At 43.0% G+C, this 200,586-nt stretch carries 185 protein-coding genes, 9 tRNA genes and 5 pseudogenes (1 of these 199 cut by a window edge); 74 read left to right on the forward strand and 125 right to left on the reverse strand.

The features are described 5' to 3' along the window. A protein-coding gene (locus tag CWO13_RS08760) for a bifunctional acetate--CoA ligase family protein/GNAT family N-acetyltransferase (RefSeq protein ID WP_108082807.1) crosses the window boundary here: on the reverse strand, positions 1–1,321 show its start. Its footprint begins 1,361 nt before the window's first position; 1,321 of the gene's 2,682 nt are visible here — the first part of the coding sequence; its start codon is at positions 1,319–1,321; its stop codon lies off the left edge, out of view. 216 nt (positions 1,322–1,537) lie between these two features. Between CWO13_RS08760 and CWO13_RS08765 the strand changes: the two genes are divergently transcribed. Both CWO13_RS08765 and CWO13_RS08770 read left to right on the forward strand, forming a co-directional pair. Further along, positions 1,538–2,101 carry an SPOR domain-containing protein gene (locus tag CWO13_RS08765; RefSeq protein WP_004730988.1) on the forward strand — a complete coding sequence of 188 codons (564 nt, stop codon included), beginning with the start codon at positions 1,538–1,540 and terminating at the stop codon, positions 2,099–2,101. 179 nt (positions 2,102–2,280) lie between these two features. Further along, positions 2,281–3,276, forward strand: a complete 996-nt coding sequence (locus CWO13_RS08770) for a D-alanine--D-alanine ligase (RefSeq protein WP_108082808.1) — start codon at positions 2,281–2,283, stop codon at positions 3,274–3,276. A 157-nt stretch (positions 3,277–3,433) separates the two neighbouring features. Here the strand turns inward: CWO13_RS08770 and CWO13_RS08775 are convergent, their stop codons facing one another. Then, positions 3,434–4,402 carry a tyrosine-type recombinase/integrase gene (locus tag CWO13_RS08775; protein ID WP_108082809.1) on the reverse strand — a complete coding sequence of 323 codons (969 nt, stop codon included), beginning with the start codon at positions 4,400–4,402 and terminating at the stop codon, positions 3,434–3,436. A 100-nt stretch (positions 4,403–4,502) separates the two neighbouring features. On the opposite strand from CWO13_RS08775, the gene CWO13_RS08780 reads away from it, so the two are divergent. The 3 genes from CWO13_RS08780 to CWO13_RS08790 all read left to right on the forward strand — a co-directional run bounded on the left by CWO13_RS08780 (position 4,503) and on the right by CWO13_RS08790 (position 6,011). Then, positions 4,503–4,871, forward strand: coding sequence for a DUF3319 domain-containing protein (locus CWO13_RS08780; protein ID WP_048660165.1), 369 nt, complete (start codon positions 4,503–4,505; stop codon positions 4,869–4,871). A gap of 3 nt (positions 4,872–4,874) precedes the next feature. Next, positions 4,875–5,186 carry a stress response translation initiation inhibitor YciH gene (yciH, locus tag CWO13_RS08785; protein ID WP_008221404.1) on the forward strand — a complete coding sequence of 104 codons (312 nt, stop codon included), beginning with the start codon at positions 4,875–4,877 and terminating at the stop codon, positions 5,184–5,186. Between the two features lie 465 nt (positions 5,187–5,651). Beyond that, the gene (locus tag CWO13_RS08790; protein WP_258186374.1) at positions 5,652–6,011 is read left to right on the forward strand and encodes a phage protein; all 360 of its coding nucleotides are present in this window, start codon (positions 5,652–5,654) and stop codon (positions 6,009–6,011) included. An 8-nt stretch (positions 6,012–6,019) separates the two neighbouring features. Here the strand turns inward: CWO13_RS08790 and CWO13_RS08795 are convergent, their stop codons facing one another. Continuing rightward, positions 6,020–6,346: a hypothetical protein gene (locus CWO13_RS08795; RefSeq protein ID WP_258186375.1), complete on the reverse strand. Its 327-nt coding sequence runs from the start codon at positions 6,344–6,346 to the stop codon at positions 6,020–6,022. 545 nt (positions 6,347–6,891) lie between these two features. Here CWO13_RS08795 and CWO13_RS08800 point away from each other — a divergent pair. Further along, positions 6,892–8,160 (forward strand): GGDEF domain-containing protein, encoded by a 1,269-nt coding sequence (locus tag CWO13_RS08800; RefSeq protein ID WP_375111963.1) that lies wholly within the window; start codon positions 6,892–6,894, stop codon positions 8,158–8,160. 776 nt (positions 8,161–8,936) lie between these two features. Here CWO13_RS08800 and CWO13_RS08805 read toward each other — a convergent pair. Genes CWO13_RS08805 through vxrA form a run of 5 tightly spaced genes read right to left on the reverse strand, consistent with a single transcriptional unit; the run spans position 8,937 to position 13,323 of the window. Next, positions 8,937–9,089, reverse strand: coding sequence for a YoaH family protein (locus CWO13_RS08805; protein ID WP_004731009.1), 153 nt, complete (start codon positions 9,087–9,089; stop codon positions 8,937–8,939). A gap of 41 nt (positions 9,090–9,130) precedes the next feature. After that, entirely contained in the window at positions 9,131–10,279 is a 1,149-nt protein-coding gene (locus CWO13_RS08810) for a conjugal transfer protein TraF (protein ID WP_108082811.1), read from the reverse strand. Between the two features lie 50 nt (positions 10,280–10,329). Then, complete coding sequence (locus tag CWO13_RS08815) at positions 10,330–11,217, reverse strand: DUF2861 family protein (protein ID WP_107899131.1); 888 nt, start codon at positions 11,215–11,217, stop codon at positions 10,330–10,332. Beyond that, entirely contained in the window at positions 11,217–11,876 is a 660-nt protein-coding gene (gene vxrB / locus CWO13_RS08820) for a response regulator transcription factor VxrB (RefSeq protein WP_009845363.1), read from the reverse strand. The genes CWO13_RS08815 and vxrB overlap by 1 nt, the downstream gene beginning before the upstream one ends. Continuing rightward, the gene (vxrA, locus tag CWO13_RS08825) at positions 11,851–13,323 is read right to left on the reverse strand and encodes a sensor histidine kinase VxrA (protein WP_048660161.1); all 1,473 of its coding nucleotides are present in this window, start codon (positions 13,321–13,323) and stop codon (positions 11,851–11,853) included. Before vxrA ends, vxrB begins: the two co-directional genes overlap by 26 nt. 382 nt (positions 13,324–13,705) lie before the next feature. Between vxrA and CWO13_RS08830 the strand changes: the two genes are divergently transcribed. From CWO13_RS08830 to CWO13_RS08840, 3 genes are all read left to right on the forward strand, one after another. Then, positions 13,706–15,346: a recombinase family protein gene (locus tag CWO13_RS08830; RefSeq protein WP_181359912.1), complete on the forward strand. Its 1,641-nt coding sequence runs from the start codon at positions 13,706–13,708 to the stop codon at positions 15,344–15,346. Further along, the gene (locus CWO13_RS08835) at positions 15,309–15,782 is read left to right on the forward strand and encodes a recombinase family protein (RefSeq protein ID WP_219910244.1); all 474 of its coding nucleotides are present in this window, start codon (positions 15,309–15,311) and stop codon (positions 15,780–15,782) included. The genes CWO13_RS08830 and CWO13_RS08835 overlap by 38 nt, the downstream gene beginning before the upstream one ends. 167 nt (positions 15,783–15,949) lie before the next feature. Continuing rightward, complete coding sequence (locus CWO13_RS08840; RefSeq protein ID WP_108082814.1) at positions 15,950–16,291, forward strand: hypothetical protein; 342 nt, start codon at positions 15,950–15,952, stop codon at positions 16,289–16,291. Positions 16,292–16,345: 54 nt separating this feature from the next. Here CWO13_RS08840 and CWO13_RS08845 read toward each other — a convergent pair whose 3' ends face one another. The 12 genes from CWO13_RS08845 to CWO13_RS08890 form a co-directional block, all read right to left on the reverse strand. Next, positions 16,346–16,906 carry a hypothetical protein gene (locus CWO13_RS08845; protein ID WP_108082815.1) on the reverse strand — a complete coding sequence of 187 codons (561 nt, stop codon included), beginning with the start codon at positions 16,904–16,906 and terminating at the stop codon, positions 16,346–16,348. Positions 16,907–16,957: 51 nt separating this feature from the next. Then, positions 16,958–17,485 (reverse strand): hypothetical protein, encoded by a 528-nt coding sequence (locus CWO13_RS08850; RefSeq protein ID WP_219910245.1) that lies wholly within the window; start codon positions 17,483–17,485, stop codon positions 16,958–16,960. A 6-nt stretch (positions 17,486–17,491) separates the two neighbouring features. Then, positions 17,492–18,595 carry a hypothetical protein gene (locus CWO13_RS08855; RefSeq protein WP_108082816.1) on the reverse strand — a complete coding sequence of 368 codons (1,104 nt, stop codon included), beginning with the start codon at positions 18,593–18,595 and terminating at the stop codon, positions 17,492–17,494. A 139-nt stretch (positions 18,596–18,734) separates the two neighbouring features. Next, positions 18,735–19,790 (reverse strand): hypothetical protein, encoded by a 1,056-nt coding sequence (locus tag CWO13_RS08860; protein WP_108082817.1) that lies wholly within the window; start codon positions 19,788–19,790, stop codon positions 18,735–18,737. Between the two features lie 287 nt (positions 19,791–20,077). After that, positions 20,078–22,807: a DEAD/DEAH box helicase family protein gene (locus CWO13_RS08865; RefSeq protein WP_108082818.1), complete on the reverse strand. Its 2,730-nt coding sequence runs from the start codon at positions 22,805–22,807 to the stop codon at positions 20,078–20,080. A 5-nt stretch (positions 22,808–22,812) separates the two neighbouring features. After that, positions 22,813–23,904, reverse strand: a complete 1,092-nt coding sequence (locus tag CWO13_RS08870) for a hypothetical protein (protein ID WP_108082819.1) — start codon at positions 23,902–23,904, stop codon at positions 22,813–22,815. Positions 23,905–23,958: 54 nt separating this feature from the next. Next, positions 23,959–24,123: a hypothetical protein gene (locus CWO13_RS23435; protein WP_181359913.1), complete on the reverse strand. Its 165-nt coding sequence runs from the start codon at positions 24,121–24,123 to the stop codon at positions 23,959–23,961. 243 nt (positions 24,124–24,366) lie between these two features. Then, positions 24,367–24,519 (reverse strand): hypothetical protein, encoded by a 153-nt coding sequence (locus tag CWO13_RS23440; RefSeq protein ID WP_181359914.1) that lies wholly within the window; start codon positions 24,517–24,519, stop codon positions 24,367–24,369. 320 nt (positions 24,520–24,839) lie between these two features. After that, complete coding sequence (gene pntB, locus CWO13_RS08875; RefSeq protein WP_108082820.1) at positions 24,840–26,237, reverse strand: Re/Si-specific NAD(P)(+) transhydrogenase subunit beta; 1,398 nt, start codon at positions 26,235–26,237, stop codon at positions 24,840–24,842. 10 nt (positions 26,238–26,247) lie between these two features. Further along, the gene (pntA, locus tag CWO13_RS08880; protein ID WP_048662800.1) at positions 26,248–27,795 is read right to left on the reverse strand and encodes a Re/Si-specific NAD(P)(+) transhydrogenase subunit alpha; all 1,548 of its coding nucleotides are present in this window, start codon (positions 27,793–27,795) and stop codon (positions 26,248–26,250) included. Between the two features lie 300 nt (positions 27,796–28,095). Then, complete coding sequence (locus tag CWO13_RS08885) at positions 28,096–28,377, reverse strand: HlyU family transcriptional regulator (RefSeq protein ID WP_004731023.1); 282 nt, start codon at positions 28,375–28,377, stop codon at positions 28,096–28,098. Positions 28,378–28,416: 39 nt separating this feature from the next. Then, positions 28,417–28,785: a late competence development ComFB family protein gene (locus tag CWO13_RS08890; RefSeq protein WP_048660158.1), complete on the reverse strand. Its 369-nt coding sequence runs from the start codon at positions 28,783–28,785 to the stop codon at positions 28,417–28,419. Positions 28,786–29,124: 339 nt separating this feature from the next. Between CWO13_RS08890 and CWO13_RS08895 the strand changes: the two genes are divergently transcribed. Further along, a complete protein-coding gene (locus CWO13_RS08895) occupies positions 29,125–30,366 on the forward strand; it encodes a GGDEF domain-containing protein (RefSeq protein ID WP_102480862.1) in 1,242 nt (413 codons plus the stop codon). 32 nt (positions 30,367–30,398) lie between these two features. Here the strand turns inward: CWO13_RS08895 and CWO13_RS08900 are convergent, their stop codons facing one another. Further along, positions 30,399–31,409, reverse strand: a complete 1,011-nt coding sequence (locus CWO13_RS08900) for a Solitary outer membrane autotransporter beta-barrel domain (protein ID WP_102433177.1) — start codon at positions 31,407–31,409, stop codon at positions 30,399–30,401. 78 nt (positions 31,410–31,487) lie between these two features. After that, on the reverse strand, positions 31,488–32,459 hold the full coding sequence (locus CWO13_RS08905) for a diguanylate cyclase (RefSeq protein WP_170960779.1): 972 nt from the start codon (positions 32,457–32,459) through the stop codon (positions 31,488–31,490). Positions 32,460–32,590: 131 nt separating this feature from the next. On the opposite strand from CWO13_RS08905, the gene CWO13_RS08910 reads away from it, so the two are divergent. After that, a complete protein-coding gene (locus CWO13_RS08910) occupies positions 32,591–33,028 on the forward strand; it encodes a DUF3069 domain-containing protein (RefSeq protein ID WP_004731036.1) in 438 nt (145 codons plus the stop codon). Positions 33,029–33,304: 276 nt separating this feature from the next. Here CWO13_RS08910 and modC read toward each other — a convergent pair whose 3' ends face one another. Genes modC through CWO13_RS08930 form a run of 4 tightly spaced genes read right to left on the reverse strand, consistent with a single transcriptional unit; the run spans position 33,305 to position 37,348 of the window. Continuing rightward, on the reverse strand, positions 33,305–34,411 hold the full coding sequence (gene modC, locus CWO13_RS08915; RefSeq protein WP_102433175.1) for a molybdenum ABC transporter ATP-binding protein ModC: 1,107 nt from the start codon (positions 34,409–34,411) through the stop codon (positions 33,305–33,307). Then, on the reverse strand, positions 34,408–35,106 hold the full coding sequence (modB, locus tag CWO13_RS08920; RefSeq protein ID WP_065677054.1) for a molybdate ABC transporter permease subunit: 699 nt from the start codon (positions 35,104–35,106) through the stop codon (positions 34,408–34,410). Before modB ends, modC begins: the two co-directional genes overlap by 4 nt. Next, on the reverse strand, positions 35,107–35,865 hold the full coding sequence (modA, locus tag CWO13_RS08925) for a molybdate ABC transporter substrate-binding protein (RefSeq protein WP_102433174.1): 759 nt from the start codon (positions 35,863–35,865) through the stop codon (positions 35,107–35,109). A 13-nt stretch (positions 35,866–35,878) separates the two neighbouring features. After that, positions 35,879–37,348, reverse strand: coding sequence for a cobyric acid synthase (locus CWO13_RS08930; protein WP_108082821.1), 1,470 nt, complete (start codon positions 37,346–37,348; stop codon positions 35,879–35,881). 270 nt (positions 37,349–37,618) lie between these two features. Between CWO13_RS08930 and CWO13_RS08935 the strand changes: the two genes are divergently transcribed. Continuing rightward, positions 37,619–37,999, forward strand: a complete 381-nt coding sequence (locus CWO13_RS08935; protein ID WP_102433172.1) for a YgiW/YdeI family stress tolerance OB fold protein — start codon at positions 37,619–37,621, stop codon at positions 37,997–37,999. 98 nt (positions 38,000–38,097) lie between these two features. Then, the gene (locus CWO13_RS08940) at positions 38,098–38,622 is read left to right on the forward strand and encodes a hypothetical protein (RefSeq protein ID WP_048608275.1); all 525 of its coding nucleotides are present in this window, start codon (positions 38,098–38,100) and stop codon (positions 38,620–38,622) included. 166 nt (positions 38,623–38,788) lie between these two features. Here the strand turns inward: CWO13_RS08940 and CWO13_RS08945 are convergent, their stop codons facing one another. The 4 genes from CWO13_RS08945 to CWO13_RS08960 all read right to left on the reverse strand — a co-directional run bounded on the left by CWO13_RS08945 (position 38,789) and on the right by CWO13_RS08960 (position 43,657). Further along, a complete protein-coding gene (locus CWO13_RS08945; RefSeq protein ID WP_082153932.1) occupies positions 38,789–40,396 on the reverse strand; it encodes an ABC-F family ATPase in 1,608 nt (535 codons plus the stop codon). Positions 40,397–40,720: 324 nt separating this feature from the next. After that, positions 40,721–41,407 (reverse strand): putative ATP-dependent zinc protease, encoded by a 687-nt coding sequence (locus CWO13_RS08950; protein WP_102433171.1) that lies wholly within the window; start codon positions 41,405–41,407, stop codon positions 40,721–40,723. Positions 41,408–41,418: 11 nt separating this feature from the next. After that, positions 41,419–42,603: an amino acid aminotransferase gene (locus CWO13_RS08955; RefSeq protein WP_102433170.1), complete on the reverse strand. Its 1,185-nt coding sequence runs from the start codon at positions 42,601–42,603 to the stop codon at positions 41,419–41,421. Between the two features lie 217 nt (positions 42,604–42,820). Continuing rightward, positions 42,821–43,657, reverse strand: coding sequence for an AraC family transcriptional regulator (locus CWO13_RS08960; protein ID WP_102433169.1), 837 nt, complete (start codon positions 43,655–43,657; stop codon positions 42,821–42,823). A gap of 132 nt (positions 43,658–43,789) precedes the next feature. On the opposite strand from CWO13_RS08960, the gene CWO13_RS08965 reads away from it, so the two are divergent. Continuing rightward, a complete protein-coding gene (locus tag CWO13_RS08965) occupies positions 43,790–45,175 on the forward strand; it encodes an MATE family efflux transporter (RefSeq protein WP_102433168.1) in 1,386 nt (461 codons plus the stop codon). Positions 45,176–45,286: 111 nt separating this feature from the next. Here CWO13_RS08965 and nrdG read toward each other — a convergent pair whose 3' ends face one another. Together nrdG and nrdD are read right to left on the reverse strand one after the other, a co-directional pair. Then, positions 45,287–45,757, reverse strand: coding sequence for an anaerobic ribonucleoside-triphosphate reductase-activating protein (gene nrdG / locus CWO13_RS08970; protein WP_048662811.1), 471 nt, complete (start codon positions 45,755–45,757; stop codon positions 45,287–45,289). A gap of 155 nt (positions 45,758–45,912) precedes the next feature. Beyond that, the gene (nrdD, locus tag CWO13_RS08975) at positions 45,913–48,033 is read right to left on the reverse strand and encodes an anaerobic ribonucleoside-triphosphate reductase (protein WP_017109601.1); all 2,121 of its coding nucleotides are present in this window, start codon (positions 48,031–48,033) and stop codon (positions 45,913–45,915) included. Between the two features lie 303 nt (positions 48,034–48,336). On the opposite strand from nrdD, the gene CWO13_RS08980 reads away from it, so the two are divergent. Continuing rightward, complete coding sequence (locus CWO13_RS08980; protein ID WP_102433167.1) at positions 48,337–49,212, forward strand: endonuclease/exonuclease/phosphatase family protein; 876 nt, start codon at positions 48,337–48,339, stop codon at positions 49,210–49,212. Positions 49,213–49,301: 89 nt separating this feature from the next. Here CWO13_RS08980 and CWO13_RS08985 read toward each other — a convergent pair whose 3' ends face one another. From CWO13_RS08985 to CWO13_RS09005, 5 genes are all read right to left on the reverse strand, one after another. Further along, positions 49,302–49,733 (reverse strand): YeeE/YedE family protein, encoded by a 432-nt coding sequence (locus CWO13_RS08985; RefSeq protein ID WP_065677065.1) that lies wholly within the window; start codon positions 49,731–49,733, stop codon positions 49,302–49,304. After that, a complete protein-coding gene (locus tag CWO13_RS08990) occupies positions 49,733–50,194 on the reverse strand; it encodes a YeeE/YedE family protein (RefSeq protein ID WP_065677066.1) in 462 nt (153 codons plus the stop codon). Before CWO13_RS08990 ends, CWO13_RS08985 begins: the two co-directional genes overlap by 1 nt. A 202-nt stretch (positions 50,195–50,396) precedes the next feature. Then, positions 50,397–51,629: a glycosyltransferase gene (locus CWO13_RS08995; RefSeq protein WP_048662816.1), complete on the reverse strand. Its 1,233-nt coding sequence runs from the start codon at positions 51,627–51,629 to the stop codon at positions 50,397–50,399. Positions 51,630–51,728: 99 nt separating this feature from the next. Further along, a complete protein-coding gene (locus CWO13_RS09000; protein WP_108082857.1) occupies positions 51,729–52,193 on the reverse strand; it encodes a GNAT family N-acetyltransferase in 465 nt (154 codons plus the stop codon). 22 nt (positions 52,194–52,215) lie between these two features. After that, entirely contained in the window at positions 52,216–53,313 is a 1,098-nt protein-coding gene (locus tag CWO13_RS09005; RefSeq protein WP_017097618.1) for a ketoacyl-ACP synthase III, read from the reverse strand. Positions 53,314–53,435: 122 nt separating this feature from the next. Here CWO13_RS09005 and trxC point away from each other — a divergent pair, with 122 nt between their 5' ends. Then, the gene (trxC, locus tag CWO13_RS09010; protein WP_048660138.1) at positions 53,436–53,870 is read left to right on the forward strand and encodes a thioredoxin TrxC; all 435 of its coding nucleotides are present in this window, start codon (positions 53,436–53,438) and stop codon (positions 53,868–53,870) included. Between the two features lie 109 nt (positions 53,871–53,979). Here trxC and CWO13_RS09015 read toward each other — a convergent pair whose 3' ends face one another. Next, the gene (locus tag CWO13_RS09015; RefSeq protein ID WP_107899116.1) at positions 53,980–55,647 is read right to left on the reverse strand and encodes a GMC family oxidoreductase; all 1,668 of its coding nucleotides are present in this window, start codon (positions 55,645–55,647) and stop codon (positions 53,980–53,982) included. After that, positions 55,640–57,226: a long-chain-fatty-acid--CoA ligase gene (locus tag CWO13_RS09020; protein ID WP_102433163.1), complete on the reverse strand. Its 1,587-nt coding sequence runs from the start codon at positions 57,224–57,226 to the stop codon at positions 55,640–55,642. The genes CWO13_RS09015 and CWO13_RS09020 overlap by 8 nt, the downstream gene beginning before the upstream one ends. Positions 57,227–57,615: 389 nt before the next feature. Between CWO13_RS09020 and CWO13_RS09025 the strand changes: the two genes are divergently transcribed. Both CWO13_RS09025 and CWO13_RS09030 read left to right on the forward strand, forming a co-directional pair. Further along, positions 57,616–58,641 carry an AraC family transcriptional regulator gene (locus CWO13_RS09025; RefSeq protein WP_102433162.1) on the forward strand — a complete coding sequence of 342 codons (1,026 nt, stop codon included), beginning with the start codon at positions 57,616–57,618 and terminating at the stop codon, positions 58,639–58,641. A gap of 270 nt (positions 58,642–58,911) precedes the next feature. Beyond that, positions 58,912–60,063 (forward strand): MFS transporter, encoded by a 1,152-nt coding sequence (locus CWO13_RS09030; RefSeq protein ID WP_102433161.1) that lies wholly within the window; start codon positions 58,912–58,914, stop codon positions 60,061–60,063. Between the two features lie 119 nt (positions 60,064–60,182). Here the strand turns inward: CWO13_RS09030 and CWO13_RS09035 are convergent, their stop codons facing one another. From CWO13_RS09035 to CWO13_RS09045, 3 genes are all read right to left on the reverse strand, one after another. Further along, entirely contained in the window at positions 60,183–60,518 is a 336-nt protein-coding gene (locus CWO13_RS09035) for a winged helix-turn-helix domain-containing protein (RefSeq protein WP_065677073.1), read from the reverse strand. 176 nt (positions 60,519–60,694) lie between these two features. Then, a complete protein-coding gene (locus tag CWO13_RS09040; RefSeq protein ID WP_108082822.1) occupies positions 60,695–61,024 on the reverse strand; it encodes a winged helix-turn-helix domain-containing protein in 330 nt (109 codons plus the stop codon). Between the two features lie 148 nt (positions 61,025–61,172). Then, positions 61,173–62,066, reverse strand: coding sequence for a helix-turn-helix domain-containing protein (locus CWO13_RS09045; RefSeq protein WP_048660132.1), 894 nt, complete (start codon positions 62,064–62,066; stop codon positions 61,173–61,175). A 50-nt stretch (positions 62,067–62,116) separates the two neighbouring features. On the opposite strand from CWO13_RS09045, the gene CWO13_RS09050 reads away from it, so the two are divergent. Continuing rightward, positions 62,117–63,514 carry an MATE family efflux transporter gene (locus CWO13_RS09050; protein WP_102433476.1) on the forward strand — a complete coding sequence of 466 codons (1,398 nt, stop codon included), beginning with the start codon at positions 62,117–62,119 and terminating at the stop codon, positions 63,512–63,514. Positions 63,515–63,623: 109 nt separating this feature from the next. On the opposite strand, the gene CWO13_RS09055 is transcribed toward CWO13_RS09050, so the two are convergent. Both CWO13_RS09055 and CWO13_RS09060 read right to left on the reverse strand, forming a co-directional pair. After that, positions 63,624–64,019 (reverse strand): nitrous oxide-stimulated promoter family protein, encoded by a 396-nt coding sequence (locus tag CWO13_RS09055; RefSeq protein WP_017060975.1) that lies wholly within the window; start codon positions 64,017–64,019, stop codon positions 63,624–63,626. A 3-nt stretch (positions 64,020–64,022) separates the two neighbouring features. Then, entirely contained in the window at positions 64,023–64,538 is a 516-nt protein-coding gene (locus CWO13_RS09060) for a GNAT family N-acetyltransferase (RefSeq protein WP_048660129.1), read from the reverse strand. Positions 64,539–64,635: 97 nt separating this feature from the next. Here CWO13_RS09060 and CWO13_RS09065 point away from each other — a divergent pair, with 97 nt between their 5' ends. Continuing rightward, positions 64,636–64,827 carry a DUF2986 domain-containing protein gene (locus tag CWO13_RS09065; RefSeq protein ID WP_108082823.1) on the forward strand — a complete coding sequence of 64 codons (192 nt, stop codon included), beginning with the start codon at positions 64,636–64,638 and terminating at the stop codon, positions 64,825–64,827. A 131-nt stretch (positions 64,828–64,958) separates the two neighbouring features. Here the strand turns inward: CWO13_RS09065 and CWO13_RS09070 are convergent, their stop codons facing one another. The 9 genes from CWO13_RS09070 to CWO13_RS09110 form a co-directional block, all read right to left on the reverse strand. Next, positions 64,959–65,882 carry an ABC transporter substrate-binding protein gene (locus tag CWO13_RS09070; protein WP_102433474.1) on the reverse strand — a complete coding sequence of 308 codons (924 nt, stop codon included), beginning with the start codon at positions 65,880–65,882 and terminating at the stop codon, positions 64,959–64,961. Between the two features lie 2 nt (positions 65,883–65,884). Beyond that, positions 65,885–66,760 carry a metal ABC transporter permease gene (locus tag CWO13_RS09075; protein WP_108082824.1) on the reverse strand — a complete coding sequence of 292 codons (876 nt, stop codon included), beginning with the start codon at positions 66,758–66,760 and terminating at the stop codon, positions 65,885–65,887. Next, complete coding sequence (locus tag CWO13_RS09080) at positions 66,760–67,494, reverse strand: metal ABC transporter ATP-binding protein (protein ID WP_102433472.1); 735 nt, start codon at positions 67,492–67,494, stop codon at positions 66,760–66,762. The genes CWO13_RS09075 and CWO13_RS09080 overlap by 1 nt, the downstream gene beginning before the upstream one ends. After that, a complete protein-coding gene (locus CWO13_RS09085; protein WP_102433471.1) occupies positions 67,494–68,429 on the reverse strand; it encodes a metal ABC transporter solute-binding protein, Zn/Mn family in 936 nt (311 codons plus the stop codon). Before CWO13_RS09085 ends, CWO13_RS09080 begins: the two co-directional genes overlap by 1 nt. A 16-nt stretch (positions 68,430–68,445) precedes the next feature. Beyond that, positions 68,446–69,024: a DUF6162 family protein gene (locus CWO13_RS09090; protein WP_102433470.1), complete on the reverse strand. Its 579-nt coding sequence runs from the start codon at positions 69,022–69,024 to the stop codon at positions 68,446–68,448. Next, positions 69,021–69,356: a hypothetical protein gene (locus CWO13_RS09095; protein WP_108082825.1), complete on the reverse strand. Its 336-nt coding sequence runs from the start codon at positions 69,354–69,356 to the stop codon at positions 69,021–69,023. Before CWO13_RS09095 ends, CWO13_RS09090 begins: the two co-directional genes overlap by 4 nt. Before the next feature lie 116 nt (positions 69,357–69,472). Further along, on the reverse strand, positions 69,473–70,309 hold the full coding sequence (locus CWO13_RS09100; protein ID WP_108082826.1) for a DUF4198 domain-containing protein: 837 nt from the start codon (positions 70,307–70,309) through the stop codon (positions 69,473–69,475). A 119-nt stretch (positions 70,310–70,428) separates the two neighbouring features. Further along, complete coding sequence (locus CWO13_RS09105) at positions 70,429–70,947, reverse strand: DUF2271 domain-containing protein (protein ID WP_108082827.1); 519 nt, start codon at positions 70,945–70,947, stop codon at positions 70,429–70,431. A gap of 71 nt (positions 70,948–71,018) precedes the next feature. Continuing rightward, entirely contained in the window at positions 71,019–71,648 is a 630-nt protein-coding gene (locus CWO13_RS09110) for a PepSY-associated TM helix domain-containing protein (protein WP_057622184.1), read from the reverse strand. A 344-nt stretch (positions 71,649–71,992) separates the two neighbouring features. Here CWO13_RS09110 and CWO13_RS09115 point away from each other — a divergent pair, with 344 nt between their 5' ends. After that, a complete protein-coding gene (locus CWO13_RS09115) occupies positions 71,993–72,313 on the forward strand; it encodes a hypothetical protein (protein ID WP_057622183.1) in 321 nt (106 codons plus the stop codon). Positions 72,314–72,432: 119 nt separating this feature from the next. On the opposite strand, the gene CWO13_RS09120 is transcribed toward CWO13_RS09115, so the two are convergent. From CWO13_RS09120 to CWO13_RS09150, 7 genes are all read right to left on the reverse strand, one after another. Then, positions 72,433–73,611 (reverse strand): tetratricopeptide repeat protein, encoded by a 1,179-nt coding sequence (locus CWO13_RS09120; RefSeq protein ID WP_108020575.1) that lies wholly within the window; start codon positions 73,609–73,611, stop codon positions 72,433–72,435. After that, the gene (locus tag CWO13_RS09125; RefSeq protein ID WP_108082828.1) at positions 73,608–74,228 is read right to left on the reverse strand and encodes an energy transducer TonB; all 621 of its coding nucleotides are present in this window, start codon (positions 74,226–74,228) and stop codon (positions 73,608–73,610) included. Before CWO13_RS09125 ends, CWO13_RS09120 begins: the two co-directional genes overlap by 4 nt. Before the next feature lie 19 nt (positions 74,229–74,247). Continuing rightward, the gene (locus tag CWO13_RS09130; protein WP_004731145.1) at positions 74,248–74,652 is read right to left on the reverse strand and encodes an ExbD/TolR family protein; all 405 of its coding nucleotides are present in this window, start codon (positions 74,650–74,652) and stop codon (positions 74,248–74,250) included. Continuing rightward, positions 74,649–75,209, reverse strand: a complete 561-nt coding sequence (locus CWO13_RS09135; protein ID WP_108082829.1) for a MotA/TolQ/ExbB proton channel family protein — start codon at positions 75,207–75,209, stop codon at positions 74,649–74,651. The genes CWO13_RS09130 and CWO13_RS09135 overlap by 4 nt, the downstream gene beginning before the upstream one ends. Continuing rightward, complete coding sequence (locus tag CWO13_RS09140) at positions 75,209–76,585, reverse strand: MotA/TolQ/ExbB proton channel family protein (protein ID WP_108082830.1); 1,377 nt, start codon at positions 76,583–76,585, stop codon at positions 75,209–75,211. Before CWO13_RS09140 ends, CWO13_RS09135 begins: the two co-directional genes overlap by 1 nt. Continuing rightward, positions 76,585–77,352, reverse strand: coding sequence for a DUF3450 domain-containing protein (locus CWO13_RS09145; RefSeq protein ID WP_102433463.1), 768 nt, complete (start codon positions 77,350–77,352; stop codon positions 76,585–76,587). The genes CWO13_RS09140 and CWO13_RS09145 overlap by 1 nt, the downstream gene beginning before the upstream one ends. A 179-nt stretch (positions 77,353–77,531) precedes the next feature. Further along, positions 77,532–79,649, reverse strand: coding sequence for a TonB-dependent siderophore receptor (locus CWO13_RS09150; RefSeq protein WP_108082831.1), 2,118 nt, complete (start codon positions 79,647–79,649; stop codon positions 77,532–77,534). A 555-nt stretch (positions 79,650–80,204) separates the two neighbouring features. Between CWO13_RS09150 and CWO13_RS09155 the strand changes: the two genes are divergently transcribed. Further along, a complete protein-coding gene (locus tag CWO13_RS09155) occupies positions 80,205–81,509 on the forward strand; it encodes a dicarboxylate/amino acid:cation symporter (RefSeq protein ID WP_048660112.1) in 1,305 nt (434 codons plus the stop codon). 185 nt (positions 81,510–81,694) lie between these two features. Here the strand turns inward: CWO13_RS09155 and CWO13_RS09160 are convergent, their stop codons facing one another. The 3 genes from CWO13_RS09160 to CWO13_RS09170 all read right to left on the reverse strand — a co-directional run bounded on the left by CWO13_RS09160 (position 81,695) and on the right by CWO13_RS09170 (position 84,296). Beyond that, positions 81,695–83,080, reverse strand: a complete 1,386-nt coding sequence (locus CWO13_RS09160) for a sensor histidine kinase (RefSeq protein ID WP_107899107.1) — start codon at positions 83,078–83,080, stop codon at positions 81,695–81,697. Next, entirely contained in the window at positions 83,077–83,742 is a 666-nt protein-coding gene (locus tag CWO13_RS09165; protein WP_048660110.1) for a response regulator transcription factor, read from the reverse strand. The genes CWO13_RS09160 and CWO13_RS09165 overlap by 4 nt, the downstream gene beginning before the upstream one ends. Before the next feature lie 80 nt (positions 83,743–83,822). Further along, positions 83,823–84,296, reverse strand: coding sequence for a LabA-like NYN domain-containing protein (locus CWO13_RS09170; RefSeq protein ID WP_004731130.1), 474 nt, complete (start codon positions 84,294–84,296; stop codon positions 83,823–83,825). Between the two features lie 249 nt (positions 84,297–84,545). Here CWO13_RS09170 and CWO13_RS09175 point away from each other — a divergent pair, with 249 nt between their 5' ends. Next, a complete protein-coding gene (locus CWO13_RS09175; RefSeq protein WP_102433459.1) occupies positions 84,546–85,097 on the forward strand; it encodes a DUF4174 domain-containing protein in 552 nt (183 codons plus the stop codon). A gap of 51 nt (positions 85,098–85,148) precedes the next feature. Here the strand turns inward: CWO13_RS09175 and cobA are convergent, their stop codons facing one another. The 9 genes from cobA to CWO13_RS09220 all read right to left on the reverse strand — a co-directional run bounded on the left by cobA (position 85,149) and on the right by CWO13_RS09220 (position 91,322). Beyond that, entirely contained in the window at positions 85,149–85,925 is a 777-nt protein-coding gene (gene cobA / locus CWO13_RS09180; protein ID WP_102433458.1) for a uroporphyrinogen-III C-methyltransferase, read from the reverse strand. 277 nt (positions 85,926–86,202) lie between these two features. Beyond that, on the reverse strand, positions 86,203–87,018 hold the full coding sequence (locus CWO13_RS09185; protein WP_108082832.1) for a formate/nitrite transporter family protein: 816 nt from the start codon (positions 87,016–87,018) through the stop codon (positions 86,203–86,205). Positions 87,019–87,135: 117 nt separating this feature from the next. Continuing rightward, complete coding sequence (gene nirD / locus CWO13_RS09190) at positions 87,136–87,459, reverse strand: nitrite reductase small subunit NirD (protein WP_108082833.1); 324 nt, start codon at positions 87,457–87,459, stop codon at positions 87,136–87,138. 14 nt (positions 87,460–87,473) lie between these two features. Then, a complete protein-coding gene (gene nirB, locus CWO13_RS09195; protein ID WP_108082834.1) occupies positions 87,474–90,047 on the reverse strand; it encodes a nitrite reductase large subunit NirB in 2,574 nt (857 codons plus the stop codon). A 620-nt stretch (positions 90,048–90,667) separates the two neighbouring features. Beyond that, positions 90,668–90,741: transfer RNA gene (locus CWO13_RS09200), tRNA-Cys, on the reverse strand. A 66-nt stretch (positions 90,742–90,807) separates the two neighbouring features. After that, positions 90,808–90,894, reverse strand: a tRNA-Leu gene (locus CWO13_RS09205). A gap of 79 nt (positions 90,895–90,973) precedes the next feature. After that, positions 90,974–91,049 (reverse strand) — tRNA-Gly (locus CWO13_RS09210). Between the two features lie 45 nt (positions 91,050–91,094). After that, positions 91,095–91,168, reverse strand: a tRNA-Cys gene (locus CWO13_RS09215). 67 nt (positions 91,169–91,235) lie between these two features. Beyond that, positions 91,236–91,322, reverse strand: a tRNA-Leu gene (locus CWO13_RS09220). 348 nt (positions 91,323–91,670) lie between these two features. On the opposite strand from CWO13_RS09220, the gene CWO13_RS09225 reads away from it, so the two are divergent. Beyond that, positions 91,671–92,459 carry a lipase family protein gene (locus CWO13_RS09225; RefSeq protein WP_102433455.1) on the forward strand — a complete coding sequence of 263 codons (789 nt, stop codon included), beginning with the start codon at positions 91,671–91,673 and terminating at the stop codon, positions 92,457–92,459. A 75-nt stretch (positions 92,460–92,534) separates the two neighbouring features. Here CWO13_RS09225 and CWO13_RS09230 read toward each other — a convergent pair. The 6 genes from CWO13_RS09230 to CWO13_RS09255 form a co-directional block, all read right to left on the reverse strand. After that, positions 92,535–92,608 (reverse strand) — tRNA-Cys (locus CWO13_RS09230). A 66-nt stretch (positions 92,609–92,674) separates the two neighbouring features. Then, a tRNA-Leu gene (locus CWO13_RS09235) sits at positions 92,675–92,761 on the reverse strand. Between the two features lie 80 nt (positions 92,762–92,841). After that, positions 92,842–92,917, reverse strand: a tRNA-Gly gene (locus tag CWO13_RS09240). Positions 92,918–92,962: 45 nt separating this feature from the next. Next, a tRNA-Cys gene (locus CWO13_RS09245) sits at positions 92,963–93,036 on the reverse strand. A gap of 199 nt (positions 93,037–93,235) precedes the next feature. Next, positions 93,236–94,681, reverse strand: a complete 1,446-nt coding sequence (gene viaA / locus CWO13_RS09250) for an ATPase RavA stimulator ViaA (protein WP_108020874.1) — start codon at positions 94,679–94,681, stop codon at positions 93,236–93,238. Between the two features lie 11 nt (positions 94,682–94,692). Continuing rightward, complete coding sequence (locus CWO13_RS09255) at positions 94,693–96,348, reverse strand: ATPase RavA domain-containing protein (protein WP_050634205.1); 1,656 nt, start codon at positions 96,346–96,348, stop codon at positions 94,693–94,695. A 288-nt stretch (positions 96,349–96,636) separates the two neighbouring features. Here CWO13_RS09255 and CWO13_RS09260 point away from each other — a divergent pair, with 288 nt between their 5' ends. From CWO13_RS09260 to CWO13_RS09315, 12 genes are all read left to right on the forward strand, one after another. Further along, positions 96,637–97,152: an NUDIX hydrolase gene (locus CWO13_RS09260; RefSeq protein ID WP_102431564.1), complete on the forward strand. Its 516-nt coding sequence runs from the start codon at positions 96,637–96,639 to the stop codon at positions 97,150–97,152. Between the two features lie 17 nt (positions 97,153–97,169). Next, positions 97,170–98,174 (forward strand): low-specificity L-threonine aldolase, encoded by a 1,005-nt coding sequence (ltaE, locus tag CWO13_RS09265; protein ID WP_102431565.1) that lies wholly within the window; start codon positions 97,170–97,172, stop codon positions 98,172–98,174. 767 nt (positions 98,175–98,941) lie between these two features. Continuing rightward, positions 98,942–99,466: a hypothetical protein gene (locus tag CWO13_RS09270; RefSeq protein WP_230682276.1), complete on the forward strand. Its 525-nt coding sequence runs from the start codon at positions 98,942–98,944 to the stop codon at positions 99,464–99,466. Positions 99,467–99,543: 77 nt separating this feature from the next. Continuing rightward, positions 99,544–100,041 (forward strand): hypothetical protein, encoded by a 498-nt coding sequence (locus tag CWO13_RS09275; protein WP_017080976.1) that lies wholly within the window; start codon positions 99,544–99,546, stop codon positions 100,039–100,041. Between the two features lie 89 nt (positions 100,042–100,130). After that, entirely contained in the window at positions 100,131–100,856 is a 726-nt protein-coding gene (locus CWO13_RS09280; RefSeq protein ID WP_048668843.1) for a molecular chaperone, read from the forward strand. A 2-nt stretch (positions 100,857–100,858) separates the two neighbouring features. Beyond that, positions 100,859–101,545, forward strand: coding sequence for a fimbria/pilus periplasmic chaperone (locus CWO13_RS09285; RefSeq protein ID WP_102431746.1), 687 nt, complete (start codon positions 100,859–100,861; stop codon positions 101,543–101,545). Then, positions 101,529–104,021, forward strand: coding sequence for a fimbria/pilus outer membrane usher protein (locus CWO13_RS09290; protein ID WP_258186376.1), 2,493 nt, complete (start codon positions 101,529–101,531; stop codon positions 104,019–104,021). Before CWO13_RS09285 ends, CWO13_RS09290 begins: the two co-directional genes overlap by 17 nt. Next, positions 104,011–104,892 carry a hypothetical protein gene (locus CWO13_RS09295; RefSeq protein WP_102431745.1) on the forward strand — a complete coding sequence of 294 codons (882 nt, stop codon included), beginning with the start codon at positions 104,011–104,013 and terminating at the stop codon, positions 104,890–104,892. The genes CWO13_RS09290 and CWO13_RS09295 overlap by 11 nt, the downstream gene beginning before the upstream one ends. A 95-nt stretch (positions 104,893–104,987) precedes the next feature. Next, the gene (locus CWO13_RS09300) at positions 104,988–105,677 is read left to right on the forward strand and encodes a helix-turn-helix domain-containing protein (protein WP_102460936.1); all 690 of its coding nucleotides are present in this window, start codon (positions 104,988–104,990) and stop codon (positions 105,675–105,677) included. 336 nt (positions 105,678–106,013) lie between these two features. Further along, entirely contained in the window at positions 106,014–106,328 is a 315-nt protein-coding gene (locus CWO13_RS09305) for a c-type cytochrome (RefSeq protein ID WP_102431388.1), read from the forward strand. Positions 106,329–106,494: 166 nt separating this feature from the next. Then, positions 106,495–107,430 carry a ribosome biogenesis GTPase YlqF gene (ylqF, locus tag CWO13_RS09310; protein WP_029405588.1) on the forward strand — a complete coding sequence of 312 codons (936 nt, stop codon included), beginning with the start codon at positions 106,495–106,497 and terminating at the stop codon, positions 107,428–107,430. A gap of 284 nt (positions 107,431–107,714) precedes the next feature. Further along, positions 107,715–108,740 (forward strand): GGDEF domain-containing protein, encoded by a 1,026-nt coding sequence (locus CWO13_RS09315; RefSeq protein ID WP_048660411.1) that lies wholly within the window; start codon positions 107,715–107,717, stop codon positions 108,738–108,740. Between the two features lie 157 nt (positions 108,741–108,897). On the opposite strand, the gene CWO13_RS09320 is transcribed toward CWO13_RS09315, so the two are convergent. Further along, positions 108,898–109,443 carry a GNAT family N-acetyltransferase gene (locus CWO13_RS09320; protein WP_055318731.1) on the reverse strand — a complete coding sequence of 182 codons (546 nt, stop codon included), beginning with the start codon at positions 109,441–109,443 and terminating at the stop codon, positions 108,898–108,900. Between the two features lie 166 nt (positions 109,444–109,609). Between CWO13_RS09320 and CWO13_RS09325 the strand changes: the two genes are divergently transcribed. The 5 genes from CWO13_RS09325 (at position 109,610) to CWO13_RS09345 (ending at position 115,012) form a co-directional block, all read left to right on the forward strand. Next, a complete protein-coding gene (locus CWO13_RS09325) occupies positions 109,610–110,752 on the forward strand; it encodes an acyl-CoA desaturase (protein ID WP_048660095.1) in 1,143 nt (380 codons plus the stop codon). A gap of 279 nt (positions 110,753–111,031) precedes the next feature. Next, entirely contained in the window at positions 111,032–112,402 is a 1,371-nt protein-coding gene (locus CWO13_RS09330) for an endonuclease/exonuclease/phosphatase family protein (protein ID WP_108082835.1), read from the forward strand. A gap of 192 nt (positions 112,403–112,594) precedes the next feature. Beyond that, entirely contained in the window at positions 112,595–112,885 is a 291-nt protein-coding gene (locus tag CWO13_RS09335) for a putative quinol monooxygenase (protein ID WP_065584768.1), read from the forward strand. Between the two features lie 274 nt (positions 112,886–113,159). Next, entirely contained in the window at positions 113,160–114,056 is an 897-nt protein-coding gene (locus CWO13_RS09340; protein ID WP_102479739.1) for a hypothetical protein, read from the forward strand. Between the two features lie 191 nt (positions 114,057–114,247). After that, complete coding sequence (locus tag CWO13_RS09345) at positions 114,248–115,012, forward strand: DUF481 domain-containing protein (protein WP_108082836.1); 765 nt, start codon at positions 114,248–114,250, stop codon at positions 115,010–115,012. Positions 115,013–115,109: 97 nt separating this feature from the next. Here the strand turns inward: CWO13_RS09345 and CWO13_RS09350 are convergent, their stop codons facing one another. The 4 genes from CWO13_RS09350 to CWO13_RS09365 form a co-directional block, all read right to left on the reverse strand. Further along, positions 115,110–118,187, reverse strand: a complete 3,078-nt coding sequence (locus CWO13_RS09350) for an efflux RND transporter permease subunit (RefSeq protein ID WP_108082837.1) — start codon at positions 118,185–118,187, stop codon at positions 115,110–115,112. After that, positions 118,174–119,496: an efflux RND transporter periplasmic adaptor subunit gene (locus CWO13_RS09355; protein ID WP_102431382.1), complete on the reverse strand. Its 1,323-nt coding sequence runs from the start codon at positions 119,494–119,496 to the stop codon at positions 118,174–118,176. Before CWO13_RS09355 ends, CWO13_RS09350 begins: the two co-directional genes overlap by 14 nt. Positions 119,497–119,689: 193 nt before the next feature. Next, positions 119,690–120,883, reverse strand: a complete 1,194-nt coding sequence (locus CWO13_RS09360) for an outer membrane protein transport protein (protein WP_108082838.1) — start codon at positions 120,881–120,883, stop codon at positions 119,690–119,692. Continuing rightward, a complete protein-coding gene (locus CWO13_RS09365) occupies positions 120,873–123,131 on the reverse strand; it encodes a lipase (RefSeq protein ID WP_108082839.1) in 2,259 nt (752 codons plus the stop codon). The genes CWO13_RS09360 and CWO13_RS09365 overlap by 11 nt, the downstream gene beginning before the upstream one ends. A 357-nt stretch (positions 123,132–123,488) precedes the next feature. Here CWO13_RS09365 and CWO13_RS09370 point away from each other — a divergent pair, with 357 nt between their 5' ends. From CWO13_RS09370 to dcuC, 3 genes are all read left to right on the forward strand, one after another. Continuing rightward, positions 123,489–124,193: a winged helix-turn-helix domain-containing protein gene (locus CWO13_RS09370; protein ID WP_108082840.1), complete on the forward strand. Its 705-nt coding sequence runs from the start codon at positions 123,489–123,491 to the stop codon at positions 124,191–124,193. Then, positions 124,186–124,692 (forward strand): hypothetical protein, encoded by a 507-nt coding sequence (locus CWO13_RS09375; RefSeq protein ID WP_048660080.1) that lies wholly within the window; start codon positions 124,186–124,188, stop codon positions 124,690–124,692. Before CWO13_RS09370 ends, CWO13_RS09375 begins: the two co-directional genes overlap by 8 nt. Positions 124,693–125,131: 439 nt before the next feature. Beyond that, positions 125,132–126,499 (forward strand): anaerobic C4-dicarboxylate transporter DcuC, encoded by a 1,368-nt coding sequence (gene dcuC / locus CWO13_RS09380; protein ID WP_009845449.1) that lies wholly within the window; start codon positions 125,132–125,134, stop codon positions 126,497–126,499. A 193-nt stretch (positions 126,500–126,692) separates the two neighbouring features. Here dcuC and CWO13_RS09385 read toward each other — a convergent pair whose 3' ends face one another. Both CWO13_RS09385 and narQ read right to left on the reverse strand, forming a co-directional pair. Beyond that, the gene (locus CWO13_RS09385; RefSeq protein ID WP_008219279.1) at positions 126,693–127,325 is read right to left on the reverse strand and encodes a response regulator; all 633 of its coding nucleotides are present in this window, start codon (positions 127,323–127,325) and stop codon (positions 126,693–126,695) included. Further along, the gene (narQ, locus tag CWO13_RS09390) at positions 127,312–129,042 is read right to left on the reverse strand and encodes a nitrate/nitrite two-component system sensor histidine kinase NarQ (RefSeq protein ID WP_102478768.1); all 1,731 of its coding nucleotides are present in this window, start codon (positions 129,040–129,042) and stop codon (positions 127,312–127,314) included. The genes CWO13_RS09385 and narQ overlap by 14 nt, the downstream gene beginning before the upstream one ends. A 253-nt stretch (positions 129,043–129,295) precedes the next feature. Between narQ and napF the strand changes: the two genes are divergently transcribed. The 6 genes from napF to CWO13_RS09420 all read left to right on the forward strand — a co-directional run bounded on the left by napF (position 129,296) and on the right by CWO13_RS09420 (position 133,936). Then, entirely contained in the window at positions 129,296–129,775 is a 480-nt protein-coding gene (gene napF / locus CWO13_RS09395) for a ferredoxin-type protein NapF (protein ID WP_102478767.1), read from the forward strand. Between the two features lie 23 nt (positions 129,776–129,798). Continuing rightward, positions 129,799–130,104 (forward strand): chaperone NapD, encoded by a 306-nt coding sequence (locus CWO13_RS09400; protein ID WP_019824440.1) that lies wholly within the window; start codon positions 129,799–129,801, stop codon positions 130,102–130,104. After that, positions 130,101–132,590 carry a periplasmic nitrate reductase subunit alpha gene (napA, locus tag CWO13_RS09405; protein ID WP_108082841.1) on the forward strand — a complete coding sequence of 830 codons (2,490 nt, stop codon included), beginning with the start codon at positions 130,101–130,103 and terminating at the stop codon, positions 132,588–132,590. The genes CWO13_RS09400 and napA overlap by 4 nt, the downstream gene beginning before the upstream one ends. Positions 132,591–132,714: 124 nt before the next feature. Next, on the forward strand, positions 132,715–133,176 hold the full coding sequence (locus CWO13_RS09410) for a nitrate reductase cytochrome c-type subunit (protein WP_017062614.1): 462 nt from the start codon (positions 132,715–132,717) through the stop codon (positions 133,174–133,176). A 29-nt stretch (positions 133,177–133,205) separates the two neighbouring features. After that, positions 133,206–133,787: a NapC/NirT family cytochrome c gene (locus tag CWO13_RS09415; protein ID WP_009845456.1), complete on the forward strand. Its 582-nt coding sequence runs from the start codon at positions 133,206–133,208 to the stop codon at positions 133,785–133,787. 11 nt (positions 133,788–133,798) lie between these two features. Then, positions 133,799–133,936, forward strand: coding sequence for a TIGR02808 family protein (locus CWO13_RS09420; protein WP_010430103.1), 138 nt, complete (start codon positions 133,799–133,801; stop codon positions 133,934–133,936). 175 nt (positions 133,937–134,111) lie between these two features. Here CWO13_RS09420 and phaC read toward each other — a convergent pair whose 3' ends face one another. The 5 genes from phaC to CWO13_RS09445 all read right to left on the reverse strand — a co-directional run bounded on the left by phaC (position 134,112) and on the right by CWO13_RS09445 (position 139,682). Next, positions 134,112–135,938: a class I poly(R)-hydroxyalkanoic acid synthase gene (gene phaC / locus CWO13_RS09425; protein WP_108082842.1), complete on the reverse strand. Its 1,827-nt coding sequence runs from the start codon at positions 135,936–135,938 to the stop codon at positions 134,112–134,114. A gap of 75 nt (positions 135,939–136,013) precedes the next feature. Further along, a complete protein-coding gene (locus CWO13_RS09430) occupies positions 136,014–136,361 on the reverse strand; it encodes a phasin family protein (protein WP_048660075.1) in 348 nt (115 codons plus the stop codon). Between the two features lie 132 nt (positions 136,362–136,493). Then, on the reverse strand, positions 136,494–137,705 hold the full coding sequence (locus CWO13_RS09435; RefSeq protein ID WP_102431374.1) for an acetyl-CoA C-acetyltransferase: 1,212 nt from the start codon (positions 137,703–137,705) through the stop codon (positions 136,494–136,496). Positions 137,706–137,730: 25 nt separating this feature from the next. Beyond that, on the reverse strand, positions 137,731–138,471 hold the full coding sequence (locus tag CWO13_RS09440; protein ID WP_048613548.1) for an SDR family oxidoreductase: 741 nt from the start codon (positions 138,469–138,471) through the stop codon (positions 137,731–137,733). Positions 138,472–139,001: 530 nt separating this feature from the next. Beyond that, positions 139,002–139,682, reverse strand: coding sequence for an SH3 domain-containing protein (locus tag CWO13_RS09445; protein WP_108082843.1), 681 nt, complete (start codon positions 139,680–139,682; stop codon positions 139,002–139,004). Positions 139,683–139,778: 96 nt separating this feature from the next. On the opposite strand from CWO13_RS09445, the gene CWO13_RS09450 reads away from it, so the two are divergent. Further along, a complete protein-coding gene (locus CWO13_RS09450) occupies positions 139,779–140,354 on the forward strand; it encodes a hypothetical protein (protein WP_102431708.1) in 576 nt (191 codons plus the stop codon). Between the two features lie 268 nt (positions 140,355–140,622). Further along, positions 140,623–140,865 carry a hypothetical protein gene (locus CWO13_RS09455; protein WP_017062621.1) on the forward strand — a complete coding sequence of 81 codons (243 nt, stop codon included), beginning with the start codon at positions 140,623–140,625 and terminating at the stop codon, positions 140,863–140,865. 168 nt (positions 140,866–141,033) lie between these two features. Here the strand turns inward: CWO13_RS09455 and CWO13_RS09460 are convergent, their stop codons facing one another. Continuing rightward, positions 141,034–141,492 (reverse strand): Lrp/AsnC family transcriptional regulator, encoded by a 459-nt coding sequence (locus tag CWO13_RS09460; RefSeq protein ID WP_102431709.1) that lies wholly within the window; start codon positions 141,490–141,492, stop codon positions 141,034–141,036. A gap of 149 nt (positions 141,493–141,641) precedes the next feature. Here CWO13_RS09460 and CWO13_RS09465 point away from each other — a divergent pair, with 149 nt between their 5' ends. Together CWO13_RS09465 and CWO13_RS09470 are read left to right on the forward strand one after the other, a co-directional pair. Continuing rightward, the gene (locus CWO13_RS09465; RefSeq protein WP_048666318.1) at positions 141,642–142,571 is read left to right on the forward strand and encodes a DMT family transporter; all 930 of its coding nucleotides are present in this window, start codon (positions 141,642–141,644) and stop codon (positions 142,569–142,571) included. 146 nt (positions 142,572–142,717) lie between these two features. Beyond that, positions 142,718–143,182, forward strand: a complete 465-nt coding sequence (locus CWO13_RS09470) for an exoribonuclease R (RefSeq protein WP_102431710.1) — start codon at positions 142,718–142,720, stop codon at positions 143,180–143,182. Positions 143,183–143,231: 49 nt separating this feature from the next. Here the strand turns inward: CWO13_RS09470 and CWO13_RS09475 are convergent, their stop codons facing one another. The 5 genes from CWO13_RS09475 to CWO13_RS09495 all read right to left on the reverse strand — a co-directional run bounded on the left by CWO13_RS09475 (position 143,232) and on the right by CWO13_RS09495 (position 147,562). Continuing rightward, a complete protein-coding gene (locus CWO13_RS09475) occupies positions 143,232–144,605 on the reverse strand; it encodes a sensor histidine kinase (protein WP_102431711.1) in 1,374 nt (457 codons plus the stop codon). Between the two features lie 45 nt (positions 144,606–144,650). Continuing rightward, positions 144,651–145,382, reverse strand: a complete 732-nt coding sequence (locus CWO13_RS09480; RefSeq protein WP_102431712.1) for a response regulator transcription factor — start codon at positions 145,380–145,382, stop codon at positions 144,651–144,653. A gap of 81 nt (positions 145,383–145,463) precedes the next feature. Next, positions 145,464–146,144 (reverse strand): spondin domain-containing protein, encoded by a 681-nt coding sequence (locus tag CWO13_RS09485; RefSeq protein ID WP_102431713.1) that lies wholly within the window; start codon positions 146,142–146,144, stop codon positions 145,464–145,466. Between the two features lie 9 nt (positions 146,145–146,153). Next, complete coding sequence (locus CWO13_RS09490; protein WP_102431714.1) at positions 146,154–146,837, reverse strand: spondin domain-containing protein; 684 nt, start codon at positions 146,835–146,837, stop codon at positions 146,154–146,156. Between the two features lie 383 nt (positions 146,838–147,220). Further along, entirely contained in the window at positions 147,221–147,562 is a 342-nt protein-coding gene (locus CWO13_RS09495) for a YggL family protein (RefSeq protein WP_108082844.1), read from the reverse strand. Positions 147,563–148,082: 520 nt separating this feature from the next. Between CWO13_RS09495 and CWO13_RS09505 the strand changes: the two genes are divergently transcribed. Next, positions 148,083–150,110, forward strand: a complete 2,028-nt coding sequence (locus CWO13_RS09505) for a PhoX family protein (RefSeq protein WP_108082845.1) — start codon at positions 148,083–148,085, stop codon at positions 150,108–150,110. Between the two features lie 177 nt (positions 150,111–150,287). Here CWO13_RS09505 and CWO13_RS09510 read toward each other — a convergent pair whose 3' ends face one another. The 3 genes from CWO13_RS09510 to CWO13_RS09520 all read right to left on the reverse strand — a co-directional run bounded on the left by CWO13_RS09510 (position 150,288) and on the right by CWO13_RS09520 (position 153,497). Next, entirely contained in the window at positions 150,288–150,908 is a 621-nt protein-coding gene (locus CWO13_RS09510; RefSeq protein WP_048662612.1) for a LysE family translocator, read from the reverse strand. A gap of 136 nt (positions 150,909–151,044) precedes the next feature. After that, the gene (locus tag CWO13_RS09515; RefSeq protein WP_019821956.1) at positions 151,045–152,331 is read right to left on the reverse strand and encodes a DEAD/DEAH box helicase; all 1,287 of its coding nucleotides are present in this window, start codon (positions 152,329–152,331) and stop codon (positions 151,045–151,047) included. A gap of 182 nt (positions 152,332–152,513) precedes the next feature. Further along, positions 152,514–153,497 carry a CobW family GTP-binding protein gene (locus tag CWO13_RS09520; protein ID WP_048660059.1) on the reverse strand — a complete coding sequence of 328 codons (984 nt, stop codon included), beginning with the start codon at positions 153,495–153,497 and terminating at the stop codon, positions 152,514–152,516. Positions 153,498–154,107: 610 nt separating this feature from the next. Between CWO13_RS09520 and clcA the strand changes: the two genes are divergently transcribed. Together clcA and CWO13_RS09530 are read left to right on the forward strand one after the other, a co-directional pair. After that, a complete protein-coding gene (clcA, locus tag CWO13_RS09525) occupies positions 154,108–155,514 on the forward strand; it encodes a H(+)/Cl(-) exchange transporter ClcA (RefSeq protein WP_048660058.1) in 1,407 nt (468 codons plus the stop codon). A gap of 206 nt (positions 155,515–155,720) precedes the next feature. Further along, positions 155,721–156,701: a TDT family transporter gene (locus CWO13_RS09530; protein ID WP_170960777.1), complete on the forward strand. Its 981-nt coding sequence runs from the start codon at positions 155,721–155,723 to the stop codon at positions 156,699–156,701. Between the two features lie 137 nt (positions 156,702–156,838). Here the strand turns inward: CWO13_RS09530 and hmpA are convergent, their stop codons facing one another. Beyond that, a complete protein-coding gene (gene hmpA, locus CWO13_RS09535) occupies positions 156,839–158,035 on the reverse strand; it encodes an NO-inducible flavohemoprotein (RefSeq protein WP_108082846.1) in 1,197 nt (398 codons plus the stop codon). 368 nt (positions 158,036–158,403) lie between these two features. Between hmpA and norR the strand changes: the two genes are divergently transcribed. Both norR and CWO13_RS09545 read left to right on the forward strand, forming a co-directional pair. Further along, complete coding sequence (gene norR, locus CWO13_RS09540; protein ID WP_048660055.1) at positions 158,404–159,996, forward strand: nitric oxide reductase transcriptional regulator NorR; 1,593 nt, start codon at positions 158,404–158,406, stop codon at positions 159,994–159,996. An 89-nt stretch (positions 159,997–160,085) separates the two neighbouring features. After that, positions 160,086–160,445, forward strand: a complete 360-nt coding sequence (locus CWO13_RS09545) for a glutaredoxin family protein (RefSeq protein ID WP_017062638.1) — start codon at positions 160,086–160,088, stop codon at positions 160,443–160,445. Between the two features lie 109 nt (positions 160,446–160,554). Here the strand turns inward: CWO13_RS09545 and CWO13_RS09550 are convergent, their stop codons facing one another. Next, positions 160,555–161,190 carry an OmpA family protein gene (locus CWO13_RS09550; RefSeq protein WP_108082847.1) on the reverse strand — a complete coding sequence of 212 codons (636 nt, stop codon included), beginning with the start codon at positions 161,188–161,190 and terminating at the stop codon, positions 160,555–160,557. Positions 161,191–161,459: 269 nt separating this feature from the next. Between CWO13_RS09550 and CWO13_RS09560 the strand changes: the two genes are divergently transcribed. From CWO13_RS09560 to CWO13_RS09585, 6 genes are all read left to right on the forward strand, one after another. Further along, positions 161,460–162,086, forward strand: a complete 627-nt coding sequence (locus CWO13_RS09560; protein WP_019821972.1) for a thioredoxin domain-containing protein — start codon at positions 161,460–161,462, stop codon at positions 162,084–162,086. Between the two features lie 76 nt (positions 162,087–162,162). Further along, positions 162,163–162,636: an FKBP-type peptidyl-prolyl cis-trans isomerase gene (locus CWO13_RS09565; protein WP_019821974.1), complete on the forward strand. Its 474-nt coding sequence runs from the start codon at positions 162,163–162,165 to the stop codon at positions 162,634–162,636. A gap of 187 nt (positions 162,637–162,823) precedes the next feature. After that, positions 162,824–163,414, forward strand: a complete 591-nt coding sequence (locus CWO13_RS09570) for a TetR/AcrR family transcriptional regulator (RefSeq protein WP_048662606.1) — start codon at positions 162,824–162,826, stop codon at positions 163,412–163,414. A 143-nt stretch (positions 163,415–163,557) separates the two neighbouring features. Beyond that, positions 163,558–164,589, forward strand: a complete 1,032-nt coding sequence (locus CWO13_RS09575; RefSeq protein WP_102433486.1) for an NADP-dependent oxidoreductase — start codon at positions 163,558–163,560, stop codon at positions 164,587–164,589. Positions 164,590–164,623: 34 nt separating this feature from the next. Further along, the gene (locus tag CWO13_RS09580) at positions 164,624–165,244 is read left to right on the forward strand and encodes a glutathione S-transferase family protein (protein ID WP_102433485.1); all 621 of its coding nucleotides are present in this window, start codon (positions 164,624–164,626) and stop codon (positions 165,242–165,244) included. A gap of 152 nt (positions 165,245–165,396) precedes the next feature. After that, complete coding sequence (locus tag CWO13_RS09585) at positions 165,397–167,079, forward strand: RluA family pseudouridine synthase (RefSeq protein ID WP_102433484.1); 1,683 nt, start codon at positions 165,397–165,399, stop codon at positions 167,077–167,079. 165 nt (positions 167,080–167,244) lie between these two features. Here the strand turns inward: CWO13_RS09585 and CWO13_RS09590 are convergent, their stop codons facing one another. From CWO13_RS09590 to CWO13_RS09600, 3 genes are all read right to left on the reverse strand, one after another. Next, positions 167,245–167,538 carry a YkgJ family cysteine cluster protein gene (locus CWO13_RS09590; protein WP_080967419.1) on the reverse strand — a complete coding sequence of 98 codons (294 nt, stop codon included), beginning with the start codon at positions 167,536–167,538 and terminating at the stop codon, positions 167,245–167,247. 174 nt (positions 167,539–167,712) lie between these two features. Then, complete coding sequence (locus tag CWO13_RS09595) at positions 167,713–168,897, reverse strand: D-alanyl-D-alanine carboxypeptidase family protein (RefSeq protein ID WP_048606313.1); 1,185 nt, start codon at positions 168,895–168,897, stop codon at positions 167,713–167,715. A 178-nt stretch (positions 168,898–169,075) separates the two neighbouring features. Continuing rightward, positions 169,076–169,663: a DUF4136 domain-containing protein gene (locus CWO13_RS09600; RefSeq protein ID WP_048662602.1), complete on the reverse strand. Its 588-nt coding sequence runs from the start codon at positions 169,661–169,663 to the stop codon at positions 169,076–169,078. Between the two features lie 268 nt (positions 169,664–169,931). Between CWO13_RS09600 and CWO13_RS09605 the strand changes: the two genes are divergently transcribed. Next, positions 169,932–170,186, forward strand: coding sequence for a YgjV family protein (locus CWO13_RS09605; RefSeq protein WP_017068159.1), 255 nt, complete (start codon positions 169,932–169,934; stop codon positions 170,184–170,186). A gap of 133 nt (positions 170,187–170,319) precedes the next feature. Here CWO13_RS09605 and CWO13_RS09610 read toward each other — a convergent pair whose 3' ends face one another. Then, positions 170,320–171,783 (reverse strand): sensor domain-containing diguanylate cyclase, encoded by a 1,464-nt coding sequence (locus CWO13_RS09610; RefSeq protein ID WP_102478536.1) that lies wholly within the window; start codon positions 171,781–171,783, stop codon positions 170,320–170,322. Between the two features lie 275 nt (positions 171,784–172,058). Next, the gene (locus CWO13_RS09615; protein WP_108082848.1) at positions 172,059–175,226 is read right to left on the reverse strand and encodes a chitinase C-terminal domain-containing protein; all 3,168 of its coding nucleotides are present in this window, start codon (positions 175,224–175,226) and stop codon (positions 172,059–172,061) included. A 451-nt stretch (positions 175,227–175,677) separates the two neighbouring features. Between CWO13_RS09615 and CWO13_RS09625 the strand changes: the two genes are divergently transcribed. After that, complete coding sequence (locus CWO13_RS09625; RefSeq protein WP_029405430.1) at positions 175,678–177,264, forward strand: BCCT family transporter; 1,587 nt, start codon at positions 175,678–175,680, stop codon at positions 177,262–177,264. Positions 177,265–177,392: 128 nt separating this feature from the next. Here the strand turns inward: CWO13_RS09625 and CWO13_RS09630 are convergent, their stop codons facing one another. Together CWO13_RS09630 and CWO13_RS09635 are read right to left on the reverse strand one after the other, a co-directional pair. Then, complete coding sequence (locus tag CWO13_RS09630) at positions 177,393–177,755, reverse strand: RidA family protein (protein ID WP_048660042.1); 363 nt, start codon at positions 177,753–177,755, stop codon at positions 177,393–177,395. Between the two features lie 112 nt (positions 177,756–177,867). Next, complete coding sequence (locus CWO13_RS09635) at positions 177,868–178,632, reverse strand: PhzF family phenazine biosynthesis protein (protein WP_170960780.1); 765 nt, start codon at positions 178,630–178,632, stop codon at positions 177,868–177,870. A gap of 196 nt (positions 178,633–178,828) precedes the next feature. Here CWO13_RS09635 and CWO13_RS09640 point away from each other — a divergent pair, with 196 nt between their 5' ends. Next, positions 178,829–179,275: a DUF417 family protein gene (locus CWO13_RS09640; RefSeq protein WP_004731440.1), complete on the forward strand. Its 447-nt coding sequence runs from the start codon at positions 178,829–178,831 to the stop codon at positions 179,273–179,275. Positions 179,276–179,439: 164 nt separating this feature from the next. Here the strand turns inward: CWO13_RS09640 and CWO13_RS09645 are convergent, their stop codons facing one another. From CWO13_RS09645 to CWO13_RS09690, 11 genes are all read right to left on the reverse strand, one after another. Continuing rightward, positions 179,440–180,192 (reverse strand): alpha/beta hydrolase, encoded by a 753-nt coding sequence (locus tag CWO13_RS09645; RefSeq protein ID WP_107898953.1) that lies wholly within the window; start codon positions 180,190–180,192, stop codon positions 179,440–179,442. Between the two features lie 258 nt (positions 180,193–180,450). Further along, on the reverse strand, positions 180,451–180,969 hold the full coding sequence (locus tag CWO13_RS09650; RefSeq protein WP_107898952.1) for a GNAT family N-acetyltransferase: 519 nt from the start codon (positions 180,967–180,969) through the stop codon (positions 180,451–180,453). A gap of 70 nt (positions 180,970–181,039) precedes the next feature. After that, the gene (locus CWO13_RS09655; protein WP_107898951.1) at positions 181,040–181,504 is read right to left on the reverse strand and encodes an acyltransferase; all 465 of its coding nucleotides are present in this window, start codon (positions 181,502–181,504) and stop codon (positions 181,040–181,042) included. A 113-nt stretch (positions 181,505–181,617) separates the two neighbouring features. Then, positions 181,618–181,767 carry a hypothetical protein gene (locus tag CWO13_RS23445; RefSeq protein ID WP_165886753.1) on the reverse strand — a complete coding sequence of 50 codons (150 nt, stop codon included), beginning with the start codon at positions 181,765–181,767 and terminating at the stop codon, positions 181,618–181,620. A 93-nt stretch (positions 181,768–181,860) separates the two neighbouring features. Next, the gene (locus CWO13_RS09660; protein ID WP_048660037.1) at positions 181,861–182,217 is read right to left on the reverse strand and encodes a hypothetical protein; all 357 of its coding nucleotides are present in this window, start codon (positions 182,215–182,217) and stop codon (positions 181,861–181,863) included. A 56-nt stretch (positions 182,218–182,273) separates the two neighbouring features. Next, positions 182,274–182,927, reverse strand: a complete 654-nt coding sequence (locus CWO13_RS09665; RefSeq protein ID WP_017085588.1) for a DJ-1/PfpI family protein — start codon at positions 182,925–182,927, stop codon at positions 182,274–182,276. A 115-nt stretch (positions 182,928–183,042) separates the two neighbouring features. Continuing rightward, positions 183,043–183,507 carry a GNAT family N-acetyltransferase gene (locus CWO13_RS09670; protein ID WP_048660035.1) on the reverse strand — a complete coding sequence of 155 codons (465 nt, stop codon included), beginning with the start codon at positions 183,505–183,507 and terminating at the stop codon, positions 183,043–183,045. Between the two features lie 19 nt (positions 183,508–183,526). Further along, positions 183,527–183,877, reverse strand: a complete 351-nt coding sequence (locus CWO13_RS09675; protein WP_048660034.1) for a hypothetical protein — start codon at positions 183,875–183,877, stop codon at positions 183,527–183,529. A gap of 325 nt (positions 183,878–184,202) precedes the next feature. Then, positions 184,203–185,450: a RidA family protein gene (locus CWO13_RS09680; RefSeq protein ID WP_108082849.1), complete on the reverse strand. Its 1,248-nt coding sequence runs from the start codon at positions 185,448–185,450 to the stop codon at positions 184,203–184,205. Positions 185,451–186,069: 619 nt separating this feature from the next. Next, the gene (locus CWO13_RS09685; RefSeq protein WP_108082850.1) at positions 186,070–187,026 is read right to left on the reverse strand and encodes a hypothetical protein; all 957 of its coding nucleotides are present in this window, start codon (positions 187,024–187,026) and stop codon (positions 186,070–186,072) included. A gap of 169 nt (positions 187,027–187,195) precedes the next feature. Then, positions 187,196–188,080, reverse strand: a complete 885-nt coding sequence (locus tag CWO13_RS09690; RefSeq protein ID WP_108082851.1) for an AraC family transcriptional regulator — start codon at positions 188,078–188,080, stop codon at positions 187,196–187,198. Between the two features lie 193 nt (positions 188,081–188,273). On the opposite strand from CWO13_RS09690, the gene CWO13_RS09695 reads away from it, so the two are divergent. Both CWO13_RS09695 and CWO13_RS09700 read left to right on the forward strand, forming a co-directional pair. Next, the gene (locus CWO13_RS09695) at positions 188,274–189,422 is read left to right on the forward strand and encodes an iron-containing alcohol dehydrogenase (protein WP_108082852.1); all 1,149 of its coding nucleotides are present in this window, start codon (positions 188,274–188,276) and stop codon (positions 189,420–189,422) included. A 235-nt stretch (positions 189,423–189,657) separates the two neighbouring features. Further along, positions 189,658–189,900, forward strand: a pseudogene (locus CWO13_RS09700) (ATP-binding cassette domain-containing protein); the annotation flags it as partial. Positions 189,901–190,262: 362 nt separating this feature from the next. On the opposite strand, the gene CWO13_RS09705 reads toward CWO13_RS09700, so the two are convergent. Next, positions 190,263–191,387 carry a hypothetical protein gene (locus tag CWO13_RS09705; RefSeq protein WP_108021204.1) on the reverse strand — a complete coding sequence of 375 codons (1,125 nt, stop codon included), beginning with the start codon at positions 191,385–191,387 and terminating at the stop codon, positions 190,263–190,265. A gap of 681 nt (positions 191,388–192,068) precedes the next feature. Beyond that, positions 192,069–192,403, reverse strand: a pseudogene (locus CWO13_RS09710) (SDR family oxidoreductase); the annotation flags it as partial. A gap of 79 nt (positions 192,404–192,482) precedes the next feature. On the opposite strand from CWO13_RS09710, the pseudogene CWO13_RS09715 reads away from it, so the two are divergent. Then, positions 192,483–192,701, forward strand: a pseudogene (locus CWO13_RS09715) (transposase); the annotation flags it as partial. A 52-nt stretch (positions 192,702–192,753) separates the two neighbouring features. Here CWO13_RS09715 and CWO13_RS09720 read toward each other — a convergent pair. The 3 genes from CWO13_RS09720 to CWO13_RS09730 form a co-directional block, all read right to left on the reverse strand. Then, on the reverse strand, positions 192,754–194,730 hold the full coding sequence (locus CWO13_RS09720) for a hypothetical protein (RefSeq protein ID WP_108021205.1): 1,977 nt from the start codon (positions 194,728–194,730) through the stop codon (positions 192,754–192,756). After that, positions 194,727–195,743 carry an OmpA family protein gene (locus tag CWO13_RS09725; protein WP_065113584.1) on the reverse strand — a complete coding sequence of 339 codons (1,017 nt, stop codon included), beginning with the start codon at positions 195,741–195,743 and terminating at the stop codon, positions 194,727–194,729. Before CWO13_RS09725 ends, CWO13_RS09720 begins: the two co-directional genes overlap by 4 nt. Before the next feature lie 405 nt (positions 195,744–196,148). Then, positions 196,149–197,096: an OmpA family protein gene (locus tag CWO13_RS09730; protein WP_065113585.1), complete on the reverse strand. Its 948-nt coding sequence runs from the start codon at positions 197,094–197,096 to the stop codon at positions 196,149–196,151. Positions 197,097–197,213: 117 nt separating this feature from the next. Between CWO13_RS09730 and CWO13_RS09735 the strand changes: the two are divergent. After that, positions 197,214–198,115, forward strand: a pseudogene (locus CWO13_RS09735) (IS5 family transposase); the annotation flags it as partial. Here the strand turns inward: CWO13_RS09735 and CWO13_RS09740 are convergent. Continuing rightward, positions 198,075–198,924 (reverse strand): annotated as a pseudogene (locus tag CWO13_RS09740) (transposase). The pseudogenes CWO13_RS09735 and CWO13_RS09740 sit on opposite strands and share 41 nt — an antisense overlap. A gap of 741 nt (positions 198,925–199,665) precedes the next feature. Here CWO13_RS09740 and CWO13_RS09750 point away from each other — a divergent pair. Beyond that, positions 199,666–200,016, forward strand: coding sequence for a hypothetical protein (locus tag CWO13_RS09750; RefSeq protein WP_065113588.1), 351 nt, complete (start codon positions 199,666–199,668; stop codon positions 200,014–200,016). A gap of 354 nt (positions 200,017–200,370) precedes the next feature. Beyond that, the coding region (locus CWO13_RS09755; protein ID WP_146164377.1) for an ATP-binding cassette domain-containing protein at positions 200,371–200,586 on the forward strand (216 nt) is incomplete at its 3' end.

The following is a 200,586-nucleotide window of genomic DNA, read 5'->3' on the forward strand; positions in this document are numbered from 1 at the left end:
TTTCAGGCGTTCGATAGGTTGGGAAACCCGCTTCAGTAAACAGCTTTCTCGCCGGCCTTGCCGTTAACTCCCCAGACCAATTCGTTAAGATATTAAAGCGCTTATGGCGAGGATGCTTTTTAATCGCCTCAATAATTCGCTCTGCCGTTTTGGCTGAATGTGCGACCGCAGAAGGGCTGTGCATGATAAGAATGGCATCCGCTTCATCGCCATCGAGCAAGATGTTTATGGTGTCGATATAGCGTTGATCGCCAGCATCGCCAACAATATCGATAGGGTTACTATGAGACCAGCTCGATGGCAAAACCTTACTGAGTTTATCGAGCGTATCTTCAGATAATTCTGCGAGCTTACCGCCGCGGTCAAATAGGGTGTCCACGGCCATAATTGCAGGGCCGCCACCATTGGTAACAATAGCTAAGCGCTCGCCACGCAAGGGCACTGAATGAGTCAGTGTCTCTACCGCAGCAAACAGTTCATGTAAGTTCTTAACTCGCAACATACCGCTGCGTCGGATCGCAGAGTCATAGATAATGTCTAAGGTATCGGCACCACCGGTATGTGCCATGGCCGCCGCTCGGCCTTTCGCTGTTCGTCCGCCTTTTAGCACTAGAATTCGTCTGTTGCGCGATGCCGCACGCGCTGCAGAAATAAAGCGCCTCGCATCAGTAATGCTGTCTACATAAAGTAATATCGCTTCGGTGTGAGAATCGGTACTCAGATAATCCAATAACTCCGAGAATTCGATGTCACTGCCATTACCTATAGAGATAAACGCCGAAAAACCGATCTCTTTGTCATTAGCCCAATCGAGAATCGTGGTACACACAGCTGCAGACTGAGAAACAAAGGCGATTTTACCGGGTAATGCTGTCACAGGAGAGAATGAGGCGTTTAAATTCAACCATGGGACAATAATCCCCAAGCTATTGGAGCCAAGCACCCGAATGTTGTGTTTTTTAGCAATCGCTAGGCATCGTGCATCATACGTTTCGCCATTATCGCTTTGTTGCTGCATGTCGGAAGAAAGCACAATGACAGAGGCTATGCCTTTCTCGGCTAGCTCTTCAAAAATAGCCACATTACGGGTTGCATTGGTACAGAGAATCGCAAGGTCAGGCACGATAGGCAGTGACAAAATGTTCTTGTATGAGAGTACGCCTGCCACCGAGTCATATTTTGGCGTAACGGGCATCACCGCACCTTTAAAATCCCCGTGCAACAAATTGTTCATGACGATATATCCCGCGCGCGTTTCTCGTTGAGAAGCACCAACAACAGCGATTGAGCGGGGTTTAAGGAGGGGATCAAGATGATTCATAGACATATCCTAGCAATGCACGTAAGTTCATCGTAACTTACTTTTCACTCACGGGTTGATGGCAAATTCACCGAATTCAGATGAATAAGCAAACACTGCATAAAGTTTGTGAAATAGGTCACCCACTAATGGTGTATAATCTCAAAGTTAACTTGATTCTAAACCGACGTATCGGCATGATTTATAGTAATTATTATTAAGGATATAGAGCTTTCCATGAAAAAATTTGCAATTGTGACTTTGCCACTGCTCTTGGCTGCATGTGTATCTGACGACTACGTTACAAATGTAACTTCAGATAGTTATCAAGAAGAGTACAAAACGGCAAAAGTTGAAGCTCCAGTTGTATCTCAATCTGAGCAAACAGGCGTTGTTGAAGAAAACGTTGTTAACGTGATCAGAACTGAACCTGTTGAGCAGAAAGTCACTCAAACAACTAAAGCTAAGCCAGTTGCAGTAGTGACAGGCCCAACGAAGAAACAACAAGATATGAACCAGCGCTTTGGTTACACGGTTCAAGTTGTTGCTGTTGGCAGCCAGAGTAAAGTCGATTCTTTCGTGAAAATGCTACCTACGACTTCTCAACCAGTTTGGGAAAACTACAAAATGGTTAACGGCACTAAGTGGTTCACCGTACTTTACGGTGATTACGCAACACGCTTAGAAGCTAAAAAGGCAATCTCAACGCTGCCAACCACTTTCCAAAACTTGAAGCCGTTTGTTAAGAGCATTGATGACATCAAGAACTCTGAATACCCAACGCTTAACAAGTTGAACTAAGTTTTAGTTCAGAAAGAGGGAGCAAATGCTCCTTCTTTTGTTTTAAGACCAGCAGTTTTGTTTAATAGTTAATCGCTCGTTCTTTCGAACACAATTTTAACGTTCAAAACACTGTACCTATTTCGACTTTTGTTTATCATTGAAGTCAGTATTCCTAGTTTCAAGGACCGAATTTACCCATGAACACCATTAACATCCTTCTACTTTGTGGCGGTGGATCTTCAGAGCATGAAGTGTCTTTAGTTTCAGCCAATTACCTTTTTGAACAACTGAATAGCGTTGCAGATTTTAACGTTGTCAGAGTTGAAATTAAAAACGAAGGCTGGTGTCTTGATTCAGGTGAATTGGTTTATCTTGATATCAACAATCAAACCTTACGTGGCGACAACCTAGAGTCTAAAGTCGATTTCATTGTGCCTTGTATTCACGGCTTCCCGGGTGAAACAGGTGACATTCAATCATTGTTTGAAATGGCGAAAATCCCGTACTTAGGTTGTGGTTCTGAAGCGAGTAACAACAGCTTTAACAAAATCACTTCAAAGCTTTGGTACGACGCACTTGGCATTCCAAACACGCCGTACCTGTTCTTATCAGACAACAATGATCAAGCACACTCACAAGCAACTCAAGCATTTGAAAAGTGGGGTAAAGTGTTCGTGAAAGCGGCTCGTCAAGGTTCTTCTGTGGGTTGTTACCAAGTTAACCAAGTAGAAGATTTGAGCGAGGCTATCAACAAGGCGTTCACTTTCTCGGACCAAGTATTGGTTGAGAAATCAGTGGTGCCTAGAGAGCTAGAAGTTGCTGCTTATGAAATCGATGGCGAGCTACATATCAGCAAACCGGGCGAGGTGATTGCACCGAACGGCGCATTTTACTCTTACGAAGAGAAGTACAGTGCAGACAGTCACTCGATCACTGAAGTTGAAGCAAGCAACCTCACTGATGAGCAGCGTGAACTGATTGCAGAAAGCGCTCGAAAAGTGTTTACACAGATGAAGCTCCGCCATTTATCTCGTATCGACTTCTTCTTAACGCAAGACAACGAAATCTATCTGAACGAAGTCAACACCTTCCCAGGTATGACGCCAATCTCCATGTTCCCTAAAATGGTTGAGCATGACGGCCACAAATTCAGCCAGTTCTTAGCGAACTGCGTGAGAACAAGCCTTTCTTAGGTTTCTAACTCGTTTTCGTTCACTTAGAGCTGAACCCAAAAGTGCCTTAAGCTTTCGCCAAGGCACTTTTTGTTTTTAAAGCTAGCCGTTTTTTACGAATCTATCATTTAGCCACAACTTATATCCAAGTAACAATATCCAAGTAATTACGAACCGTTTATTGCCAAGGCATTAGCGCCTTAAACTTCATCTTCTCACTCTCAGCCGTTCCCGTGAAACCCACATATTGGGCTGGCATGGCAGGGCTAAGCCAGCGACCAAAGTCCTGAATCTCTCTAACCTTAAGACCTTGTTTCGACAACTCTTGTGCGGCACCAACACGAATCGAATTTCCAGAGAAATGGTGGTTTTCTGGAAGTTGAAGTAAGTCACTTGCTCTTCTCAATATTCGGTAAATGGACGAATCATCTAAAGGCTGTAAACCAATATTCTCATGCTTGTCTATCGCACGAAACACAGGCAAATCGTCTTGTGGTCCAGTAAACGAAAGCCAACGTTGAAGTGCAACACTGGCTATTTGTGATAACTGATAAGCTGAATCTTTGACTGTTACTTGGTAATGATCTTCAACGTACTCAACATCGGTCATCGACAACGCCTTAAGTTCTGAGCGCTTTAAAGCACACTCGAACATAACGTTATAAATAGCGATGTCTCTGATCTCTTTCAAGTTTGCTTTATCATGGGAGAGTAACGTATTTAAATCAGTGAGATGCACAGATGTCATAGCATTGGTTTGTTTGGCGTCACCGGCCATTTGAGATTGTAAGTGGAGCAGGGTAAAGCGAACTTGCCTGTGCTTGATTGGGTTAGCAAAGCTCAATACAGTATGTAACATACTAAGCGTTGCAGTGTAACGTTTTAAGGATGCATATTTTCTATCGTTGGACTCCGTCTCAAGAAATCGACGCACAGCGGTTATAGAAGCGGGAAGTGTGTTAATACGATGTTTGGTACAGAACGCATGATAGCGATTCCAATCACTATAGATACCCAACAGTGAATTGTGAGAGTATTGAAATCCTGTCAATTCATCTATAATTTCAATTGTCGCGTGCCTGTTTAATTTTTCAACAAATGAATTAATTATCACAGAGTCGGTTAAAATAGGGACTTTTTTTCTCAAATTACCGTACCTCAACAGGTTTTTTTACCATATTATGCTTGATATCATTATAAGTATACTTATGATTAATGTAGTGAAAACAAAAAGATGATTAATAGATATGGCTAATTCAATTTACCGAAGCGTCCATCTTCAATCGATAGATGCTAATAACACAGTTTGGCGTGCTAAATTAAAAAACAACGTTATTCAGGGCAACCTAGCTGCCGTAAAAAAGAGTATTGATTGGTGGATTGAAACCGCGTCTATTATTGATCCAAAAGAATTCACGTCATTAAATAAGTCGAGAGGAACTGGTGGCTCGACTGAAAACTTCAACGGCTACCAAATCAAGAATGACACCGGTGAGCCTAATGCGTGGTATTGCATGTTTAACGGTCGCTTAATCAAAGGCGGCAAGATTGCAATCCAGCGTCATATAGAAGCTTACTTACTCGCAAAACAAAAAGCAGAGCAACAAAAGAAGTAATTTATGAGCCTAGTATATTCAACAGAAACAGGTCGTATTAAACCTGAAGAAGAGAAAGTCCAACGTCCTAAAGGCGATGGTATCGTTCGAATCCAAAAAGAAACCAAAGGCCGTAAAGGCAAAGGCGTTTCTGTCGTAACTGGCTTAGACCTAGATGACGCACCATTAAAACTAATGGCAGCAGAACTCAAAAAAGTGTGCGGCTGCGGCGGCTCAGTAAAAGATGGTAACATCGAAATTCAAGGAGATGCTCGTGACAAGATCAAAGCGCACCTTGAAAAGAAAGGCTACAAAGTTAAGTTTGCTGGCGGATAATCTCTAACTAATACCAGGGTTAAAATCGAAGATTATTATCACTGGTTATTAGGTATTTTATGGTAAATAGCCAATATGGTTAAATACACAGTATAAATTAGAGACTATCGACACAATATAAAGGCAGGGCATCACATAAAGATACCTGCCTTACAATCTCCAAAACCAATTTAACATAACGTACATAATACGCAGTGATGGACGTTGAAATATGAGGGGTTTCAGTACCTTAGTCCTTACGGATTTTGCACACAACGCCGGATTAAGTCCTTAATGTCGTTAGTTTTATAGATTTTGGCTGTCTGTTTATACGCGTTGAGTTTGATATTGTTGGCTATACTTGGTTTTCGTGTCTCTGATTTTTGTGCTCACGTGTCGCCGTTTCCAGAGACTTTCTACTACAAACACACTTTATGAGGAGGAAAAAAACTTTGCGCCCTTGTCTTAATTTTTGAAGGAGATCACATGCTCACGCCACACTTTGCGGATCTCGTGCATCATCACTTTGATGGTATCCACGACGCCGCGGCCTTTTTTCACGTTCAACCGATCACCGTCCAACGCTGGCTCTCAGGTGAAGTCCCTGTGAACCCGATGGCCGAAAAATTGATGAACATCCACGCTCGCGGTTATTTGCCGTTAGACTATCGTTGGAATGGATTTAAGGTGCACTTTGACCGTGCTACCTTGATCACGCCTGAACGACGCGAGTTTAATCCGAAAGGATTGCTTGAAACGCCTAAGGGTCAAATCGAGCAATTCGACGTGTTTTGCTTCCACGTTCAACAAATCATCATTAGGGCTGTTAGGCTCAGGATTAGTTAATGACAGCATCATAGCGCTTCTCCTACTTTAAGGCGGTCGCTTGCAGTGCCTTTCAAACTCACGGCTTGATTGGTATTGAGCATCAAATGCCCACCCGGACGTAACTCCAAGAAACCTTGAACGATGACCGTGCCTTCATTGGTCGTTAGAGCTTGTAAGATGAGCGCCTTTCTCGTGCTTTTCTCTCGAATGCGTTGATAGCCTCCCGTCATTAACAAGATGCCATTGCCAATTCTGGCGAACGTCACACATTCCCGCTCTGACGTCACCTTGAGTTCGGTATTAGTGATGGTCGCTTGCACGCCCAACGAGGTATTACCTACCTCTACATTCACCGGGTTTTCCACCTCTGATATGGTCAATGGCTGAGTAATTCTTTCGACAGTAACAGGATCGACTATCTGTTTAACTGTTAAGTCTTCCTCAACTTCGCTAATAGAGATAGGTGTTTGTTTGAGGTTCTCTCCATAAGTTCTACTTACTCACTGAAGATACATATTTTGAAAAGTGACAGTGCAACATTGCTGGATTAAAACTAAAGAAAAGTTTGCTCATGGTCCACCACTTGGCGGCCTCATAAAGGACTTAGATTCGCTCTAATGACAAAAAACAAACTCAATAAAAATTAACTGTATATTTATACAGTTAATTTTATATTTCCATCAAAACGGTACTTACTGAGTAAATAACATTCAAAATCAATGCTCTGCGTTCAATTTTTAAACTTCATCTTGGTCTAATGGCGCACTTTCATGTATAACCGTCAGTTCTAGAACAGTTTTAGATATAGCAATTTCAACAAGGCTAATCTCTAACCTTCGATTACGCCAGCTCTAAGGCATTGGATATTAGGTTTGAATCACGTGTACGGATTAATATCATGAGCGACAAAGCATTCCGCAAACTCAACATATTCCTCTCGATTTTTTGCCTGGCAATCACCCTATTGTCGCTATTCTCTTTTGATAAACTAATGAACAAGAGCTACATCATTAGCCCAGACAAATACCCTACACTCGCCAATACAGACCGAGATCATGATGGCGGCACGGTTGCATCATTACACAAGTCAAATAACGGCATTGAGTTACAGTGTGACTTTGAGCGTACCTATAGCAAGCCTTTCTGTGAGGTTGAATTCGTCATATCGAAAGAAGGCAAAGGGTTAGATCTCTCCACGTTCGATTCGGTAACCATTAATATGGACTACGAAGGCCAAGAGAACCCAAGATTTCGTTTCTACATTCGTAACTATGACGAGGGTTACAGCGTTAAAGGCGATGCAATGTCGAACAAGTTCAATCGCTTAGACTTTTCGCTACCAGACGCAAGCCAAATTGACTTGGGCTACTTCAATGTTCCTTTCTGGTGGATAGATCATTATCAACGCCCTGTTTCTGATAGCGCAGTAGACATTACGAACGCGGTATCTGTTGAACTCGGGCTTGGTGCCAGCACGCTTGCTGGGCATCATTCACTTAACATCTCGAGTATTGTGTTCCAAGGTAAAATTATCAGCAAGGCTTTGCTAGGCGAACTCTTGATTGGACTATGGGTGGTATACGCGATCTACTATGTCGCTTGTGCTTTACATATAGCACAACGAAACAAAACGCGTTTAGCACAGCAACAACGTCATTTAACCCAAGAAATTGAAGAGTTAAAAGTCAAGGCCACTACTGATCCGTTAACTGGCTGCAGAAACAGGACCGAAGCGCTAGATACCTTCTATGATTTCGAATGGTTAGCACAACAAGGAAAAATGATTCACGTCGCGTTGTTTGACTTAGACCATTTTAAACAGATCAACGACCAGCATGGCCATGAAGTGGGTGATAAGGTTCTTATTCAATTTGTTACTATCGCAAATGAAACGCTTGGGGAGCAGTATTTGCTTTATCGTTGGGGTGGTGAGGAGTTTCTGCTCGTTTGCCTAGAGCAAACAACGCTACAGTGTCACGAATCAATCGATGATTTGTACCTGGCTATGGACCAGAATACATGGCCTAACGCGCAGACAGTAACGGCTTCTACTGGGGTTACACTACTTAAGCAGAATGAGTCTATACGTTCAGCAATTAAGCGAGCAGACAAAGCGCTTTATGAAGCTAAAGACAACGGTCGAAACCAAGTCGTTACATTTTATTGAGGTTCGCTAGAGTGGACTGAACTTACACATTCAACTCTCGGCCATTAGTCAATCAACACGCCAATACCCTGTCGATATCTACTCTCCACTCAAGCACCCGTTAGATTTTTAACTGCTGACTAAACAAACCCATAAGCCTTGTTGTCTCATCAGAATTCTAATCGGTTTGGACACCTCCAAGCGCTTTCACCATCTGCAATAACACCGCCTGTAATCAATAACGCCACCAATAGCATTCTCAGGTTGATACTTATCGTTTCTGAATCGCTCTATAAACTGCTCTTCCTTGCGCCTCTAAGCTTCCTAAGCACTTGTTCTTAAAGTCGCGTTGGCCGCGAGTAAAGCTTGCACTAAGCGGTGGTCAGTCACTCGCGGAATCGCGTCGTTACTCCTCTCGCACTGCTCTTAGATGAAATCCTCATTTGTCTGCTTGTGAACTTCATGCACTTGTATCCGCTAAAAATAGAAGTCACAGCGTAACCAGCCTTAAAAACTCTTTATATTTAGCCACTTAGATGCGGCGACATAAATACTGACACCTGGTGTGACAGTTGTTTTACTTTCACGCCTTGCTGTAATTTAATTACAACCCAAGACCAAGAAAGGCCTAAAAAGTGGATTACTCTGACATAACCTATTGAATAAAGGGCATTTAATTGTTTTTAACGGTTCGCTATTTAGGGTAACTAAAGAGTTGGTATGTGCGAGATAATATACTAGAGGGTAATATATTTAGTTATAGTGCACTAAGGCGTTAAAAAAGAAGGGCTGATGCCCTACTCTTCTTTATTACTCATTTCTTCACGAATTTGCTCAGCAACGATTTTGATAGCTTGTGCTGTGCTGATGCCCTGAGTCATCATTTCTTGAATTCGTTCAACAGCTTTCTGTTGTTCTTCGTGAGAAAGGGTTGGTAAGTCGTTTAGCATGCTCTGCTCCTTTATTTAGGAGCAGAACTATATAAGGACTGTTAGTAACTAGCAAGGAAATTGATTGAAGCACCCATTGCATTTTCGTTTGTGTAGTTCGCACTTAGATCTAACTGGAACAAGTTAAGTGGCGAGATACCAATACCGGCTGTGACTGTTCCTTCCGAATCAGAGTAAGCCAGGTTCTTGTAGTACCCTCCCCTTAACTTAAGCTGACGCAGAAGATCAACTTCAGTACCAACACGAATCATCTGTTCGTTATCATCAAACGAAGTAAACTTCTCAGTCTCATTTAGGTCGTAATCAACACTAAACGAAAAGTAATCCGATACGATGCCTGCACCAACCGTATAAACAGGCTCTAGTTGGTAAGTGTATTTACCACCGACTTGGTGTGTCGCACTACTTGTGCTGCTGTTAAGCGTTCTCGTCGTATCTTTGGTTTCTATATCTCTAGAGATCAAATTAGTTGCTGCAACACCTACTCGGAACGGGCCGAAGAACCAAAGTGCACCAGCATCCATGTTGAATGCTGTATCACCATCACTATTTTCTCTCACGTCAGATAAATCGTAATCATTAACCGATGCAACATAGTTGTACGTGTAAATACGTTGGATTTTAGGTGTGATACCAAATGAAATGTGTTGGCCCATAAAGGTTTGGTATTTTGCTAGAGAAAGCCCGACTTCTGCTACACCGATTGAAACCGCTTCAACTGTAGACAGTTCAACTTTGTCTTCATCTGAACCTGTCGTGTAAACGTTAGGAGTCGCAAATGATTCTGTATAGGCTTTAGCGAAAAGGTTGGCTGCAACAAACTGATTAGGAAGCGAAAATGCGACAACACCACCCAGTTCAACATTAGCTTGGTTGCCATCAAGATTATTAAGCGCTGCGTCCAGGTCTGCAGTATTTGACGCATCAACGACGCTATCGATATTCGATTTCATATCGTTAGGGTCATTATAGCTACCGCCAAAACTTGGCGTAATCATGCCCATATCATCGTTACGACGATAAATAGCAACAAGTGCCGGGTTATAGAATGGAGCGGTTAGGAAGTTTGCTGAAACAACACCAACACCACCCATCGCATCACCACGCGCTTCAATGGCGTAGTTTGCTGCTGAAAGAGGAAGACTGGCGAATGCAATTGATGCTGCGAGTAGTTTAGTTGTATTTTTCATGCCGTTTATCTTTGTTAGATCCCTTACATAGTTAACGGCACAATTTTAAATTACTTTAACTCTTCTTCGCTAGAAATATCATAAGTTTTACTGATAGTTTGTGCTTGTTCTATCGCTATGTCGCCTTGCCAGCGTGAATGAACCATTGATACCGCCAAAACGTAGCGATCATTTGGAAGTTCTTCGCCAGTTAGGTTCATTGGATAATCAGATTCATAGCTCTTGCCCCACACCTGCTCATAGTGTTCATCGACATAATCGTACAAACCAATTTCGAGTTTAGGAAGAGGACAATAAGGGTTCAGAAGTTCTTTTTTATCGATTCGCCAGGTGTCTTTTGAAGACCAGCGAACTTGCTGACGCATTGCAACTTCACCAAGGATAATCCAAGTACTCCAAGAATTTCCACCATCGCCTTTCACACTTAAACGATACAAACCCGATTCTAGTTGAGACGCTAAATTGTAACGCTTTTGGAATAGGCTCACCGCTGCGTTATTTACGACTTCATTTTCTTTGGTGAACTCACTATCAGATGACACAACCTTATCGACCCATTTTTCGAAGGTTATGTCTTTAATATCATTTTCGGACTCAACATTAATTGCGACACGAAATGTATCTCTGCCGGGACTTTGAATAACGTGTCGTTTAACGACGACTGAACTGATCCAATCTGGCAGTGTTTTTCTTGTGAGGGTTTTACCACAATCTTTGTTCAATGCTTGATCGAACAGTTCATTGAGGTGATCTTCTCGTGATTGAGAAGAGTTGATTTGCCAAACTTCCACTAGTGAATCAAACATCTGAGGTAAATCATTATCCAATAGATGTTTATGTACTTGAGTCAAAGTATCGCTACTCTTGAACCAATCCGCTGCTTGCACGGTATTCGCCACGCAAGACAACATTAATAGTGGAAGTAAGGCTTTTTTCATTACGCTTTCATCTTGTAACCAACGCCACGAAGCGTTTCAATTTCTAGACCTGGTAGCTTCTGTCTTAGTTGCAGAACGTGCGTGTCTACCGTACGTGTTGTTGGGAAATGGTTGTAACCCCATACATGGTCAAGTAGCTCATCACGTGTGAAAACACGGCCAAGGTTACTTGCCAAAAATAGCAACAGGTCAAATTCAGTACGCGTTAAAGTAACTTCCAGTTCATTGAAAAACACTTCACGTGTCGCTTTGTCGATAACAAGATTTTGAGCCATTACTTTTGATGCATCTTGATCCTCAGCATCAGGAAGGCGTAACTGCGCACGGATTCGAGCAAATAGTTCAGCTTCAGCGAAAGGCTTAGTTAGGTAGTCGTTTGCACCTGAATCTAGGCCCGCTACTTTGTCTTTTACTGTTACGAGAGCCGTTAGCAAAATAACAGGGATGTCTTTCTTTTTCTTCCAACCTGGAAGTGAATCTACTGAGTCACCATCAGGAAGTTGACGGTCTAGAATCACTAGATCCGCTTGTTCCCAATAGCCTTCAACTTCAGAGATCAGTTCTGCATGCAAACATTCATATCCAGCTTGCTCAAGGCTAACTAATAAACCGTCAGCTAAATTTTTATCATCTTCAACGAGAAGCAATGTCTGTTTCACAAGGTATCTCCAAAATAAATGTTGTTGGGGGGCCAATAAGCGTCATGTGACCGCCCATTTTTCCGACCATAGATTCCACTATCGTCAGACCTAAACCGAGTCCACTCTTACTTACGAATGGCTTTCTTAGTTGCCCCCAATCTTTGCGAGACAAGTCTCCATTATCTATAACTTTGAATGTCAGCTTCTTGTCAGAAGTATTCAGTTCTAGTATCACTGGAGCGACACCGTATTTCACGGCGTTTCTGATCAGGTTATCGATACACGTTCCTAACCAATATACGTTTACTTTTGCAGCAATATCTTTGTTTACACGGAGTTCAATGCCCGGAGCGAAATCTTCTTCAACTTTGTATTGAAGCCACTCTTCAACACTTGGTACCCACTCTGTTGCGAGCGGTTGGTTGTCTGACTGCAAATAGTCTTTGCTTGCTTCCGCCAACTGCCTTAAACGGCGTGTATCTTCACACAGTCTACGAAACTCATCATATACCGATTCTGGTAAGTGTTCGAACTCACGTCTGAACCCTTCAACCGTCAATGACAAACTCGCAATCGGCGTTCTTAATTCGTGCGTTAGAATTTGAAGAACCAGCATACGGCTCTTCATCTCTTGTTTCTTACTGTTCCATCGGTAAATTGCCCAGCCTAATACCAGTAGGATGTTGGCAATCACCAAAATAAACATGGCAACTTGAAGAAGCTCTGAATGATCTTCTATTTCCCAACATACGTTACCGCGCTGAACAAAACAGCTGTTGCCTTCTGATGACAAACTGAACGACAGCCCTGAAAGCGTTGCGTTTTCACTCCAGACTGATTCTTTGTACAGGTAGTACCTATCGCCGCGCTTTACCCACATTTCATCGAGTTCTACAAACATACTCGCGCCCGCTAGCAGCGCGGTGATAGCTTCACTGTCCATTTGTTGTAAGCGAGACAACAGTTCGTCGTGTTCAGTGTTTGGACGCTCTTGAATATGCATAAAGCGTTTCAGAGAGTCGAACTTTTCTGGGTATTTCTCTACGTATCGTGCGGCATAAGAGCCACCACCAGGGTGAATCAAGCCACTGCGGCTAAACCAACGATCTGAAAGCTTGGTACCTTTACACATCGCACGAGTAAAAACTAAAGGCTCTGTAATCAACGGACTTAGCGGTAATTTCCCGCTACAAGTCTTTGATAACTGGTATAAACGCTGGATATCTTTTAACGGGTACTCTGCTGTTTGTGGCAGCATTGACGACGGCATGATCAAACGTGTTGGATAATCAGCCTGCAGCACTCGAATATCATAAGATTCGATGGCGGTTTCATGATCAAAGAGTTTGGTGAAATTATCGATACGCTCGGGTAAAGAGTCAGCAAATGCATTTGCAGACACAGATAACGTAGCAATAAGAAGAGAAAATGTTCTTTTGATGATCACAAACCAACGCAAATTCATATAGATCAAACAAATATATACCATTCACTATCAAAGATAAATTTTTAACCGCATGAAAAACAGTGAGAATGACCGCTAACAGTGACTAAACCCGCGATTATGTGCCCATTCCGCACATGCAAACTAGTACACTGGTTGGCTTGCTTACAAATTTATTGGGATAGACGAGGTAACGCTAACACATCGCTCTTGTCTCTCAGCTTTCAAGAGCTTGCTCATTCGTTCTGAAGATCAAAAAAGGAGCTCAAATGAGCTCCTTATCTAGTTATTACTGATTACTTAAAATGCTTTCTATAGATGTTCTAAAATACCTAGACAACTCTGTTTAGCATCACCGAAAACAATGTATACTCACGCACTTTTTAAAAAACAGTGGGTTTATATGGCTCTTATACCCTATGCTCGTGTATCTAGCGGAAAGCAGATAGACGGTCTAAGTTTATCTCTTCAAAACGATAACGCATTACTCGAACAACTTGCGCTACAGTACAGCACGACGCTCTCCCATCTATTTTATCAGGATGCTGGTGTATCATCATACAAGGGTAAAAATGCTGCTGTGGGTGAGCTATCCCGTTTACTAACTGGCATCGAGAGTGGTCTTATCTCTAGCGGTGACATCATCGTTATGCGAGCGTTAGACCGTCTATCTAGACAGAACCTAACGGCAAGTGAAGTGCTATACAACCGCATTATCTCCGCTGGTGTAATGATACACACCACAATAGACAACCATCTTTACAAGATGGATGATCCTATGTCTTCAATCCTTGCTACCTTGGCACTAAAGACCGCTAATGAAGAATCCGCAAAGAAAAGTCACTTAACCAACCGCTATGCATCACACCGTATCCAACAAGCTAAAGACGATCAAAAACTCGATGGTAATAGCTTTGATGTTGGTATCGGTCGCCATCCATTCTGGATCACTATAGATAAACCAACCAAAACCGTTAGACAGCATCCAATAAACTGGGATCACGCTAAACACATGATCACTCTTGCGCTTGACGGGTACGGTGTATCTACGGTCATGCGATATGCACACTCTGTAGGTCTAGAATTGTCCTATTCCGCATGTGCAAAGATGTTTAACACCCGTGCTGTGTATGGTGTTTTAGAGATAACACATCAACGTGAAGATCATGTATTGACAGATTACTACCCTGCTCTTTGCAGTGAATCTGAGTATTACCAGATAAGAGCTATAAAGGATGCACAAACAAAAGTATCAAACAACCAGCGTAAACAGGTTTCTATCCTATCAGGGATTCAAAAACTGTATTGCGGCTGTTGTGGTTCAGTTCTGTCCATCGCTCGGAATGTTACTCAAAAAACTGAGTACTACCGATGTGCTAACCGTCTAGTTAAATGCTACCCGTACATCAAACAGGAATACCTAGATCGAATTGTAATGACCGCAATTGGTGAAAAGTTGCTATCTAGTCAATTGATGGATAATGGACATGACAAAACGTTACAAGGGATTGAATTAGAACTAGAAACAAAGGTCATGGAATACCAAAAACAACAAACGTTTTTATTTGATAATCTAGACCTCTTCGACGATACGATGAAAAGCCTGTTAGCTGCTAAAAAGCAATCTATAGCGGAACTAGAGTCAAAGATCGAACAACTGAAACTAGAAAATGCTAAAACTAATGCAATACATAACATTGACTTAAGTCAATACCAGTACGCACTAGATTTATACCACCAGCATATAGATTGTTTAGAGCGTTATATTCAAGGTGACAATGAGCTGAAGTCAGAAATACGACACATAGTTTCTACTCTAGTGGATCGAATTACCGTAGATTCTAGATACATGATTCGTATCCAGTTTAAAGATAGTTCAACAAGCTATTACATGTTGCTTCGTAGACGGGATAATAAAAAAGTCCACCAGCGTCATTACGCTCGAATACAAATAATTCCTGACAGCGACTATAGAGAACTGAAGAAGGTTTACCCTGAACTTCTCAGTGTCACATCAACTAATAGAAGACAGTACGAAAGGTGACACGATTCTAATCGAACAAGTTGATCGCCTATCACGTTTGACTAAAGAAGATTGGGAAACGCTTAAAGACGTTATCAAAGGTAAAGGCGTAAACATTGTTGCTGTTGATCTTCCAACTTCACACGCAGCGTTGACAGTTGCAGAGGGTGACGACATCACTCAAATCATCATGCAAGCAGTTAACAACATGTTTCTGGATATGTTCGCAGCATTTGCACGTAAAGACTATGAAGACCGTAAACGTCGCCAAGCTGAAGGTATAGCAATTGCTAAAGCTGAGGGTATCTACAAAGGTCGCCCACAAAGTGAAAAGACAATTGCTAAATGCAAAGCTGCACTAAAGGACGTAGAGAAAGGGTTTACTAAAGAAAAGGCAGCAAAAGCAAACGGAGTTGGTGTTGCTACGCTTTACCGCTACATCAAAGAGAACAAGTAGCATAGAGAAAAGTTCTTCGCTCACTGACGAAAAGGATCTTTACGTTTAACTTTGAGCACAATCAAGAAGTACTAAAAATAATGAAGACACCCTTAATTATGAAGTTGTATCTATATAAAATTTAGTTGATTATATGTGTCACGTTTAATGTGTCCACTGTGGAATATATGACTGAGATAGAACAGATTTTAAAACATCAACTTGATACCAATTACTTTGATGATAAACAACCAGATTTTATTGAGGGCCTAGCTCAACGAGCTGTAGATAACACCTATGCATCTCTAAGTACCGCACAACAGCGAGTTTTAGAACCTCATTTGTCCCAAGCTTGTGACGGCGTCACAGATCCAGGTGGGTATCATAACAATTGCTCTACAACTCTTGAGGCGGCAGAGCTAGCAGAGGCTTATGAGCAAGAATCTTATAGAGACGCACTCCTTTGCCAAAATTGTATTGATGAAACTGAAGAACATGAAGCTGCATGGGAACGCTTTAGTCGAGATTAGTTTCAACCTACTACAACTAAAGAAAATGGTGAGCAACAGGTCACCATTTTTTACTTATCTAAATGCATCTTCTATGTAAATGCAATTCAGCACACTACGAACTTCTTCAGGTAGATTATATGGTTGAAATTCACCATAAAAATCAAGATTCATATAGTCAGCAATCGCATCTAAGATAATCTCTTCTGCTGCGTTACGATAATCCTGATACTCATCTAAAACATCCATCATATCTAGGTCGTCACTAGCTTTCTTAATCAATTTGCCACGCATATAGAATCCAGAATGTTTCAATGCGTTGTATACAGCTCTGTCAGTTCTACGTGTTCGCTTCCTAATTTTACTTTTTTCTTTTTCAGTTATAGAGATAGCTCCCCACTGAATTACCAACCGATTGTTAATAATTTCAGATTTAGCCTCACGTAATTTAATAATGCGCTCTGCACGTTCATGTGCTTGGGTTGCCTTCCCTTGTTCTTCTAACAATGGTTCACAAATGTACATCGCAGATCCGGCAAGTAAAATTGCTTGGATATAGTCAAAATCGTTTTGCGCTTCAACGTAAGATTTAGCAGCACGGTAAAGCATGTGTGGAGCAATTTCGAGTTTGTTCATAACTATTCTCTGAATAAAAAAAGGGTGACTGAATAGTCACCCTTTACATTCTCATTTGCCGTCTAGCTTTTTAGATAATGCCTTACTGTGCTTTGCATTTTTTAGCTTCATCACGAAATTAACACTTGTTGCAATTACCATATAGATACAAAACAGTTGTACATAGGTTAGCGCAAGCAAGAACCAAAGCCCCACAAAGCTAAACACATTAGGATGTATTGCAAACATGCTAGTTTTCACAATGAAAACTTGTAACGACGTTCCTAATACAAGTAAGCCCATCGTCGCAGCAGATAGCACAATCACACCAACAAGTAACTTGACCGTCAATTCATCTTCGTCAGAAAATACCGCTACCACTTTACTAGGTTGAACGATACGTAGAATCACATTTGGATAAACATATGCAATCCATAAACCCATGATAGTAAAAATCATAGCTGACGTATTTTGTAGAATAGATATTAGGCTCTGTATTTCAGAAAACTTAATATCACCTCTAAAACAATAACTAACTGATGTGACGAGTAAAGCGACTATAAGATGCCAAACAACAAATTTTTGAATTGGCGACTTCATTTTTAATCACCCATTAACCGCTTCTTCTTGAGCATCTTCTTGCTCAAATGCAGCTAATAGATTATCACGTTTTAGCTCTAACGCATTGAACAATCTTTTGGTTGTATAGTGACCAGTATCATCAACACCACCACCTACCATGTCATTTACAACCAGAACATTTTTAACTACGAATTGGTTCAACCAACAAATCCCACCGACACCCTCTTTACGGAACCCCAAGTTACGCCAATCATCCAAGCCACCATCGTATTCATCATTGTAACTATCGAAGATCTTTCTTAACTCGTCTTCAGTGGGTTTCGCATCAATGTTGACTTCAATTTTTCGAGTCTGCTTCGTCACTTCACCAGAAACAAAAGGTAAACCTTTGAAGAAGCGAGTCCAATCATTTTCTTGAACATCTCGTGCCGCAATAACCTCACGCTTAACGAAGTGTGTAATGTCCCTAGCGATCTTTCCTAAGTCTGCTTGAGTCGTCAATTTGGTGTATTGTTTAGTTTCGCAACGGAACCATAATTTTTCGTTGTTATTGTCATCATCAGACTTAAAGTAAACAGATGTATAGTTACCTTGTCTACCATCCTTAACCTCTCGCACCTTACGCTTAATATTGCTATGCAACCACATGAAGTCACGAAAGAAACTATTCAGCATTAAGGTATCTGCAACTGAATTATGGAAACGGATAGATGCAAACACCTTTTTATCTGGCACAAACCAATAGTACGCAGCTTCACCCCAGATAACTTTTGCGTCATCTTCTGCCGCATCATCAGCGTTATACAAGCGGTTATCATCGAGCTTCGAATCAGCACGGATACCATAGACTCCATTACCTTGACCAATAGCACGCCATAGAACAATCATATAGTCCCCAGTCAACGGGTCACGTTCTATGGCTTTTAGGTACACTTTCTTTCTATGTGAATAACCTGGAGTTTCATCATCCCATAGAAGAGTATCCTCTAGTGAGATGCGGTCTTGAAACCACTCATGCAAAGATTCGAGCATGTCGCCCATGCTTAGATCTTCACAGTAATCATCTTCTCTATAACGATAAAATCCGAGTTTTTTGTATTTAAAAAAGGAAACAACCCCTGTACTCATTCAATAAGCTCCTAATGCTACGATTTGCTTATTGAAGCATAAAAAACTGTTATTTCAAAATAAGTTAGCTTGCACGCTAATGACAAATAAGTCACTTAAGATCTTCTGCTAAACGTTATTGCTTTTATTTGTGACACTGTTAATTGAGGTGACTTGCTTTAGGTGCGTATCTTCGAGGGTCAATATCAAGTCGCTTTAAGTCAAACGGTCTTAGTCTACTTTCTTCTAATAGCTCGATTTGATTCCTGAAAAGTTGCATTTTACGATGATGGTCAACAATTAATGGTTTTTCTTTTAAAACGATAGCGTAGCAAACAGACATAACCATTGAACCGAACTCGATTAACTGCTCATCCGTAAAGTCTTTCATGTACCGATTTTTACGGTACTGATCTTCAATCCACTCTTGACCTCTCAAGGGTTCTTTCGCTTGTGGTTGCTCAATCTTTTCAACGTCAAATTGACCGTTGTTATGTACCGCATGGTTACAATTACTATAATGAGAATATTTCTCAATAATATCACTAAGTGCTTTCTCTGCTATTTGAGTTGTTTCTGTATCTTCTAAATTATCATTTACAACATGGTAAACTGGTATAAATGTACCACTATTATTAGTATTTGTTACTTTGTGGGTATCTTGTATCAAGATGACATTGTGGAGGTGAGGAAATCTAAGTTCGCTTGTTGAGTTCATTGACTTTGAACCCAACATATCAGCAAGATACTTCACTAACACATCAGGTTCGAAAAACTCAGCAAGTTCGTTAATTATAATGAGTGTCCCTGCTGTATTAGGGTTCATTTTTAGGTGCTCAATAGTCGAGATTACTTGCTTGTTAGCTTTGCGCATAATGCTTTCAATCTGACGAAATGCTTTTTGCTCGAACTTACGGATGATCCGATTGCCATCAGGTAGCAAGCTCACAACACGGTGAAAATTAAGTTCACCATAAATGGCGGGAAAGTCAGGACGCTTCATTATGTCATGGAAATAGTTTTCCATTTTCTCTTTGGGGTCATCTTTCAGGGTCTTAAGCTCAATAACCATAACATCTCGGATCGCATAGTCCCCAATTTTAATACCATCAGGTATCTTTTCAGGTATCTCATCTAAGTCCTCAATAGCTTCGTATTGGGTCATAAACGATTTGAAATTTTCTTCATTAGAAAAAGCAATCTTTTTATTCGTCATTCAGTTTCTCACGCTACTGTAATACACCACCGATGTGCATCTGATTGCGCTATTTTACATTGAACGTTGGGGAAATGGTAATCCACCAATTTATCAAGTAATAACTTGATATCGGTAGCTTGCACCAACGTGTTTTCCTTGAATCGTTTCTCACCAAAGTCAACTGCTCCCCGCTCGTTTTTTTACAAACATAATTTGTCCGTCCCCCGCTCGTTTTTACAAAAAATGGTTTAGCTTTCTATATAAACCAACCCATTTTTCATTTTGTTGATCGGGGGACGGACAAATTAAAATGTCACGTCGGATAAGTCATAACTCGCTGCTAGCCTTTCTTTAACTTCAGCACGTTTAGCTGCCTTGCGTATACGCTCTTTCTCTTTCTGTTCTGGGGTAGCTTCAGCACGTTTAGCTTTCTTTCTCAATCGGTCACGCTCTTTACGTTCTTCAGTTGTATCACGTTTCTTGTCATAACCACGACGATTAGCTTTCACCTCTTCATCATGTGCCAACGCTTCAGCTTCAATCGTATAGGTGCGTTTTAGGTCTTCGATCTCCCCACCCTCAAATTCTGGTCGATCATGTCCACCACTGGTAACAGCTTTGAAGTATGCATTCGGTAATAATTCATATTCATGCGGTACAACAATCGTTTTACCCTTTGAATCTTTCTTACTTTGCTTGGCTTCGATATACGCTTTACGTTCATCAGGTGACATACTTTTCACTTTGACCTGTTCTAGATCTACTCGGTCATAGAACATCTCGACCAGTCGTAGCGCATCACTTTTACTTGGAGCCATTGTCACCGTACCATTTTTGTTTGTGTAACCGATCATCGAAAACGTATCAGTAGCACCGTTGGTCATGACTGCATGTGCTTGCTTCATAGCTTCATATGTCGCATTCTTCAGATCTGGTAATGTACCCTTTGCAGTATCAGATAAACTTTCCCTAGCAACAATTGCCAATACCTTTGCGAACTTCATAGGTGTGTCATTGGTCAACGTTAATGTCGTGTCGATGTAACTTGGGTCATGGATCATCGTCTCAGCAATACCCGTACACAAAGACTTATAACCAGCTTTACATGCTTTTGAAATACCATTGGACTTAGCCCACCATTCGGTAGGTAAACCACGAAGTTCACGGGTGAACTCAATGTAATCGAACTTTCTATACGCATCATGCAACTTCGAACGTTTAATGAAGTAGAAATGTTCAACCAGTGGGTACAACGCATTGTATTCATCATGACTCAAAGGTTTCTTATGTTCTGCTTCATGACGCTTTGAGTAACGTTTGAACCCTTTATCGAAACCAGCTTTACACGATGCAGACCATTTAACGGCTGTGGTTGGTGACAGTTCGTCACGGTCTTCAGGGTTCAATACTTCGTCACGGATATCTACTGGTGACAACTTCAACATGTTCTTATTGTCGGCAGAAACTAGATCACTTGCTATGCTTGCAGGTTGTAAGTTGGTACTGGTTGCAGCTTCAAAATCGGAATAGGTCATGAACAAATCATATAAAAATCGCTTCATGAACTCTTTGTTGCTGTGTATGTTGGTTAAGTATTCGTCTATAACGTCTTGAGTTAATTCAAAACATTTTCCATCGTTATTCGAATCTGGGTATGCAAATTCACGAAATGCAATGTACCTAATCGGATCACGCTCCAACTGCTTAAACCACTTCAACGCAGCCAAATTATCAATTGTACCGATGACAAAACGATGGCTCCCATCATCGTTTTGTTTGATGTACTCCCCGATCCCCTCAAAGGTTTTCTTCTCGACTTCGCCTAATAATTCAACACCCTTTTCATTCACGTATACTTTAGTTGTCTGTAGTGCCTCGAATGCATCTTCATACGCTTTCTTAATCGAATAATAACACCTCGGTTTTAACATCTGGTCTTTAGCCATGTTAGTAAAGATGTACGTGTCATTATCGGCTATACCTTCACTTTGCGTCTTATTCCTTAAGCGTCCAGCACTTTGAGTTACTGCTAATGGGTTAATTGTTACATCTGTTGCAATAACACCTTGACGCTTATTCTCATACAAGTTGATCCCTGCACTGATTGCTACAGTACCAGTAAGAAAATCAAAGTTTGTAGTTTTGCCAGTCTTAATTAATTGGTTAGCATCCTTCTTCATTGTTTTACCAATGGTTGAACTTGAATACTTCGATAATGCTTGGACGACTGCGGAGCTAACACCGTCTAATTTCTTACTAATGTAAACGGATTCGATTTCCTCTTGGTTGTTCTTGATGTAGAACGGTAGCTTTTCTTGCTCGATACTTCGATCAATGAAGTCATGGACGATTGACCGTGTTAGTTCACCCTCAACCACATAATACTTTCTGATCACCTTCGCTTCAGGGTCTTCATTTCGGTAACAATTCACCGTGTTGTCTAAACAGTGTCTGAAGATGTTGAAGGGGGTTGGTGTCGCTGTCATGCCAATGACTATGTGATCTTGATACAACTTGCTGACGCTTCGATGGTACTCCACCATGTGGTTGTAGCATGAACGAAAATGCATGTCAGCTTCGTGCATTTCGTCATAAATGAATACGCATTTAGGTGGTAATTTGTCGTCTTTAGCCAACTTATAAACCGCATCACATGACGCTACGATCAAACCATCAGAATCTTCAATTATGTCCTGCCTGTTACCGAATAGCTTCAGGACTTTTGTTGAATCTTTCCCTTGTTCCAAATCCTCTTTGCTTTGTACTGCAAGGTTGTTTCGATTCGGGATTAAGATCAGTGTGTAACCTAGTAATTTCCAGTGATAAAACAGTCCTTTGATTAGTCGTGTTTTACCTAGTGACATTTCACCATATAGGTTTAAGAATTTACCTTTCTTTAAGATGTTGAAGATGTCACCTAGTTTACTGGATAGGTGTTGTTGCTTGGTTAACTCTAGGTTTTCTATGTGCTTTGATGCACGGATAAAAATTGGAGCTAATTGTTGCCCAATCTTTGGTTGCAAGGTGTTTATCATTATTGTTATGCCTTGTTATTCAGGAAAGACAGTGCGCTTTCCATGCTCTTTGATACTTTGATGTCTTCGATATTTGGTTTATTTGACGGTTTAGTCCAACCGTATTTCTTTGCTAAATGCACGATAGTTCCAGCTTTTACAGCATCGTGTGAAAACGACGGAGTGAAACTAACCAGTTCGCCACGGGTTAACGTTGTGTGATCTGATAAGTAACCCAAATGTTCATTAACGAATGCTTGGCATACTTGAACCCAATCACCACGATCACGGTTTTGACTAAAGAAAAACTTTGCAGCGGTCATCACCAGTTGATGTTGTCGCTTAACATCGATCCCTTTTAACTCTAGGTCTTTGAGTTTCGCAGCACGTTTCTTTTCAACTTCAACTTTGCAATGTTCATAGTAAAGCTCGTCACCTGCTTCAATACCTGCAACACCGTCGTCAATTAGCTTCTGTATGAACGTACACGGGGCTTTTAGGACTTTATGTAGTGGTAGGGGTTTACCATCTGCAAAACGCCATTCAAAGTTATCTGCGTTGGTATTTGCACGGTATGAATAGCGGTTGGCATCGTGTGAACTCTTATCAAGTGGAATATCTTCACCGAGAATCTTTTGGATGTAAGCAAAGCACCGTACTTTGTTGTGTTCCCAGATCTTTTTCTGGACATTAGTTGCTAGTGGGATTGGTTGTGCAAGTGGGATTAAAACTTTCAAACGTGGACATGCTGGTAGTATTTCACCGCTAGGCTTTTTCTTTTCACGTTTGTTGTTAACGCTGGTGGATATTGCATGTGCAATACCATGTCGGTTAAAGCATCGGTGCACGTGGTCGATCAAGTCAGCGCCATGACGTGTAGGATCATCGATGTCCACGTAGTAACACCATGTTTCTGTTATTGCGTCTTTGCCTTTTCGACCTGTTGAACTAATTCCACACATCAGGTCATTTGATACGACCAATTTTAAATTGTTCTCAGTCCACGGTATTGTTTTGGTCACCCATGTATCATGGTACTGGATGCAAACTTGGTCTTTTTCGATCCATCTATCTTTTGATGATTCGACGTTAATTGAAAGGTTGATGCTTAGTGTCATGTTATTATTCCATATTGACACCCTCACATAATATTATTCTCACTGGGCTTGTTGTTATTGGTTATAAATTAGGCGCAGAACGTTATCTGCGATCTCTTCGTTGGTCGGTGCTCTCCAGCCTGCTTTCTTTGCTTGGCGACATACGTGTTCTTTGCTTTGACGAATGTTTCTAGCACATACAGTTAAACCATATTTTTCATAAATTTCTTTTTGAGTCATGATCTTTACTCCTTTTGGTTGTTATCAACGCTCATTGATTATTTAGGTGAAAGAAAACGGGGTAACCACTCCCCGTTCTCAATGTTGGTGGTAACAACTCCACCTTGACACCTTGCAATGTTATTTATTTTAATACTGTATTTCGTATGTTAATGATCCGATTGAACGGTAATGATTCATGCAGCGTTAAACCGCTGCACCTTTGAATCTGGACGTTTCCAGCCATGAACCTTTGTAAGGTAGCTAACACGCTTTTTCATCTAAACCTATTGCCATCTCTGCATAAGTACCACCCAGATCTTCAAAGATGACCTTGATCATGTCATTGGTTATTTCGTATTTATCAGGGATTACTAAAATTGGAGGGAAACAAACTCCAATAAAGGGTTTGTTCATAGTATTCAATCGTTTTGGAATTGTTAGTTAACAGAACGTCAACTTCATAATAAGAATAGTCACCGTTGGCTCCCACCAACATTTACATTTTACCACGTAGAAACCCAGAATAAACATTATTTGCAACTTTCTTGGAAATAATTTTCAAACAAACTTTCTCTAAGATCTTATAAGTAGAAATCATCAAGAGAAGCCGTTTGCTTCCAATCCACATTGAACGATCATGGGTTAGCATCAACCGATGTGCTCCAGAAACAAGAAAACCCACACTAGGTGGGTTTTTTATTATCAACTGCCGTGTGCAATACAACTCAAATCCACTAAAGGTGCTCTAAAATTTTAGAACAACTTGTTTTAGCATCACCAAACAGCATCTGCGTGTTTTCTTTGAAGAACAGTGGGTTTTGCACACCTGCGTAACCCGTGTTCATCGAACGTTTGAATACGATAACATTCTGAGCATTCCAAACTTCAAGTACTGGCATACCAGCAATTGGACTGTTTGGATCTTCAAGTGCTGCAGGGTTCACGGTGTCATTTGCACCGATAACCAATACAGTATCCGTCTCACTTAAGTCATCGTTGATTTCGTCCATTTCAAGAACAATATCGTAAGGCACTTTAGCTTCAGCAAGTAGCACGTTCATGTGACCCGGCAGTCTACCCGCAACTGGGTGGATACCAAATCGAACATTGATGCCTTGCGCTCGTAGTTTCTCAGTGATTTCATGCACTGGGTATTGAGCTTGAGCTACAGCCATGCCGTATCCTGGGGTAATGATGACAGACTTTGAGTTTTTCAGCATGTCCGCTACATCTTCAGCTGATGTTTCGCGGTGCTCACCCTGCTCTTCATCACCATCAGACACGACCACTTCTTGGCCGAATCCACCAGCGATAACACTAATAAACGAACGGTTCATCGCCTTACACATGATGTAAGAAAGAATCGCACCTGACGAACCAACCAATGCACCAGTGACGATGAGTAGATCATTCGCAAGCATGAAACCTGCCGCTGCTGCTGCCCAACCAGAGTACGAGTTAAGCATAGAGACGACCACTGGCATATCAGCGCCACCAATCGATGCCACTAGGTGGTAACCGAATGCGAATGCGATAAGTGTCATCACCATTAACGCGAACATGCTGCCGTCAGCTTTAACGAACATGATCATCAGCAATGTAGAAGCAACGATAGCCGCTAGGTTCCACTTGTGCTTATGCGGGATATTCAATGCAGACGAAGAGATAACGCCGCGAAGCTTACCAAACGCAACAATCGAACCTGTGAACGTCACAGCACCAATAAATACGCCAAGGAACACTTCCACTAAGTGGATAACGTGCTCTGCATGAATATCAGCAGGGTTAAGTGACACAGCAGCAGGTGGATCGATATAGCTGTTGTAACCCACAAGTACCGCAGCCATACCTACGAAGCTGTGCAGGATTGCCACCAGCTCAGGCATTTCAGTCATTTCTACTTTTCTTGCGTAGTGGATACCAATACCACCACCGATCACCATCGCAATGATGATCCATACAATACCAGCAGAATGAGGGCCAAAGATCGTCGCGATCAACGCGATTGCCATACCCGTGATACCGTAATAGTTACCTGCACGTGCAGATTCCTGTTTCGATAACCCAGCCAAGCTCATAATAAAGAATACAGCAGCAACAATATAAGCTGCTTGTACTAATCCTTCAGACATCTGTTACTCCTTAGTCTTTACGGAACATTTCAAGCATACGTTTGGTCACGGTAAAGCCACCAAAGATATTGATACTTGCAATTAATACGGCAATAAATGATAAGAAAGTGACGACGCCACTTCCTTGTCCTATCTGTAACAGTGCACCTACAACGATGATCCCTGAGATCGCGTTAGTCACGGACATCAAAGGCGTATGCAGAGAATGGCTTACATTCCAAACTACGTAATAACCCACCACACAAGCGAGAACAAAAACGGTAAAGTGGGATAAGAACGCAGCAGGAGCAACCGATGCTACCCAAGCGAAAGCACCAACCGCTATTGCAATGCCAGCGACTTTCTTTACAGGAGACACAGGTTGTTGAACCTTCGGTGGAGCTTTAGCTTCTTCGGGTTTGGCCTGTTGTGGCTGAGCAGAAACTTGAATCGGCGGAGCTGGCCAAGTCACCTCGCCCTCTTTAACCACAGTAACACCACGCAGAACGACATCTTCAAAGTCGATATTGATGTTGCCATCTTTCTCTTTGCAAAGCAGTTTCAGCAGGTTAACTAGGTTCGTTGCATATAGCTGAGATGATTGAGTTGGCAGTCGACCAACCATATCAGTGTAACCAACCACCTTCACGCCGTTAGCCGTTGTGATCACTTGATCAGCAACCGTATATTCGCAGTTACCGCCATTCGCAGCGGCAAGGTCCACAATCACGCTACCTGCACTCATACTGTCTACCATCTCTTTGGTAATCAGCTTAGGCGCTGGGCGACCTGGAATCAGTGCCGTTGTAATGATGATGTCGACGTCTTTAGCTTGAGCGGCATAAAGCTCTTCAGCTTTCTTGTTGAATGCTTCAGACATCTCTTTTGCATAGCCATCACCCGCGCTGGTATCTTCCTTGAAATCGACTTCCAAGAATTCAGCGCCCATAGACTCAACTTGTTCTTTTACTTCAGGACGAACATCGAACGAACGAACGATCGCACCCAAACTACCCGCAGCGCCAATTGCCGCTAGACCAGCAACACCCGCACCAGCAACCAGTACTTTTGCTGGTGGAACTTTACCTGCCGCCGTAATTTGACCCGTGAAGAATCGACCAAATTCATGCGCCGCTTCAACCACAGCACGATAACCCGCGATGTTAGCCATAGAACTCAATGCATCTAGTGCTTGAGCTCTTGAAATACGAGGTACGGAGTCCATCGCCATCACGTTGATGTTACGACTGGACAATTGTTCCATTAATTCAGGATTTTGAGCAGGCCAAATAAAGCTGACCAATGTCGCGCCATCTTTGAGTAGATCGATTTCATTTTTAGACTCGTCAACGATCGGAGCGTTAACTTTAAAGATAATATCGGATTTCCAAGCTTCATCTGCGGTTACAATTTTTGCACCAGCTTGTTCATAAGCTGCATCTTCAAAACTTGCTAACGCACCTGCTTGTGATTCAACACAAACTTCAAATCCTAATTTTAGAAGCTGTTCTACCGATTTCGGCGAAGCAGCGACTCGCGTTTCACCCGCGAGTGTTTCTCTTGGTACACCAATTTGCATAGCTATTCCTTGACTATTGGCACGAATGACTTATTCGTTTGTATCTAACGACAACTAATACTTCAAGCGTTTTGTTCAAAGAACAGGAAAAGTTATTACTTATAACGATTTGGATGGAATTTGAGCGCTTCATTTGAAGAAATGACGACCGCCTCGAACAAAGAGGTCAAACCACTTGCAAATAATCCTTTAAATAACAACTTACTAGCTGTTCTTTGTCCCTAAAACTAAAAAGAGCTTTCAGCATATACACTGAAAGCTCTCGAAATTATGACCAACATCAATTCTAACCCTAATTGGCTAGCTAAATATATTGTCGCCCATTTGGTCGATGAACATCTGCGATTTTTTAAGCATCAATTCATCGGCATCTTGTTTGTTTGAAACAACGTCTGAACGAATAAAACGGTGAGTTTTAATTTCACCATCGAATTCTTTCTCAATTCGCCCAGCAACACGGTATTGACCAGATTCTGCAATGGCATCTTGATAGATATTGAAACCCTTATATTCGACTGGCTCAATCTCTACTTTTTGTTCGGTTTTTTCTTTGCCACCAAATAATCTAGAAAAGAATCCCACGTTTTTTACTCCTTAAATGACCGTATTAACCCTAAACTATCATGACTGTTTACGGTTCAACAACGGCTTTTCATACCATTGTAATTCTACGTCATCATCAAAATTGTGTTGACTAAATATAACGGGCACATTGTCGTCACGTTCGCGTCTTCGGTCGTCAATAATCATACTTTCTGCATTTTTGACCGCGATCTCACTATTGCGCTTATATAGCACCAATTTGTCTTCTGGCAATGCTGACAGAAAATCGATATCAAAACGAATATAGATGGGTTTGAGTTGACCCAAAGCCAAACACGCGAGATCCGCCAACTGTTCATTGGTATAACTAGACACATATTCCTCGGTAGACAATACATGACCCACCAGAGTTTCCATATAGTTATGAACATCAACACTAATTTGCATACCACACCTCCATTTGTAGCTATCACAACAGATCGTGTCCTAGCCTAATTTGGCAACGATCTACATATTGTTACCTTACTATACCCTACTCATTACTACAGATTTACTAACTGCATGTTAAGTAACTATAACGACTAATTAATTTCTCATATATACTATGTAGTTCGCTCTATGGTTAATAGCAACTCAAATACATATAAAAAGAGTTGCACCAATAGCGACCTATGACTATGTTTTTGCTCTGATTTACGCAAAAAGCTTGGCAATCGCTTGTTTAACCGTATCCTACGTATAAAATTAAATTACAAGATCATCAGTACACTTAGGCTCACCACATAAATGGCATCTTCTTTTGTAACGTCGAGCATGTTTCGATTTTGCTTTCCCTTACTTCTATTAGCAATGTTACTCGTAGGTATGAACAACGTCATTCTCGTGACCGATTCAAACTTAGGGTTTGCTAGCAACCTTCCGTATATTTTATTGAGCGTTGCCGTTTTGCTGTGTCACACATTCAGGCAAGGTCGTATGGCTATGGTGTCTCTTACCATGCTCGTTGCCTATTTTATCATCCAAGTCCGCTTACAAACCCCATTAAACACTGGAACCACATTATTGGAGCTGTCTCTTCTGGCCGCTTTAGTGCCGGTTACTTGCTTATTGGTATATGCCTTCCCCGATAACGGGGTTAACTCAAAGTCCATGTTACTTTACGCCTTGGTTGTGGTGCTATTCATGGTTTGGGCGCAACTGATTGTGTCTCACTTCCATGCCGGAGGTTTTGAATCATGGAGTGAAGGGGTTCTATTTACCGTTAGAGACTTTTCTAAACTGCCTTTTATTCTGGTGCTCTATAGCCTTTGTTTACTGGGCCTAACGTCGATTTTGGTTTTAGTCTATAACCGCTCTATCGATGTCGTTGTTTACAGCGCGATTTTGTTGTCTTCGAGTACCTTCATATTCTTTGATATCCAATACATCTCAAGCACCATGTTCTCTTTGTCAGGCATATTGATTATCGTCTATGTAATGTCTGCTAGCCATGATATGGCCTTTAATGACCAACTGACTAACATCCCAGGCAGACATGCATTAGAAGTCGATATGAAGCACCTAGGGCGTAGATATTCGATGGCAATGGTCGATATCGATCACTTCAAGAAATTCAACGATACCTACGGACATGATATTGGCGACGATGTGTTAAAACTGGTGGCTCGTATTCTGAGAGAAACGACCGGTGGCGCGAAAGCTTATCGTTATGGTGGCGAAGAGTTCACGATCATTTTTAAAGGCAAATACTCGGAACAGGTTAAAGAGCACCTTCAAGCTCTGATTTCCGAGATTCAGAACTACGACATGACGATTCGGAATAGCCACGAACGCCCTGACGATCATGAAGTGGGGATTAAAAAGCGGGGTAAGAATGGCAAACCATCGGAAGTGGTGAACGTGACGGTGAGTATTGGGCTGTCTGACAGTACCACCACCAGACATCCTGAAGAAGTGCTGAAGCTTGCTGATAAGGCTCTCTACAAAGCGAAAGAAACAGGTCGAAACAAGCTGTGTGTTGATAGTTAAACGTAAGTCTCGGTAACTAGATTAGAGTGAGCTTAATCTTGGTTGAAGAAGATAACCAAGCTCCCGCCTTTTAAGCTACTTCCGTAGTTAATCGTAAAACCTATTCCCACGTTATCGACCCATTCATTAAACAGGTTTGGGTTAAGCAACCACCCTACACTGCCCTCGTAATATGACGTTGTCCCCATAGGTGCTACAGTATCGCCCCCAATATCAATTCGTCTGATACTGGAATACATCGATGTGATGTTTTTGTCCCAACGTACTAAATCATAAAAGATCTTTGCTTCATTGGCGATATACCAACCTTCTGGGTGGCCAATGTTACCGTTATTGGCTTCCCCCCAACCCACACCATTAAAATAATGCCAACTGGTACTGAGTTTGTATTTACCCCAGTTATTCTTGTCTTCATAGATCAATTTAATCTTGGGCTCTATGATGTAAGCCCAAGCGTCAGTATTGAGATACAACCCATCAAGCTGTTCGGCAACAGGTTTAAGTATGTTCGCACGATACTCAAAATCATTCCGATAGTAAGAGATATGGTTACCAATCGCTGAATGAAAACTCCAGTACTCATCCAACTGAGACACGTTTGCAAACTCAACATAGCCAGATATCACAGTCTCTTTCTGAAAATCAGACACAGTTTCTGATGCGTATTGAACGTCTTTCTCAGTGCGTAATGCTGATAAGCGCAGCGTCACCTCTTGATGGTTATCTTCGATATAAGCTGGTAGCTCAAATGTATAAGGGAGGCTAAGTGAGGTTATGTTTTTCCGACGACTTACGGAATCATTCGAACCAATGTCTTCATTGTCTAAACGAAACACTTTATTAGGGTCAAAGTTGTTGATACCAAAGGTAAAAACATCAGTGTCGTTAAGAAGTACACTGGTTGCAAAGTTCTGCTCTATATCCTTACGGACAAGATCAGACAACTGGTTCGCTTGAACATTGGTAGGAACCGCAAAGTAGAATACAGGGACAATCAGTGTCCAACATGTATTAGCCATAGAAAATGACTTTGAATATGGCATTTCTCTTATCACTTAAAGTACTTCCAAGCTCAAACGCTAATAGAAGTATAAATTCAAATATCCGGAAGAGCTCGCCAACTAGCCTGCAAGCTCCAAAATACTGCGCTGTACAAAGGTATTTCTACCACTTTGCTTCGCTTGATAAAGCGCTTGATCAACCTTTTCGTAAATAGAGGCGATAGATTCACCCCCTTCTGGTGCAAATGACAACACACCTTGTGACACTGTCACCCTATCAGAAACCGTTGAATAATCGTGGACGTAATTCATTTCATGTAGCGCTTCTTTTATGCGTGTCGCCTGTAACATAGCAGCATCGCTATCCGTATCACTTAAGATAAGAACAAACTCTTCACCGCCATAACGGCCGACAAACTCTCCTGCTCGAACAAAAAGCAGCTTCAAGGTATTAGCAAGCTCTTGCAAGCACTTATCCCCTTGAATATGGCCGTAATTATCGTTGTAAGGCTTAAAGAAGTCTACATCTAGCAATATAACTGTCATGGGTATATTACGCCTTCCATGCCACGCTATGCTCTCTTCAAGCTTAGTGTCCATATATCGACGGTTGTACAATTTGGTCAAGCCATCTTCATTGGCTTGTTGCTGCAAGAGGATATTCAGTTCTTCGAGCTTGGCGGTACTCTGTTTTAACTCTCGTCTCATATGCGCGATACGCTGCATCGCAATCAGCTTAGAATTTAAAACCACCTTGTTTACAGGTTTTATCAGGTAATCATCACCACCAGCGTCAATCGCTTTCGCGATCATTTCAGGTTCTTCGTGGCCACTTAGAAAGATGATCGGAACCCATTCTGGAAATTGCCTACGAACCTCGTTAGCCACCTCAAAACCATCCATGTCTGGCATGCTAATATCAAGTAACACAAGTTCAGGATCAAAATCAGAATAGACGTTCAGGGCTTCTTTTCCGCTACCGACAGCTTCAACAATATGACCCAATTGCTTGAGTCGAATAGCAAGTTGCATCCTGTCTAGTTGAACATCATCAACCAGCAATATGCGCATCGAAGATCCCTTTTCTATCATCACATCACCTTTATCTAGTGTTGAATATTCAAAGTAGCTCAAATTTGGGCTTAAATCATGCCCTAATCTCTATATTATATTGACTTTTTTACAGATCTTTTTAGCATTGTTTCTTTTTAAAGAGAAATACTATGTCAGACGCTACAAACAACGAAGTACAAGAAATCGATTTAACCACTATCTCACCAGAGCTTCGCCAAGTTATCGAATTTGATGAAGTGCCTAAAGAGATGCACAACATGGTTACTTCTATTCATGAGGTGTCTGAAGAAGCAGTGCGTGAAACTTGGAGCAGCCTTCCAGCAAGCGCACAAAATGTTTTGGACAACTTTGAGCAATTCCACGCTCTAATCTCTGTTAGCCAAGCTTTTGCTGGCGTAAACATGATGGAAGAGTTCCCTACTCTTAAACTTCCAGAAGGCATGTCTGATGAAGAAAAAGAAGAGTACCGAGCTCAACTACTTGACCAAATTTTACATAACTGTGTAAAAGATATGGCTAAGCAAATCAAGAAAGCGCGTCGCGATGCTATCTTGAAGCGTGATTTTAAAGAAGTCTTCATCCGATAAGCTATTCTTCAGACCTAACTTTAGGTTGAATGCTTAACGAAAACTTAATGATGAAGCCGTATGTTATTACAAACATGCGGCTTTTTTGTGCCTGATACTTTTTCTTATTATTATTGAGGTAATTAATATGCCTCAGCACACATACAGTGTGGCTCAAAACTGGCAGTTATACCGTATAAAAATGACGCATGTCTCCATTCATGGAATCAAGATCGAATTTTCAGAGCCTAGAAACTGCAACATCACGACAATATCGAAAAGGTGACCTTGACAGATTTAATGTGTTACCGCGATATCTCTTTGAGCGACACTTACACCTTTAATTTGCGCGTAAACACGCTGCCCAATTTCTAGATTCAACTCATCCAGAGCCCACAACGTAATCGTTGCCCATAAGTAACATCCAGACTCTAACTCTAGTTCGACAGCGACACTCTGCTTATTTGTGCCTTGTTGGTGCGTCTCTACGCTTTTAATAGTGACAGGAAGGATATTACGAATCGAAGTCCCTTTCGGCTGTTCTAGTGTGATAGAAACATCATTTGCCCTAACTTGCAGCCTTACTGCAGTACCAAGCTCACTCGACACTTTCTGAACCCATAATGACGTCGACTTTCCTAACATTAGGCGAGACAGCGCATAATCATCATTGTGTTCCGCTAATGTGGCTTCAAATAATGAGCTTTGCTCTGAGAAAGATTGCCACGGTTGCATAGCTCTCGATGCCCAAACCTCTTCTGTCACGCCCGATGAAATAACTTTACCTTGGTCAATAATCACAAGGTGATGTGCCAAGCGTAAAATCTCATTAAGGCTATGAGTGACATAGATGATCGGTATTTGGACAGTTTCAGATAAGTTTTCCAGAAACGGCATCACTTCACGCTTGCGGGGCAAGTCGAGAGACGCCAGAGGCTCATCCATCAACAAAATGCTGGGCTTTGATAACAATGCGCGGCCGATCGCCACACGTTGCTTTTCGCCGCCAGACAAACGAGCTGGATAACGGTCTAGCAATAAACCGAGAGATAACAAGGAGACAATCTGATCGAAATGCGTTTTATCAAAGTCTTTGATGCCATATTTAAGATTGCCTGACACCTTCATGTGCGGAAACAATCGCGACTCTTGAAACACATAGCCGACATTACGTTTGTGAGTCGGCAAGTTAATGCCCTTATAACTATCAAACAAGGTGGTTCCCGATACGCTGATCAAGCCCTTATCTGGCTGTTTAAGACCACTAATCGCATTGATAAGCGATGTTTTACCCGCGCCAGAACGACCAAAGATCGCAGTAATACCGGAACTTGGGAGTTCTAGGTCGATATCAAAGAAAGTTTCACCCAACTGTTGCTGGTATTGGAGGATCAAAGCACTCATGCATTGCCTCCTAGTCGCTGTGCAGACTTCTTATTGAGCCATTCAGAAAGCATCAATGAACCAAGCGCTATAACAATTGAAATGACACACAAACGTGCCGCTTCCATTTCAGCGCCAGGGGTTTCAATAAAGGTATACATGGCTAATGGGATGGTTTGAGTTTCACCGGGAATATTGGAAACGAAGCTGATTGTCGCGCCAAACTCACCCAAGCTTCTTGCGAATGAAAGCATGGTGCCGGTAATAATCCCAGGGATCATCAGCGGTAATGTAATAGTGAAGAACACACGAATCGGTGAAGCGCCCAATGTAGCAGCGGCCTCTTCAAGCTTACTGTCTACGGTTTCTAGGCTCAGCCTGATGGAGCGAACCATTAATGGCAGTGCCACAACCACGCAAGCGAGTGCTGCGCCCTTCCAACTAAAGCTGAATACAATACCAAACACGTCATTGAGCCACGAGCCTATGATGCCTTGCCTACCCATCATCACTAACAGTAAATATCCGATGACCACAGGTGGAAGTACCAGAGGTAAATGGACAATGCTCTCTACAATGCTTTTGCCTACAAATTGTTTCTTAGCAAGTAGCCACGCCAAACCAATGCCGATAGGAATAAGCCATAAGATGGCAAACCCAGCGACTTTCAAGCTCAGCATTAAGGCTTGGTATTCGTATTCCGATAAGTAACTCATTTAACGCACTTCAAATCCAAAACTGTTCAAGGTGTCTTTCGCTTTTTCGCTCTTTAGGAAAGTATAGAACTCTTCTGCAACGACTTTATCGTTCAATTTCGCTACAGGGTAACGTATTGGTGTGTGCAGATCAGATGGGAACGTCAACACTAGATTTACTTCTTTTGAAAGCAATGCGTCCGTCTTGTAGACAATCCCAAGCTTAGCTTCACTACGCTCTACTAAGGCTAAGGCCATACGAACATTGTTACTTGGTGCCAATCGAGTCTTCACATCGTCCCATACACCTAACGTTTCTAACGCTTCTTTCGCATAGATACCAGCAGGAACCGATATGGTGTTGCCCACTGCAAGCCTCTCATTAGTAAGCAGTTTAGCCCATTGATTACCTTTTGATAGGTCTAATGTTACCGATGTCTCTTTAGGGGAAATCAGCACAAGTTCGTTTTCACATAAATTTGTGACATTGTCACTAGAAACCAATTTACGATCGACTAAATGCGTCATCCATTTTTCATTTGCCGAGATAAAAATGTCTGCTGGTGCTCCTCTTTCGATTTGTCGTACCAAAGATGACGTACTCGCGTACACAGGAGTCACATCGACAGAATGATCTTTCTCAAACTCTTCAACCAACAGATTAACAGCATTGGTCATTGATGATGCAGCATAAACTCGCAGCTTTTCAGCAGCCAAAAGATGAGTGGAAGTCAGTGCCGAAGTTAAGGCCATGGCTAAAAGGATTACTCGCTTTTTCATTGTTATCACTTATCTATGTTCGTTTCAGTTCTGGCCAAAGCAGGTCAAGATCTAAGTACTCTTCAATGGCATCCGCGATTCGATTAATACCCAGCTCTTTAAGCTGTTCATGGTCAATCGCTGTTACATCGTTGGCTCCTGCCCATTCGCAAATAAGCGACAACGCATCACTGTTATCGAATACGCCATGCAGGTAAGTACCAAAAATCGAGTTGTCTTGATTTACAGCGCCATCAAGGTTGCCTGATTCTAACTGAACAGGTAAAGCCGTTTCATTGACATCAGTCCTACCTACGTGAATTTCGTAACCTTTTACTGGTGCTGTTTTACCATCAAGCGTCATGGTGCCGCGTACATTTGTTAAAGTTTTCTGCTGTGTAAGAGTCGTTTCAGTATCCAAATACCCTAACCCTTCACTGCTGCCGGGCGTACCTTCAACGCCATCAGGATCGTGGATGATGTTACCTAACATTTGATAGCCGCCGCAGATCCCCATCACTTTGCCACCTAAGCGCAAGTGACGTTGAATATCTTTATCCCAGCCTTGTTGTTTTAGGTAATCCAAATCTGCTCTTACAGATTTTGTACCCGGCAAGATAATCAAATCTGCATTGTTTACACGTTCGCCTTTACCGACATAACGTAAATCAATTGAAGGATTCAGTCTTAGCGCATCAAAGTCCGTGTGATTGCTGATTCTGGTTAACACCGGAACCACGACCTTAAGCTTAGCTTCTCCGTCAGACTCTTGAGCAGAGGTAATCGCATCTTCCGCTTCTAAGTTAAAACCATGAAGATACGGCAAGACACCAATCACTGGTTTACCAGTTTTTTCCTCTAGCCAATCTAGGCCAGATTGAAGAAGTGCGATATCGCCTCTAAAGCGGTTTATCACAAAACCTTTTACGCGAGCTTGTTCAGTTTCAGATAGCAGAGCCAATGTGCCGTAGAGGTGCGCAAAAACGCCACCACGGTCAATATCAGCAACGATGATCACTGGGATATCCGCTTTTTCAGCAAATCCCATGTTAGCGATATCATTTTCACGGAGATTGATTTCAGCTGGGCTACCCGCACCTTCAATCATTACACTTTCGTATTCTTCAGAAAGTCGGTCAAACGAATCGACAACCGTATCCATCGCAACTTTCTTGTAATCATGATAACCCGTCGCTTCCATGTTACTCAGCGCTCGGCCTTGCAGAATAACTTGTGCGCCGGTATCTGAATTAGGTTTTAGTAGTACAGGATTCATGTGAACGGTTGGCTCAATATTACAAGCTTGCGCTTGAACCGCTTGAGCGCGACCAATTTCACCACCATCTTTTGTCACAGCACTGTTTAACGCCATATTCTGTGGCTTGAATGGTGCCACTTTGATTCCTTTCCTTGCCAAGACACGGCATAAACCTGCCACCAATACACTTTTTCCGGCATCTGACGTGGTTCCTTGAACCATAAGGGCGCTTAATGGTGCTCGCATTTGTACTTAAATCCTTAATTTCTCAATTTGTAGCTGAAGGCAATATTTCTCTACCTCCATCTTAACGTCATTGCTAAGCAGATGCTCAATAAAATGAATGGAAAATGAATGTGTTACTCACTCTGGATTCAACCCCAGTGTTGTTTAATAGCTACATCGAAACGAAGCTTGTGAACGATAACAGGCGCTTCAACAAAAAACGTACTAACGAAAAGAAACGTTTCAAATTGAGAAAACGTTTCTACTAAAAACAACATTAAGGAATTCACCATGAAAAAAACTGTATTAGCTATCGCATCTACTATTATCCTTGCCCCAACTTTCGCAATGGCTAGTGACCACAGCAACAATAACAAGCACGAAAGCGCTATTGCTTACACTGGACCAATTGAAACCGTTTCTGTTGCGACACTGCTTGCCGATACAAGCATGTTCGCAGAGCAAGAAGCAATTGTGGATGGCAAGATTGTTCGTCAACTAAAGAATGACACGTTTGTATTCTCTGACGGCCAGAGTGAAATTCAAATAGAACTGGATGATGACATCCGCCTAGCACAACCGCTAACCGCTGATACAAAAGTTCGTATCTTTGGTGAATACGAAGGCGGAAAAACTCCGGAAATCGAAGTAGATCATATCCAAGTTCTATAAGCGATAATTATAAAACATACTGACTTCAAACAATTGGCCTGCATATTGCAGGCTTTTTTGTATTATACTGCCGAAAATACAATTTATATGGAGTCACCATGCTAGGTTGCACGAATAAGACTGTCCTCTTAGGACTCGCTGCACTGTGTTCATTCTCTGCGTCTGCAAACAACTTTAACTACAACACATTCGAGCTGCGCATGGGTACTAGCCCAAGTACTTTCGGCGGTGAAGTAACAACAATGTTCACTCAGAACTCTCACTTTGTTGCTCGTATCGATTCAGAGTTTGAAAGTGATTGGGATGCAGCGGTAGGTATGGGATTCAACGGCCCAATCAGTCAATTTGCTGACGTTACTGGTCAAATGTTACTGCACAACATCGAACGTAATGACGACAACCACATCAAAACAGAAATCAACCTTGGCTTGAGAGCTTGGTTAATGGCAAACGTTGAAGTTAACGCGCGCCTTGGTCAACTGATCGACAACGATGACACTCGTTCTATTGTTGGTATCGGTGCTCGTTTCCATTCTACTGATCAACTGTCTGTTGGCCTTGATATGCGTAATAACGGCACATACGGCCACCAAATCTTAATGTCGGCTCGATTCGGATTCTAATCTAGATTTCGTATCTAGGTTTTATTGATAAGCTTAGGTTTAGTTACTGAGTAATAAATAGCTGAACATATTACATAGAAAAGCGCCGAACACATTAATGTTCGGCGCTTTTTGTTTATGAGTTTCGCTGGCTTCTAGTCGCTCATGCTCTAAGCCAGCGACTTACTTATAAATTAACCATCAGCATCTTTTTCTGGTGATCTAGGTATTCTTCGTAAGTACCTTGGAAGCTCACTAGCTGTTGGTCTTTCACATCGATGATGTGTGTTGCTAGTGAAGAAACGAACTCGCGGTCATGGCTTACGAAGATAAGTGTGCCAGTGTAAACCTTAAGTGCATCGTTCAGGGCTTGGATTGCTTCCATGTCCATGTGGTTGGTTGGTTCGTCCATTACCAGCACGTTGATGTCTTGCATCATTAGCTTGCCGAATAATAGACGGTTCTTTTCACCACCAGAACAGTTACGCGCTTTCTTGTTCGCATCATCAGCAGTAAACAATAGACGACCTAGAATGCCACGGACCATAAGGTCATCGTGCTTCGCTGTACGCCATTGTGAGATCCAATCGAAGATGCTCAGGTCGTTATCAAAATCCTTAGTGCTGTCTTGTGGGCAGTAGCCTACCGATGCGTTTTCAGACCATTTAACGATGCCTTCGTTTTGCTCTAGCTCTTGAACTAGGCAACGTAGCAGCGTGGTTTTACCCACACCGTTTTCACCGATAACCGCAAGACGAGTACCCGCTTCAAGTAGCAAGTTACCACCAGCAAACAATGTTTCGCCATCGAAGCCGTGACCAAGGTCTTGAAGTTCAAGCGCTTGACGGTGCAGTTTCTTACCTTCGCCAAAATCAATCGACGGGCTCATACGGCTCGATGATTTCACTTCATCCAGTGTGATTTTGTCCATTTTCTTAGCTCGTGAACTTGCTTGTTTTGCTTTAGATGCGTTTGCACCAAAACGGTTTACGAAGTCTTGAAGCTCGCTGATTTCAGCCGCTTTCTTAGCGTTGCTTGCTAATAGCTGCTCACGAATCAAGCCAGATGCTTCTAGGAAGTACTCGTAGTTACCAGGGTAAACACGTAGCTCACCGTAGTCGATATCAGCCATGTGCGTACATACAGAGTTCAGGAAGTGTCTATCGTGCGAAATGATGATCATTGTACATTTACGCTGGTTTAGCTCTTCAGCAAGCCAGTTGATCGTATGAATGTCCAAGTTGTTGGTTGGTTCATCAAGTAGCAAGATATCTGGGTTTGCAAACAGAGCTTGTGCCAATAGCACACGCAGTTTCCAACCTGGAGCAACTTGCTGCATCAGACCGAAATGGAACTCTTCTTCGATACCGGCTTGGATTAGGATATCGCCAGCACGGCTTTCTGCTGTGTAGCCATCCATTTCCGCGAATTCGCTTTCAAGTTCTGCAACTTTCATACCATCGTCTTCGCTCATTTCTGGCAAAGAGTAAATGCGGTCGCGTTCTTGTTTTACTTCCCACAGTTTTCTGTCGCCCATAATTACAACGTCAATAACGCTGTATTGTTCGAAAGCGAACTGATCTTGGCTAAGCACACCCAGTTTTTCTCCTGGAGTGATAGAAACGTTGCCCGAACTTGGCGTTAATGCGCCACTTAGGATTTTCATGAACGTTGATTTGCCGCAACCATTGGCGCCGATCAAACCATAACGGTTGCCGTTACCAAATTTAGCAGAGATGTTTTCAAACAGCGGCTCTGCGCCAAATTGCATTGTGATGTTCGCGGTAGATATCAAAGAACTAATTCCTAAGCGTGTACTGACAGATAATTATTAGGCTATTTCAAGAACCTAAATAAGAAGTACGAAAGTATGGATTAAACAAAAATCGAAGCGCGGATTATATAGAGATCTCGATCACGTTGTCGAGGTTAAACAGTAAACGAATAGTAAACATAGACCATTTAGATGCTTTTCATACGTTATTGGGGTGTAAATAGAAAAATCCCCACCAGCAGAACCGGTAGGGATTTCATTTATCAACACTAAAAGTCTTTTAAGCTCGTCACTTTTGAAACTATAGCTCTTCCAAACGAAAAGCTTTGATGACAAGCAGAACTGTTATTTAGTTATTTTCTTTTGAACGTATTTTTGGCTTACATCTACTACCGCAACATCTCTAAAGAAGCTTCTACCCAACAGAATTGGGAAAGAAAGATGCGTTCGATCTGCTAGCGTAAACTCAGTCTTGTCTTTTAGGTCGCCAATTTGAATTGAAGCGACAACAACAGCACGTCGTTGTGTGCCTTCCGCGCTCGACTGCTTAATTTTAACCCAACGTTCTACCGGCAAGCTAATCTCGTCAGTTGTGATGCCGTCGTGTTCAATCTTGAACTTAACCCAGTCTTTTCCGTCACGTTCGAACTCAACAATATCAACCGCACTGATCGATGATGTTGTCGCACCTGTATCAACACGTGCTTTAAACGCTTCTTTCAAACCAGGAACAAACACCCACTCTTCCTCACCAAGAATCAGCTTGCCATCACTTGTCTTCGTTGGTTTTGCTGCCGGCTTCTCAACGGGTGCAGGTTTCACTTCAGGTTCAGTTGGTTTTAGTTCTTCAGGCTTCTCTGTAGGTTCTGTTACTTTCTCGCCTTCCGTTGTATCAGTCTTAGAAGAGTCATCCACAACTGGTTGTTCTATTTGGGGCTTTTGTTCGGGCTCTGTCGGAATTTGTGTCGTTGTCGAGCAAGCAAACAGGCCACCACTTAGCATGAGAGTTACTATCGCTTTCCAATTATACATTCAGTCACCTTCTATTTTGAAACATTGGCTATCGCTTTTGCTACATAAGGAATATGGGATTCAGAAAGGCCTGCAATATTGATGCGTCCATCACCAACACCATAGACTCCATACTCTTCACGTAATTGATTCATTTGAGTTTCTTTAAAGCCTAGTACACTAAACATGCCTTTATGGCTTTCAATGAAATCAAATTGTGACGTGTTATAAGTATTTCGCAATTCATCACATAAACTTTGGCGCAGATTTAACAAACGTTGCTGCATTTCACTCAATTCTTGCTTCCAAATCGATGTTAGCTCTTGATTCTGAAGAATTGTTTTAACCAAAGCGGCACCATGATCTGGCGGCATTGTATAAGTTGAACGAGCAAGCGTAAGAAGCTTACCTTTAGCATTACCAACGTGTTCGCTGTTCTTGCCAATCACGATAGCGGCACCCGTTCTTTCACGGTATAAACCGAAGTTCTTCGAGCAAGATGTCGTAATCAACATCTCTTCGATGTTGTTAGCCATGTGTTGAAGACCTTTAGCATCTTCTTCTAGGCCATCACCAAAACCTTGGTAGGCAATATCAACGAACGGTAAGAAACCATTCTTCTGAGATAATTTGGTGATTTCCTGCCACGCTTCAAAGTCGATATCTGCACCCGTTGGGTTATGGCAGCAACCGTGCAGTAGTACCACGTCTGATGGACCCGCTTTCGAAAGGTCATCCAACATTCTTGCAGTATCAACTTGCTTCGTTTCAGGACTGAAGTAATTGTAGTATCGAACTTTTAAGCCTGCCGCTTCCATCACCGGTTTGTGGTTAACGTAGCTTGGGTTTGAAATCCAAACTGTGGTGTCTGGTTGAGAAACTTTCATTAAGTCACCCAACATGCGAAGTGCACCACTTGCACCAGGTGTTTGAATCGCAGCAACGCGATCCATTGCAGAAGTCCCTTTAAGCAGCAGATCAACCATGCTCTGGTTAAACTCTTCACAGCCTGCTAGGCCAACGTAAGCTTTGGTTTTCTGCGTATCAACAACGATATCTTGAGCCATAGAAACGGCTTTCATGATCGGTGTTTCGCCTTGGTCGTTTTTGTAAACGCCAATGCCTAAGTCGACTTTCTCAGTACGAGTATCGCCGCGGTAAGCAACAGAAAGAGATAGAATTGGATCTAAAGTTGGTTTTGGTAGATGTGAAAACATGAAAGTCACAACCCTTTGAAATTCAAGTAATGAGTTTCACGTTAACATTATCGTAGACAAATCAGAAACATTTTTTAATAGAAGCGCTTAGTTACCATAAGTAATCAGAGATTGGTCATTTCAAACGGATAAATAGTGCAAATTTCATACACCTAATGACCTATTTAACAATTTAAAGCGCTTTATTTCTATGTGTCTTATGTTCCCATGTGCCCTATTAAGCACTTTGTTTAAATTGCCTTGGTGTCATTCCCGACCACGCCTTAAATCGAGTACTAAAGTTAGCCGCATTCGGGTAACCCACGATCTCGCCAATGTGTTGAATCGACCAATCACTCGATTTCAACAAACGTGCTGCGTATTCCATCCTCATGCGCATGATATGAGTCATTGGACTATGTGAGTAATAACGCTGGCACAAGCGATGGAAATGCGGCTCTGAACACGGAAACAAGCTCGCAAGTTCATGAACGTTCCACTCTTTATGGAGCTGTTTTTGTACGTTGTTGAACACTCGTCTTAAACGAATCAAATTTCTAGATTGCTGCTGCGGGACTGGCGCATTAATCATGAATTCTATTTGGGCTACGCTGTGAATGGCAATCGCTCCACCGAGATCAATGGGCAACGCGATGCTTCTTAACAAGGTATGAATGCAAGACGAGACAACTTCTGCTGCCGGAGAGAGCGTATAACTCACCTCATCATTGACGACATTTTCCCAGTGCTTATCAGGCGATAGAAAGATCCAAGCTATCTGCCATGTCTCTTCTTCAATCCCAAAGCCGTTCTCAACGCCTGCAGGCACAGTAATACACGACCCCGGCTCTAGAATGTATCGACATCCTTCGCTTTCGAGCCACCCTTTGCCTCTTACGGTATACAGCAACATGTGTTTTTGTTGGTTCTTTCGATAAACAGAAAAGAAATCACGACACGATGCTGTACCACATTGAACAATACCCAGCTCTTCGAATGCCAATACATGGCTTTGATCGACAAACTCTTGATGGGTCTTTTCAGAGATCTCGTACCGTTCTTGTTTCTCGCTCATACCATTGCTAGCTCGTTCATGTTGCCGAACTACCAAAGTGGATAGTTTGACAAAAATTTGTGATGAACCTGAACAATACAGTTAAAACAAATACCGATAAACTTCTCGCATATTCACTAGAGGGGAAATGCGATGCTCTCGACATATCGTCATTTAGACAAAGAATTTTGGCAAAAGCTATTACACATCGGTTTACCTGTCTCACTGCAAACTATGTTGTTCTCATTGCTCGGCGTGGTCGATATTTTCATGGTCAATCAGCTTGGTGATGCGGCAACCGCAGCAGTTGGCGTTGGCAACCGTATCTTCTTCTTTAACTTAATCATGGTTTCCGGAATTAGCGGTGCAGTCAGCGTGCTAGCTTCGCAATATTTTGGAGCGGGTGATTTCAATGGCATTCGACGTGTCTTGTCGCAATCTTGGGCGTTGTCTATCTTTGCTATCATCCCTTTTGTTTTGATTTATACACTGGTTCCTGAATCAGTCGTGTCTGTGGTGGCCTCAGACCCTGATTACGTCCGCTTGGCAACGGATTACCTTTGGATAACAGGAGCCAGCCTTATTGGTACGGCAATCGTTGTGCCGCTAGAAAGCGCGCTGCGATCTGTCGGTGAAGCCAAATTGCCCACCAAGATAAGTATTTGGGCAATCATCGTTAATGCGATTCTCAATGCCCTGCTGATCTTCGGACTATTTGGTTTTCCAGAACTCGGCGTGGTTGGCGCAGCGATAGGCACCACAGTTTCTCGATTATTTCAGACCATTGCGTTGCTTATTATGGCGAGGAAACATTACGCGCATCTATTCCCTACAATAGAGAGTTGGCGTGATGCAATCTTACCCAAGCACAGGAAGAAGTACTTCAAGATTGCCATTCCTATGTTAGTTCATGATACGGCATGGGCTGGTGGGATACTGATTTACAACGTCATTGTAGGTCAGATTGGCGTTGGTGAACTTGCGATCATCTCACTGTTATCACCAGTGGAAAGCATCTTAATTTCTGCCTTCTTGGGCTTTGCTGTTGCCGCTTCGATCATTCTAGGCAATGAGATTGGTGCGAAGAATTATCAACGTGTTGAAAATACCGCTTGGGGCTATGTACTTGTCAGTTGTGCACTTGCGACACTATTGGCAGTGCTGTGCTTTATCGCCAAGCCAGCCATTGTTCAATTAATCGATTTAACGCATCTGGAACTCAAAGATACAGCGGTCAACGTCGCTTTGGTGATGGCCGCAGGGATGATATTGAGAGTGTTCAACATGGTTGGCATAGGTGGCGTGTTAAAAAGCGGCGGAGACATCAACTACAGCATCTTCATCGACATATTTGGCCAGTGGGCCATTGGTATTCCCCTCGCCTATTTCACCGCTTTAGTACTGGGCTGGTCTTTAGAATGGGTGCTGATGATTGTGTTACTGGAGGAACTAGCGAAGATCGCTTTAACTAGCCAGCGAATTCACTCTAAGAAATGGATCAACAACCTAATAGAAGAGCGGGATCACGTCGCAGCTTGAATGGTAGTTTGAGCGAATAAACGAAAAGAACTCACACCCAAGGGCCGATTGGTTGCATTGCGCTAACCATGACGCCCTTTTTCGCTTTACAAGGGTGCTAAGTCACGACAGTTATATGTTAGTAAATCGATGGATAATTTGGTTTGAACTGCCACGCCAATCCAACATCGGATCCGCTTTGTCTTGTTCAAAACGACCATCAATCAAGGTATCAACGTACTCCAATACTTGCTTCTGCTTTTCATCGAGTTCGTCGAGTTCGTAACCCGTCCACATCCAAATATCTTTACCTTCACATTCTGCTTTTACACGCCGAACAAGCTTAAGCACTTCAGACACGTTTGCAGGATGCAGAGGATCACCACCAGAAAGCGACAAACCACGACGCTTGATTCGCGGATCATTGAGATCAGCAATAATGTGGTCTTGAAGTTCTTGAGTGAACAAATGCCCAGAGTCCAACCTTTGCGTCGATTGGTTATAACACCCGCGACACTGGTGTACACAACCCGACACAAACAAAGTGCAGCGTGTTCCTGGGCCATTTACAACGTCGATTGGGTGATATTGGTGATAATTCATAAGGCAGTATTGAAAACTCGTTATTGCTTAATAGTTTGAAGTGAAGTGCTGTCACAGCTGAAACGAAAGAATTGGTATCGACACAACACCGATACCAATCTTATTTCTTGAAACCTAGCTCTTCTAAGTAAGCTAGATACTGATCTTAGCGGTTACTAAAGATGCTTCACGCGACGTTTAACTTCTTCTTGCTTACCGAAGTTAAATGGTCGTGCATCTGGGCTACCAAGGTAACCGCAAACACGGCGTGTTACCGATACTTTCGTAGAATCATGGTTGCCACACTTAGGACACGTAAAGCCCTTACTTGTACAGTCAAACTCACCGTTGTAACCACACTCGTAGCACTCATCAATAGGCGTGTTGGTGCCGTAGTAAGGTACGCGTGTGTAGCTGTAGTCCCATACGTTTTCTAGCGCTTCGATGTTCTTCTGCATGTTAGGGAATTCACCGTAACAAATGAAACCACCGCTAGAGATTTCAGGGTAAGGCATCTCGAAATCGATCTTGTCGTATGGGTTCACTTTCTTCTGCACATCTAAGTGGAAGCTGTTAGTGTAGTAACCGCGGTCTGTTACACCATCGATCACACCAAACTCTTTGGTATCGATGCTGCAGAAACGGCTACATAGGTTTTCACTTGGTGTGCCATATAGGCTGAATGCGTAACCTGTCTCTTTTGTCCAAGATTCCACTTCACGCTTCATGTATTCCACCAGCTCAAGCGCTTTAGCACGCATTTCGCCATCGTCGTACAAGTGAACGTCAGTGCCGTAAAGCGCTGTCATTGCTTCGTGGATACCAATGTAACCAAGAGAAACAGATGCACGGCCGTTCTTGAAGATATCAGCAATAGAGTCGTCTGCTTTCAAGCGAACACCACACGCACCTTCCATGTATAGGATTGGAGCAACACGTGCTTTCACGTTTTCTAGACGAGAAATACGAGTTTCTAATGCACGACGAGCAAGCTTGAGTTTTTCATCAAGCAGTTCGTAGAACTTAGCCATATCTTGCTTTGCGTTAATCGCGATACGTGGCAAGTTCAAGCTCACAACACCTAGGTTGTTACGGCCTTCATGAATCAGCTCACCGTTTTCTTCGTAAGTATTCAAGAAGCTACGGCAACCCATTGGTGTTTTGAATGACCCTGTCACTTCTACTACTTTGTCGTAGTTTAGAATGTCCGGGTACATACGCTTAGACGCACACTCTAGCGCTAATTGCTTGATGTCGTAGTTCGGATCTTGCTTCTGGTGGTTCAAACCATCTTTGATTGCAAACACCAGTTTAGGGAACACGGCTGTTTTACGGTTTTTACCCAAACCTGCAATGCGGTTTTTCAAGATAGATTGCTGGATAAGTTTTGAACCCCAGCTTTCGCCTAAACCAAAACCAAACGTCACAAATGGTGTTTGACCGTTAGCAGTGTGCAGCGTGTTTACTTCGTATTCCAATGACTGAAACGCGTCGTAACACTCTTTCTCTGTACGAGAGATAGCAAAAGCTTCTGGGCTATGAATGTCCCACTCTTTCGCTAACGATAAATGCTTCTCGTAACTCGCCATCACGTAAGGCTCTAAAACCTCATCGATACGGTTAATCGTAGTACCGCCATAAATATGGCTCGCCACTTGCGCGATGATTTGCGCTGTAACCGCAGTCGCCGTAGAGATCGACTTCGGAGTGTCGATTTCCGCGTTACCCATCTTGAAGCCATGCGTTAACATGCCTTTCAGATCGATAAGCATACAGTTAAACATTGGGAAGAACGGTGCGTAGTCTAGATCGTGGTAGTGAATGTCACCACACTCGTGAGCTTGTACGATGTCACGTGGCAAAATGTGAGTTTTCGCATAGTGTTTAGCCACGATACCCGCCAGCAAGTCACGCTGAGTTGGGATAACTTTGCCGTCTTTGTTGGCATTCTCATTGATCAGATCAACATTGCTTTCTTCGATCAAACCTTCGATCTCACGAGTCAAAGCACTTTGCTTTTCACGTGCGATGTCGCGGTCATGACGATATTCAATGTAAGCACGAGCCAGAGACTTATAGGGTCCCTGCATTAACTCGTTCTCGACCATGGTTTGAATTTCAGAGATATGAACTTCATCGTAGTCTTCGAGCTTCAACTCAACTGCTAATGCCACATTCAGTGCATAAATAGCAATTTCCTTATCGGCTTTGTCTGATGCTGCTTCCACTGCAGCTTGGATGCGATCTCTACTGAATGGAGCTCTTGAGCCATCACGCTTGATTACGATTGATTTCACCACTTCTCCTTACTCTTGAGGTATTCACAGACTTATCCACAAACACACTATATAGAGCGATTTATCGTTTAACTAACACTAGATATTGTGGCGTATTTAACGAGAACCACCAACTTTGAGTATTGATTTGGATCAATAAAACTCTCACGCTGACTAAGATCAATTCAATATTATTACGCCAGTTCTCAAGTCGAAAAGAAACAATGTAACAATAAAAAAACTGCTAAAAAGAGTTGAATTTTTGGTAAGTGTTGTAGGATAACGGCTCATCAATATTGGCAGACAAAATTAGGGATATTTGGCATGAAACGACTTCGAAACTGGATAATGTTAGGTTGCGTACTCAGTAGCCACGCATTTGCTGAACCTTTGACCATATCCAGTTGGAATATCGAATGGTTATCAACCAACGAGGCTGTGAATAAGTTTTCCGCCCAACGTGATCAAGCTGATTTCAACAAACTTGAAGAATACTTTCAGTCTTTAGATGCGGATGTGGTCGCCTTTCAGGAAGTCGACGACTTAAATGCCATTCAGCGCGTGGCTGGCGATCAATACAAGATATTGATGTCTGACCGAGCATTACCAGAAAACAGTAACCGCCAGTTCAAAGAAGTGAACCAATACACAGGCTTCGCAGTTCGCAAAGGAATCACACTCACCGACTACGCTGACTTTCCTCTGGAGTTGGATTCTAACAGCAAGCTTAGGTTTGCCAGCTATGTGGTCGTTGAAACGGACTCAAAACCAATTCACATGTTGTCTGTGCATTTAAAGGCAGGCTGCAGCGGAGCGTATAAGTCTAACCGCGATTGTTCGCGCCTAAAAGACCAAGCACAGCAACTGAATAAATGGATACAACAAAGAGAACGTAACGGTGAAGACTACGCGATCTTAGGCGACTTCAACCATAACCTATCCTACTCAAGAGATTGGATGTGGAAGGATTTAACTGAAAACACGGATGCTCGTTTGGCGACAAGGAAGACCCGTGCAGATTGTAAGGTTCGCTCAAATCGTAATAACCACCGCACGCACCAGTTCCGTTCTGTAATAGACCATATTGTGGTGAGCAAGTCCTTAGATGCTACTCCTGCGAAACAAAAGGTATTTGAAACGCAAGATGTGCTGGACTACAAACTCAGTGACCACTGCCCAGTTTCAACGACTATCAACTAATTGTTGTAGATCTAAAAAGAGACCGACTGGCTGCGAGTCGGCCTCTCTAATGCTTATATCAAGCCAATTCGATACACGATAGGTTTACCCTAACAGGTTTTATTCGTTCGACCTGCCAACCACATCCCCGCCAGCATGCTTATCATAAACACCCACACGGTTGGGTTACCGCCACTAAGACTCGTAACAGCAGGTCCTGGACAAAAGCCTGCAAGCCCCCAACCTAATCCAAACGCTGTTGAACCTAGAATCAGTTTTCTGTCGATTAGCGGATTGTTACGGCTATCTAACGGCTCACCATTGATCGCTTTAGCGCGCTTTTTAATGACTAAGTGATAAAACGGAGCGAACACCAGTAGCGCACCGCCCATCACAAATGCCAAGCTGATATCCCAATTGCCAGTCACATCTAAGAAGCCAAGTACTTTCTTTGGATCAACCATACCTGAGATGATCATACCCGAGCCAAACAAGATTCCAGCAAGTAAACCAACAACGATACTAAATGAAGAATTTTTCATTATGCCCCCAACCCTATCAGGTTCTTGATAAGCACGGTTGCTATTGCCACACCCATGAATACACACGTTGCGATAATGGAGCGTTTAGACAAACGCGCCATGCCGACAATGCCATGCCCACTAGTACAGCCGTTTGCCGTTTTAGTGCCAAAACCGACTAACAGACCAGCAATAACGACTACCAAAAGGTTCATCTCTTCCAATTGAGGGAGTTGGTAACCGGTAGGAATTAACAACCAACCACTAACTACCATTCCAACAACAAACGCGATACGCCAATGCTTTTCAGTTTTTTCTGCATCCGTGTCTTTGCTTTCTTTGTTGCTGGTGCGAACTGGTAATAAACGGCTGACAATGCCACTAATACCTGCAACTCGACCAATGCCCAACATTAAAACAATGGCCGACACACCTAACAACATGCCACCGAAAAAAGCATCCCAAGGAATAAAACTAACCACTGGCCTCTCCTATCCACAAACTCGAATCTAACTCACCGCTATTTAAATTAGAGTTTACTAATAAATATAAATTAGTCAATGCTAATGTAATACCAGCATGTTTCGGTTTGTAAATCAGTAATCAAAAAGCTTCCCCCATGAAAAAAGCCCCTAGGTGTTAACCTAAGGGCTTAAGATTTCTTCTGTCTGTGGTAAAGAACCGTTATTTAATCTTATTCTTCTCCGCAATCCACTGCGACATGTACTTAGTGCTTGCCATGCTGTGGTGCTTTAGCATTGAACCGAAGAAATTATCCAGTCGATGCGAATCAAGCTCAGAATCTAGCGCAATTAATCGCTCGATCAATTTGTCGCCCAGTTGATTCTGTTCATAGTACGCTTCAAGAATTGAATGACACTGGCTTTGAGCTTGAAGCCACTTATCTTCATCTTTATAGAGAGCGACAGCTTGTTCAACAAACTCGTCGATATCATCTGCCACCGCACCCGGCCATTGCAGTTTGCCTTGTGGTAGCATGCCTTCACTGCCGATCTCACTCGTCACGTTTGGAGTTTGCAGCTTCATCGCATCAAGCAGCTTACCTTTAATGCCCGCACCAAAACGTAATGGCGCAACACAAACACGTGCCTGTTCCATCACTTCTTGAGCATCTTTAGCCCAACCTTTGATGTGGAAACCGGTTTTAGGGTTATGCAAAGCGGTTGCCTTTGGCGGCGGGTATGAACCGTAAATATGAAGCTCAGTGTCAGGCAACTGCTTACGAATCTTCGGCCAAATCTTCTGTAACTGAAGCACCGCATCCCAGTTAGGCGCATGTCTAAAGTTACCTATCGTCATGAAATGCTTACGTTCTTCAAAACTTTTTGTGCTTTCAGGTAACGTATTAAGATCAACCATAAACGGCAGATGATGTAACAGCTTTGGATCGATATTGAACTCAGATTGGAGCAGTTCCATCTCGTAGCTTGAGATGATCAACGAAAGATCACAGCGCAGAATCGCGGCAATTTCACGTTTCGCCAAATCACTGTACAGGTATTCTTTCGTTAACTCTGTCTCTTTCTTAACTGCTTCATGTCGAGCATTGCGTAGGAATTGTAAATCTTCAGTATCCAGTAGTTTAAAGGCATTCGGACATACCTTCTCAACGCGCCAGCCGAATTGCTCTTCCATCATAAAGCGGTCAAACATTACAACATCAGGTTGCAGCTCTTCGATGTACTGGTCAAAGCTATCGCAATTTAGCTGAATAGATTGGCTTGTGATGCCCTCTTCTGAGAGGTCGATCATGTGCTCGGTTTCTTGAGCTGGCGTTGCGAATTCAACAGACCAACCTTGTCTCTTAAATAGACGCAAAAGAGACATCATGTGGCTGCCAGCCGCCGATGAATTCGGTTCTGGCCAAACGTAGCCAATTGCTAAAACTTTCTTCAAAACACTTCCTAAGAAATAACAAAAGGGACTGTAGAAGTCCCTAATTAAACGTAAATCAATTTATACCGCTGATTATAATTGGTTCTAAGAACTCAGCGATCAGATTCGCTCACCTACATTGCGAGCTATCATAAGCACTTCATCAGCAGAGTACAGGTTTGAAATCGTGGTTTCGACCTCTGCACCTAACGTCAATTGATAAAGCTTTTGTGCAAAGTTGTCAGCTCTGGTGGTCACTAATACATGTTTTAGCGTCGAGCCTTGCTCTGCTAGCTTCTGCTTCACTTGCGGCAAGGAGTCCAGAATCAGTTGTTTTCCCAATCCTTTCCCCTGCGCACTTGGTAACACGGCAAGTTGCTCTAGTTCTAAAACAGCTTCAGGTCTAAACCCACTCTTTTGCACCCAAATTATGTAGCCAACAATCTCACCTTCGCTCTCTGCAACGAAGTTAAGAAAGCGTGGTGAAGCGCTTAAGTTACATTGTAACCAATCTTTTGAGTTTTGCTGTCGAACAAAAGTAGCTTGGTGAACTAAAGCCGCACCATCAAGGTAGGCTTTTGCCATAAAACGAACTTGCGCCATGTTGCTACTCGTTCTCAGAATTAGGACGCGTTTTACAGTGTAAAATGGCTCTTTCCAAAAGCTCTAAAGCCGACTTATCCGCTTCTGGAAGCTTAGCATCCGATTGACCTAGTGGTTCAACACGGCTACCCCATTTAATATGACCAGCACCCCAAGTTAAACCAGCACCGAATGCCGCTACAAGGATGTTTGAGTTCGGTTTAACAAAGCCTTGCTCTAACGATTCACACAATGCAATTGGCACAGTCGCAGCCGACGTGTTGCCGTAATTTTGAATGTTCACGAACGCTTTCTCACGTTCAATGCCCGCCATATCGCACAGAGTTTGAATGATTCGGATATTTGCTTGATGTGGAATCACAACGTCAATGTTGTCTGTTGAGATGCCAGTACGGCTCAATACTGTGTGTGCTGCTGCACCCATGCCTTTAACCGCTCGTTTGAAGATCTCTTTACCTACGAAATCAAAGTCCCAGTAACCGTTGTCAGCAGCGAAGCGATCCATAGATGTACCGAACTTGGGTACCGCTAGAATATCGCGGCCTTCTGCGTCACAACCTATCTGCGCTTCTTGCAGGCCAACTTGTTCTTCAGTGCGAGATAGAACCACAGCGCCAGCGCCATCACCGAATAGAACCGCAGTATCACGCTTGGTCCAGTCGATGAAGAATGAAAGACGTTCTGCGCCCACAACGATTGCATTGCGGTAGTTGCCCGCTTGAATCAATCGAGTTGCGGTTTCAACACCGTAAATGAAGCCTGTACATGCTGCGTTAAGGTCAAAAGCCGCTGCGCTCTTGATACCTAGGTTCTGTTGAACCTTAGACGCAGTATTTGGAATAAGAGAATCAGGGCTGCACGTTGCGATGATCACGAGATCGATATCTTCGGCAGTAAGGCCAGCGCACGCCATTGCGTGTTGAGCAGCAACAGTCGCTAGCTCAGAGGTATTTACATGACTGATACGACGGTTTTCGATACCAGTTCGAGTACGAATCCACTCGTCAGACGTATCAATGAAAGTGCTTAAATCATCATTGGACAGCACGGCTGGTGGCAGACACTTTCCCCAGCCAGTAATTTCGGCGTAAAATTTTGTCATCATTTACCTGTTTATTGTTTGTTTTTATTTAAGTATCGTATTCTAGTTTTAAACAGTATAAGCGCTCCGTGCGTGATTCGTAAATCACGTTAGCCACGGAGTTACAATAAAAAGAGAAAGTTATGTCTACATTCAACACACGCTGCCCTTCTTGTAATGGCTTAAACCGAGTTCCTTCAGAAAGAATTTCAGAAAGCCCAACTTGTGGTAAATGCAAAACAGCACTGCTCGATGGCGCTCCTATCGAGGGAACATCACTTAATTTCCAATCTATCTTGAACAGTTCACAGCCTGTAGTTGTCGACTTCTGGGCGACATGGTGTAACCCATGTGTAGGCTTCGCGCCTGTGTTCAGCGACGTTGCAAAAGAACGCTCTGGAGATGTTCGATTCGTTAAGATTGATACTGAAGCTCAGCAACAGCTTGCTGCAATGTATCAAATCAGAAGTATTCCGACGGTGATGGTCTTTAAAGACGGTAAACGTGTCGACACGATCAACGGTGCGTTACCAAAAGGCCAATTTGATCAATGGCTTAATCAAGCTCTAACGAAGTAAGTTTGTTTCGATTCTTTCAGTGATCAACAAACAAAATAGGTTAAGGAATCTTAATAAATAAGGCTCCCTAACCTATTGTAAACCTGCTTGTTTTCTCTAACCTTTCCGGCTAACCAGTCATTTCGTGTTCTGCGCTCTCATTCGCGACCTGCTTATTTACACTGTCTTTCTTATCTAAGTTGTATTGGCTTTTAATCTGATCAGCGACTTTTTCAGCAATCATAATGGTTGGCGCATTAGTGTTTGCCCCAATCAGTGTCGGCATTACCGAAGCATCAATGACTCTCAAGTTATCCAATCCATAAACTTTGAGATCTTTATCTACCACGGCTAATGAATCACTATTAGGCCCCATTTTACAGGTTCCAACAGGGTGATATTGGGTATCAGCTCGGTTACGGATGTCTTGCTCTATAGCCTTGTCATCATTGACATCAACAGGATAAAAAGCATTGCCACGAATATCATCGAACGCTTCGCTTTCTAGCATTTGATACTGCTTTTTCCACCCTTTAATCATGATCTCCATGTCTTCAGGATGGCTGAAAAACGCAGGGTCGATCCTAGGTGGATCATAGGGATCATTACTATTGAGCGTTACAGTGCCATTACTTTTGGGACGCAACAATGTGACATGAGAGGTAAAGCCATGACTGGTATGAATTTTCCTCGCATGATCATCGACTACTGCAACGACAAATACAAACTCTAAATCCGGCACAGCGATATGATCATCGGAACAAAGAAAGCCGATTCCCTCTGCAAAGTTACTGCTCATCTTACCACGGCGTTCTTTGTGCCATAAGGGCAGTGCTTTGGTCATTTCAGATGCCATTTGCAATGAAATACCGAACGTTTCGCGCTTTTCGCTGCACTTATAGGAGTGAACCAAGTCGATATGATCTTGCAGGCTCTTGCCCACACCGGGTAATTCATGAACTTGTTCGATACCATGCGTCTCTAGTTCAGCTTTACAACCGACACCAGACAGTAATAGCAATTGGGGAGAGCCAAAAGCACCTGCAGACAAAATGACTTCCTTGTTGCATCGGATCTGATAACGTTTGCCATTGGAGCCGTATTCAACACCTACCGCTTTCTTACCTTCAAACAAAACCTTATGTGTGGTTGCTTTGGTCACGACGGTAAGATTCGATCGTGACAGGTTTGGAGTTAGGTAAGCCTTTGCAGCACTGCACCGTTCGCCATTCAGCTGAGTGACCTGAGTCGGCATTGCACCAAACTGAGCAGCCCCATTTATATCTTCATTGCGTGGCACACCTATCGACTCACACGCAGTTAAATACCGCTCCAACATCGGGCTTGGCGACCTAAGATTTGCCACATTAAGAGGACCACCTTGGCCGTGATACTCATCTTGGTGAACTTCGTTGTTTTCTGCTTTCTTAAAGTAAGGCAGACACGAATCATAGTTCCAGCCAGCATTGCCTAAGCTCTCCCATGTGTCATAGTCATAACGATGTCCACGGGCGTACATCATGGCATTGATAGAGCTGGAACCACCGAGAGTCTTGCCCCTCGGTTGATAGCCCTTCCTACCATTTAAACCCGGCTGTTCGACTGTCTTGAAAGCCCAGTTATTGAGCTTGGTCGGCATCATAGCCACAACGCCAACCGGCGTATGAATAAATGGGCTCGTATCTTTACCGCCAGCTTCTAACAAGCAAACCGTCACATTAGGGTCTTCCGACAATCGAGAAGCCATCACACAACCAGCCGAACCGCCACCTACGATGATAAAGTCATAGTTATCCATTGATTGCCTCCGCAACTTCTAAAGGGTGTAGCTCTCGTTTTAAGACTTTTCCGGTAGCAGTCATGGGTAAGGCGCTACGAATAAACACCTTACGAGGATATTTGTAGTCCGCGAGTTGCTCACGACACCAAGCCATCAAGGCTTTGCTATCACACTGGGTATGCTCGTGAAGTACAACATGGGCGTGAATCTCTTCACCCAACTGATCATGGTGCTCGCCCACCACCGCCACCATCTCCACATCAGGGTGACACATCAATACTTCTTCAATTTCTCGTGGATAAACGTTGTAACCACCACGAATGATCATGTCTTTAACACGATCAACAATAAACAAGTTACCGTGCTCATCGACGCGTCCGATGTCACCCGTTAAAAACCAACCGTCTCTGATCGCTTCTGCCGTTGCTTCAGGTCGTTGATAATAACCTTTCATGACACTTGGGCTTTTAATGCAGACTTCTCCCAAATCACCCATAGCGACAGAGTTGCCTTGGATGTCTGCAATCTTAATAAGGTGACCACATAAAGGCTGACCCACACTGCCCGAAAGTCTATCGCCATCAATGTGATTAAAGGTCGCAACCGGCGCAGTTTCAGACAGCCCATACCCTTCTAAGACTGGTAATTCGAAACGAGATTCAAACTGTCGTATAACCTCAAGCGGCATAGAAGCTCCGCCAGATACGCCTAACCTCAAACTGTGTTTGACTTGCTCTGAGCGCTCTAAAGACTCTTCTCCAGCTTTTAGAAGCGCAATATACATAGTAGGAACGCCCGCAAACACACTGACTTTATGGTTAATGATCTGCTCGATCACCAAGGACGGCTCAAAGCGCGGAATCAGCACCATGGTAGAGCCCGTTAACACGCTCGCGTTCATCATCACGGTTTGGCCAAAACTGTGGAATAGAGGAAGTGTGGCCATTGTGGTATCGCTATATTCCAATCTCATAAGATACTGCGAAGACATCGCATTGGTTTGCATGTTGGTGTGGGAAAGCTCAGCCCCTTTTGGCTGCCCAGTCGTACCAGAGGTATAAAGGATCACAGCAGTATCATCGCCATGACAAGCCACAGATTCAAAGGGAGTCAAAGGTTGTGCTAACCAATCAGCTATTGATTCATACTGCTCATGGTTTTCTGAAAGCATGGATGTTGCGCCGTTTGGTATTGGCATAGACACGAAATGTTCGCAGTTATCGACCTGGACAAAACCTTGTAATCCATAGCGTCCAATAGGTAACTCTTCACTGCCATCAAAACAAAGGTAAGCTTTCGCATCAGAATCATTGAGGTGATAAGCGATCTCTCTGCCCTTAAACAACACGTTTAAAGGCACAACGACACAGCCTGCTTTTAGAATACCGTAATAAGCAATGGGAAAATAAGTCACATTGGGACACGACAGCGCGACCTTATCGCCCTTTTTTAACCCAAGTCGTTCTAGATTGGCGGCTACCTTCCCAGCAAGTTGTTCCAACTGAGCGAAGCTAATTTCATCCGTGCCCATACGCAGAGCGGCTTTAGTTGGAAACAGCGAAGCGCTACGTTCCAAGTTAACAGCAAGATTGTGCATCCATGATCTCCTTATTTGGCTAGACCTAGCGGTCACCTTCGCCTTAGACGTTTTAATCGTTGTAATAAGTGTTGTCTTTGTTGCTATCAGAGCCTGCACATTGGCGTGTCATGTAGGTAAGAATACTTATTGAGCAAAATAGTATTTATTGAGCAAAATGTTTGAGGCGCTCCAATGTGCAACCCATCAAATTACAACATTTCGATAACATTTCGAACAGGTTTCAAAAAGACAAAAACCGGTGATATTCGGACATAGCTCAATCAGACCTTGAAAAACCTTGCACACATAAAGCAAAAGTTTGAACAAGCTTAGGAAAGTGAGAACAAGCAACAGGCGTAAATGTTAAAAGTTCGGTTAAGATATCGATATTCAACAAGAGGCAGCTTATGGAATACACCGCAGTTTACGAACCCGATATGCAAGCATTCGGCATTCTGGATCTTCAGTTGCTGCATCGTTACCTATCGCCTGATCTAAGTATCGAAGAGTTACTCGAAGGCAGTAACATCAATGCTCTCCAACTCAACACACCTGATACACACATCACTTTGGCGCAAAAGCTTGCTGTGTTCAGTAATGCGTTAGCGAACACAGATGAAGGTGGTTTAGGGTTAAGAGTCGGCCAACAAGCACGATTTAGCGACTTTGGTGTATTGGGCTATGCGGTGTTCAGTAGCGAGACGCTATTAGATGCTTTGTTGATCGGATTTAAATATCTGCAACTTGCCGGTCCAGTACTTAGAAAAACGATGTCAGTAAAAGATAACGTTGGATACTTTAGAGCCGAGCAGCTGATCGACTTGGACTCGCTGCTGCCATTTTGTTGCGAATATTGGTTCACCGCAATTCAAAGCCTGTGTGAAGAAGTACTACAACAACCATTCCCATCCCAAGTGATCCGCTTCCCTTACCCGAAGCCAGAATACGGCGACCTCTACACAGAAATTTTCCGTTGCCCTGTTGAATTCAATAGTGATCGCCTTGAATGGCAGTTTGATGCAACAAGTTTGTACTCGCCTCTTCCTACCGCCAATACCATCACGCTGCAGATGTGTCTGAAATCGTGTGACGACATGTTGGCAAAAGTCAGTGCGTCCACCAGCCTAAAAGAAAAAGTCTCTCAAATGCTACTAGAGAGACCTGGATGTTACCCTTCGATAGAATCTATTTCATCAGAATTGGGGATGTCTTCTCGAACGCTACGCCGGCACCTTAAAGCTGCCGATACCAGCTACCAGAAGATACTGGACCACGTTCGTTTTCACCTTTCTCGACACTACCTTTCTTCAACTCAAATGAGCATTGAAGAGATATCTGAGCGCGTTGGGTTTTCAGACAGCGCTAACTTTCGACATGCCTTTCGTAAGTGGAGTGGAAGCTCGCCCAGACAATACCGACAAGAAGTGGTCTAACACGATTAAACGCCCTAAATTAAAATCTGATGAATACAACGAACCTCTCTCCGTCTTTCAAATTAAATAGTCGTTTGAACAACGCTTTATCGGCTATTTAACCGCAGAAAATATCGCGAAAACATGAAATATCACAACGGTATTTTAGCTAACAAACACGATAAATTTCTTTTATCTTCACGACCATTTTTATTCGTTTTACCCAATCCAGTTTCTCCCCCATAGTCGCGGAAAATTCATCGTTTCTTTCACTATTTAGAGGCTGCTGCATTGGACAACATCCAACCAACAACCCGCATAACTGTTCCTGTTATTGCATTGTCTTTTTACGCGATAGCTTCAGGCTACTTAATGAGTTCATTACCATTAATGCTGTCTGAGTATGGCTTAGACAGTAATCTATCGAGTTGGTTGGCGAGTGCCTTTTATGCAGGTCTTCTAGCGGGTACGTTATTGATTGAACGCGCCATCGCTCGTATTGGTCATAAAGACGCATTCGTGGTGGCACTGAGCGTATTCATTGCAACGATCCTTGTATTGCCATTGATCCCACATCAAGCGGTATGGCTATTGGCTCGTTTTGTTGCTGGTGTTGCGGTAGCGGGCATCTTCGTAATTGTTGAATCTTGGCTAATGAGCGGTGATGAATCTCAGCGTGCGAAACGTTTAGGGGTTTACATGTGTTCGCTATACGGCGGATCTGCCGTTGGTCAACTTGGCATTGGATACCTTGGTATTACAGGCGGCGTGCCTTTCATTGCAATGTTCACCTTGTTGTTTGGTGCAATCATTGTGTTGATGTACGGACAAGCGACAGCACCACAAATTCACGATGCTAAGTCTTTATCACTGAAGCAAATCAGCAAACTGAGCCACAGCGCACTAATTGGTTGTATTGTATCGGGGCTAACACTTGGTTCTATTTATGGCTTGATGCCTGTAGAGCTGGCTCAGCGCAACATCGCACACCAAGATATTGGTGGTTTGATGGCGTTAGTAATTATGGGTGGTATGGCTGTTCAGCCGATGGTGACATGGTTATCTCACCACATAGGACAAGTGTTATTAATGGCTCTGTTCAGCTTACTAGGGGTTGCAAGCATTGGTGTAATAACGATAAACCATGATTTCTACGTACTAGGCATGAGCCTATTCGTACTGGGCATGGCAACATTCGCACTTTACCCAATTGCGATTAACTTAGGTTGTCGTAACTTAGACCCAAGCTATCTGGTGTCAGTGACTCAGGTTATGCTGTTGTGTTACAGCATCGGTTCAGTCGCAGGGCCATTAGTTGCAGATAGCTTTATGGACTCTCAAGCAGGACTATTTACTTACCTGTTTGCGTCTCTGCTAGCGACAACGATTTACATGTTAATCGCAAGTCTAAAGCGTTCTCCTCTACAGATTGCTGGCGAGTGATATAGCAAGTTCATTAGATAGAGAATAGTGGGGCTCTTCGTGACGACTAATCGTCTAAATGAAGCGCCCTTTTCTTTAACTGTAATAATGCGGAGAAATATAAAACCAGCGAACAGTGTTTAAGGTTGGAACACGTAACCTTCACCCGTTATCGTCATGATCAGCCCATCACCAAACAAAGATCGAATTTCCGATATGGCGACGATCACAGAAGAATTGGTGACTTTCTCACTTTCCCAGCCAATCTTCTTTAATTGACCAACACTGAACAATTCACCTCGATGTCGATTCATAAATAAAATGATCTTTCGGTATGCCAAAGGCATGGTAGCCAGTACGTAGCCATTCTCTACATTGCGAATAAGTTTGGTGTTGAGTTCAACAATTTTACCGTTTAATTCAAGTATTACGTTGTTTTCAGAGTGGTTCGTTTCTATTCCAGGATAAGAGTCCATTTTTAGATAATTCCCTTACTATATAGCCAGCGACAATGTCAGATTTGTTCGTATTTATATAACGTCGCTTATATGTGGACGTTTTAGATTTGACGATAATCAATGGAATTCGTACGGTAAAGAGATTAAATTTTTATTATTAAAATATTAATAGGATATCAATAGGAGATTATTTATTACTCCATGACATACCCTTCGTTGGAAATTGTTTGAATACAACGACAGTCGAGAACTCTTCTGATCTCGTAAATAGCCACCAATACAGACGCACATGTCACCGCTTTACCGGCCCAACCTATACGCTTCAATATTTGCTTGCTAACTACTTGACCTCTGTTCAGGTAAAGATAGAAAAGCACTTTACGATGAGGCTCAGAAAGCGTTCCTATTATTGAACCACAGCCCTGTTTTCGAACAATTTTTGTGCCTGATTGAAACTCTTTACTATTTAAAATGAGCTTTGATGGAAGAACAAAATCATCCACCTCGCCGATATCTTGTTGCATTTATACCTCACCCTGCATATGCAGTCGTGCTTTTAGATGTTTCTGATAGTACCGAATAGGGCAAAAATACTAAATTGATAGATAGCTCAATACAGTAATATTACTGCAAAGTTTGATCTTGCGTAATTGATCGAGGAAATAAGCATGGCTAACCGGGCAGTCGATGACTCTTTCGATATTGACTAGGTGACAGACCGAAATGCTTTTTGAAACGATGTGAGAAGTTATATGGGTCTTTATAGCCTAGACGATTGGCTATCATCGACACCGACCAATCTTGCTGCTTCAACAAACTGGTGGCTTTATCCATTCTCAACTGAATCAATTTGCTGCGTGGTGATAGGTCGAATAGCGTCTTGGTGACTCGATTAAGTTGCTCTTCGCTGATAAACACCCTTTGTGCCATGCCAGCGACGGTCCATGGTTGGTGCAGACTGCTTTCAATCTCATTATAGAGTGCTTGAACACGTGCAGTAGTACTGGTCGACTTAGGCTCAAATCCCGTCAATGTTCGGATAATTTCACTCAAGAGTAACTTACGGTAACTGGCTCGACCGCCTATCTCAAAGTAAACCAAGTTCATTAATGACCAGATCTGCTCACACTCTCCGAACGGCACAATCCCCTGACCTAAACTTGCTATGTGCTGCCATTGCTGCGTATCGGGCGTCAGCATCCACGCCATTTTCCAATAATTATATTGAGGATCAAGTTCAAAACGAAATGGGGTTTCAGCAGGAAGAACCACCAGCGTATAAGGTGTAATCTCTTGTACCGATGTTGCGGTTGTTAGAATACCGCCACCTTCCATAGTGAAAATCAACGTATGAACATTAACGGATTCTCGCTCAACCCAATAACCATCATATAGCTTCGCCATACCTCCCATGTAGACACCAAAGCTTTTCATCTCTGGAATATCTTCAACGGTCAAAAAACGTTCTTTGCACTGTTCAGCGAGAAAAACATCATCGTGCCAAGTTGATTTTGGTCTCATTGAATCAATGACAGATTCGCACAGGTTTTGTTGTTTTTTAAACATGTTGTTACTTCGCTCAAATCACTATAGTTCTGCCATAAATCGGAGAGCTTATGACAACTAACATCAACCCTAACTCATCTATGAATAACAAGCCAGAGAGCATATTACCTCGTATCGTTAAACTTGGTTTACCTGTTGCTTTACAAAGTGCGCTTGTCGCTATTCTTGCCCTTGCTGACGTATTGATGGTCAGTGACTATGGTATGGAAGCAGCTGCGGCTGTGGGAATTGCATCAAAATGGCACTTCGTTGCTATTATGATTATGGCAGGGTTGGCCTCAGCAAACGGAACATTAGTCGCTCAATACTGGGGAAAGAATGACCGAAAAAGCGCACGAACGGTATCATCTATCGCGATGGTGTTTGGCTTAAAAGTTCTGTTGCCTGTGACTGCAATCATCACTCTTGGTTCTCAGTTTTTAATGATGTTGCAAACCAGCGATCAAACCGTGATTGAACTTGGCGCGACTTACCTATGGTATGGCTTCCCCGTTCTACTGCTGACTCACATTGTAGTCGTGGTAGAAGCAAGCATGCGCTCATCAGGTGACACCGTAACCCCACTACTATTGGGCGCGGTGACCATTGCACTCAACATTGCGCTTAACTTCGTTCTAATCAAAGGTGCCTTTGGTATTCCCGCTATGGGCGTAGCAGGTGCAGCACTGGCGACGACACTCGCTCGCGCAATTCAAGTTGGCTTGATGTATGGCTACATGCGCATGCGTAACCACTGGTTGTTAACCACGCCTAGCTCACCACATCGTCCGTCATTATGGTTGTCTTACCGTCGTATTGCTTTGCCACTAACGATGAATGCCGTGTTATGGGCAATGGGTACTATGGCATACCAAATGATCTTCGGTCACATGGGCACAACTGAACTTGCTGTGTTCTCTATGCTCGCGCCGTTTGAATCACTGTGTTACTCGATTTTCTTTGGTATTTCGGTAGCGTGTTCAGTACTGCTTGGTCATTCATTAGGCCGTGATGAGTTTGATGACGCAATGAGTATGGGGTTGACCTTCATTAAAGCCGTCGTTGGATTTGGCGCGGTTGTAGGATTGCTACTGTTTATGGGCAAAGAGCATGTTCTAACATGGCTGAACCTTTCTACAGATGCACTCTACCCACTCGCTTCACCTGCAATGACCATTATGTGTTTTGCTGTGGTGATTCGTATGCTCAACATGGTGATCATCAACGGTATTATTCGCGCTGGTGGCGATAACGCGTTCTGCCTACGTATGGATTTCATCGCGATGTGGATGGTGGGTATTCCAGTGTGTGTTTACTGCGCATTTATCGCTGGATGGGACTTCAAATACATCTATGGTCTGATGTTAGTAGAAGAAGTAGTGAAACTGGCTATCTGTTCACACCGTTACTTGAGCCGACGCTGGATCAACAACCTAACGGTTACTTATGAAGAACCACAAGCGGCGTAAGTTACAGTTACCTGGCTATATTCAAGCTTAGATAAATCGTATCTACATCAAAAAAGGTCTGAGAAATCAGACCTTTTTCGTTTCTTTAGAAATTACTTTCAAGCGCCACTTACTTCTTGTTCATTCGGATATGACGATTAGATACGTTCGGCAGCGGCTTTTCAGGCACTTTCCGCTTCTCATGAATCAGATGTCGAATCGCTAAAATAGGATGCTTAAGTAGCATTCTTGGCCCGGCATAGCGCATCACTAAACGCATTTGCTCTTTCGGATCAGGTTTATAGCAATGAATCGGACACTTATTACAGGTCGGTTTTGCTTCGCCATAAGGACATCTATCCAGTCGTGTTTCGGCATAACGCAGCAGTTGCTCACACTCCTCACATAACGCATTATTCTGACGAACTTCACCGTGGTGATCTTTGCAATAGATGTGCACCATCGCAATAACGGTTTTGTACTCCGTTGCGAGCTCGCCTTGTAGAATATTGTTATGTTGGAACATGTTTTAATTACCTAATGAGAAACCGTACAGGTTGAGATTAACACTTTCGCTTATCACATCTTCAACTCGCTCAAACACAAAGCCTAATTTAGTCAGTAGTGCGATACTTCGAATGTTATCAGAGGTTGTGATGGCAACTAAATGATCGATATCAGCGTTCTGCTTAGCTTGTTCAATTATCGCCTCCGCTGCTTCTTGGGCAAAGCCTTGACCATAAAACTCAGGAACAAACCCGTAGCCAATATCATGCGACTCTAAGGTGTCTCTTTTTATTAGTCCGCAGATACCAATTGGTGTTGAACAATCCTTGATTTCAACCATCAACAAACAGACTCCCTTCTCTTCGTGCATCTTAAGAATGTTGTTTTCGATGTATTCGACAGCCTTGTCAGTGTCGCTGATTTCCTTATCACCAATGTAACGCAGGAAATCTTCTGAGCTGTATAATCGCTGAATAAACGCCGCATCTTGAGGCGTGATCATTCTTAATCGTAAACGTTCGGTCTCGACGGCCTGCATAGTGATATTTTCCTTGCTGAATACCATGTAAATATTGAGTTCTAGAGCTAAAATGATTATCCTCCACCGCCTAAACTAAATACAAGGCTATGCAGCAATGAACCGTAAGAAAAAAATCAATCAAATTCTAAAAAAGAAGCAGAAACAGGCGAATTCTAAACTGCATAGTAGCAACAAGCCTCGCTACATTTCTAAAGCTGACCGCGCAAAAATGGAAGCTGAAGAACAAGCTAAAGCGGCTCAAGAGCACGCTGAAGGTTCAGTAGAAGCGGCTGTCGAAGCTGAATAGACAAAAGCTGCAGAGTAAGTTAAAACTCGCAGTCCTCTTGTCCAAATCTCCGTACTGAGTCAATGGATAAGAACAAAAAAGCAGCCTTTATTTGGGCTGCTTTTTTGATCCTACCATTTTAATCGCGCTGATTAGCCTTTGAAAGGCTGTACTTCCCAACGGGTAAACGGTGATTTTTTGTTGATTCCTGCTCTACCCCAACGATCAACAGAATCCACCACTAAGATACGCTCATTCGGTACCAATGATTTAATCAAGTTAGTTGGCTTTTTCGCTGTGACTAACCATAGAGCATCGTCTTCCGAAAACATCTCTTTAAGCTTGGCTTTGTCTTCGTCTGTCCATTCCAGTTCAGCTTTGAACATACGCTCTTCAACAAACAGTTGGCTGCCAGAGACAAAATCTTCCAAGCTTTCTGAAAGCAGCAATACTGAATCTACGTCATTATCTAGTAATACCGATTGCTGCGTGTTGATCAGTTCACGAACATCCAACATCACACGCTGTAAGTTGCTATCAATCGTTTCAGCTTGCGCAGGCCACAACAACTTAAAGTCGTCAGCCACAATTGCAGCCATACGCGTTAAGTTGGTCGGATTTAACCACGCGTATTTAGACACATCACCATTCGACAATGTAAGCGCTGCAACACCTTGTGCACGCGGTGTGATCGCTTGAGCCGCATCCACCTCAACCAAACGGATATTGCCTTGTCTTGCGTATACAAAGGTAGGATCCGCTTGCCAGATGGATGACAGTGTTACCGCAACGGTCGCCTTTTCGCCAGATTGAAGCACTTTACTCGCACCCTTGGTACCAAACCAGTTCGGCAGACGATCAATGCCGTAGCGTTTTGGTGGTAGGTATTCGGTCGTAATGTCGGTGCCTTTGGTTAGCTCTGTCGCTAACGCGTAAGTCACAGGCGTACTGGTGAGGATATCCTTTGCATTAGCGCTGATAGACACCATTGAGCCAGCCAACAATAGGCTGCTGACTGCACTCACTTGAGCCGTTGCTTTTAGTGAACTTGAAATACGATTCATTAAAGAAGTCATGATTATGCCTTTCTTACAATTCGGTATAGCGTTGCCGCTAGGAAAAATGTTGCAGAAACGATGATGATTGAAGCACCAGATGGCACTGGCAGTTTAAGTTCCATCGGTAATACTGTTCCGACCAAACACGCGGTGGTTGCGAGTAATGCTGAAAGCAGTACAAAGCTCCCCATGCGTTTAGTCAGCAATCGAGCGGTCGCACCTGGAATCAGCAACAACGCACCCACTAAAACCGCGCCCACGATCTTCACGGCCGCAATTGTCACTAAGGTGATCATCATGACAAACAAGTAATCGTAAAAGCTGGTATTGTAACCGCGCACCTTGGCAATATCAGGGCTGATACAAGTAAGGAGAATACGGTTGAATGTCGGTATCAAGAGCAAAATGATGATCGCGCAACTGCTTGCAAGAATCGCTAAGTCTTGGTCTGTTACGGTAAGAATCGAGCCAAACAGTACGTTTTCAAGCATGTGGATGTTGATCTTACGAGCAACGTACATCAGCAATGCCGCGCCGACCGCTAGTGCTAGCGCTAGAAACACACCTACTAAGGTATCGTATGGTACGTTAGTTCTATTTCTTACAAAGTGAAGAAGCAACGCGAAGATCATGCAGAAACTAAACAGACCAATAATTGGGTTTTCTGGTGGTTCGCCAAGTAAAACACCAATAGCGATACCGGTTAATGCTGCGTGGCCTACTGCCTCAGAGAAGAAAGCCAGACGCTTGGCAATCACCAAAGTACCAAGACCACCTAACAGAGGGCCAAGCAATAACGCTGCAACCAAAGCATTCACCATAAAGGCATACATGAAGCTGTCTGATAACCAACCCGCTTCAACACCACTAATGGCAAGTTGTCGTAACCAATCCATTACGCAACCTCCTGAGATTTAGTCATGGCAGAGCCACTGCTGTAGTGCTGGAATAGGCTCTCGATTTTACTTGGGTGTAAGACTTCTTCGTGTGGGCCACTATCAACCAAGAATCGATTCACAACATGTACGTTCGCTTCGAGTCGACGAACTGCGGTGACATCGTGGTGTACCGCAAGAATCGTACGACCTTCATTAACACACTCACGAATCAGCGATTCAAGATAACGAACGCCCTGCTCGTCCATGCCCGTCGTTGGTTCGTCTAATACCAGTAAGCTCGGGTTATCCAATAACGCTTGAGCAAACAGCACGCGTTGCTGCTCACCACCCGACAACTGTCCCATACGGCGGTCGCTACGTGTCGCCATACCAACGCGATCTAATTGTGCGAGTGCAAGATCCAATTGCTTAGATTTTCGACGCCAAAACAACGGGATTCGCGTTTGATTAAGCAGTACGAAGTCCATGACCGTCAAAGGTAAACTCGACTCAAAAGTCGCTTTTTGCGGAACGTAACCAATACTCGGCTTATCTGGCCAGTGGATATTGATTTGACCAGAGAAAGGCGTAAGACCAAGCACAGAGCGGAGTAATGAAGTTTTACCACCGCCGTTTGGCCCCATGATCACATGACACTCACCCGCTTTAAGCTCGAGCGAGATATCATCAAGAATTACGTTGTTATCGTATTGCAGACCGAGTTTATTAATTGAGATTGATGGACCTAACATTATGCGTTCCCGCTTTTAGCTTGGTTCGCCGCCGCAAATTTCATGGCTTCGATTAACGTTTCTAGGTTCTTCTTCATCTCAACTTCGACTTTGTCGTCTTCATATTCGCCGTGGGTCATGTGAGAGAAACGATAAAGCTGAACGCCAGTTTCCGCTTCAATCGTGTCAACAAAACGGTTTGGCATGTTTAACTCGTAGAACAGAACATCAATACCCGATGCGCGGATCTTCTCGATCGTCTCTTGAAGTTGGCTAGCACTTGGCTCAACACCGTGTGCTGGCTCGATTACCGCAGCGACATCAACACCAAACTCTTGAAGGATGTAGCCATAAGCGTTGTGCGTAGTCGCAACCTTCATGCCTGATGTATCTAACTCACCTAATGACAACATCGCATCGCGCTTCATAAAGCGAAATTGCTTTGCGTATTTACGTGCATTCTTACGATAAAAAGCCGCGTTGTCAGGGTCGAGCTTAGATACCTCACTCGCAATGGTGTAAACCTTTTGAATTGTTGTCGAAAGTCCAACAAACGTATGCGGATTCACCGCGCCTTGACCCACAGATTGGCCTAATGCTGGAAGTAAAGGCACTTCTTTGTTCGCTTCGATCACCAGCAAGTCATCACGTTGCGCGGCTGAGATTACTTTTAGTGCGAAGTCATCATGGCCAATACCGTTTACCACGATAGCGTCCATCTGGCTCAAACGTTTCAAGTCGTTCGGTTGTGGCAAGTAATTATGCGGATTAAAGCCGGCATCAACCAAAGGAAGGATGTTCACTTTGTCACCCACCACGGCTTTTACATAGCTGTAGTAAGGCTGAAGGGTTATGCCAATCGTCAGCTTATCGCTGTCGACCTTGTATTCTTTTGCCAATGCATTGGGTGTCATTAACACCGCCAATAACGACATCAATAGAGTCATAATTCGCATAGTAATTCTCTTATTATTAGTGAGCATCGCTTTCATGATGCTGTTCAATTTCTGATTCGTTCACGACCATTTTCCAACCCGTAGACTCAAGCGTGTGTTGGTCAAAAGTAGTTGGCTGTGTAGCTACACCACCAAAGAAAATCCAGATTTCAGGAGAGACACTGTTGGCGTTCAAAATAAAGGAGTCAGCGAAGCCATGATCACTTTGTGCAGCATATTCACTTGGCGTAGAAAAGTAATAACCACGCTCGTCCAATAACCAAGTATGAGAACCTTTGCGCTTCCAACTCTGGTCTTCAACAAATGGCGCGACCCATTCATCTTTAAGTGACGTAACACTTGGCCATTCACCGTCTGAGTCCATACGCAGGTCACGAATCTCTTCATGCGCTAAACGCAGCTCTGATAACATCGCCAAGTTTTCTTGCTCGACATCGGTCACTAAGATTTGATGATCAAGTACCGCTTTGATATGCGATTCTGCTTGATGAAATGGGATAGCAACCGTGGCAAAGCTCAGGATGAACACAATGAACAGCCCTACCCATTTGCCTTCTCTGCCGCCCGTGTCAGCACGTACACCTTGAATCATCATTTCTCGCTGATCTCAACAACGTCCACTTCAACAGGAAACTCGTGGCCTGAATCAAACACAAGGTAAAACTCAGTCTCAGGGTTTGGAAACTCAACGATAGAGCGTTTATCCGTCATCTCTTTTGCAATCAAGTTGTCTTCGTAGTCGTACATCTCAACCGCGTAATCAATAGCTTTACTGCCGTCTGAATAACCCGCTTCACAAGCAACGGTTTTGCCTTCAAACCAGCAGCTCATCAGTGGAAAATGTGCTTGCGCAGGTAATGCAGCGAAACCAAGTCCCAGTACTAAGCAAGGAGTCATTAAAGCGTTAAGTTTTGTTTTTATTGTCATGGTTTGTACCCTAGCCACAGTGCAAATTCTCAGAAGTAAACTGAGCGATAAAGGGCTCAAATGAGCCCTTAAGTTTTTTGGTTGCTTAATCAGGGATCGAGCCCCGACATCACAGATTATTGAAGCAGAGCTTCGAACGTTAGGTGAACGTTCGCACTTGCTTTGTCTGCCAGTGGGTCGTCAATCAACTCACCTTTGTAGTTCGCTTTCATTACGTAACGACCTGCTACGTCTGGAGTAAACGTGATTTCACCGTTCTCATCACTCACCACATCAATCTGCTCTTGGTGGTTGCGGTACAGCGTCCCATCACGAGTGATCTCCGCTTTCACGTCTTTCTGGATTTCACCGTTGTAGTAGAACTGGAATGTTACAGGTTCGCCTTCAACGATGTCTGAAGGGTGAGTCACTGGCTTCATTTCAAGAAGCTTGCCTTCAATTTTGAACACTGAATCCGTTGGCTTACCTACCGTGATGTAGCTTTCTGCGCGAGTGAAACTGATTTGTGTTACCACGTCACGTGATTTTTCAGGAAGAACAGAGTCACGCTCAGCTTTGTTTGCTTTAATCCACTTCACCGTGTCACGGCGACCCGCTTTGTATTCCGTGTAGTGAGACGGCTGGTTGTTGATCGCCACTTTGTGTGTGCCTTCTTCTTCAAAATAGAAGTCGAAGATTGAACGACGCTTGCCACGAATAACAAAGTTAGGACGCTCGCTGCGACCATCAGGCATGATGACATGCGCATTTTCGCTGCCAGCAGGCTTATCAAAAACAAACGTACCGTGAGACGCAGTAACGTCGAACGTTAGCCAATCACCACCTTCTTTAGATACAGTGAAGTGAGATGGCAAAATCCAACGTGGGTGAGCTTGTGCCGTTGTCGTTGCTGCTAGGCCGAATGCCATCACACCCGCTAGAGCAAGTGCTTTGATTTTTGTCTGTTTCATCATGTTCAATTCCATTATTTATAATTGTTAGCCGTGTCGCTCTATCTGAGCCTACGATGACCACTGTCTATTCTGTTCAGCTTGGTTTTAGTTCGTACTTACTAGTTACTGAACTACACCTACTAATTTGCGATGTAGTTCAGGGCGATTACACCCGTCTCTTGCGTTGCTTTTAATTCATAAGACGCGTTTGAATCTGTGAGTGATACTTTTTGGCGAAGGTAGTTACGGCCACCGTGTTCACGAACCACTTCAATATGAACCGTGTACTCGCCTTGTTCTAACGTTTCACCGCTGTCGCTCTTGCCATCCCAAACGAAACGGTACTGACCAGCAGGACGGGTTGCAGACGTTACAGCATCAACCAGTTCACGATCGTAACGGCCAACCTTTCTCCACCAGCTACGCAGATCCTTAAGCCATTCGTCTTTACCGACCCAAAGCTCGATGGTTTTCACGGACTTTCGTTCGCTGTTCTCTACCCATACCGCCACATAAGGACGCGCATACATAGAGGTATCGATTTTTGGCAGCTCAAAGCTGACATCAAGTTTTGCCGTATCAGGGATCGCTTGTGCCATAACTAGGCTTGGCAAAAGAGATAAAGCAAGAAGCGCCTTGCTCCTGTTCATTTTTTTCATGTTTAACAACCTTTTAAATCCGTTTAACCTTAAGTTCGTTTTTCAATCCGATTCATCAATCGAATCAAGCGTTAAGGCACGGCGACAAAATAGATAACAAGTGAGATTGCAGACCCAAACACCGTCCATTTGATCGAAGTATTAAGCGTCTTTTTTTTAGGTAACAGTAAGCACACGCCAGTCAACACAAAGAAGATCATCAGTAGCGCAGTGATATCGATAAACCATTTCCATACTTCACCGCTGTTACGACCTTTATGTAGATCGTTCAACAATGCGATAACGCCGTAATTCGTGGTTTCGACTTCTACAAATTCAGACGTAACGTCAACAAACACGGAAGCGTTGTAGCCTGGTCCTTTGAAGTCCATAGACACTTCACCGATGAGCAACTCACCGCCTTCAATCTCTGCGTAGATGTCCAAACCTGAAGGAACACCAGACAGATTGGCTTCTTCAAACAGAAACGTTTCAAAGGCTGTCTCGTCGGCTTTTAATCGCCCGTCTTGGATCGTGAACAAACTCGTAGGAAGCTCTAAAGTAGAGCGTTGAATATTGGGTTGGCTTGATTCAAATAACTCAGGTCTGTTCAAGGTGATACCTGTCACTGAGAAGAAAAGAACAACGAACAGAAGTGCCATTGAAATATAAACATGAAGTCGACGAGCCCATGATTGAACCGCCCTACTTTTTAACGACATACAAACCAATACCTATACATTTTATGGCGACAATTTAGTTGATAATCATTCGTATTGGCATTCAATTTACATTGTTTACGTTTGCCGAGTGGCGTAAGGAAATTTACATAACATTACATGGGAAGTAATCGAACTGTATGCATATTCTTGCTAACGTGTACTTAAGGGGTTTGATTCGTTCTATTTGCAGTTATCGATTAATAGAGTCAAAGCCCAAAAAACCTCAATCTCAACATGCTTGATTGAGGTTGGTTTAAGATAACAGTTGTGGCTTTAAGGATAGAAAGTTGGGACTATTTGATCACTGGTTTGATGATAGCTAATTAAGCTTAAAAGGATTTGAAATGCGTATTATTGTTTTGGCTTTTGCTGCGCTAGTAACGGCGTGTACCAGCCAAATAGCCAGCACGGAAGAACATATTCAACAATACATCGGTTCAGACATAACCGATGTACAAGAACGTTATCTCACCGAACGGTCACGCCCTATCAGTTTTTGGGCATCTCGAAACTATGCTTGGATTGAAACCAAGAAGCCGTTAGACAATGGTTATACAGTGCATGCCTTTAAAAACCCTTATCGTGACTGCACCATTAATTGGGTTGTCGACACTAGCGGTGTGATTCAAAGTGCAACGCCTAGTGGGACAATGTGCGATCCTTAGTCAAACCAAACTGTAAAACTAGGTAAGCTCTAACTGAAAAATCAAAAAGGGTGTCACTTGAACCATCAAATGACACCCTTTTCTATTTGTTACTTTCTCTTCTGTTATGTTAACAGTAATTAGACATTGCCGTTATCACTCACTGTTCTTAACTGAGTCAGATATTTAATCCAACCTTTTGCTTCAGAAGAAGGTTCAATGTTGTTCGCACGTTTCGCTTGAGCGAGAGCATTATCAAGATTCTTTAGCTTGTACCATGAACGTACTTTCGCTAAAGCGACATCGGCTTGCTTGTTCTTGTCTTTCACTTTATCTAAAACAACCAGAGCTCGGTCGTAGTAACCTTGCTGAACCAATAGCTGAGCCACATTCCAATGATACTGAGTGTCTTTTTTAGACGCTAACGTCCACACTTCAATCGCATTGTCCCATTCTTTCGCTAGCTGCCAGTAGGTTGCTTGTTCAGCCAGAAGTTGAACATCGTTGTTCGCATCATCTAACTTAGCGATCTCTTGTGCTGCTCTCTCTGGAATGCCTCGTTTAGCATAAAGCTGAGCCAGTAATCTACGGTCTGAGTTTTTCAACTCAACACCTTGTAGATCAGCCAACGCTAGCGTGTTCAATGCATCACGATTACGTTCTAATCTTAGCTGAATACCAACAAGTTGACGCCACCAGTTATCTTTCTCTGGTTGAAGTTCAATGAGGCTTTCCAGTGTCGGAATAGACTGTTTCCACTGCTTTAACTGTAGCTGAGCACCCAATTTTAGCGACAGAGGAGACAACTCTGGTTTTGTATTGAACTTGTCGCGATTACCAATGGCCACCAGTACTTTTGACCAGTTTTCAATTTGATATTCAGCTTGTGCAATTCGCATCCAAAGTGTGTCTTTCTTTTCCTTTTCTAGCGCAGTTTTTACTAACTCGTAATAGTGCGGAAGCGCTTTTTTAAACTGCTGATCGTTTAGTAATAGATCAGCAAGCATGCGTTTCGTTACCCAAGCCTGTTCATCCACCAGTAAATTACTGTCGACCGCATAAGTAAGCTGCTTAATTGCCGTGTCGGTTTTACCATCTTGCCAGTAAAACACACCAAGCATGCGAGCTACGTACGCTTTGTCGTAGCCTTTCGAAAGCTCCAATCCTGCAAGTACGTCAATCGCCTGTTTAACCTGTTCATCTTGAGCAAGCTTATGCGCCTTTTGAACACGAATAGCAGTATATTGAGTTAGCTCTTTTGCTTGTGTTGTAAGGGGCATTAACAACAAGCCCACTAATATCCATATCTGTTTCATCATTTTGCCAACTTGAATTCAAAGGTAAATGTTTGTCCAAATTGAGGGGTCGCTTTACCATCAACAACCTTCGGCTGATACTTGTATTTTTTCATAGCACGTATCGCTTCACGCTCGAACATACGACGCGGGTTTGCGTCAGTGACTTGAATATCCGTCGGTCGGCCTGTTTCATCGATAGTAAAACTCAATGTAACAAAGCCTTCAGCGCCGCGCTTCAGCGCTTTCGGCGGATAACGAGGTTCTACTCGATACAGAGGCATTGCCTGTTGGTTTGACCCAAAATCAGAAAATGTCGGTGCGTTAATCGCTAGGCCGTCAATCGATGTATTCAAATCCAATGACGGCAGTGAAGACATCGAATTCAGAGGCGTGACTTCAGCTTGTGACTGAGACGTTTGCGCTTCCGGTGGCGGCTCTGGCATTTCTGGTTTCTCAGGGACGGCACGTTGTCTTCTTTGAACTTCTTGTTCTTGTTCAACCATCACCATGTTGAAACTTAACGTCTCGCTATCATCTGGTGAACGTTGGTGGCCATTATCGACCATCCAAGCCATGAAAGAAAATAGAGCTAGGCCCAATGCACCCGCCAGCGGTAAAGCAAGAAATAGGCGAATCATTTATGAAGATCCTCCAAGATCATCGCTTTTCAGCAGCAAGCGCAATGTTTTTAACACCCGCACCTTTAGCCGCGTCCATCACTTTAACAACCGTACCGTTGTAAGCGTGTTCATCCGCTTGAATAACCAAAGAAGCATCAGGTTGTTCTAGCAACAAGTGTTCTAACGTTGCTTGGACACGTTCAACATCTACGACACGTTTGTCGATAAAGATGTCGTTAGCAGAAGTAATCGCAACAAAGATGCCCGCATCCTTTTGGCTTACTACGTTAGAAGCTTGTGGGCGATTGACTTCAACCCCTGATTCACGAACAAATGAACTGGTCACAATAAAGAAAATAAGCATGATAAATACAATATCAAGCATCGAAGTAAGGTCTATTTGAGCCTCTTCGTTTTTTGAATGACGTCGACCGAGTCTCATCGTTGACTCCTTAAAGATTTTTCTAATTTCAATTCTAAGCGGTTACACACTTTCGCTAAACGAGCATGAACAAACATGCCCGCTAATGCAGCAACCATACCCGCCATGGTTGGCAGTGTTGCCAACGAGATACCTGAAGCCATCAATTTAGGGTCACTGCTTCCTTGAGTCGCCATGACATCAAAAACAGAGATCATACCGGTGACTGTACCTAACAAGCCCAACATCGGACAAATAGCGACTAACAGCTTAATAAAGTTCAAGTTTTGGTTAAGTAAGATACTCGCTTGCCCTAACCAACCTTCGCGAATGGCTTTGGCATGCCAAGAAGAGTGATCTTCTCTTTCATGCCATTTCGCTACCCAAGCTTGGCGTTGCTTAGGAAAGTAGAACGCAAGATAAAGCACACGTTCTACCACAAGCACCCAATACACTAGGACGACAGCCGCTAGCCACCACAGAACGAAACCGCCCTGCTCCATAAAGCTTGATAAAGACAGCAGCCAGTCACTCGTTAACCAACTCGCTGGTAATAGAGAACCCGACAAAATATCCATTACGCAGCAGTCCCAACTGGTGAAACGACAGCTTTTGACTCAACCGTTTTTTCTGCCTGCTCAGCTACAAGACCAATACCTTGTTTCTCAAGAATATTGCGAATGTTTTCAGCCTGAGTGCTAAGAATGTTGTGTGCCAGTAGAAGAGGCATTGCCGCAACCAGACCAAGTACCGTAGTTACAAGCGCCATCGAAATACCGCCCGCCATTACTTTAGGGTCGCCATTACCAAACTGTGTGATCACTTGGAATGTTTCGATCATGCCGGTTACAGTACCTAGAAGACCTAACATTGGAGCAAGTGCCGCCAATAGCTTAAGCATAGATAGGCCTTTCTCTAGGTGAGTCTGCTCATCCACTACCGCTTCTAAAAGTCGCAGCTCTAACGCTTCAACCGTTTGGTTTTGTTCTTTGTTGTACACTGCAAGAACACGGCCTAGTGGGTTATCACCTGCTTGTTCAGGGTTCTTAAGTTGTGCGCGAATTTTCTGACGAGCGATAGCTAATGAAACACCACGAACCAATGCGATGATTAAGCCGATTGCAAGTAAGCCAAGAATCACTTTACCAACAACACCACCCGCTTCAAGGCGATCAGTTAAGCTTGGCGTTAGCGCTAGTTGCTCTAGCATGAACCCACGAGAAGGATCGACAACCACGTTAGACACGTCGCCATTTGCTAATGTAGAAAGCGATGCCAATGTTGGACCATTCGATGGCTGTTTCAGATACGCAATCGCATCTTCACGCTGAGTGTTCCAGCTAACATAACCTTGATCCGTCACAAGACCAATCGAACCTAAACGATACGCATCAACAGTTTGTGTATTACCTTCACCATTAATGAATGCAATTTGAGACTTGCTAAGCTCAGAGCTCGCTTGAATCTGCTCAACCATGCTCATCCACAAGCCAGAAAGTTGTGGCATTGATGGCAGGGATTTAGCATCGATAATTTGGTCAACGGTCGCTGTGTGCTCAGCGCGATCAACGCTGTTTACTGTTGAGCTAAGCTCTGCGCCTAGTTCTTTTGCGTTTTGACGAACGACACCGAACAACTCGCCTAAGCTACCGGTTTCTAAACGCAGCTTCTCTTCTAAGCGAGCAAGCTTGTTTTCGTTATCACTGAATGTTTGAGTCAGAACATCTGTCGCGCCTTGAATCGAGGTACGTTTCGCTTCAAGCTGTGCTTTAATCGCTTTCAGCTCTTGTTCAGTCTTTTTAAAATCGGCTTCACGAACCACATTGTGAGAAGCTTGAGTACGATTTTCTGACTTCGCTTTGTTAACCAACTGAGCCTTTGAATCAGAAGCAGAGAAAGCAGAAAAGGAAATAGACGTGATGCAAAGCAATACTGCTAATGGCTTTAAGTTCATTACTTAACCTCCGCAACAGTTAGAGAAACAGGTAAAGTAATTAGGCTTGGTGCAGCTTGTTGGCTAGCAATGTCGTAAGCTTTATCTAACTCAGATTTCATCGAAGAATCTAGCTCTTGCCATTGGTTTTGTATTTGATTCCAAGACCAGTATTGGCTGCCGTTTAGATTACGAGCAACTAATGAGATACGACCTAAATGCAATACATCAGCCTCAATCGTTCTGTCGCTGTTCAATGCTACTCGACCTTGATAAGCACCTAGCTTGATTCCGTAGTCCATCTCGATTTGGTAAGCTTCTAGGATACGACGATACTTTTCTGCATCACTCACGTCAGCACGAGTCATCATTGCTTGCAGCTTTTCAACTCTTTCTAAACGCTGTTCTTTCTTGATTGGCACATCGTTATCAACTAACTGTTGAAGACCATCAATCATCTGATACATCAGAGGCACAACACCTTGACGTGTGTATTTGATTTCGTCGATCTGCCCTTCAAGGCTCTGAGCTTCTCGATTCTGGCTTTCAACCAATGCAGCAAGGTGATCGTGATAGATTTCTAGGTTTTTAACTTCTTCTTGCAGACGCTCAATCTCAGCTTGCAGCATTAAAGTCGCTTGTGAGCTTTTATCAATAATCTTTTGGCTCGAAGCCGACGCGTTATTGGTCTTGTTTTGAATTGATTGAGCTTGATCCAAGCTGTTTGCCATCGAAGACGTTGCAACCAAACTGATGGCAAGCGCTAGGCTAGTTTTTAAAAGATTCATAATTGTAGTCATTTACTATAAGAAGAAGGTCAAATGAATTTTATTGATAAGCAGTCTCATTATCATTAAAAGTCACTCGCATTACTAGGGATATTTTTATTAAATAGCGGAATCACGAAAGGGGAAAGTCGAAACCTTCCCCTTAATATTTAAGCTATTAATAGTACCCTACTAACAAATTAGTATTTTACCTGTAAAGTCGCCATGTAGTTACGGCCTTCGCCGACAACAACGTTGCTCGTGCTGCCGCCTTCAAGGTGGTCAGTATCAAACAAGTTTTCTACGTTGAAGCGTGCAACGAAATCTAGGTTTTCATCATACTTCATTGTATGTGACACACCCATGTCTACACGAGTGTAAGCATCTTTTTTGAATGTGTTAGCGCTTTCTGTGTAACGCTCACCTACATGATAAATACCCAGGTTTACATCAGTACCGTTGTTGAATGCATAAGTAGACCAAATGCTAGCCGTAAACTCAGGAACGTCAGCTGGAGTTTTGCCTTCAAGTGCAGGGTCATTTTGGTATTCAGCATCCAAGAACATAGTTGATGCACTCAAAGAGAATGCTTCAGTCATGTAGCCGGTAGCCGACAGTTCTACACCAGTATGAACTTGCTCACCAACTTGGCTTGTGCGTGTCTCTTTGCCGTTATTGCTTGCTGGATCTAGGTCTTCAGTCACTTGCATGTTCGATTGAGTGATCTGGAACAATGCTCCTGATACAAACAGACGCTCATCAAACAGTTCCCATTTAGAACCTAGCTCGTAAAGTGTGCCCTTCTTAGCGTCTTGAGACTGACCAAAGTTCACGTCATCTTTATCTGTGATTTCGCCAACAGGTTCGAAACTTTCAGAGTAAACCGCGTAAATAGAACCATTAGACGCTGGTGAATAAATCACACCAAGCTTAGGAAGAATGTTGTTGTAGCTCTCTTCTTGATTAGAGCTGCTCGTCGTTTTGTCGTAAGCGAAACGCACGCCACCAAGTACTTGCCACTGTTCAGTCAGCGTTACTAAGTCTTGAACATAAAGACCGTAGTGTTGGCTTTCAGAGTGAGACACTTCATTGTCGTTCTTGTAGTTAACGTTAGAAGGCATATCAAAACCGTTACCACATGCAGCAGCTGCTTCTGCTTCTGTTGCGTTAACACATGTGTAGCCAGAATCGTATAAACGCTCGTAATCGTAATGAAGACCATTCACACCAACAAGTAGGCGGTGGTTTACACCTAGTGCATCGAAATCACCAGTAAAATCTACATAAGCCGTATCAAACGTCCATTCATCGTGACGGTCTGATACCTTGTAGCCGTAACCGCCGCTCTTATCGCTATATACCGTGTTGTTTGATTCTGTACGTTGACGTTCATAGAACTGACGGCTGATGCCTGTCTTCACAGACCAAGCGTCGTTCAAGTTAGCGGTTACAGATGCACCGTAGTTTGCAACGTCGTTGTCCGTTTGAGCAAAGCGTTGGTCATTAACCGTGTTAGGGTCGATAACTTTACCAGTAGAAGTATCGATTTTAGAACCGTTGTCTAAATCGCCCTCTTCAATAGTGCGGTCGTAATGAACAGACAACATGATGTCTTCGTTGATATCGTAATCAACAAATAGACCACCAACAAAACGGTCAGTCTCTACATCTGTGCCATCAAAACGTGTGCGGTAAGAGTCTTGGTTTTCTTGTGAAACAATCAAACGAGCACGTAAAGTTTGGTCATCATTTAATGAACCGCTAACATCAGCGGTAGTACGCGTGTAGCTATCAGAACCGATATCTTGGCTTACGTTAACTTGAGTTTCATATGTTGGCTTCTTAGAAACCATGTTCACAAGACCGCCAGGAGCAGACTTACCGTAAAGTAGACCAGCTGGGCCTTTCAATACTTCAACTCGCTCCAGAAGCTCTACCGGTTGGCGGTAATGAGACCAGTGTTGAACGCCATCACGCAGGTAACCAGAGCTACTCTCCAAATTAAAACCACGAAGCGTGAAACGCTCACGGTTAGTTGATTTAGAACCCGCACCAACAGATGCGTCGTTCTTAAGAACTTCACCTAACGTGCTAGCACGCTGTTCATCGATGATTTGCTCATCGATTACTGAAACTTGTCCCGGAGTCTCTAATTGAGTTGCCTCCATACGCATCGCTGTTGTGTTCGTGTCGGCTTTGTAACCGTAGTCGCGACCTTCAACAACCATATGCTCGTCTGTTTTTACTGTTTCTGCCAATACTGCTGGTGAAGCTAATACTGCGCCGATCACTAAAGCCAATGGGCTCTTTGAAAACATGTCCTTTACTCCGCTTTATTCTTTTATTCGAGCACTTTTTATTTATTCGATGTACTCGTTGAACCGTTTCCGGTACCACTAATCATTTCGGGAGTGAATATAAGTGATAACTATTACCATTTGCATTAAATTTACATTCTTTGCATTCGTAAAGCTTTGTAAAGGACTACCGACCAGCCGTTTCTTAAAATTCATTAAAGCCAATTCAATACAGGTAGTTAACCTGTATTTACGTCAAAAACTGGCTATCAGAGTCAAATATTTTGAAATAACGATATTGGTTCGGTCAATTTAAGAAGAGACAATCGATAAGAAAATTGTCTTGTCTTATTTACTACCTTTGAAATGACGGTTTTATGTATAAAACCCTCGACAAATGTAAATGAATAGTGAATTATTTTGTTTTTATTTGTTTAATTTACACAATTATCAGTGATTGTGATCACATCTATAATTTCAAACTCATTTTTTGTTTTTCGATTTGAACAACCGACTGCTAATCTCCTGCTCACTTTGAAAAGGTATCAAAGTTATAAATAATAAGGAGTGTTCTAAATGAATACCAAGAAACCTATGTCTCTGACTGGTCGAGTAATCCTCGGTATGGTCGTAGGTATATTAACGGGATTTGCCATTCAATCCCTTTTTGCAGACAGCGGATTTGTTAACAACTACATCGTTAACGGACTCTTTGAAGTAGGCGGACAAATCTTTGTCGCCAGTTTAAAAATGCTTGTTGTGCCACTAGTCTTCGTTTCACTAGTATGCGGTACAAGTTCTCTTAAAGACTTATCAACTCTTGGCCGTATGGGGGGCAAAACGCTTGCACTTTATATCGGTACTACAGCCGTTGCTATCACTCTAGCACTTACTATCGGTAACCTGTTCCAACCTGGAGCTGGTGCGGATCTTACTGCTGCGAGCTCTTTCAAATCAGCGGATGCTCCTTCTTTAGGCCAAGTAATCATCGACATGTTCCCAACCAACCCTATTCAGGCGATGGCTGAGGGCAAAACGTTACAAGTTATCGTATTTGCAGTGTTGTTTGGTATCGCAATCAGTGCAGCCGGAAAACCAGGTGAACGTATCGCTGCCGTTTTCTCTGATTTAAACGAAGTGATCATGAAGCTAGTTGCGCTACTAATGAACCTTGCTCCTTACGGCGTGTTCTTCTTGATGGCGAAACTGTTCTCTGGCCTTGGCTTGGGCGCGATTTGGAACCTAGCAGAATACTTCTTAGTACTTGCGGGTACCCTGCTGTTGCACGGTCTGGTGACTTACAGCGCAATGCTTAAAGGATTCACTGGCCTTAGCCCGATTACGTTCCTACGTAAGATGGAAGATGCAATCATGTTTGCATTCTCAACAGCATCTTCAAACGCAACAATTCCAGTAACAATGGAAACAGCTAAGAACCGCATGGGCGTAGACAACAAAGTCGCTTCTTTCACAGTTCCACTAGGTGCAACTGTGAACATGGACGGCACTGCAATCATGCAAGGTGTTGCGACTGCGTTTATCGCGCAAGCGTACAACATCGACCTATCTATGGGTGATTACCTAATGGTTATCCTAACGGCGACACTGGCGTCTGTTGGTACTGCAGGTGTTCCTGGTGTTGGTCTTGTTATGCTAGCGATGGTATTGAACCAAGTTGGTCTACCGCTTGAAGGTATCGCTCTAATCATGGGTGTTGACCGCCTTCTTGATATGATTCGTACCGCTGTAAACATCACAGGTGATAGTGCCGTATCTATCATCGTTGCTAAGTCTGAAGGCGCTCTAGACGAGTCTCGCTTCAACGACCCAGCAGCAGGTGAGAAAGAAGAAGAAGTTAAGCTAGCTCGCCAACAGGCATAGTCTCGCTTATCTGATGCTCTTGTCTTCAAGCTCAGGCGTAATTAATGGCTACGCCTAGCTCATTCAAAGCACATAAAGAAAAGCGCCACTGCAGATGCAGTGGCGCTTTTTTATTGGGTATCGCTTAAGTCTGTACAATTGAGTTGGGACAATTATCTATTTAGCCTTCTTCTCAATAGAGAAAGCTAATCACCGATTGGGAACATAAGGTTCACTCTAAGCCCCCCACCGTCTCTATTCTCAGCAGTAACGTGCCCATTCATCACACCCATCGCTTCTTTAACAATCGCAAGACCTAACCCGTAGCCACCAGACTGTTTATCGCGCGCTGATTCAATTCGTGTAAACGGGTCGAATATACCCGCAATCTTGTTATCAGCAATACCCTCACCATCATCTTCTACAGATATGACACTGTAACGTTTATCTATGACCTGTTCGTATGTCGTCACGATAACATGAGCGTTCTCACCCGCGTATTTAATTGCATTGCCGACCAAGTTACCGATCACTCGAAGAAGTAGTCTCTCATCAACACTCACCATTGATGTCGGTGTCTCTAAGTCACCAATCAAAGTTTGATTCGGCTTTAAATCGTTTTGCATCTGCGCGATCAACATCGAGCAATAGTGCTCTAGGTGCATTAAGCTTAATTTAGAGTCATAGCGAGAGGTTTCTAAGCGGCTAAATTCAAGTATCTCACCCACCAGCTTGTTCATCTCTTCTGTTTCGCTTTCCATTCGTTCTAGCAAACCAATGCTTTTATCATCAACCTTGCTTCGTAGCAGGTGTAGTGCGAGGTTTTGCCTTGCTAATGGCGTTCTTAACTCGTGTGACACATCACGAATCAAACGACGTTGTTTTTCAGCTAGAGATTTAATCTCAAAGGTCATATGATCAAAATCGTGTGCAAGCTCGTTGAATTCTCGCGTGGTGGAATTTAACTCCGATACCACACTGACAGTGAAATCGCCTTGAGCAAGTCTGCGACTCGCTTCTCTCAATCTATCCAACGGTTGCTGCAGGCTTTTCGCCATGATAATCGAGAACAGAGACAATACAACCAAGGCAATCAAAGCTTTAAGCATATAGGAGTATGGAGCAAAGGATTTTGCGGGGTGAAACTGGTGAGGAAGTTGAATAACAAGCGTACTGCCATTATCCAGTGGCAAGCCAAAAATTGGCTTGCTCACACGGTCACTCAGTTGATGGTCTAAGGTACGCAGAAACTTCAATTTAAATTCGAAGTGCGGATGCATGTGTCGATGTGTAATTGGGCGGTTATTCTCGTCAATAACGAACAAATAATAACGTTGAGCATTACCCCAGTCAGCTAGCTCGTCCATGTCCCCTTCTTCGATCAAAACATTCGCTTGATGAGCAAGATCCAACATTTCTGCTTTAACGGACTCAGGGACCTTTAGCAGAGCCTTCATCAACGCTCTTTCAGCGACACCTTGCAGGATCAAAATGCTCACTAGAATCACTGTCAGGTAACTAAACAATTGAAAGGTTAATCCATCTTTTCGCTTAGCGATGAAATCCGGGCAACGTATTAGATGGGCACTCATGCGCCGACCGACTCTAGGTAACTGTAGCCTTTACCACGAACGGTTTTAATGTGCTGTTTCGACAGGCCCGCCTGCACCAATTTTCGACGTATATTACTGATATGCATATCTAAATTACGATCGAAAGGACACAGCTCTTTCTTAAGTACATGAACTTGAAGGTCAGACTTGGAAACCACGATACCGTCATTTTTAACAAGATAATCAAGCAAGTCTTTTTCAGTACCGGTTAATGGCAAACGAGAGAGTTGTTCACACAAACCGTGATTAGAGGAAGCTAAAGATTGTCTCTGACGCTCAAAACCCACTCGGCGCAAGATCACCTTAATTCGGGTTAAGAGTTCAGGAACATTGAAAGGTTTAGCGATGTACTGATCGGCTCCAGCTTGATAACCATCGAGCATTGAGGCATCGTCGTTAAGCGCGGTTAGCATAAGAATGGGAGTAGCAAAACGCTGACAAATACGCCTTGCCACTTGAATACCACTTAGGTTTGGAAGCATTACATCGAGTAAAACTAAATCGACAGGGTTCGATTGAATAAACTCAAGCGCGGACTCACCGCAATGAACGGTATCAACGTGATACCCCTCATTTTCTAACACTTCACCTAGCAACTCACACAACTGAATATCATCATCAACAACTAAAACGCGAGACATTACACATACCGATAAATAAGAACTGTTTGCATTCTAATTATCGTTATTATTGATTTCAATTATAAAGTGCCTGATTTCCTCTATAGAAGAAAATCTTTTTCGATCGGTACAAATTTTGACGCAGAATCGATAAGATTTTGAGCGGTTAACCCCGGTACACCATACACTTCAACAGGTTTGCCAAAACGCTCTTTGATTCGCTCTACAAGGATTTCGAAATCGCCATCGCCAGAGACTAAAACAATCGTATCGACTGTCTCAGCAAGCTCTATCGCGTCTAGTGCTATACCTACATCCCAGTCACCTTTTGCACTACCATCTCGACGCTGAATAAACGGTTTTAGCTTCACATTAAAGCCAACACCACGCAGGATGTGATGAAATTGGCGCTGCTTAGGGTCTTGGCTTGAGATTGCGTAAGCATTAGCTGCAACAACGTTACGCCCTTCCGTGGCAACATACCAAAACTGGTTATAGTCGAAGTTAGAACGGTATTTGTCGCGCGTCGTGTAGTAAACGTTCTGAACGTCGACCAAAATTGCTATGTTTTCCATAAATTCATACCTTTAGATTTTCCGTATACCCTATTCTATTCACTTATAAAATGCGAGTCGCTTTACTCAATAAAAATGAACTTGTTTCCTTCCGTTAACGTAAATCTCCGTATGTTTAGCGTAATCCTAACTATGCTTAATGTAGGTTGATTTGTGTTGTACGTTTATCGAATGGTTCTGAGCTTAACTTTCTTCCCTACGTAACTTTCAAATCATTCTCAGACTTTGAGTTTTCAAGGGAGGTTGGCCATGCTACACCGACAAATAAACAAATCGTGCGTAAGCATCGACACAGCCAAAGCAGCGAAATCAATGAATTATTCGGCAAGTTTTCGCGTCTGGTTTAGCTTGATTAAACTACTGACTATCAGCACAGTATTGGTCATGAGCTCAACCATTCACTCGGTACTTGCCTACCCTGCCTATTCACATTCAAAACCGTTACCGCACCGTAGCGTGATCTACTTTGCACCAAAGGAAGATTCCGTCGTCAAAGAATTTCTCAATGAAGTGTTGATCAACAACTGTCAATTGGATGAAAGAGACGTAGTTATCATTGTCATTGCGGAGAGCGGCTACACAGTCCCTACTTGGCTTGAAGAAGAATTTAACCTAGAAGCCGTAACCGATAGCTATGGAATACCAAAAGGTTCACATACTGCTGTTTTGATAGGTAAAGACGGAAAAGAGAAACACAGGTGGAGCGGTAAGACAGACTGGCAGAAAATCACCAATATCATCGATGAAATGCCAATGCGCCAACAAGAAATGCAGCGACAAAGCAGCCGCTGCAGTATTTGATACTTGATGAGTTCAGCAATTGTTTAAAAAGACAACTAGAAGGCCAAATAATTAAGCTTGCTTGTTAAACCAATCTAGCTTTTCATGTAGCTGAGCTACACTGCCAACGACAATAAGTGCAGGGCTCTTTGCTGTAGCAGCAAGGCTTGCCAAATCACTCAGCCCACCGCGGTAAACCTTTTGCTCTTGGCGAGTACCGTTTTCAATGATCGCTACAGGCATATCAGCTCGCATACCGTTATCCAGTAAGTTTTTCTGAATGTTTGGGCTCTCTTTTAACCCCATGTAAAACACAATTGTATGGTTGTGCTGAGCAAGAGATTGCCAGTCAATATCTTCGCCGTCTTTCTTAAGGTGACCGGTAATAAACTGAACGCTTTGCGCATGGTCACGGTGCGTCAACGGAATACCCGCATAAGCCGTAGCACCTGCAGCAGCTGTGATGCCCGGAATCACTTCAAATCTAACGTCATTTTCAGCCAGTGTTTCACACTCTTCCCCGCCACGACCAAAGATAAATGAGTCTCCACCTTTAAGGCGTACTACATGCTTGTTCTCTTGTGCTTTAGTGACCAATAGTTGGTTGATCTGATCTTGAGGTACGCAGTGATGATCGAGCTTTTTACCCACATACAGCATTTCCGCTTCTGGGTTAGCCATCGCCAAGATATCCTTTGATACCAAGCGGTCATAAACCAAAACGTCTGCTTGTTGAATCACTCGTGCCGCTTTTAACGTAAGTAAGTCTGGGTCGCCCGGACCCGCGCCTACTAATGAAACCAATCCTTTGGTTACTTCTTTAACATTCGATGACGATACTTCTGACATGCTGTGCTCCGAAGGTTTGCTTGTTTTATCTCAAGCTTCAATCTATGTGATAAGTCACTGTATTCATGATGACTTATCCAAATCCTTAACCCTTAGACTATCAGGTGTTGAATTAAATATTCAGTCTAAATACTAACGAAGATAGAAGTAATTATAACAAAACAGTCTATTGCGAGTAATTTGCGCAATGATATAAGGGCTTTCGAACTAAAAAAGCCCCAAACATGTTGTTGGGGCTCTTAATCTCATACTAAATTACGTTTCACCGTATTCAGAATTACTTAGCACCTAGAGAAGGAGCGGTTCTTGCGTGTGTTAGGAACAAAGGAACACATGTTAAGAACAAACCACCAACGATGTTACCAAGGATTGTAGGGATAAGGTTGAAGTTCAACCATGTCGCGATACCGAAATCAGCGCCTAGAATCATACCCAGTGGGAATAGGAACATGTTTACTACCGTATGCTCAAATACTAGTGCGAAGAAGATGAAGATTGGGAACCACATCATTGCTACACGGCCAGGTACAGTACGTGCTGTCATGTTACCAATCACACCTAGGCACACCATTAGGTTACAGAAGATGCCGCGCACGAAACATGTGATCCAGCCGTCCATGCCCATGTTTTCAAAACCTAGGCTACGACCTGTAGAAACAGCAATGAACTTCTGCGCAACTGCATTTGGTTCTAGAGAGAAGTTACCTGTAAGTGAAATTGCCACTAGCACCGCAACAATGAGAGAGCCAATCAAGTTACCAAGACCAACAAGCCCCCAACAACGTAGGATACGCCCCCAAGTAACACCTGGGCGGTTATCGAATTTCGCTAGAGGAGCAAGACCAAATACACCTGTTACTAGGTCATAACCCATAACACTCAAAATAACGAAGCCAACTGGGAACACAAGAGCACCAACAATACCGATGCCTGTTTGTACGATAGTTGTAATAGCAACAACAACCGCAAGAGAAAGAATGATACCAGCCATAGTGCTTCGAATCAGAAGATCACGTGTACTTGTTTTCGTTTTCGCTTCACCCACGTTGATCATCGTTTGAACGAATTCTGCTGGTTTAAAATCAGTAGACATAAGATTGTCCTTAAAAAGTTAAAAGTTGAAATCGGATAGGAAAAGGTTCTAATTGCCGAATTAAGGCAATGTCGATAACTAGAACCCTTGAACTATCAAATCTTACAGGTCGTTCGACTAAGCAGAGATTTCTACAGCGCCTTTGGTAACACGAGCTTTATACGCTTTCACGTTGAAGTTCTCGTCTTCCATGCACACACCTGTTGCTAGGTTAAAACGTTGCTTCTTAAGCGGGCTTGCCACCCAAAGCTCTTCTTTATGCTCAACAATCAAGCCACGTGATAACACGTTAGATTGGAAGTATGGGTCTGTGTTGCTAATCGCGAGTACTTCTTCAGCCTTAGTTGGGCGGAAGATAGCCACTTGCTCACCACCAACCAATGCACAAACACCTGTACCTGGGATAATGTCTTCGATCTTACAAACTTTGGTAAATGCCATGATGTCGTCTCCCCTTAAACAGTTTCTACGTGAATGATGTCGCCCTGGTGCCTTGAAGTAATGGCTTCAGGGTGTTTCTCAGTGAATGTCGCTGGACGATGTTGTTCACGGCCATCTTCAACAAACACTACGTTTTCATCACGATCATCAGCATTGATGAAGTGTGCAAATCGCTTAAGTTGAGTCTCGTCGTTGATTGTATCTGTCCATTCACAAGCAAAGTTATCGATTAGACCAGAGATGTCAGTCTCAAGTTGGTCATTGATGCCAAGCTTGTTGTCGACAATCACTTCACGTAGGTAGTCAACACCACCTTCTAAGTTATCCATCCATACCGAAGTACGTTGTAGTGGCGCAGCCGTACGAATGTAGAACATCATGAAACGGTCGATGTATTTGATCAGGGTTTCTTGGTCTAGGTCGCTAGCCAGTAAGTCCGCGTGACGAGGCTTCATACCACCGTTACCACACACATACATGTTCCAACCGGCGTCAGTCGCGATGATACCTAAATCTTTACCTTGAGCTTCAGCACACTCACGAGTACAACCAGACACACCAAACTTCATCTTATGAGGAGTACGGATGCCTTTGTAACGGTTCTCGATCATCACCCCTAGGCCAACTGAATCTTGAACTCCGTAACGACACCAAGTTGAACCTACACATGTTTTAGCCATACGAAGTGCTTTTGCGTAAGCTTGGCCGGTTTCGTAGCCTGCTGCGATTAACTTCTTCCAGATTGCTGGTAAGTCATCTTTTTGAGCACCGAATAGACCAATACGTTGTGCACCAGTGATCTTGGTGTACAAGTTGTATTCAGCCGCTACGTCAGCCAGAACGCTTAGAGCTTGAGGTGTTACTTCACCACCCGCCATACGAGGAATAACAGAGTAAGTACCGTCTTTTTGCATGTTACCTAGGAAGTTATCGTTGGTATCGTGCAGCTTCACTAGCTCAGGCTTAAGGATGTGCTCACCCCAGCAAGAAGCAAGGATTGAACCCGCTAGAGGCTTACACACTTCACAGCCGTAGCCCTTACCGTACTTCTCTAGTAGTTCGTCGAATGTTTTGATCTCTTCGATACGAATCAGGTGGAAAAGCTCTTGGCGAGAGTAAGCAAAGTGCTCACAAACGTCGTTTTTCACTTCAACACCGGCTTTAGCAAGTTCAGCGTTCAGTACTGAAGTCACAAGTGGAATACAACCACCACAACCCGTACCTGCGCCTGTTACCGCTTTGATATCACCAATGGTGTGGTGACCTTCAGCAACAGCTTGAGCAATCTTGCCTTTCGTTACATCGAAACAAGAACAGATAACAGCAGACTCAGGAAGAGAATCCGCGCCAAGTGTTGGCTTTTCAGCACCAGCGTGAGCAGGAAGAATCAATGCATCTGGGTGTTCTGGCAGGTCGATTTCGTTCAGCATTAACTGAAGAAGATCACCATAGTCAGACGTATCACCAACCATCACTGCGCCAATAAGCTTCTTATTGTCTTCAGAGACGATGATACGTTTATAAACTTCTTGCTCTTCGTTTTGGTAAACGTAGCTCTTACAACCAGGAGTACGACCGTTTGCATCACCGATAGAACCTACTTTCACGCCCAGAAGCTTAAGCTTCGCAGACATGTCCGCACCTTCAAATGTGCTCTCGTTACCGACAACGTGGTCTACCGCTACCGTCGCCATCTTATAACCAGGAGCAACAAGGCCGTAGAACGTTTGGTTCCAAGACGCACACTCACCGATAGCGTAAATGTCTTTATCAGTTGTTTGACAGTGATCGTTAATCTCGATACCGCCACGAGGTGCAATACCTAGACCCATTTGACGAGCAAGTTTGTCTTGTGGGCGAATACCAGCAGAGAATACGATGAAATCAGTTTCTAGCTCTGTACCGTCTGCAAAACGCATTACGTTACGAGCTTCAGTGCCTTCAGGAGCAATCTCAAGCGTGTTCTTGCTTGTATGTACGTTAACGCCCATACGTTCGATTTTTTGACGAAGTTGGTTACCACCCGCTTGGTCAAGTTGCTCAGCCATTAGCTTAGGAGCAAACTCAACAACGTGTGTTGTCACGCCAAGTGCTTTTAGTGCGCCTGCCGCTTCAAGGCCAAGTAGACCACCACCAACGACAACACCAGACTTAGAGTTCTTAGCGGTTGCTTCGATAGCTTTCAGATCTTCGATAGTGCGATAAACGAAACAGTCTTTACCTTCGTTGCCTTTGATTGGCGGTACGAATGGGAAAGAACCGGTAGCAAGAACAAGTTTGTCGTATTGAATTTCTCGACCAGTGCTTGAGTAAACTGTTTTCTTTTCACGGTTAACGTTTATCGCACGTTCACCGATCAGCATATTGATGCTGTGTTTCTCGTAGAAACCTTCTTTAACTAAAGAAAGTTCGTCTGCAGTGTGGTGTGAAAAATAAGAAGAAAGGTGTACACGGTCATAGGCTACACGTGGTTCTTCACAGAACACCGTGATGTCCATGTTTGCAACATCTGTCTTCTCGACTAAATCTTCGATATAGCGATGGCCGACCATCCCGTTACCGATTACGACTAGCTTCATCTTGCTCATAAGAATTCCTGAAGGTTATATGTTTCTTAACTGAGCGAATAATGAATTATGAAAGAAAATGAAAATATGATGTAAATCAATTACGAAAACGAACTACCCTAAAGGGGTAGAACAAAAGAGGTAGATCTGCTGATTTATCATACGAAGCAAACGAATAACCGTAGATTTAATAAGGTTTAGCGGGGTTTTATATACACTTTTGCGCATTAGATAAGATGTTGTAAAGTTTCACAATAGGTTAGCAGTAACGCAAGTAAATGACAATCATTTTCATTTGCAGTCATAATAAGTGTAATAACTCATGAAAGCGTTACAGGATCATGAGCAACTATGTCTAAATATGAAGAACTTAATGACGCAAAAGACAATCGCCTTTTTCCATTCCCCACTAATTTCACTCAAAAACCACCACAATTAGTTAACAGATGCTGGTGATTGTTTAGCAAATGACCGGTTTACACAAGGAACAGACCGGCAAAGAAAGTGATCAGATAAGAGCTTGTTCCTAGAGGTGTTATTGACTAGATAACATACGTGGAAGTTTGAATATAGCATGAGGGTTTAGAATTTCAGATAGCAAAAAGGCCAGCATTTCTGCTGGCCCTTCAACTTTTTAATAGTGGAGGCGCCTCCCGGAGTCGAACCGAGGTCCACGGATTTGCAATCCGCTGCATAGCCACTCTGCCAAGGCGCCTTTAGTAGTGTTTTAAGAGAACAACTCTTTTGATTGTCACCTAGTAAAAGGTAACAATCAAATAGATGGTGCCCCGGGCCGGACTTGAACCGGCACAACGCGAACGTCGAGGGATTTTAAATCCCTTGTGTCTACCAATTCCACCACCAGGGCACGCAATTCTTTATTGCGATGCCGATTACTGAAAAGTAAAACACCATCTTAATGTCAAATTAATCAACATTACAAAATTTGGAGCGATACATCGGGTTCGAACCGATGACCTCAACATTGGCAAGGTTGCGCTCTACCAACTGAGCTAGTATCGCATTTCATTCTTAATATCTCTTAACTTATCAAACTAAGAGAAAGAATGGAGGCGCCTCCCGGAGTCGAACCGAGGTCCACGGATTTGCAATCCGCTGCATAGCCACTCTGCCAAGGCGCCTTTAATAGTGATTTAAGAGAACAACTCTTTGTTCATCACTCTACTCAAAAAGTAGAAGCAAGATAGATGGTGCCCCGGGCCGGACTTGAACCGGCACAGCGCGAACGCCGAGGGATTTTAAATCCCTTGTGTCTACCAATTCCACCACCAGGGCAACGCAATCTTGCGATGCTGATTACTGAAAAGTAAAACACCATCTCTCAGCGACCTAAGCCGTGAGAACGAGGTGTACTTTAACGGATGGAAAAAATTCGTCAACAATAAATTTTATCTTTTAATTCAAATGATTAATTATCACTCTCCAAAGAATAAATTTAGTGCAGCTTGTACGGTTCTTATACGCTGTTCTCTAATCTAACACTGCAATTTACTATCTAGGGTTAACTTTAGCGACAGCGGCAAATTTTGGTTTTTCTGTAACGAATCAAGTAAATGGTGTTTTCATGTGCTTTTCACATTCAACGACTAGAGTTTTAAGTAACTCTTATTAAGAAGTAAACACGTGAAACCACTAAAACGATATCAATATGAGCGCTATGCCGTTCTTTGTAACCTCGCCTACCCTAGAGTATTTAAGCAAACTCGCTATGGTTTTGACCCAAATGGACAACGCATCATAAAGAACCAGTTTGGCAAGACCATGATTCGAGTGCTGTGGAGCAGCGACAAAGATGAAGTGGTTGTGGTTATCAAAGGATCGCACAGCATCTCAGATTGGTTACTGACCTTTGCTCTATGGACAAGAAGCTGCAAAAGAATTGGGCTCAATTATCGTGTGCATGCTGGCTTCTATCATCTAATGTTTCAGGAAAGCCAGCCAAGTCGTAATGAAGATAAGCTTGGCTTAACCGTTATTGAACGCTTGGAAGCTACGCTCACACCTCTAATAGAGCAAGGCAAGAGAGTGTCTATTACTGGTCACTCTTCCGGTGGCGCTATCGGTTGTGTCTTCGCTGATTACTTTGATCAAAAGTACCCTAGCCGTATTAAGCGAATAGTGACTTTTGGCCAACCCGCCATTGGTGACTGGAGCTTTCGAAAGCACTATCGTTTGGGTAAGAAGACCTACCGAATCTGCTGTGATATCGACATCGTAACCTTCATGCCTCCAGTTCCTTTGCTCTATTGGCATGTAGGCAAAGTGCTTTGGCTCTATAACGGGCGCATCTACGAGAACACACCGACATTAATCCGTCTTGGTCGCTCTATCTTTAGTTGGTTGATTAGGCCTTTCTCTTACCATTTGATGAGTAAGTATATTCGTAACAAAGATTTCTTTGATAAACATTGAAAAGGGGACGTTGGAAGCTTTTAGCGAGGCCAGAAACGAAAAAACCAGCCACGAGGACTGGTTTTTTCTAAATGATGGAGGCGCCTCCCGGAGTCGAACCGAGGTCCACGGATTTGCAATCCGCTGCATAGCCACTCTGCCAAGGCGCCTTCAATAGTGTTTTAAGAGAACAACTCTTTTGATTGTCACCTAGTAAAAGGTAACAATCAAATAGATGGTGCCCCGGGCCGGACTTGAACCGGCACAACGCGAACGTCGAGGGATTTTAAATCCCTTGTGTCTACCAATTCCACCACCAGGGCACGCAATTCTTTATTGCGATGCCGATTACTGAAAAGTAAAACACCATCTTAATGTCAAAATGAATCAACATTACAAAATTTGGAGCGATACATCGGGTTCGAACCGATGACCTCAACCTTGGCAAGGTTGCGCTCTACCAACTGAGCTAGTATCGCATTTCATTCTTAATATCTCTTAACTTATCAAACTAAGAGAAAGAATGGAGGCGCCTCCCGGAGTCGAACCGAGGTCCACGGATTTGCAATCCGCTGCATAGCCACTCTGCCAAGGCGCCTTTTTAATTCAACACTTTAGGGACTTAAGTAAGCCGCACCGCTGTGTTCGGGTGCCTACTTTACGGATTAAGGGGAGATAGTCAAACAAAAAAGTGAATTTAAATTCCGCTTGCTGACATTTAAATCAAATTGCTGCATGTTCGATCTCTTCTATCAAAAAACACACAGCAAAATGGATTTAAATTAGATGTTCTAGCGCTACCACTTCTTCATGAAACGACCGACAAGACTCGGATGATACGCCCAGCAGTGGTCAAACATCGTCATAAGTTGAGGGTTACCATACTTAGAAAGACTAACCGCGTGGAAACGGTTTTTGTGTTCTTTCAACTTTTCAACTTGAGCAATCATTTCTTCAGATTGTTTCGGTGCAATGAAATCCGAAAGTACGATTAAATCGGCATTTTTGTATTTATCACCCGTCATCAAGTCAATCGATTTCATGAGAACAGGTTCTAGATCCGTACCGCCATGGAATGAGTAACTTAAGAAGTCGCTCGCTTCACGAAGGCCATCTTGCCTTGTTAACTCATAGGTAATCTGCTCAGAAGAGAACAGAATCACGTAACAATCTCTCTCTTCCGCAAGAGCAATTTGCATTAAGGCATAAGCCATAGCTTTGGCAGACTGCTCAGGGAATCCACTCATAGAGCCCGAAGCGTCCACACAGACGATAAACGGACCCTTTTCAATATCGATGTTCTTGCTATCTGGCTTTTGCGCTTTCACTTTACGTAACGTGCGTGATTTACCTTGCGAGCGATAGTTCAGTAAACGCTTGTCGGCCAAGTGCTTGTAAAAGATAACCTCAAGTTCAGGGTAAGCTAGAAACATAGTTTCGTTTGGCAGCATCTTGTTGAGGTCATCACTTTCGTGAATCCCAACAATATCATCGACCGCTTCATCGCTTTTCTCTTCAACCATCTGCAATTCTTCTACAGGGGCTTTGTGTAGCGAAGGATCATCTTCCTCGCCAGCCATACGGCCTAGCTTTTCAGCGATCTCTTGCAAGCCCTTGTGCTTATTCAAGAACTCAGCATGACGTTTCATGATGGTAAGGTCTGTTTTGCTTAACTTGGCAGATGCCATGTCCCACAAGCGCCCTACACTGCCTTCATCACCCGACTCCGTCACTTTGTCCATGTTTTTCATGGTTTCCATGCGCTGATAAAGATCGGCTAAGACTTTTTCTTTGCTTGTTTCGAGCTCGGTTACTTGAGCTTGTTTGATCGCATCAGAAAGAGATTGGTACCATTGGTCGCAAAAGTAGTGTGGAAACATCGCGTTATAAACGCCTTTGTTGTTTTCCATCAAGCGTCTTGCTTGTAGGTAGAACGCGGAGTGCCACTCCAGTTTTTTGATGACACTATCAATCTCATCAAAGAATTGCGGTTCATCCCAGTAAATCACTTCTTGGTAAAGGGCGATTTCCTCTTGGAATCGATCAGTTTCACACACTTTAGTGACGCGTTTTTTAACTTTACCGCGCCATTTCACTAAGTGGTTTTTCACTGATGTTTTCACGCCTTTGTTCTCTGCAGCCATCATGACTTGAGAGCGAGCAATGAGATCATTCATCGCGGTATCAATGATTCCTGAATCAGCCACCATCAAAGCGAGGTTTAAGCCGTCTGCTCCTAACATATGCTCTCCCCTTACTCGAAGTACTGGCTCATAAACTTAATACGCTGAGCAATCTTGCTGCTCTTCACTTTCGTGGTTTCAAGATCTTGCGTGACCGCTTGCAAACTTGCTTCCATCGCTTTCGGCAAGTCAGGGTCAATATAGTTGTGAGGCAACGCATCATGGAATTCAGTACGAACACGCTTTAACTTGAATTCCGCTTCGGTTAACTGTTCTAGCGCTCTTTCAGCACCACTTAACCACTTGTTATACAGTTCTTGGTCCAAACCATCTGTGGTAACAACGCTCACCAAGACAGAGCGATTGGCAATGTCTTTAATCACTAATTGGTTCGATGCATCCAAGTCGAGTTTTAAACGGCATAGGTTTTTATTTTCGTTTACGTAACCGTAAATATCGCCGTGACCTTCTTTAAGAACACGATCAAAATCGTCTTTGGCTACGTAGACCCAACGGCTATCGCCTTTCTCAGATTCAGACACCGACATGTTGCTTTGCAGCATAACCAGTTTCACTAGATTGTATGCACTGCCTACGCTGTACATTTTCGCGTTCTTGATATCATTCTGGTAAACGTCTTTTCGCAACAAGCCGCTGGTTGATTCCATAGAGAGCGAAACTGATAGCGTCGATTCAACATCGTCTTGAATCTCTTCTAACTCTTCACGAGACATCTCGATTTGAGCTTTCGATTCTTGTTGATCAAACGCTCGGTTCAATGCAAAGTCTTTCACCACGCTACGAACTACATCGCGCGATTCAGGGCTATGCCATAAACAATCCTGCAGAAGCATGATATCTAGCGGGTTCACGCTATCGCGACCACTGAAGAACGCACTCGCTTTCAATAGTTTAACGGCCTTCTTCCAGCGTCTATCTGATACATACAAGTCTGACTCTGATGCTGAGCCTTGCTTCTTAACCGTCTCTTCAAGCATGGTTTTCAGTTCATACAGCTTGTTAAACGAGTTATCGGTCAGCTCTAGCTTGTCGAGCTCTTTCTGCCATTGATGGTACTCAATGTCAGTGATCGCCAAACCTTTTGGAATCACAGCTTCTTGAGAAGTACCCGTTGTCAGCATTGATTTGAAATTTTGTTTGTTTTGAATACGGTTAACAAACACGCGAACCAACATACGGTCATAAAGGGCTTCTAGGCCGCTGTCTTCATCTGGAAGTTCATTAGATGCAGAAACCAACAAGCGCATAGGTACGCGTTCAATGTCGCTGCCGTTCTTAAATGTTTTTTCGTTCACTACAGTAAGCAGGGTGTTTAGGATTGCAGGGCCGGCTTTCCAGATCTCATCAAGGAATACAACTTGTGCTGTTGGTAGGTAACCTTCGGTCAGTCTTACATAACGACCGTTGTCTTTTAATTCTTGGATACTTAGCGGGCCGAACACTTCCTCGGGCGTAGAGAAACGTGTCATCAAATATTCAAAATAACTACTGTTGTCAAAAGCCTGAATAAGACGTTTTGCGATAAGGCTTTTTGCAATGCCCGGAGGGCCTAATAGAAACACGCTTTCACCAGCCAATGCAGCCAGTAAACATAGCTTAATCGTGTCTTCTCTTTCATAGACACCATCAGAGAGAGCATGCGCTAATTTATTGATTCTTTCAGAGAGTAGCGCCTTGTCAGCATGTGAAGAAATAGAAGGGTTCATGCGTTACTCCGAAAATCTTTGAACAATTGAGAGTGTAGATATGTTTTTATACATTTGTTAGCACTTTGTTACAAGTGTATTTTATTATTGAGTTGCATTTATATCAGATGGTTACGTCGGTAATTTTGGCGCAATCATAGATTCCAATTATGAGAGTAACATCACGAACGGCGTGAAACTAAATCTATTGCTAACCCTAATTTTTCTTTTATTTTCGACACCATAGACGTTATGGTGGTGCACGTCTTCCGTTATACGAAAAATTGGCAAGGAATGTGGCCAGACTGCATGAGTAAAGTTATCCATAAATGGAAAAGTATTTCTCTCATAGAAGAGAACGTGACGCTCCCTACGAACGTCGTGGTAAAACATACAACAATAAACCACCCTGGCGCGGCAGTTATTCTTCCTATCACTTCGTCTGGAAAAATCATCCTCATTAACCAATTCCGCCCTTCTCTTAAGAAATGGCTTTTGGAACTACCTGCAGGCACGATGGAAATTGATGAGTCACCTCTTCAATGTGCCCAGCGTGAATTGGAAGAAGAAACCGGTTACAGCGCAACTTCCTTTCAAAGCTTGGGGCAAGTCACTCCTTTGGCTGGCTTCTGTGATGAAATACAGTATCTGTTTGTCGCAAAAGACTTAAGCCTCACTACCCGCTTTGAATGTGATGAAGATGAAGTCATAGAAGTGATCGAACTGAGCTTAGAAGAACTGCAAGATAAAATACGACACGATCAAATCACCGATACAAAAACTATCGCTTGTTTAAGTAAAGCCCAACTCTGCGGCTACCTATAACACTCTAGGAGAGAAACATGGACTTTCGTTCTGATACCGTAACTAAACCCTCACAAGCTATGCGCGATGTAATGGCAAGCGCAGAAGTCGGTGATGATGTATATGGTGATGACCCAACAGTAAACGAGCTTGAGCAGTGGGCAGCCAACGAAACTGGCTTTGAAGCCGCTATGTTCACCTCTTCAGGTACGCAAGCCAACCTACTCGGCCTAATGGCGCACTGTGAGCGTGGTGATGAATACCTATGTGGTCAACAGGCGCACAACTACAAATACGAAGCCGGTGGCGCGGCGGTATTGGGCTCGATTCAACCTCAACCAATCGAGAACAACCCAGACGGCACTTTAGATTTTAAAAAGCTTGCTGCTGCTATTAAACCTGACGACAGCCACTTTGCTCGTACTAAGCTTCTTAGTTTAGAAAACACGATCAATGGCAAAGTACTGCCAATGTCTTACCTAGCGGAAGCTCGTGAGTTCGTAAACCAACACGGTTTGCAAATGCACTTAGACGGCGCACGCGTATACAATGCGGCAGTCGCTCTCGACGTTGACATTAAAGAGATCGCACAACACTTCGATTCGATGACGATTTGTTTATCGAAAGGTTTAGGTGCTCCGATTGGCTCTCTACTACTTGGTAGTAAAGAGTACATCGCTAAAGCACGTCGACTACGTAAAATGGTTGGTGGCGGTATGCGTCAAGCAGGCATTCTTGCTGCAGCAGGTAAAATGGCACTGACTGAGAACGTTGCTCAACTTAAAGCTGACCACGAGAACGCGAAAAACCTAGCGATCGGCCTAAGCAAGTTAGAAGGCTTTTCTGTTAACCCTGATTTCATTCAAACTAACATTGTGTTTGCTAAGTTAGATGAGTCCGTGGATATCAACCGAATCGCTCGCGAACTGGGCAAACAAGGCATTACGATGTCTCCAGGTAACCCGGTTCGATTTGTTACTCATAGAGATATCAGCTCTGAAGACATCACTACTTTCCTAACAAAGCTAGAAAATGCACTTTAACTCTTAACGAGAAGAGCCTCTATCGCAATTAACACTAAAGCTTCCTTCGGGAAGCTTTAATTTTTCATCAAATCTGTTAGACAATTCCACAACAAAACCAGCCTTCGACACCTGTAGGTTTTCTAGAAAACACACTAGATTGACTGGAACAGAACGCAATCTCATTTTGGCCTATAAGGATACCTTCTAAGAATAATCCCTAAATTTAAGCATTCAATTAACCTTTGAGTTTGAATTTCATTAATGACTTAAAGCTTTGTCTGTTCACTAGAGGTAAATAACTTAGTAATAATAATGTCAAGCTTTTAAATACCACGCATACGGTATTTAAAACTAGAGTTAACCTCCCCTAAAAATTCGTTTAAATAACTAATTTCAATAAACAAACAGCAGATACCCCTCTCGGAAATAAAAATTTAAAATCGCTAAAATCAACTTATAAATTAAGTTTTCAAATTAGCCTCCCCGTTAATAACACTGTAACTATTGTGGTGACAACGGCCCATCAAAAAACTCAATACACTCGACGTAGACCATACTTCTATTTTTATCAATTAAATAAAAATCGCTCGTCAACTCAAACATTGGGGAAAACTCCACTATCTAATTGAATATAGTATTATTATCCAATTATTTAATCTCTTCGGTTCAGATTAAAATCATACTAAAACTCATACTTCTCTTAAATAATAAACTTTTTTTACTACTTCACCATTTTTTAAAGCACATATAGTTTTCACAGTTAAGCAACAAGTTACATTCAACCGTTGAGAGGTGAGATTATGGTTAAAGCATTTCGAATTCTTCATAACTTAATCGTCTCAGCGTTAATTTTCAGTCTGTCACTTTCATTATATGCCAGTGCTAATAGCTTAACGTTAGGAATTAGCGGTCAGATCAAAGACCGATGCGAAATAAACTTCTTTTCTGGCAACATTATGAATTTTACGGAACACCGTGATGTGCAATCGTTACCTTTTAATATTTATTGTAACCGTCCGTTGGGTATAACGATCAACTCAAAATATGGAGGCTTAAAATATCAACATCAAGGGGTTGATATTATTGAAAGTTACAATTTGTCATTACAAATAGACGAAATTCGTCTTCATGAAAGTAGGCACAGTAGCCAACTTACTTCACCAGTAATGATAGACAGTTCTGGTGTTATTCCGTTCTCTCAACAGGGGAATCTTAGGGTAGCACTCGAAAATAGCTTGCATTACGCAGGTTATTATCAAGACGTTATTGAGATCGAAGTTTACCCTTCGATTCATAGCGTAACAAAGTGAAAACTCTGCAATGTATCTGCAGAACAACATACGCTCAGCAGTATTCGAGCCAATCATTTAAGATAAAGGAATTTCTAATGAAAAAGCTAACACTCTACGCAGCAACAGTCACAGCTATTTTTGGCGCTCAAGTCCAAGCCGCTCCAGGTGATGTACAGTTAGTTGGATTTGTTTCACCTGTATGTGAGGTTACTGGTCTTTCAACGCAACTTATGGACTTTGGTAACGTATCTCAAATTCAAAACCTTTCTGTTAGTGGTCTTAACATGAAGTGTAATGACGTCGATGGTGCAACTGTGACACTGACAAGTGCTGAAGGTGGTCTAGAGTCAGATGATAGCGAAGACTACGCTCTTACATACGATGCAACATTTAATCCTTCAGGCTTAGCTCCGTTCACGCTTAATGCACCAGGGGGCCCAGGTCTAAATGACGTTTCAGTCAGTAATTCTTATGGCGGTTCTGGCGCATTAGCGACAGGTGTTGCCGCATCTATTGATATTGTGACGACAGAAACCTCCCCATGGGCAGGTGGCTACTCAGATACATTAACCGTAAATATCACCTCAAATTAGAGGTTAATAAGTCGGGGGCTATTATTTGGCCTCCGACTTAATCTTAGCCTCAATCTCAACGACGTAAGTTTAATTTGGAGCTTATCGCTATGTATCAATGGATCATACATAAATGGACCGTTCTGTTTTTATTGTCGTTCACTTGTTTGTCCGCTCATGCGTTCAAAGTAGAACCGATGTCTATGGAAATGACGCCGCTTGGCAAAAGAGCTCAAATGACCATGAGGGTTGAGAATTCTTCTCAAGAACCGCTCACGGTTGAGTTGTCTCCGGTATATATGACAATGGACAAATATGGCAAAGAGACCACCACTCCTGCTGATGACGAGCTACTAGTTATTCCAGTGACCGCGATTATTGAACCTGGACGATCACAATCTATTATGGTGCGCTATTTAGGCGATCCTTCCATCACAGAATCTAAAGCGTATCGAATTGCTGTTAAGCAAGTACAAGTTCAAAGAGCAAGCAGCAACCAAGGACAAGTAAGTCTGTTACTGCAATTTAATACGCTTATTAACGTCCGACCTCAGAACACAGCTTCTCAGCTAGAAATTAAAAGTATCGAACAGAATACCAAAAACAACAAATGGGTTCTTGAAGTACTTAACAGTGGTAATAGCTACGGTCGATTAACAAATACAACATGGAAGATATCTGATGGTAAAAATTCGACATATTTAAAAGGCGTAGAAATCGCTAAGCGTATTCCTGGAACTTTAGTCCTTCCCTACTCCACTCGTTTTTTTGAAATGCTGCCTCTTAAAAATTACAACGTGAATAACCTATCGATTGAAATAGAGCAGGATCAATAGCAATGAGACGTGATATTTGGGGGGCGCTAATTTATTGCTTTCTGTGTGCACAAGCGTTTGGCATAACACTGTTTCCAACCGTCATTGAGCTCAACACAGATCACAGAGCAACGTCGCAACTAGTTGTGACTAACAACTCAACACAAGCTCTCCCACTTGAAGCTAACGTTCGTCGATTAAAATTCTTATCTGATGGTACATTCGAGACATCTGATCTAGCGAGTGAAGAGATGTTTGTGTTTCCACCAGCGGCGATGTTGGCCCCCGGAGAACGTCAAGTATTCCGTATACAATGGTTGGGAAAGAGAACACTCGAAACCTCTCAAAGTTATTTCATTCGTTTCAGTACCGTGAATATTGGACAGAACAACGCGAGAACAGATAAACCCATCGGTTTAACAACCGGTATCAACTTACAAGTTCACTACAATGCGTTGCTGCACATTCACTCATCGTCGTTAGAGCCTGACGTGAAATTGCGCATAGATGAGCAAGGCAAGCTAACACTCACTAATTCAGGATCGCGATTTACCTACACATCGTTACTTCATTTTGCGGGGCTCGAATCTCAGAGCCAAAAAGTACATGAGGCTTTAGGTGAGCAGTTTATTCCACCACGCTCCATTATTACTTTGCCTTCTTCTTTAAATTACTTACCAGTGGGCACTTATCATGGGCATGAAAACTGAACCCTATCACAAGATGTGGCAAATTTTGTATGTCTTGGGATTAGTACTTTTTTATTGTGCCGCCTTAAGTCCTACTGCTTGGGGCCAAGAAATGGTCTTAAACCCAACAGGACGAGATATTCAACTTACCTCGTTGCTAAGGATAAGTGACACCATACTTGGGGAAGCGGACATTATCATTACCGCAAACAACGAAATTTTGTTACCTAAGGAAAGTACACTCTCCCTCCTTTCGTCCGTCGTAACTCAGGAGGGCATTGGGAAGCTCAATGATACGACTGACGATGAGATGCTGTCACAGAACGACTTCGAGAACGTAGGACTGGGGCTGAGTTTCGATTTCTCATCATTAGAATGTATCGTGACAATACCGCCTGAATTTGGCTTAACCCAGCAATTGTCTATGGACGGCGCAGATGATTTTTATAACTATGCTGAACCAAGCCTGTTTAGTGGGTACATTAATTTTGCCCTTTCTGCCAATGAGAGCCAATATGTCGATCAAAACTCATCAAGACAGGATCTTTATCGCAGCCAATTCGATTCAGCACTTAACATTGGTTTTCTAAACTTTGAGTATGAATCCTATCTAGAAAACAGCTCATCACAAGATTCACGATACGTAAGAGAAGGATCTCGTCTTAATATTGACTTTGCCGAACAAGGAACACGACTTGTGCTCGGCGATATGTACAACAGTGGTCAATCTTTTCAGGACAGCACAGACATACTTGGTATTGGTTTAACTCGAGATTTTACGCTCATTCCAACCAGAAATGCACGACCACGAGCCAATCAATCATTCACGCTTCAAAGAGCATCAAATGTCGATGTCTATATTGATGGGATCGCAGTCCAAAGATTAACTCTAGGCGCAGGTAGCTATAACCTTAGTGATATCCCCCTTGCACAAGGTAGTAATGATATTGTACTCGTCATCACCGACCGCTCCGGTAATGAAGAACGCATCGAGTTTTCTATTGCGACCGGTAACGACTTGCTCAATAGCGGTGAGTTTGAATATAGCATCATGTATGGAGCGCCTTCTGAATTACAAAATGGACAACTAGAGTACCTAACCGACGAGCGCATTTTCCATGGTTATATTGATGTGGGTATTAGTCCTTGGTTAACGTTAGGTACGAACTTTCAAACCCGTGAAGATCTTTATCAATATGGTGCCACTGCGTTACTCGCTTCTACATGGGGCGTCACTGAACTCACTGCTTCTCTTAGCGAACACCCTACATTTGGAACTGGCGACGCTTACAAATTTGCGTTCGATGCGGAGTTTTCCAATACGAACACGCTGTCCCCACAACTGAGTTTCAGTTATGAATATCTGGCCAACAATTTTACTGGGGTTTCAGGATTTGATGCTTCCGATATCGATATCAACTTAACCACTCATTATGTCTCTGCATTCAGCTCCATTTATCTTGGCAAGTCCTTACGTGCCGCCATGACGCTCAATTATCGTTCAGGAGTAGACAAAGAGAACGATTATTGGCTGATTAGCCCGAGTTTATCGGACGGACTGTTTGATACACCCGCCACCTGGAGCGCACGCGTTAACTATCGGAACAACGCAACCGAAGACGATGATATCAGCACTACAGTCACCGTTAGCTGGCCTCTTAGTCGACAAACTCGTGTCGTCGGTCGATACACCACAGAACTCAATGAAGCCGCCTTAGATTACAGCTATCAAAATAATATTGGTAACACAGGCGGGATATCAGCGTTTGCGAGTGTCATTAATAACGAAGAAACGGATGCCGATATGGATGCCGGAATTAACTACACGGCAAACCGCTATGAATTAAATGCAACCCACGCTTCGCGGCTTGAAGACATTAGTGGTGAAACACGAAACCACAGTACTGACGTGACCATTAGTAGTGCCATTGCTTTTGCGGGCTCATCTGTGACGATCGGCAGACCAGTACGCGAAGCATTTGCTATTGTCAGCAAACATAAGAGCCTTAAAGAGAATGACGTGGCTATCGATCCCACAAAAGAGGGTGAGTACGCACGCGTTTATCTTAACGGAGATGCAAGTGCCATGGTTCCTGACCTTGTTGCTTATAATGGCCAAGTAGTCAGTTACGAGGTCGATAACTTGCCACCAGGGTATGACTTAGGCGACGGCGCTTTTTGGATTAAGCCGGGTTACAAAAGGGGCTTCCAACTCCAGATTGGATCTGATGCTGTATTAACCGTTATTGGCAAGCTATTCGATCGTCAAAGTAACAACCCTATTTCACTTGTCGCTGGCGTAGCACATTACCTTGGTGAGGCAAAACAGTTGCCAATTGACTTCTTTACAAATCGTAACGGCATATTTGCAATCTCTGGGTTAAAGCCAGGTAAATATCAATTAGTACTAGACACTAAAGAACAAGAGTCAGTCATCATTTCCCTCAGTGAACGCAGTAACAACTTGATAAGACTAGGAGATGTGTATGTCGAATAAACAAGTACTTTGGGGATCCTTGTTCCTCATAGCCATAAACCATGTACCTTCGGCATTGGCATGTGAAGCTAGTGCGTTGACTATTCAATCCGTCTCATCGAAATCACAATATGATGTTTTCAGCGCAGGCACATTCGCAACAATAAACACTTACCGTATAGATGCGAACATAATTGGCGAACCCTGCAACTTAAGCTTAATTTTGCAGCTTAACGATACAAGCCGCTCGTTAAAAGGGTCAAACCAAGACAAACTCAACTTTGAGTGGAGTGGACAGATCGGTATGCCAGTGGCTAATCAATGGCACTTATCATTAACCGACAGCCAACCTTCGGCAACGATACAAATGCGATTTCCGAGCAAACAATGGTTAGCATCAGGAACCTATCGGGGGTTATTGGAAGTCTCGCCGTCTTATACATCAAATAGTCAACAAATAGAAATTAGCCCTAGTTCCATCCCAGTATCGGTTACCGTTCCTCCTGCTGCGAAAATTCATTTTTATGGATTAACCCAACAACATTATGACCTTGATCTAGGAACCTTATACTCAAACAAGGTTATTCGTTCTGCACCTAACCTATGGGTTCAAAGCAATACAGCTTATACCATCGTATTGGAATCATCCCACCAAGGAATGCTGCGTCATGAATCTAATGAGACCAAATGGGACATTCCATATCAATTGTCCCTCGATAGCGACAGAGTAAATCTTGAGCAACTGGATGCAAGGATTCAACGTCTTTCCGCTACGATTGGTCAACCTATTCCTTTGAATTTTGTCATTGGTGAAACAGAGAACAAACCAGGAGGTCAATATGACGATACATTACAAATTTCTATTGAACCCCGACTTTCACAGCAACCGTAATTATGCAATTATGTAAAAATTAAGCCGGAGAGCTCAATTTTATAAAACACAACGTCATAGAATCAAAACATGATTTACCAGGCTCGGAATAAGTTATGCATAGAAATAATTTGAAGCACATGCTCCTAATTGGTGACAACGGTATTAACAACCAGTTTATTCAGCGCGAAATAGAAAAATACAGTGATTTTTCTTTTAGCAGAGAATGCATGACAAGCATTGAGCGCTCGAGTAACCATAAGACTTTCGATGTCGTCCTTATTAGCTACTTACTATTGGCAAATATCGAAGATATCAACATCATTTTATCAAAAATAGAATCAAAGAAATGGGTAGTCTACGATGTTCCTGCTGACATTACCGGACAGAGTATTACCGTAATGCAACTATTCAACTTGTTTAATATAAAAGGAATCATCTATCAGGACGCTCCTATTGATCACCTTACCCGTTGTTTAAAAACAGTGTGTGACGACGATTTGTGGCTACCAAGAAAGTTAATGTCACATATTCTATCTAATAGACACGATTACACTTTCAAGTCGAAAGTAATACTATCTAGCCTTACTAAAAGAGAAGTTCAAATATTCAAGCGCGTGATTAGAGGCGATTCAAATTTAGAAATTTCAAACGAACTATTTATTTCAGAAAGTACGGTAAAGACGCACGTATACAATATATATAAAAAAATAAATGTCACAAACCGCAAAGAAGCAATAAGAAAAGCATATTTTATCAATAGTTTAGAGACTATTATACAACCTGATATAAAGCTCAAAGTATAACTACAATCCAAAGATAATAGTAAATTACAGTTACCTACAAGCACGATGACAGTTGACGAAAGTTCCCTTTCAAAGCTTGGGCCACGTCCCCCCTTAACAAGTTTCTGCTCTGATATCCAACAACTGCGCATCACAAAAACTTAAGCCTCACGACACATTTCGGCTCTATGACTCACAGCTTCTCAAAAAGCTTAGCTGCTCCGGTTTGTACATGACTTTCCTAACAAAGCTGTAAAAATTCACTCTAACCCCATGTAATTGCTCATCTAGAGCAAATAGAACTTGAGCTTCCCCTTAAGGTCAGCTTTATAATCATGTTTTTACCGGAACAAAAACATGCATTACCCATCCTTCGCTCTAATATTAGTCGCTTTTTCTTCTAGCCTTTATGCCTCTGATGATGGCGATCCTGAATTAGGTAAAGTGAAATCACCAAGCTGCGTTTTTTGTCATAACCCCACCAGCCCTTCGGCTGATAACTCCTATCCTAAGCTTTCTGGTCAAGATCCAACCTACCTCTTTAATACAATGAAAGCGTATCAAAATGGGGAAAGACAAGGCGACTACGCAGATATGATGCGAGCACAACTAAGCAAGCTCAATGACCAAGACTTGAAAGATATAGCGGCTTTTTACACGTCACAACATTAGCGGGCCCACTTTCATCAGGTTAATCATCAGCTAAATAAGCATCACCAAGCCGTCTATACTTCAAGCAAACTCACAGAGCTCATTGAAGGTCGCGATAGATATACCTTTACACGTATCATCCAACCCTTACAATGTGCAGCAAATATATTTATCAAGGTTTATCTCTATGTCTATTCAATGGTTTCCGGGCCACATGCATAAAGCCCGCAAAGAAATCGAAGAAGTTATCCCACAGGTTGATGTGATCATCGAAGTACTGGACGCTCGTATCCCGTTTAGTAGTGAAAACCCAATGATCTCTTCACTGCGCGGCGATAAGCCTTGTGTAAAAGTGTTGAACAAGCGTGACCTTGCCGATCCTGAACTGACTCAGCGTTGGATTGAACACTTCGAGAAAGAGCAAGGCGTTAAAGCGATTGCGATTACGACTAGCGTAAAAGAAGAAGTTAACCACGTTATGGAGCTAGTACGTAAGCTGGCACCGCACCGTGAACAGATGGGCAAGAATATTCGTACAATGATCATGGGCATCCCAAACGTGGGTAAATCGACCATCATCAACTGTTTGGCGGGACGTACGATCGCGGTTACTGGTAACCAACCTGCGGTAACTCGTCGTCAGCAACGCATTAACCTGCAGAATGGCGTGATCCTTTCAGACACTCCAGGGATCCTTTGGCCTAAAGTGGAAAACCCACACAGTGGCTTCCGCTTGGCTGCAACAGGTGCTGTAAAAGATACGGCAATGGAATACGATGAAGTGGCATTTTACACAGTAGAGTACCTAGCAAAGCAGTACCCTAACCTTTTGCAAGAGCGCTACCAAATTGAAGAGCTGCCTGAGTCTGACATCGAACTGATGGAAGCGATTGGCCGTAAGCGTGGTGCACTTCGTGCAGGTGGCCACATAGACATTCACAAATGTTCAGAAATCCTGCTTCACGAATTGCGTAATGGCACTTTAGGTAAGGTAACTCTTGAGTTGCCAGAAATGATCACACAAGAGCTGATCGAAGTTGAAGAAGCGGCTGCGCTGAAAGCCGAACAACAGATTAAGAAAAAAGAAGAGCGTCGTAAGCGTTACTTGAAGAACAAGCGTTAATCGCTATTAGTTTTTATTAATCTACTTTAGTTTCTGTTTACCACTCTTACACCTGCCTCTAATATATTCACGTTCTATCGATGATAGAGCGTGAATATTGCCTGTTACCGTTTGTTGATCTAGCTAACATACTGACAAATCTATAGAAACGGTCGTTTACAATCCCAAAGACTGTGACATACTACGCAAATTATTGTGTATCCATCTCGGCTAATTTCTCAATGCGCTCTTATTCTGGGTTCAAGAATCAAAGATTTAAAACCTATTTCGATAATGAAATTTATTTGCCGTACATAAATTTCATCTACATCCCGATCTCAATATTCTGTGCTTTCATCATCACCGACTACATCCACTTTGGTAGCGAGTGCATTACACCTATCATTTTCCGAGTCATACTTTTTCTATTGATGATGGCTGTCGCCAGATACTGCATTACAAACAAACCCAACGTTTTGGAACTGGTAGAAAGTACTTTCCTTGTAGTTAGCTCACTTTTCTTAGTCTATGTCGGTCGGCTTGCGATTGATCTGAATAATTTCGATTACCAAGGTGGTATCATTCTCGTCATGATCTACATTGGCACATTTTCAAGATTGTCAGCCAAATACAGTATCTTTACGCTGTCGTTTATCTTTTTGGCTTATCTGATCGGCCTTGCGCCACTGCTTTATGAAGCAGAGCCAAAGCATGAAATAGAAACAATTTCCGTTTATATTTCGGCTTACATCCTAATCTCAGCGGCCTGTATAAGACGTGACTTAGAAGTACACAAGCGTTTTGCTCAATCCGAGCAGTTGCGCAAACAAGCGATTCAGCTTCGCAAACAATCCAATATGTTTGAGGCGCTTTCTTATCAAGACGCGCTAACAGGTTGCTACAACCGCCTTTATCTTCATCAGGTCATAGAACCGAGCATAAACCGTCAGTTATCCATTACATCGATAATGATAGATGTTGATCATTTCAAATCAATTAACGACACCTACGGCCATCAAATGGGCGACATGGTGATAAAAGAACTGGCTGATGAGATTCAAAAACGACTACCGACGAGCAGTAACTGCTTTCGATACGGGGGTGAAGAATTTTTGGTGATGGTGCAAGGGGAAACAAAGGCTTCAATTGAATCGCTAGTTAACTCCCTTTTAGAGTCCCCTTCTCGCCTTAGGTTAGAGGTAACGATTTCAATCGGTGTAAAACATGCACCTCAGGCCCTTGGTTCTGTCGAGCAACTTATCGACGACGCCGACCAAGCACTCTACATTTCGAAGAAAGGTGGTAGGAATAAGATCACATGGTGTGATTAATCACCCAGTATTTCACGCACCTTAGCGATTAACAAAAAAGACGACTACTCCAATCAAAAAAGCCCCGAACAATTTAATGCTCGGGGCTTTTATCTTTATTCTTCAGCTTTGGTAAGCGTTGCAATTAAGCAAGGAACCAGTATTCAACAAGAATCGTCTAAGAATACACGACGCTTGCTGTTTTCTGTTCAAGTTCAACGGGAGAGTTCCAAGAAATCACTTTTTCGTTCACTTGGCTACCACATGGTGCATTCCAAACTTGCTCTAGCTCTTCTTTGCCTCCAATTGCTTCATAAAACGCGATAGCTTGGCGATTTTCAGACATCACTTCTAGGTAAAGCCCTGAATCCGAATAGTATTGCTGTAACCACTTCGATAGTTCAGACAATAGACGCTTGCCTACACCGCGACCGCGGTAATTATTGTCTACGTGTAACGCATCAATGAACGTACCTCGTTCAAAGTTGTGATTACCAAACGCGCAGACGAAACCAACCAGTAAACCGCCTTCTTCTAGCAATAAAACATGTTGGTTGAAAGGAGGATTAATCAAACGAGTCTGCCAAATAACAGATCTGTCCTCCAAAACATCATTTTCTAAGTAATCATCAGCAAGGATGCCACGGTAATATAGCTTCCAGCTATCCGCGTGTAATTGGGCAATCCGCTCATAATCTTTATATTCAGCTACCTTAATTTCCATTTATTAGCCCTTAGTACTTCCATTTATGACTTGCTACTACATTTCACACTACCTTTATACAATATTTAAGCAAAACATACTAATACACGTTTACACTTTCAATATTGACTTACACGTGTACGCTGATATTCTAGCGCACAGATGTAAGCCCAATGGAAATTTGCTAATGAATAGTGCCGACAAACAATCTACAAAAAAGCCGCCATTAATCTGGCTCAATATTTTTGTATTCTCTTTTAGTATGCTGCTTGCTGTTGTAGCCGCTCCCGTTTATGGCTACTTTTTTGGCTATGGTATGGAGCACTGGATATGGCTAGCGATCTGCTTTACGTTCTGTAACCTTTCAATCACGACGGGTTATCACCGCTTATGGTCACACAAAGCGTTTGAAGCGCATTCAAGCCTAAGATTCCTGTTTGCATTAGGTGGTGCATTTGCCCTGCAGAACAGCGCGCTACACTGGTCTTCTGATCACCGTGTACACCACAAGCATGTCGATAACAACGACAAAGACCCATACTCTGCAAAACGCGGCTTTTGGTACTCGCACATTGGTTGGATGATTCGTAATTACAGCACTTCAATGTACGAAAACTACGAAAACTGCCGTGACCTTAAAAAAGACAAGATTGTTATGTGGCAGCACAAGCACTATGTTCTGTTGGCATTGCTGATGAACTTCGGTGTTCCTATCGCTTTAGGTGTTATTTACGGTGACGTACTTGGCATGTTGTTAATCGTAGGCGCTGTTCGTTTGGTACTTAACCACCACACAACATTCTTCATTAACTCTCTTGCTCACATCTGGGGTAGCCAACCTTTTACCGACAAAAACACGGCCCGCGATAACGGTGTGTTGGCGGTTCTAACTTTTGGCGAAGGCTACCATAACTTCCACCACATTTTTGAGAACGACTACCGTAACGGCATCTACTGGTGGCAATACGATCCTACAAAGTGGTTGATCAAAAGTGCTTCATTGATGGGACTGACAAGTAAGCTTAAAAAGACCCCTCAAGCTCGCATTGAGAAAGCCGAAGCGTCAATGCTACTCAAACGCACACAGCAAAAAATCATGCACCGTGCCGACAAGCAACAAATCGCAGACAAGCTTCAGCAAGAATTCGATGCTCTAGTATCAAACATGAACGAGTACTACGAAGTCAAAAAGCAGCTACTTGAAAGTAAACGTGAAGACGTTGTGAAGAAGTACGAACACTCAGTTCTTAAAGTTCGTTACCAGCAAATCAAAATGAATTTCGAACAACAGAAGAAAAATTGGGCGATGACAGTGGAACAATATGCTTAAAGCAAAAAAATACGCTTAACACACCAATAACAACACAGTTTGATTCTTATTCTGAAGCCCTTATATTGCTATGAGGGCTTTTTTAATTCACAGTTCTAATTAAATTTATGAATTTTAAGTCTTTATTCTAATTACAGACACTAGTTCCAAATGTCACATTTTCAATGCAACAAGATGTCACTTCAGAGCCTTGCCTGTGACAAGAATCACTTACAGAATGATATCCATCTCATAACATGCGCGTCCCAAATTTCTTTCAGCAATTAGCGGACCCACTTTATGAAATTGTTAAAAACATCTATCGCTTTCGCCATCTCTTCTGCACTTTTGATTGGTTGCAGCAGTGACACAGATTACGTTCAACCTGAAGAAGTAAAGATCGCGACTTATAACTTGTCTTTTGATCGTGCCACCTTCGAAGACCTTGTGACAGAAATGCAGATTGAACCAAGCGCTCAAACAAAACTAGTGACCGACTATTTGGATAACACGATTGATGACGCTGACAAAGTAACAGCTGCAAAGGTTATCCAGATCCGCAACGTCGCTGCCGTGATTCAAAAGAATCGACCTGATGTGCTGATGATGGCTGAATTTAACAATGATGGTACTGGTACCGACAAATCAGCGCTCGAAGGCTTCCAGAAGAACTACCTTTCTGTTGCTCAAAGTATCGAAGGTGCAGGTGGCGACGCGAACCTAGAACCAATCTCATACCCATATTTTGAAAGCTATTCGGCCAATACAGGTTTGCTGAACGAATTTGGTTTTGATTTAGACAATGACGGTAATTTTGGAACACTTCCCGGTGATGCGTGGGGCTTCGGTTTCTACCATGGTCAGTATGCGTTTGCTCTAATGTCTAAATATGAGATAGACACGGCCAACACTCGCACATTCCAAGAATTTAAATGGAAAGATCTTGAAGGTGCAACCATCCCAACAATCACAGTTTGTGATGATCCTAGTAAGTTCCCTGTCGGCATGAACTGTGGCGACGAGTGGTACACAGCAGCTGAATGGGAAGAAGTTCGTCTATCGTCAAAAAACCACGTTGACGCGCCGATCCTAATTCCAACTAAAAACGGGACAGAAACCGTTCACTTGTTGATGTCACACCCTACTCCTCCAGCTTTTGATGTGGGTAAGAACATTGAGCAAAACGCAGCGGAAGTCGACTTCTGGCACCAATACATCCAAAACAAGTCGTTCATCTATGATGACACTGGAAAAACAGGTGGCCTAGAGCAAGGCAAGCACTTTGTTATGATGGGTGACCAAAACCTAGATCCTGTTGATGGCGACGGCATTAGCTCTGTAATGCAAGACTTGCATAACGACTCATTAGTTAATCAAGAAGTCACCAACGGCAGTCTATACCCTACTAGTTATGGCGCAGCTGAACATGCGGTAGATAAGTCATCGTCTCACCCACAACCAAACCGTATAACTTCGACGTTTGGACTTGCGGTTGATTACGCACTGCCGTCAGCTACATTAAACATTGTTGAATCTGGTGTTTATTGGTCAGCTTCGTATGAAGAAGGACGCAAACTATTCAATGACTCACGAATTGGTGATTATGGTAACGGCAAGGATGTATCCTCTGACCATCGTATGATCTGGGTAAAGGCTGATTTCAGTAACTAATTCATTCACTTTTTAAGATGCCCGGCTTAGTGTCGGGCTTTCTTATGAGCGTAATTCATTAATAATCTCGCGATTACAAAGAAAATTATGGACACAAACAGCCATAGTCATTGGATAGATCGTATCTTTTTCTTTGGTTTATAGATACTTATATTACCCGGACCCAGAGATTTATTGCCCTAGGAATTCACAATGACTAAGCTAACCATTATTGCAACGATCGTCTCTAAAGAAGATAAAACTGAGCTAGTTAAATCAGAGATGATTAAATTGATCGATAAAACCCGCTCCGAAGAAGGCTGTATCAACTACGACCTCCATCAAGATAACAGTAACCCTGCTCACTTCGTTTTTCATGAGAACTGGGACTCTGAAGCTCATCTAGAGAAACACTTAGCGAGCCAACACATCGCCGAGTACATGGCTGCGACTGAAAACTGTATTGAAACCTTTGTGATTAACAAAATGACGCACATTGCCTAACCAGTCACTCAGTACTGATTCAATAAAAACCCTGCTTTCAACGCAGGGTTTCGCTTTCTTGCCTGTCATGTTGTTTCGAGTTCATTTTGTGCCAGGCTCGATGTGCCGCTTCCTCCCTCATAAACAGAAGCTAATCTCTCCACAGTCGAAATATTCCTAAACCAATATCAAGTAACCTCACGAAAGATCATTCACATTCATTTAAATACTGTTCGCGCGCTTTGACCATAAACTAAGCGCCAAATTACAAGAACAACAGTCGACAGGAATGTAGATGAATACCAAACAACTTGAGGACGCTGTAAGTGAAGTGAACTTATTCAATCAGCACCTATACTTAATCCAATCCGTGCATACCATTCCGACCCCAAAAATGAATTGGGAGTCGATTGCGATGGAGCCTGCTCCGGTAATGCCAACAGTTCGATTCGATCATAAAGTCAAAGCCATGGAAGCACTCGATGAGTACAAGCCTAGCTGGCTAGATATGCTGCTAGGCAACAAGTCGAAATTGTACACCCTCACCAACAATATTGAGCGTGCCGCCGAACAGGACATCGAGCAATACAAGACAGAGTTTGTGCATTGGGTTCAAAGCTACAGCTACTGGGCCAAGGGCAATCAATTATCGAAAGGTATTTTAAACAACGATAGCGAAGCAAAGCTTTCTGCCCTTTCCGAAGCTCAGCAGAACTCCATTAACGCCGCGGTAGCCGACACTAAGCTGATTAACCATAACTTCAATACTTATAAGAATGGTCACCTGCTAGAAATCAATATTCAGGTTAATAAGCACAACGTGATCCCTAAAGAAAAAAAGGTAATGTGCCAAGGTGAAGTGAAGCTTGAAACGATGTCTCTTTCTGAAAGCAATGCTTTATATCGAGAGTATGTCTCCAGCTGTATTCTCAAATGTGCGCAAGATGCTTTCAATGTCTTACCCGAGACGAGCGTTGTGATCAATGTTGAACAGATTTCAGCAGATCAATCAAGCGAGACCATAGTTTCATGCCATGTCGAACAAGGGCTACTCGAGTTCTTATTAATCGAAGACGATAAACCTTCTGAGATACTTGAATTCTTTGTCCACATTGAAGATTTCAATCCTCATCGAGGTAGCGGGTTCTCAGCGATAAAAACGATTTTTTCGCCTTTACCTATGGCGTCGTAACTCACTAGCTTTTTCGATTCAATCATTGGCGACTCTTCACGACTAACCTTGCGTTAGTCGTATTCTATCATTTTATATACCAAACCATTATGTCGACACACGCTATCTCGCAAACAACGCGCCCATTAACAAACACAGTTTCATACACACGATACCTAGGAAAGCTACCTTTAGCTCTCATCGCGTTCTCTATGCCCATATTTGGAAAAGAGGCTGGAGAGGAGGTTGAAGAAGTGGAAGTCGAGGACCAAGTCGTATTAAGCGAAGGTTCTGAATTCCAAGAAGAAGCTAAAGAATCCCCTTTTACGACCTTGACCAAGCTTGGGTTTATCTACTCACAAAACACCAGCTCATCTTTGTCGATCAACTCTGGAATCTCTATTGGATACAAAAAAGAGAACTGGGGCCAACGAGTTCAGTTTGATACCTACTATACCGATGCTGAAAACGACGAAGACGGTACCAATCGCTATACCACCAACTATGGCATCAGCTATGACTTGAACGAAATCACCTATTTGGTCGCGACAACACGTTTTGAACACGATCACTATGGTACCTATCGTAAGCAATTCATTACCGCGACCGGATTGGGTCGTCACTTTTACGATACAGAAAGAATCAAGCTTCAAGGCTCTGCGGGTCCGGGTTACAGAATCAGTCAACGACAACCCTCCGATGAAGAGTTCCCAAACAAAGAAAACTACGAGCTGATCGTTAATGCCAGTATTGATGGATCGCTAACACTTACAGAAACGTTTTCTATGGGTGCAACTGCAAACATGGCCTACGGTGAAGAGAACACAAACTACAACCTAAAAGGCTATTTGAAGAACATTCTGATGGGTAATTTAGCACTGACGTTTGATACCGAATACATTTACAACACCACTGTCGCCTCAGATCAAAGTAACGCCGAAATCTACAGCTCAATGAATCTAAACTACGATTTCTAACCGCCCTCACCGCTTTCCTCACTTAATCTAGCCCACAATAGCAAAAGGCCCTCACAATGAGGGCCTTGAAGTATCTAGATAAATTTAAAGCATCTCGCTACGCTGGTTTGGTTCTTAACCGAGTCAGTATGTCCATCTGTTTTAGATTCGCCATGCCAACGTAAGCAACTGGCACTAAGAACAATGAAAAGAAGGTTCCGGCTGTCAAACCGCCGACTAATACCAAACCAATATTGATTCGACCTAATGAACCCGGGCCGTCCGCCAATGCCAATGGCAATGAACCGAGGATCATCGTCAGTGAGGTCATCAAAATTGGACGCAGCCTTGAACGTGCGCTGCTGATCGCCGCTTCTTTAGCACTAGCACCAGACTTGCGCTTCTCGTTGGCAAACTCCACCAGCAAAATACCGTGTTTGGTCACGAGACCAACCAGTGTCAGCAATCCTATCTTGGAGTAAATATTGAGGCTTTGACCAAATACCGAAAGCGTCAATATCGCGCCCACAATACACAGTGGAACCGTCAGCAAGATGATCATCGGGTCGACAAAGCTTTCAAACTGCGCCGCCAAGATCAAGAAGATAAAAATCAACGCCAATACGAACAGCACTTGTGCGCCCGCGGTTGAATCAACTAGGTCTTTAACGATGCCATTGAATTCGTAGCTCTGCGCCGGTTTCAATAAGCTTGGAACCGTATCATCAATGTAGGCTTTAACATCACTTGCCGTGTATCCGGGCATTAAGTCAGCCGTAATTTCAGCGCTGTCTTTACCCATGAACGTCTTGAAGTTAGATTCCGATGTCACTTGTTTGATTGAAACAAATTGGGATAACGGAAGCCTTTGCCCCGATTGTGAATCCACATACAACTTATCGAGCACCTTGAAATCACCAAGATCACTTAGGTTTACTTGAACTTGAATTGGGTATGTATAACCGTCATCCGCTTGTAAATCCGCCGCTTTCACTGAACCCAGAAATGTTGATAACGCATTGGTGACATTGCCGTAATCCACACCAGACAACACAATCGCATTACGGTCAATCGATAAGTCATAGCGTAACTGGTCACGCAACATCGAGTTCTTAATGTTGGTTACGCCCTCGTAATCCTCAAGCGCGTTAACGACTTCGCTCGCGGTTTCAGACAGCACAGTGGTATCACGGTTAACCGTTGTCAATTCAAGGATCATGTTGGTAGCGATGTTTAGATTATCTGCTGAGCGCACCTTGAAGGACATGCCGTAAGCAGAGACTGAACTTTGTGCTTTAGCGATAAACTCGTTTACCAATTCATCAGCTGACTGGTCACGTTCACCCCATGGTTTCAACAGAACGTGATTGGTCGGTGTACCTTCAATGTAAGATAAGTTCGCTTCTACTGAACTATTACCCTTGAACACACTGTTAAGCTGCTCGTTGTTATCTAAATGGTACTGACGGCCAACACCAGTTGGTGGCGTAGAAGTCACCTCAACAAAACCGGTATCTTCCGTTGGAAGTAATACTTGAGGCATTTTCCAAACCGCTAAGGCAGACAGAGCGATTAGTACCAAAGCAATACCACTCATCAGAGCCTTACGATCAAACCATTTGCCCAGTTCTTTGGTGTATAAATCCGATAACACATTCAGTTTCGCATCAATCTTTTGATACCACTTCGCCGGAGTTGATACAGGCTTCATTAAATAAGCACTCATCATTGGCGAAAGCGTTAACGCCACAAACCCAGAAATAATGACCGCTGCTGCTAACGTGAAAGCAAATTGTCTAAACAGGTCAGCGGTTAAGCCCGCCATCAAGCCAATTGGTAAGTAAACAACCGCCAATGTTAACGTCATAGCAATCACTGGAAAGACGATCTCTCGACACCCTTTAATTGCAGCATTAAATGGCGTTTCACCTTCTTCGATATGACGATAGCAGTTTTCAGCCACGACAATCGCATCGTCGACCACCAAACCAATAGCAAGGATGATTGCCAAAATAGTAAGCACATTGATGCTAAAGCCAAGTACATGCATCACGGCAAACACACCAATCACACATACTGGAATGGTGATGATTGGAATCGAAGCCACACGAACAGAACCGAGGAACAGAACGACGACAACAGAAACAAGTACAATCGCTTCCACTAAAGTCATGAAACCTTCGTCAATTGCCGTTTTAATGAAATCAGCTTGGTTATAAACCATCTTCATCTCAATGCCTTCTGGCAACTGAGGCTGAATCACATCAATCTGTTTCTTCACTTTATTCGCAACGGTTACTGGGTTTTCACTTTTTAGCGGCAACACCTGAATCGACATCGCTAGGTTGTCGTCTACACGTAGAATACTTGGTGTAAGGCTCTCTTCCCCCATTTTGACTTCAGCGATATCACCTATACGAATGATCTTGCCGTTATCGACACGAACCACCAAATCTCGCACGTCATCAACGCTGGTGACTTGGTTTACTGGGTTGATAGAGAAATCTCGCACTTGCCCCTTGATGGTACCCGCGGTAAACGTTGCGTTGTATGAACTTAAAGTGCCGACAACGTCAGAAGCACTCATGTTGAGCGCCATCATACGATCCGGTTGCAACCAAACACGCACCGCTTTCTCACTACCGCCGTACGGCCCCCAAATACCACCGACACCTTGAATATGCTTAAACTGCGGCACGACTTGTTGGCTGATGTAGTCGTACATATCTTGTTTAGACATCTTGCCAGTATTCACAAACGTGATGATGTTGCTCGGCATGCTAGTATCAGAAGAGTCATCCGTTACTGTTGGCTTATCCGTCATACTCGGCGGGAAATCACCAATCGCTTCAACGCTGCTACGCAGGTTGTTCATCAAGCTAGTGTATTCGACGTCATTAATGTCATCTTCAAAGATGATTTTTAGATTACACGTGCCTTCCTGACAATCCGTGGTCATGGTCTTAACACTATCAAGACCCGTTGCCGCGGTGATCAGTTTATCTGCCACATTGCGTGACATAAACTCCGCACTCGCACCATTGATCGCAGCCGTTACCGTTGCTGACGGTGTTTTATGTTCTGGAAAGTACTGGATTGAGAGCTTTTGAAACGACAAAAGCCCAAGCAAAACAATGGTGATACTCAGAACTGACGCAAACACAGGGTGCTTAATACAAATCTCAGGAAGCTTCATCCAGATTCTCCTTCGTTACAGCTTCCTTGCTTAGTGTTTCGTTAGTGTGAGTTTCGCTCGTTGAATCCTCAACAGCCGCGCTCGTCTCTGCTTGCTCGCTGTTTTCGATGATCGCTTCATCTACGCCTTTCGATGCTTCCGTCCAATCAACCGAAGGCTCAATCGGATGGGGTTCATCCACCTGTGTTATGGTCTTTTCTACTTTAGGCTTTGCGGTCTGCTGAGGATTGTCTTTGTTTGTCGGTTCCGTTATTAGCTCAACGGTTTTCTGTTCAGCATTTGGGTTCATGACCTTAACTAACGACGCTTTCTTAAGATTCTGTTGTCCCGTCACAACGACGTTATCGCCAAGCTTCAAGCCTTTCTCTACAACAACGTAACCATCGTTAGTATTCACGCCTAATTCGACAATACGTTGCTCGATTCTTTCGCCATTCACAACCCAAACAAAGCGCTCTGCATCTTTTGCTTGAACTGAGTTTTGGGAAACCACCATTTGCGTGGAGTCTTCACTCGTCATCTGACTTACTTTGGCAAACATACCCGGAACTAAGCGATGCTCTGGGTTAGTCACGTGCGCGTGTACTTCAACACGGCCTGAGCTCTCGTCCACCGCTGGCGCAATGTAATCCACCACGCCAGAAAACGCTTCATCAACAAATGCATCAACTTGGATGGAAACATTCTGCCCAAGCTTTGCGTTGCCCAAGTCCGACTGGCCAATGGAATACTGAACTTCGACAGGATCAAGTTTGATCAAGCTAACAAGTGCCGTCGAACTATCAATTTTACTGCCTACTGAATGGCTAAAGTTAGTGAGCTGCCCGTCAAATGGGGCAACCAACAGGTAATCGTTCATTAGCGCTTCTTTCTGGCGGAAATCAGCCGCGGCTAGATTCGCCTGTTCTCCCAGTTCTTCCACATCTTGCTGAGACATAGAGTCAGGCTGTTTCTTTAGTAATTCTTGTACTCGCTTTAATTTCGACTTTGCTAACGCTAGAGAGCTTCTAGCTTTGTCGAGATCGGCTTTCGCTTTGGTATTGTCGAGTTGAGCGATCAGTTCACCTTTTTTAACTGAATCTCCATCTTTGAAATGGATATTAAGAATTTTGTCGGAGGCACTAAATGTCAATGCAGCAGAATCCGTTGCCCTGATTTTACCTACCTCGTTGATTGAAGAAGTGAATGCTCGTTTGTGAGCTTTTTCAATAGTCACAGGAATCAAGTTTGAATCTTGGGCAAACGATGGAGAGATATGTAAGGCAAACAGTGCCAAACAGATTGTTTTACTAAGCTTTGTAAATTTCATTTTTAATAACCATAACCGTTGAATTCGTCTGAATTAAAACGTTTTTCTAAGCAGCTATTTCTTACTTAATGAGCTTCCAGCTATTTAAATAATGCTAAAACAGCTAATAATGGGAAAAGGGCTCAACTCACTGTCGAGCCCTGCATTTTTATATGATTCCTAAATTTTTACGTTCTGAACTCCAAAGTAAAAGTTAAAAACGATGCTGATACTGAACACCGAGCAAGAGTGCATCGGCAGTCACATCAGCAGTTATATTGGAACTCGTTCCTGGGATCGTCGTCAGGCTTTCGTCAATATCTTGTGATTCTCCGATGATCAATCCGACACCAATATCAACAGAACTGGCGGCCGTGACGTTATATGTCCCTCCGACGGTGAGCCAATGACGGTTAACATCAGGAATTGATAATGATGTGAGTTCGTCAGTTGGGGAAATGTCGTACATGTAACCCGCTCGTAGAACGATGTCTTTGGACATGGTGTACGTACCACCGACAGAAATATGTCCTGCATCTTTCCATTGATACTCTTTAATTGAGTCGTCATAAGAGTCAGATGTTAGCGAGTCAAATTCAGACCAGTTCACCCACTGCAGGCTGTAGTGCAAAGCCCACTGGTCGTTTAGCTGGTGCCAACCGGAAAACTCGAGTGTGTCTGGTAGAGGTACATTCATCTTGTCGGCAGGGACACCACCTTTGGTAATGCCACCCTCCACTTCAATATCTGGGCTATATCGGTAGGTAATACCAAACTTGTTATGTTCATTGACTTGGTAGGTCGCACCAACGTTAGCGCCAAAACCGAAACCATCGGCATCTACGTTTAACAAGTTTTGGCGGTATATTTCACCCTCACCGTAAATAATATCTAGCCCTGCGCCTAGATTGACTTTTTCAGACAACTCGTAAGCCACAGCGAAACCAACATTGATACTGGAAAGCGCCGTTTTTCCTCCAAACTCATCCGCTTCGAACGAGTTATCAAATTCGACGTCGGTACCAAAATTAGAGTGCACAGTGGCGCCCAAGGTAAATTTCGAATCTTGAATTGGGTGAACATAATGAATGTTCGGAACTAATGTCCCTGCGTCTAATGATTGGTCATCTAGCATTTCAGTATCACCAATCATTGGTGTGTAGCTAACACTAGACACATCAATACCACTATCGATATAGATAGCGCCGACAGAGAGTGTTGGTTGCTCGATGTAAGCCATCGCAGCACTGTTCTTAGCAACAATCGCAGCGCTATCTGCCATCACAGCATCGCCCGCAAATGCACGGCCCAACCCTGTTGCTGATTGTGCGTTAAGTTGAAATCCAGCCGCATTAGTCAGGCAAGGAACAAGAGCAGCGGCAGTGCCCAATAAAAGTTTATTCTTCATCTTGAGGCACCTCTGTTTCGATATGATCTTCGTTATTAATGACGACTACTGCACCGTCACTCATTACCATAGAAGCAACGGCAATTTGTTGAGTGCCCACCGCTTCACGAACGTCTGACATGTTTTCACCTGGTGTGCCCGGCAAGCCATTTTCATCAACGGGACCTTCATAAGGGAACAAATACGTACCATGTCCGCCGGTAGTTGTTCTCACGGCTCCGCGCTTTTCATCAATATTTTCTGATGTACCTGTAATTGGGTCTAAGCCAAGCGCAGTAATCAATGGTTCAGTACCAGTACGAATGTTATCTGGCGCGGTATTCGGAATTACGCTATCTGGGACATAATCAACACCAACGTCACAAGTCTCCCCGCAATCTCCAACGGCTGCCAACAAAAGAGTTGGTTGCTCAGCAGCTACTTGGCGAGAGATAAAGCTAGCAGGGTCAGCACTATCAATTGTGGCTTGGACCCCTTGTTTAAGGTCTGTCACAACTAAATCGAAGATGTCATCCTCTAGCTGACTAACAAGCAGCGCGTTATCAGATGAAAGCTCTACAAACTCACGAAGCGCTTCAATGCACTGCTGATTTGTTGCCTCTACGGTACATGTATCTGGTATCACCGTTTCAGCAATACCGCGCTGAACATCTGGGGATTTTTTAACACCTTCAGACATTTCAGGGCCTAAGGTTTGAGAAGACAAAACCAAATTGGTTAGCCCCTGCCCCGGAACAACAAAGTTCACGGTATTGAAAGCAAAGTCTGAGTTAGCCGTAAGTTCTCGAGACGCTTGACTGAATTCACTTACCATTACCGACATGATCCCACCTAACGATTGTCCGATTAAGTGAACGTCATCTTTTTTCACCCAAGCTTCTTGGCTTAGCGCATAACGAAGACCTAAAAAGTCAGACACTGATTGCTGAAGGTTAGAACGCAGTGCTAAAGGGGAATCAATATTGATGAAGAACGCCTTGTCTGCTCTAGCACTAATCTCTACCCCTTTCTCTGGTCCCTCACCGTCTGGATCGGTATTGTCATAGCGCATTCTTTCCCCGTGATATGGCATATCGATAGCAACAACGGCATAGCCTTTTTTTGTGTACTCGGCCGCCATCAAAGAAGCAGTGCCGCGCTCTGCAGTAACACCGTGGATAAATATCGCAGTCGGGAACCCAATAGAGGTATCTTTCGGCCTAGGCGTATCAGCATAATTAGGTAGATAGATGTCAGCAGTTATATCGAGAAATTCTATTACCTTTGGTTCTGGCATTGCTGCGGTCGGGAAACCACCTTCTTGATTAGTAATCCATTCATATAAAGGAGGACAATTTTCTTTCGGATCAAACTCATCAACAAGGCACTCGGATTCTAGAGCCTGAGTAAAAGGTAGATAAGATGGTATTCTTAACTTCTTAGAATACTGATTGTAATCCCCACTAAACTCGCGAACAGTGTCATAACCATCTAAGAATCTAGTATTAAACTTGACGTGGTTATTCCTCATTGCGTCTAGTGACGAATAAGAACTTTGAGTTTTAAATTGAGCTGCATATACAGGAATACCTTTATCTGGATATAACGCATAATATGAATCAATAGCGCTCAATACTTGCTCTTGAAGAACTTCTTCTTTGTCACTATTTAAAGGGACGTCTGAATAAATCAACTCATCAAAGCTCGCATCTGCTTTTAAAGGCTCATTAAATTCAGTTTTTACCCCATCCGTTACTACAATCGAATAAGTACGACTCTCAGCTAAGCCTGATTTACATTGAATTTTAATATTGGAACCATCAGCAGATATTTGAGTACCAACTTCCTCACCTGTTAGATCATCAATTAATACAACATTCCCGGCTAAGGTTTCGTTATTGAGTGGATAACGTTTGTCCGAATTAACACTTTGTAGAGGAATTAAAATCGGTTCTGCACAAAGCCCCCAGCCGTCTAGGGCTGCGTATGAATTGTTGTAGTCCTGATAATAGGCATCGTTCTTTGATGACAAAGTTACAGCGTGTTCACCGACTCCGGTAATGGTTCCGTCGTCGTCATACCCGTATCCATCGTTTGGTTTTGGCAGCTCATCAATGTTGTAGGGAACCAATACTGAAACAGGTTCTTGAGTCGAGTCTTCAGACTGACAGCCGAGTAAGGCAAGCATAATTAGTCCACATATATATGGCTTATTGAAATCTTTCAAAACAGCTCCTTCGTAGCTTTCGCATTTAACTGGTGTGGTCATGCGATTTATCGTTATTTGAGTTGCCGATTGAGTCGGAAGTAAGCTCGACTTTTATTCGCAGAGAGCAAGGCAACACAGAGTTGGAATGACACGTTGATAAAACTACGTAAGAAATTTGAGCAGTTAACCCACACCCACTAAATCAGCGTCACCCGTTAATGATCCAATAGCTACTAACGGCAAGCACCTGAAACCGCATTAAACAACCTCAAAAAGGTATATAAGGAAATCTAATTAGGTTAATAAATCATTTTAAATCATAACCTTAAATATCAAAGGCACCAAAATCAGCAAGTTTATATTTGTAGCGACATTTGTTATATTTAGGTTAGAACGCTTATAACAATGAGAACCCAGATGTCTGCTGAATTTATTATCAATGATGATATACAGGTCAATTTAGAAGAGAGTGAAATCCATCACTTTAAGACGGGCCGTACGTACCCAATAGGTTCTAACGAATCAGAGCTGCTTAAGTTTTTTATCTCGAGACCCAACGAGGTGATCACTCGCCAAGTTCTTATTGAGCAGGTGTGGGTGTCTAAAGGTATTTACGTAGAAGATGGCAGCCTAATGCAAACCATCTCGATTTGCCGAAAAGCGTTAGAAGATAAGAGCGGAATGATCATCGTCACTGAGCGCGGTAAAGGCTACCGATTTGCAGGACAAGTGACACAAGACAAAGAACGCGCACTACGTAAAATTCAAGCGCAATCCACGCAGCAAACCGAACAACCGACAGAGAGCTCTATAGAAGAAAGTGGGACAGCAGAAAAAGCAGTCCCAACGAAAAAGACAAGCCACGTGTTAGCGCTAATTGCCTTATTTGTAGTAACAGCTGGTCTGTCCCATTATTTGTTTGCTTATTTAGACAGAAATAGCTTGGGTGAAGATCTTACAGGCCAACATTTTATCTCTTGTAAAATCGAATCCAACGAATTCACTTTTGATGAGTTATTCAACGTGACGCTTTATGAATATAAGGGTCGAAAAATCATCATAGATAATTCAGGAAAATCTTTGAGCTTCCCTAGTGAATTTAAAGGAGTTACTTGTGAATAAAGAAAAGCAGATATTCGTTGCCGTCGCTCTATTGGGTGTTTTGGTCGGCTGGTTGACAACCTTTATTCCAAAAGAACACCTTAAAGGTCATTATTTGGCCAACACGGCATCGGTGGTTAATCCGCCCGAGAAAATAATTTATAACCAAGCTTCCGTAAATATCGAATTTAAGAAGAACAATAGTTACGAGTTGTTATATGTTTCGACTAAAGAGGCTGGTTTCACATCGTCTGGCACTTACGTTGTCACTCAACACGATATTTCGTTGGATGAGACTCAACACGAACAGATCATCCCAGACAGAGAGCTCACGTTCTATGAAAAAGTCATGATCAGTGAAGGCTCGGTACTCTCTTCGGATGCGATGACTTACATTCCACTGAACGACAGAGAGCTGTTATTGGTGACGCAACGTGGAATGATTCATTTCTGTAAAAAAGTGGCATGTGCCGACCTGCCCGCTTATTCAAATTCGGAACCAGAAGTAAATATCAATTAAGCTTACCGTCACTAACAGAGCACACTCTGTAAATTCTATGTAACTTTCCTCTGGCGTCTGCTATTTCCAAATTAAGTAGGCGTCAGACTCTAATCCTCGAATGCAAAAATACCTTCCTAAATGTAAGAAATAGCCCTTTCCTTTTGATTTCCACCACTAAGTTAGAAAAAGCATAATTTTATAAATTAAACCCTTCATATGCAACTTAGCACAATAAAAGTGATCCAAGCTATATTCTAGCAAACGATATAATTTGTTTATTAACATCTAAACAACAGTAGTTAATCACGATTTACAACCACAATTAACATCGAAAAAAATGTTTGTCTTAGATCATATCAACCTCAACTATGCCTCGTGCCACAGTGCAGTTTTCTGTACATTCATTGTCATATTCTGAAACACTTTCTTATATTTTTTAAACTTTGTGGAGATTTCTATGTTAGAGCTCTTAATCGGATTAGTGATTACTATTGCTGTTGGTTACTTTATTGTAAAAGGCTATAAAGCGGCGGGTGTATTACTAACTGCTGGCCTTGCCCTACTTCTTATTACTGGCCTTATTGGTCACACAGTCTTACCAGCTAAAGTCGCTTCAACAGGTAACATGGTTACCGACTCACTAGAATTTGTTAAATACATGCTTCAGTACCGCGGGGGCGGCCTAGGTATGCAAATCATGCTTCTTTGTGGTTTTGCTTCTTACATGACGCACATTGGCGCTAACAACGTGGTAGTGAAACAGTTCTCTAAACCACTTGCTGCGATCAAATCTCCCTATGTACTTCTTGTTGCGGCTTACATCGTAGCGTGTCTAATGTCTCTAGCAGTAAGTTCTGCAACGGGTCTTGGTGTGCTATTGATGGCAACCCTATTCCCAATGATGACGGCAATGGGTATTTCTCGCCCAGCGGCAGTTGCGGTTTGTGCGTCACCTGCAGCCATCATTCTTTCACCAACCTCTGGTGATGTGGTTATCGCGGCAGAAAAATCAGGCATGTCTCTTGATGTGTTTGCTGTTCAAACGGTACTGCCTGTTTCTATCTGTGCGATCATCGTGATGGCAGGTGCGGCTTTCTTCTGGAACAAATATCTAGATAAGAAAGAAAACACGCCAATGGAAAAAGTAGACGTTTCTGAAATCGAAACAACAGCACCGGCTTTCTACGCTGCACTTCCATTCCTGCCTATCATCGGCGTTTTCCTATTCAACGGTCGTACGATTCCAGGGCTTTCACTTGATATCTACACTATTGTGGTCGGTTCTATCTTCGTGGGCGCGGTCATCGATTACGTTGTTAAGAAGTTTGACGGCGAAAAAACACTAGAGGATTTAGACTCTTGCTACCAAGGTATGGCTGACGCATTTAAAGGCGTGGTAATGCTGTTGGTTGCGGCAGGCGTATTTGCTCAAGGTCTAATGTCTATTGGTGCGATTGATAACTTAATTGGTCTTGCTGAATCGGCAGGCGCAGGCGGTATCGCATTGATGCTTATCCTGACGGGTTTAACGGTTGCTGCAGCTATCGCAACAGGTTCTGGTAACGCGCCTTTCTATGCATTCGTAGAACTGGCTCCATCATTAGCGGCGAAAATGGGCTTGAACCCAGCGTTCCTAATCATCCCAATGCTTCAAGCATCTAACTTAGGCCGTACTATTTCACCAGTATCTGGTGTAATTGTAGCGACATCTGGTATGGGTAAAATCAGCCCATTTGAAGTCGTAAAACGTACTTCTGTACCGGTAATCTGTGGTCTTATTACCGTTATCTTCGGCACGCTTGTATTGGTTCCAATGGCAGCGTAAGCCTTAAGTTTCTAATCTCAAAGAACGAAGAACAAACGAACACCAATACTGATATAAAATGCGTAAACAAAAAGGCGCTGAACCTAATAAGTTCAGCGCCTTTTTTTAATCTCATTTTCTCAACATCGTTAAAACTATCGAGATATGTATAAACAGTAAGGCTTGAAATAGTGTTATCTCAAAGGAACAAGCCCTACTTCATTTCACCATAGCGTTCTAGATACAGAACCGTTGCAGCAGTACGTGAAGGCACTTGTAGCTTTTTCAGCAAGCTTTTCATGTGTACCTTAACTGTCGATTCAGAAATAAACAGGTGATCTGCTATCTGCTTGTTACGGTAACCTTTCGCGACTTCTTGAAGGATTTGCATTTCGCGTTCAGTCAGTTGGTCGAAGATATCATTGCGACTACCAGCGTCATTTAAGTAACGAGCAACCACACTGCTGTAAGCTTTGTCACCGCTGTGTGCTTGCTTAAGCAATTCGATTAACTCATCGGGTTCTGTGTCTTTCAACAAGTAGCCGTCAGCGCCGGCCTTTACGATCGCTTCAATGTCTGCAGGGCTATCAGAAACCGTGAGAATAACGATGTTAGCGCTTGAACCATCAGTACGCAGTGCTTTCAGCGTATCAAGTCCAGACATGCCTTTCATATTAAGATCCAATAGGATCAAATCAGGTTCTTCTTCATGGGCAAGAGCGACTGCTTCAGTACCGTTACTTGCTTCTGCAATCACTTCGAATTCATCTTCAAAGCTCAGTAATTGGCTTATACCTCTGCGCATCAATGGATGATCATCAACCAGCATTACTTTACAAATCGTCAACTTTAACTTCCTTCAAACTTTTATATTTCAATATGACTGTACAGCCTTCACCTTGAGCCGCTTCAATCGTTAAGTCGCCATTCAGTCTTGCCGCACGCTCCTGCATAATACTCATCCCGTAGTGGTTCGTCTTGGAACTACTTGAGTCAAAGCCATCTCCATTATCTTTAATCACGACTAATACTTCACCGTCCTCATCGATACAGCATACATCTATCAAGTCGGCATTGGCGTGTTTTATTGCGTTTATTGTTGCTTCACGAATCAATTGAAGCAAGTGAACCTGACTGTGTGCATCAAGCTCTATGGATGAAAGATTATTGGTTAGATTAATCTTTGCATCTGTTCTTTCACTGAGCTCTTCAAGCATGGTACTTAGAGCCTCGCCGAAGTTGCCCTCTTTTATTGTCAACCTAAAGGTTGTGAGCAACTCTCGTAATTGAGTATAGGCATCAGCTAAACCGTTGCCGATTTCCGACGCTATTTGTTCAGATTGCTCTCGATGCTGTTGTTCTGGCAATTTGCCAATCACGCGCTTCAACAATGTCACTTGGATTTTCAGATACGACAGTGATTGAGCCAATGAATCATGTAGTTCACGTGCAATTGTTGCACGCTCTTCCATAATAATAAGCTGTTCTGCTTTCTTCTGCGCACGATTATAATAGATCGCCCGTGATAACAGTTGGATAAAGCTCTCAATCAGAGTCTTGGTTGAATGGCCATGATGATATGAACAATATAAATAGCCTAAGATAAGCTCATTATCATCCAACTTCATTTCAAACTTTTCATAATCCAAGTTCGAATCATACCCTTCGTCCATAATCAATGAACGACCCGAACTATCAGCTATCTCAAGCCTTAACGACTCTATTCCTTCTAGACTGACTAGGTGCTGCAGAATAGCTCGGAAGTTTTCTGGTGCGATACGTGTAACCGTAAGTTCTTGTGACGAGTGATAAAGCGCCTGCAAAGATTGGTTGGCGTTTTGCAGCTCAACTGTCTTAGCGTCTACAACTGACTCAAGGTTTCGATAGAGCACGCCCAAATCTTTGGCCATCGAGTTAAACGTTTTAGTCAGAATACCCAGTTCGTTGTTATTGGTGACCTTTAACTCTACCTCAAAGTCACTGTTTTTGATCCGCTGACTGGCTCCAACGAGCGCATGCAATGGCTTAACAACTTGTTTACGTACAAAATGAACAACAAAAAGAGATATGACCAAAATTCCGCCTAAGCCAACACCACCGGCCCACGCCAATTTTATTAACTTATCTTCTGAGAATTCTTGAAGCTTGAAAACGAAGCCATCTATCTCAGTAACAAAGTTCTCAACCAACACGAGATAGTGCTTGCGATCTTCACTGTTTAATACTTGCTTCAATTCATGCCAACGACCAATGATCAAGTAATAATCTTCTGTGATGTCCGTCGGAACATTCCAACTGACCAACTTGGTCATGGATGGAGAGTAAAGCGATCGCTCAAACTCGTGAATATGAGAATCATAATCAACTGATTCTATTTGAATATCATGGGCTAAACGGTAGCTCTGCATACGCATTGAACCTGCGACGTTCACCGCTTCTGCATCATTCAAGCTCGAAGCCAATGTAAAGATAGCAAAGCCAGTCGTAGCAACCGACAACAGCAGTATAGAGAGCAAGGATTTTGCTATCGTACTTGTTACAGATGAAACCGGTTTTATAAGCAAAAGTGCCTTCCTATTGATAAATGACTTGCCAGCGATATCGTATTGTCACACATCAAAAATCATAGCTCCATTCAATATGTGATCACTCGCTCCGTAATTTATTGATCTAAGACAATATATGCCCCCAATTAGCCCTTAGGGGGTATTTATACAATTGTTTCTAAAACTACACTACTTATGAGGACAAATTACAAGATATTAATGGAATATTGACCTAAAATTACAACATCTTAGCAACATCTATAGGTATTAAGTGGTAGATCTATCAAAACGCCGTCTGTTCTCTAGAAGAAAAGTTGACTCAAGCCAGATTCGTTTGCCTTGGATTAACAACTTAGAAAGCTTTACAGATGACTGTACTCGCTGCGGTAAATGCATCGAGAATTGTGAGACTAAGATAATCACTGTAGGCGATGGTGGTTTTCCCACTGTCGATTTCTCTATTGATGAATGCACGTTCTGCTATCAATGTGCAGATGTTTGCCCCGAACCCATTTTTAAGCCAAAGCAGGGAGAGCCTTGGCAAGCAAAAGCACATATCTCTGATAAGTGCTTAGCGCAACAAAATGTTGAATGCCGAAGCTGTGGTGACATGTGTGAACCTATGGCCATTCAATTTCAACTTAGAGCAGGCAGTGTTGCTCTACCAAAAATCAAGTTAGATGAGTGTAGCGGTTGTGGAGCCTGCGTAGCAGTTTGCCCTACTTTAGCTATTCTTGTGAGTAATGCATAAAACAAAAATAACGAGAGCAATTTATGGCACTAAATGAAGTGCATATATCAAGTTTAGTCGTGCATGTGAGCCCAGAGCATCTAGACGAGATCAAAGCACAAATCGAGCAGTTCGATAATGCAGAGATTTACGGCAGTAGCCCTGAAGGCAAAATCATAGTGGTCCTAGAAACCGAAAACCAAGGTTTTGTAACGGATACCATCGAAGAAATTAATAATATTACGAACGTTTTAGGGACAGCTTTGGTTTATCACCAAATCGAAACTGGACTGGACGAAACGGATTTAGAAACTGGAAGCAACAATTCTCAACTTGAGGGTGAAGTATGAAAATGACAAGACGTGCGTTTGTGAAAGCAAACGCAGCTGCATCAGCGGCAGCCGTTGCAGGTGTAACTCTACCGGCAACAGCAACCAACCTGATTGCTAGCTCTGATCAAACAAAAATCACGTGGGATAAAGCGCCTTGTCGTTTTTGTGGTACGGGCTGTTCGGTACTGGTAGGTACTCAAAATGGTAAAGTGGTTGCGACTCAAGGCGACCCAGAAGCTCCTGTAAATAAAGGCCTTAACTGTATTAAAGGCTACTTCCTTTCAAAAATCATGTACGGTAAAGACCGTCTTGAGACTCCTCTACTTCGTATGAAAGACGGTGAGTTCCATAAAGATGGTGATTTCGCACCAGTATCTTGGGACAAAGCTTTCGACGTAATGGCTGAGAAATGGAAAGCTTCACTGAAGAAGAATGGCCCAACAGGTGTTGGTATGTTCGGTTCAGGCCAATGGACAGTAATGGAAGGCTACGCAGCGGTTAAGATGATGAAAGCGGGTTTCCGTTCAAACAACATCGATCCGAACGCTCGTCACTGTATGGCTTCAGCGGTAGGCGCATTCATGCGTACTTTCGGTATTGATGAGCCAATGGGTTGTTACGATGACTTTGAACACGCAGACGCATTCGTACTGTGGGGTTCAAACATGGCAGAAATGCACCCAGTACTATGGACTCGTATTACAGACCGTCGTCTAAGCCACCCACACGTTAAAGTAAACGTTCTGTCTACTTACTACCACCGTTCTTTCGAGCTTGCTGACACTGGTTACATCTTCAATCCTCAGTCTGACCTTGCAATTGCGAACTTCGTAGCAAACTACATCATTCAAAACGATGCAGTTAACTGGGACTTCGTGAACAAGCACACAAACTTCAAGCAAGCAACGACAGACATCGGTTACGGCCTTCGTGACGATGATCCACTGCAGAAAGCTGCTGCGAACCCTAACTCAGGCAAAATGACTGATATTAGCTTCGAAGACTACAAAGCTTCTGTTGCTGAATACACAGTTGAGAAAGCGTCTGAAATGTCAGGTGTATCTCAAGACGACCTTATCAAGCTGGCTAAGCAATACGCAGATCCAAACATCAAAGTAATGTCACTTTGGACGATGGGTATGAACCAACATACTCGTGGCGTATGGATGAACAGCCTTGTGTACAACATCCACCTTCTTACAGGTAAGATTTCTACTCCAGGTAACAGCCCATTCTCACTAACGGGCCAACCATCTGCGTGTGGTACAGCTCGTGAAGTTGGTACATTCTCTCACCGTCTACCGGCAGATATGGTTGTTGCTAACCCTAAACACCGTAAGATTGCAGAAGACATCTGGAAACTTCCAGAACGCACTATCCCAGCTAAACCAGGTGCTCACGCTGTAGTTCAAGACCGTATGCTTAAAGACGGTAAGATCAACGCTTACTGGGTAATGTGTAACAACAACATGCAAGCCGGTCCAAACATCAACACTGAACGTCTGCCAGGTTACCGTAACCCAGATAACTTCATTGTATGTTCTGACCCGTACCCAACGGCAACAGCTCAAGCTGCTGACCTTATCCTTCCAACAGCAATGTGGATCGAGAAAGAAGGTGCTTACGGTAACGCAGAGCGTCGTACACAAGCATGGTACCAACAAGTGAAAACCGTAGGTCAAGCTAAGTCTGACCTATGGCAAATCATGGAGTTCTCTAAGCGCTTCACTATTGAAGAAGTTTGGGGTGAAGAACTGGTTGCGAAAATGCCTGAGTACCGTGGCAAAACCATGTACGACGTGCTTTACAAAAACGGCAACGTTGATGCATTCCCACTGTCTGAAGCTCAAGAGCTTAACGATGATGCACAAGCTCAAGGTTTCTACGTTCAAAAAGGCCTATTCGAAGAATACGCAGCCTTTGGTCGCGGCCACGGTCACGATTTAGCGCCATACGATCGCTACCACCAAGTTCGTGGTTTACGTTGGCCTGTTGTTGACGGTAAAGAAACACTATGGCGCTTTAAAGAAGGTTCAGATCCATACGCTAAGAAAGGCTCTGATTGGGACTTCTACGGTAAGCCAGATGGTAAAGCACTGATCATCAATGCCCCATACGAAGCGCCACCTGAAGTACCAAACGATGAATACGATATGTGGCTATGTACAGGTCGTGTTCTTGAGCACTGGCACACAGGTACTATGACTCGTCGTGTACCAGAACTTTACAAAGCAGTACCTGATGCACTGTGTTACATCCACCCTGCTGACGCTAAAGCTCGTGGCCTTCGTCGTGGTGATGAAGTTCTTATCGAAAACAAACGTGGTGAAGTACGCGTTCGTGTTGAAACTCGTGGTCGTAACCGTCCACCACAAGGCTTGGTATTCGTACCATTCTTTGATGCAAGAATTCTGATCAACAAGTTGATCTTGGATGCAACGGATCCTCTGTCTAAACAGACGGACTACAAGAAGTGTCCAGTTAAGATCACTAAGGTTTCTTAAGAGCCATATGCTTTTAGAAACTAGGTACAAGATCTAACGTATTTAATATTGCGGCTACTTTTTTTGTGAATTTTGAAAAAAGTAGTCCACTCAAAGAATTAGCCTTTAGGCGGAGAAATTAACCATGAAAAAACTGATTACTGCCCTACTATCAGCTGGTCTTTTGCTAGCTGGTGCAGTTCAAGCTGAAGCTGAGCTGGATAACCCAGGCGGCATTGGTGGCGTAGAATCTCTACGTGGTGCAAGTGAACTTGAAGCAACTCGCGCAGCAGATGACTTCAAAAAGTTCCCTCGTGACCAAGTACTTGAGAGTGACTACGTATACCAACCACCTCTAGTGCCTCATACTATTCGTAGCTATGAAGTTTCTCTTAACGCTAACAAGTGTCTTTCTTGCCACAGCTGGAAAAACGCAAAAGAAATGGGTGCTACTAAAGTGAGTGTAACTCACTACATGAACCGTGAAGATGCGGTACTTGCAGATGTATCACCTCGTCGTTACTTCTGTCTACAGTGTCACGTACCTCAAGCTAATGCTAAGCCACTAGTTGAGAACGAGTTCAAACCTGTAGATTCACTGCGTTAATCGTAGCCGGACTGTAAGAGAGGCTATATATGATAAAATTACTTAAAGCGTTTTGGAAAAGACTCGCGACACCAAGTAAAGCAGCCGTAGGCGTTGTTTTGTTCTTGGGTTTCTCGGGTGGTCTTTTGTTCTGGGGTGCATTCAACACAGGTATGGAGGCAACCAACACGGAAGAATTCTGTTCTGGCTGTCACGCACCTATCGTTGCTGAAATCCAAGAGACAATTCACTACTCCAACCGTTCTGGTGTTCGTGCTATCTGTTCAGACTGTCACGTACCTCACGAATGGACGGATAAGATTGTTCGTAAGGTTCAAGCATCTAAAGAGCTATACGCTCACTTTATTGCGAAGACCATCAATACTGAAGAAAAGTTCAAAGCGCGTCGTGCTCACCTAGCGGAACGCGAATGGGCTCGATTGAAAAAGAACGATTCACTTGAATGTCGTAACTGTCATCAGTTCGATTACATGGACTTCTCAGAGCAAAGCCCTCGTAGTGCAAAACAACACTCGACTGCGCTAGCTTCTGGTGAAAAAACGTGTGTAGACTGTCACAAAGGTATTGCACACAAACTACCAGACATGCACGGCGTTGAAGGCTGGCAATAAGGAGCGATTGAATGAGTACTTTAGAAAGCGTAATTTGGCACATCCTAGGTTACAGCGCTATGCCAGTTATCATTCTTGGCGGCTTCGCAGGTGTTGCAGCCGTATCTCTTTGGATTTTATCTATGGGTAAAGACAAAGAAATCGATTAATAATCGAGATTGCATCAACGTCTACCAGTTGCTTCTGATAGGAGTTGATACGAAAAAGCCACTGATTTCAGTGGCTTTTTTATTATCTGGCGTTTCTGTTTACTGCTAGGGGGATGATGGAACCTTAGTAAAACGACATCGCAGCTAATATAAAGAAAGCCTTATATAGCAAAATCTAAGCTTCGTTTTTCGGAGCTTCTGTATCAGCAGGCTCTTTATCGACAGCTTCTGTATCAACAATCGGCAGCACCTGTTTTACGTAGTTGCCCGGCGCTTTGCCTATCACAGGGTTAAGCTCAGAACCTTGATTGAATGGTTCGATTTGCTCGTCAGTCTCAAAGCCCTGTAACCACTGATCCCAGTGTGTCCACCATGAACCTTCATTATGGCTTGCGTTTGATAGCCACTCATCAGCAGAATCATCAAGATTGTCATTCAACCAGAACCCGTACTTCTTCTTGCCTGGATGGTTAACAATGCCTGCAATATGACCGGATTCACCCAATACAAAGGTTTTGTTGCCACCCGTATTCAATGCACCGCGATAAGTCCCCTGCCACAAGGCAATATGGTCTTCTTTGGCTGAGATGAAGTAGCTTGGTATTTTGATCTTACTCAGATCTATCCAAACGCCACCAACTTTCACGCCTTTGTCTTGAACGAGTTTGTTCTCAAGGTAAAGCTCACGCAGCAAGAAGTTATGGCACTTAGCAGCTACGTTTGTGCTATCACTGTTCCAATACAACAAATCAAACTCCATTGGGCTGCTGCCTTTGAGGTAATTATCAATGTAGTAGTTCCAGTACAAGCTGTTTTCACGAAGCAAACTGAACGTCACACTCAATGAACGACCATCCATATAACCTTTGGCGTCGTTCTGCTTCTCAATCGCGTTAATGATCGTTTCGTTGATATACGCGCCAACCTCACCCGGCTGCGAGAAATCCAACAAGGTTGTAAAGAAGGTCGCGGTTTTAATGCGTTTCTTCATGCGCTTCGCAGCGTAGTAAGCAACCGTAGAGGCTAATACCGTACCACCGATACAGTAACCTGCTGCGTTAATCTGCTCTTTACCTGTGATGTCTTCAATCGCCGCAACCGCTTTCACTACACCTTCCGTGACATAGTCACCGAACTCTTGGTCTTTCTGCGCCTCGCTCGGATTACGCCAAGACATCATGAATACGCTATGTCCTTGCTCTAGCAACCAGCGCACCATCGAGTTCTTCTCACGAAGGTCAAGAATGTAGTACTTGTTTATAAACGGCGGGACGATCAGCAAAGGCGTCGCATTGACCTGCGGTGTCTTGGGATAGTATTGAATCAGTTCAAACAACTCGTTTTGAAAGACAACATCACCTTCCGTGTTAGCAACATCAACACCTAATCGGAAAGCGTTATTGTTAGTCATACGGATCTTGAGGATATCAGCACTCGCTTCAACGTCTGCTTGTAACTGCTCTAATCCATCAAGCAGGTTTTCACCATTTCGCTCGAGCGTTAGTTTCATCAACTCTGGGTTAGTCGCAATGAAGTTGCTTGGAGAGAGAGCATTGATTGCCTGACGTGAAAAGAACGCCACACGCTCTTTGGTTTTCTCGTCGATGCCTTCGATAGAATTGATGGTGTCAATGTAGCTTTTGCTGAATAGCAAATAAGATTGCTTGATAAAGCTGTAGAATGGGTCGTTTTTCCACGCTTCATCAATAAAGCGCTTGTCGCTGCGACCTTCTGAAATAACACTTTCGGTGTTGCCCATCAGCGCGGCATTCTGCCAGATCTTAAGTTGTTGTTCCCACCATTGAGATTGTAGCTGAAGTAGAACGGCGGGTTGGTTGGCGGCTTGCTCGAAGATTTTTGATGCATCATCAAAGTTCAATTCTTGCATCGCTTGATTGAGGGGAGATTGCGCGGCTTCCTTGTTTTGTTCAAAGTTTTCCCACCATTGCTGGTTCGTTTGTTGAAGTTTAACAAGGTAGTCCGAAAAGAAGTGTTGAAACATAACATGACTCCAATAATCGGAAAATCGCCACCGAGCCTCACAGTAAACACAGTGCTAACTCGATGGCGATTTTATTTATGCAGGTGTAACTGTTTTCAAGTTTTCAGTTGTTAGTGTTTCAACATCTTCTTTGAACTCTTTTGCCGCAGCTTGAAGCTTAGCACTGTCACTCATCATCTGTTGAGACAGCTGAGTTAGCGCTGCTAGTTGCTGGCTGTTGAAAGCCGTTAGGCTAGTCACGTCTTTGATTTCAGTCACTGCTTTCATTTGCGCAAGCCCCATGTCCGTGTAAGTCTGCATAGCATTCATTTGCAGCTCTGTCATCGTTTGGACGTTCTTTGCAACCAACTTGTTGAACTTTAAGTACGGTTCAAATTGCTTTTCAGTTTGGTCAGTAATTGTTTTGAAAATATCCGTGTACATAAATAACTCCTGATGAATACATAGTTTAATAAATTTGTGTCACTATCGATTCAGCCGACGCTTATCGACTAACTCACGATGCTTTGCAAAGCTGAATCGATCTTTTTAAGCTTGCCACCGATATGTCAGGTTCTAACCTTCCATACCTTTTAGCAAAACAGCGGTTCCCATTCCTCCACCCACACAGAGTGAAGCAACGCCATAAGTCGTTTTCTGTTCAAGCATTTCATGGATGAGTGAAACAATAATTCGATTGCCTGAAGCACCTAAAGGATGGCCAAGCGCGATTGCACCACCATTCACGTTGACCTTTGGTTTGAACGCATCAAGCGGGAAATCATGCTGCTCTGACAATTGGTACATCACGCCAAGAGCTTGAGCTGCAAACGCTTCATTCAATTCAAACAAATCTACTTCTTCTAGAGTTAGATTCGCCTTATCAAGCGTTTTCGAAACAGCTTCTACGGGTCCTAAGCCCATGATCTTTGGGTCCAGACCAGACTGTGCGTAACTGGTCAGTTCCACTAAAGGTGTTAGACCATGTTTCGCTACCGCAGATTCAGACGCTAAGATGATTGCACTCGCGCCATCATTGATGCCCGAAGCGTTACCAGCCGTGACTGTTCCTTCACGGTCAAAGGCAGGACGAAGCTTTTGTAGACCTTCGAAGGTTGCATCTGACTTCGGGTACTCATCGGTATCAAAAGTGACAGTTTGTCGACGCTGCTTAACTGCTACAGGCACAATTTGATCGTTAAACTTACCTGCTTCAATCGCCGCGACTGCTTTCTGTTGGCTTTCTAGGGCATAGTTATCTTGAGCAAGGCGAGAAATATTCAACGTATTCGCGATATTTTCAGCGGTCATGCCCATGTGGTAGTGATTAAACGCATCGGTTAAGCCATCACCAACCAGTAAGTCTTTCATTGAGATGTCACCCATTTTGTGACCATTACGAACGCTCGCTGGAACCACAAAAGGAATTTGGGACATCACTTCAACGCCAGCAGCAATAACCAATTCAGCATCTTGTGCTTTGATGTGCGCCGCGGCGTCCATCACTGATTTCATGCCGCTGCCGCAAATCATGTTCACACCGTATGCTGGTGTTTCCTCAGGAAGCCCCGCATAGATGGAAGCCTGACGCGCAACGCCCATACCTTGACCAGCAGAAATCACGTTACCGACAATCACTTCATCAATGACATCTAGGGGAAGGTCTACTGAATCTAGAGCACCTTTGATCGCTACACCAGCCAATTCACCTGCGTTAACGTTTTTCAATGAACCCGTAAATGAACCAATTGGTGTGCGTTTCGCTGCAACAATAAATACTTTTTCCATTATTCAATTCCTGTCAGTTTCGCCATTAGTGCATGTACAAGCCGCCATTCACAGACAATGTCTCGCCTGTAATGTACGCGCCAGATTCACTCGCTAAAAAACCCACTGCATCTGCAATTTCAACAGGTGTTGCTAAGCGTTTCATCGGGATTTGGTTCTTGATTGAATCCAGTACTTCAGGTTTCATTTGCTCAACCATTGGCGTTGCAGTGTAACCAGGGGCAATCACGTTCACTGTCACACCGCTACGAGCACCTTCCGCTGCCAAAGCTTTAGAGAACCCAATCATTCCAGCTTTCGCTGCCGAGTAATTAGTTTGTCCGAATTGACCTTTAAGACCATTTACTGAAGATATATTGATGACTCGGCAGTTACCCTTTTCACACATAGGAGCGAACAGAGGTTGAGTCACGTTGAACAAACTGTTTAAGTTCGTTTCGATAACCTCTTTCCACGCTTCGGCATCCATCTTTTTAAATACGCTATCACGTGTAATACCTGCGTTATTGACTAGCACATCCACCGTGCCTTCTTCTTCTAACAACTTGCTTAAGCTCAGCGCACATTCCGCGGTATTAGTAACATCTAATTCAAACAATCTCACTTGGTCTTCGGTGAATTGTTTTTCATTAAACCAATCCAATGCACATTGGTAGTTTCCAGTAAAATAAGTCGCGATAACACGATAGCCGTCTGCAACTAATTTAGAGGAAATTGCTGAGCCGATACCGCCTTTTGACCCTGTAATTAAAGCAAGTTTTTTCATTAATGGTTCCATCCCTTACAAGCAATTAAATAACAATGATGTTAATAAGATAATGTCTTAGTTGATAATTAAACTTTACGTTTTGCTTTAATTAAACCCTACAACTCAAAATCAAAAAATATTATTACAAATGGGAAATATTTATATCTTATGATTGAAAACTTGACTTCCCTCTCAAAATCAATGAAATGTTGCGAACATGTAAACCAATGCAAGGTGCTGATATCATTAGGATTTATTTAATTTTAACTTTATCACCAAGTAGGTAAGTCATTGTTAATAGGAGATAAACCTATATTTTTTAGCTTGTTTCAAGAAGAATGCAAAGTGAGAATTTGAAATGATTGACCATGGAAATAATAACAAAAATCTTATTATCCATTAATAAATGGTTCATTATCATTCTATATGAACTTCAATATAATTAACGTTCTGAATTGGAAAACTGAACATTATGGATAGGCAAAAAAAAGCCCACTCAATCTATGAGTGGGCTTAATTAAAATCATTAATAAATAGAGCGTGGGTTGCTACTTCGTAAATATTTCATTTTTATTTACATCAAGATAAATTTTGTTTTCAATGGACAACCCGCCACAATAAATAAAATAAACATCTCGATTGCTGTACTTAACCGATTTCACCCATCCGCCGAGTTCTTCAAAATCACTTGGGGCACACTCCCCTTCAGAGATCAGTTTAGCCACCGAATTACGGAATTTCTCTTGATGGATCTTGAGGTCATCAGACTTAACCAAATAGGAATCTAATATCTCTTTGCTTTCTTTTTCTGAGATAATCACTTCATCATTAGATAGACCTGACATAGACACCCATTCAGCTGTCTGCGGGCCACCTTCTTTGAGAACAATATAATCAGAGATACGAGCCCATTCGCCTTGTTTCTCTAATACTTCGACTTTTTCACCTTTGTAGAGATAATCTGTTATCAACCCATCAATTTCAGGTTGCTCTACCACTTCAAGCTTTCTATCCAAAACGTAAAATTCCGTCTGTTCTGGTTCAGGCTGCAGATCCATGATGGGTGCCCGGTCGAATTCTGACTGCTGAGTAACTTCTACAGCTGGCTCTTCCATTTTCTCTGGTGGAATTGGGTCTTTATTCATGACCAAGAAGTAATACGCAGCTCCTCCTCCGCCCAATATTAACAACACAAGTAAAGCGATCAGCGCTTTTTTCATCAAATCCACCAGCTCTTCCGTTTTAGGTATCTTTCAAGTGTACATCAACTCATGCTGCTGCTCATCTATACTCTCTATAGAGAACGCGGTAAGTAGAGGAAAGTCATGAGTTTTTGGGTGAAGGTTATCATTGTGTGTGTACCTTTGAGTGCTAATGTCGTGCTAGCAAACCAATGTAGCAGTGAAAACTGGCAACTACTGCTGGATCGCCAGCTCTCATTTGAAGGACGTTACAACCAATACACCAAAGAATTCAACCAAGTTCTCTCAACCTACAAGTCACAAACGCTGTTATCCAAACATTTCACCAAAAAGCAGATCGTTGAGCTTTGGGCAAAGTACGAGCAAAGGTTTAATGTACAGCTCAATAGTCATATGAATACCGCTTACGATGTCTCTGAGGTTCTATTAAAACAGGCATACGTTGTGTCTACCGAGTTAGATGGAGCTGAGTCTCTCACACACTCTTGGCAAGCCGTCGCTAAACATTGTGCTAGAGCAAAACTACCGAGACAAACAGAAAGTGCACAAGTGCACGTACAAAGCTCACAATCACTCTCCCGAGATCTCCATACACTCAGTGAAAAATTCCGGCAGCTGTCGTCAATATACCGTAGAGAAGCTACGATGATTGATGAAGCACGCCACACAAACCAACCAATAAGCGATGTATCAAACTGAAGAAGCCATTAGATCACCTCACTGTTTGACTGGACTTTTCCGATTAATATGCTCTACCCACTTCATACTATTCTAAGAGCTCGCTAATCAAAGATTTATCAATAAGTTGTAAAACTAATGTGCTAACTATCAACAATAAAGTTCAATTTCCGACCAATGCAAGCGAGTATGTGAGATATTCATCACAAAATAGATTTACAAACGCCAGAAAATTGTTATCATGAATCTTCATATAACTTAATAACAAGAAACATTTTGGCTAGGTAATATGCAAAAGACTATGGCTTTCAACTGCTTGAGTAACACGGAATGGACTGCAGAGATAAGAGGTAAACTTTTATCTGTAGCTAAACACATGGAAGAGTTCGGTTCAGTAAGTGAGCTAGAGCTATGTAAGATATTTGGAGAAACAATTTGGAATGATGGTGTGGATTACCATTCACATGCTTTTTCATTCAGAATTAATGCACAAACTGGGGATTGTTCAATCTCTAACTTTAAGTATCACTAAGTTTTGCACCTACATATACGGAGTACCTTTCACGAGGTTCTCCGTTTTTTATTGCCGTGAGTTTGTCATCCTGTGAGAGATGTTTGGTAACTTTCTCGCTCTTCTTTAAAGATCAAACCATTTCGTTTTCAGCTCACTTTACCGCCGCGTTACTGCTCTTATTTTGGTTTAATCGGTATAAATTGGCAGTGGCGCATTACCTTTTACTTGTCTTATCGCAAGGTGAGTATGAATGTCTTTCACGTTAGAGAGCCTTTGAAGTTTTCTTGTAAATGCCTCGTAGGCCATCAAGTTCGGGCTAACGACTTCTAACAGATAATCATAAGCGCCAGACACCACATGACAGCTGATCACCTCCTCCATCTCGACAATCGCTCCCTCGAACTTATCGATCGACACTTCTTGGTGGTTGTTTAGGCTCACTTCGACAAACACACTCATCGCCACACCCACCTTCTCTCGCGATAAGCTCACGCGGTAACTGTCGATAATGCCTTTTTCTTCAAGCCTTTTGATACGTCTAGCACAAGGTGACGGGGATAAGCCTACTTCATCAGCTAACTCTGCCGTGGTCAATCTACCGTCCTTTTGCAGCAACTCGAGAAGATGTCTATCAATTCTGTCCATAGTGAAAGCCATTCATTAGTTAAATTCGTTAACAATTGAAAGAATGTTAGCAGAAATCCGCAATGATAGGTCAAGTTAGAACGAAACTTGCCAACTTAAGGCACGAGCTCTCCTCCATAATTAGTCATCATTCACTTTCATTGTTTATTATGAATCTTGGCTATCTATCAATTACCATCACTCTGCTCATTTGGGCGAGTTTTTTCCTTTCTCTTAAAGGCGGCGCAAATTCAGATTTAACACCTGCAGATATCGCTCTCACAAGATTTCTCATACCGGCTTTGGTTTTATTGCCTCTGATATGGAAAGCACGCAGCGTGATTGCTGAAGTCCCTAAACGGTATCTAACGGGTATGTTTGTCGGTAGCGGATTGCCTTATCTGCTTGTTGCAGGAACGGCCATGCAGTTTGTTCCGGTATCACATGGCAGTGCTCTTGTTCCGGGCACGCTCCCTCTTTTCGTAACAGGAATTGCCGTACTCTTTTTTAAGCAGCCGCTCAGCCGACACCGTGTTGTCGGTTTAGGTTTGGTCTTGCTCGGTATTGTGTTGTTTTTGGGAAGTAGCTTAAGCAGCTTCAACTTTGAGTACACCAAAGGCCATTTGTTGTTTTTATGCGGAAGCTTAATGTGGGCAACGTTTACCATATCTGCCCGTGTCGCTAATCTTAATGCGTTAGTCAGTGCCGGTTTTATTTCGCTCTGCTCTACTTTGCTGTTACTCGTCCTAATCCTGACCGGAACACTCCCAAGCCATCTAATGGATACACCTATCGCTAATTGGCCCTACACAGAGCTTGCCGTTCATTCAGCTGTGCAAGGCGTTGGGGCGGGTTTAATAGCGGCGTTCACTTACCTTTATGCGGTCAATACCTTAGGGGCTGAACGTTCTGCCGCCTTTGGCAGTGCAACCCCCGCAGTAGCAACCTTGTTAGCCATCCCGCTTTTTAACGAGATTCCCGATGCGATGACTTGGCTCGCCCTTGGTTCGATTTGCATTGGCAGTTTGGTTGCGAGCAACATTTTTATGAGAAACGACCAGTCCATGCAATACCAACCGCCAAGTCATAGTAAAGCGTAACGCTTTTTATATTCACCATTTTCGCTAGTTTTCAGGTATGCGGCATCCAGATAAGTCTGCAAAGGTAGGCTTATCTAAAATCTGCTTTTTCTAAGCTCGCTTCTCCATTAAACTGTCCGACCTTTTTGCTGATTCAAGAGAACACCATGCAACGCGACTACACCTTAAATTGTTTAATCACCATGCCTCGTCATGAACTAGAAGAATTTAGTTTAAGAATGATCCATCGCCTTGTTCCTGAAGACGCAATGACAGAATTGTTCACGTTTGAACAAGAAGAAGTCACCAGCGAAGAACGCATGCAATCAGCGAAATTTGACGCAATGCTTCGAATGACAGCTATCGCGCTTGGTGAAGTGAACCTAGCCTTCTCAGAGTCGGATAACTCGCAACAGAACATCGAGCGAATGACTCGCTTACTGCTTTGGCACTTCTACTCAATTTCTTTCAACCTTGAAGAAGCAATCGCAATCGAAGTGCACTGTGAGAAAGTAGAAAAGATTTTAAAGAATGCACCTAAAGATGCATTTGGTTGGGTTAAAGAATTAACTGAGCTACTTCACTTCTACGCAAAAGTGAACGAAGGTAACGAAGGCAGCAAAGACGCTTAACGTTGCTTCTACGTAAATACACACCAAGCTAAACCAAAGGCAGACAGAACTATACCGAAGGCAAGTAAAAGCTTTGCTGAAATGAGTTCTCTGCCTTTGTTGTTTCTAGCACACTGTGATGCAACATCAGTATAGACTGCGCGATCTTGGTTCCTATTCCCAATGAACCATTCGGTGCTTCCTGCTCCACCTCATTTTGAATCACCACCTTCACCCGCTTCGAATCCGGTTCTAAATCAACACTCAGTGAAACTACTGTTCCAGTTGGGCTATGCCTCAACGCATTGTCTAGTAAGTTCAAAATCAACCTTTCAAGCAAGTCATTGTCACCAGCTGCTTTTACTCCATCAGGTATATCAACCTTAAGTTCGACATCTTTATGGCGGTACTGACTCTGAATCGTTTCTAAGCACTCGCTAAGCAACCCATTCAAATCTATCGATGCGTATCGATAGGTAGGGACAGGATTGTCATGTTTGGCACTGTCGAGCAGTGAATGCAATTGTTCAGACAGTTTATTACCATTGCGATACGCGACATCAATCAGTGAATCCGATTGAGGGTTTTGGATCTTCCATGTTTCTAAGTAACCCAACACACTTGATAACGGTGTTTTCAAATCATGGCTCAGTTGCAATAAACTTTGTCTACGATGTGAAGACTGATACTCAAGCTGTAAGAATTGCTGCTGAATGTGTTTCGCCATCAACTGATAAGAGCGTGCGATCGGCACCAACTCCGGTACTTGATGTATGAAGTTGGGGTCGAGGCGGAAATCTTGCTCTGCTTGCTGTTGTAGCTTATTGGTAACCTCTTCAATAGGGTTCAACAGGCTACGTTTTACGAGCAGGTAAGCGCCAATCGCAAAGCCTAAGATAGAGATCAGCATAAGCCCGGCTAGCGCCATATAAGGCGTATCGACTTGTGAATTGGCAATGACGGTATGGCGGTTACTGCCAATCAACACATACAGATACCCCACCGTAGAACCCAACTCTTCAATCGCAGCAACAGAGAATACCTTACGAGATTCAGGGTTGATCGGGTCTTCACCCAGAATCGGATAAGGCTCGTCATTTAAGAATTGTTTAATGGGTGCTAAGTCTATCTGGTTTGCCAACACAGTGCCCTCTGGTGCGGCGTGTGTCGTGATATTGCCCTGACTGTCGAGAAAGTAGATGTCGAAATCGGGACCAATCAACATCAAGGTATGAAATATGGATTTGAGTGCTTTCGGGTTGTAGTCCGTGCCAATCATCAGAGGATTATCATCACGCATGTGCAGCGCGAGATCTTTATGTAAGCTCTGCTTAGTTCTTTGTTCTATAGTCTCTTTTTGCCAATGATAGGTATAGGCGATAACCACACTCACGAGCAGAAACCACAAACTGGTAAACAGCACTAAACGCGATTTGAAACTCATGTTCTCTCCTCGATGCCTCTTAAGCTTAAGATGCGACACATAACCCTAAACTTTCGATTCGAACTTATAGCCCACACCCCACACGGTTTTGATGAAGTCATCGTCGCTATTCGGCACGGCCAACTTAGTTCTCAAACGGTTAACGGTGCTACACACCGTGTGGTGATACCCAGAATGATCGGTATTCCAAACGTGATTGAGCAGCTCGTCTTTGCTATAGACGCGCCCCGGTCGGGTAGCTAAAAAGTGAAGTAACGTAAACTCGGTTGCGGTAAGTGGGACATCTTGATTATTTAATGAAACCTGATGACGCTCAGGTTGGATGGTAAGCCTGCCAAAACTCATTACGGATTCGGTTGACTGCGGATCTTTCACTATTGCTTCAGAGTGACTTAAGCGACGCAGTATATTCCTTACTCGAGCTTGAAACTCAAGAACGCTGAAAGGCTTGGTAATGTAGTCATCGACCCCGGCTTCTAAGCCTAAGACCTTATCTAGCTCAGTGTCTCTAGCTGTAAGCATCAACACAGGCGCCCAGTCTTCTTGCTGACGTAGCAATCGACAGAAATCAAGACCGTCGCCATCAGGTAAGCCTCGATCAAGCACGATCAAATCAAACTGGCTTCCCTGATATAACGCTTGAGCCTTTTCAATTGAATTGGTTCTTACAACATCATGCCCTTGGAACTTGAGGTGCATCTGCACCAGCTCGGCCAAATCATCGTCGTCTTCGACCAGCAATATGTTTGCCATCAAATTTACCGCAGCACTATTCATGATCCCTGCTCTATTCTGAGTCTGCCCACCTTTCAATTGACCGGAACAGAGCAGGAATTCTTTCATCGTGTATTCAACTAGTTACTCAGTGCGAGTGATGGTAATTCGCGCACCGGGGTTAAGGAAACGATGGTTGCCACTTAATGCGGAGGTCGCAAGACCATCATCTTGGCTGATGACACCAGGATGAAAACTCACTACATCGGTGTCGTCTCGTGTGGTATTAAAGCCCTCACCACCGCCTGCTGGTCCCGGAATGGTTGCAGCAAGCTCATCGTTGAGCTCAGTTCCTGAATCCCACACATTCATGTTCATAACGAACGTGTCGCCCACCGCCAAAGATTTCAGCGATAAACCAGATTCACCAACAAACGCATCATTGGTGTTCACCAACATAGAGGCAACTGAGATATATTCCTCTTGATTTGGGTCGATACGAATAGACACCGTGTCTTGCTCACCCGAAAGAATTAGCCCATTGCCTGAGATACCTTGATAGACATTAGCGTCGCTGTCGCTAAGCGCGATAAGTTCAGCATTGCTGCCGCCTTCAGCTAAGTATTCAAGGTCAACGGAAGCACTTTGCCCGATTTCAAACAGATCAAAACTGGTGTTGTGCGTCAGCACCGCAAGTGGCGACATAGGTTGGTTGGGCGTGAGGTTAGTAACACTCACATCATAGCGATAGTAATCATCGTCATCATCAGGACAACCGGCTAACACGGCAACAGAGGCAGCGATAAATAGAATTCTAGCTTTCATACATCCCCCTTACTTAACAACAATGGTGATAGTTGCAACAGGGTTTAACCAACGATGACTACTGCTATCGAGGTCACTTATACCGCCCGCCGCGTCACTATCACCAATGTTACCCGGATGAATATGAACCTTAGCGTTAGACACGGCAGTCTCCACACCAGTACCACCAGCACCAAAGGTAATAAAGGGAGGATTTGGCATACTGCCTGCCAACTCATCATTGGCTTCTGTACCTGCGTCATAACCATTGAGTGTGGCTTTGTAGGTGCCCGCTTGAGTTGGGATCTTCCAACTGTCTAATCCAACAAAGCCATCATTGGTCGGCAACAACATCGCGCCGAGTGACAAGTAAGCTAAATCACCCGTATCGATATCAAACGTAGTTGCGACGCCTGGATTGAGAATTCCGGCTGCTGGATTCTCAACCACCACGCCGCCCGCGTTAGCAATAACACTAGATAGACCTGAAATATCGCCACCTTCCGCCATGGATTCCAACTCAGCAGAAGCTGCCTCCCCCGTTCTAAACATGAACAAGCTTGAATCATGAGCCGCAGCCAAGATTGGCGTAAAGTAGATCCCTTTTGTGGCATTGGTGACAGTCACCTCAAGCTGGGCTGCCTGAGCTTGAACAGCCCCAAAAGCGAACATCGCTGAGCCAATCACTAAGCTGATTTGAGTACGTTTATTCATTTTGATTCCACCCTTTATCGAGTCCTTTCGTGACTGGCGAATCAATAACATCGAAAGACGTGTTATCTAGTCAGCCACGAACAGTGGTGTTGTTGACTCTAAGAATGGCGATCAAATCTATCAGCAACTTCATTGAATTCTCATAAAAGTCTCACAAGTTTATCCAAACTTATTACAGCCCAGATAAGTAGCCATAGAGCACTGATATTTAAGAGAAATTAGTCGCCTCACAAAGCAAAAGGGAAACATAAAAAAAGAATATGAAAGGAAGAAAACGCAAAAAGGCCGAATCGATATACCGATTCGGCCTCTGTTTTTGTGTATTGTTGCTCGTTCTAAAAGTCGTATAGACCTCTAAGCAAAGCTAACAGAACAACATCAATTTATAACGCGTAGTTTGCGTCAATAAGCTCGCTTACTTCAACTTTCGTTACTTCAGCACGCGCTTCAAGCCATTGTGCAACTTGCAGTTGCTCTGCTTCTGTCACTGAACGGTAGCGCTCAATAGAGCATAAGAAACCTTCAAACAGCTCAAGACCACCGCCACCAAAGCACAGACCGATGCTGTCGATGAAATCGATGAACTCGTCAATGAACACATCGTATTGATCAAAATCAGTAATCGATGTCTTGCAGCTTACTTCAAAACCCAGAATCGCGAATTCACCTAGGTATAGCTTTTTGCGTAGGCGACGATTTTTGTTTTCGATTTTATCTAATTTCATAACTGTCTCTCTTTTCATTTGATTAAGCATTTATACACAGTTCTAACCCAATCCCCAAGTGTTTTGTCTTGCATGAGAAGTGTTATGGCAAAAATCGTGCTACAGAAACAAAAGCTTAATGAAAACTATAAAAATCTGTCACTTAACTGCTTCACGATTGGTCACACATTTACCCAACTTATTAACCAATTAATTAGGGCGTGTTGATCTTTTGAGCTGATTTTTGCAGCGAGTTGCTGGGTATTTATACAAGGCAGAGGCTTCGATGTGTAGCTAGCCTACATGAGAAGCCGATAACGCAGTAGAAATGACCAGCAAACGCTGCCCGAAGGGTTCGGCTAAAAGCGTTTTACTCTTTGTTGAGGAGGATTTGCTTAGAATGACTAGGCTACTTCCCCCTCGCCGCGATTAAAACGCTTTTATCTCGAACAAAATTTAACCGCAAAAGGTCAACACGCCCTAGTAGACGGGTAAGTCATAAATAACGAATAATAAAGTCAGCCAATAGGAAGCAGTCGCGATGAGCAAGGAAACATTTGATAGCACTCGTTTTAACAAGAGTAAAAACAAACCCTTCGAAGAAGTTCTAGATGCAAACCTTTCAAGAAGAAACGTATTAAAAGGCGGTTTAGGCATCAGTGCAATGACGGCTTTTGGCGCGTTTGGTTTAGCGGGTCACAGCACAGCTAACGCCGCAACAATGCAAGCAACAGGCGCGCAGAAAAGCACCGCGACTCTAGCGTTTGAATCGGTTAAAGGCTCATTGACTGACAGTGTTGTCGTACCGAAAGGTTACACAGCACAAGTGCTTGTTCCTTGGGGTACGCCACTTAACAAGCAAGGTAATGCTTGGTTAAAAGACGGTACAAACAACGCACAAGACCAAGCCAACGCACTGGGAATGCACCACGATGGCATGCACTTCTTCCCACTCGACGGCAACAGCAATGACGGTTTGTTGGTGATCAACCACGAATACATTGACCAAAAAGCCCTGCACGCTAATGGCCCTACATACAATGAAGGCGCTCGTCCTAACATTGATGAAGTACGTAAAGAGATCAACGCACACGGCGTGAGTGTGGTTCGCGTTAAGCTTGAAGGCAATCAATGGGTAATAGTCGATAACGATCCACTTAACCGTCGCTACACTGGCGCAACTGTGATGGACCTGTCTGGCCCTGTCGCTCACAGTGAGTTTACCAAAACCAAATTCTCACAAGACGGTAGCCAAGCTCGTGGAACATTGAATAACTGTGGCAACGGCTACACACCTTGGGGCACTTACCTAACTTGTGAAGAGAACTGGCCAGGTTACTTCGTCAATAAAGGTACAACGACACCAGCTCAAGAACGTATCGGTATCGCTACTGACAAAACTCGCTACGGTTGGGACACACTTTCTGGTGACAAACAAGAACGCTTGGATGAGTTCGCACGTTTTGATGTAACACCAACCGCTGATTCACCAATGGACGATTACCGTAATGAAGCACACGGTCACGGCTACATTGTTGAAATCGACCCATACACAGCAAACTCTCGCGCTAAAAAACGTTCTGCACTGGGTTGTTTCCGTCACGAAGGCTGTACATTTGGTAAGTTGACCGAAGGAGAACCGATCGTATTCTACTCTGGCCACGATTCTCGTTTCGAATACCTCTACAAATTTGTTTCTGAAGCAAAATGGGACCCGCGTGACGCTGAGCCAAGCAACCGCCTAAGCGCGGGCGACAAATACATGGACAAAGGCACGCTTTACGTCGCTAAGTTCAACGACGACGGTTCAGGTACATGGTTACCATTAACACTCAGCAGCAAAACCACAAACGGCGGCAAGCTAGGTGATTCATATGACTCTCAAGCCGCACTTATCGTTAATACCGCAGGCGCAGCCGACCTTGTAGGCGCAACGCCAATGGATCGTCCTGAATGGTGCTCTGTAGACCCAATGACAGGTACGGCTTACTTAACGCTAACGAACAACAATAAGCGCAAAGAAGCCAATTCAGCGAACCCTCGCGTAAACAACAAGTTTGGTCATGTTATCCGCTGGGATGAAGGTAAAACGGCTGGCGAATTCGATTGGGATATCTTTGTATTCGGCTCTCCAGCAGTGGAAGATAAATCTATCAACCGCTCAGGACTAACAGACACGAACCAATTCGCGAGCCCTGACGGCTTAGCGTTTGATGCTCGTGGCATTTTGTGGATTCAAACAGATAACGGTGCAGACGAAGTTACTGGGTACACCAACGACCAAATGCTGGCAGTAGTTCCATCTCAGTTAACGGACGACAAAGGCAACAGCGCGGTGATTGATGCAAACAACCAGGCACAGCTTAAACGCTTCTTTGTGGGTCCAAACGGTTGTGAAGTTACGGGCTTTACCATTAGCCCAGATTTCAAATCACTATTTGTGAACATTCAACACCCTGCAAACTGGCCATCGTCTGAAGATGCAACAGCTCAAACTCAAGGCAATGTTCGCCCACGAGCATCTACCGTTGTGATTCGTCGTGAAGACGGCGGTGAAATAGCTGTTTAATACTTAGGCTAACTAAGATTAGAAACACTTCGGTTATCTAGTTTCCGTTACCTAGCTAAGTAGAATCAAAAAGAGCGATAAGGTTAAATGCCCTATCGCTCTTTTTATATTCGGTCAGTTCTTCGATTCAACAGAGAACCCGTGACTTCGTAAACGACTCGTTGTCGATGCTCAGAATTAACTCACGAACAACCACACACCTACGCCCATCATCAAGGTGCCCGCAATGCGGTTCATTAACTTAACGTTATCGGCTTTGCCCAGCATATGTTTTAAGCTCTTTCCACCTGTCGCGTACAGAGTCATGCAAACAAATTCAGAAGCTAAGATAATAGAAACCAGAATCATCAACTGAGGTGCTAAATCTTTACTGCTGTTGATAAAAGGAGGCAGCAGAGAAATCATAAACGCCCAGCCTTTCGGGTTTGCAATCGCAGTAACAAAGCCTTGAACCACCAAGTCCCAATCATTGCTGACTTTGGTTGTTTGATTATCAGTACTGATCGCCAGTTTTCCTCTTGAACGCCACATCTGAACACCCAAGTAGAACAAGTACCCTGCACCCACAAACTTGAAGCCTGTAAATAGCCATGGGTAATTCAGCATAATAGACGCGATACCTAATACTGCGGCCACTGAAACTACCGCGACGCCAGCCAGCTCACCGACCATCATCCATAATGTACGCTTGTAACCGATGCTCATGCCCAGTGTTAACGCCAAGGTCATACACATACCGGGCGTGATTGATACAAAGAAAAACGTGGGAATAAAAGCCCAAAGTAGCGCGCTATCCATATTATTACCTTATCGACTTATTTTTATTTGAGTGTTCAGCTTGTTGAGTTGTCTTTGTAAGGAGCGACCTTGTATTTAGCGACACAACGAAAAAGAGCCACAATACAGTGGCTCTTTTTCAGTACCAACCGTAATTTTACTTACGACGGTTTTTAATTCGCTTCATCATAGTCAAACGGCGTTCTGCGCTTGCTTGATCTTGAGGCTCTTCGTTCGCGTTGTTCTTACGACCTTGGCGGTTTTTGTAAGCCGACTTAGTGTTCAGCTTCTCGATGTAAGCATCACGTTTCTTCGGTTCATAACCCGGTTGTTCGACACGGCGAATACGCTGTTGAATCAGTTTTTCTACTTGAACAACAGTCAGTTCTTCTTCACGGTTAACGAAAGAGATTGCATGACCTTGTTTACCAGCACGACCTGTACGACCAATACGGTGAACGTAATCTTCCGCAAGGAAAGGCATATCGTAGTTAATTACGTGTGGTAAGTCTTCGATATCAAGACCACGAGCCGCAACGTCTGTTGCTACCATGACACGCGCTCTGCCTTCTTTAAAATCGTCTAAAGCACGACGACGAGCGCTTTGCGCTTTATCACCGTGACAAAGTACCGCTTTAATACCGTCTAGCTTAAGCTCTTTAACGACATCGTTCGCTGTTTCTTTGTAGTTCACAAACACAAGCACTTGGCGCCAGTTTTTACGGCCAATAAGCTCAGAAAGCAGTTCAGTTTTACGTTCTTGATCCACTGGGTAAACCACGTGACCAACAGTTGCAGCCGTTGAGTTTTCACGCTCAACACTGATACGTTTTGGTTTACGTAGAATATCAACAGACAATTGGTTTAACTGAGTTGAAGTCGTTGCAGAAAACATCATGATTTGTGGAGAGGTCTCAACATCCAACATGATCTTGCGAACGGCATTGATAAAGCCCATATCAAGGATACGGTCAGCTTCATCAAATACTAAGAATTCTAGGTTAGCAATAGACACGTTACCCGCTTCTAAGTGCTCTTCTAAACGGCCAGGCGTTGCAACAAGAATATCGACACCCAGTTCTAGTTGACGAACTTGTGAAGACATCTTGTTACCACCGTAAACAGCAGAAACGCTTAGATCCGTGTATTTAACGTAGTCTTTAATGTTTTGAGCGATCTGCGCAGCAAGCTCACGAGTTGGAGCAAGAATAAGGCCGCGAGCCGTTCCTCTAGACGCCTTTTTACCGCTGTTCAAAAGGTGTTGGATAACAGGCAATGAAAATGCCGCTGTTTTACCCGTACCGGTTTGAGCAGTAGCAAAAATATCATGGCCTTTACGAGCCATTGGAATCGCTTTTTGTTGAATTGGAGTGAGTTTTTCATAACCACACTCAGTCAACGCTTTGACTAATTCAGGAGCAAAACCTTGAGAGGAAAATGACATTGTTACGGGTTCCTTAAGCAGACAGCCTACATTCTTATTTCAGCCGAGCACTATAAAGTAATTAGAGTGATTTATCTCACATTTATCGTGATATAACGCAAACTTTCTCATTTAATCTGGTGTTTACCCCGCCTTAAACGAAGTAAACACCGAGTTCATTGGTTCAAACAGCAAAAATGAGGCTATTTGATGCCACACAGCTTGAGTAGAATCTGCTCGAGATCGCCCCACGGCATGAGTTGTGAGTCGATCACTTCCAATCGAGATTCAAAACCATCAAGCGTAATTTCGTTCACAGATACAACTTGATTCGCCACATTAAATGCGTAGCAACCTTGGTCGGTGTTCACTACGGCTTTTACACGCTCAGCCGTTAGATCCGACAACATTGAGAATAGCGCATCGAAGTCGAACTTATGCTCTGCTCCAAACAACCAACCACAACTAAAGTAGCCCTGCCCTTTATTCTCTTTACGGATGAAAGCTTCACCGGGAGGAAGTTGGAATTGAGGTTCTTGGTCAGCGTGATCGTGATGGTGCGCTTCAAGATGAGATGAAGCACTGCCATACACTCTTTCAATGTCCAACACTTCCAATGGCACTTCACCATCATGAATTAGCTTATGGAAGACTTTGGCCGGCGTTTGATCCGTCACCCAATCATTAAACACATCGATGTCTTCAGAATGAACAAGGTCAACCTTAGTACCAAGAATCACATCGGCACTGTCTAGTTGATCATTGAAATTCTGATTCGACGTGTACTTTTCATTGGATAGATTTCGTGGGTCAACCAAACCAAGCGTCGCTTTGAGATCAACGTATGGCGTGTATTGCTCAGAAGTCAGCGTCGCAATCACTTGTTTAGGGTGACCAAGGCCTGTTGGCTCAATCAACAAGCGGTCTGGCTTTTGGCGAAGTAAAGCATTAATACCTACAGACATAGGTACACCCGCTGTACAACACATGCAACCGCCCGGCACTTCTTTAATCAAAGCACCTTGGTCCGTCATCAATGCGCCATCTATGCCGATCTCACCGAACTCATTAACCAGAACAGCCCAGTTTTCATTCTCAGGTTTGTTTTTAAGCAGATTCAAAATGGCTGTCGTTTTACCAACACCCAAGAAACCCGTAATGATGTTTGTAGGAACTTTTTTAGTCATATCAGTTCTCCTTTTTAAGGGAGTATATACTCAATTACCAAAAAGTTGACCCCAATCGCTTGTTTATACTCAGATTGGCGAGCAGAAGAATGGGTTAACTAAATAGAGGGTTAAGCTGATTAACAGAGATACAGTGCTTAACGAAGTGTAAAGACTTTGAGCAGATAAATAGATAATTGAAGTGAAAAGCAGAATTTTGGATGCTCCAGACGGACTAAAGGCGTACTTGTCAGTACGCCTCACCCTCGTTACTCAATCGTGAGTTCGCGAATCAGGAAGCCTTAAATATCGACCTGAACATTTAACGAGGAACTAAAAACTTTGTTTCTGAATCCATCCAAATTGTGTGTAAAACCTCACTTCTCCTTGCGGTTCGTTATGTTGCTTTACGATTTAACTATGGTTCATTTTTGGCGTAATACAAGTTGCTACCTGAGAATCGATCAAAACTGTGACGGCGATTCCACTATATTGTCCATACATTCCATTTATGTAATACACTTCTTTCATAAATGAAATTCAACTTTGCATCTTTGCTGCTATAGGATATGCAGAGGAGGCGTATAATTTACTAAGGCCCTCCCCGCATCAACTCAGGAACCAAACTTAAATGACCAATAGAGAGAGAATTAAGCAATCCCTTTTAGCAAAAATGCCAAGGGATGCTATCAACCAATTTCTCTCTAGAGACAAAACACCCGCTTCAGTACTTTTCCTTTCTTGCATTGTCGGTATCCTTGCTGGCGTGGTGGGCACCTATTTCGAGGTTGCGGTTCATTTCATCACAGAAACTCGTACCGATTGGCTGAAAGATGAAATCGGTAGCTATTTACCACTTTGGCTTGCGGCTTTCCTTATTAGTGCTGCATTCGCTTTCATTGGCTATTTCCTCGTTCACCGTTTCGCTCCAGAAGCTGCCGGCTCAGGTATCCCTGAAATAGAAGGCGCGATGGACGGGATGCGACCTGTTCGTTGGTGGCGAGTACTTCCTGTGAAATTCTTTGGTGGTATGGGCGCGTTAGGCTCTGGCATGGTGTTAGGTCGTGAAGGGCCTACCGTGCAAATGGGCGGAAGCATCGGACGTATGGTGACTGACATATTCCGAGTGAAAGATGACGATACTCGACATTCACTGCTCGCTTCTGGTGCGGCTGGCGGTTTGGCTGCTGCGTTCAATGCTCCATTGGCTGGGATTATGTTCGTTGTTGAAGAGATGCGACCACAATTTCGCTACTCACTCATTTCAATCAAAGCCGTCATCATCTCTGCAATCTCAGCCAACATTGTATTTCGTTCGATCAATGGCCAATCTGCCGTTATCACAATGCCTCAATACCAACCGCCTGAACTGAGTGCACTGTGGTTGTTCCTATTACTTGGCGTGTTGTTCGGCGTATTTGGCGTGATCTTCAATAAGCTAATAACACTTTCGCAAGATATGTTTGTGGCAATACATAAGAACGACCGCAAACGCTACTTGATAACCGGAACCCTGCTTGGTGGCTGTTTTGGCTTGTTGCTGCTTTATATCCCGGAATTGACTGGCGGTGGTATTGGTATCATCCCGAATATCACTAATGGCAGCTACAGCACCAACATATTGCTACTGATATTTCTAGGGCGTGTTATCACCACTTTGCTTTGTTTTGGCTCTGGTGCTCCGGGCGGTATCTTTGCGCCGATGCTTGCACTCGGCACACTCTTTGGTTACGCATTTGGGCTTATCGCCGCGGCATTCTTTCCTGAACTGAATATCGAGCCGGGCATGTTTGCGATTGCAGGTATGGGCGCTTTATTTGCTGCAACCGTGCGTGCACCAATTACGGGTATATTACTGGTTATCGAGATGACCAATAACTACTACCTTATCCTACCGTTGATCATCACCTGTCTAGGTGCCGTAATCATTGCGCAGATGTTAGGGGGTCAGCCGATTTACAGCCAACTACTGAACCGCACGCTGAAAAACGAGAAGTTAAGACAACAAGACCTGCCTCAACAAGAGGAAGTGCGTTAATTACAAAAGACTCATGAAACAAAAGCACACATTCAACGTGCTTAATCTCCCGATTCCGTATCAAAATCAAAAAAGCAAACGTTAAACTTGGTATCATCCACTCAAAATTAGTTGAGTGCCCTCAAAATCTATTGATGAAATACTTACAGGCTCTAACTAAAGCAAATAATCCAATATTCTGTAATTAACTAAGTCGGAGCAAGTCGTTGAACTGGAGAAGATTAACCCAAGTAAAAAATGTGCCGCCATCTCAGGCGTCTTTAGCACTTGGCGTTATTGGGCTAGGACAAGCTTGGGCGCTATATATCCCGGGCATTGGTGAGATCATTCGTCCCTACCTCGCTTCATTCGGTGCGCTATTATTGCTGCCTGTTTTACTCCGTTATCTAACGAGCTTTAATACCTTCCTTAATGACATACGCCACCCATTAGTGGGTAGCTTAATGGCACCAATGAGCATGGCTTTGCTGATTCTGTGCGACTACTTAGCCGAGATATCGCCAGTCATCGCCTACCCAGTTTGGTTCTGTGCGCTATTGCTGCACTTTACCATGATGGTATTGTTCTTTGGTTTTCAGATCATCAACTTCAAAATGTCAAACATTGTACCGAGTTGGTTTCTGTATCCGGTAGGTTTGATCAGCAGTTCTTTAGCGGGCACACAGTTTGGCCATACGGTATTTTCAGAAACACTTGCGGCCACTTGTATCGGTATCTATTTCCTTATGCTGCCAGTGGTATTGTACCGCTTGGTGTTCGAAGGAAACCTGCCACGCAGAGCAAGACCAACACTGGCAATCATGGCCGCACCAGTAAACTTGTCTTTAGCCGCTTACTTGGTCAACTTTGATAATCCAGATCCTATTCTGACTGGCGCTTTGGCTGGCATTGCCATCACAATGACACTGCTGATCTACTTGTGTTACATCCGCCTAATGCGTCTGAAGTTCCAACCTTCAATTGCTGCCGTCACCTTCCCATCCGTGATCAGCGCTATTGCCATGCATCGTCTAACCACATTTTTCGGCGCGGAATACCCACAATGGTATTGGCTACACAAGTTTGGTTTCTTTGAGCTAACCATCGCGACCATTCTAGTGATTTGGGTTGCAGGTGGTTACGTGAAAATGTACTGGCCCGAGTTTTTTGATTCCGATTACATGTCTAAGAAGACGAAGCGTTCTTAATCAACTCAAGCCCTCTTTTCTAGAGACCTCTCGATTCAGCGCTCCTCCAAACAAAAAAGGCCTCACAATGTGAGGCCTTTTGAATAGGCAAGGTCGTTAATAGTTCAGGCGAGTGTTAATAGAACTATCGAGAACTATTAGAAGTTAGCGTGAGGGCCGAATACTTCGTAGTGCACGCGTGAACGATCAACGTTAAGTGCGTCTAGTTGTTCCACGATGTTCTTCATGAAACCAACCGGGCCACAGATGTAGAAGTCACTCTCTTCAAAGCCTTTAGTGTCTGAGATAGGCGCTAGATCCATTTGGCCTTGATGCGTGTTTTCACATGCAGATTCGTCTTTGTTCATGTACCACGTTTTCGCTTCCCAACCTTTGTTGGCAACAATGTCTTTAACACGAGTCGTGAAAGAGTGTTGGCCTACGTTCTCACAAGCGTGAAGGTAAAGTACTGGCTCGTTTTTATCTTCCGTATTTAGGAACTCAAGCATAGACTGCATCGGCGTTACACCAACACCTGCAGAGATAAGTGTTACTGGCTTGCTGCGCTCTTGATACATGAAGTCACCCGCTGGTGCGTAAAGATTTACTTCATCACCAACAGCAACCATATCGTGTAGGTGGTTAGATACAACGCCTTGTGTCTCTTGACCTTGTCCCTCACGTTTGACAGAAATACGGTATTGCTTGCCGTTTGGCTTATCAGACAGTGAGTATTGACGAATCTCGCTGTATTGAGAGCCTTCAGGTTTCACTTCAATACCGATGTATTGACCTGGTGTGTAATCCAGAACTTCACCGCCGTCTTTTGGCTGTAAGATGAAGCTTGTTACTAGCGCTGACTCTTCGACTTTGTCTGCAATCACAAACGCACGCGCTGCTTCCCAACCACCAACAGCTTGCTTACGCTGTAGGTAAAGTTCAGCTTCACGATCGATGAATACTTGAGCTAAGAATAGGTAAGCGGCTGTCCATGCTTCTTCCACTTCTGGAGTAAACGCGTCAGCAGCTAATTCACGTAGTGTTTCAATCAGGTGCAAACCAACAATTTGGTAGTGCTCTGGTTGAATATTAAAGCTTGTGTGTTTCTGTGCAATGCGTTCAACTGCTGTGGTTAGCGCTGCTAGATTTTCAATGTTCTTTGCATAAGCCGCGATAGCTTCAAACAGTGCTACGCCTTGGCGACCTGTTCTTTGGTGAGTCATATTGAAGATATCTTTTAACTCAGGGTTATGTGTGAACATACGTTGATAAAAGTGCTGAGTTAAAGCTGGGCCTGCGCTCTCAAGTAGAGGGATAGTAGATTTGATGATTTCGATATGTGCATTGTTAAGCATGAATTTACTCCGAACACTGAGCCTTATGACCTATATGTCATTTTGACTACTAAAAATTAAGAATGACTTATCGATTTTCTGAAACCTGAGTTATTTTTAGAAACTGAGTTATTTTGACTCGTTTTCATTTCAAAAAATCGCGAAACCTGATTAATGCCACCTGATTGATTGAGATCAAGAATAGTCTGTTTAATCAGCGCTATAATTGGGCTTCGCTGTCTCTTTTGCACAATCAGTGCCAACTTTATCAATCCCCGTCATTACTGGTTTCCCTTTCAAAATACATCTTATAAAAATGTCAAAAAGACCTTTTTTTTAAGTCAATAAGACTCTATTATGTAGATAAACACACACAGTTAGAGTTTTTTATGCAAGATATCTCCGCATCTACCCTCATGGAAATGACCATTGGCCTCGCAAGTGGTGTGAACGATCAAGATCGTTTCAATCGCCTGATCGATGCCATTCGCAAAACCATAACGTGTGATTGTGTCGCGCTTTTAAGCCTTCAAGGCGACACGCTAGTACCTATAGCAATGCAAGGGCTCAGCCGAGATACATTCGGTCGTCGCTTTATCATTTCAGAACACCCTCGTTTTGATGAGATTTGCGCATCACGCTCTCCTGTTCGTTTTGATGCTGATAGCTCGCTACCTGATCCTTTCGATGGCTTACTGATCGATCATGACGGCGATCTACCAATGCACGCCTGCATGGGTTTGCCTCTGCTGTTTGGTGACAAATTGTTAGGGGTGCTAACCCTGGACAGCCTAAAACCAGATGTATTTGCGAATATTCCTGCCCGCAACCTTGAGGTGCTGGCAGCTATTGCAGCGTCAACTATGCAGATGGCACTGACCTTCTCGCAACTTGAGCATCAAGCAAAACAGTCAAAGCAATTACTGGAAGAGTTGAACGTAGAAGCCTGGGAACGTGACGGCGGCGAGTTAATTGGTAACAGTGACACCATGGTCGCGCTTAAGAACGACATTGCCGTTGTCGCACCGTCTGAATTTAATATCTTGATTCATGGTGACACTGGTGTTGGTAAAGAGCTTGTTGCTCGTACCCTGCACCATCAATCGCAACGTAAACGTAACCCGTTGGTCTACGTCAACTGTGCTGCTATTCCTGAGAACTTGGTAGAGAGTGAACTATTTGGTCACGTTCGTGGCGCGTTTACTGGCGCAGACAAAAACCGCTTAGGTAAGTTTGCGTTAGCCGATGGTGGCACACTGTTCTTAGATGAGATTGGTGAATTGCCTTTGGCCGCGCAAAGTAAACTACTACGTGCTCTACAAAACAACGAAATTCAACCTGTTGGCCAAGACAACATTCAAACCATTGATGTGCGAGTATTGGCAGCGACTAACCGAGATCTAAAGCAAGAAGTTGAAGACGGGCGATTCAGAGCCGATTTATATCACCGACTGAGTGTGTACCCTATCGCAGTACCTGCACTAAAAGATCGTGGTGACGACATCAGCCTATTAGCGGGTTTCTTCTTAGAACAAGCACGTCGTAAACTTGGTATCAACCAAGTTAAGTTCCGCTCTGACGTTCTTTCTTTCCTAAATCGTTATGGTTGGCCAGGTAACGTTCGTGAACTTGAGCACGTGATCAGTCGTTCAGCATTGAAAGCATTGGCGCGTAGCACGAATAAAAACCTGGTGACAATTACCAAGGAAGATTGTGGTCCACTCGACCAAGACCAGCCAATTGCGACGACACAGGTGAAGAACACACCGTTATCGACACCAACGATCGATCTTTCTGCAGGGCTGCGCGGTGCAACAGATGATTTTCAACGCAGTATCATTACTGAGGTATTGGAAGATGCCAATTTTAACTGGGCACAAGCAGGCCGTATTTTGAAAACAGACCGAGCAAACCTGACTCGACTGTCTAAGCGTTTAGGGCTAAATGTGGCTAAGTCTCACACGATCGAACGGACAAAATAGATATTAGCGGTTTGTTGCGAGCATCTGGCAAAACTTGTGTATATAATGCTGCAAATTGTAACGCTAATTTTAAATATGTAGAGAGAGTTATGAAGTTTATCCGTTGGTTCTTAGGTCGTGTCATCTTGTTATTGAATTTTGTTTTCAGCCCACGTGGTGTTAAGCGTTCTCAAGAAGAGCAAAGCAAAGTAAACGAGCAAGCAAAAACGCACACGTTATACCAATTCGAAGCGTGCCCATTTTGTGTGAAAGTGCGCCGCGCGATGAAACGTCAGTCGGTTCAATTTGAACTTCGTGATGCAAAAAACAACGAGCAACACCGTGCAGAGCTTGAAGCTGGCGGCGGTCGTGTGAAAGTGCCTTGTCTACGTATCGAAAAAGACGGCAAAACTGAGTGGATGTACGAATCTTCAGATATCGTGACTTACTTAGAAAAGCAGTTTGCATAAGCAATAAAGCGACAAAATCTAGATACAAAAAAACCCTCAAATGTGAGGGATTTTTTATGTCTATTATTTGGCATAAGCCGTTTCAAATGAGGTGCGAAAGTTCAAACGACTACTTCGCTACGATCAGCATCAATTCTACACGGCGGTTACACGCCTTGCCTTGCGCAGAGGCGTTGGTACAAGCTGGAACATATTCGCCAAAGCCACGAGTATAAATGGAGCGACTCGACACATAGTTACTCTCTAATCGAGCCTTCACTTCTTTTGCGCGCTTCTCTGAAAGCGGATCGTTGATTCGATCTGTGCCCGTATTATCAGTATGCCCTTCTATGACCACATCAATATCTTGGCGTTGAGCAAGATAGCTGCCTAGCGTATCTAGCCATTGATTATAAACAGGCTCAGGGAATGCAGAACCTGTTTTAAAGTTCACGTGCTGCTCAAGCTTTACCATTACATGATTGCCCGGTAAAACTTCAAAATCGATACGGTTTTGTCTGAGGAAAACTTCTAGCGGATCATTGGTTGATACGCCTCGACCATAGTTGCTGGTAATGGTTGTTTGCTGACGAGAGTTACTCTGCATTGAATAGCCACGATTGCTTGCTACATGTGTAATCTGAACCACGCCCCATTCAGGATGCATCAAGTCGTAATCGGTTTGCGGCGCAGTTTCTAGCATATCATCACCCAACATACCCGTTGGTAATGTCGTTTCACACCCTGCCAAAGCTATGCTTAACATTATTGCTAAATATCTCATTACTTCACCAACCACTCATGCAGATAAACCATTCACTAATGTCTATATCGGCACCGAGGGAAAAACTTTAGACGAAAACTTTCGACAAAAGAGCCTGCATCAAAAAAAGTGCTATTGATCACAGTTAACAGTCAACTAGACTGTCTTAACTCGCTAGTTCGAACTGTTTGCATTTATTTACCTTATAATTGTTTTCCAATTCGTACTAAATAGTTAGAATCTCACGACTTCTCAACGCTAGAGCAAACATTATGTTTAAACCATTTACTAAATTCATCATAGCACTCGCTGCCGTACTTATCATCGCGGGTTGTAGTGAAACAGACGAGCCACAAAAAGGCGTTCAATACGAAGCGCTTCCAACTGCTCTAACAGAATTTAACTTGTCTCCGATCACTGAAATCTTCTCTCTTAACTGTGGTCACTGCCGTCAAATGGAAAGTGCAATTCCAGAGATTGAATCTCTAACAGACCAAACTATTGGCAAGATGCATGTGACGTTCAACGAAAGCGCTCAAATCAGCGCAATGATCTACTACACAGCAGTGATGCAGCTTGATGCGACGCCTGACCACGCATTCATGGACGACCTATTTGGTGCCGTTCAAATGGGTGCAGATGCAACGCCTGAGCAGCGTCAACAAGCACTAGAGACAGCGTTTACTTCTCGTGGTTTGGTTAGCCCATACCAGCTGAACAAAGAACAGCAAGTCGCTCTTTTCGACTACGTTAAAAAAGCAGAAGAGATCTCAGTAAAAGGTCAGATCAACTCAGTACCAACCTTTATCATCAACGGTAAATACCAAGTACTAACAGCAGGTCACCAAGACGTTGCTGGCATTGCAAAAACGATCAACTACCTTTTGACTCAACCATAACCACGGCTTTAGTCAACTGATTAACACATTTTGTATTAACTACGAAATTCAGCACTCAATATAAATAGGTTTTACTATGTCTAAATTTGTCATCCCGGTCATTGTCTTTCTTTTGGCGGGTTTCATGATTTACCGTACTTGGACGAATCATAAGTCTGGTGCAGAAAACTTCGAACAAGGTCAACAGTTCCTTATCGAGAATGGAGCTAAAGAAGGCGTAATTACGACTGAAAGCGGCCTACAGTACCTTGTACTTGAAGAAGGTACTGGCACAGAACACCCAACTAAGAACAGCAAAGTAACGGTTCACTACCACGGTACGCTGATCGACGGCACTGTTTTCGACAGCTCTGTTGAGCGTGGCGAGCCAATCTCATTTGCCCTTAAGCAAGTAATCAAAGGCTGGCAAGAAGGCTTAACTTACATGGTTGAAGGCCAAAAAGTTCGTCTATTCATTCCAAGCACTCTAGCTTACGGCAAAGGCGGTTCAGGCCCTATCCCACCATCATCGACTCTGATTTTTGATGTAGAACTCATCTCTATCAAATAATCGAAGAGACTGATTTAAGCCCCAACATACGCGCTATGTTGGGGCTTTTTTATATCTGAACATTTGAAAGCACTTTAGCTATTTAACTATTTAACTATTTAACTATTTAACTATTTTAACAACGACCAAATATACCCTCAAAACCCACCACTAGACGACTGGTCTAATTTAAACTATAGTACCGACCATGAACGAGAAAACGAATGACACACGCCTGCATATTTTAAATGTCGGCTATCAATTAATAGTGAACAACGGCTTCAATGGCGTTGGCTTATCACAGTTGCTTAAAGAAGCGGACGTACCGAAAGGTTCGTTTTACCACTACTTTAAATCGAAAGAGCAATTTGGTGAGGCGTTAATTCAGCACTATTTTGAAAACTACATCACTAAGATTGAAGCAATTTTAGTGCACGGTGAAGGTAATCATTATCAGCGAATCCTGAGCTATTTTTCGCTATGGGCGAAGACCGAAAACGGTATCTGTAATGCTCATAAATGCTTGGTCGTTAAGCTCAGTGCCGAAGTTTCTGATCTCTCTGATCCAATGCGCCAAGCGCTGTTAAAAGGTGCTGAGAAGGTGACGAATACCATCGAGCAGTGCATTGTCGGTGGTATTACAGATGGCTCTATAAAGGTTGAAGATAGCCAAGAAGCAGCTCAGAACCTTTATTCTATGTGGTTAGGCGCAAGCTTATTAAGCAAGCTGAGCCAGAGTTCACATAGCTTACAGTCAGCTTTGAGCCTTACCGAACGAATTTTAAAAGGTGAAAGCTAATAACGCGCAGCGCGCTTTATTGGCTTTAACTTAAAACAAATCACCCGCCCTCTTATCAATTTGATGATGGCGGGATTTTTAGACAACAAGACTAGACGACTGGTCTAATTCTAAATATATAAAACATAAATTAAGGATATCCAATGACTCAACAAGGCAATCGCCGCATCGTATTGGCTTCTCGCCCAGTTGGCGCACCAACTCAAGACAACTTCCGTTTAGAGTCAGCAGCCGCGCCAAGTATCAAAGACGGCGAGATGTTACTTCGCTCAGTTTACCTTTCTCTAGACCCATACATGCGTGGTCGTATGAGCGATGCTAAATCCTACGCAGACCCCGTTGCGATTGATGAAGTGATGGTAGGCGCAACCGTATGTCAGGTTGAAGAGTCAAACCACGCTGATTACGAAACTGGCGAATGGGTTCTCGCTTACACAGGTTGGCAAGATCTTGGTGTGTCTAGCGGTGAAGGCCTAATCAAACTAGGCAAAGAACCGACGCACCCTTCTTACGCACTGGGCATCATGGGTATGCCTGGTTTTACTGCTTACATGGGCTTGCTTGATATCGGCCAACCTAAAGAAGGCGACACGCTAGTCGTTGCGGCAGCAACAGGTGCTGTAGGCGCAACCGTTGGACAAATCGGCAAACTAAAAGGCTGTCGTGTTATCGGTGTTGCAGGCAGTCAAGAAAAGTGCCAGTACGCGAAAGAGGTTCTTGGCTTTGATGAATGTATCGACCACAAAGCTGACGACTTCGCAGAACAACTGGCGAAAGCGTGTGACAACGGCATCGACGTTTACTTTGAAAACGTTGGCGGCAAGGTATTCGATGCAGTCATGCCTCTTCTAAACACAGGCGCTCGTATCCCTGTTTGCGGCCTCATCTCTCAATACAACTCGACATCACTGCCTGAAGGTCCAGATCGCATGTCTAGCCTTATGGGGATGCTGCTGGTTAAACGAATTAAGATGCAAGGCTTCATCATCTTTGATGACTACGCACACCGTTACAACGAGTTTGCTGTTCAAATGACAGAGTGGCTATCTCAAGGCAAGATGCACTATCGTGAACACTTAGTTGAAGGCCTAGAAAACGCGCCACAAGCATTCATGGGCCTATTGGACGGTCAGAACTTCGGCAAGCTTGTTATCAAAACGAACGAAGCTAAATAATTCAATAAACTGAACCCGTTAACTAGGTAAAATCATGATTACTTTACATCACCTGAATAAATCACGTTCGAAGCGCATCATCTGGCTACTGGAAGAGCTTGGTGTCGATTATCAAATCAAACCTTACCAACGAGACAGTGTCACTTTCCTTGCACCACCAGAGCTCAAGTCCGTTCACCCGTTGGGCAAATCTCCTGTCATTGAAGACGATGGTGTCGTGATCACTGAATCTGGTGCTATCACGGAATATTTAATCGACAAATACGGTCAAGGTAAGTTCGCACCAGCACGCGGTACAGCAGAATACGTCGAATATTCACAATGGCTTCACTTCGCTGAAAGCTCAGGTATTTTACCAATGTTGCTTAAGATCTTTGTGATGAAAGACGGCTGCGAGACTAACTTCCTAGGCGGTTATGCAGACGATGAAAATCAAAAGATCTTAACCTTCGTTAACGAAGCGCTTGAAGGCAAAACTTATCTTGTAGGCGAAACTCTCACTGGTGCCGATTTCATGATGTCGTTCATCGTAGAAATCGTTGGTAACTTCGGTGCAACTGCGCTTTACCCTAACATTGCTAAATACGGTAAGCTTTTGACTAGCCACCCAGCTTACCAAAAAGCAGAGCAATTAGAGTTAGAACACTCTAACTAATCAAGATTTGTTCCATTCACTGCTTTCATAGCATGAACATGACAATCTAAATGAAGCCAAAGCCGATTTATCTTCCGCTTTGGCTTCTCATTTGTCTTTATTTCGACAACAATACCGAGATCTAAACTGAATACCCATAGAGTTTGATCTTCATGTCAGCAAACCTTGCTCAATACACGCCACTGCGCACGTTAAACCAAACAGCGAATCAAGACTTGTCGCTGCCAGAGCGTTTTACATTCCCGTATTACTATACTCCGCATCCTTTGTGTGAATTAGCGATGCAGCAGCTTCAACAGTCGCTGCTGGACTGTGGTTTAAACGAAATATCGCAAGGTAACCTCTACGCTGTTCTGCTTGTTCAGAATCCAACTACGCAAGAGTTAGGCTACCTTTCTGCGTTTTCAGGTTTACAGTTAGATCCGGCTTTGGTCTCTCAGTTAAACAACATTCACTTTGTTCCACCAGCCTTCGATTCAGAACAGTTTCAATCTCAAAATAGTGCAAACCTTGCTCGCCAGTTGCAACTAGCGGATGACATTGAAAAGCTACAACAGTCACACAACCTAGACGCATTATTAGCCGAGCTTGAAGGGTTAAAAATCGAATCAGCACAAGCTATCGAAGCCTTTCAGTTAGCAATGGCCGAGAACAAAACTCAGCGAAATGAAGTCAGAGAGCAAGCAAACCAAGAAAAGGCATCGGGGAATCTAGAATCGGCGGCGAATTTGCTCAAACAATTGGGCAATCAAAGTAGCCAAGAGAAACGCGACCTAAAAGCACTTCGTATTGAGTGGAAACAGAAGATCGCAGAACGTCAATCACAAGTTGACTTGATTGAAAACGAACTGAAAAGCCGTAAGCAAGATCACCAAGCAATTTCAGAACAGTTAGAAACTCAACGCCTCTCTCACTATCGCTTTATCAATCAAACGAAGCAATCTAAAAATTTACTTGAATTACTCGATGGCAAAGATGCGCTTGAAGGCTCTGGTGACTGCTGCCTACCTAAGCTGCTTAACTTCGCTTTTGAGCACGGGTTTAAGCCGTTAGCATTATCTGAGTTTTGGTGGGGATTGCCGCCTACAGCTATCATTCGACAACACGCAAACCTCTACCCGGTTTGTCAGAGTAAAAGCTTTGAAATCCTCGAACACCAGCTAAGTAGCATTGAGTTAGAAGATAACCCACTTATCGTGAACCCTGCGGTTGGTAAGTCTTTTGATATTGTTTATGAAGACGAAGAGATCGTGGTCGTCAATAAGCCTGAAGAATTCTTGTCGGTTCCCGGCAAGTTCATCGAAGATTCTGTTTATACACGAATAAAAGCGCGTTACCCGGATGCTACTGGCCCTTTGATTATCCATAGATTGGATATGTCGACGTCAGGTTTGTTGATCTTGGCGCTCACAGCGGAGTCAAACAAGCACATTCAGAAGCAGTTCATTGATAGAACAGTAGAGAAGCGCTACACCGCTTTGTTAGATGGTGAGATAACTGGCGAATTTGGCGATATCAGCCTGCCCTTGCGCGGTGACATCACAGACAGACCAAGACAACTGGTTTGCCATGAACACGGCCGAAACGCAGAAACCCATTGGCAAGCGGTAGGCACTCATAATGGGAAAACCAAGGTTCACTTGTACCCTAAAACAGGGCGAACCCACCAGTTGCGAGTGCACTGTGCTCATCCATTAGGGCTTGGTGTTCCGATTCGTGGTGACGACTTATACGGATACAAACGCGAGCGCTTACACCTGCACGCTGGCTACCTAAAGTTGATTCACCCAACAACTGGAGAATGGATGGAGTTTGAAGTGCCTTCTGAGTTCTAAGTTATTTTGTCGAACTAAAACTCTTATCTCACTAAATATTCGATCTCGTAAAACGCATCAAGGTTCTACATCTGCTTCAGATATAGAACCCTGATATTTAATTTTTAATGTGCTTATCACAGCTCAGTAGCGTATTTTCGTTACTAACTTCAATACTGCAGACGCCTAGCCCATTACATCTTTGCGCTGATCAACGCATTCAAAAGAGCCCATTTCGAACTCACGACAGATCCATGGTCGGTTTTCATAGATAGTACACATCAGTGTTTCTCTATCTACCGCAGAACACCAACCGTCATCTAAGCGCTTCATGGTTTCACCGCCCCACTCATCGTAAGCGATGTGCTCTTCAGGTACGCCCGTATCTGTGATGATCATAACCTCTAAACGACAACAGCATGCCTGACAATTGGCACAGGTTACTTCGGGTTCGGTTACGTTCTTTATCTCTATCGTCATAAGTGACTACACTGCTAAATTTTGCGTATAGTAATCGAAACCGCCCGCTACGGCTAATAAAGATGGTACGAAGCGGTGTTTTCATTGATGTAAAAAAAACAATGGGCGCTGTGATTCACTCACAACACCCATATGTTTCCACTTTTGATTGCGGCTTATCGCTACAAGCTCTATTTAGAATAGGCTCGCGAAGAACAGCTTAACGTAGTCCATTAAACGTTTGAACAAACCGCCCTGCTCAACCGCTTCCAGCGCGATCAAAGGCTGAGTTTGAACATCTTCACCATCAACGGTGTAATGAACCACACCTAGAGTTTGACCTTCTGCAATTGGCGCTTTCAGTTCAGAGTTAAGCTCGATAGATGCAGTCAGCTTTTTACTGTCTGATTTAGGCAAGGTAATGAACGTGTCTTCTGCCACACCTAGTTTCAATGTGTCTTGCTCACCAAACCATACTTTCTCTTCAGCCACTTGATCGCCGCCTTTGTGCGGGTTTAGTGTATCGAAGAAACGGAAACCATAGCTCAACAGCTGTTTACTGTCTGATTCACGGCTCTTAACGCTTGATGCGCCCATCACAACCGCAATAAGTCTCATCTCACCTTGTGTCGCTGAACTCGCCAAACTGTAGCCAGCACCAGAGGTGTAGCCCGTTTTCATGCCATCAACGGTTAAGCTTCTATCACGCAACAAGCCATTACGGTTGTGCTGTGTGATGCCGTTGTAACTAAAAGAACGCTCACTGTATAAGCCATACACATCCGGTAAATCACGAATAATGGCACGACCGAGTAGCGCAATATCATAAGGAGTCGAATAGAGATCATCGGCGTCTAAACCATGTGCATTGGCAAAATGGGTATTTTCTAGCTTCAGAGATGTAGCCCAAGAGTTCATAAGGTCGACGAATGCATCTTGTGAACCTGCAACGTGTTCTGCAATCGCAACACTCGCATCGTTACCGGATTGAATAATCAAGCCACGATAAAGGTCCATCATTGCTACATCTGTGTTTACTTCGATGAACATTTTTGAAGAGTCTGGGAAGTTCTTCGCCCACGCGTTTTCGCTGATTCGTACCTGATCATCAGCAGAAATGTTGCCTCGCTTCATCTCTTGTCCAGCTACATAGCTGGTCATCAGTTTGGTCAAACTCGCTGGGTTTAACTTAGTGTGTGCATTTTTTTCTACCAGCACATCACCAGAATTAAAATCAATTAACACATACCCTTTTGCGCCTAGGCTAGGTGGGCTTGGTACTATAGAAGGTGCTGCGATAGCTGCATTACTTACCATCGCTGCGTTACTTACAATGAATATACTTAATAGAGGGAGAGAGTATTTGGAAAACAGTTTCATTGAATCAAACCTAAGTTAACGTTTTGAGCAGTATAGACAAATGCCAGCAAAAGAAGCGCGAACTTTACGTTGCTTTACGTATTTGTACCGTTCGTTACAAATAAAAAAGTATAATCTGCGATCTGACCATATTTTCAACAACTAATATTGACTCAACGAATGTGTCCAACACCTAACTCTATCGCTCAGGCATGCGTCTAAATAACATTTCAACAAAGCCAGTAGCGCGCTGTTTTCTTTCGCTTGGCTCTAAATCAGTTTGGATGCCAGACTGTGCTAATGCTTGCCATTGTACGACCTCAGAGTTAGGCACGAAAAACGCAATGTACAACGAACCTTTCTCCGCTACTTTACCTTCACCATCATAAAATGGCACACCAGTAGATAGCTTGATCGCATCAAAGATCGACTCATCGTTCAGTTCCGATTCTTCCGCCAACCCAAAACCGACAACAACATCGCCAACACCATCCTGTTTTAACTGGTAACCTTTATTAGAGAGTTGCTCTTGAATCGACTCACGCACTAAATCGGTAACCACAGTTTCATCGTATTTTTGAGAAAGGTAAACCTGCTCTGATTCAGGGTGCCACGAGTACGTCATCACTCCGTGTTTCATGAACTCAAAATCACCACTGGTGACCACACCATAATTGTGCGTTGGCGGCAATTCTTGAGTGGTACATGCTGTCAGTCCAATCGCTATCAAAGCTAGCTGCGCTACTTTTCTTATGCTTTTTGTTGCACAAATGGATCGTTTTATCATTCGTGGAGCCCTTACCCATATAAGAATAACTATCAATTCAACCTCCAACATAAATAGTAATTATGTTAATAGAAAGGTCATTAAACGTTTGCGTAATCGCTAACCTTCACTTCTGTCTGTTTTGGGGGTTTAATCACAAAAACAGAGTTGGTATAGTTCATCCCGTTAAACAAAACCAGACCATTCGAGGCACGGAGCTTCCTCAATCATCTCATGAAGAGAAGAATTGGTACCGACAAAGTATCGGCAAATTTAAGAGGGTCAAACAATGGAATTCAATATGGTTGAAATTTTAGGTTACGCTGCGTCTATTATGGTCGCAATTTCATTAACAATGAAAGATATCGTTCGTCTGCGTGTCCTTAACTTTATTGGCTGTGCACTCTTCACAGCATACGGCATCATGATTGACGCATGGCCAGTTGCAGCCACCAATGGTTTTATCGCTTGTGTAAACATCTACTTCCTTGCAAAAATGCAAAAGGAAAAAAAAACGGAAGCGATGAAAGCAGCGAAAGCTTAAATTAGCGATTAGCATTTCAAATAATTCTGAAAAAGCCCAAATAGAGCGATCTATTTGGGCTTTTTTGTATCTGTCGGTCTCAAGCACGATTTGTGTACATCAAATCTTCACTCACATCGAAGGTTTCAACCACTCACATGTAAGCAACGCGATATTCACTCTCTCGATACGCTTGAGTGTTATTGCGTCCACTCTCTTTGGCTTGATAAAGCGCTTTATCGGCTTTATCGATAGCGGTTTCAATATCAGTCAGTGCCGGAGCATGGCAACAACCAGCGCTGATTGTCACCGGAGACACCAAGCCTTGAAGTTGCTCAACACATAGCCGTAACGCCTCTGATAGTTCAAATAACTCATGTTCATCACAATCAAACGTCACTAAAATAAACTCTTCACCACCATATCGTGCAATCAAACGACGGCGGTTAGCAAATCTCTTGAGTGATTTTGCGACCGCACAGATAACCCGGTCACCTTGAGCGTGACCATATTGATCATTCACCCGCTTGAAATGGTCAATATCAAGCAAGATGATACCAACATTCGTTATCGGATAAGGTGAACTTTGAGTAATCTTCAGTTTTAGGTGCTCGATAAAGCTCCGTCTGCTAGGAAGCCCTGTAAGGTAATCAAGACTCGCAACATCCAAAACTTTGAGATGGCGATGCCGCAGGTAAAGCACCAACACGATAATAATGCTCAGTAAACTTACAACCAAAGCCATCAAACTAATAAACAGGAGGCTGTGATTTCGATTAAGCTCTTGTTCTAAGATACCTGCAGAAATGACCCAATTCAGATAAGGGTAAAACTTGTAGAAGATGTTTTTATTTGTCGTGCCATTGTCACTAGAAATCGAATAACTGAAGTGACCTTCGGGTTTGGTGGCGACTCGATCAATAAGCAGTTCAGACGAGTAGCCTATTAAGGATTTCAATGATTTATGTTCATAATCCGGATGAAGCACTAAGTTACCTTGCAGATCAACAATGTACACATATCCGCTCTCACCGAACGCGTACTTTCTTAGCTTGTCTTTTAAACCTTCAAGATCGACCAAATACATCAATTCTTCTTTATAAGTCGTCGCGACCAATGTATTGCCACTCGGAAGCCTCATCGAATAAGCGACTTTGGCTCGGCGGTTTATTTCATGAGGATTGGCGTGAAAGTATTCGATCATACCAGAGCCAATACTGAGCTGTTTTTGAATATGAGTAAGGTGACCGCGCTTCTTACCTTGTAAGAATGGATGATAGAGGTGGACACCTTGCGGAGACATCAAATAAATATAACCCGATTGTCCAATGTGCAATTCACTGGCAATTTGGCTTACCTGTTCAATTTCTTGTTCTGGCGTGGCATGCCATACATGAGACGCAACGGTATCCGTGATTCCTTTAAGATATGTCTTTATCGCCTCATTAACTGTGGTATCGACAATATCGTAGCTCGCATTCACAATCGTACGAAAAAACAGTTGGTTAGATTCTAATAATGACTTTTCAGTTCGATTAAATTGAACAGCGGAAAGAATCATCGACACGACGGCGAGCGCAATGGAAAAATTAAGAATGTATTTACGTCTGACTTTCAAGATTACCCCATAGATTTATAATTTCAGGTAACGCCGTGATTTCTTTTATATACAGATTGTTTTATATCATGTTTTTATTTTTTACTGAACGAGTGTCGATATTTTGAGAGGTTTCTATACGCAATCTGTGACTTATAGCAAAAACGCCGAACTGGATTCAGTTCGGCGTTTTTATTTTACGCTTCAGTTATGTATTTAAATCAAACTAAGATACTGATAAATAAACTTAAAATCATTCGCATTCGTTATCTATAAATACATGATCTAGCGTTAGATTAAGAACAAACCTGAGTCCAGCTACCATCACTGCCCGGTTCAGAACTTGTCCACCAGTTTGCTTGGTAAATACTACCGTTGTGAACGACTTGGTCACCCGTGTTTGCATGGCTTGGATTACCAGCCCAATCTTTCTGAGGTAGATCTGGGTAAACCGTTAAACCTGCAGTGTCGCATGTACCAGGGTTTGTGCCACCATCGCCAGGGTTACCGCCACCTGAACTGATATCACCTAATGGTAGGTCTGGTTGCTCAAAGCTAAAGGCATAATCGACGCCATTCACGCTCACTGCATAGTTTGCAGGGCCTGAAATTGGCAAGTAATACACCATGTCTAGTTCATACACACCACCAGCAGGAAGATCTTCCCATGCAGGCAACGTGAACGCTACGCGGTGCATAGTACCGTCTAATCCGCCGATGTTATCCGCACGAGTATGACCCGAAGCAATCACAGACAAACCACCGCCCGATTGATCTTTCGCGTTATCAGGAGCTGATACTGGGATATCGAACTGGAACTCAGTTCCGCCCGGAAGTGCTTGCCCTGTGTTGTTCGTAAACGTGATCTTAGGGTTGATTGGGTAGTTTTGGTCACCGACTTTGAAGCCACCAACCGATACTGTGATATCTAGTGCTTCTGTTGGGATAGCGCCCGTCGCGACTTTGTTTCCATATGGTGTTGCAGACTTAAACTTATCGTAGATAGCTTTCGTCATTGTGTTACCCATGTGGAACTCACCGTTACCGCTGTTACATGCTTGCTCAGTGGTATCGATTAAAGTTCGGTTGCCGCTCGCATCGAGAACATAACAGTTATAATCCCCAGCTAGTTCCCAGAACATAATGCCGCCGATTTCTTTATCGATAACGTAGTCCGCTTTCACATCGATAGACTGTTTATCTTCTGTAGAGAGGAATACGCCCTTCTCTGCGTTCCACAACCAAGGTGCAACCGCCACGCTGTCGTAGTTACGCGTGTAAGTACCCGTTAGAACATCCGTTGGATCGTTGACAGGATCAAGCTTGTAAGCATCCGCATAAGAACCCCAAATACCTTTCTCTAGGTTCTTCGCGTGCCACATTGGGTTGGAACCCGCACCCATTTCGTTGCCTTTCGGATCGGTATCGTGCCACATGTTGTCGATACCAATTGCGCCATGACCACAGTTATTCTTCTCGCCTTCGCCTGTACCCGCCGCACATTCAGATTGATTTGGTAGCGCAGCTCGGCCCCAAAGACCATTTTCGCCACCCGTTACACCTTGCCAACCACGCGTGTAGTAAGGCACACCGATGTTAATACGACCAGCTGGCATAGAACCGCGGAAGTAATGGTAAGCCCAATCCGTGTTCAGATAACCGATACCACCGTAAGCCGCAGTGCCGTAAACGTTCCATTGTGCTAACTCTGAATCTTTACCTGTATCAAACAATGCAGCGTTATGACCAACGTGATCGTTCCACGCACCGTGAAGGTCGTAAGACATGATGTTTACGTAATCGAGGTACTTGGTGACATCAAATGTTTCCATACCGCGCAATAGGTACCCAGAAGAAGGAGCCGCGATAGTTAACATGTAATGATTGCCATCTTCAGCAGACGCTACATCAAGCTTCTCACGCAGCACTTTCATCAATACTTGGTACGAAGCCCATAGGTACTCACGACGCGGTTCCATGAAGTCTTTGTCGTATGGGTTACCCGCACCGGCCATTGACGTTGGGTACTCATAATCAATATCTAGGCCATCGAATTGATATTTACGCAGCATTTCAACCGCTGAAGTCGCGAATGTTTCAATGCCTTGATGGTTGATAGATCCATCAGCATTGGTCGTCATAGTATAGAAGCCACCATCAGCAACTCGGCTTCCGTCAGTCGCGAAGTGACCGCCCGTTTCAGCCCAACCACCAATTGAGATTAGCGTTTTAACACCATGTTTTTTCTTCGCGGTTGCCAGCGCACCAAAGTGACCTTTGAATCCTAATGCAGGGTCTACTTCTACACCCGGCCACTCTTTACCTACAGCAGCATTATTTGGATCGTTTACGTCACCAACGTTCACTTTGCCATCTGAACCGATGCTCACAAACGCGTAGTTAATATGTGTGAGTTGTTCCCAAGGAATATCATTAACCAGATAAGCCGCTTGCGGGTCGTCTCCTGCACGCCAGCTGGTGAAGTAACCAATCACACGACGAGGGTGATCCGCGCCCATTTTCTCACGGCCTTCATCATCGTAAATTGTACAGTAAGGAACATCGACACCTTGCGTTTGATACAAGCCATCAGGACGACAAGTGCTCACCGTTGGAGCGCCGTTAACTGTCAAAGAAGCCAGTGCTGAATCAGTCGTTGCGCCTTGGTTGTCTGTCGCTTTCGCGTAGACCGCTAGAGAGCCAGCTTGAGTGGTTGTGTAATCTAGCGTGTATGGGCTTGTTGCAGCTGTACCCACAAGAGCACCCGCTACGTAGAAATCAACCTTATCAACCGTACCATCGCTGTCTGCTGCCATTGCAGTTAGTGTAACTACACCACCAACATCAACAGATGTCGCTGAAAGGGCAACTGAAACTGTTGGCGCTTCATTACCTGGTTGTGCTGAATCAACAGAAACAGAAACCACACTTGCAACACTTGCTGCGCCTTCATTATCCGTTGCAACAACTGAAACTTGATGGTTGCCAGACGTTGCAGCCCAAGCCGCCTCAAATGGTGCCGCTGTCACTACTGCAACCGACGAACCATCGACAAAGAATTCTACCGAAGCAACACTGCCATCAGAGTCGAGTGCTGTTGCGCTAAGTACCACATTATCACCTTCAACAATCACATCGGATGCCGTTGGCGCTGTTAACGAAGCGGTTGGCGCTTCATTTGGTGTACCGCCGCCTCCATTGCCACTACACACATCCAGTTTTTTCCACTGTGCGTAATCACCTTCAAATTGGCTCGGGTTGTTGTTTTGATTCCAGTAATTCGCTGAGTACGCGCTGCCGTCATGTGAAACCTGATCACCACCGGTGTATACCGTGGCTGAGTCCCACGTTTCTAACGTTGAACAATCAACAGCCGCATAACTGTTGAACGCCATTAAGCATGACGCGGTTAGAGTACTGAGTGTAAAAACCTTCTTGGCCACTCTTCCTTGGTTTAGGTGCATGTTAGCTATCCCTTAAGTTGTTGTTTCAAGATGTTTAATCTAAATGGCATTTTCCTCACCACTTAAATCTCTTCGCAAAACAACTGTAGGTAACAGCGCCAATTAAACACCTAAAATATTCAGTATTTATAAAATGACTCGCATTAATTTGTTTATAGCATGCAATGAGTCGACACTTATTTTGCACCAACAACTAATATTAATTTATTTCGGAAAGCTAAAAAATAATATCTCAAAAATCGGAAATGTGATTTGGATTCGAGAAAAAAATCCGTATCAAAACTAGCCAAAAAGTAGTGATTTAAAGGCGATTTGGGATTCTTTTGGGAATTCGCCCACTTTTTGATAACAAATGTGTTAGTATCGGCGGCTTTTTTGACGAACCTCACATTTCCATGCAAGTGTGGGAGAAATACATAGGCTTGAAAGAGCCAAATATAGCGAAGAAATAATGTCCAACTTGACGCAAGTCGCCAACGAAAACATCAACGCAGAATCTACTTCTATCGATTTCAATAAAGCTCAATCTCTGGGTGAAAAACTGGAACTCGGAAACCCAGTCTTTTGGCTTAGTGGCAGTTTTTTAACCCTCTTTGTCATCCTCGCTTTTACCAACACCTCCGTGTTGTCCGAACTTGTTAACATCGGCTTCAGTTACTCAACTAAGTGGTTCGGTGCTTTCTGGCAAGTCCTACTACTTCTCAACTTCATTATCGGTTTAGTGCTTGCACTAGGTCGCACCGGCCACGTTCGCTTAGGAACGCTTGCCCTACCTGAAATGACCACCTTCAAATGGATGTCTATCGTCCTATGTACGCTGCTAGCTGGCGGCGGTGTGTTCTGGGCAGCGGCAGAACCTATTGCTCACTTTGTTTCGGCTCCGCCACTTTATGGCAACGCTGATCCACAAGCGATGGCGTTTAACGCTCTATCACAATCTTTCATGCATTGGGGTTTCCTTGCATGGGCAATCTTAGGTGGCTTGTCTTCTATCGTGTTAATGCATCTGCATTACGACAAAGGCCTTCCTCTTAAACCTCGCACTCTTCTTTACCCTCTACTTGGCGACAAGGCAATCAACAGCTGGGTGGGTAACGTAGTAGACGCATGCAGCATTGTTGCTGTAGCCGCAGGTACTATCGGCCCTATCGGTTTCCTTGGTCTACAAATCAGCTACGCATTGAGCGAACTGTTTGGTATTTCAGACAGCTTTGCAACTCAAAGTGTCGTTATTATCTTTGCTATCGCTATGTACACATTGTCTGCATTAAGTGGCGTGAACAAAGGCATCCAACTGGTTAGCCGTTACAACATCATCTTGTCTGTGTGTCTAATCGGCTACATCCTTCTAGTAGGCCCAACAAGCTTCATCGTTGACGGTTACCTACAAGGCATGGGTGAAATGATTGATAACTTCATCCCAATGGCGCTTTACCGCCAAGATACAGCATGGCTAGGTGGCTGGACTGTGTTCTTCTGGGGGTGGTTCTTAGGTTACGGTCCAATGATGGCTATCTTCATTGCTCGCATCTCTCGTGGCCGCACTATTCGCCAAATGATCGTATCTATCAGCATCGTTGCACCGCTTGTAACGTGTTTCTGGTTCAGCATCGTTGGTGGTAGTGGTTTAGCGTTTGAATTAGAGAACCCAGGTGTGATTTCTAGCGCGTTCGAAGGGTTCAACCTTCCAGCAGTTCTTCTAGCAATTACTGCGCAACTGCCGTTCCCTACTCTGATTGCGATTCTGTTCCTTATCCTGACGACCACGTTTATCGTGACGACAGGTGACTCAATGACTTACACAATCAGTGTAGTAATGACGGGCACAACAGAGCCGAATGCAGCAGTACGTACCTTCTGGGGTATCATCATGGGTGCCGTAGCTATTGCACTTATCTCGATGGGCTCTGGCGGCATCTCTGCTCTACAGTCATTTATTGTGATCACAGCCGTTCCTGTATCGTTTATCTTGCTGCCGTGTTTATGGCACGCACCGAAGATCGCGAAGCAGATGGCAAGAGATCAAGGCATCGCTTAATTCCTAATCCGATTTAGTCTCGGTTAGCCTTTAAAACGAAAAAGCCACTCAAGTGATTCACCTGAGTGGCTTTGTTTTATCTGTTCGTTACTTGTATTGACGAAGCTTATTTCTACCGATAGTTCGGCTTATTGAAACTTTTCACCCGCAGCAACCATAAACGACATCTCAACCAATAGCTCTGGGTTTGCCAGTTCAGCTTTTACACACGCTCGGCTTGGTGCGCTACCTTCAGGGAACCATGAATCCCACACTTCGTTCAGTGCATCGAAGTTCGCGAAATTTGTTAGGTAAATTGTCACCGACAATACGCGAGATTTATCGCTGTCGACCAAGCTCATCATTTCTTCAGCTTGATCAAAAATTTGCTGAACCTGGCTCTTAATTCCTGCCGATGTATCCGTCTCTGGTACTTCAACAAAGCTTGCGATGCCATTAAATACGGTTACATCTGACCAACGCTTGGTCGGGTTAATTCTATGGATTTTCACGTGCGATTCTCTTCTTATAATTAGGATTTACTTCAGCGTAATCTAATCCAAATTCCTAATATTGAAAACATAAATTAGAAAGCTCTACCTCTCGAGTGAGATAACCATTCTGTTATGGACGGCGCTCAACTCGTGCCGACACCACAATTGAAGAGTCTGTCTTCCTCTCAACTTCAAAACAACCGCCATAGCTTGAAAGCTGACGAACTGAAAGTTTGTCTTTTCCTAGCTTATCAAACCAATATGGAGCCAGTGAACATTGTGCCGAACCTGTTGCTAAATCCTCCGAAATACCGATTTTCGGCGCAAAATAGCGCAGAACATAACTGTCATCTGAACTTTTGGCTGTCACCATCACCGCATGCAGATCTTTAATTTGTTTATATAATTCAAAGTCAGGCGAAAAATTCTTTACGGCTTCCTCTGAATCCAAAATCAGCACTAAATCTCTTGTAGAAAAAGCTTCGACAACAGATTGATTTAAAGCCGCTAAATCAATAGGAACATCGCTTAACTGCGAGTAGGGTTTACCCTTCCAGCTTGGCAGTTCTATTTGAGACAAGCCTTCTTTTCTATAAATCACGACCTGTCCATAATCACTATTTAGTGTAATCTCATTGAGCTTATACTTTTCGATCAAACTAGTGCCTGCAGCCAAACTACCATGACCACAAAGGTTTATCTCACCATCTAAGGCAAACCAACGAATATCGAAAGCATTCCCTGATTTCACGACGAAAGCTGTGATTGGCAGTGCGAGTTGATGCGTTACTTCTAGTAATTCCGAGTCGGCTAACCATTGGCCAAGTTCTACGACCCCACAAGGGTTACCTTTCGCTGACTCCCCACCAAATACATCATATATAAACGCTTTGATAACCTATCTCCTTATTCTGTCATCTAAAGCTCTCATTCAAAGCTCTAGTCTCTTTTTCTTTACACAAATCATTAGCATAGAGAACACCAGAAGTGCCAAGCATTATGAATCATATAGAAAAGTAATACTCTCACAGCGAAATTAATTTTGCACTAGTGCGGTCATATTCAGGGATTTTATTAAATGGAGTACTTTTATGCATGTTCAAACCTATGATTTAAAACAGAGTAATGTGGGATATAACCTTGGTGTGATTGGCGTAGCATTAGTGCTCGCTTGGATTGGTATTTACAAGTTTACGCCAACCGAAGCGATGCTCATTGAACCGCTAATCGCAAATCATCCTGCAATGAACTGGCTTTATAATCTGTTCTCAGTACAAGCGGTGTCTAACATGGTAGGTGGCGCGGAGATCATTGTCGCGATTGGACTGATCGTTGGATTTAAGAAACCGACAATTGCTTTCTATTCAGGCATTGCTGCAGCGGCTATCTTTGTTGTGACACTCAGCTTCTTAATTACAACGCCAAACGCTTGGAAAGTATCGGATGGCATCTTAGTCACTAACTTCTTCCTAGTGAAAGATATTCTATTTTTGGCGATCGCGATTAGCGTAATCGAACGTAACAAACCTCAGAAGTAACCGTAAATGTATAAGTGGCCGTAACTAGAAGTAACCTTAAACCTTGAAATAAAAAGACTCGAAGCTGGCTAGAAGGACGCTGCCAGCTTCTAATGTATAAGGCGATAATCGATAAGGTCGTCTACTCCGAGTACAGTTATCACGCACTAATGGTTTAGATGTTTCTACTCAACTTTTACTCTCAACTCTTCGCACGCTAAGCCATCCAAAAAGCCAATAATAATGTCATTCGTACTTTGCTTGGCGAGATTAGAGCCATAATCACTTAAATCCATATGTTTAGAGTCTGGAATCTCAACAACACAACTACCATATTGCTTTTGCTCTGATTCAGTCGGCAGTACACCCTCCTTAGTAGGGTATTCAGTTGCTCGAATGGAAAGCACTCGGATATTTTCACTTTTAGGTAAAGTGACTCGTTTATGGTCGAGCGTAATTAACTGAGAAACATAACTTTTATTTTCGTTACTCAACCATGTAGAAATATCGCCACCATTCGAATGCCCGACCAAGGTTAACTTGTCAAAATCATAAGTAGGGAAACGACTCGCTAGCTCATGTTGAAGTACGTTGAGAGTTTGTGCCCCTCGCGTCCAATTCTCAATTCGTGTTTTATACAAGTCACCAGTCTTCGATAAAGGAGGATCACTTGGTAGTTCGTGATCGACATAAATGGTCATGTAACCCCTATCGTTGAGCATTTCTCCAACAAAACCATATTTGGTAAATGGAACTCGATTACCAGCACTTATAAAAGCCACATTGCACTGTTCTGTCGTTGTACAACTGTCAGAATTTTGAGGTAAAACGACCTCTAGAGGTATAGAGCGATCTCTTGTTGAATCAACAATGACCATTGACTGCGCTACCGCAGACAGAGATAAGGCACCTAAGCAAACACCTATTAAATACTTCATATAACACCATGTAATACATACAAAAAAGATAGACAGGTTAACGATCGAGTCTATCTTGTTAGAATCTGGCTAATATTAGTCACACTGATATGCATAACAAGAGAGATATGAATAAATCACGTAGAATTAACAAGTTAGAGCGATAAGTGAGCACTAAACTTTGAGTATCAAAGAAGACTCAGTTAGAAGTTAGATACGCACAACGATAAACCAAGTAATTCCTTATATGAGGATAGGATCGGCATTGATAGTATTCACTTAAGCAGATAACGCTTTACGATAATAATTGGCGTTTTGATTTTGCCCTTTGAACACGGCGTAACTTTCAACGCGCTCAACTAACTCAAAGCCCGTATTGGATAAAATTTTATTTGAGCCAACATTACCCACTAGCGCATAGGCATCAACATATTTAAGGGAAGAATTCTCGGCCAAGTAGATAAGTAACTTCCTCACCGAATTGGACGCAATACCTTTAGAACCAAATGCGTGACCTACTCGATAACCTAGTTCTCCACTTTCAGCGTTCTGGTCGATATCACGAACGTTGATTCGCCCACAAATAGTGCCATTAGCGTCTTTGATCAACATAGGAATCATCTCGCCATTGCCATACTCTGTTAGAAAACTCGTGACTTGCTCAGCAACGCCCGCATAAGAATAGAAACTGTCTTCCCGAGCTGGGACAAATTGCTCAAACCACTCTCTATTTTCGACTTCAAACTCCAATAAAGCACGAACATCGCTTGGCTGAAGTAAGTGTAAAAATACATCCATAATCAATACTCTGGCGCTTATCTAAAAAGCTGCACCTTATGATTCATATAACGCGGCTTCTATTCTGAATTTAAGGTAGGTCTCTTAACTTCTTAGCCGGGTTGCCTGCATAGATACCTTTCTCGGTAATGTCTTTGGTCACTACACTGCCCGCGCCGATTACCACCCCTTCGCAAATCCTGACAGACAACACTGTCGCATTGGAGCCGATGGTAACGTTATTTGCGATAACAGTTCGTCCCCAACTGTCTGGGTTTTGATCTGGCTTGCCCTCTTTGAACAAGTCATTCGCGAACATCACGCCGTGGCCTACGAAGCAGTCACTTCCGATCGTCACATACTCACAAATAAAGGTATGAGACTGAATCTTACTTCTGTCACCGATAACCGAGTTCTTTTGAATCTCAACAAAAGGGCCAACGAACACATCATCTTTAAGCTCACAGCCATAAACGTTGCTTGGTTCGATGATAGTGACATTTTCGCCACACGTAATATCAGTAATCTGCGCCTTTAAAACTCTAGGACTTGCCATACTTCCTCTCGACATTGGCATCATAATTCAACATAAGCGATTGTGCCGTAAGCATTAAAACGCATCAAATAGAGATGTTGAGAGTTGGCAGTGGATCAAAGATCCTGCTTAAGTTAAAACAAGCCAACCAACACGACTGACAACAGTATGCCTCCGATAAAACTTGGGGCATGAAATGGGCGAGCTTTAGATTTTACGTACTCTTTCTGAAGTTCTTCTTGGTAAGTTTTGACAGCAAGTTCTTTTACGTAGTTATTTTGCATAATAAGCTCCTTTTAAATGAGTAAAAGAAGCTTAAGACTTAAAGTTAGGTTGAAGTAAAGTGAAAATTCAAATTAATCGGCATGTTTGTCTTGCTACTCAATAATGACTCTGAAGACATCGTTATTCACACCACCAACATCCACTAACTCTCCGGGCTTCATAACAAGCGAGGCGTTTAGTTGTCGTGTTGAACGCGGCTCTTTCTTTTCTCGAATCACGAGTATATCGACGAAGTAGCCAGGATCTTGCTTACGTATTGCCCCTGAAAAAGTCACGCTTTCAGCCCTATCAGCGAGCACTGAACTAAATGTTTTATCTTCTAAGACACCCGCAGAGATCGACGTATTACCATAAAAAAGAGTGACAGTTGTTGGGTCAGGAGCTAACTCTGGTTTGGATGAACAACCCATCAGGGCTAGGCACAACAGTAAAATAATTCGAAATTGCATAAACTGGTTTTCTTTCTCTCGTTAAACGCTTTTTGTAAAAATACCATGACGATGATTTAACTCACCGCGTCTGTAAGCTCAGCTTTGAATGACTTGTTGTGTAAGTTATCAGCCTCTGCAGACTGGATGGTTCTAGAGATAAGCTCTTCGAAGAGCTCTAGCTGCCCTGCAGGGATGAGCTGATTTTGTATCGCCCTACGTTTGTTAGAATCAAATAACCGCTCGGCCACCCAACCAATTAAGTAGACCAGAGAAAGGCACCCACCAGCTGTAGCAATGTTGCCTTCGATGACTAGAGGTAGATCTTGAACATCTCCACCCATCGCTTCTAATGTTGGTTTTGCATGCGGGTTTGTTGTTAACCTCTTGCCTTTAAGTAAACCGAGTTCGTGCAACACAAAAGATCCCGCGCAAATCGACCCGATTAACTGCTCGCTCGGATCCAACTGTAATGAGTTCATGAACTCTGGTTCTCTCAATGCAGCCGGAATACCACGATAACCACTTGTGATCAGCACAACGTCTTGCTGCGCAACTTCACTCAAATGACCATCGGTTTTCACGGTCATACCCAAATGTGAGCGATGCTCGAGCTTGGTTCCGAGAACCTTAACCTCCCAAGAGTCTGTCGTTCTTCCTAGTAAGTCATACATCAAGAAGAAGTCTACATCGGTGAAGTCATCAAATAATACGATTCCGACTTTGTACATAATTCATGCCCTTGCTGATTACTCTCGAAAGATAAGAAGCGTTAATAGTGATGCGTTTGATAGAAAGGTGATATTAACCACCACACACTTGAGGTCAAACTCGATCCACAATTATTTATGACCCCAAGGTAACAGCGACGAAGTTAGCCCATTTTCTTTTTACTTCAGGAGTCAACGCTAGTGTAAATTCATAACCTAAGTGATTCTCACGTGTTATTTCAAACCCTAATCGCTTATGAAACTGCACCGACAGTTCATTTAGGCGTAAAACATTGCTTACTAATACCCTTGAATCGCGCTCTTTCAGTATATTTACAATGCCACGAAATAAAGCAAGAAAAGCGGCTTTACTTCTATAGTCTGGGTGTACCACAAACATAGGGACAAACCACTTTCCATCCCCTAAATCACTCAACGTTGTGTAGCCAATTAGCTTATTCTGTCGCCGATATTCGACAAGCAGTCCTTGTTCCATTGATTGAGTGCGCGATGCTAAATACACATCTCTATCTATTGGAAAGCCCGCTTCTTTTGAAATTGACTCTAATGTCATCAAGTCCAGCTCTAAATATTCTTCCATTACTGCCTCTTACCCGTACTTAAAAGAATTGCAGAACAAAGCACGCAATAAACGCCGGTAAGCCAGCAATGAATAACACTAAGCCCGTTTGATAATTCATTCGATAGTGTTCTTGTTGGTCTTTAGCAAAATCGTGCCCGTCGACCATTTTGTAGACTTTGTCTGTAATAGGATCATCTAAGCGCGTTGTTTTGCTATGAACGCCTCCCTCCCACAGAAGTTTTGCCAATATCCAAATGACAATAACGACAAAAAATAAGAAGTCGACGAGTCGAGTAGAAGCAAAGAAAGGAAAAAACTGCGACAGCACATAAACGACCATTGCAGCCATCAAATTGATAAGCACCACTTTTTTTAACAAATCGAGCAAATGAACCTCCTCCAGAATCTTAGTACCTCAATAACAGGTATTTATAAAATTTAGATTTCTCGGTCAATCAAAAATTATGCGCAAGATTGCACTATATGAAGTGCCGCATGTTTAACAACCTTTATTGCTGATAGGAAGCATTACACCGCTCGTGGGGATGTATTGAGGTGGCGCTTACATTCGCGCCCAACTTGTGATGAATTAGAGTCATTGATTCGGTATACACTGTCGCTTAATCGCAGGCCTTCAAACTGAATCAGCTCTAATTCCAAGTTAGGAAATAGAGCCGAAATTTCAACGCTGTTATCGATGTGTGTAACGATGTTTAAGCAACAATGTCTTGTGGAGGTGTACCTTCGCAGTTAGAAACGACGGCATCAATTTGAATTAAAGCGTTCATAGGAATCTCTGAAACCCCAACCACCGTTCTTGCCGGTAAATCAGCATTAAAGAACGTAGTGTAGATTTCGTTCACCGCATCAATATCTGAAACATCTTTAAGCTGAATATTAATTTTCACCGTATCGTCCATGCTGTGGTCAACACTTTCAATGATCGCCTTAATATTCTTAAGACATTGTTCAGTTTGCTCTTTTATACCACCAGCAACCACTTCATTGGTTTTCGGATCTACAGGCAGTTGACCTGAAATATGATTGTAGTGAGAGAAAGCAACGGTGTGCGAATAATGCATAAAAGGTGCTTCAACCGTATTATTTGCTTCAATAACCAGTAAGCGAGTGTCTTCTGGCAGTTGTGGCGGTGTGCCATCGCCATGCGAGACCGACGTATCGATTTGAACTAAAGCGCCCATTGGTAATTCAGATGCCTGCACAACCGTTCGCGCTGGAACATAACTTGGGAAGAACTTAGTACAAGCTTCGTTTACCTTTTCTGCATCTTCGATATCTTTTAGGTAAATAGTGGTTTTAACCACGTCATTCATGACATGACCGATGCTCTCTAGAATCGTTTTAATGTTTGCTAAACATTGTGTCGTTTGCTCTGTGATACCACCTGAAACCAACTCACCTGTATTTACATCGATAGGCAATTGAGCCGAAAGATTGTTGTAGTGAGAAAAAGCCGCTGTCTGCGTCGATACAGCACTCTGAGGTGCATTATCTGTATTTCTTGATACCTTAACTAGTGCGCAAGGTGCTTGTGGTTTAGTGCCTTCGCCGTTAGAAATCAGAGCATCCATTTGCACTAGCGCATCGCTGTTTGGCAGTGCAGCTACACCCACAACGGTACGTGTAGGCAGGCTGTTGTTAAAGAAGCTTTTGTAAACTTCATCGATAGCTTCAATATCAGAAATATTCTTAACGAAAACATTAATCTTCACCACATCATCCATAACATGGTCGATGCTTTCAACAATGGCTTTAATATTATTTAAGCATTGTGCTGCTTGGTCTTTAATATTACCGATTACGACTTCACCTGTTTTAGGGTCAACAGGTAATTGAGCTGAAAAGTTATTATAATGAGAAAAAGCGACCGTTTGTGTAGATACAGAATTAATTGGTGCATTTTCAGTATTTCTTGAAATTTTAATGATATCGCTACTCATCGGAATTATCCTTTTAATAATATAGGAATACGTATTTATATTGAACAATCGTATTGGAAAGAATGATTAAAGTAGCGCCATGTTAAGTGAATTATTTTAGGGTAAACGTGATATCCATCAGACTCTCAGTTGACTATAAATCAGCAAGTTATAGAATAATTAGTCATCACACGACTAAATATCCGTCACATTTGGCTTTATCAACTGATAAATTATCTTTAATTTTTAAACTATTCAATAATCTTGAATACTCTCTCAAGTAGTGTGATACGTAAATTACGAAATTTAAATGCAGTTTGATAGGTTGTTCACAATAAAACAGCCTTATTATCAGAACCATTGAACTACCACTAAAATATCCTGCATAAACTCTTAAGCAATTTAACTAATTATTTTAAAAAGTCTATTTTATACAAGTACGTTAATAATATGTTCGATACTAAAATACCAATAGTCTAACAACACCCATTATTAGATACATATCCTCATATAATTAAACAATTGAGAAGCCTAGGGTAACAGCAGAGAAAGGTGGTTGTGATACTGAGAAGTGGTGCTTTCTAAAATGAAGATGGCGTCAAAAGTGAACGATCGACGCCATTGTGTTTACAAAGCTCTGCTAATTACTAGCGAACAACTCTTGCTGAGCGCCTACTAAGGCCTTTTGGTGGCGATATTTCTTACCTTGTAAAGTCTCGTTAAAAGCATCGTCTTGGCCATTCTCGATTACAGTGTCCACTGAGTAACCAGTAATCACAACCTCACCCACTTCATCTAATTTTCTGTGTATATGTAGAACACATTTTATTGCAGCACCATGAGTGAAACTAATTTGTTCAGATAGAACATCCTTTTTAAAGTCTTTGTCATTCATAGAAAAGCTAATGCTTTCGCCTTCGTAAATGCCTTTCCATTTGTGTCTTCCATTACGCAGTACCGGTGAAATAATCTCAACTATCGCATCTTCTTCAACTTGCACGGGTAATGCATTGGAATGCAAGATAAAGCGCTTGAAGTCTGTACGTTCAACCATCACTTCCTTGAAAGCTTCCTCACCATCTTGATCTAAGCCATTTATTCCTACCTGAGTAACTTTAGGTGTATTGTTTAATTGCTTATAGAAATTAGACTTACGGGAAACAACTTTGTAATTGCTATCAACTAACTCAGCTACCTTTTCAATGGTATCCCGAGATAAGTTGTCTTCATCAATTTCCATTTTCAACTTAGCTAGGCGAGCCTTGCGTTCTAATATGCTGAGTTTAAGATCTTCTTTCTGTAAATGTTCAAGCTCTGGATCTGAGCTAGGAATACGAGACACGACAATACCTACCACGCTTACAACAACTGATATAACAGCGACATTTGCATTCACAAACGTAAATATATCTCTCAGCCCACCCTCTTTGCGTGCTTCTGCTTCAATTACGATATGAGTATTGAGAGCTTTAGCCACCTCTTGGACAATTGCTATAATTTCTGCTTCACATCGATTACGAGCGAGAGCATCCATACTATGAGAGCTATTCTCAAGGTAATAATGTAATTGAAGCTTCGTTGAATGGGTTAATTGCATGGATTCACCTTTTGATATTTCCATACTGTATATACGGTTTATTCTCCAAAATTCAAGAATTTAAAGGAGATTAATCTCATAGTTTTGTATATCACCTTACATGCTAGACATTAGGAATCTACACGTCATGAAATACCGCACGTTTCGGAACATAGATATTGAGTAAAAGCTAAACGGCTCTAGGGGTAGTATTGAAGTGGCGCTTAAACTCGCGGCTGAATTGGGATGGACTGGAGTAGCCGACTCGGCGCGCGGCGTCGCTGATTCGTAGGCCTTCTAACTGGATCAGTTCTTTGGCTTTGTTGAGCCTTACCTTCTTCAAGTATTGCAGTGGCGATTCAAAGGTGACGTTACGGAAAGCATTATGGAAAGCAGACACACTCATGTTCGCTTCATCGGCTAGCGATTGAACGGTAATGGTTTGGTCATACTCTTCATGTACTTTAGACAGTGCTTTGGCAACACGTGCGTAATGGCCGTCGTGATGGGCGAGATCGAATAGCACACGCCCTTCTGAACCGGTTAGTGCGCGATAAACAATTTCGCTGACCATGGCATCACCCAATATGTTGGCTTCGATGTCGCAATGCAGCATTTTCACCAATCGAGTAAAACTTTCTAGCATTTGCTCTTCCATCGGCGTGGACTCTAAGCCGCTAGAATTCTGTTTGTGCTTATTGCAGTAGCTCTCAAGAAAGCCTTGGTCTTCTAACTTTTTTACCAAGCTGTGCAAACGTTGAGAGTCAATGTTGATAGATAAACCAAGCAATGGTTCGCCATTAACAGGCAAGGCCTCACACTCCAACGGCATTGGCACACCTACTACAAGGTAATCACCTGCTGCGTAAGTTACTGGGCGTTCGCCAATATAGATGTTCTTTTTACCTTGCCCCAGCATTATGATGCCAGATTGGTAAGTAAAAGGCTGACGCTGATTGCCACCGCTGCTTCTATACAACCACACACCGCCAATTTCAGTTTCTCTGATCCCTTCGAGATCATCCCAATCTTTGTGTTCTACATAAGACTGTAACAACTGCGCGAGTGTTTTCATAAGTGGCGACTTTCCATTCCAAGTGCTAAGAGTAAGTAAGCTAAAGCAGAGAAAGAATATCAATTTTGTAGAAATAGGCAATTTTTTTGGAGGATCAGCTCTTCATCACCCTAGATTACTGTACTAATATGCAAATATAGAAATTGAGCAATCAAATAAAATAACAAATTGAGCTTTACACAAGGAATCTCTAATGCAATTCACTTATGTTAACCCTACAGTTATCCACTTCGGCCAAGGCCAAATCAACGCTATCAGCCAAGCGGTTGATACTTCGAAGAAAGTACTAGTCATCTACGGTGGCGGTTCAATCAAAAGCAACGGTGTTTACGACCAAGTTGTCGCTTCTCTAAAGGATCACGCTTGGATTGAGTTCGCTGGTGTCGAAGCTAACCCAACGAAAGAGACGCTAGATAAAGCCGTCGCTCTTGTTAAAGAAGAAAACGTAGAATTCATTATCGCTGTTGGCGGTGGTTCGGTAATCGACGGTTCTAAGTACGTTGCTGCAGCGGCTAAATACGACGGCGACGGTTGGGATATCCTAGCGGGCAAACACCAAGTAACTGAAGCAACTCCTATTGGTGCAGTACTGACGCTTCCTGCTACAGGGTCTGAATCTAACATGGGTGCAGTAATCACTCGTAAAGCAACTCAAGAAAAACTGGCATTCATGAACCCTGCGGTACAGCCTAAATTTGCGGTTATGGACCCAGACGTAATGAAGTCTCTGCCAGAGCGCCAACTGATCAACGGTCTAGTTGATGCATGGGTTCACGTATGTGAGCAATACATCACAATGCCAACAGACGCGATGGTTCAAGACGGTTACGCAGAAACACTGCTTAAGAACCTACTTGTACTGGGTAAGCAATACGACGAGCGTGACAACGACGCATGGCGTGCAAACCTAATGTGGACTGCAAACCAAGCGCTTAACGGTCTGATTGGTACTGGCGTTCCTCAAGATTGGGCAACACACATGATTGGCCATGAGTTCACAGCACTATGGCACGTAGACCACGCGCGTTCTCTTGCGATTGTTCAACCTTCACTACTTCGTAACCAAATCGAAGCGAAGCGTGGCAAGCTAGAGCAAATGGGTCGTAACGTATTTGGCCTAGAAGCGGGTACTGATTTAGCAGAGCGCACTATTGCTGCAATCGAAGCCTTCTACCACAGCCTAGACGTTCCAACGATGTTCGACGGTTACGAAACAAACAAAGCAACTGCGATTGATAGTGTTGTCGCGCAACTTGAATCACACGGTTACCTAGAGCTTGGCGAGAACAAAGCAATCACGCCTCAGAAAACACGCGAGATTCTAGAGTCTGCGATTCAATAGCGGTCAAAATTAGAGCAAGGAAAACAAGGTTCTAAAGAAAATCACCATAATCTAAAAATTTATTCCGTGAAACTGAACCAAATTCTTTGTCTTTGCGTATATCCTCAAGCAGCGTCCAAATCAGGCGCTGCTTTTTTATTTGCCCTACAAGATGCTATTAAATTCTCATAAGTCCTTAATTTTATGTGCATTCAGATTTCTATATTGGTAAGGTAAACCTGTCTCTTTACTAGGTATGAACAACGATTTGAACAATCTCAAGGAAATGGTTAAGTTTAAGTCACTTAACAAGTGGTATGGTGATTTTCATGCCCTAAAGGATATCGATTTAAATATTGAACAAGGAGAGATAGTGGTGATTTGCGGGCCATCAGGTTCAGGTAAATCAACCTTGATTCGTTGTATCAATCAGCTAGAACCTTTCGAGAGTGGCGAGCTTTCTGTGCTAGAGCAAGCACTTCCGAGCAAGTTCAGCACGTCACGTTCATCCAACCAAAAGAGCACAGCCTTCTGGGAGCTTGGTGATCCCAAGATCTCATGGTAGTTACCTGAAACTATATAGCTAAAATAAGTATTTGAGATAAAGCGTTATAGTTACAACAAACGCTTAACGGCAATGTATAAAGTTTCACGGTTATTAGAGGGAGTAATAAGCTTAAGAAATCACAACACACAGACGGTGAGCTATTAAGTATTTATCGTGATGCATTACGTGTTTATGGTATGTGAAGCTACCGTTCGTATCCTTTAGAACAACGATAATTTCATTTACTTTCTACCTGATAAATAAACAAAAGGTGACCAATTGCGCGGTCACCTTTTATATTCGACTGCTATGTACTATTTAACACAAGTGACTGCAAAAAATTTAGTATCTTGACCTACAATGGACACCTCTCCCTCAGTGGAAGGTTGAGTATTATACAATCTCCCATCAGATGCTCGTAATGCATACCCAATACCACTCCATGGTGAACGTAGCCCCCTCCAACCTAATTCATAGTTAGGTGAAGATAAACCAGCGGGATTTAAACTACCAACAACTAGGTTATTATACGTTGATAAGTTAGTATTAAAGTTACGTAATTCATCAAATGTTGGTAAACGCCACCCCCCGCCATCAACTGGTAGTAAAGAACATAATTGTCTTGCGTTAGCTAAAGAGTAATGAGCAATGGTAACGTTATTCTCCCCAACTGTACTATCAGCAATTACACCGACAAATTCAGATTCTTCCGGTGTTAATGGTCTCATGAATTTAAGACCTGTTGTCATATCTTGATAAACTGTCGCAGGGGCAATGCCTTTCGGTGTGTTATAGCGGTTCACAATCCCACCCCCAACAAAAGTACCGTCGCTAACAGTTAGATATTGACTTGATGAATCATCAGACACTCGACGACAATACTTATTGTAGCTTTTATCAAGATCTTCAACACAAAATTCAATATCCTGACTAACAAGATCATTAGCTAAAAGTGTGAACCCAAGCTTATCTAAATATTCTATTTTATATGTTAACCCTGTACTTTGTGGGTCCTGAATACCAAAACTTGATGTGACTCCCCAACTCGTTTTGATATTATTAGAGTACCCTTGCAAACTAACATTAATATTCTCAAATAGATTAAAGTTACCACTATATTTAATAGATGTTCCAACGATATCTTCACATACTTTGCTACCACTCGCACCATTAACATTCACTGGTGTAACACAATATTGTATTACTTTCCCTGCATCATTATCTTTGATTGTATAATTACAAGGAATTGCAAATGGGTAACAAGTAACACCAGAATCAACACCATCAACGCTCCATGTAACAATAGAGCTACCTTGAGCAAGTCCATCTATACCTGGAATATAAGTATATGTAGCAGGTAATCTAAAACCAGCGACTGGAGAATTTGAGTTATTATTAATTGAAACCGTTGCTGAGGGAGGGAACCCCAAAGGAGGCAAGATAATACCCGCATTATAACAAGCTTCAAGCCCTATTTTTGGTTCACCAGTACTCGCTACAGGTGTAACACAAAAACTAATCGTTTTTCCCTCATCAGTAACGGATGGAGTATAACTATTTATAGAAACACCACCAACGTCAACTCCGTCTAGTTTCCACTTAAATAATGATATACCTTCTAAATCACCATCTATATCTGTATATAAATATGACCCGACAAGATTAGAACCAGATGTATTTGCTTCATATCACGCAGCAGCTTCGCTGTCCTTTCAGTCATGAAAGCGCTTGAAGAGGAATGTTACGAGTGGGATTTGCTCAGTGGTATCTGAAAACCAGAGCATGAAGCTTTTGAAATCGGTCAGGGTAATGGACGAAGCTTCGAGATCATTAGTAAGGCTATAGCGCCTGTGTTTAAGAAGTTTTTTGATGACTAAGAAATCATGGTTATGTAGTTGGACGACTACAAAGTCGCTTGGTGTTCACGTGCTAGTGGTGCTCTGCTCTAAACACTTTATGCCCCTTTATTCATTAGACTAAATAATCTACACAATTCAGGTGGCGTACGTTTTCCCTATTAAAAGTTATCCGAACTCAGCAAGCCTCAAAAGAAATACCGCATTATCTATCCACAAAATACGGCTAATCACCCGTATAAAAAGCGTTATGCCTATCTCTAATAGGTCTATGATGCGACACCTTATGGATAGTTTGCTTATAGCAACTCCTGGAGATAGACTTCGAATAAATTTAAGTGCTTTTGCTAGGTCTTGTGTTTCAATTTTAAATTAATTATCAATACGTTCATCATTAGTCATATCGGTATCTACAACGCTAGGGCATAAACAGTAAACCTTTCTGCAAAAGGAAGAAGTTCGTGATAAAGCGATTGGCTATAACTAACAATTGCAGCTTTCGTCGCTGAATATTCTGCAACCTTAGGGACTGGCGCCAAACCAGCAGTAGAGCCAAAGTTATATATTTCCCCGTAGCCTTGCTGTTTCATTTTCTCCGCAGAAGTAGCCCCAAATTTTCGGACATTACTTTAAGTGACTGTTCTGTTTTGATAGTAGCCAGAGTGACGGGAACAGATTATGACTAAAAAACGTAGAAACCACTCTCCTGAATTTAAAGCTAATGTGACACTTACTACCGCTAAAGGTGATAAAACTGTCGCGAAGTTGACGCAGAAGTACAACTTGTACGCTAACCAGATCTCCACTTGGAAAAAAGAGCTGCTCGACAATACTGCTATGCTCTTTGCCTCTGATAGCCACTTAGGCAAAGAGCATATCAGCTGGGTCCATCAATTAAGAAATTAGTTTATATGTCCAACCATTAGGATCCACTTCTGTTTTTCATTAATTATAGAGAAGATTCAAGTAATATATCATCATCCGCGCGTAACTCATTTGTTATATCATCAGGAGTTGTCGGATCACCGCCAGCTGCACTCCAGCCCCACACCACTACAGAACCGTCTTTTTTAATCGCTATAAAAGACGACCAGCCAGCTTTAATATCTACTACGTCAACAGATACTTGAGAGGCAATAGCATCATACTCTGCTTTATTTGCACCCCATGCGAGTACTTTTCCACTATTAGTAAGCGCTGCGAAGTTTCGTCCATTAGGCGAAGCATAGAGAGCATTAACATCTACCAACTGAGCAGATATATCTCCGGGGATTGTGCCTCCAGTATTACCACCCCAAGCGACTACAGTATTATCATTTTTTATTGCAGCAAAAGCTTGGTCGTTACCGACGACGGACTTAATGTTGGTTAGTACACCACCGTTACCACCCCTAGTACTATTTCCCCAAGTGACCACAGTTCCATCAGACTTGAGTGCAGCAAAGGCGGATTGAGTGGCAGATAAAGATATAACGCCAGACTGAAGGTTGGCTGTTACATCTACAGGAATTGTGGTGGTACCTCCTGTGTTTTCAACTCCCCAAGTGACGACTTTTCCGGACGATTTTCGCGCTGCGAAAGCACTACCAGTGGCTGCAATCTGGGAGACGCCTCCTTGCAGGTCGGCTTCCACAGTGGTGAAGTCTACCTGCGGGTTTACATTGTCAACACTACCCCAACTTTTAACATGCCCTTGTGAGTCAATGCCAGCGAACATAGAGTTACTTGTGCGATAGAGTGTCTGAATGTCTGTAGCCACAAGGCCCTCGGCAGGTCCTTCTACACGACAAAAAAAACCTCCCCAAAAAATCACATCACCATTGTCTTTACGAGCAGAGAAACAATAATTGTTACTAACTATTTCTACAACTCCACTATCTAACAGCCCCGACACTCCAGATATGTCTCCCCCAAAGGTAGCTTCACCGTAAGTGACAACAGAGCCGTTAGTTTTCCAAATCGCAACAGCACCAAATGAAGGTGCTATACCTAACGCATTCGATTCTGTTCCAGAGGGAGTGAACCCCCAATAGACAACCGAGTTATCTTTTTTCTTAGCCGCTACTATATTAGACAAATAGAAAGTTGAAACACTCTCAACATTGGTCAAGTCCAGCCCACTTGAACTGGAACCACCCCAAGAAAATGCTACTCCATCATTTCTTAACCCAGCATTTGTTGAACGACCTGTATAAAATTGGTGTACCGAGTCTCTTGAATAAATATTGTATTCTTCCTGTGCACTAGATTGACCACTCTGGCTGTATGTGACTACGGACAATCGAACCTTTTTGTTAACATCAGCATTTTCTATCGTTAACGACTCCGCAGTGGATGATGAATCAGATATCGTAACGCCATTTACATTGATAGTATTACCGTAAATATTGTCTTCGTTCCTATCGACTTGCCATAGAAATGTTGTAAGTGAGCGATTACAGTTATCGCACGTATAATCAGCTGAAACCGTATCCCCCACGATTAACTGACCTATTTTATCAAGTGAAGTAGTAATGGGGCTAGGCTCACTAACTGTTACTGGAAAACTACAAACTTCATCACCAATAAAATTAACGTTACCAAGGGCTATTGGTGTAACACAAAAAACAATATCCTTTCCTACATGTTCATTAACAAGATCAAACGACTCGGATGTTATACTTTGAGTAACATTATCAATTATCCATCTAAATTCACTCGAATTTTCTGGGCGAGCATTTGAATTAGGGTCAAAGTATGTGTAATTACCATATATTGTTTTTCCAGAGAATACGTCGCCTTGAATGTTCACTGACTGCGCTAAAGGTACATTCCAACTTTCTACCGGATGATTAGAACCACCTTGAGACGGTGCTCCGCTGTTCTCTCCACCACAAGCAAAAAGAAAACTTGATAATAACACAATAAAAAAAGCTCTTAATTTCATGGTTTAACCTCAGATGAAAAAGCGGGAGAAATTAATTCAACGCGACGGTTTATTGAACGGCCTTCTAAGGTGTTATTATCCGCAATTGGATCCGTCTCACCTCGGCCTTCGACTTGAATTCGACTCATTTCGATACCATTACTTTCAAAATAATTAGCAACACTTTGCGCTCGTCTCAAAGATAGCCTTTCATTGTATTTCTCTGAGCCTTGGGAGTCGGTATGCCCAACAATGATTAATTTCGATATAGGGTTACTTTTAAGTCTTTCCAAAATTGATGCGAAATTAACTTCTATTTCAGAAGATAGTTGAGCGCTATCAAAAGCAAACAGAGCCTGTCCATTCAACTCATTAAGAGTTACTATTTCAGCTTGAACGATATGCACTGATGGTTCAGGGTCTACAATAGCAGGAGCTTCCTCTTTTGAGCCAAAAGAATAAGTCAAACCAACCGTAAGGAAATTAATATTTGAACCACCTGTATTCTCGCCACCAACGTTATCAAACCATTGATATTCTATCCGTGTTTTTAACTCCTTAGTTAAGCGATACTCAAGGCCAGCGCCAAGCATCAAAGAAAAATCTTCATCTCGCTCTTGAACATCATAATTCAATTCTTCTCCTTTCTTATCGGCCCTCCATGCAAGCCCCCCAACTTTGCCGAATATATTCCAGCTATCATTTAAATAATAATCGGCCTTGACCCCTAACTCGACACCTTGAAATTTTGCACTATAAGGAGCATCAACTGAAGGAGCATCAAGACTTGGGTAAATAGCTTTCGCTTTACCTAAATAATCATATCCACCTTCAATTGAAAGCCAGTCATTTAGTTTATAACCGAGAAAAACACCAGCCCCGATAGCTTCTCTATCACAATCTAAATTGTGTGATTCACAACCATTAGAAAAGTGCGTCCAACCAACTTTACCACCAACATAAACGGTTTCACCCTCAGCATGAGCCGTAAACACAACACCTAAGCCCACAATAAAACACAATATCTTATTCATAATCACTTATTTCAAAAAAAAACTCTTTACAAGATACCACAAAAATGCAGTCGATAAGAAGACTTTTCAATCGGTTTCGTGGGCTACCAGCGTAAAACAAAAAATTCAGAGAGAATCAAACCACTTGAAATGCTGCTCGTTATAAGCATAGTTTCACATTAGGTAAGAACCAAGCTACTCTTCAGGTTGTACTGAAGTAGAGCTTATAATTCACAACTAAAAACCTACAAAACCACCTCTCACCCTTTGTATCCTTATGATGTTCTTCAATGCTCTACATATTACCCCACCTTTTATGGCAATAATTAACCAGCATTAAAATCCTCGTTTATATAAAAATAGTAAAAAAGGCCACACTGATTAATATAATAGTAGTGGCCTAAGAAATTAAAAGGTTAATAGATATTACTTGAGAATGACCTGTACTGAACGCTCAAGCGGACCATTTTCTTGTGAGCTCAAAGGTTGTTCATTGGAAACACTTGATGTGTTTATACGTGAACTATCAACTCCTTGATTAATCAATAATAAAGCTACACTGTCAGCTCTCTTCTCAGAAATCTTTTTATTAACTTTATCGGAACCAAGCGAATCTGTACGCCCGATAACATTAGCTTTCAAGCTAGGATTATCAAGCATAACTCTAGCCACTTCATTTAAGTTATAGCGCCCATAGTCATTTATCTCAACCTCACCGACTTGATACGGCAAAATATATTCTGTGCGCGATATTCGAGTTTTGATTATCTCTTTTGTTTCGACTATCTCTTTTTCTACTATTTTTTCTTTTTCAAGAACAAGAGGTGTGCTTGGTTGGCCGAATTTATATGTCATCCCCCAATACACTTGATTTAAGTGGAAGTCTTGACCACTTTTCTTTTCTATTTGGTCATAATAATCATATCCAATTTTTGTCGTTACCGAGTTAGTTAACTGGTATTCAAAACCTAAACCAGCAGTACCACTAAAGTTATCATCTTTTATGTTATTCTCACCAGATACATATGTAGCGCCAATTTTCCCAAACATTGAAAAATAATCGGTAAAATAGTAATTACCTTTAATCCCAATCGTGCCTAAATGCAAGTCAGAATTATCTAAATTACTCAAATAATCGTAACTTCCATATACTCCGAAATTACGATTAATATCATAGCCAAGTTCGATCTTTGTGCTTGGAGCCGTGTTTTCTCCATCTTCTATATCCGAACTATCTACAAAGCCAACTCCAAGATTAGCACCTACCCAGATCCCAGATTTATCGTCTAAATGTTTTGTGTCTTCGTTTATGTTTTGAGCGGCAGATGTACCACTCGATAACATAAGGCCTATAGCCACTGCTTGTAACTTCATTATAATCTCCTAAAACATCATGAAACATCATGAAACATTTCCATGATTCGTGAAAATATTAGGTCAACATTGGCGTGGCCCCGTCAAATAAGTGTTTATTTTTAGTTAAATTGCTGTAAAACAACCAACTGGAAGCAATATAGCCAATCACTCTTTAACTGTGGTTCTCTGACCTTTTGGAGTGATGAAGAACAATAAGCGAGTGGGCGCAAAGCAAACAGAATAAGCGCGGGAGGCCGCGTCGGTTCAGTGATTTAGCTATCACGACAACACTCATGGTCAAACGAGTTTTTTCTATGCCATTAAGAGCGCTTCAAGGATTTATCGACTCGATATTTAGGCTAGCCCATGTACCGTTAAGTTGTCCGCATTACACCTGCATCAGTCGTAGAGCCAAGTAAATTAAGGTTTCATTTAAGACTAAAACGAGAGGAGCGATACAACATCTAGCCATTGATGCTAATGGCCTTAAGGTTTATGGCAAAGGTGAATGGAAAGTCAAAAAACACGGGACGGATGGTAAACGTAGAGTCTGGCGAAAGCTTCATATTGCCGTCGATACAAACACTCATGAGATCATTGCCGCCGAGCTAAGTTTATCGACGGTTACAGATGGAGAAGTACTCCCGAACTTACTGAAACAAACACGCCGAAGTATCCTTGAGGTGTCTGGTGATGGCGCTTACGACACGAGAGCGTGTCACGCTGCTATTAAGATTAAGGGAGCCATTGCGCTTATTCCCCCAAGAGAAGGGGTAGCCTTCTGGCAGCCTGGTCACCCTCGAAATCTCGCTGTGGGTTGCCAAAAATTATACGGCTCAAATAAGTATTGGAAAGAGCGGTATGGATACCACAAACGTTCACTCTCAGAAACAGCGATGTATCGAGTTAAACAGTTGCTAGGAGGGAAACTGAGCTTAAGAAATTACAATGCCCAGGTGGGTGAAACTTACGCGATGATAAAAGCGTTGAACAAGCTTACTGGGTTAGGTATGCCTGAAACTTGTCGTATTGATTAAGAAATACGCGAAACGGGTTGGCTCTATCTCTAAATTCAATTACGCAACAAAGCCCCATGCCCTCCTTAAAGTCTCTTTTATTTTTGAAGTAAATATTACTTTTCGTTCATTACCTTCCAGAGCCTCTCGGTTAAATTGAGATTTGCGCTGTAAAGTAGGAGATGATGCAACTCAATATAAAAAACAAATACCGGATCTCTGACTAAATCACTGCGCTGATATCCTGCTCCATCTAAAATGATATAAATGTTGTAGTTAAATAGATAGATATCTCTGAGCTTGCAGACAAAGCGAACAATGCTCTCATTGCTAATACTTTCGAAATCGCTAACAATGATCGAACCAATATTCGACAGGTTCAGCGCACCAACAATATGCAGCCGGCTGTGCTCACCTGTCGTTTCCAGCACTTTATCTTAACCTGTACGTATCAACCATCGCGATTTTCGTCGACAGCGCTAGGTCAAAAGCATCAATGAACGCTTTCCGTTTCGACTCATCAAACTTGAGTGGAACATTTTTCGGTTTCTTTTAGCTAAGGCCAAACGCCTCTTAGGATAGGCAATAATTTGAAGAGTATGAGAGTAAGTCTTCTCAGTCAAATGTGTGAAACGTTGCATTGTTTAAGCGACAAAAAGTTTATTTTGGCTACCACCATTTTCAGGCTGAAGCTTTCTAAAAGAATATAGTAGCCACGATTCCTGAATGCGAAGAACTTAAGGAATCACGGTGCAACTGCAACCTTCAGAAGCAAGCAAAACCTCTTCAATGCGATCGCATATTCGATTATCACGGGTAGAATCACGCATGTGTTTTTGCTGAGAAGTCAGTGTGATTTTTTATATTACTTAGCATGATCCTGATTTCACCGAAAATCAGTCGACTCAATGATCACAGGTATAGCATTATTTTTAGGTTTAAAACCTTACATTAAACACATGTAACACTGATGGTTTCTCAATTGTGAGAAAATCGTGCCCATTGCATGGAATGTTATGTTTCAAGTTTGATTGTTTACTTTAATTGCAGCCTAAGTGAAAATATTGTTAATTCAGGTCGATGGTGAAAATAAAAGTTGATCAAACAAAGAGGTAATTCAGGGTTATGTTTTTCATAAATACTAAAGGCAATTCACTTTCATTAATAATGGCTACCATTAGCCTTTCCGGGTGGGTTACTTCTATGTACTTATACGATAATTTTTTAATGTATCAACTGCGAGTTTCTGAAGGGAAAACAATTAATGCTTACAACATCTTGGATTCTGCTTTTCGGCACTCAATTTCAGAAGATCACATGTATTCTATGGTAACCGATTGGGTCCTAAAGGGCAGCAGTGCTGAAGTTGGGTCTTTAACCACAATATGCAATAGAAACCCTATAATTTTAATGGAGATATCCCCTTCTTTTACAGAATTTTTCATTCTAAAAGTGTGTAGTGTTATTAAATACTAGTACGCGATCGTTTGCGAATTGGCATTCACATCATAAGATGAATTTATTTTAATTTGCCGGACATCAACAACCTAGGGTCAAAAAGGGGGCTCCTTATGAAAACGAAACTTAGTAACGCTGTGTCTATGTGCTTAATGCTTGCTCTTAGCTTATCGGGGTGGGTAACCTCTATTTACATATTCAAAGAAACTAAAAAATATCAGGATGAAGTTCTGGAAGGTAAGTTAATAAATGCTTTCAATATATTAGAGCATTCAATAAAGGATATAAGTTCTGAACATGAGATTTATCAAAAGATTAAAGAGTGGCATCAGCATAAAAAAAGTGCTCAATTGGGCTCACTTAAAACGGTTTGTACCTATGCACCGGAAATGATTGTATTACTATCACCTATATTTTGTGAAAAAACAGCAATACGGGTATGTGATGTTTCTTTTGATCTTTAGGAGTTTTCAATCCAAACCATCAAGTAAAATTTGGAGGTAGTTGGGGAGCTATGCCACTTCAAAAACGCTACAGACCGAGCCTCTAGATACAAATTAGCGTGCGAGCTCATAAAATCGCTAACACTTAAAGAAAGCAAAAGACAGATCGAAACACAAAGGTGAATTGCCTTAAAGAACATTTGAGGCATCAAGCTGAACCAAATTCTTTGCCCTTGCGTATATCCTCAAGCAGCGTCCAAATCAGGCGCTGCTTTTTATTTGCCCTACAAGATGCTATTAAATTCTCATAAGTCCCTAATTTTATGTGCAATCATATTTCTATATTGGTAAGGTAAACCTGTCTCTTTACTAGGTATGAACAACGATTTGAACAATCTCAAGGAAATGGTTAAGTTTAAGTCACTTAACAAGTGGTATGGTGATTTTCATGCCCTAAAGGATATCGATTTAAATATTGAACAAGGAGAGATAGTGGTGATTTGCGGGCCATCAGGTTCAGGTAAATCAACCTTGATTCGTTGTATCAATCAGCTAGAACCTTTCGAGAGTGGCGAGCTTTCTGTGTTAGAT

This window comes from Vibrio sp. ZF 223 (assembly GCF_003050585.1).
Taxonomy (GTDB): domain Bacteria; phylum Pseudomonadota; class Gammaproteobacteria; order Enterobacterales; family Vibrionaceae; genus Vibrio; species Vibrio crassostreae.

Excerpts from the sequence above, each read along its gene's own strand:
- CWO13_RS08935 (WP_102433172.1), top strand. The coding sequence starts at position 37,619 with ATGAAAAAAACTGTATTAGCTATCGCATCTACTATTATCCTTGCCCCA.
- phaC (WP_108082842.1), bottom strand. The coding sequence starts at position 135,938 with ATGTTTCAACACTTCTTTTCGGACTACCTTGTTAAACTTCAACAAACG.
- CWO13_RS08940 (WP_048608275.1), top strand. The coding sequence starts at position 38,098 with ATGCTAGGTTGCACGAATAAGACTGTCCTCTTAGGACTCGCTGCACTG.
- CWO13_RS08985 (WP_065677065.1), bottom strand. The coding sequence starts at position 49,733 with ATGAAAAATTCTTCATTTAGTATCGTTGTTGGTTTACTTGCTGGAATC.
- CWO13_RS09280 (WP_048668843.1), top strand. The coding sequence starts at position 100,131 with ATGTATCAATGGATCATACATAAATGGACCGTTCTGTTTTTATTGTCG.
- CWO13_RS09345 (WP_108082836.1), top strand. The coding sequence starts at position 114,248 with ATGCCCATATTTGGAAAAGAGGCTGGAGAGGAGGTTGAAGAAGTGGAA.
- CWO13_RS08830 (WP_181359912.1), top strand. The coding sequence starts at position 13,706 with ATGGCTCTTATACCCTATGCTCGTGTATCTAGCGGAAAGCAGATAGAC.
- CWO13_RS09545 (WP_017062638.1), top strand. The coding sequence starts at position 160,086 with ATGAAGTTTATCCGTTGGTTCTTAGGTCGTGTCATCTTGTTATTGAAT.
- CWO13_RS09335 (WP_065584768.1), top strand. The coding sequence starts at position 112,595 with ATGACTAAGCTAACCATTATTGCAACGATCGTCTCTAAAGAAGATAAA.
- CWO13_RS09020 (WP_102433163.1), bottom strand. The coding sequence starts at position 57,226 with ATGCACAATCTTGCTGTTAACTTGGAACGTAGCGCTTCGCTGTTTCCA.
- CWO13_RS08890 (WP_048660158.1), bottom strand. The coding sequence starts at position 28,785 with ATGCAAATTAGTGTTGATGTTCATAACTATATGGAAACTCTGGTGGGT.
- ylqF (WP_029405588.1), top strand. The coding sequence starts at position 106,495 with ATGTCTATTCAATGGTTTCCGGGCCACATGCATAAAGCCCGCAAAGAA.
- CWO13_RS09160 (WP_107899107.1), bottom strand. The coding sequence starts at position 83,080 with ATGAGTGCCCATCTAATACGTTGCCCGGATTTCATCGCTAAGCGAAAA.
- CWO13_RS09255 (WP_050634205.1), bottom strand. The coding sequence starts at position 96,348 with ATGAACCCTTCTATTTCTTCACATGCTGACAAGGCGCTACTCTCTGAA.
- CWO13_RS09370 (WP_108082840.1), top strand. The coding sequence starts at position 123,489 with ATGTCTGCTGAATTTATTATCAATGATGATATACAGGTCAATTTAGAA.
- CWO13_RS09115 (WP_057622183.1), top strand. The coding sequence starts at position 71,993 with ATGCGTATTATTGTTTTGGCTTTTGCTGCGCTAGTAACGGCGTGTACC.
- CWO13_RS08870 (WP_108082819.1), bottom strand. The coding sequence starts at position 23,904 with ATGACACTAAGCATCAACCTTTCAATTAACGTCGAATCATCAAAAGAT.
- CWO13_RS09625 (WP_029405430.1), top strand. The coding sequence starts at position 175,678 with ATGTCCAACTTGACGCAAGTCGCCAACGAAAACATCAACGCAGAATCT.
- norR (WP_048660055.1), top strand. The coding sequence starts at position 158,404 with ATGCAAGATATCTCCGCATCTACCCTCATGGAAATGACCATTGGCCTC.
- CWO13_RS08855 (WP_108082816.1), bottom strand. The coding sequence starts at position 18,595 with ATGAGTACAGGGGTTGTTTCCTTTTTTAAATACAAAAAACTCGGATTT.
- CWO13_RS09685 (WP_108082850.1), bottom strand. The coding sequence starts at position 187,026 with ATGCAATTAACCCATTCAACGAAGCTTCAATTACATTATTACCTTGAG.
- CWO13_RS08860 (WP_108082817.1), bottom strand. The coding sequence starts at position 19,790 with ATGACGAATAAAAAGATTGCTTTTTCTAATGAAGAAAATTTCAAATCG.
- pntA (WP_048662800.1), bottom strand. The coding sequence starts at position 27,795 with ATGCAAATTGGTGTACCAAGAGAAACACTCGCGGGTGAAACGCGAGTC.
- CWO13_RS09655 (WP_107898951.1), bottom strand. The coding sequence starts at position 181,504 with ATGGCAAGTCCTAGAGTTTTAAAGGCGCAGATTACTGATATTACGTGT.
- CWO13_RS09095 (WP_108082825.1), bottom strand. The coding sequence starts at position 69,356 with ATGACAATAAAAACAAAACTTAACGCTTTAATGACTCCTTGCTTAGTA.
- CWO13_RS09350 (WP_108082837.1), bottom strand. The coding sequence starts at position 118,187 with ATGAAGCTTCCTGAGATTTGTATTAAGCACCCTGTGTTTGCGTCAGTT.
- CWO13_RS09615 (WP_108082848.1), bottom strand. The coding sequence starts at position 175,226 with ATGCACCTAAACCAAGGAAGAGTGGCCAAGAAGGTTTTTACACTCAGT.
- CWO13_RS09275 (WP_017080976.1), top strand. The coding sequence starts at position 99,544 with ATGAAAAAGCTAACACTCTACGCAGCAACAGTCACAGCTATTTTTGGC.
- CWO13_RS09045 (WP_048660132.1), bottom strand. The coding sequence starts at position 62,066 with ATGTTTAAAAAACAACAAAACCTGTGCGAATCTGTCATTGATTCAATG.
- CWO13_RS09435 (WP_102431374.1), bottom strand. The coding sequence starts at position 137,705 with ATGGAAAAAGTATTTATTGTTGCAGCGAAACGCACACCAATTGGTTCA.
- CWO13_RS09150 (WP_108082831.1), bottom strand. The coding sequence starts at position 79,649 with ATGTTTTCAAAGAGCCCATTGGCTTTAGTGATCGGCGCAGTATTAGCT.
- CWO13_RS08815 (WP_107899131.1), bottom strand. The coding sequence starts at position 11,217 with ATGAAAAAAGCCTTACTTCCACTATTAATGTTGTCTTGCGTGGCGAAT.
- CWO13_RS09645 (WP_107898953.1), bottom strand. The coding sequence starts at position 180,192 with ATGAAGTATTTAATAGGTGTTTGCTTAGGTGCCTTATCTCTGTCTGCG.
- CWO13_RS09055 (WP_017060975.1), bottom strand. The coding sequence starts at position 64,019 with ATGTTCCAACATAACAATATTCTACAAGGCGAGCTCGCAACGGAGTAC.
- nrdG (WP_048662811.1), bottom strand. The coding sequence starts at position 45,757 with ATGAATTATCACCAATATCACCCAATCGACGTTGTAAATGGCCCAGGA.
- CWO13_RS09515 (WP_019821956.1), bottom strand. The coding sequence starts at position 152,331 with ATGTCATTTTCCTCTCAAGGTTTTGCTCCTGAATTAGTCAAAGCGTTG.
- CWO13_RS08845 (WP_108082815.1), bottom strand. The coding sequence starts at position 16,906 with ATGAACAAACTCGAAATTGCTCCACACATGCTTTACCGTGCTGCTAAA.
- CWO13_RS09465 (WP_048666318.1), top strand. The coding sequence starts at position 141,642 with ATGAATCTTGGCTATCTATCAATTACCATCACTCTGCTCATTTGGGCG.
- CWO13_RS09575 (WP_102433486.1), top strand. The coding sequence starts at position 163,558 with ATGACTCAACAAGGCAATCGCCGCATCGTATTGGCTTCTCGCCCAGTT.
- ltaE (WP_102431565.1), top strand. The coding sequence starts at position 97,170 with ATGGACTTTCGTTCTGATACCGTAACTAAACCCTCACAAGCTATGCGC.
- nirD (WP_108082833.1), bottom strand. The coding sequence starts at position 87,459 with ATGGCATTTACCAAAGTTTGTAAGATCGAAGACATTATCCCAGGTACA.
- CWO13_RS09420 (WP_010430103.1), top strand. The coding sequence starts at position 133,799 with ATGAGTACTTTAGAAAGCGTAATTTGGCACATCCTAGGTTACAGCGCT.
- napA (WP_108082841.1), top strand. The coding sequence starts at position 130,101 with ATGAAAATGACAAGACGTGCGTTTGTGAAAGCAAACGCAGCTGCATCA.
- CWO13_RS08865 (WP_108082818.1), bottom strand. The coding sequence starts at position 22,807 with ATGATAAACACCTTGCAACCAAAGATTGGGCAACAATTAGCTCCAATT.
- CWO13_RS09585 (WP_102433484.1), top strand. The coding sequence starts at position 165,397 with ATGTCAGCAAACCTTGCTCAATACACGCCACTGCGCACGTTAAACCAA.
- CWO13_RS09170 (WP_004731130.1), bottom strand. The coding sequence starts at position 84,296 with ATGGAAAACATAGCAATTTTGGTCGACGTTCAGAACGTTTACTACACG.
- CWO13_RS09640 (WP_004731440.1), top strand. The coding sequence starts at position 178,829 with ATGCATGTTCAAACCTATGATTTAAAACAGAGTAATGTGGGATATAAC.
- CWO13_RS09060 (WP_048660129.1), bottom strand. The coding sequence starts at position 64,538 with ATGCAGGCCGTCGAGACCGAACGTTTACGATTAAGAATGATCACGCCT.
- CWO13_RS08805 (WP_004731009.1), bottom strand. The coding sequence starts at position 9,089 with ATGCTAAACGACTTACCAACCCTTTCTCACGAAGAACAACAGAAAGCT.
- CWO13_RS09260 (WP_102431564.1), top strand. The coding sequence starts at position 96,637 with ATGAGTAAAGTTATCCATAAATGGAAAAGTATTTCTCTCATAGAAGAG.
- CWO13_RS08965 (WP_102433168.1), top strand. The coding sequence starts at position 43,790 with ATGCTCTCGACATATCGTCATTTAGACAAAGAATTTTGGCAAAAGCTA.
- CWO13_RS08955 (WP_102433170.1), bottom strand. The coding sequence starts at position 42,603 with ATGTTTTCACATCTACCAAAACCAACTTTAGATCCAATTCTATCTCTT.
- CWO13_RS08770 (WP_108082808.1), top strand. The coding sequence starts at position 2,281 with ATGAACACCATTAACATCCTTCTACTTTGTGGCGGTGGATCTTCAGAG.
- CWO13_RS08850 (WP_219910245.1), bottom strand. The coding sequence starts at position 17,485 with ATGAAGTCGCCAATTCAAAAATTTGTTGTTTGGCATCTTATAGTCGCT.
- CWO13_RS08960 (WP_102433169.1), bottom strand. The coding sequence starts at position 43,657 with ATGAGCGAGAAACAAGAACGGTACGAGATCTCTGAAAAGACCCATCAA.
- CWO13_RS09330 (WP_108082835.1), top strand. The coding sequence starts at position 111,032 with ATGAAATTGTTAAAAACATCTATCGCTTTCGCCATCTCTTCTGCACTT.
- CWO13_RS09325 (WP_048660095.1), top strand. The coding sequence starts at position 109,610 with ATGAATAGTGCCGACAAACAATCTACAAAAAAGCCGCCATTAATCTGG.
- CWO13_RS09590 (WP_080967419.1), bottom strand. The coding sequence starts at position 167,538 with ATGACGATAGAGATAAAGAACGTAACCGAACCCGAAGTAACCTGTGCC.
- CWO13_RS09495 (WP_108082844.1), bottom strand. The coding sequence starts at position 147,562 with ATGAAATTAGATAAAATCGAAAACAAAAATCGTCGCCTACGCAAAAAG.
- CWO13_RS09400 (WP_019824440.1), top strand. The coding sequence starts at position 129,799 with ATGGCACTAAATGAAGTGCATATATCAAGTTTAGTCGTGCATGTGAGC.
- CWO13_RS08930 (WP_108082821.1), bottom strand. The coding sequence starts at position 37,348 with ATGCGAGCACCATTAAGCGCCCTTATGGTTCAAGGAACCACGTCAGAT.
- CWO13_RS08765 (WP_004730988.1), top strand. The coding sequence starts at position 1,538 with ATGAAAAAATTTGCAATTGTGACTTTGCCACTGCTCTTGGCTGCATGT.
- dcuC (WP_009845449.1), top strand. The coding sequence starts at position 125,132 with ATGTTAGAGCTCTTAATCGGATTAGTGATTACTATTGCTGTTGGTTAC.
- CWO13_RS09455 (WP_017062621.1), top strand. The coding sequence starts at position 140,623 with ATGCAAAAGACTATGGCTTTCAACTGCTTGAGTAACACGGAATGGACT.
- CWO13_RS09285 (WP_102431746.1), top strand. The coding sequence starts at position 100,859 with ATGAGACGTGATATTTGGGGGGCGCTAATTTATTGCTTTCTGTGTGCA.
- CWO13_RS09075 (WP_108082824.1), bottom strand. The coding sequence starts at position 66,760 with ATGGATTGGTTACGACAACTTGCCATTAGTGGTGTTGAAGCGGGTTGG.
- pntB (WP_108082820.1), bottom strand. The coding sequence starts at position 26,237 with ATGTCTGAAGGATTAGTACAAGCAGCTTATATTGTTGCTGCTGTATTC.
- CWO13_RS09680 (WP_108082849.1), bottom strand. The coding sequence starts at position 185,450 with ATGAGTAGCGATATCATTAAAATTTCAAGAAATACTGAAAATGCACCA.
- CWO13_RS09305 (WP_102431388.1), top strand. The coding sequence starts at position 106,014 with ATGCATTACCCATCCTTCGCTCTAATATTAGTCGCTTTTTCTTCTAGC.
- CWO13_RS09750 (WP_065113588.1), top strand. The coding sequence starts at position 199,666 with ATGAAAACGAAACTTAGTAACGCTGTGTCTATGTGCTTAATGCTTGCT.
- clcA (WP_048660058.1), top strand. The coding sequence starts at position 154,108 with ATGACCAATAGAGAGAGAATTAAGCAATCCCTTTTAGCAAAAATGCCA.
- CWO13_RS09100 (WP_108082826.1), bottom strand. The coding sequence starts at position 70,309 with ATGATGAAACAGACAAAAATCAAAGCACTTGCTCTAGCGGGTGTGATG.
- CWO13_RS09165 (WP_048660110.1), bottom strand. The coding sequence starts at position 83,742 with ATGTCTCGCGTTTTAGTTGTTGATGATGATATTCAGTTGTGTGAGTTG.
- CWO13_RS09145 (WP_102433463.1), bottom strand. The coding sequence starts at position 77,352 with ATGAATCTTTTAAAAACTAGCCTAGCGCTTGCCATCAGTTTGGTTGCA.
- CWO13_RS09355 (WP_102431382.1), bottom strand. The coding sequence starts at position 119,496 with ATGAAATTTACAAAGCTTAGTAAAACAATCTGTTTGGCACTGTTTGCC.
- CWO13_RS09720 (WP_108021205.1), bottom strand. The coding sequence starts at position 194,730 with ATGAAATTAAGAGCTTTTTTTATTGTGTTATTATCAAGTTTTCTTTTT.
- CWO13_RS08840 (WP_108082814.1), top strand. The coding sequence starts at position 15,950 with ATGACTGAGATAGAACAGATTTTAAAACATCAACTTGATACCAATTAC.
- modC (WP_102433175.1), bottom strand. The coding sequence starts at position 34,411 with ATGAGTGCTTTGATCCTCCAATACCAGCAACAGTTGGGTGAAACTTTC.
- CWO13_RS09050 (WP_102433476.1), top strand. The coding sequence starts at position 62,117 with ATGACAACTAACATCAACCCTAACTCATCTATGAATAACAAGCCAGAG.
- CWO13_RS09070 (WP_102433474.1), bottom strand. The coding sequence starts at position 65,882 with ATGACTTCTTTAATGAATCGTATTTCAAGTTCACTAAAAGCAACGGCT.
- CWO13_RS09110 (WP_057622184.1), bottom strand. The coding sequence starts at position 71,648 with ATGTCGTTAAAAAGTAGGGCGGTTCAATCATGGGCTCGTCGACTTCAT.
- CWO13_RS09520 (WP_048660059.1), bottom strand. The coding sequence starts at position 153,497 with ATGACTAAAAAAGTTCCTACAAACATCATTACGGGTTTCTTGGGTGTT.
- CWO13_RS09510 (WP_048662612.1), bottom strand. The coding sequence starts at position 150,908 with ATGGATAGCGCGCTACTTTGGGCTTTTATTCCCACGTTTTTCTTTGTA.
- CWO13_RS09410 (WP_017062614.1), top strand. The coding sequence starts at position 132,715 with ATGAAAAAACTGATTACTGCCCTACTATCAGCTGGTCTTTTGCTAGCT.
- CWO13_RS09290 (WP_258186376.1), top strand. The coding sequence starts at position 101,529 with ATGGGCATGAAAACTGAACCCTATCACAAGATGTGGCAAATTTTGTAT.
- CWO13_RS09600 (WP_048662602.1), bottom strand. The coding sequence starts at position 169,663 with ATGATAAAACGATCCATTTGTGCAACAAAAAGCATAAGAAAAGTAGCG.
- CWO13_RS09365 (WP_108082839.1), bottom strand. The coding sequence starts at position 123,131 with ATGACCACACCAGTTAAATGCGAAAGCTACGAAGGAGCTGTTTTGAAA.
- CWO13_RS09690 (WP_108082851.1), bottom strand. The coding sequence starts at position 188,080 with ATGAAAACACTCGCGCAGTTGTTACAGTCTTATGTAGAACACAAAGAT.
- CWO13_RS08895 (WP_102480862.1), top strand. The coding sequence starts at position 29,125 with ATGGCATCTTCTTTTGTAACGTCGAGCATGTTTCGATTTTGCTTTCCC.
- CWO13_RS09450 (WP_102431708.1), top strand. The coding sequence starts at position 139,779 with ATGAGTTTTTGGGTGAAGGTTATCATTGTGTGTGTACCTTTGAGTGCT.
- CWO13_RS09155 (WP_048660112.1), top strand. The coding sequence starts at position 80,205 with ATGAATACCAAGAAACCTATGTCTCTGACTGGTCGAGTAATCCTCGGT.
- CWO13_RS09090 (WP_102433470.1), bottom strand. The coding sequence starts at position 69,024 with ATGATGATTCAAGGTGTACGTGCTGACACGGGCGGCAGAGAAGGCAAA.
- CWO13_RS09485 (WP_102431713.1), bottom strand. The coding sequence starts at position 146,144 with ATGAAAGCTAGAATTCTATTTATCGCTGCCTCTGTTGCCGTGTTAGCC.
- CWO13_RS08790 (WP_258186374.1), top strand. The coding sequence starts at position 5,652 with ATGCTCACGCCACACTTTGCGGATCTCGTGCATCATCACTTTGATGGT.
- CWO13_RS09480 (WP_102431712.1), bottom strand. The coding sequence starts at position 145,382 with ATGAATAGTGCTGCGGTAAATTTGATGGCAAACATATTGCTGGTCGAA.
- CWO13_RS09670 (WP_048660035.1), bottom strand. The coding sequence starts at position 183,507 with ATGGAAGAATATTTAGAGCTGGACTTGATGACATTAGAGTCAATTTCA.
- CWO13_RS08905 (WP_170960779.1), bottom strand. The coding sequence starts at position 32,459 with ATGATAGAAAAGGGATCTTCGATGCGCATATTGCTGGTTGATGATGTT.
- CWO13_RS08950 (WP_102433171.1), bottom strand. The coding sequence starts at position 41,407 with ATGTATAATTGGAAAGCGATAGTAACTCTCATGCTAAGTGGTGGCCTG.
- CWO13_RS09025 (WP_102433162.1), top strand. The coding sequence starts at position 57,616 with ATGGAATACACCGCAGTTTACGAACCCGATATGCAAGCATTCGGCATT.
- CWO13_RS09595 (WP_048606313.1), bottom strand. The coding sequence starts at position 168,897 with ATGAAACTGTTTTCCAAATACTCTCTCCCTCTATTAAGTATATTCATT.
- CWO13_RS09105 (WP_108082827.1), bottom strand. The coding sequence starts at position 70,947 with ATGAAAAAAATGAACAGGAGCAAGGCGCTTCTTGCTTTATCTCTTTTG.
- CWO13_RS09085 (WP_102433471.1), bottom strand. The coding sequence starts at position 68,429 with ATGCGAATTATGACTCTATTGATGTCGTTATTGGCGGTGTTAATGACA.
- CWO13_RS09125 (WP_108082828.1), bottom strand. The coding sequence starts at position 74,228 with ATGATTCGCCTATTTCTTGCTTTACCGCTGGCGGGTGCATTGGGCCTA.
- CWO13_RS08780 (WP_048660165.1), top strand. The coding sequence starts at position 4,503 with ATGGCTAATTCAATTTACCGAAGCGTCCATCTTCAATCGATAGATGCT.
- CWO13_RS09440 (WP_048613548.1), bottom strand. The coding sequence starts at position 138,471 with ATGAAAAAACTTGCTTTAATTACAGGGTCAAAAGGCGGTATCGGCTCA.
- CWO13_RS09695 (WP_108082852.1), top strand. The coding sequence starts at position 188,274 with ATGCAATTCACTTATGTTAACCCTACAGTTATCCACTTCGGCCAAGGC.
- CWO13_RS09005 (WP_017097618.1), bottom strand. The coding sequence starts at position 53,313 with ATGACAAAATTTTACGCCGAAATTACTGGCTGGGGAAAGTGTCTGCCA.
- CWO13_RS08800 (WP_375111963.1), top strand. The coding sequence starts at position 6,892 with ATGAGCGACAAAGCATTCCGCAAACTCAACATATTCCTCTCGATTTTT.
- CWO13_RS09015 (WP_107899116.1), bottom strand. The coding sequence starts at position 55,647 with ATGGATAACTATGACTTTATCATCGTAGGTGGCGGTTCGGCTGGTTGT.
- CWO13_RS09340 (WP_102479739.1), top strand. The coding sequence starts at position 113,160 with ATGAATACCAAACAACTTGAGGACGCTGTAAGTGAAGTGAACTTATTC.
- modA (WP_102433174.1), bottom strand. The coding sequence starts at position 35,865 with ATGAAAAAGCGAGTAATCCTTTTAGCCATGGCCTTAACTTCGGCACTG.
- CWO13_RS09490 (WP_102431714.1), bottom strand. The coding sequence starts at position 146,837 with ATGAATAAACGTACTCAAATCAGCTTAGTGATTGGCTCAGCGATGTTC.
- CWO13_RS09460 (WP_102431709.1), bottom strand. The coding sequence starts at position 141,492 with ATGGACAGAATTGATAGACATCTTCTCGAGTTGCTGCAAAAGGACGGT.
- CWO13_RS09550 (WP_108082847.1), bottom strand. The coding sequence starts at position 161,190 with ATGTTAAGCATAGCTTTGGCAGGGTGTGAAACGACATTACCAACGGGT.
- CWO13_RS23435 (WP_181359913.1), bottom strand. The coding sequence starts at position 24,123 with ATGACTCAAAAAGAAATTTATGAAAAATATGGTTTAACTGTATGTGCT.
- CWO13_RS09730 (WP_065113585.1), bottom strand. The coding sequence starts at position 197,096 with ATGAAGTTACAAGCAGTGGCTATAGGCCTTATGTTATCGAGTGGTACA.
- CWO13_RS09185 (WP_108082832.1), bottom strand. The coding sequence starts at position 87,018 with ATGTCTACTGATTTTAAACCAGCAGAATTCGTTCAAACGATGATCAAC.
- CWO13_RS09065 (WP_108082823.1), top strand. The coding sequence starts at position 64,636 with ATGAACCGTAAGAAAAAAATCAATCAAATTCTAAAAAAGAAGCAGAAA.
- CWO13_RS09135 (WP_108082829.1), bottom strand. The coding sequence starts at position 75,209 with ATGGATATTTTGTCGGGTTCTCTATTACCAGCGAGTTGGTTAACGAGT.
- CWO13_RS09475 (WP_102431711.1), bottom strand. The coding sequence starts at position 144,605 with ATGAGTTTCAAATCGCGTTTAGTGCTGTTTACCAGTTTGTGGTTTCTG.
- viaA (WP_108020874.1), bottom strand. The coding sequence starts at position 94,681 with ATGTTAGGAGCAGACGGCTTAAACCTCGCTTTGATGGTGGCTGATTCA.
- CWO13_RS23440 (WP_181359914.1), bottom strand. The coding sequence starts at position 24,519 with ATGAACAAACCCTTTATTGGAGTTTGTTTCCCTCCAATTTTAGTAATC.
- CWO13_RS09725 (WP_065113584.1), bottom strand. The coding sequence starts at position 195,743 with ATGAATAAGATATTGTGTTTTATTGTGGGCTTAGGTGTTGTGTTTACG.
- CWO13_RS09415 (WP_009845456.1), top strand. The coding sequence starts at position 133,206 with ATGATAAAATTACTTAAAGCGTTTTGGAAAAGACTCGCGACACCAAGT.
- nirB (WP_108082834.1), bottom strand. The coding sequence starts at position 90,047 with ATGAGCAAGATGAAGCTAGTCGTAATCGGTAACGGGATGGTCGGCCAT.
- CWO13_RS09000 (WP_108082857.1), bottom strand. The coding sequence starts at position 52,193 with ATGGCAAAAGCCTACCTTGATGGTGCGGCTTTAGTTCACCAAGCTACT.
- CWO13_RS09660 (WP_048660037.1), bottom strand. The coding sequence starts at position 182,217 with ATGCAATTTCGAATTATTTTACTGTTGTGCCTAGCCCTGATGGGTTGT.
- CWO13_RS09665 (WP_017085588.1), bottom strand. The coding sequence starts at position 182,927 with ATGTACAAAGTCGGAATCGTATTATTTGATGACTTCACCGATGTAGAC.
- CWO13_RS08810 (WP_108082811.1), bottom strand. The coding sequence starts at position 10,279 with ATGAAAAATACAACTAAACTACTCGCAGCATCAATTGCATTCGCCAGT.
- CWO13_RS09035 (WP_065677073.1), bottom strand. The coding sequence starts at position 60,518 with ATGGACTCTTATCCTGGAATAGAAACGAACCACTCTGAAAACAACGTA.
- CWO13_RS09080 (WP_102433472.1), bottom strand. The coding sequence starts at position 67,494 with ATGTTAGGTCCATCAATCTCAATTAATAAACTCGGTCTGCAATACGAT.
- CWO13_RS09505 (WP_108082845.1), top strand. The coding sequence starts at position 148,083 with ATGAGCAAGGAAACATTTGATAGCACTCGTTTTAACAAGAGTAAAAAC.
- CWO13_RS08980 (WP_102433167.1), top strand. The coding sequence starts at position 48,337 with ATGAAACGACTTCGAAACTGGATAATGTTAGGTTGCGTACTCAGTAGC.
- CWO13_RS09295 (WP_102431745.1), top strand. The coding sequence starts at position 104,011 with ATGTCGAATAAACAAGTACTTTGGGGATCCTTGTTCCTCATAGCCATA.
- vxrA (WP_048660161.1), bottom strand. The coding sequence starts at position 13,323 with ATGAATTTGCGTTGGTTTGTGATCATCAAAAGAACATTTTCTCTTCTT.
- CWO13_RS09175 (WP_102433459.1), top strand. The coding sequence starts at position 84,546 with ATGCTACACCGACAAATAAACAAATCGTGCGTAAGCATCGACACAGCC.
- CWO13_RS09650 (WP_107898952.1), bottom strand. The coding sequence starts at position 180,969 with ATGGATGTATTTTTACACTTACTTCAGCCAAGCGATGTTCGTGCTTTA.
- CWO13_RS09570 (WP_048662606.1), top strand. The coding sequence starts at position 162,824 with ATGAACGAGAAAACGAATGACACACGCCTGCATATTTTAAATGTCGGC.
- CWO13_RS09300 (WP_102460936.1), top strand. The coding sequence starts at position 104,988 with ATGCATAGAAATAATTTGAAGCACATGCTCCTAATTGGTGACAACGGT.
- CWO13_RS09130 (WP_004731145.1), bottom strand. The coding sequence starts at position 74,652 with ATGAGACTCGGTCGACGTCATTCAAAAAACGAAGAGGCTCAAATAGAC.
- CWO13_RS09470 (WP_102431710.1), top strand. The coding sequence starts at position 142,718 with ATGCAACGCGACTACACCTTAAATTGTTTAATCACCATGCCTCGTCAT.
- CWO13_RS08900 (WP_102433177.1), bottom strand. The coding sequence starts at position 31,409 with ATGCCATATTCAAAGTCATTTTCTATGGCTAATACATGTTGGACACTG.
- CWO13_RS09040 (WP_108082822.1), bottom strand. The coding sequence starts at position 61,024 with ATGCAACAAGATATCGGCGAGGTGGATGATTTTGTTCTTCCATCAAAG.
- CWO13_RS08910 (WP_004731036.1), top strand. The coding sequence starts at position 32,591 with ATGTCAGACGCTACAAACAACGAAGTACAAGAAATCGATTTAACCACT.
- CWO13_RS09605 (WP_017068159.1), top strand. The coding sequence starts at position 169,932 with ATGGAATTCAATATGGTTGAAATTTTAGGTTACGCTGCGTCTATTATG.
- trxC (WP_048660138.1), top strand. The coding sequence starts at position 53,436 with ATGTCTACATTCAACACACGCTGCCCTTCTTGTAATGGCTTAAACCGA.
- CWO13_RS09120 (WP_108020575.1), bottom strand. The coding sequence starts at position 73,611 with ATGATGAAACAGATATGGATATTAGTGGGCTTGTTGTTAATGCCCCTT.
- modB (WP_065677054.1), bottom strand. The coding sequence starts at position 35,106 with ATGAGTTACTTATCGGAATACGAATACCAAGCCTTAATGCTGAGCTTG.
- CWO13_RS09565 (WP_019821974.1), top strand. The coding sequence starts at position 162,163 with ATGTCTAAATTTGTCATCCCGGTCATTGTCTTTCTTTTGGCGGGTTTC.
- CWO13_RS09560 (WP_019821972.1), top strand. The coding sequence starts at position 161,460 with ATGTTTAAACCATTTACTAAATTCATCATAGCACTCGCTGCCGTACTT.
- CWO13_RS09140 (WP_108082830.1), bottom strand. The coding sequence starts at position 76,585 with ATGAACTTAAAGCCATTAGCAGTATTGCTTTGCATCACGTCTATTTCC.
- hmpA (WP_108082846.1), bottom strand. The coding sequence starts at position 158,035 with ATGCTTAACAATGCACATATCGAAATCATCAAATCTACTATCCCTCTA.
- CWO13_RS09430 (WP_048660075.1), bottom strand. The coding sequence starts at position 136,361 with ATGTACACGGATATTTTCAAAACAATTACTGACCAAACTGAAAAGCAA.
- yciH (WP_008221404.1), top strand. The coding sequence starts at position 4,875 with ATGAGCCTAGTATATTCAACAGAAACAGGTCGTATTAAACCTGAAGAA.
- CWO13_RS09360 (WP_108082838.1), bottom strand. The coding sequence starts at position 120,883 with ATGAAGAATAAACTTTTATTGGGCACTGCCGCTGCTCTTGTTCCTTGC.
- cobA (WP_102433458.1), bottom strand. The coding sequence starts at position 85,925 with ATGTCAGAAGTATCGTCATCGAATGTTAAAGAAGTAACCAAAGGATTG.
- CWO13_RS09580 (WP_102433485.1), top strand. The coding sequence starts at position 164,624 with ATGATTACTTTACATCACCTGAATAAATCACGTTCGAAGCGCATCATC.
- CWO13_RS09320 (WP_055318731.1), bottom strand. The coding sequence starts at position 109,443 with ATGGAAATTAAGGTAGCTGAATATAAAGATTATGAGCGGATTGCCCAA.
- CWO13_RS23445 (WP_165886753.1), bottom strand. The coding sequence starts at position 181,767 with ATGCAAAATAACTACGTAAAAGAACTTGCTGTCAAAACTTACCAAGAA.